Origin of the sequence: Chitinophaga sp. W2I13 (assembly GCF_050434005.1) — a bacterium.
Taxonomy (GTDB): Bacteria; Bacteroidota; Bacteroidia; order Chitinophagales; family Chitinophagaceae; genus Chitinophaga.
Window position 1 is genome coordinate 2,709,213 of the sequence record NZ_JBNPWD010000001.1, and the last position, 230,686, is coordinate 2,939,898.

Here is a 230,686-nt window from a genome sequence, read left to right on the forward strand (position 1 = left end):
TCTGATTATTAAACAGCAGCTTCCCTACTTCCTTGATCGGAAGCAGTTGTGACACCATCAGTGCCAGCAGGAATATGCCAATTAATTTCTTCATGTGTATAATACGCTTAATGCAAATGTAATAGAGGTTAACCATAAATAGTAAATAATCCCAATTAAAATAATGTTAAAGGATTTTAACATAAAAAGGCGGCCCCAACTGTTCCTTTCCGTTTATCCCGGCTGAAAACCGGTCATCATTATCCTGTAACAAGTGTTATAACCCGTTTTTTCTACAAGGTCCGCATCTGGATTGAGTTTTGTAGGCTTTGCCGGGTAACGTTCTAAACAAGTTATTTTGCTTTCTATGGTATTGTGTATTGCATAGTAGTAAAAGTTTCCTATTTTTGTATCGTAAAGTTGAAAGAATAGCTATCAAACACTTTAATAACTGATCAGAAACCACCATTAGAAAAAAAACATTAAAGCTCACTTGCCATGAACATTGATAACACACAATCGCAGATGAGGAAGGGAGTGCTGGAGTTTTGCATATTGTCCGTCATTAAGCAAGGAGAAGCTTACCCTTCAGATATCATCGAAAAGATGAAGGAAGCAAAGCTGGATATCCTGGAGGGCACTCTTTATCCTTTATTAACAAGATTGAAAAATGCGGAATTACTCACTTACCGCTGGGTAGAAAGCAGCTCAGGCCCCCCACGGAAGTATTTTTCCATGACAGATAAAGGGGAAACCTTTTATAAAGAACTGGAAAGTACCTGGAACGAACTGGCCAATGCGGTGCATCAATTAACACAAAATAGTACACCCCTGTAAAGGAAGACTAACCTAAAACCTAAAATCAACTGGTAATGAAAAAGATAATCAACATAAACCTTTCAGGCCGCCTTATCCCCATCGAGGATAGCGCGTATGAGATACTAAATCAGTATCTCGGGAGCCTGAAAAAATATTTCTCGAAAGAGGAAGGCGGGGATGAAATCGTGTCTGACATTGAAAGCCGCATTGCTGAAATATTCCAGGATAAATTGAAAAAAGGCGCTCATTGTATTACTGATGAAGATGTAATTGCAGTAAAAGCTTCCATGGGTACACCAGAGCAATTCGACGACGCTGCCGGCGAAAGCACTCAACAAACAAAGGAAGACGATCCGTTTGCAGGATATATTCCCCGCCCACGCAAACGCCTGTACCGCGATCCGGAAAATAAGGTGCTGAGTGGCGTATGTAGCGGGCTAGGCGCTTATTTCAACATCGATCCGGTGATCTTCCGTATCATATTCGCCCTGTTGGCGATTGGTGGCTTCGGCACCGGTATCCTTGTATACTTCATCCTCTGGATAGCAACTCCGTCTGCCGACACGGCAGCGGAAAAGCTGGAAATGAGAGGAGAGAAGGTGGATCTGAACACCATCAAGTCCACCATCCAGGAAGAATTAAATCATATGAAAGGCCAGGTGAAAAATGTAGGAGATGATATCCGAAATTTTTCTCAGGGCCGCGGCAAGCAGGTAGGTAGTGATATCGAACGCTTTTTTGTGAGCCTGGCAAGTGGATTAGGTAAAGTGTTGGTAGCTGTTACCAAAGGGTTCTTTTACTTCTTCGCTGTAGTGATGCTGATCTGCCTGATAGTGGCAGGAATAGCCATTGCAGCCACTTCCGCGGCCCTTTTTCCCATCAAGGATCTGTTACTCGGCGCCCCGGTGCAAAGCGCATTGTTATGGCCTGCAGTTGGATTGCTCATAGGCATCCCGATTGTTGCACTGGTTATATTCATCATCCGTAAACTCACCGGCGTAAAAGAAGGCAACCGCTACGCAGGTTATACCTTAACCTTCCTGTGGTTACTTGGACTGACTTTCGCCGCCATCATTGCTACGTCCTTTGTAAAAGATTTCAGAAGACCGGCAACAGAAACGGAAGCAATAACCATTCAACAGCCATCGAAAGGCAAGCTGATACTGAAAAGAACGCCTGGTATCCTGTCTGAAATCAATGGCGATGACATCAGTTTCTTTGATGATCACTTACTGATCGCAGACGATACCGTATTGATTAACTACATCCGGATAAGGGTTGAAAAAAGCCTGACCGACAGTTTCTCGGTAGATGTATCCCGCTTTTCCAGGGGCCGTACCGTTCAACAGGCAAAAATGCTGGCTCATGATATAGCGTTCCACCTGAACCAACAGGACTCTGTATTGTACCTGCCGGAAGGGTTTTCCCTGCCACCGCACTCCAAGTACCGCGGTCAGCGTATTACAGTAACCATTAAAGTACCGGTAGGAAAGAATATTGAAATAGATCGCGAAGTATACCGTAACTATGACTTTAGCCGGTACGACCGTAACGACAATGGCGACTGGGATAACGATTTCGATAATGACCAGCCCGGACCATTCAACCTGAAAATGACACCCGATGGTACCGACGACGTCAACGAAAAGAAACCGGTGCCGGAAAAGGCGAATACCGACTCTTCCAATGAAGGCTACCGTTACAAGGGACCCGCCGCTGAAAATGCAGTTAAAGCGGTGAAAAAGAACCAGCCCATCGAAGGCGATGTATCTTTCCTGGCTTATTCCCTCATTAACATGTTTCACAGTTAATCTATATAAATAATTAATTTTTAAAAAGATAAAGCGAAAACAAGCCACTGTTTTCGCTTTATCTTTTCCGGCAAATTACCATTCTGAGATTTTCCCGATCGGATCATTCCGCCGGCTGATTAATGTTTAACTTTGCATCTTCAGCAATTAATATTAATAAATAGGATAAGATAAGGAATGCAGGCTCCCATAAACATCGCGCTGGTAGGTAATCCGAATAGTGGTAAAAGTTCCCTTTTTAATGCGCTCACCGGCTTAAACCAGAAGGTGGGTAATTTTCCGGGTGTAACGGTAGATAAAAAAACCGGGATAGCTCAGATAGTATCAGGCGTAACAGCCAATATTATCGACCTGCCGGGAACTTATAGCCTGTATCCAAAAAGCGCCGATGAATATGTTACCTATGATGTGCTGATTAACCAGCAAAACGAAGATACCCCCCGCCTTGTGATCATTGTAGCGGATGCTTCCAACCTTAAACGTAACCTGTTATTCTGTTCCCAGATCATCGATCTCAAAATCCCGGTCATTATAGCCCTCACCATGATGGACATTGCCCGTAAAAAGGGTGTGGAGATAGACCTGGACGGACTGGAAAGGGAACTTGGCGTGCCCGTAGTAGCCATCAATCCAAGAAAAAATAAAGGGGTTACGGAAATCAAGAAAGTAATAGACCTGTCGATGCGTTCCCATTACAGCACTCCTCCCAGGGATTTTATTAATAACAACGCGCTGGCTAAAGACGTGATTGACGAAGTACGTAAAACAGTACCGGTGAAAAGTGATTACGGCGCTTTACATATAGCCGTTAACGTAGACGATCTGCCTTTTATAGACATTACACAGAAAAAGGCGATTCATAGCGCGCTGGAAACATACCAGTTTAATAAAACAAAGATCCAGGCCGAAGAGATCATGCAGCGGTATAGCCGGATCAAACATATCATGAAAGCGACGGTAGTGGAAAATGATCCGCTGCAGAAGCAATTGCGTTCTGAAAAAATAGACGACCTCCTGCTGCACCGTTTCTGGGGATACGTAATTCTGCTGGTAGTGATGTTCCTCCTGTTCCAAAGCATTTTCTGGCTGGCTTCATACCCCATGGACTGGATCGAAGGCGGCTTTGGCGCACTGAGCGGATGGCTGAGCAATATCCTCCCCGATAATAAAGTTACCGACTTCTTCATCAATGGGATCCTGGCTGGTATCAGCGGTTTTGCCGTGTTTATTCCCCAGATCATGATCCTGTTTGGCCTGATCACCATACTGGAAGATACCGGCTACATGGCCCGTATCAGTTTCCTGACGGATCGCCTGATGCGGCAGGTGGGATTAAACGGAAAGTCAGTGATGCCGCTGATCAGCGGAGTGGCTTGTGCAGTACCCGCTATCATGGCCACCCGTACTATTGAGAATAAAAAGGAACGGCTTATCACCATTATGGTAACGCCTTTAATGAGTTGTTCTGCAAGGTTGCCTATTTATACCATGATGATTGCGCTGATCATCCCCGACAAGCGGATCTTTGGTATTCTTGGCCTGCAGGGACTTATTATGATGGGGCTTTACCTGCTGGGCTTCTTCATGGCCATCTTCATTGCGGCTATCATGAAGCTGTTTGTACGCATCAAAGAAAAGAGTTACTTCATCATGGAGTTACCAGTTTACCGCTCCCCGCGCTGGGCCAATGTGGGAACCACCATGGTGGAGAAAGCGAAAATATTTGTGAAAGACGCCGGTAAGGTGATTGTGGTAATATCTGTAATCCTCTGGTTCCTGGCTTCTTATGGTCCTGCCAGCAGAATGGAACCGGTACATGCCAAATATGAACAACTTCTCGCGAAAGTGCCTGCTGAATCTCCCGAAGCAGCGGTGTTGAATAAGGAATTTCAATCTGCCAAATTATCCAATTCCTATGCAGGGGTACTCGGTCATGCCATCGAGCCGGCCATCCGTCCGCTGGGATTTGACTGGAAAATCGGCATTGCACTGATCACCTCTTTTGCCGCCCGCGAAGTGTTTGTGGGTACTATGGCTACCCTCTATAGTGTGGGAGAAGATCCTGATAACAATAACGCTACCCTCCGGGAAAAACTGTCGTCGGCTACCTGGCCTGATGGTGCGCCGGTATACACGCTGGCCTCAGGGTTGTCTTTAATGATTTTTTATGCGTTTGCCATGCAGTGTATGAGTACGATGGCCATTGTAAAACGTGAAACCAAATCATGGAAATACCCGCTGATACAGCTTGTTTACATGACAGCACTGGCCTATGTGTGCAGTTTGATCATCTTTAATATCTTCAAATAATATCTTGTACATTGCAGGTATAGTTAACCATAAATGCAATGTTTATGAAATGGCTTTGTTACAGCTTTTGCCTGCTTTTTGCGCTGCCTGTGATGGCGCAAACTTCCGTTGATTCCATGCAATTGATGAAAGATGTGAAAACGCTTTCCGCAGATAAGATGGAAGGCCGGAAAACAGGTACCCGCGGCAGCCGTATGGCGCAATTCTATATCCTCGACCGCTTCAAAAAAATTGGGTTATCCGCTTATCACGATACCTACGAATATCCCTTCTATTTCCAGGAAGGAGATAAGAAAATCATGGGCACTAACCTGTACGGCTATATTCCCGGTAAGCTGAATACAGTGATTGTTATTTCTGCGCATTATGATCATCTCGGTATTACCTCCAAAACGAATGGGGCGGACACTGTGTATAACGGCGCAGACGACAACGCTTCCGGCATAGGCGGATTACTGGCAATGGCTGCTTATTTTAAAACGCACCCGCCCCGTTATACCCTTATTTTCGCCGCTTTTGATGGAGAGGAGGAAGGACTCCAGGGTGCTAAAGCCTTTGTAGCACAGGCCCCGGTGCCGCTTACACAAATCCGGCAGAATATTAACATGGATATGATTGCCCATAACGACAAAAATGAACTGTATGTATGTGGCACATTCCAGTTTCCGGATCTGAAGAAGTATACCGATGATGTGGCTGCGCGCAGCAGCGTGAAACTGATAGCAGGTCATGATAAACCGGAAAGCGGTACAGACGACTGGACGAAACAGAGCGATCAGTATGAATTCTTTAAACAAAAGATCCCGTTCCTGTACTTTGGCGTGGAAGATCACCCGGATTACCATCATCTCTCTGATGAATATTCCCGCATTAATCATTCTTTCTATTACAGGGCAGTACAGGCGGTGCTGGAAGTGGTGAAGAAGCTGGACAGCGATATGCCGGAGAACAAATACAGCGGCGCTAAAACGATGTAAAAATAAAGGCCGGTAGTTCCGCAAAAGAAACTACCGGCAGTAAATATTATTGGTGGATGGTTTGTATCATCCCTTTAAATTTAGTGGATTCCAGCCTGTTGGCGGGTGTTACAGCCAGCCTGTTTCCGTTTAATTTTGCCGCGCGTCCCAGTGAGCCGGCGTCAACTCCCATATCAATGAGTGCCGCACGTAATAACGGATCGCTGAAGGCGCCCCAGTCGAGCGAGAAATCATCCTCTGCTTTTATATCTGCCGGAAGGCCACTAAAATAATCACCTTCGTTAGCTGAGTTTTTTGTCTGGAAGTTAACAGCGTACATATCATATTTACCAAAAGAGATATTAATGAAACCAACAGGTTTGCCATAAGTGTTGCTTCCTACCAGCTTGGTGGTCATTACCGGTTTCAGCACATTGTACAGCAGTTCACTGGCAGATACGGTATTACGTGTACCCAGGAATGTAACTTTGTTTAAGGCAAGTGCGCCGCTTTTCTGGAACTTCGCTGTTTTATAGGTAGTGGCTTCGCTGTAGAAGATATCCGACCAGTTTACGCTGGGATAATAAGGCACGGCCTTCATGTATTTGAAGTAGGGGCCGTAATTATTAGTATTCACGTTGTTATTGAAATACTGGGAATACATGGTGGTGTTGCTTTTGGCCGCAGGCACCAGGATATTGGCAAGATATTCCGCCGTTTCAATCAGCCCACCGCCGTTATATCGCAGATCAATAACCACCTGCTTTACTCCTGCCTTTGTATAAGCGTCAAAAATTGAGTCTATCTGCGCTTTTACGTCAGATAATGCTACGAAGTTATTAAAAACAAAGTAGCCGATTTTATTGCCGTTAAAGTCATATAAGTGAGAATAAAGAATAGGATTCAACTTATAATCTACACGGCTTAAATTAAACTGCTGGGTAGTGTTGTCTGGTTTACGGAAACCCCAGGAGGCACTGGCACTGCCGAAGGCAGTATTCAGCATATTATCCGTAGTACCGTCGTTTACCCTGAAGCGGGTGACCCCATTTACGTCAATTAACTGCCAGCCCCTTTTAATACCGGCTTTACCGGCCGGAGAGCCGGGGTATACATACACCACAAACAAGGTGGAGTCCGTTTGATAGCCTACTTCAAAGCCCATATCGCCCGCAATCCCTTCCTGTAGGGCCCTGGAAGTGCCGCCATTGTCTACAAAGCTGTACCTGTCGAGGTTATTGCCGGAAGCGTCTTTTTTATAGGTTCTCAATGCGTTAAACAGCACGATCGGATTTGCATATTGATTGGGTTTGAACGTTGCCGAGTCGGGCAAAACGTCGTTCCAGAGGTATATATCTTTCGCGATGAAAAAGACGCTGTCGTTGACGGAGCCGGTTACGCCATCACCTCCGCGGTTTCGCGGGGTATTACTATCCTTTTTATTACAGGCAGACATCAAAAAAATGAGCACTAAGCCAGTGAGTAATGAGTGGTAAAAGTTATTTGGTTGCATAGATCCTTTTTTATGCTGCATAACCGCTATGAATAAACGTTAAAACGGGTTGTTATTGTATGGGTCTGAAGTTAATGCCTTCAATACCCAGTTCTTCCGGAAGCACGCCGTTGTTTTTCAGGCCCACATTTACTTTATCCCGCCAGCGGATCTGTTCTGCAGCATTCAGTCCGTGATGGGTTTCCTGGTCGAAACGGTACTGGAGGCGGTTCATCTCCCGGAAAGACTGAAGGTACTGATATTGTATGATACTATCGTAGTCGTCGCGGTTCAATGCGGTTTGGCGGAGCTTCTGTTTAAACCGTTCTACCACCAGGCGGGTAATATCGAAATGAAGTTGTTCATGTGCCAGGGCATAGCTGTTCCTTGCTTCCGGCCTTACCCACGACGCGCTTTTTATAAAGAACACCTGAAGGTTTAGCGTGATCCGGAGGGTATCATTTACGAGGTTGCTGTTGCCCTCATAGGCAAAGCTGGTGTAGGAAACTGCAGCACTGGGGCCGTTAGGCGAAGGCTTTGCCTGAAAATCCTCCCATTGCAGTTTTCTTTCGAAATCATAATAAATAGTATCGGATCCGGGCGGTGCGGGCGTTTGTTTTTCTTCGAAATTCAGCTGTATGACGGTATAATGCCGGCCCTCCGGGCGTGGATTTTTATGTCCGGTGAACAATAGCAAAAAGCTCAGTATGGTAGCAGCAGACAGCATTATCGGTTAGAAGGTAATAAAATTAAGGGAATGGCCGGCTATCTGTTTCATGACGGAAAAATTTGGCGATTCTATAACATTTGAATACCGCTGTTTTAACAATCAATTCCTGCTGAAACGGTCTTTTTTCCGTAATTTACTAGCGACCAAAACAATCGCACTATGTACGGCGGTGGATATATTTTCGACGAACCCAACAGAAATCAGTTGCGGGAAGAACAGCAGCATGATGAGCCGGAAAAGCTCGCTGCTTTTGAGGAACGTATTGCCAGAGGGGAAAAGATAGAACCCGGCGACTGGATGCCGGTGGAATACCGGAGGCAGTTAATACGCCTTATTGAACAACACGCTCACTCAGAAATTATCGGGGCATTACCGGAAGGCACCTGGATTACGAGGGCGCCGGGCTTCAAGCGCAAACTGGCGCTAATCGCCAAAGTGCAGGATGAAATAGGGCACGGGCAGTTACTGTACAATGCGGCCGAAACACTCGGCAAATCAAGGGAAGCCATGATTAATGACCTGCTCAGCGGTAAATCCAAGTACTCCAACGTATTTAATTATCCGGCCGAGACCTGGGCAGATGTGGCTGTTATCGGATTTCTGATTGATGCCGCAGCCATTGTAAACCAGGTTGCCAATGCCAAGGGTTCGTATGGTCCCTATTGCAGGGCATTGGAGCGTATTTGTTACGAAGAAAGCTTCCATCTCAAACAGGGCCATGACGCGTTTATTGAACTGGCAACGGGTACGCCGGCGCAGAAGGAAATGCTGCAGGATGCCCTTAACCGCTGGTGGCAGCCTATTATGCATTTCTTTGGCCCTCCGGACAAAAGTTCCAGTCATAGTGAAAAACTGATGCAATGGAAAGTGAAAATGGCGAGTAATGATGATATGCGGAATCAATTCCTGGAGTCCTATGTACCTAAGATCTGGGAGTTGGGGCTCACCCTGCCGGATCCGGCGCTGCGCAAAAATGTGGAGACAGGCCGTTGGCAATATACGGACCCCGACTGGGATGAGTTTTTCCGGGTGATTAACGGCGGCGGACCCTGTAATATGGAACGGCTGCAAGTGCGCAAGTGGGCAGAAGAAAAGGGCCGTTGGGTACGCAAAGCGCTCATGAAACCAACAGAAAAACGGGTATTGCCGGTGGCCTAGGATGTGCCGGCAGAAATAGCAGCATCAAACTTTATCATTAAAACTATTCAAATATTCATGTCGAACGATTCTTTAGATCCCCGTGTAAACAGGCTGAAACTGGGCCAGGCCGGGGAAGTAGTGAAAGTGGAGGAGGGAGAGAACTGGAACATATACGAGGTATTTCACCAGGAGAAGAGAGGCGCGCATCATGAGCACGTGGGCTGTGTACATGCGCCGGACCCGCAGCTGGCGCTGGTATTTGCGAAAGAGCAATTTGCCCGCCGGAAAAAATGTGTCAATCTCTGGGTCGTGAAAAGTGCAGACATCCTGGCCTTTGATGTGGAAGATGAAGATATGTTTGCCAACAATATGGAGAAAACCTACCGGGATGCCAGTGGCTTTAAAGTGATGGAGAAGATCAATAAATTCAAACAATCCAAATGAACAACGCAGCACTAACAGATCTGATTATAAAAATGGCAGACGATGAACTGATTCAGGGACATCGTAATTCTGAGTGGACGGGATTGGGACCTGTGATGGAAGAAGATATTGCTTTTTCTTCCATGGCGCAGGACAAAATAGGCCATGCATGGGCGTTGTATCGCATGCTTCATGAAGATCTCGGAGGAAAAGATCCGGATACATTTGCATTTCTCCGTCCGGAGAAAGAATTCAAGTCGTCGCACCTGGTAGAGATGCCTAATGGTGAATATGATTTCAGCCTGATGCGGCACTTTTTATTTGACCTGGCCGAATCAGTCCGTTATGAAAGTTTACAGGACAGCAGTTATGAACCTTTCCGGCTATTGAGCAAAAAAGTAAAGGGGGAGCTGAAATATCATACGCTGCATGCAAATGCATGGATTATGCAACTGAGCCGGGCGGGAGAAGAAAGCTACGACCGTATGCAGCAGGCGCTCGACCAAACGATTGCACTGGCGGCGGGAATTTTTGAACCCTCGCAGCTATATGAAGAGGCTTTGATTGTAGACAAGGTATATCCTGGTGAAACGGCGTTGTACCATCGCTGGCTGGATCGGATTTACCCGGTATTGGTAAAGGCCTCCCTGAACCTGCCGGAGATAAGTGCTATTGTTCCGGTGTATGGCGGCCGTCATGGACTTCATACGCCGCACCTGCAGCCTTTATTGAGAGAAATGAGTGAAGTGTTTAACCTGGATACGGAGGCCAGCTGGTAAATGATGTCTTCCAAAACAATTACGATAGCCGATGTATATGCAGCACTGGAAACGGTGATGGACCCGGAGATCCCGGTATTGAGCGTAGTGGATCTGGGAATGATCACCGGTGTGGATCTGAATGACTCGGCGGTGCATATTAAAATGATTCCCACTTTTGCGGCCTGCCCGGCGGTGAGTTATATCCGGCATAACATTAAAACAGTGCTGGAAAAAGAACTTGGTATAGCCGTTAGCGTTGAAGTGGACAAACAGGAGCACTGGCATAGCAACCGGATGACGCCTGCCGCCAAGGAAAAGCTGAAAACCTTTGGCATAGCCCCTCCCAAAGTATTGACGGGAGAGGTAAGCGCAGAACTTATGATGGAGGTTCCCTGCCCGCATTGCGGCAGCGAACAAACTTATTTACGTTCTCCTTTCGGCTCTACGTTGTGCCGTGCGATCCATTTTTGCAAGAACTGCGGCCAGGTGTTTGAGCAATTCAAACCACTGGAATAAGCCTTATTTCCATGTTCCCGCTATAAATACCTATTTTTACACGCATTATGAAGTAGCCATTGGCAATTTATACGATGAAAACATGAGAATAGGCTTGTATTTTGGGTCTTTTAATCCTATACACACGGGGCATTTGATCATTGCCAATTACGTAGCGCACAATACTGATCTTGATAAAGTATGGCTGGTGGTTTCGCCGCATAACCCGCTGAAACCACAGTCGGCCCTGCTGAATGAACATGATCGCTTTCACCTGGTGGAGCTGGCCATCAAAGACGAAGTGCGGCTGCGGGCCAGCAACATTGAGTTTTCGTTACCCCGGCCGTCCTATACAGTGGACACGCTCACGTATTTGCAGGAGAAATTTCCAACACAGGAATTTGCCATCATTATGGGAAGCGACAGCTTTCAGAATTTACCGCGCTGGAAAAATTACGAACAGATCGTGAAAAATTATCCGATCTATGTTTACCGCCGGCCGGGGCATGAAATAACAGACACCTTTGGCGCCCGGATCGAAATACTGGATGCGCCTATGCTGGACATCTCCGCTACAGATATCCGAAAATGGCTGAAAGAAGGAAAATCTGTCCGTTTTATGGTACCTGATAATGTGATTAATTATATCTCCGAAAATAATTATTACCGCTGATTACCTTGTTCCGGGCGTATCGCGGACATCTGTATCGGTGGCCGGTTTCTTCTGCGCGATATCCCTTCTTTTTATCACAAACTCATTTCCGTAAATATCCAGCAAAAGGATAAACATAGAGATGAGTAACGGGCCGAAAATCAGGCCGATGAAGCCAAACAGGCTAACGCCAATGATTACACCGAATATAGTAATGAGGGGATGGACGTCTGCAATTCTCTTTGCCAGCAACATCCGCGCAACGTTATCGGAGGTGCCCACCACGCCGAATCCGTACACCAGCACCGCTATGCCCTGCCAGGTGCTGCCGGAAGCCAGTAAATAAACTCCCAGTGGCACATACACAGCGGCGGCGCCTATCACCGGCAGCATTGCGGTAAAACAGGTGATCACAAACCAGAAAAAAGGCTGGGGGATTCCAAAAATTAAATAGCCGATCAGAGAAATGACACCCTGTACCACCGCAATGAGGGGGATACCTACGGCATTGGCAATTACCAAAGTGTTGAACTCTTTACCCAGTCTTTCCACATTTTTATCTTTCAGGGGAATATACTCATAGAGGTTCTCTTCCATTTTCCGGCCGTTTACCAGCATAAAATACAGCATGAAATACATCAGGGCAATGGTAGTAAGCGTATTGAAGGTAGCGCCCAGGAACCCGGGTAAAAAGGCGGTGATATTTTCCTGTATTTTCTGCAGCCGTTCTGCGGTGAGCAGGCCGAATCCCAGGCTATTTTCCAGCCGGGCATTGGTTTGTTTGAGGCTGTTGATGAGTTCTGTGGAGTGGTTGGCGGCATAAGCGGCTTTGGCCCCGAGCATGTTTATCAGCATGCCTATGGGCAGCAGGATCACCAGGAAGGAGAGTACCATCAGCAGTGCAGCGGCAAGATTTGTTCTCCACTTACGTTGTTCTACCAGTTTGAACATCCATTTCCTGCTGATTACATACAGGGTAACAGCTCCCAGGAAGCCGGGAAAAAAGGTGAACATCTCCATAAACAGGAGCACAGCAAGAAATAGGATCAGGAGTAAAAAGCCAATTTGTTTAAGGCGGTCGTTGTCAAGATAGCTCATAGTACATAATATCGTGTAATTATCCGGTATGTCAAAAAACAGACCGGCCGCACCGTTATACTTTTATAAACCCTAAACAAAATTACGGAGAGCTTGTTCTTATTTGGCGGAGGTTTAACACAGCTTTTTATTCAATTGTCATTTATGGAATAATGTTTGTTGCACCTCTGTTACCAAAAAAGAAAACCTAATTTATAACATCTTAAAAACCTTTAGTTATGAGTAACAGTTCCAAAGCCGTGGTTTCATTTATTGTAGGTGCAGCCGTGGGCGTTGCAGTAGGGTATTTCCTCAATTCCGATAAAAAAGATGAGCTGGTAGAAAAATTAAGAGATCAGTCTGAAAAGCTGAAAGAAAAATGGAGAAAGAAGAAAGATCAGTTCCAGGATGAGTTAGAGAATGAGTTGGCATAACCCCATTTGAATAAATTGATTTGCATGGAAGATAATTTCAGCAACTATTTTTCCCAAACGGGAAAAGTAGCCAGGGAATACCTGGAAACCAGACTGGACCTGATTAAGCTCCAGGCAGCAGGAAAGCTGTCAAAAGCGTTGGGATTGTTTTTCTCTCTTTTGATGGCTTTCCTGCTGTTCTTTTTTGTGATTGTGTTCCTGGGCATGGTAGTAGGCTTCTGGATCGGGGAAATGACCAATAGTTTTACCATTGGTTTCAGCTGTGCTGCAGGATTATTTATATTGTTATTCCTGGTTATTTTATTGTTCCGTAAGCAGCTGATACAGCGGCCACTGGCTAAATTGCTGATTACTGAACTGGTAGATGAAATTACGGACCAGGATGAGCATTCCAATCATATTCACAATCAGCGGGCAAAGGAACATCCGGAGCAACCTGTAGATCCGGGGTATGTTCCTGATGAAGAAGCCACTGAAAACACCATGAAAGGATAAACAATGATAAATGTTTACACATGAGTAAGAAAATAGACAGCTTCGAATCACTGGAGCTGGAAATTACCCGGCTAAAAATGAAGTCCAGGCAGTTGGAAAATGAAATGGGAAACAGGGTGGATTTTTTCAGGGACAACTATAAAAAGATGGCCCTGAATGCTGTTATCCCCGGTAGCGCAAAACATAGCGGTGCCCTGAACGTAGCCATGAATGTGGCTAAGATGGCCTGGGGAAGTGGTAAATTTAAGAATTTTGCTACCGGGGCATTAATGACAGCACTTGAGTTTATAGGTGTTCAACTAGGTATCAACCTGTTTAACAAGGTGACGAAGGGTCGTCGAAAAAAGAAAGAGACAGTGGCTGAATAAAGGAAATCGGTTTCGGCAGGTATCCCATTACAATTATATCCGCGTTATCTGCGTCGGATCCTTTAATAAATCCACCTGCGCCATTATCCAGCATAAATGATATGCGCAGGGAAACGGTAACAGTTTTCCCCGAAGGATCCGCTGCAAAGGTAGGGAGCTGTTCTAAAACACGTTTTACCTCATCGCCAAGTGCTTTATCCGGCGTTTCCAGCAACTCTATATTATTGATGACACCGTTGGGCTGAATTTTATATTGCAGCCTGACCACACCGGCCGTTTTGCTTTGCTGGCTTGCCCTCGGATAGCGGACATTTTTTGCAAACACCTTGCGGTATGCGTGCTCTCCACCTGGAAAGCGATTCAAAAAGGTGGAGTCGGTAGTAATCCCTTTAGTGGCTCCATTACCTTCTGCCAATGCAAGGTCCTGCAGGTGCCGGGGGCAATTCTTCATTGGAAAAGGACCTATTCCGCCTTCCTTCTCAGCACAATAAAAGAAATAAGGTGTAAACGGAACTTCCATTGTTTCCCGCATTGACCAGGTACCGGACACCAGTTTGAAATCAATTGCTGTGATTTCCCCGTTCTTATTACGTTTGAGGGTCGGGATGTTCAGCGTTATACCTTTTTTTTCCAATGCATCCTTCATCTCCGCGAAGTCCTTATCAGAAGTTAATGGCGTAACCACTCCATAGAGCCGGTCGTTTTCTGTGGCCAGGTATTTAGTGCCCGCGTCGTTTTTTGATGATGGAGAAGTGGCCGCCAGAAGGCCCGCTGCCAGTGCAAATACCGGCAGCAGCAGCAGGTACCGCCAGGTACGTAGCCGGGGTGATTGGGTTTTGTTGATCATGAGTATTCTGTTTTTAATGAACGATTTACTGAAATGATTCACGATGGTTACGCGGCTGCCGGCCAGGCCTATCTTCAGTAAACTGTACTGGTAGGCATCCGGGGCGTCGGTGGTTTGGATGACGGCTTCATCTGCCAGGAACTCCAGGTTCAGCTGCAGCGCTCTTTTACAACGCCATGCAAAGGGATTGATCCAGCAAATGCAGCAGTAGAGGGCTGATAGCAGCATATCAGCAGAGTGGTATTGCTGTACATGCGCTTCTTCATGTTTGAGAACATGTTGCAATTCCGTATGGGCATGGGCGTTAGGATCGAAGAAAATGGTTCTCAGAAAAGAGAAGGGCGCTGTTATTCCGGAAAGCTGTACATAACGTATGTTATTACGCATGTATACATTGCCTGCCCGCACCAGGCGGCGGATCTTTAAGAGCTGCAGTATGTGCAGCAACAGCAGGAAAGCAGCTATTGCTATGTATGCTGCTACCAATATGGTACCACCGTGTTGCATCAGCGGGTCCCACCAGTGGTGTTCCACTGCGACACCGGTTACCGGCGTAGATGCGTGCGCGTTATCACTAAAGTAAACGCTTACCGGTGTTGCGGCTTCTGTTGATTTTTGCGTCCATTGCCATGCAGGGAGGGGAAGCAGCGGCAATATCGCTGAGAATATGAAAGCGCTCAGCAGAACGATCCTGTTATACCGGTAAAATGTTTCTTTTTTAAAACAGCTGATATACAGGAGATAAAAAAGCGTCATTGCACAGGATGCTTGCAGAATATATATAAACAGGGTAGGCATACACGTTATTTTTTATCTTTTTCGATCATTTTTACCAGCGTCTTCATGTCTTCCGCACTGATTTTTTCTTCCTTAGCGAAATAAGCCAGCATATTGAGATAGGAGTTATCAAAGAAAGTGTTGAGTACCTTTTTCATAAAAGTGTCTTTATAACTTTCCTTTGCAATGGTGGGGTAATACTCGAAGGAGCCACCATATTCATGATGGGCGAGATACCCTTTATCTTCCAGTCGCTTCATGAGCGTAGCGATGGTGTTGTAATGCGGCTTCGGGTCGGGGAGCTGCTCGATGGCATCCTTTACAAATGCTTTTTCGAGATCCCACATTACCTGCATTAATTCTTCTTCTTTACGGGATAGCTTTTTCATAACACTAATCTATAACTATTTCTGTAGTTTAAAAACTATTTTTGTAGTATTAAACTATAAACGTAGTTAATGGATTGAATGTCAATGAGAAAAAAATTCTGCAGCAGGTGATTATCCCCAAACTTTGGTGCCTTCACTGCAGTTAGCGCAGATATCTATGTTTTTGCGGGTTTCGAGGATTTGGCTACGGAAACGGATATACTCTTTATTATGCCACAGTGTTTTGAAGGATTCTTTTTTCAGATCGCCCAGCCTGTGCTGTGCATCTTTGTCGAAGCAGCAGGGTACTACCAGGCCATCCCAGGTAACCACCGGGGAATGCCACAGGCGCCAGCAATGATTGCTTAGCTTGTTTTTTATGGCGTAGGTACCATCTTCGTTGCGATGGTAGCGGGAGTATTTATCGATGGTAGGAATTAAGCGGTTGCCTTCTTCATAATCATATACCTGCGCAGTTTTAAACCGCACCTGGTCTACGCCTATTTCCTTGGCCAGCCGTTTAATATCTTCTATCTGGTGTTCATTGGGTTTTACTACAAGGAACTGGAAAAAGACAAAAGGCTTGGATGAATTCAGCTCTTTTTTCCATTTTACGATGTTTTTTGCACCCTGGATCACTTTATCCAGGTGGCCGCCTACCCGGTACTGCGTATATACGTCCTGGGTAGTACCATCGATAGAGATGATGAGCCTGTCCAGTCCACTTTCCACTGTTTTCTTCGCATTGACGTCTGTGAGGTAGTGGGCGTTGGTGGAGGTAGCGGTGTAAATTCCTTTATCGGCCGCATATCTCACCATGTCCAGGAAACCGGGATTGAGATAAGGTTCTCCCTGGAAGTAAAAGATCAGGTATAGCAGTTCTTTGGAAATTTCATCGATCGTTTTCCTGAAAAAGTCCTGTTCCAGCATGCCGGTAGGGCGGGTAAAGGCCCTGAGCCCGCTGGGGCATTCGGGGCAACGGAGGTTGCAGGACGTAGTAGGTTCAAAAGATATAGAAATAGGATAGCCCCACTGAACCGGTTTGTTGGTCCACTTGCTCATGAAATAGCTTCCAAGTACTTTGCCGGCATTTAAACCGCGGCGCAGTGTAAACTTTGAAAACAAATTAAGGGTATCCTTCAGGTTAAAATCGGGCATAAAAAATCACTTGACCGCTGTAAAAGTAGCTTCTTTAAACAAATTATAACCTATACTTGCTGTAAAAAATAGGACTGCCGGCATTTATTACAGCATCCTTACCCAATTACCCTGCAACTAACAGAAGCAAAAGTGAAAAGCATCCGGATCCGATTATTATTAATATTACTGGTAGTACTGGCCGCAGTGGCTTATTTATGGTGGCGCCAGCGGGAAAAGCAAGTGAAATTTGTACGCTATGAAGAGTTTGGAATTGACATGCCGGTGAATTATAAGATACATGGGATAGATGTTTCTAAATTTCAGAAAGACATCAACTGGGCGGCAGTAAAACAAATGCAGGTAGATAAAATTCGTATATCCTTTGCCTTTATAAAAGCCACGGAAGGTATTACACGGCAGGACGCCGCCTTCAGGATAAATTGGGACAAGGCGGGTAAGGCTGGTTTAATCCGGGGCGCCTACCACTTCTTTTATGCTACCCGTGACCCGTTGAAGCAAGCCATTAACTTCCACAATGTGGCCGACCTGCAGTCAGGGGATCTTCCGCCGGTACTGGATATCGAAACCAGCAACAACCAGCCTGCCGCCGTTATCCGCAGCACGGCGAAAATCTGGCTGGAGGAAATGGAAAAGGTATACAAGGTAAAACCCATCATCTACACTAACATTCATTTTTACGAAACCTATCTTGGCAGCGAATTTGACCGCTATCCTTTGTGGATCGCGCATTACTATCAGAAGGAGCGGCCGCGTTCCGACAAGGCCTGGTTGTTTTGGCAGCACAGCGACATCGGCCGGGTAAACGGCATCCGGACCACTGTGGATTTTAATGTATTTAAGGGCGACAGTACAGACCTTGCCAAACTGTGCATACCTTAGTAGTGCTGATATAAAAGATTATGGAAGAAGAACAGGAAAAACCGGCGCCGGATCCCAATAAGATGGATTATGAGTTGTTTCATTTCCTCATAAAAATAATGCGGACCATCTTTATTGGCTTTTTCTGGTTGATGATCAATGTATTCCTCGGGTTGTACCTCGGATTTGCTGTGCCGGAGGAGTCTACTCCTGGCAGGATGATCTTCTTCTACAGCTGGTTTGGCGTTTCCATGGCAGCCTATCTTTACTTTGTATGGCGTATGTGGCGCAAAAAGATGAGCGCCCCCTGATTAGTTGGCAACAGACCTCCTGCCCAATTCCATTGTCCAGTCGTTGTTATAGCGGCCAATGCCGATCTCTTTAAAATTAGCATCCATCATATTGTGACAATGTTTCGGACTGTTTAGCCAGCCAAGTATCACGGCTTGTTCGTTCAGGCTGCCGGTAGCTATATTTTCTCCATAATAGGTCCATTTGTATCCGGCTGCATCCAGGCGGGAACCAGGTGTGGAACCATTGAGCCCGGTATGGTCGAAATATTTATTCAGTACCATGTCTTTGCTGTGGTCATAAGCCGCTCTTTCCAACAGGCCATTCCAGGTAAGGGCGCCTACAGGAGGCATCGATTCAGTACCGCAGTTACAGCCACGGTTGCGTAATCCGTTTACCAGCAGTAAGAGGGCGTTGCGGTCCACTTTGTTTTCGGGCACCACCGACGTATCTGCAGGAGGTGTTTTTTCCGGCGTATCCAGTGTCAGGTCAGTCTTTTTAGTACAACTGCAATAAATAACAACAGCCATCAGAGCGGTGGCAACGCGCATAATTTTCCCGGGCATAACCAGTAATTAGTTATAGTAAATAGATACCGGGTTCTAAACAGGACTTGGATTAAAACTAAAAAATTGGCTTTAGGCAGGAACTTGATTAAAACTACTCGTGGCTGATCAGAGGTTACGGGTTAAAACTTGTTTGAGGCATCGAAGATAGTGTGTAGATATGAGATAATGATCATAGTTTTTGTAAATCTAATGTTAATCAGAACTGCAATATTTCCGCAGCCGGTGTGTTGTTATTCTTTCTCACTGTGCATCAGGGTTTTGTGGAACTGATGCCCCGGACACCCTTCGCCAGCTCGTCAAAATGGCCTGTTTTGAGGGTGGAATAGTGTTTGTGATTCCCATGGTGTATCTCCCATATTTTCATCTTCAAAAAAAGAGATTATGAAAAAGAAGGAAACAGATCATACCGGTGAGTATCATGACAGGAAGAAGAAACCGGTAGACATATTAGACCAGGATAAAGGCACTACTAACCGTAATCCCTTACATGGCGATTTGTCTGATAAACCTGAAAAGGAGAACAAAGCGGTGAGGGATAGTGAAGCCAGTAAGAAATCAAAGCATTGAACATTTTACCATATCAGATGAAAACTTTTAAACTTTACTTCTAAAGAAAAAGAAGTCCAGAACTTCTTTAATGTTGTGGTGTATAGCGGCCATCCTATTCCTGGGATGGTTTTTTTTAGCTGCTATGGTCAGCAATAATTTTCCATTGTCCTTTTATTTTTTGTAAGATGAGGCTGAAGTGGCCCTGTAAGTCGCCTATAGTCCTTTCCAGGTGCCATTTCCCGATTAAGAGGTAGGTATCGGAAGCCAGGGGCTTGAATTCCAGCAATTTGAAATCCAGTTTGCCCATTGCCGCGGCGTCCGGATATGTTTTTTTATAGCGGTCCAGCGTGGCCTGCCACCCATAGGTAACCCCGTTTTTACCGATGAACAGCAGGGAATCGGAATGCCAGTAAGTAGTCATGAAGCCGTCGATATCTCCTTTATTCCAGGCGGCCGTTTGCGAGGCTATGAGTGCAGCAATCTGTTGCTGATCGGCGGGCAGGGCTTTCTGCGCGTGAGCGGGCATTCCGGCTAAAACCCCCAACAGGGTAAGGAACAGTATAAAACGCATGGTGAATTTTTAGCAAAAGATAAACAGTTTTTCCGATGTAACGCAATGCCTATTATAGTAACTTTGCAGCACTATTGAAAAAGCACTCATTCAAATTATATTTTAAAATCAACAGTTTATGCCCGGATATGAACTATTTGGAGCCGAGGAAAGGAAAGAAGTAAACGACGTACTGGAAACAGGAATAATGATGCGTTACGGATTCGACGGTCCGCGTAAAGGCATCTGGAAAGCAAAGGAGCTGGAACAGGCTATTTGCGATAAACTGAATGTACAGTATACCCAGCTTGCCTCCAGTGGTACGGCCGCGTTAACCACCGCTATGGCTGCCCTGGGATTGGGCGCGGGCGATGAAATCATTATGCCCACCTTTACTTTTGTGGCCAGCTTTGAATCGGTATTTTCCGTAGGCGCCACACCGGTACTGGTAGATGTGGACGATACCCTGACCCTGGACCCCAAAGCGGTGGAAGCAGCTATTACTCCCCGTACAAAGGCAGTAATGCCGGTGCATATGTGCGGCGCAATGGCCGATCTGGATGCGTTACAGGCCATTTGTAAAAAGCATAACCTGTTCCTGCTGGAAGATGCCTGCCAGAGCTTTGGCGCTTCCTATAAAGGAAAAGCACTGGGTTCCATTGGCGATGCCGGTACGTTTTCTTTTGATTTCGTAAAAACGATCACCTGTGCAGAAGGGGGCGCCATCATTACCAATAATAAAGACATTTATACTAAATGTGACGGGTATACGGACCATGGTCATGATCACCTCGGGGTAGACCGTGGCGCTGACCTTCATCCATTTATCGGTTACAATTACCGTATTTCCGAATTGCATGCTGCAGTGGGACTGGCGCAGATCCGCAAGCTGGATACGTTCCTGGAAATACAGCGTAAGACCAAGAAAATATTCAAGGATGCACTGGCCACTGTGCCGGGTGTAACCTTCCGCCGGTTGCCGGATGAAGCCGGCGACAGTGCTACCTTCCTGTCGTTTTTCCTGCCGGAAACAGCCCAGGCAGCAAAAGCAGCTGCTGCAATGAAAGCCGCCGGACTGGCCGCTTTCCATTATTATGACAACAACTGGCATTACATCCGCCAGTGGCAGCATTTTAAAGAAGGGCATGTATTAACTCCCTTTGCAAAAGAACTGAAACAGGCAATGGAGGTTTACAAAACCAAAGAATTCCCTGCTTCAGATGATATCATCGGAAGAAACATTTCCACCCCGATTAACCTGGGCTGGAGCGAAGAAGAGATCCGGGAAAGAGCAGAGAAACTGGTGAAGGCAGTTAAAAGCGCATTATAATTGATCTGGTGAAGGCGCCGGGCAGCAATGTATATTTGTTGCCTGCGCCTTTGCAGTTAAAACCATACTACATGAGAAAAATAGCGTTGATACCTGCCCGTTATGGGGCGTCCCGTTTCCCAGGTAAAATGATGGCTAAGCTGGGGGATAAAACAGTGATACTCAGAACCTATGAATCTGCAGTAAACACCGGTGTTTTCGACGATGTAATGGTGGTGACAGACAGTGATCTTATCTATAATGAAATTGTAAGTAACGGCGGCAAGGCCGTTATGAGCAAAAAAGAGCATGAATGCGGTACCGATCGTATAGCTGAAGCCGTTGTAGATATGGAAGTGGATATTGTAGTGAATGTGCAGGGCGACGAGCCATTTACACAGAAAGAGCCGCTGGAAAAGTTGTTGAAGGTATTTGAAGGGGAAGAAGGAAAGAAAGTACAGGTGGCTTCGCTGATGCAGGAACTGAAAGATCCCGCATCCATAGAAGATCCTAATTACGTGAAGGTGGCGGTAGATAAGAACTTTAACGCATTATTCTTCTCCCGCTCCGTTATTCCCTATCCGCGGAATAAAGAGATCAGAAGCATTTACTACGAGCATATCGGTATTTATGCCTTCCGTAAACAAACCCTGCTGGATTTCACCCAGCTGGCGATGACGCCACTGGAGGCGGCCGAAAAAATTGAATGTTTGCGTTACCTGGAGAATGGCATTCCTATGAAAATGGTAGTGACTTCTTATATGGGCGTGGAAATAGATACGCCGGAAGACCTGGAAAAGGCAGCAAAACTTTTATAATACCTAACTAACACGGATATATGAAATTCAGGAATTTTAAAATGGTGGACTATGTAGTTTACGGCAGCGGATGTTTTGATCAGCTGGGCGAAATACTGGCCCCCAGGCGCATAGGCGATGCTCCCATGATATTCTTCGTGGATGAGTACTTCCAGGATAAGAATGATTTTTTGGCCCGTCTTCCGCTGGAAGGCAAGGACAAAATTGTGGTGATTGATGTGACCGATGAGCCCAAAACAAAAACAGTTGATAAGATCCGTGATGAGCTCAAAGCGGAATTCGGTACGGTATCCGGGATCATTGGTATTGGAGGCGGCTCTGTAATGGATATGGCCAAAGCGGTATCCCTGATGATGACCAATCCGGGTTCTTCTGCTGATTACCAGGGATGGGATCTTGTGAAAGTAGCCGGTGTATATAAAGTGGGTATTCCTACTATTTCCGGTACCGGAGCGGAAGTGAGCCGTACCTGTGTGTTAACGGGACCAACCCGTAAGCTGGGTATGAATTCTGACTTCACGCCGTTTGACCAGATTGTGCTGGACCCTGCGCTGACCAGCACCGTGGAGGCAAACCAGCGTTTTTATACTGCGATGGATTGCTTTATTCACTGTGTGGAATCGCTGGAAGGTACTTACCTGAATGCGTTCAGTAAATCATACGGTGAAAAGGCACAGGAGCTGTGTGAGGAAATTTTCCTGCAAAAGGATGAATGGGATGACGATGCCGACGAGAAACTCATGATGGCCTCCTATGCGGGGGGGATGAGTATTGCTTATTCCCAGGTTGGTGTGGCGCATGCCGTGAGTTATGGCTTAGCCTACCTGTTGGGTACCAAGCACGGTATTGGTAACTGTATTGTGTTTGATAAGCTGGAAGAATTCTATCCTGAAGGAGTGATAAAGTTCAAGCAGATGGTGAAAAAGCATAAGATTGATATTCCGCAGGGAATCACCAAAGGCTTGACAGATGAGCAGTTTGAAACCATGATCAATGTATCGCTGGGTATGGCCCCATTGTGGGAAAACGCGCTGGGTAAAGACTGGCAGCAGCTGATGACCCGCGAAAGACTGCGTAAGCTGTACGAACGTTTATAACAGGGTTTATAACATTGAAAGCAGGAACGGGCGGATCATTTCCGGTTGTTCCTGCTTTTTTAATGATGTTTGAAGAAGTTATCTGTTCACCGCAACGCAGATTCAGTGCGTAGTAATAAGTTATTTTGCTTTCAGAGGAAATTATCATGATCATACTAATAGTCATTTCGGGAATTGCGATACTGGTGCTTGGCTATCTTTTATTCGCGGCTAAACAGCAGCGGCGGGTGCAGGAAGCAGTGCTGGCGCAGCAGCAGCAGGCCTGGCAAGCCAGCCAGGCGGCCCTGCAGGAAAAATATAACCTGCTGGAGGCCCGGCAGGAGTACCTGCAGAATATGCTGGATGATAAAGGGATGTTAGTAAAAGAGAAGCAGGAACAACTGGAACGGTTAAACGAAGAGTTTTCGGTGCTGATGTCGGAGCAGGGCCGTATCATAGAGCAGAATAAATATCTCCAGCTGCAGTTGAGCGGGGAAAAGGAGCGGCTGCAACAGGTACAGCAGGATTTTAAAATCCAGTTTGAGAATATAGCGCAGCAGCTGTTGCACCGTATTTCCGGTACGTTCATGGAGCAGAACAAAGTGAAAATGGACGACGTACTAAAGCCGCTGGCAGAGAAAATTGATAACTTCCGCAGTAGTGTGCAGCAATCGCTGGTAGCAGAAACGGCGCAGCGCACCGAATTGAAGAATGAGTTGCAGCGGCTGTTACTGCTCAATCAAACATTGTCCAAGGAGGCGAATAACTTAACGAACGCTCTGAAGGCAGACACTAAAAAACAGGGAAATTGGGGGGAAATGATCCTGGAAAGGGTATTGGAGGCTTCCGGATTGGAAAAGGGAGTGCATTATTTTACCCAGGATGCGCAGCGTGACGAAACAGGGCAACTGAGGAAACCCGACCTGGTATTGCAATTGCCTGAAAACAGGCAACTGGTGATCGATTCCAAAGTATCGCTGAAGGCATATGAACAATATTGCAGTGCCATCAACGAAGAAGAAAAAAAGCATGCCCTCAGGATGCACCTGCAATCGGTGAAGAACCATGTAACGGAACTTAGCGCCAAAGCGTATCATACGCTATACAAGAACACCACCGACTTTGTGATGTTGTTTATTCCTATTGAGCCGGCTTATGCCCTGGCCATTATGCAGGTGGAGGAGGACTTGTATGATTTCGCTTTCCGTAAAAGAATCATACTGGTGAGCGTGCCGTCTTTACTGGCCACTTTACGCGTGATTGATAATATGTGGCGGCTGGATAAACAAAATAAGAATGCGGAGGAAATTGTGCGACAGGGAAGCGCCTTGTATGATAAGTTTGTAGGCTTTGCAGAAGATATGGGCCTGATCGGGGAACACCTGAAACGTAGCCAGAATGTTTATGAAAGCGCTATGAATAAGCTTTCCACCGGGAATGGCAATCTCGTAGGCCGCGCCGAAAGAATGCGGAAACTGGGGCTTGATAATAAGAAGGTGCTGCCAAAAGATTTGATGTCAGATCCGGCAGCAGACTTGTCATTGCCTGAGGAAGAAGAGCAGATTACCGTAATTCCTGCAACCGGGATTGCCGATGCAGATGTTAAGGAATAGCGTCTGCAGCCCTCCGTGGCTTATAAATGAAACTGAGATATAAAGTAGCCATTAGCGTAATGCCGGCAAATATATAGAACGTAACAGGGAAATTAGTCGCGTGATTATTATAGATGAAGGCTGAAAAGTAAGCCCCGAGGCCAATACCGGCTTCCATAGCAATATACATGCTGGCAAGCGCGCGCCCGCGGTGTTCCGGCCGGCCAAGATCTACCGTCCAGGCGGTAACGGCAGGGGAGTTCAGCCCCACGGAAATTCCATATACCACCGCTGAGGAAAGCAGTAACATGCTATTGTGCGCCAGTGCCATCATCAGCATGGAACCAGCCATCATCAGCGCTGAAATCTTTAAAACAGGTACGCGGCCAAACTGATCTGATACCCTGCCCGCCAATAGCCGGATCCCGATAGAGCTCACCGTAAAGAAAGTAAAGAAAAGACCCTTATTGCTTATCCCCAGGTAAGCGCTGAAATCCGGGATGATAGTGAGAATAGCGCCATAACTGAAATAAGTAAGGAAAGTGATGATCACCGGCGACCAAACCAATGGTTCAAAAACCTCACTGCCGGAGATCCTTAACAGGGAAAACCGGAACGGCTGTTTATTGGTAAGGGTTTCTTTCATGCCTATGAGAATAACTACAGACAACAACGCAAACACCGCAGACAACTGGAACATGATGTTAATATTCCATCGTACTGCCACGTATCCGCCAATAGCCGGCCCCATAGCCATACCGATAGTACTGAATAACCCTACCATACCCATAGCCTCACCACGCCGCGTAACCGGCACCATATCGGATACGTAGGCAGAAGTGCCCGTAGGCTTAAACCCCGTAGAAAACCCGTGGAAGAACCGCAGTAACAGGAATGCGCCTACAGTACTGATTAAAGGATAAATCAGGCTGCACACTACACATACCAGCGACCCGAAAATCATAACTGGTACACGTCCTATTGTATCCGTAAGCTTACCGCTGAATGGCCTCGACAGCCCCGCCATTAAGGTGAACAGGCCAATAATATATCCTTTGTAATCCGCGCCACCCATCCGGGTAAGATAGGCCGGCAGCTCAGGGATCATCATATTGAAGCTGGCAGAAAAGAGCGCATTGCTAAGACAAAGTAGTATAAAATGCAGTGTGTAGATGCTTTCCTTCGACTGATACATGTACACAAAATTAGGAACTATGGTACAATTTTAGCAAAGTAATTGCCACCCCCGGCGATCTCATGAACAAAAATCAGCAGTAGCCTGTTTATATTAACCGGTTGTTAAATTATGATAATCATCATAGCCCGGTAACCAGGGAAATATTAAATTTATAGTAACCAAAAAAACGCAATGATATGAAAGCAAACATTGGTGTTTCAGCAGAAAACACAAAACAAATAGCATTAGAATTGAATAAAGTCCTGGCCGATGAATTACTGATTTATGCTAAAACACGCAATTCTCACTGGAATATCGAAGGAAGTAATTTCATGGAAATGCATAAGTTCTATGAAGCACAATATGAAGAGCTGCAGGACTTTGGCGATGAAGTAGCAGAATACATCCGTTCATTGGGACATTATGCAGAAGGCCGCTATGCAGATGTATTGAAACTGACCAACCTGCTGGAGTCGGAGTATTCCAACGATCAGAAAAAACAACTAAAGGAATTACTGGATGATCATGAAACCATTATCCGTAACCTGCGCAGGCTTATCGATGAATTCGATGAGAAATATAAAGATAAAGGAGCCGCAGATTTTGCCACACAAATGCTGCAAAAGCACATGAAGCTGGCCTGGATGATCCGCGCATACCTCAGCTAAACAGATCACTTGAAGTAACTGACGTGCTGGTGGCAGTAAATAACTGCAGCCGGCACGTTTTTAGTTTTCAGTAATTGGCTACATTTGTTGGTGTTCCCCTTCAACCCAAAAATTAAAACAATGGATAATACCACGAAAGACCTCCGCCTGGCAGTGCTGATAGACGCTGACAACATCCCGTATCATAATATTAAAGGGATGCTGGAAGAGATAGCCAAGTATGGTAATCCTACCTTTAAAAGAATTTACGGCGACTGGACAAAACCCACGGTGGTAGGATGGAAAGGGGTGCTCCTGGACTATGCGATCACTCCCATTCAGCAATACAGTTATACCTCCGGTAAAAATGCGACCGATTCCGCTATGATCATTGATGCGATGGATATACTGTATACCGGCAGGGTGGATGGCTTTTGCCTCGTATCCAGCGACAGCGACTTTACCCGGTTGGCTACCCGCTTGCGGGAGGCCGGAATGATTGTATACGGTATGGGAGAACAAAAAACACCCAGCGCCTTCAGGGCCGCGTGCGACAAATTTATTTACCTGGAAATTTTACAGGTAAGAGAAAAGAAAACAGATACAGAGAAAACCACAAAAACCACTAAAGATAAACGGAACAGCATCAGTAAAGCAGATAAGCAGCTGGTATCTTTAATATCCACCAGTATCAATGATATTGCAGACGAAGACGGATGGGCCTACCTGGGCGAACTAGGGAACCTGTTGCTGAAGAAACAACCGGATTTTGACTCCCGTAACTTTGGATTCAATAAACTGGTGCAATTGCTAAAAAGTTTTCCGGACTTTGAAATAGACATCAGGGAAAGTGGAAAGAAAACCGGGAAACTGGTATATGTAAGAACTGTATAATCCTATGGCACATAGAAAGATCAGCATCATTCAAGGTGATATCACGAAAGTAAAGGCAAATGCCATTGTTAATGCGGCCAACTCTTCGCTTTTAGGCGGAGGCGGTGTAGACGGCGCTATTCATCGTGCAGGTGGACCGGAAATACTCAATGATTGCAGGGCTATTGTTGCCCGGCAGGGAGGATGCAAAACCGGAGAAGCAGTAATCACTACTGCCGGCCGTTTACCGGCAAAACATGTTATACATACCGTAGGACCTGTTTGGAACAATGGTACCCGGGAAGAAGATATCCTGCTGGCCAATTGCTACCGGCATTCACTGGAGCTGGCGGCCCGGCATCACTTGAAAAGTATTGCGTTCCCCAATATCAGTACCGGCATTTACCATTTCCCTAAAGATCTTGCCGCGAAAATAGCCATGGATACCATCGTGAAGTACCTGGAGAAAAACACGGAAATAGAAGAAGTGATCCTCGTGTGTTTTGATGAAGAGAATTTACGTTACACAAGGCACTATTATAATCAATATATACCTCCCGAAGAATAATACGCTAAACATAGAAGGGGCCATCTCATTGAGATGGCCCCTTTTTATAATGCGATGTGAAAAACTATTGCAATTAGATCTTTGCGTACTTAACCCATGCGTAGATAAACATGGCAGCAAAAACGATAATGGCCACAGGAGCCAGGAAGCCTCCGATACTATCGCCAACTTTATAGAAGTTGGTGGTGTGTACTACTGTTAAAAGATTCATCAACATTGTATAATGATTTTATATTATTCCGGATGCAAATTAAAACTTTCAATGCATATTCCCAATCATACGGTCGGTTACCAGCTGGTTAATTGCTGAATGTACTTGTCCAGCCTTGCTTTGGCGAGAAAATTTTTTTCCAGCGGGCCGGCAAAAGGCACAGGGGTATCCAGGCTGGCGCACCGCATCACCGGTGCATCCAGGAGAGGAAAGCAGTGTTCGGCGATCCAGGCGCTGATTTCCGCGCCGAAGCCACCTGTCAGCGTGTCTTCATGCAGGATCAGCACTTTACCCGTTGCGGCCACTACTTCCCGGATAGCGGCATAATCCAGTGGGAGCAGGGTACGCAGGTCCAATATAGCGATCGAAAGCGCCGGGTGCTGTTGGGCATACTCCAATGCCCAGTGCACGCCACTGCCCCAGGTAATGATGCTGATATCTTCTCCGGGCCTTACCAGCGCGGCTTTTCCTATTTCAATGGTGTAATAATTATCAGGTACTGGCCCACTGATGCTGCGGTACAGTGCCTTATGCTCAAAGTACAGAACCGGGTTGGGATCGGCGAAAGCTGCGGTCAGCAAGCCTTTTGCATCTGCCGGGTTGGAAGGGTATACCACTTTCAGGCCGGGTACATGGGTAAACCACGCTTCATTGGTTTGTGAATGGAAGGGACCGGCGCCAACACCGCCACCGGCAGGCATCCTGATCACTACATCGGCTGCCTGGCCCCAGCGGTAATGTATTTTGGCGAGGTTATTCACAATCTGGTTAAAGCCACAGGTCACAAAATCGGCAAACTGCATTTCCACCATGCTCTTGAATCCCCCGATAGACAGGCCCAGCGCAGCGCCGATTATCGCGCTTTCGCAGAGGGGAGTATTCCGCACCCTGTTTGTGCCGAACCGCTCCAGGAAGCCTTCCGTGATTTTAAAAGCGCCGCCGTAAGCTGCAATGTCCTGCCCCATCAGGATCAGCTCAGGGTGTTGTTCCATCGCCTGTTTAAGACCATCAGATAAGGCATTGATAAAGCGTTTTTCTGAAGACGGCCCAGAAGCGGCTACCGGAGCGGGCGCCGGGGCATAGAGGTCATTCAGCTCTGTTTGTGTATCGGCGAAAAAAGGGACATCGGTAAAGCCCGTGGCCACCTGTGCATCTATTTCATGTTTCAGTTCTTCCCGGATAGCGGCAATACTTTCTGCAGAAAGGATGTTTGCCTGCACCAGGAAGGATTCATATTGCGCAATGGGATCTTTTTTACCCCAGGCTTCAAACAGCTCCGGAGGCACATATTTTACGCCGCTGGCTTCTTCATGTCCGCGCATGCGGAAGGTCATGGCTTCTATCAGTACAGGTTTCTGTTCTTTGATGGCATAGGCCCTTGCGGTTCGTATGGTTTGATATACTTCCAGCAGGTTATTGCCATCTATCTGTACGCCTTCCATGCCGTAGCCAATGGCTTTATCCACCAGGTTGGCGCAATGATATTGTTCGCTGACGGGGGTACTTAATCCGTAGCCATTATTTTCTATCAGGAAGATGACCGGCAGGCCCCATACCGCCGCCACATTGAGCGCTTCATGGAATTCTCCTTCGCTGGTACCGCCTTCACCGGTAAAAGTGAGGGATACCTTTTCTTCTTTTTTCAGCTGGTGCGCCAGTGCAATGCCATCGGCAACAGACAGCTGGGGGCCAAGATGCGAGATCATGCCGCAAATATGATGCGGTTTGCTGCCAAAGTGAAAGGAGCGTTCGCGACCTTTACTGTAGCCGCTTTCACTTCCCTGCCATTGCTGCAGTAGTTTGTGGAGGGGCATTTCACGGGTTGTAAACACACCGAGGTTACGATGCAGGGGGAGTATCCACTCGTCTGCTTCCAGCGCCAGGGTAGCGCCTACCGCAATAGCCTCCTGGCCGATGCCGGAGAACCATTTACTTATTTTACCCTGCCGAAGTAACAGCAGCATTTTTTCTTCTATAAGCCGTGGGTATACCAATGCTTTATAGAAAGACTGTAATTGCGCATCGTTCAGGTCTGACCGGTCAAAGTGCATGAATTGGCTTTTTAACAGGCAGTAAAGGTAATGGCTAATCGTTGTTACCGCCGGCAAGGCTGATCATAACGCTGTTGATGATGGTCATAACTATACTGAAAAGCAGGGCCCACCAAAAACCGTCCACTTTAAAACCGGGTACCAGTTTAGCGGCCAGCAGGATGATCAGGGCATTGATAACAAAGAGGAAAAGCCCCAGGGTAACAATAGTTACCGGGAACGTGAGTAAAATGAGCAGGGGTTTAACCAGGGCATTTAACAGTGCTAACACCAGTGCTAATATCAGCGCGGTGATAAAGCTATCTACTTTTACTGCCGGTTTCAGCAGGTAAGCGGTTAACATGGCAGCCAAAGCACTAACTAGTATACGAAGCAGGAAACCCATTGTAGATCATTTTACTAGTTAAGTTAGCGAAAAAAAAAGTGAATGGCAAAGTTTAGCTGTTGGCAGCCGGCATGTAATCTGCTGCCAACAGCTAAATATCAGTGGTTATATAAAGCTGTCTGCTTCGCGGTATGCTTTTATCAGTGCGTCTTCGCCTTCTTTTCCTTTTCCAGCCATCCCGTGTTCCATGCCTAATACACCTTTATATCCTTTGTTATGGAGATGTTTAAAGATGTTTTTATAATTGATTTCACCGGTGCCTGGTTCCTTACGACCGGGGTTATCGCCGATCTGGATGTAGGCAATTTCGTCCCAGCACCAGTCCATTACAGGAATGAGGTTGCCGGTATTGCGCTGCATATGGTAGATGTCGTATAATATTTTGCAGGAAGGGCTTTTAACGGCCTTGCATATTTCAAAGCTTTGTTCAGCAGTACGGAGAAACAGGTCGGGGTTATCGCTCAGGGGTTCCAGCACCATGATGAGGCCATGCGGTTCAAAAATTTCCGCACCGCTGCGTAATGCGTCTATTACATGTGCGGTTTGAACACCGATAGGAAGTGTGCGTTCAAAGTAGCCGGGTACCACGGTTGCCCATTTGGCATTGCAGCGTTTGGCTGTTTCTACACTGGCTTTGCAGGTTTTAATAAAGGCATCTTTAAATTCCTGTTTGCCTGTGGCCAGGGAGGGCTTCCAGTTATTGCCGGTATCTACTACGAACACGCCCATGGTCATCCCTAATTTATTCAGGAGGTCGCCTATTTTGGATTGTTCTTCAGGAGAGCGTCCCAGCATGCCATTGTCTTCGATAGACCGGAATCCCTGATCGTGCATATATTTTATCTGGTCCAGGAAGTTACCGCCATTGGCACTGTTTTTAAACATGCCGTCATGCGGGCCATAGTTCATGTTAAACGGCTTTCCGGCCAGGCTGGCGTTGTTATCGCCGGCGGCTTGTGCAGTGTTGCTGATGCCTCCCATTGCCAGCGCTGAAATACCGGCCAGGGCGCCGTTTTGCAGGAATTTTCTTCTTTCCATAACGTTTGATTGATTATATAATTGACAGGGAGCTAAATTTAATCGCTTTTCTAAGGAAATACTAATATTGATGAAAAATTTTCAATTCATCAGCTCATTTTCGCATTCATAAAAAAATATTGCTTTCCCCGTTAGTTTTTTTTAGATTCACCCACTTATATTTTCAAACACGTTAGATGATTAAACCGTATGTGACCTTAATGCTGAGCGGATTGCTCAGCCAGGTTGTTGTTTTAGCACAATCAAAGCAGGCGTTCGAAGCTTATAGCCAGCAGATCCCCGGAACCGATGTTAGTTTTAAAATGGTACCTATACAAGGGGGAAGCTTTCAACTGGGAAGCCCCGACAGTGAAAAAGGAAGAAGTAAAGATGAAGGTCCGGCAAAGAAGGTAAGCGTGTCTGATTTCTGGATGGGCGCCACTGAAGTTACTTTTGACGAATACGATATATATGCAGATGCGGAAAAGGATAAAACACCCACACCAGACGGGATGACCCGTCCCAGCCCGCCATATATTGATCTTACGCTGGGAATGGGTAAATCCGGTGGATTTCCCGCCAACAGCATGAGCCAATATGCGGCCCTGATGTATTGCCAGTGGTTGTATATAAAAACCGGTGTCTTTTACCGCCTGCCCACCGCGGCAGAGTGGGAATATGCCTGCAGGGCAGGTTCCACCACCGCGTATCCTTTTGGCGCCGATGCTGGTCAGCTGAAAGAGTATGCCTGGTTCCAGGGCAACAGTGATAATAAATACCATAAAGTAGGGCAGCTGAAACCCAATGCCTGGGGATTATATGATATGCTGGGCAATGTGGAAGAATGGACATTGGATCAATACGACGAAAATGGCGTAGCCAACGCGGCTGCTACTGATCCCTGGACACAGCCAACTGCTAAAACCCCGCGGCTGCTGAAAGGTGGCAGTTTCCAGGATGAAGCCCCGCTGCTCCGCAGCGCCGCCCGCCTGAAGTCGGACCCAATCTGGAACCGCCGCGACCCACAGATTCCTAAAAGCTCCTGGTGGAATGCAGACGCCCCCTTTGTTGGCTTCAGAATAGTAAGACCCGTTAAACAACCAACAGCAGCAGAAGCCACAGCATTTTTTGAAGAGATGATCGCAAAATATAAAGGTGCACGCTAGAAAGATTCAACATCCAAAAATCTAAAAATCTTATTCATTTATGGACAACGAAAAGAAATTCCACGGTGAAGGCCGCCGCGAATTCGTAAAGCAAACCACTTTGCTTGCTGGCGGTTTGCTGGCTATGCCTATTTTATCAAAAGCTAATTATTTCTCAGGATCTACCGGTGTTATCAAAATAGCCCTCATTGGCTGCGGAGGCCGTGGTACCGGCGCCGCTACACAGGCGCTCAGCACAAAAGAAAACGTGCAGCTGGTAGCGATGGCAGATGCTTTCCCCGACAGGTTGAATAACAGCTTTAATGATATTAAAGAAGCATTGGGCGACAAAGCCAGCCGGGTAAACGTTCCGGAAGGCAATAAATTTATCGGCTTCGATGCCTACAAACAAGCCATTGCGCTGGCAGATGTAGTGATCCTCGCCACCCCTCCGGGTTTCAGACCCATTCATTTTGAAGAAGCGGTTAAACAGGGGAAACACATCTTCATGGAAAAACCGGTAGCAACAGATCCCGCCGGTATTAAAAAAGTACTGGAAGCTGCTGCGGTAGCTAAAACCAAGAAACTGAACGTTGTAGTAGGTTTACAACGCCGCTACCAGAATTCTTACCGCGAATTATACAAACGCTTCCAGGACGGCATGATCGGTGATATGCTGTCGGCACAGGTGTGGTGGAACCAGGGCGCACTTTGGGTAAAACCGCGCAAACCTGAATATACTGAAATGGAATACCAGATGCGTAACTGGTATTATTTCAACTGGCTGTGCGGCGATCATATCGTAGAACAACATATCCACAATATTGACGTGGGCAACTGGTTTATGGGCGCCACTCCTGTTACCGCAGGAGGTATGGGCGGCCGTGCCGTGCGTACCGGCAAGGAGTTCGGTGAAATATTTGACCACCACTTTGTGGAGTACCGCTATGCCAACGGTGTAGTAATGAACAGTCAGTGCCGCCACTGGAAAGACGCTCCCAGCAAAGTAGACGAAGAAATTGTTGGAACAAAGGGCCGTATCTTCTGTGATAAAGCCCAGATAGTGGACCATAAAGGCAAAGTGTTGTACCAGTTTGATAAGAAGAAGGAAAACAATCCTTACCAAACGGAACATGACGAGCTGTTTGCCGCCATTGCCAAAGGCGAATACAAATTTGCAGATGCGGAAAGAGGCGCACAAGCCACCCTTTCTGCTATTATAGGCCGTTTGGCAACCTATTCCGGTCAGGTGATCGACTGGAATGTAGCGCTGAACTCAGGTCTGGACCTGCATCCTAAATCATACTCATTTGATGCGCAGCCACCGGTTATGCCGGATGCATCTGGTAATTATGCTTACGCAAAACCAGGGATTACCAAATATTTTACCTGATAAACATTACCAGGCAAAGAACGGATCAGGGATTTGGGGGAAGATCAATAAAATGGTCTTCTCACAAATCCCTGTTTCGTAATGCACAATTCGTAATTTCCATCTATGAAAAAATTACTGGTAGTAATTATATCCATCATAACCGGGGGAAGTGTAACCGCCCAGGTGGCAGCGATAAAGAAATGGGCGGAAGCAGAATTGCTTCATAAAATACCAATGGAGCAGGCACATGTGGGCATCTGTATTTATGAACCGGCTACCGGGAAATACTGGTATCAATACCAGGACAATAAGTTTTTCACCCCCGCGTCCAACACCAAGATCTTCTCGTTGTATGCAGGATTAAAGCTGCTGGGAGATTCCCTTCCCGCGGCGCGGTATTATGAAAATGATACGGCCCTTTTTGTAAAGGGAACGGGAGATCCGTCTTTTCTGCACCCGGACTATCACTATCAACCCCTGCTGCAGTTGTTGCAGCAAACCACTAAAAAGATTTACCTGGTACCCGGTGTGAATACCAACCAACGTTTTGGCCCGGGCTGGGGCTGGGGTGATTATGCCGACGACTATCAGCCGGAGCTGAATGAATGGCCCATGTACGGTAATGTGGTACGTATCCGTCACCAGGGGAATAGCAACAGTATTGTGCCTGCTTTCTATGATCTGGATATTGCAGAAGATGATACCCTGAGCGAAACGATCACATCGAGAGACGAACGCAATAATTTATTCTACCTGAAATACAACCCGAAGGATAAGGCATTGGAAAATGCGGAAGTTCCTTTTATTACCGGGTCTGTACAGGAGCTGCGGCAGCGGCTGGAAGACACGCTGCATAAACGTATAGGGCTGGCCGTTATACCACCGGCCGGCAACTTCAAAATACTGAATAGTATCCCGGCAGATTCGTTGTTTATACCGATGATGGAGCGCAGTGATAACTTTTTTGCAGAGCAAACGCTGATGATGGCTGCTTCCGCTTTGTGGGACACTATCAGCAGCGCCCGCACAATTAAGTACCTGCTTACCGGCAACCTCAAAAGCCTGCCGCATCCGCCGCAGTGGGAGGATGGCTCCGGGCTTTCCCGGTATAACCTGTTTACGCCCCGCGACTTTGTAACCCTGCTCACCCTGATGCGCGAACAGTTCCCGCAGGAACGCCTCTGGCAGATTTTCCCCACCGGCGGGAGGGGGACATTAAAGAACTACTACCAGCAACAGAAAGTACATGCCAAAACGGGTACGCTGAATGGCGTGGTAGCCTTGAGCGGTTACCTGGAAACTAAGAAAAAGAGAACGCTGGTATTCAGTGTATTGGTGAATAATCATCATGAATCCGCTACCAGTGTGAGAAGGGCGGTAGAGCGGTTGCTCACGATGGTGAGCACAGCCTATTAGGGCTTTATGGTATAGGAAACGATGGTGGTGGTGTCGTGCAGCTGATCAGCTTCTATCAGTCCCACCCCTTTGCCGTAATAGCTGGTGGAGATGGTGCCCACAGAAACCGGGTTGCCAAAAACAATGGCATAGGCATCCATTTTTACAGCGATCACGGAGGCGTAGTTTTTGCCACCCACCGTTTTGGTGATATCCTTTTCTGTAATCGTAAATTCCAGGATGCCGGATGTGGTCACTCCGCCGTTGTTCACGGTGATGGTATCTTTCCAGCTGGTGCCCACGGGGACATTGTCTTTCAGATAAGTAAGCTCGAGGCTGTCGGCGCTGTAACCCTGGAAAGTAAGGATGCTGGCCACCTGCGTATAGATGCCATCTTTACAGTTGGAGCAGGTAAATACACTGTCGTTACCCACTTTTTTATACACTACACCGTTGATGGTAGTATCTTCTGAAACCGTGAGGGTGTAGCTGGTCGTGTCTTCGGAGCTATTTACGTTTATATAGGAAAAGGAGGAGCCGTTCGTATAGGGGGCATATTCGCAATTGCTGTTGGAAGGTAATGTACCTTCTCCTTCATCGCTCATTTCCTTACTGCAGGAGAACAATAAGGTAACCATTGAAAGGATAGCTATGAGAAAGTAACGTTTTTTCATAAAACCATATGGTTGATGTTACTATAACGTTTAAATAACGCTTCAGGGTATAAAATTATGCAAAAAAAACCGCCGGGCTGTTTGCTAGTGGTTTTTTTAATAATATAATAACCAGCTGCTCCGGTTAGCCGCTCAAATACTCATACGAGTAGAAATTACATTTATTCGTTTTTTTAAGGAAGAAATTTTAAAATAATTGTATTTGAGACATTTATTTTTAGAAAATAATTAAACTTTTCATGTTTATCTTACATAGACATGAATACCCGTTTCGTCGTTATGAAAAGCTAGTTAACAGACAAATTTTCATCATCTTCCAAAATCACTTGTAGCATGAACCCACGTTATGCAAAGGCTATGCTATTGCTATGCCTGTTTGCGACCACCAGCAGCGCCATCACTGCGCGCGCGCCATTACCCAGTGTATGGCAACAAGGAAATCTAACAGTTAAGGGAAAGGTTAAAGACATCAACGGTAACCCGCTGCCCGGGGTTACGGTGTTGGTGAAAGACACCAAGAAAGGCGCCACCTCCGATGAAAAAGGCAACTATGTATTAACCGATGTTAAAAAAGATGCGGTACTCGTATTCCAGTACATTGGCTTTGATGCACAGGAGCTGAAAGTAGACGGAAAGACAACCCAGAATGTTGTATTGAAAGAGAACCAGAAAACCCTGGACGAGTACGTAGTAGTAGGTTATGGTACACAGAAAAAAGTTACAAAAACCGGCGCAGTATCCTCTGTAAAAGGCGCCGAGTTACAGCAGTCACCCAACGTTAATATCTCTAACTCGCTTGTTGGCCGTATTCCCGGCATTATTGCCGTTAACAACAGTGGAGAGCCCGGTTACGACGGCTCCCGTATTTTTATCCGTGGCCGCAGTACTTTAGGTAACAGTAATCCGCTCGTTGTAATTGATGGTTTCCCGCGCGATGGTTTTGAGCGCATGAACCCCAACGACATCGAAAGTGTGTCCATTCTGAAAGATGCTGCCGCGGCCATTTATGGTTCCCGCGCGGCCAATGGCGTTATCCTCGTTACCACCAAACGCGGTAAAGGAGGTAAACCGACCCTGAGCTACGGCTTCAACCAGTCGTTTGTAACGCCTACCAGGCTGCCGGAAATGGCGGATGCGCCTACGTACGCCAAAGTAGTGAACGAAATTTTAAAGTATGGAGGAGACGCTCCTAAGTATACAGATGAACAGATCAAGAAATTTGGAGACGGCTCCGATCCGTGGCTCTATCCCAATACCAACTGGTACGATGCAGCGATTAAAAAATACTCTTTGCAAAACAGGCATGATCTGTCGCTCAGCGGCGGTACAGAAAAAATGTCTTACTACGTTTCCCTCGGATCCTTATTTCAGGACGGTATTTATAAAAGCAGTGCCACCAATTACAAACAACAGAACGTAAGGGCTAACCTCGATGCAGTAGTGAGTGATTACATCCGCCTGCGTTTCGACCTGGCAGGACGCCTGGAAAACAGGAACTTTCCTCCACGCAGCGCCGGTTCTATTTTCAGATCCCTGATGCGCGGCCGTCCAACAGAAAACGCTATCTGGCCCAACGGACTGCCCGGACCTGATATTGAATACGGAGATAACCCCGTTGTTACAGGAACAAATGCAATCGGTTACACCAACGATAAGAACTATGTGATCAATACCAACATGTCGGCCGTTGTAAATATTCCGGGAGTAGAAGGATTGTTTGTAGATGGTAGCTTTGCCTACGATCAGAACTTCGACTTCTACAAATCGTACATTAAACCCTGGACATTATACACGCTGGCAGATGCCAATGATCCTACGCATAAGCTAAATGCGGGTTCCAGGGGTGTAAGCGCGCCTGAACTAACGGAACAGTTTAGTACGCTGCGCCAAACCACTGTCAACTTCAAAGTGAATTATGTACGTTCTTTCGGGAAGCATAATCTCAGCAGCTTCATCGCCTTTGAACAGGCCACACTGAAAAATGATGGCTTCTCTGCAAACCGCAGGTACTTTATCAGTGATAAGCTGGACCAGTTGAATTTGGGTGGCGACAAAGAAAAGAATAATGCCGGCAGCGGCTTTGAATATGCTCGCCGCAATTACTTCGGGCGTATATCCTATAACTACAAGGAAACCTACCTGTTTGATTACAACATGCGTTACGATGGCTCCCAGAATTTCCCGGAAGGCCGCCGTATGGGGCTGTTCCCCGGCGCTTCAGCAGGTTGGGTATTGTCTAATGAAGCCTTCTGGAAAAAAAGCATCCGCACACTGGACTACTTTAAAGTGCGCGCGTCCTGGGGACAAATGGGTAATGACCAGATCGATCCGTTCCAGTACCTGAGTACCTATGGATTCAGTGCCGGTGGTGTAATGCTGGGCGGAGACCTGAATAAAGGCCTTTACCAGCTGCGGTCGCCCAACGAGTCTATTACCTGGGAAGTAGCCAACAACTATGATTTCGGTATCGAAGCAAAAATACTGGGAGATAAACTGGCCTTTGAAGGAGATTACTTCCTGACTAAAAGATCCAATATCCTCGCCAGCCGCAGCCAGTCGATGCCCGGCTATACCGGTATGACCCTGCCGCAGGAAAATATTGCCAAGGTGGAAAACAAAGGGTTTGAACTGGTGCTGAGCCACAAGAACGACATCAAAAAATTCCATTATGAAATTATAGGAACCGTTACCCACGCAGAAAATAAAGTACTGTTCTTCGACGAAACGCCGAACCTGCCCGCATATCAGCAGGCTACCGGCAAACAGATAGGCGCACCACTGTATTACCAGGCCATTGGTATTTATAAAACACAGGATGAAGTGGATAAAAGCCCGCACGTTGGCGGCGCAAGAGCCGGCGACGTTATCTTCCTGGACAAAAACGGCGATGGCGCCATTGATGACCTGGACCGTATTCGCATGGACCGTACAGAAAATCCTACGTGGATCTTCGGGTTGACCATGACCGCCAAGTTCAAAAACTTCGACTTCACCATGCTGTGGCAGGGCGCTACCGGCGCAAGCCAGTACCTGCGTACAGAATCCGGTTTTGATTGGGAACTTCCCGATGGCATATGTAAAAGACCGCTGGACAGAAGACAATATCAACGGATCATGGCCAAGAGCGTACGACCGTGACCGTGAGTACTGGGTAAACCGTCAGAATACTTTCTGGTATTGGAATACCAACTATGTCCGTTTAAAAACCCTGGATCTTGGTTACAACATACCTACCACCCTTTGCAAACGGATTGGACTGCAAAACCTCCGGGTATATGTAAGTGGCCAGAACCTGGTTACCATCGACAAAGTGAAGATTTTTGACCCCGAAGCGCCAAGTGGAAGCGGACAGTTCTATCCACAAACCAAGATTTATAATGTGGGATTAAACGTAACCTTTTAATTAATGTGCCATGAAGAAAACAACAATTATCAGATATATAGCGGGAGCGTTTCTACTATGTGCGGTTTCCGCCGGTTGCAATAAAGACTTCCTCGAAAAGAAGCCTTTAACCGAGTATGAAGAAAATGACGTGTGGAAAGATGTGGGCCTGGTACAGGCATTTGTAAACGACCTGTATGTACAGATGCGTCCCGGTTTCCTTGAAGTAATGCTTTCCTCCATGACAGACGAAAGCCGGTTTATCCACGACTACAATACCTCCAGGGTGGTGCAGGGTAACGCCTCCGCCGATGATGTGGGCGCCATCAACGATTTTGCCAGATGGGATTTGCACTACAAGGCTATCCGTAACTGTAATATGTTCCTGGAGAAAATTGCAGACGTGCCTTTGACCGATGAAGCCGTGCGGACACGCATGACAGGCGAAGTGCATTTTATGCGGGCCTGGTATTATCACATGCTGGTGAGATACTATGGCGGTGTTCCGTTGATCACCAAAACTTTTAATATTAAGGGAGATGAACAGGAGATCCTGAGTGTGAAGCGAGCCACTTTCGACGAATGTATTAAGTTCATTGCAGCGGAATGTGACCTGGCTACACAACAACTACCGGCCACCTATGATGCCGTGGCAAGCAAAGGAAGAGTGACGAGGGGCGCTGCTATGGCCCTGAAATCCAGGATACTGCTTTACGCCGCCAGCAACCTGTTCAATGATGCGAAAGTGCCCAATGACTTAATGGGGTATAAATCCGGCTTACAAAAAGACCGCTACAAACTGGCGATGGATGCAGCAAAAGCGGTAATGGACCTTAACACTTACAGCCTTTACCAGCCTACCGCAAACCCGGTAGAGAACTATACCCGGGTGTTCCTCGATAAAGATAACCCGGAGATGATCTTTGTTAAGCAATATGATAAAGCATTACTGGGTACTTCTCACGACCTGTACAATGGTCCTAACGGGTATCACAACTGGGGCGGAAATGTGCCTATTGAGAATTTTGTGACCGGCTACCAGATGAAAGATGGTACTGCTTTTTCATGGAGCAATGCTGCCCAGGCAAAGGCGCCGTATGAAAACCGGGATCCCCGCTTTTACGCCACCATTTTATACGATGGGGCTAAGTGGAAACCACGTCCTTCCGATGCCGCCAAAACGGACCCGGTAGGAGTGATACAAACCGGGAAATATGAAGCCGCCAATGGAAGGGACAGTGTGTGGGGACTTGATACCCGCAACAGTACCATCGAAAACTGGAATGGTACTTACTCCGGTTATTACCTGCGTAAGTTTATGGACAAAAACCTGGATGCCCAGTTCTTCCGAGGCGACCAGTCCTGGATCTTCTTCCGGTATGCAGAAATTCTGCTGAACTATGCAGAAGCAGCTATTGGATATGGCGATGAGGCGAACGGCCGTATTGTATTGAATAAGGTACGCGAACGTGCCGGGATGCCTGCTACTACTGCATCCGGAGCCGCTTTATGGGCCGTGTTGAAATATGAAAGACGGTATGAACTGGCTTATGAAGAACACCGTTTCTTTGATGCCCGCAGGTGGAGGGATGCCGAAACGGCTTTTAATGAAAATGCTTTTGGCATTGAGGTGTTGGGGTCAATGATTGCCGGACATCCTTTTGTATACCATGTATACAGTATCCAGTCCCGTAAATTTAATAAGGCGAAGAATTACTTACTGCCTATTCCTGCCAATGAAATCAGGAAGAACAGTAACCTGAAACAACAAGACGATTATCAATAGCGGGATTCATGTACCAGCTTTTCATAAAAGAAAAATGCCGCGGATTATCGCGGCATTTTCTTTTTTATATGGATATCATTTATACGCCCAGTGACCAGCCATCGCGGTAAGTGCGTTTTACAAACTGGTTGGCTTCGTCGAAGTTGGTAATCTTCATATTGTTACCATCCCAGAGCAGTTTGATATAACGGCCCGGATAATCAAAGCCTTTACCATTTGCTTTTGCCTTACGGATATCGAAGCTACGGATAGCCAGGTTAGCCATCAGGATCGTTTCTGTAAGCGGACCGGCAATATCGAACGGAGAGCTCAGCGCTTTCTGTTGTTTGCTACCGTAACCGGCAATAGCAGCGTTTACCCATTGTACGTAGTGGCCTTCCGGTACGCGTGCAATAGTTTGCGGCACATTTGCTTCTGTAGTGCGGGAAGTAGGCAGCAACTTAGGATACATACCGTAGGTACCGCACATCATTTTGCCTTTATCACCGATAAACAAGGCGCCGTTACCACCGTCGCCCATTGTTTCGTTGGGTCCCAGTTCTTCCGGACGCTCTGGTTGAATACCACCGTCCATCCAGTGAAGGGTTACTTCCTTGCCATTCTTTCCAGGGAATTTCATAATTACATGGGAAGAAGGAGGGCAGCTTTCAGGGAAATATCCGCGGGTGAATTCTCCCACGTATACGCTACCAACGCTGCACTCAACAGAAGTGGGATAGCCCAGGCCCAATACACGGAAAGGAGGTTCAATGATATGACAGCCCATGTCGCCGATAGCGCCGGTACCGTAATCCCACCAGCCGCGCCAGTTGAAAGGCACGAGGTTACCCACGTAATCTTTTTTGGGAGCGGTACCTAACCACAGGTCCCAGTTCAGTTCTGCAGGAACTTCCTCGCGGGTGGTTGGCCAGGGAACGCCCTGTGGCCATACCGGACGGTCGGTCCAGCAGTAGATGGTGTGTACATCACCAACAAGTCCGGCATTGTACCATTCCATCAGTTGACGAACGCCATCGCCGGAAGAGCCCTGGTTACCCATCTGGCTTACTACCTTGTATTTGTTGGCGCCCTGCGTAAGCATACGTGCTTCGTAGATGTCGTGGGTTAATGGTTTCTGCACATATACATCCTTCTTCAGCTGCATAGCGGCCATTGTTGCTACGGCGTGTGTGTGATCCGGTGTGGACACAGACACAGCATCGAAGTTTTTGTGTTCCTTGTCAAACATTTCCCGGAAGTCGGTATAGAACTTTGCTTTAGGGAATTTCTTCACGGCTTCGGCTGCGCGACGTTTATCTACATCACACAGGAAAGTAATATCAGCCGGACCTTTAGCAAATTCAGATATATCGCTGAAGCCTTTACCGCCTACGCCGATACCTGCTACCCGCAGGCGATCGCTTGGCGCTACAAAGCCACGGCCTAATACATGACGTGGAACTATCATGAAACCGGCGGCGGCGAGCGCACCGTTTCTCAGGAATGATCTGCGGGAAACACCGTTTTCTCCCTCATTCTTTTTTTCTGGAATCATTGATGTGAAGTTTTCTGGATTTAAATTATGAAATAGCAAGTTTGATCGTTATTCCCAGGTCATCAGCTTGCCCCTGTCTTCGATTTTCAGACAGGTAGCCAGTGTTTTTTCATCATAGGCATAACCGTACTGCTTTAATACATCGTCAGGTACGCCATCCCATTCGTTGGGTGTATTACCGATGTAGTTCAGATCCTTGATGCCCATTTTACTGGTGAAAAAGCCTGTGGCAGTGAGATTACGCATGCGGTTGAAAAAGGCGACGCCCTGGCTGTTTTCCGGGGACGCTTTTCCCGGCCAGGCAATCAGGTCCACTACGGCGATACGTTGTTCTGCACTGCTTTCTGCAAATGACTTATTATACCGTTTGGCACATTGCATATCCAGCCAGCGTAGTCCGCCGCGCATAGGCAATTGATGCTCCGGTATATCTTTTACAATGAACTCTATAAACTCCGGCACTTTTGCATCGGAGGCGCTGCCGGAATGTTCATCTGCCGGGATAATGATATCCGCCAGGATGGTGATGGTTTTCATTTCGGCGTCGGTAAAGAACTTTTGTTCTGTTAACGATTTATCCCGCAGTACTTCTTCCGGAGTACGGCCATAGCCGGCGGTTTTCACATTGGGATGATCATTTTTATCAGCCGTTGTTTTTTTATCTTCACAACTGGTGGCAGATAAAATGGTACCAACTGATAACGTTCCCAGTGCAAGCGCTTTGAGTGATTCTCTTCTATCCATGAAAAAAACTTAAAAGATTAGAGATTCTGTTTTTTCAATTGATCCACGATATATTCAGATGCCCGCATAGATAGCGCGAGTATGGTCCAGGTAGGGTTTTTATCTGCCTGTGACACAAACGCGCCACCATCTACAACGAAGAGATTCTTTACTTCGTGTGCCTGGTTAAATTTATTCAGCACGGATTTGTTTGGGTCGTCACCCATGCGGGTGGTGCCTACTTCATGAATAATGCGGCCCGGATTTTCCAGTCCGTATTTGGTTTCGGGTCCGGGCTTGGTGCCAAAGGCGATGCCGCCCATTTCATGAATGATTTGTTCAAACGTATCCTGCATGTGTTTGGCCTGTTTGATTTCATGATCGCTCCAGGTGTAGTTGAAACGCAGTACAGGAATCCCGAATTTATCCACCACGTTCGGATCTATTTCGCAATAGTTATCTTCCCGCGCAATACATTCGCCCCTGCCGGCAAAGCCGATCTGGGAGCCATAAAAGCGGCGGTAATCATCTTTCAGTGAAGCGCCGTAGCCACCGGCTGCTTTGGTTTGGCCATCACGACCGGGCGCCCGGCCGTTCATATTTTCCATGCCGAAGCCGAAGCCATATCCCGGCATGTGCATGCCGCCACCAAATTCGATGTGATAGCCGCGGGCGAAGTCCAGTTTCTTGTTATCGCCCCACCAGGGAACATACATATGCATGCCGCCTACGCCGTCTTCATTATATCGTTTGCGGTCCATCAGCTGGGGCAGGAAGCCTCCGCGTGAAGAACCGGTTGAGTCGTGGAGGTATTTACCTACTACACCGCTGGAGTTGGCCAGTCCGTTAGGATGTTTGGCTGATTTTGAGTTCAGCAGCAAGCGGGCCGATTCGCAGGCGCTGGCGGCCAGTACAACTACCCGTGCGTTTACGGAATATTCCTGCAGGTCTGTTTTATCTACGTAGGCTACGCCGGTGGCTTTGCCATTGCCGTCTGTTAATACTTCCCGCACCATGGCGTTGGTATACAGGTCCACATGTCCGCTTTTCATGGCTGGCTTTACCAGCACTGAAGAGGCAGAGAAGTCGCCATACACGGTACAGCCGCGGTTACACTGGCTGCAAAAGAAGCACGGGCTGCGGTCTTTATTTACGGAGCGGGTTAATATCGATAAGCGCGCCGGAATAACGGGGATGCCTAAACGATCGCCTGCTTTTTTCACCATCAGCTCATGGAGCCGGGGTTTAGGTGGAGGCAGAAAGAAGCCATCCGGTTCGTTGGGCAGGTTTTCTTTGCTGCCAAACACGCCGATCATCTTATCTACCCGGTCGTAAAAGGGCGCCACCTCATCGTAGGTAATGGGCCAGTCGTCGCCGAGGCCATCATAACTTTTGTGTTTGAAGTCGCGGGGCCCAAACCGCAGTGAGATGCGGCCCCAGTGATTGGTTCTGCCTCCCAGCATGCGGGAGCGGAACCAGTCGAATTCAGTTCCGTTTTTTTTCGTGTAAGGTTCACCGTTGAGTTCCCATCCGCCATAGGATGCGTCGAAGTCGCCGAAAGGACGGGTGGTACTGGCTCCTCTTCTGGGCGATTCATATGACCATTTCAGCTGTGTTGCCTGCTCCGGGTCGGCCGGATCGTATTTAGGGCCCGCTTCCAGAAGGGCTACTTTCAGGCCGGCATCCGACAGGATTTTTGCGGCCATGCCTCCTCCGGCGCCGGAACCAACAATACAAACGTCATAAACCTTCCCCTGTTTTTTGATTTCGAAAGCCATTTGCGTGGATATTTTAGACTTTTTAGAAGAACACCGGTTTTAAATCTATAAATTAAATGCGGAAAAAGAACGGTTTTTTTTATGAGTGATCATACAGCATATATTATTGGTGTAGATATAGGCACCAGCAGTACAAAATCGATTGTGCAAGGAATGGACGGAAAAATTCTGGCGGTGTTTCAGCAGGCATATGGTACCAGTCACCCGCAGCCGGGATACAGCGAGCAAAAACCTGGGGTGATCCTGGAAGCGGTAATAGCCGGCATCCGGGAAGCGGTAGCCCAGGCAGGAGGCGCGCCGGCGGCCATTTCCTTCAGCAGCGCCATGCACAGCATAATGGCGGTGAGCCGGGAGGGGGTGGCGCTCACGCCATTGATCATCTGGGCCGATAACCGGAGTGAGCCTAACGCATTGGCATTACGCGATACGCCGGAAGGGAGGCTGATTTACCGGCAAACCGGCACGCCGGTACACGCCATGTCGCCCCTGTGCAAAATCATGTGGCTGCGGGAGCAGCAGCCTGCCTTATTTGCCGCTACGGCTATGTTCCCGGGTATTAAGGAATACATCTTTCATCATTTTTTTGGACGCTGGTTAACGGATCACTCCATTGCGTCGGCGACGGGCCTGTTTGATATTCACACACTTCAATGGAACGAAACGGCTTTGGGCGTCGCGGGTATTAGGGCTGCGCAGCTGCCACAGCCGGTACCGGCTAATCATGTGGTGAGCGGGCTGTTGCCGGATATGGCAGCCATGCTGGATATCCCGGCCAGTACGCCTTTTGTGATTGGTGGCAGCGATGGCTGCCTGGCCCAACTGGGCAGCGGTGCGCTGGATGCAGGACATGCCACGCTTACCATTGGCACCAGCGGAGCGGTGAGGATGGCAAGCGCCCAACCACTCACTGATGCCCGTGGCCGGCTATTCACCTATCTCCTGACAGATGATATTTATATTACCGGTGGCGCCTCCAATAATGGGGGTGTGGTGCTGCAATGGCTGGTGAGGGATTTCCTGCGGCAGCCACTGGATGCGCTGAACGACCTGGTGGCAGAGGCATTGGTAACTGACCCCGGGAAACTCCTTTGTTTACCTTACCTGCTGGGGGAAAGGGCGCCGGTGTGGAACAGTCATGCTACCGCGGCCTTCATCGGTATTCAGCCCCAGCATACGCCGGCGCACTTCACCCGCGCCGTGTTGGAAGGGATTTGTTTTGCGTTGCTGAGCATTAAAGAAGCCCTGGAGGAAACTGCCGGGCCGGTGAAAAAGATCTCTGTGAGCGGTGGTTTTACCAATGCGCCGGGGTGGATACAGCTGCTGGCGGATATCTTTGGCCAGGAAATGCACCTGCAGCAGGAAAGCGACGCCTCTGCGCTTGGTGCTATCCTGTTGGCTGCTAACGTGCTGGGATGGCCGGAGCGGTCCTCAGAACAGGCGCAAACGGTATTTATGCCGGATGCCACCCGGTTTGAAGCTTATCGTAAAAAGTATAAGATGTTCCTGAAGTTATACGGGCAGATAGAAGAATGCCTTACGGCAGAATGATGGTATAGCACTAACCTTGCGGTAGGCGCAAACCTACGTTGCACATGGATAGGAGCTGCATTAAACATGGACTAAACACGGAGAAATGCTGGAGGTGAGGTGGACTTGATCTGGAGATCCTTTGCTGTAAAGGGTTTGGGAGCTATCAGGAGAGCGGGTTTATGCGGGCAGAGCCGTTGTTTAAAGATCCGGGGAGTAAAGCTGGGCAATGCCTGCTCTGTCTCCCCGGATTTTTAGTATCCTGACATCAGTTCCCGCGTTCAAACATACGCGCGAGGTCTGTGAGTTTAAATGATATAAACGTGAACTTGCCGCCGGGAGCAACATTGGGCATGCTGCAGGCGAAGAGTTCATCGATGATATTCTGCATTTCGCGGGCAGCCAGTATTTTGCCGGCTGGTATGGCGTTATTACGTGCCATTGAGCGGATCAGTTGCTCGCGGTTATTTACTTTCAGTTCGTGGCTGAAGTTTTTGAATTGTTCCAGCAGGCTCTGGATGGTGGCGTGATCGTTACCATTCTGGATATCGGCGGGGGTACCGCGAACGATAAAGGTATTGTTGCCAAATGGTTCCAGGTCGTAGCCCAGTGTTTGGAGGTCGCCCAGCATTTCGCTGACCAGGGCCGCATCTGCCGGGGGCAGTTGCAGGGTTTGCGGGAAAAGGCTTTGCTGGGTGGCCATGGGAGCTTCCTGTAAGGCACGCTGGTAGCGTTCATAGAGGATTCTTTCATGGGCGGCCTGCTGGTCTATTAATATAAAGCCTGACTTTATCTGCGACAGGATATATTGCTGGTGCACCTGTACCGGTACTTTTTGATCGGTGGCGGTATCCTGCCAGCGTTCATCGATCACGGAGGCGGTGGCATGCGGCTGACTTTCGTAGGTTACAGCCGGCCGTGTTTCCGGTTCCGGGGCGATGGTATAAGTAGTTTCGTTATTACTGTTTGTTTCGTACAGATCTTTCCAGTGCTTCAGGTTGCTGCTGTTGCTGCTTTTATCGATCATGTGCGCCTGGTTGGCCTGTGTAAATGATTTATACAGGGGGCTCTGGATGGATTCATTCTGCTGCTGGGCGGTGAAGGGTTTACTTACCGCGTCCAGGGCCTGAATGCTCGGGTCCAGGTCGAAATCCAGTGTGGCAGTGATGCTGAACTGGGCCAGGGAGTGTTTTACCGCCGATTGCACGAAGGCATACATCAGTTTTTCATCATCGAACTTGATCTCCTGTTTGGTAGGATGTACGTTGATGTCGACATGTTCGGGGTTTACGTCAATAAACAATACATAGAGCGGGAAGCTGTCGGCCGGGATGATGTCTGCAAATGCGTTCATCACGGCGTGGTTCAGGTAGGAGCTCTTGATAAAGCGGTTATTGACAAAAAAGAACTGGTCGCCCCTGGTTTTTTTAGCGGTTTCAGGTTTTCCTACAAATCCGTACACATTCATGTAGTCGGTAGTTTCCTTAACGCTTACGAGGCGTGCATTATAATGTTGTCCCAGGATGGCCACGATGCGCTGTTTGAGCGATCCTTTGTCCAGGTGGAACAGCTGTTGGTTATTGCTTGTCAGGGAGAACTGCAGTTGCGGGAACGACATGGCCACACGGATGAACTCGTCTACGATGTGTCTCATTTCCGCGGCATTACTTTTCAGGAAGTTTCTGCGTGCGGGCACATTGAAGAACAGGTTTTTCATGGCAATGCTGGTACCTTCAGCGGTTTGACAGGGTTCCTGTTTATTAACAAAGCTGTTGTCAATTTCCACGTAGGTGCCTACTTCCGCGCCTCTTTTGCGGGTTTTAAGTTCTACCTGGGAAACTGCGGCAATGGAGGCCAGCGCTTCTCCTCTGAATCCCATGGTGGTGATCTGGAAGAGATCTTCTATGGATTGTATTTTAGAGGTGGCATGTCGTTCAAAGCACATCCGGGCATCTGTTTCGCTCATACCGCCGCCGTTATCAATTACCTGCACTAACTCCTTGCCTGCATCTTTAATGATCAGTTGAATATCGGTAGCACCTGCATCCACTGCATTTTCCAGTAATTCTTTTACCGCTGATGCCGGTCTTTGTATCACTTCCCCTGCAGCTATCTGGTTCGCTATATTGTCTGGTAATAAATTGATGATATCCGCCACTTACTAGCCTTTTGCTGTAAAGTTAACAATTTATATGCAGTTGCTCATCGGTGATTATCAGACAGTTTTAAACAAAAAATTAACTGTTTTGTTAAATAGCCCCTTGATTTGCAGGAAATAACAATCCATTATGCTTGTTCATACGTAATTTATGTAGAGATAAAAAAGGAACCGGCCAACGACCCAGTAATCACAATGATAGTGTTAATGAGAAGTTAACGAATCAAAACTTTACATATGTACCTATGGAAACTGATATTTTTGACTATCTCTATCAGGGTATACCAACTATACTTACCCCAAAAATGGGGAAAAAAAGAAATCAATGGAAGATGGAAAAAAGAAGGGAGAGATTTACTCCCATACGGATGCCACTAAAGTAAATCTGACAGACGAAGAATGGAAAAAAGTACTGCCAACAGACGTGTATCATATTGCCAGGGAGAAAGGAACAGAGTGGGCCTTTACAGGAAAATACTGGAATAGCAGGGAGAACGGAACCTATTACTGTGCTGCTTGTGGTAACCCTTTATTTGTTTCAGATACCAAGTTTGACAGCAGCTGTGGCTGGCCAAGTTTTTTTCAGCCACTTACCAAAACCAGTGTTATTTATTCTCCGGACAACAGTCATGGGATGCATAGGACGGAGGTATTATGTGGCCGCTGTAAATCCCACCTGGGGCATGTATTCGACGACGGACCACCGCCAACCGGGCTCCGTTACTGTATTAATTCGGTGATCCTGGACTTTGAAAAAGCGCAGGAAGCGGATGAACAATACCAGCAAGATAAAAAAAACGGTGACAAAGAACTGGAGTAGTCAAACATTCTTCTGCCCTGATTGTCAGTATCATCTGTCGGTTGAACAATAAAAAGATGTATTTTTATTATCATCAACCCCCGACAGACATGAAAGTACTTAAAACGCTCGCCTGGATCATAGGAATCATCCTGTTCATTGCAATTGCGCTGATCTTTTTTGCGCCCACTACCATGCATGTGGAGCGTTCAGTGGAAATCAATGCCCCCGCGACAATTGTATGGAATGATATTGTGAAATTCGAGAAGTTTAATGAGTGGAGCACCTGGAAACAGATGGACCCCGACGCCAGGTATACTATCACTGGTGAAGATGGCTCCATTGGCACTGTAGACTCGTGGAAAGGCAGCAAGATCGGGGAGGGAAAGCTGCAACACCTGTCCATGGACCCTTATAAGTCGGTTACTCAGAAGCTTACCTTTATCACGCCGTTTGCATCTGAGTCAGATGTGTTTTTCCGGTTATCGGAAGCGGCAGGGAAAACAAAGGTTGTGTGGGGATTTGATACCCATTACGACCGGCCTCAGAATGTAATGACCCTTTTTATGAAAGGCGCGCTGGAAAAGGACTTTGAGCAGGGGCTCAATAACCTGAAGAGTATGGCGGAAGCAGAGGTAAAAGGCCCAAATGCACCCAATGGCATTGATGTGACGGTAAGAGAGATGAATTTCCCGGCAACAACGTATGCGGCTGTACGAAAAACCATCCCTATCAGCAAAATCAGCGACTATTACCATTCCAACCTCCGGACCATTTTTAATGCAGCTTCCGCTGCCCGGTTGCAGCCAGGCGTGCCCTGCGGCATTTTTTTCAGCTGGGACCGGAAGCAGGGGCAAACTGATATGGCCGCTGCGATCCCCGTACCGGAAGGAAGCAAACCGGCTCCGGGCTATGAAATTATTACCCTGCCGGCAGCACAGGCCGCGTATGCCGATTACGTGGGACCTCACGGCAAGGTAGCCAATGCGCATGTGGCGATCAGAAACTTTATTACCGATAAAGGGAAGACCATTGTACCACCCACTATAGAGATGTATGTGATTGGTCCGGGCAAAGAAAAGGACAGTAGCAAATGGCTCACGAAGGTCATCTACTTTATGAAGTAATTATCCCGGAAGTAAAGAAGCAAAAACGATTGGCACGGCATTACAGGGGGAAATATTATTTTCCCAGTGTGTTGGCATACTTGGTTGGTTCAAACTCTATGATCTCGTAAAGGGCCAGCTGGAACCTTTCCAGCGGATCTTCGCTCATAATCTCTTCTACCTCCCTGCGGGTAGCCGCATTACACAAGATAACAGACCCCGACTTCGGCTTTCGCCTGCCTGATAAGATGAACCGGCCACTGTCGAAGTGTTTTTGCAGGAAGGCGGTATGCGCCTCCATGTAGTGTTCTACAGCCGCAACGGGCCGTATGTATTGTAGCATAATCAGGAACATAATGGTTTTTCTATGGTATTTAGTAATAGTTTCATAGTTAGTAGCAAAGGTATAAACTTAATCAGTATGGAAATATTGTATGTGCCAGGGAAAAATGAGACATATGCGCTACAAAAATATACGTACTTTTGCACGAATGAAATACCACGATAGTGGGAATGTCATGTTCGATATAGTGTTGCTCCGAATAATTTTCTTAATTTTTAACGCTTTTATGAAAAAATCAATTTCCAAAGTTTTGTTAGCCGCTGCGACGACAGCGGTTATGCTGTCTTCCTGCTCTAAAGCCCCTGACGAGAGCCGGTACATCCCGAAAACAGCTGGTGTGGTAGTGGACCTGAATGCCAAACAATTGACCACCAAGCTGGTGACGAATGGTATTACCATGGATAAACTGTTTGAAGCCACCCAAAGTAAAGACACCTCCAATGAAGTGATGAAGGCCTGGAAAGATGCCGAAAACTCCGGTATCGACATGCAAAGCCACTTCTTTGCCTCTTTTGTGTTCCAGGGCCAGCCGGCAGAGCATAAATCTTACATCAGCCTTACCGCCAGCCTGAAAGATGCCGACAAATTTGAGGCCTATCTCAAAAAGAACATCGCAAACTTCTCCCTGAAAACACAAAATGACTTTAAATATATCTGGGAAGAAAAGCAGCATGCCGTAATCGGATGGAACAAATCTGCCGTTATCTATATCAGTGCAGTAGATCCAAGCAACCTGGAAAAGTATAACCCGGGCGGTTCTTCATCTCCCGATTATGGAGATCCTATAATAGACTCTGCAACAGCAATAATAGACACCGCAGTAGCCGTTCCTGCTGCCCTGGTGACAACAGAAGACGATGCGCAGATAAAAACCTGGGTAGCAGAAGTGGATCATCTCTTTCACCTGAAAAAAGATGAAACAGCAGGTTCCATTGAGCCTTTCGCTAAGTTACTGAAAGAAGATGCCGACGCCGGTATCTTTGTAAACCCGGAAGCCATTTACAACAGCGGTCAGTTTACCATGATCCCTGCCAACGTAAAGAAACTGATGGAAGGTTCTTTCTATACCGGTACGGTTAACTTTGAAAACGGTAAAATCGTTTTCAACGGTCACTCTTACATGGGTAAAGAAATGGCGGCGATCTATAAAAAATATGGTAAGAAAGAGATCGATATGGATATGCTGAAGAAGTATCCTTCCCAGAATATCACCGGTTTCATTTCTTATGCCTTTGATTTCCGCATGATCGGAGATATCGTGAAAGCAACGGGTATGGATGGTATGGTGAACCTGATGATGGGTAAATCCGGCTTGTCTATGGACGATGTGCTGAACGCATTTGAAGGCCAGTTGACCTACGTGGCTTCTGACTTCGCTATCACCAAAAAGGAATCTCCTTATTTCCCCGGCGAGTTCACTGAGAAACCAGACGCTAAATGGATCTTCAGCCTGAAAGTTGGTAACAAGGATGCCTTCAATAAAATTATGACTTCCCCGATGCTGAAAGAAGTATTTACCAAGGAAGGAGATCATTATGTAGTGGTAAATCCAATGGCAGCGGCTACCATGCCGGCGATGTCCATCAACGAGAAATTTGTGACACTGGGCTCCGACAGCTTGCTGCTGCAGGAATACCTGGGTGGCAAAGGCCACATCAAATTACCTGATGGTATCGAAGGAAAAGTAAAAGGCAGCATGCTGGGTGGTTATGTAGACATTGAAAAAATAGCCAGCGTAATTCCTGAAGATAAAATGGAAGAAGACGAGAAACCAGTAGCCAAGAAAGCAAAGGAACTGTTGAAAGACGTAACCTTTGTAAGCAAAGCTGATGGCGGCGACGTACAGCATGGAGAAGCGGTGCTGACCTTTAAAAATAAAGATCAGAACAGCCTGGTACAGCTGATCAACCTGGGCACTGAAGCTGCAAAAGTGATGCAGGCAAGGAAAGCCAAGGATAAAGCGTATGAAGACAGCGTATTTGCTGCGCCGGTAGATACTGCCGTTGCACAGTAATTTATAACCCGACCAGGAAAAGGGCGCCGGATATCCGTTGCGCCCTTTTCTTTTGCGTAAAATATATCATTTATATTCGCTACTGTTAACAGTAAATGCCACTATGCAGATTCAGCTCAATCAGCTCATGCCCATACCATTGCAGGATAAGCTCCGGCAACGGTCGTCGGACATCTGGAACCAGGACGTCACTTTCCAGCCAAGCAGTTTTGTGAAAATCAAGGCGCCTTCCGGCACCGGCAAAACTACCCTGATCCATTACCTCTATCATATCCGGTACGACTATACGGGAAAAGTGCAGGTGAATGGTCGGCCATGGCAGGCATATAATAAGAACGAAATAGCCGTGATGCGGCAAAAGGATATCAGTATTGTATTCCAGGATCTTCGCCTTTTTGAGCAGCTCAGTGCCAGGGAAAACATTTCGTTGAAGCGGGTAATGGAGCCAAAGCCTTATTATCCCGCGGAAAAGATTGATGAAATGGCCGCCCGGCTCAATGTGTCGCACGTGCTGGAGCAAAGCGGCAAAACCCTTTCGTATGGCGAAAGGCAGCGTATTGCCATTATCAGGGCGCTGGTACAGCCTTTCCAATGGCTCCTGATGGATGAACCCTTCAGCCATCTGGATGAAGACAATACACAGCGCGCCGCCGCACTGATTGCCGATGAATGTAAAGCCCGCAATGCCGGGTTCATTTTAACAGACCTGGATAATGACCAGCACTTCCCTTATGATGTGCATTATCATCTTTAATGTTATTTCATGCGTCCATTTTTTGAATTACTGAAGAAAATTATTCAAACCGGTGTGGGAAAAACCCGGTTCCTGATGGCGGCAGTTGGTTTGGGCATTGCGATGCTGCTGATCCTCATCGCTATCCAGGCGCATTCCAACTTCAGCCAGCTGCTGTACAGCAGCAAAAACCAGAATGAAACCGCCGACTTCCTCGTGATCAATAAAACCATCACCAACGCCATGATGGGGCAGTCGGCTAAAAGTATTTTTACCCCCGAAGAAATTGCCAATATAAGAAAGCAGCCATTCGTGCAGTCGTTTGGGTTAGTAACCTCCAGCCAGTATAAGGTAGTGGTTCAGGCGCCGGGCGACCTGCACTTTGCTACTGATATGTTTTTTGAAGCAGTACCGGATAGCTTCCTGGATGTGAAAGGGCAGGACTGGAAATGGAGTGAGGGCGACCGTACTATTCCTATTATTTTGCCTAATGACTTCCTGAACCTTTACAACTTTGGTTTTTCCCTGAGCCAGGACCTGCCGCAGATTTCTCAGGAAACCGTAAAAGCATTGCCGTTGCAGGTAAATATTTCCAACAACCAGGTATCCGATCAGTACATGGGGCATATTGTTGGCTTCTCCGACCGGATCTCTTCCTTTCTTGTACCGGCATCTTTTATGTCCTGGGCCAATGAAAAGTATGGAATGACCACCACCGCGGGCACTTCCCGTGTGATCATTAAAACGCCGGACCCATCTAACCCGGAGCTGGTTAAGTTTTTACAGGACAATGGCTATACTACCAACCAGGATAAACTGAAGTTCAGCAAAACAAGGCTGATTGTACAAACGATCGTATCTGTGGTTGGATTTTTTGGACTGATCTTATTGTTTTTTGCCTTGCTGGTTTTCAGCATGTTTATACAACTGGTGATTGCATCCTGCAAGCGGGAAATTCAATTGCTGGTGATACTGGGTACTGCCCCTAAACAATTGCAGCGGTACCTGCTGCGGCAGTTTGTACCCCTGTATATTGTAATCGGAATTTTGTCGTTGCTGCTGGTAACGGGGCTGCAATACTGGGCGGCAGGTGAACTGGCGCAGCATGACATGCAGGTGAGCACCTGGCCGGGAGTGCCTGTATTTGCAGGTATCGCGCTGGTATTAGGACTCGTGTATATTGTAAACCTTCTCACGGTGAGGAAGTATGTAAATAATATTTAGCCCTGTGGTGGCCGGTATGGTACAGTAAAAGTGTTTTTAGCCCTTTGTGAAATGAGCAGGTAAGGCACCCATACTGCCATGCGCACTAATGGCCAGAGGATGGAATTAACGCTGAAAATATCCTGCGGTTTTTCTGTTTTGAAGAAATAGTGATTCAGGGAATTATCTGCATAAATAGAAATAGTAGCAATGAAATAGAAAGTTGCCAGTGCAAAAGGAAAGGTATCACGACGGTGAAAAAACAACACGGCCAGCAGGATACTGTATGCCAGCATAAATACATTGATCATCATTTCCATGATGAGGAAAAGCTGTACCAGGGTGATATTTCCCAGGTCCTGCCGGTCGGAAATACTGATCCAGTAGGAGTAATCAAATACATCCATTTTGCAGATCCCGGTGATTTCTCCCATTGGCGCAAACAATAACCCGATGGCCAGCAGTACCAGTCCGCCGCCGATTGGCTGCGATTCCGGTGCTTCCCCGGCGGGTGTAACAGAATGCTTATAAAAAACAAATGCGAGGGCGGCAAATGCAGCGGCAGATAAAACTGCCAGTACGATAGCCAGCCAGTTTCCTTTCCCTTCCGGATGACGCGTGGCAGCAGTGCCTGGGTTCCAGGTAAGATCCATAGAAGTTATTTCATTCATCTTCTTCAGGTCCTCTGCATATTGCGGTATAAACTTTACGGGGATATGATCGCTGAAGGTTTTGAAATGATAGGATAACAGGACCTGTTGCCCTTTGATGCTGGCCGTATAATCGAAGGAGTAGTAATCATTCTGCAGGTGCAGTGGTGTTTGATCCAGCGACCACTTCACCGGCGTGTGCAGGATGATTTGATAATCGAAGTCGTATGGATAGCGGATGCTCACCGGTACTTTACGTTTATCGTCGGAGATATAGGAAAGCACGTCATAAAAGGATTGCGCGTTGGCCGTGAATTTCAGCTTGTTGGTGCTGCTGTCTCTTTGCCAGATGTTGTGTACCAGGTAGCTTTCATTCACATATATCGTATTACCGGCTAAGCTGTCGCGGGTGGTGATGGAGTCTCTGATCTCCACTTCTCCATATAACTTCTTATAAAAAGAGAGATAGGATTTTTCTTTGTCCTTCATGCTGGTGCCAGCCAGTTCAGCGCGTTGTGCGTCTGCATCATCACGTTGGTAGGTAGTTACTACTTCCAGTTTACCATCTTTATTTTCATCGTCCGGCAGTGTAAAAACTTCGCGGACGGCAATTTTGCCACGGGTTGCGGGTACGATCGACGTGAGTTGCGTGGTGGTATCGGTTACCACGAGTGCCTTCCCGTAGTCTGGTTCGCATAAATCAACGAGGCCTCCGCGTTGGTAGGACATGGTGCCATCCAGCCAGTATGTTTTATTGTTTAGTACTGCATGTACAATAACATGGTTGAAGGCGTTGGGGGAAGGGAGTGATTCGCTGACGGTTCCTCTCAGATCCGTATTAACATAGGCCATGTCGGCTACAATATTATTGGCGCGCAGCATGGTACAAAGCAGCAGGGCTTTGTCTTTACAATCCCCGAAGCGTTGTGCCAGTACCCTGTCTGGATTATTGGGACGATGGGAGTATTCTCCCATTTCGATGCCCATATACCTGATATCGTCCTGAACAAATCGTAATGCCTGCAGGAGATAGGCAGCGGGGTCGCCATTGGCCGATTTTTTAAAAGCGGCGATTTTGCCGGTCAGCAACGGACCTGGTGCAGGCTTTTGATTGACCTTCATCCCCCATTGCGCTACTTCTTTCCAGGAGGGATATTCGCTTACCTGTACATAGGTAAAAGGATTATACCAGGAAGGAACAAAGTTGGTGTTATCCGTTTCCCTGATGTCTACTTTATTCCATTCGTATACGGTGAGGCCGTTCCATGATTTTTGGAGGGGTGCGACTGCATTGTTATACCGTTTAAAGTGGATCTGCCTTTGAGGGCTAACGATCAGGTTTTTATAGTAATTGACAATGGGTTCGTAGGCAACGAAATAGATGCGGCTATCCAGTTTCCCGTTGAAGATGGGGTTATCGCCGTTAATGGAATAGGCGTATTCTATCTGGTCACCTTTCCGTACATCTTCGAGGATCAGGTATGCGGTGTAGGTACCACTGTAGATGAACCGCGAGAGGTCTTTTTCTTTCTGAAGCAGTTTGAATGCTGCGCCAGGCAGGCGGTTAATTTCTTTTCCATCGCGGTGGATCACTATTTTATGGAATGTAAGTTTTTCATATTGGGGATCGTATTCCACTGAAATTTCCGAGCCATTCTGGATGCCTGCTTCTGAGATAATTTGCCGGATGAAGTGTTGGTAATTGCTTTTCAGTTCTGTATGCCGTTGTTCTTCCAGGAGCAGAAGGTAATAGCCATCGCTGATATTTTTGGCGTTGGGTTTTTTGGAGAGATCGGGCGTAAAGGGGACGAGCCATGCCGGAGCGGGGCTGGTATTTACTTTTTGGGCGGGTGCAATGGCGGGGGTTAGTATCAGCAGCAGGGATAATACTAACTTCCAGGCACGGGAATTTATGACGTGCATAGTATAGTGATGTTGATTGATACCCCTTTATGGGCGGCCGGGTATAGGGGAATAAAAATTTTTGTTGATGAATTTACGGTTGTTTTCCGATAGTTAACATATAAACTGCAAAAGATGCGAGCCAGTGTTCGCCGGCATAGCTGCCGCTGAAAACCTGTTTCAGTCCTGCTTCCATGTGTGCGTGGGCCAGTTGCTGAATGGCCTGCTGGTTTTTGCCCCCGTGTTCCGCGATGGCCTCCAGGCACCAGGTGCGGCTCAGGTTTAATCCATCGAGGTGAACGAGTTTCCCGTCTGTTCTATCTTTTACTTGTGCCACCTGCAGGATACTTATCTTGTTTTCAAAAAGGCCGGGTAAAAATGCGTATAGCCATTTGCGGTAGTCTGCCTGCGGCATTACCCTGCGCATCAGGTCGGCCTCTTCGAGGGAGGGGGAGAGGAAGTCGTAGCCTCCGGGTTCCCATTGTATGGGGGCATTTTTATCGGCGGCGTAGAAGCGCATGGCGGCGTTGTGTATGGCTTTTTGCAGGGGTTCGTCTTTTGCAGTAACGGCATAATCCCAGGCGAGGCATAATCCGAAGGCGAGGTTGGTATGTTCTCCTACGCGGATCGGGTACATGATTTTATCGAGGAACTGGATATAGGCGATGGAGAACTGGGAGGCCAGTGGCTGCAGGTTCTGGCTCATGGTTTTTCCCAATGGGTCGTTCCAGGTGAGCAGTTCGTTTTGCAGTTGCAGGAGCCAGCTCCAGCCATAGATGCGTTCAAAGCTTTTATTTTCTGCGCTGCTGAACAGTTGTTGTTCAATTTTTATATTTTCTGAAGATAGATGCGCTGCCAGTTTACTTCTGATGACGGAGGCTTTGGCCAGGTCGGGGTAAGACTTGAGCAGGGGGCGCACCAGCATCCAGTGTCCGTGCACGCTGCTATGCCAGTCGAAGCAGCCATAGAAAGCGGGGTGATAATTTTTGGGCGCTGTGAGCAGTGAGCTGTCGGTGAATACGATCCCTGTTTTATAAGGGAATTCCAGGTCCAGGCATTTCAGGGGCAGTTCCACCAGTTTATTGGCGATGTCCTTTGTTAGCAGGGTGGCTGCTGGCGTATGTTCCGGATTGGAAGGTACCTGTGCGCTCATGTTGAATGAGAAAAGGAGGATGACGGATAATTGGCCTAAAAATTTCACGACGGAGTGGTGCTTTTATCTGTTAAATAACAATTTTAAGTAGAACATGGGCTGGCCCAGTTTCTTTCGAAGGTCCACCTCATGGAACATGCATGACATCAGGTCTTTCAGCTGTTTATTGCGGGAGCCCATTTTCATCAGCATATTAAATAGCCACGGGTATTTGATGAGTTTCTGCAATTTGGTGCTTACCTGGAATTCCGGTCCGAGGATGCGGTATACCGCTTCATCGTATGCGTTGAAGAAGGTATCGGAATAGTCGTTGGCAGCGATGGCTGCTGCGGCTTGCTGGGCGGCTATCCTGCCGGAGTACAGGGCGTTGCCGATGCCTTCCCCGGTGAAGGGGTCGATCAGGAATCCGGCGTCGCCCACCAGCATGTAGCGTTCGCCATGCAGTTTTCTTTTTTTGCTGCCGAGGGGCAGGCCATATCCGTCGATGCTGCCGGTGAGTTCGGCGTTTTTGAAGCGTTCCTTCATTACCGAGTCGGTAGCGATGGTATCCAGCATCAGCTGTTTCAGGTTTACTTTCTTGTTGCGGGCGGAGTTGCTGAGCATTCCCACGCCTACGTTGGCTTCGCCATTAGGGAGGGGGAATATCCAGATGTAGCCCGGGAGCATATTTTTCAGGAAGTGCAGTTCAATGAAGTTGTCTTTATGGAGACCGGTGATGCCTTTATAATAGGCGCGGATACCGGCTACATAGTGTTTGGGTTCCATTTTAATACCAGCCACATCGCGGGTGAAGCCAGAGTGGGCGCCGTTGGCTACTATTACCACGTCGGCTTTTACTTTGAAGGAGCCGTCTTTGCTGGAGAGGTGGTAACCGTCTGGTTTGAGCTCATATTTATCGATGCTTTTGCCTTCGAATAATTGGATTTCGGGGCGGCGTTTTATTTCATCAACAAGGAAGTTATCGAAGTCGATACGTTTGCAAACGAAGCCCCTTGGGTTGCTCTTATCTTCCTGGTATCCGAGGCGGTAGGGAATATCCATCCCGATGCGGTTGGGTGCTACGAAGGTAACGCCCCAGCTGTCTGCTTTAAAAATTGCTTCCTGGAGGCGTTGTCCGATGCCTTTGTCGATACGTTCCAGGAGGGTGAGCACTTTTCCGCTTAGTCCGTCTCCACATACTTTATCCCGTGGGAAAAAGGCTTTATCTACTACGATACATTCAATGCCAAGCTGGGCGAGTTGCAATGCTGCGGTGGCTCCACCGGGCCCTGCGCCTATGATACAAACTTTTGTTTCCATTATTAGTGATACGATTACGTGCTGGTAAGATACGGAATAGTGCGGATTTAGCAGAGGGGATTGCCACCGTTAAAAATCTGCTATATTTGCTCTTCTTAAAAACACAAGAAACATGTTTGGTGATTTATTTGGAAAGCTGACGCAGATTAAGCAGAAAATGCAGGAAGGCAAAGAGCGTCTGGCTACCGTAACTTTATCCGGCGAGGCCGGCGATGGCGCAGTAAAAGTAACCGTGGATGGTAACCGCCAGGTGAAAAGTATTGATATTGCGGAGCGTCTTTTCGCACCGGAGCATAAGGAAGAAATGGAAGACCTGTTGCTGGCTGCTTTGAACCGTGCACTGAAAGATGCAGAGAATTCCTGGGAAGCAGAAATGAAAAACGCTGCCGGCGGAATGCTCGGAGGGTTGATGTAAGATATTTTCAATACAGGGAATTGCCATATGCGTACCATACATATGGCAATTTTGTTTTATAGGAATACTGAAGAAATTCTGTATTACGTAAATAATATTCCGGTTCCGATACCATAATACCCCGCGCGTGGATTTTCTTTGCAGGTACGATCGACTCTGACATGAAAGTATTTTTCCGGCGCATTCACTTATACCTGGGCCTTACTGCCGGCCTGGTGATCACTATCAGCTGTTTAACAGGTGCCTTACTGGTATTTGAGAAGGAGCTGACGGAAGCGTTTAACCGTGACCGTTATTTCGTGGAGCCGGGAGGAGCGCGTTTACCGCTGGACAAGGTGGCTACGCTGGTAAAACAGGCCGTTCCGGGTGCAGGTATTGCAAGGATACAGGTGTTTGCGGACCCCACACGGGCGCTGCAGGTGCAGCTGGAGGAAGGTAAAAAAGGCGGACCAAAAGAAGGCGGGGAGCGGAGAGGTAAGATAGGAAAGAAAGAAGGGGCCGCTAAGGCTGGTGAAAAAGAAGGCGCGGGCCCGAAGAAAGAAAAGGGACGTACTGCGTTTGTAAATCCCTACACAGGTAAAGTCATAGAACTATACAGCTATCAGCAAACATTTTACTACCAGGTATTTTCCCTGCACCGCTGGCTGCTGGCAGGCGCTGTAGGTAAACTGATTACCGGTATCAGCACTCTTATATTTTTGTTTATCCTGGTTACGGGCATCATTCTCTGGTTGCCCAAAACGCGCAATATTTTCCGGCAGCGGATTAAAATCAAATGGGATGGTAACTGGAAAAGGGTGAACAATGATTTACACATTGTACTGGGTTTTTACACTTCCATCTTCCTTTTTGTATCTGTTTTCACGGGCTTAACCTGGTCGTTTGAATGGTTTAACAAGGCGTTGTATGCTTCACTGAGAACCTCTCCCAAGCCTTCGGCAGCACCGCTATCGGCTCCGGCAGTGGAGGCGAATGGTAAAAGTATATCTTATGAAACGGCATTGGCAGTAGCCAAACATGCCGTTCCCGATGCACTGTTTTATTCGTTTACTGCGCCGAAAGACAGCTCCGCGGCCTTTATGGTAAGCCTGCTTCCGGCAGACGCGCTGCACGAAGCTGCCACCACCACTTACTACCTGGATCAGTTTAATGGGAAAGTGTTGTCGTCGCAAACTTTTGCGCAAAGGAACCTCGGGCAGCAGATCCGGGGAACAATAAAACCGTTGCACACCGGCGCCATCTTTGGTACGCCTTCTAAAATATTTGCTTTAATCCTCGCACTGCTGGGCGCTATCTTCCCTACCACCGGTACCCTTATGTGGCTGAACAGAACCCGCAAGAAGAAAAAGAAAGCAGTGGCTCCGGCCGTATCCAAAGCGGTTCCTGCACAGGTAGCATAAAAAGGATCATCCTTCCGGTTTTCCATTTTTGAAAACACCCTTCAGAAACGGAAGGTTTTTTACGCCGTTTTTATCTCCCGCTTTTAACGTTTCCTTTGCAAACCCTTGCTCCCGTTAAGTTTTAACATTCCTACACAGAATATGGAATAGCATTTGGCATATACCTGCAAAATGATGTTACCATGATTAATCAGTTTGAAGTGCCAGCATGCATAGAGGACACAATACCTGCACTAAAAGAAGAACTGCACCAGTTTCCTGCCGTACATCATATTAACGAAACCATGGGCTGCTTTACGAAGTATACCGATAAGCAGCTGAGGGCACAGAATTTTTCGGCAGCAGGCAAGTGTTTGCAGCTGGCCGGCCGGTTATACGAACGGGGTAATACGGTTGTGAAAGAAGCGATTACCCGTATTTTTTTACCGGTACTTTGCCGGGTTCCCCTGGCAGATGCCGTGAGCAGGATCCGGATGTATTCACTGATACCGGATTCAATTTATCCACTTTACATACAATATCAACTTACTGGTAATGGGAACAGATGAGGAAATTGTCGTCCGGTTAGCTACGGCTATGGACGTTGATTTTGCGCTGCCTATTGTGGCAGAAATGGAAGCCTCTGCGAAGGCAAGAGGTACCGGGATTGCGAAAAGAAATCCCCTTACGATAAAGGAAAAGATCCTGGAAGGGAAGGCCGTTATTGCTTTTACGGCGAAGGGCATATGGGCAGGGTTTTCCTATATACAATCCTGGGAAGAGAACAGGTTTGTATCCAACAGCGGTTTAATTGTAGCGCCGGCATTCCGTGGATTGAAAGTGGCGCAGGCCATCAAGCAGAAAATATTTGAGTTAAGCCGGCTGCTTTATCCAGCGTCAAAAATATTCAGTATCACTACGGGGTTACCTGTTATGAAACTAAATACCCGGTTGGGTTTCGAGCCGGTTACCTATCATGAAATTACGCAGGACCCTCTTTTTTGGGAGGGCTGTAAAAGTTGTGTAAACTATCCTATCCTGGCAAGCAAAAATTACAGGAATTGTTTGTGCACTGCCATGTTGTTTCAGCCTTTTCAATAGTTGAAGCAAGAGTACCCTTATGGTGAAAATACAGCCAATGAATAACCGGCGATGCTTTTGCGTTGCTGGTTATTCATGCGTATTATCCATTAAAGTTTACATCAATGATGAGTAGTTTATTGATCTTGTTGGTTGTTTGTTTGTAGCAACCATCCAGCCGTATATAGTACCGGCTGATTTCAATTTGCAGGGGTGGTTCCGGGAAGTTATTCATTTGGGCAACGCGTGAATAAGCGGCAGGGGAATAATGTTGTTTTATATGTTGCTGTAATGCGTGGAGGGTGGCTGGTGGGAACCGGCGTTTTTCGGCAGCGGTATATGTTCTGCAGATGAAGAAGTTGTTGGCTTCGGGGAACAGTGTTTCCCAGGGAGATCGGTAATGTTTCCACAGGAGCAGTGGTTGCTGCTCAATAACGGCGCTGGTTTCGTAGCACTGTGATACTTTTATCCTGTTTGATTCGCCGGTGGTAACGGCCAGCATCTGGCCTTCGATGGTACGGAGGTGTGCCAGCCGGAAGTAGAGGGTATCCGGATGCAGTTCAAAGTCGTTGAGTTGTGTATCCGGTATGATCCAGTCGAGGGAGAAATAGCAGTCACCGAAACGGATATACGTAGTAGAGTCGCGGCACACTACGTATACTTCGTTGGAGGCAACTTTCGCTGTTGGTGCAGGCATGGCTATCAGCTGCATGGTATCGATCTGCACCGGTTTTTCCTTTACGGATGTTACGGTTCGATGGCAGGCAGGCAGCAACAGTAATGCGATTGCGGGGAGAAAAAATATCTTCATGGTATACGGATACTGTACGAACATTGACGTCAGGCATAGTCCCCTTTTACGGAAGGAACAGTTATTCTGCGTCTACAGCGTCGGTAGTATCTACTTTCCTGTTAAGGGCTTCCCACAAGATATCTTTTAATTCACTGAGGCCCTGGTTTGTAACAGAGGAAATAAATACATGTGGAACATCTTCCGGCAGCTCGGCTGATATAGCGGTTTTCAGCTCATCGTCCAGCATATCGCTTTTACTGATGGCCAGCAGAAACTGTTTATCCAGTAATTCGGGATTATATTGTTCCAGTTCATTTACCAATACTTCAAAATCTTTGCGGTGGTCTGCACTATCAGCTGGAATAAGGAATAATAATACGGCGTTTCTTTCAATATGTCGTAAAAAACGGTGGCCTAATCCTTTTCCTTCATGGGCGCCTTCGATGATACCGGGGAGGTCGGCGATACAAAACGACTTATTGTCGCGGTATTCCACCATTCCGAGTTGTGGGGTTAGCGTAGTAAAGGCGTAGTCGGCCACTTTAGGTTTAGCTGCGGTGATAGTAGACAGGAGGGTGGATTTGCCGGCATTGGGGAAACCTACCAGTCCAACATCTGCCAAAACTTTTAACTCCACTACTTTCCAGCCTTCCCTGCCGGGCATACCGGGTTGAGCGTATTCGGGTGTTTGGTTGGTGGCAGATTTAAAGTAGGCGTTACCTTTACCGCCTTGTCCGCCGGGAATCCAGATCACTTCCTGGCCGTCGTGGAGGATTTCGGCTTCCACCTGGCCGGTTTCTTCGTCTTTAGCCTGGGTGCCTAGTGGAACTTCGATGATAATATCTTTACCGAAACGGCCGGTACAGTTGTCGCCGCTACCGTTTTCACCGTCTTCTGCGAGCAGGTTTTTATGCCAGCGGAGGTGCAGGAGGGTCCACAGCTGTGAATTGCCTCTTAAAATAACATGTCCGCCTCTACCGCCATCGCCGCCATCAGGGCCGGCCTGCGCATTAAACTTGGTACGCATAAAGTGCATACTGCCTGCGCCACCTTTCCCGGATTTACAAAATACACGGATATAATCTACAAAGTTTGCTTTTTCCACTAGTTCTCAATTTTTAATACTCTGGGGTCCATTACCACAGAAAAACAAAACGCAAAGATCGTGAAGTTTGAGCTAATTAGCACCATCATGTGCCAGGAGCTCTTTACTTACAATCTTTGCGTTGTATAATAAGATGCTAAAAGTCTTAATCACAGCGGGATTCCGCTTACTGCACTTTTTCTCCTACCAGTTCATCCAGTTCTTTGGAGAGCAGTTCGAATACTTCTTCTTCTGTACCATCGCCTTTCACTTTTTTGAATTTGCCGAATTTGGCATAGTGATCAGCCACAGGAGCCGTTTTATTATGATATTCCACGATACGCGCTTTCACTACATCTTCAGAGGCATCATCGCTGCGGCCGGAGGTTAATCCACGGTTCAGCAGGCGTTTTATGAGCGCATCTTCCGGTACTTCCAGTGAGAGAACGGTTGAGATAGACGTTTTTTTCAATGCGAGCAGTTTATCCAGAGCCTCTGCCTGCGCAGTGGTACGGGGAAAGCCGTCGAAAATGAAACCACGTGTATCAGGATTAGCGTCCAGCTTAGAGCTGATCATGCCAATCACCACTTCATCCGGTACCAGCTGGCCCTGATCCATAAACTTTTTGGCTTCCAGTCCCAGGGGTGTTTTATCACCGATCTCGCTGCGAAGCAAATCGCCCGTGGAAAGATGAATAAGTCCGTATTTCTGGATAATGTTAGCACTTTGTGTACCCTTGCCGCTACCGGGAGGGCCAAATAAAATGAGATTGACCATGTTTTATTAAAATCTACTTTACTCGCAAGGTTGCAAATATAAGAAACAGATGAATGTATTGGTAATTAAAATTACGATTGATTAAACTAAATGTAAATATTCTGACAAAATAGTGAACACATTTCAATTTTTTACCAGAATCCATAAAATATCTTCAACAGGGTATTCTAATTTAATGAAATAGTTTGGATCTGACAAAATCATATGATTATTATTAGTAATTCTTTGATATTCAGGGCTGTCGGGCTGGATTTCCGCATGAATATTTGTAAGTTTATGATATGAGGAAACAATTATTGGTTGCAGGACTTACAGGCCTAATGATGACAGGCAGCGCCATTTCTGCGCCCCTGGTATTTAAGGAAAAGAAGAGGCATAAAAAAATGACTACACAAAAGGTGGCGCCACAGCAGGACAAAGCCTCACAATGGGCAGATAGTGTGTTTCAATCACTCACCCCCGAAGAACGTATCGCCCAGCTGATCATGATCCGCGCGCATTCCAATCTCGGGCAGGATCATATTAATGCCGTCGTTAAAGATATACAGGATAACAAAGTAGGAGGCGTCATTTTTTTCCAGGGCGGCCCGGTGCGGCAGGCCAATCTCACTAACTACTACCAGTCTATTTCAAAAGTACCCTTGCTGGTAGCCATTGACGGCGAATGGGGGCTTGGCATGCGCCTCGACAGTGTTATTTCATTACCGCGGAACATGATGATAGGCGCTATGCAGGATACCACCCTGGCGTATGATGCCGGAAAGCTCATGGGAGAACAATGCCGTCGCCTGGGTATTCATATTGATTTTGCGCCCGACATGGATGTGAATAATAATCCTTCCAACCCGGTGATCAACGACCGTTCCTTTGGAGAAAATAAATACCAGGTGGCCCGCATGGGAGTAGCTGCCATCAGGGGGATGCAGGATGCCGGCATTATGGCCTGCGCCAAACACTTCCCCGGCCATGGCGATACCAATGTAGATTCACACCTGGACCTGCCCACCATCAATAAAACAAGAGCGCAGCTCGATTCCCTGGAGTTGTATCCTTTCCGCGAAGCTATTGCTGCCGGCGTGCAATCTGTAATGATTGGCCATCTTTATATTCCTTCTATCGATAAAAAACCAAATACACCTACCTCTATTTCTTACAATGCCGTTACTAAGCTGCTGAAGAATGAAATGGGTTTTAAAGGACTGATCGTTACCGATGCACTTGAAATGAAAGGCATCGCAAAATTTTATACCAACGGACAGGAATCCTTACAGTCGCTGCTCGCCGGCAACGACCTGATGATTCTTCCGTCTACCGCAGAAGGCAGCGTGGAGGCTATTAAGAAGGCAATCAAAGCCGGTAAAATCAGCCAGGAAGAAGTAGACGGACGCGTGAAAAAAGTATTGCGCGCCAAATATAACCTCGGACTAGGGCAGCCGCAGCACATCGATACTGATCATCTGGCAGAAGACATCAACGCCAAAACAGATACTTTACGTAAACGTATTGCGGAGAAAGCCATCACCCTGGTACGCAACGATAAGAAACTGGTGCCTTTTTCACCGGCCATGACCCAGCAAAAGCTGGCGGTAATTGCCGTAGGAGCTGATGCCAGCAACACTTTCGTGGAATCAGTGAAGAACTACAAACCCGGTACGGATGCGTTTATTTTCACCTCGCGGCAGTCCGTACAACAGATCGCACCGATTGTATCCCGCATACAGCGCGACTATAAGGCGGTTATCATCAGTTTGCATGAATACAGCCGCCGGCCCGCAGGAAACTTCGGGTTGTCGATGGCGGAGCGGCTGATTATCCGCCAGCTCCAATCGGAAATGCCTTCGGTGACAGTTGTTTTTGGCAACCCCTATGCGATCCAGTATTTCTGCGACGCGCCTCACCTGGTGGCCGCGTATGAAGATGACAGCACCACCCAGAGAGCCGCTGCAGACCTGCTTTTCGGGCAACTGGGCCCATCCGGTAAGCTGCCGGTAACTGTATGCCCGGATTTGCCTTCCGGCACCGGCATCACTTATGAAGTGAACAAGTTTAATTTGTTGCCTACCGCTACTGCGCTGGAAGCCGGCATCAATGAACAGGCACTGCTGCAGATCGATGGTTTGGCCAACGATATGATTGCGCGCGGTGCAGCGCCGGGAGCGCAGGTATTAGCCCTGAAGGACGGGAAGATTATTTATAACCGCTGCTTCGGCCACTACGAATACAACAAACAGGAACCGGTATCGCCTACTTCTATTTATGACCTGGCATCGGTGACCAAAGTATGCGCTACCACTTTATCGGTGATGCGGTTATATGATGAAGGGAAACTGAACCTGGATGCTACGCTGGGCGTATACCTGCCGCAGGTGTTGGGTACAGATAAAGCAGGATTGCGCATCCGCGATATTCTTTTGCACCAGGCAGGACTGGTAGCCTTTATACCGTTTTATAAGGAAACCCTTTATAACAATGCGCAGCCCGATACGGTGCTGTATCACGCCAGCCCGGACGCTACCCACGGGATCCGCGTGGCGGATGAGATGTACATGGAAAACAGCTATGTAGATACCATGTGGCAGCGGATACTGGATAGTAAGTTATCGCCGCGGCAGGGGTATGTTTACAGCGACTGTGATTTTATTTTCCTGGGGAAAATTGTGGAGCAGTTAACGGGTAAGAAGTTGAACGAATATGTGAGTGAAACTTTTTACGTTCCGATGGGATTGGCGACCACGGGCTTTTTGCCGAGAACGCGTTTTCCTTTGACGGAGATTGTTCCTACGGAGCGTGAGTATTCTTTCCGCATGCAGTTATTGCGGGGAGATGTGCACGACCCGGGAGCAGCTATGTTTGGTGGGGTGGCTGGTCATGCCGGATTATTTTCTGATGCTCATGATGTGGCGGTAATCATGCAGATGTTACTGAACAAAGGATCTTTCAATGGCGTGCAGTATATTAAGCCGGAAACGGTGCAGTTGTTTACGGCGTATAATAGCCATATCAGCCGCCGTGGTCTTGGGTTTGATAAGCCGGAAAAAGACAATGCTACCCGGCGGGAACCGTACCCTGCCAGGAGTGCTTCTGCGGCTACCTTCGGGCATACCGGTTATACGGGGACGTGTGTGTGGGCGGATCCAACATCAGGGCTGGTATTTATTTTCCTGAGCAACAGGGTGTATCCTAACGGCGGCGTTAACACGAAAATAACGGCGCTGCATACCCGGGAAAGAATGTTTGAGGCCGTGTATGAATCAGTACGTAAATAGGAGATAGGAAATAATAAAAGAAGAGGTGGTATCCGTAAAACGGTACCACCTCTTTTCATTTTTCAATTATGCGATGTGGGACTACTCTGATACGGAAACGCTCCTGTTGATCATGGTCTGCGTTTTTATGGCAATAGCTTTTTCTGCCAGTTTGTTTTTTCCGCTTCTGATTTCGAAGGTGTAGTCTCCATCCTCAAGAGAACCGAGGTTGTAACGTGCTTCGAAGCGCAGGGTAGCGGGCAGTGTTTCGCGGTGCAGCGTGTTATTGAAATTGTCTTTTATGTAGAGCGTCAGCTTTTCGTTGGAAGGATTATCCACAGAAAGCTGGAATAACAGCTGGTCCTTTTGCAATTGCGTGATATGTACGTTGAAAGCTTCGATGGGAGTTTCCCGTACAGGTTTTTCCTTTGCCAGTCGTGCTGCATTGTAAGCAAATGTTTTTGACTGTGCCGCAGCATGTAAAATTGGAGATAGGATAGTAACAAATACCAACAAAGCTACTTTGGGTGCTAAAACAACAAAACGTAAATGTTTCATGACATTATTTTTTTAATGTGTTCGTCTTTTTTTTAATTAGGGCGGTATTAGCTAATACAATGGTGCCGTTTAAATTTTCAATGCAAAGCTCCGACGCGCGGATTAACAGAACATTACGCCTTTGTTAAAATAATGTGAGTATTTAACCGGCTTGTTAGGCATTCATTCCCTATTTTTGCACCGTTTATGGAAGCAGTTACAATAAAAAATAACCGCCCCGTGGCCATCTGGTTATATATAGGCGTGGGCATGTTGATAGTTCAGGTATTGCTGGGAGGGATCACCCGTTTAACCGGCTCGGGCCTGTCCATTACTGAATGGCAGCCGTTATTGGGCGCTTTTCCGCCGATGAATGAAGCGGCCTGGCAGAAAGCATTTGATGGCTATAAACAAATAGCGCAGTATAAGTATATTAATAGCCACTTTACCTTGTCGGATTTTAAGTTTATTTTCTTCTGGGAGTGGCTGCATCGCGATTGGGCGAGGCTGATGGGGTTTGTGTTTATTATTCCGTTTATTTACTTTGTTATTAAGAAGAAGATTAACAAGAGCATGATAAACCCGATGATCATCCTGTTTGTGTTAGGTGGTTTGCAGGGCTTGATAGGATGGATCATGGTGAAGAGCGGCCTGAATGAGGAAAATTTGTATGTTAACCATATCCGTTTGGCCATTCACTTTATATCTGCGCTGGCGTTGCTGGCATATGTGTTCTGGTTTGCGTTGAAGCTGAGTGTGCATCCGATAGAAATATTAAAAGTTCCGGCTTTATACAAACTGAATATCTGGTTGCTGGTATTACTGGTAGTGCAGTTGGTGTACGGCGCTTTCATGGCCGGATTGCATACGGCATTGGTGGCAAACACCTGGCCGGACATCAATGGCTCCTGGGTACCCGCCGGCATGTTTTCGCAAGGCGGATTCGCTACAGATATTGCGCATAACCCGATTACCATCCAATTCATTCACCGCGGACTGGCCTACCTGATTACTATTCTCATCGCTATCTGGTGGTGGAAAGCTGCACAAACACCGGCTAACAGCCTGTTACACACCATCCGTTACCTGCCATTGCTGTTGGTATTGCTGCAGGTGCTGCTGGGCGTGCTGACCCTGTTAAACAGCCAGGTGAAGATTCCCATCAGTTATGGAATTTTACACCAGGGTGTGGGGATGTTGCTGATGCTGTCGCTGATCTGGACCCTGTTCCTTAGCCGGGGCGTGAGAAGCGGGAATTGATTTTCTGCCCGGTGTAAATTCCTGCCGTCATAAATCCGTAAATTTTCCGTAGGTTTATTCGTAATAATCGTCTGATGAAGGTGAAGTTATTACTGATAAAAACTTACTATTCTTTCCCTATACAGTTGCTGCTCCTGCATTTCAGGAAGTACCAGGTATTACTTATTTTTTGGGTGATCCTGTTCAGCACCATCAATGGTGGTTTTGCCAAGGTGTTTGGTGGAGATGCACTTTACCTGGCGCCGGAATACCTGGGCAAAGTAAATTTCTACAGTACTACTATCCTGGGACTAGCCACCGGCATGTTTATTATGAGCTGGCAGATTACCACCTTTATATTGCATACCGGCCGGTTTAAGTTCCTTGCCACCACTTCGCAGCCATTTTTCAGGTATTGCCTTAATAATGCCATCATACCGCTGGTATTTATTTTCAGTATGCTTTACCGCGGATGGGAATACCAGCGGTATGAACAGCTCAATACCGTTCCGGATATCATGTTGCTGGGGGAAGGGTTTATCTGCGGAGTGTTGTTTATATTCTTCTTCTGTTTTTTCTATTTTTTTAATGCAGATAAAAATATTGGCAGACGCCTGGAAAAGCGTTTCGGTAATCCGCGAAACTTCCTGCGGATGATCCTGAAACCCAACCAGGATCCAGATGAAAATGCGCTGCCGGTACATAATTATTTCTCTACGCCCTGGCGTATCAGAAGGGCGAGGAATGTGGATCACTACAATAAGCATTACCTCGACAGTATCCTCAAGCAGCATCACTTTGCTGCGATGATCACCGTGGGGTGCTCGCTGGTTTTCCTGGTGATACTGGCTTACATGATGGATTATGATGTGTTCAGAATTCCTGCGGGCGCCAGTGTGCTCATCTTTTTTGCGTTTCTCATCGGGGTGGCGGGCGCCTTTTCCTATATGCTGCAAACCTGGTCTATTCCCATATTGCTGGTGATGTTGTTTGGTTTGAACTGGATGGTGGAACATAACTGGGTGGATAACCGTAATAAGGCTTACGGGTTGAATTACCGGGAGAAGAAGGCCCGTCCGGAATACAGTGTGGCGGCCCTGCAACAATTTTTTACCCGGGAGCGATACGAAGCGGATAAGAAACAAACCCTGCTGATATTAGAGAACTGGAGAAAGAAGTTCCCGGCGGGAAAAAAGCCCCCGCTAATTGTAATGAATTTCAGCGGCGGCGGCAGCCGTTCTGCCACCTGGAGCGTAAACGTATTACAGCGGCTGGACAGTATGCTGCAGGGCCGGCTGATGAAGCACACGGTGCTGATGACCGGCGCCTCCGGGGGTATGCTGGGGGCCAGTTATTTCCGGGAGTTGTATTACGAACAGCAGCAGGGGAAACCTATCCGCCTGTCTGATAATATATATGCAGAGAAGGTATCACAGGACTTACTCAATTCTGTATTTTCTGCTATGGCCGTGAATGATTTTATTACACCGTGGAGGAGTTTCAGTATCGGGAAAAATCATTACGCAAAGGATAGGGGTTATGCATTTGAAATGCAGCTGAATGAGCATACTGACAGTGTGTTGGATAAAACGCTGAAAGACTACCGGGAGCCGGAAGCCCATGCAGACATTCCCATGCTGATATGGAATGCTACTATTAATGCAGACGGGCGCCGGTTAATGATTTCCCCACAGCCAGTCAGTTACTTATGCAGCCCGCAGTACCAGTATCCTACACGGCAGGTCAGGGATATCGACGGGGTGGATTTCGGACAATACTTTGCGGCACAGGATGCGATGGACCTGCGAGTAACCAGCGCGATCCGTATGTGTGCTACGTTTCCTTATGTACTGCCTAATGCGTTCCTTCCCAGCAATCCTATTGTGGATGTGATGGACGCCGGTATCCGCGATAATTTTGGTCAGCAAACCACGTTGCGATATTTATACACGTTTAATAAATGGATCAATGAAAATACCAGCGGGGTGATATATATCCAGATCCGTGATACCCGCAAGAATGACATTTCCCCGATCAAAAAAACGAAGGATCTGAGCGACCTGTTATTTGAGCCATTGTTTACCATGCAGCAGCACTGGAGCGCCATGCAGGATTTTGACCAGGATGATTTACTGAATTATATGGAAGGATATTTCCCGGATAAATTTCACCGGGTAATTTTCCAGTATGTGCCGCAGAAGCAGGACAAGGCGGCGGCTTTATCCTGGCATCTTACCTCCCGGGAGAAGCTGGATATCGCGCATGCGCTGGACAATCCTGCGAATCAGAGTGCGTTGGAGTATGTTGTAAAGCTGCTGGAGGAATAGGGTTATTCCTTCAGGAACTTCAGCAGGGGCGCAATAAATTTCGTATAGGCTTCAATGTGGGGAAGATGTCCTACACCTTCGATAGGTACCAGCGTGGCGTGTGGAATTTTTTTCGCAGCAGCGTTTCCCAGTTCAGGATAATTCCCCATTGTTTTTCGCACTTCTTCCGGAACGTTGGCTTTTCCTAAGGCGGTACGGTCGCGTTGCCCGATAATAAGGAGGGTGGGGACGGTAATATTCTGGAACTCGTACAGCACGGGTTGGGTAAAGATCATGTCGTAGGTGAGGGCGGAGTTCCAGGCTACCAGGGAGTAGTCGGGGCTGCTGGTCCAGCTGGCTTGGAGCTGCGCCCATTTATCGTAGGCGGGCGACCATTTGCCGGCGTAGTAGCTGTCCATCATATATTGTTTGATCTTCTCATAGTTCTGTTGCAGTTCTGCTTTATACCATTTATCTACTGACTGATAGGGCACTTTCACTTTCCAGTCTTCCAGCCCGATGGGATTTTCGAGGATGAGTTTTTCGGTCACCTCCGGGTACATTAATGCGAACCTGGTGGCGAGCATGCCTCCCATTGAATGACCGAGCACGGCTGTTTTGGTTATTTGCAGCGAGTCGAGCAGTGTTTTGGTGTTTTGCGCCAGTTGTTGGAAGCTGTATTGGAGGTGTTGGGGTTTGGATGACTTGCCAAAGCCGATCTGGTCCGGGATGATGACCCGGTAGCCGTTGTTGCTGAGGTCCGCTGCGGTGCTGTCCCAGTAGGCGCCGCAGAAATTTTTGCCATGGAGGAGTACAATTGTTTTACCGTTTGGGCGGGAGGGTTGAACGTCCATGTAGGCCATTTGAAGGGCTTGCCCTTGTATTTGCAGTTTCAGGAAATGTACCGGGAACGGGTATTTATATTCAGAGAGGTTAATATCCTGGGCTGGTATTTGTGCGTATATGCGGGAGGTGACGAGGGAGAGGCAGGCGATGGCGAGGAGATATAGTTTCTTTTTCATGCGAGGGGTATTAAGCGGTTAAAACGCTGTGGGGTGGGCAAAATTGACGCCATAAAACTATTTGTTTACAATATTTGGATATAATTAATTGTAAATCAATGATAACCAACCTATTGCAAGGGCGTTTTCCGGGCTGACCAAATGATTACATTTATTTAAAACGTGACACCTTCATTCTCGCTATGTTTTCGTACCTTTGCGCCTTCTTTTTGTAGCTATTAGCGTAAATTTAGTTAATGGCTGATAGCTAAAGATTTAAGTATATGAACATTCGTAATATCGCAATTATTGCACACGTAGACCATGGTAAAACTACTTTGGTTGACAAAATCCTTCATCAGGCTAATGTATTCCGGGCTAATCAGGAATCAGGAGATCTGATCATGGATAGTAACGATCTTGAAAGAGAGCGTGGTATCACCATATTCAGCAAGAACGCATCTATTGAATATAAGGGAACCAAGATCAATGTGATTGATACTCCAGGCCACGCCGACTTTGGCGGTGAGGTGGAAAGGGTATTGAAAATGGCTGATGGTGTTATCCTGTTGGTGGATGCTTTTGAAGGTCCGATGCCACAAACCCGTTTTGTGTTGCAGAAGGCTTTGCAGCTGAATCTGAAACCTATTGTTGTAATCAACAAGGTAGATAAGGCTAACTGTCGTCCTGATGAGGTACATGATGCAGTTTTTGAATTGTTCTTTAATCTGGATGCAACAGAGGATCAATTGAACTTCCCGACATTTTATGGCTCTGGTAAAAATGGCTGGTTTAACAGTTCATTAGAACAGAGTGAAGATATTTCTCCATTGATGGATGGTATCCTCCAGTACGTTCCGGAGCCAACCACTCCAGAAGGTAACCTGCAGATGCAGATCACTTCATTGGATTACTCTTCTTTCCTTGGTCGTATTGCTGTAGGTAAGGTGGCCCGTGCTTCTATTGAAGAAGGACAGTGGGTTACTTTGATGCAGACAGATGGTACCAGCAAGAAGCAGAAAGTGCGTGAGTTGTATATCTTCGAAGCGTTAGGTAAGAGAAAGGTAACTAAGGTATATGCCGGCGATATTTGCGCGGTAGTTGGTATTGAAGGTTTTAACATTGGTGATACTATCGCTGATGCTGAAGAGCCGGAAGCGTTGCCAATTATCAGTGTGGATGAGCCTACCATGAACATGTTGTTTGGTATTAACAACTCTCCGTTCTTTGGTAAAGATGGTAAGTTTGTTACTTCCCGTCACCTGCGTGACCGTTTGATGAAGGAAACTGAAAAGAACCTGGCACTGCGTGTAATGGATTCTGACAGTGCTGATAGCTTCATGGTTTATGGTCGTGGTATCCTGCACTTAGGGGTATTAATTGAAACCATGCGTCGTGAAGGTTATGAGTTGACCGTTGGTCAGCCTCAGGTAATTGTGAAGCATGTGGATGGTAAAAAATGCGAGCCGTATGAAACCCTGGTGGTAGACGTTCCGCAGGATTTTGCCAGCAAGGTAATTGATCTGGTAACCCGTCGTAAAGGTGAGATGCTGATCATGGAAACCAAGGGTGAAATGCAACACCTGGAATTTGAGATTCCTTCCCGTGGTTTGATTGGTTTGCGTACACAGATGCTTACTGCTACTGCAGGTGAAGCAGTGATGGCGCACCGTTTCAATGATTACAAACCATGGAAAGGTGCTATCCCAGGCCGTAACAACGGTGTGCTGATTGCCAAAGAAGCTGGTACTACTACTGGTTACTCTCTGGACAAACTGCAGGATAGAGGATCTTTCTTCGTTGATCCGGGAGAAGAAGTATACAAGGGTATGATCATTGGTGAAACCAACAAGCCAGGTGACCTGGTGGTGAATCCAAATGAAGGTAAGAAACTGACCAACATGCGTGCGAGCGGAACCGATGGTGCTGCTAACATTGCGCCTAAGATACTGATGACACTGGAAGAATGTATGGAGTACATCCAGCATGACGAGTGTATAGAAGTTACTCCTAACTTTATCCGTATGCGTAAAGTAATACTGGATGAAGAAGAGCGTAAGAGATCAGCTAAGAGCATGAAAGCAGAAGCTTAATTGCTTTTGTTTGTAAGATAATAGTAAAAAAAACAAAGCCGCTCCGTTTAGGGGCGGCTTTTGTTTTTGGAGGGAAGTAGAGGGGAGACTTCACTCCCGGGCAAAAAAATCCCCGCCCAGGATAAGGCAGGGATGTGCATACTAACCCAATGCTTACTAAAACTAAAACTAACTTCTATGTATGTTTAATACTAAGTTTCAATTCAATGCTTATTCAATTCAATAGCAGCCAATATTAAGCGGCATCCTGCTTTTCCTGAATCTTCACTTTAATCTTGGCTTCGATTTCTGCTGCCAGTTCAGGGTTATCATTCAGCAGTTGTTTCACTGCATCACGGCCCTGGCCTAATTTATTGGTATCATAGCTGAACCAGCTACCACTTTTCTGAACAACGCCATATTCAACACCCATGTCGATGATTTCTCCTGTTTTGGAGATACCCTGACCGTAAACGATATCGAATTCTGCCTGGCGGAACGGAGGCGCTACTTTATTCTTTACCACTTTCACTTTCACGCGGTTACCGATTGCTTCGTCGCCATCTTTAATCTGGCTCATGCGGCGGATATCCAGCCTTACGGATGCGTAGAACTTCAGCGCATTACCACCGGTGGTAGTTTCAGGGTTACCGAACATAACACCTATCTTTTCACGCAGCTGGTTAATAAAGATGCAGCAGCAGTTTGTTTTGGAGATAGTGGCGGTTAATTTACGCAGTGCCTGTGACATCAAACGGGCTTGTAATCCCATTTTGCTTTCACCCATTTCACCTTCCAGTTCACTTTTCGGTACCAGGGCAGCAACGGAGTCAATTACTACTACATCTACTGCGCCGGAGAGGATCAGGCGATCTGCTATTTCCAGCGCCTGCTCACCGTGATCCGGCTGTGAAATTAACAGGGAATCCACGTCAACTCCCAGTCTTCTGGCGTAGCTGCTGTCAAAAGCATGCTCCGCATCTATAATGGCGCAAATGCCGCCTTTTTTCTGTGCTTCAGCGATTGTATGGATGGCGACGGTTGTTTTACCGGAAGATTCAGGACCATATATTTCTATGATTCTTCCTTTGGGTAAACCGCCAATTCCAAGTGCGATATCAAGGCCCAGGGAACCCGTGGAAATGATCTCCATCGGCGCTTCTGCTTTTTCCCCCATCATCATCACAGATCCCTTCCCGAAATCTTTCTCAATCTTGTCCATTGTGAGGCGCAGGGCCTTCAGTTTTTCTGCATTGGCTGTAGACATATAAGTAATGTTTTTACAAATTTAATAGATAGCTGATCACAATTAGAAAGCAAATTAATTGGACTGCTAAGTTATGATCTAATTTTTTATTTTCCTAAATATTTTAGCATTTTCTTTTAAATGCTAAATAAAGTAGTAATCCTTTTCCGTGCCGTTAAGAACTTCCTGTTAAAAATTTTTTTCTTAAAACCTTAAAAGGGTTAACCCCTAATGGCATAACAAAGATGCGAACCCATTACGCATTGAATGTGCGTAACAACAAAACCTCAAAAAAAATAATTAGCCGGCGGAAGTGAGAATTCTACTGCATTTTTAAAAAGCGTAGTTATACGCTTGAGTATCAGCGCAGAAAGTTTCACTTTTGTACTGTCAAGTTTAGTTGTTGAAGTTAATCCCCTACTGTTTGTTAAAATTGTTTGTTAGCCTGCCTTGCGGCCTTGCATCCATGTGAAGATGAAATGGTGAAGTGGTCAAGGTTAAACCCCAAAAATTTTTATCGCCGTTCTAAATGTTGTTCTCCCTGATCCCTGGCTGGTGGGCTGACTTGTTTCAGCATTTACCGGCAGGGGAGCAGGGATAGAATGGTGAAGCACCTATTTTACGAGGATCCAGCACGCTGCCAGCTGCGAAACAATACCAATCAGGAAACCGATGTAGATTTCACGTGGTTCATGTGCTCCCAGCACCAGGCGGGAGGTAGCTACAATACCGGCCACAAAAAAAGTAATGACCAGTGGGATGGATACATTCATATGCATTCCCCACATCAGCGATAATAAAAGGCCGATTATGCCGCCCCAGCCTACGGTATGCATGCTGGTTTTTATAAAATTATTGGTAACAAAAGCGATAGAAACACTCAGGAACACGCCCAGGAAAAACGCGGTATAGAATTTTGGCGCCCGGCCTTCCTGTTGAAAAGTATAAAATGCCCAGAAGTAATAAGTAATCATCGCTACGTAAGGAATGATCCTGTCGCGTTGGGTTTTCATATGAACGGAAGAAACAAATTTCAGCGCCTTGGCCAGTAAAAGCGTGAGCACCGGGAACCCGATACTGATAATAGCCACCCTGAAATACAGCATATCGAAGGCGAACCTTTTGCTCAATGGTTTAAAGGCGACCATATATTCCGGAATGGATTCCAGTACCAGGAATGTTACCAGCAGGGGAATGAACAGCGGATGTGAGAGATAGGAAATGATTAAAGCCAGGGATTTCATTGCCTTTGGAAACTCCGGCTCCAAACGTATATTTCCGTTCCTGTCTAAAACAGCTTGTTCTTGCATGGTATGGTTCTTATAATTCTTTACGTAAACGGGCTACCGGAATATTCAGCTGCTCCCTGTATTTGGCCACCGTACGGCGGGCAATGTTATATCCTTTATCCTGCAGCATCTTCGTGAGGTTTTCATCACTGAGTGGTTTACGTTTGTTTTCCGCCTCAATGAGGTCTGACAGGATCTTCTTTACTTCCCGGGTGGATACTTCCTCGCCGCTGTCGGTAGACAGGGATTCGGAGAAGAAGAATTTCAGTTTGAAGGTACCGAACTCGGTTTGTACGTATTTGCTGTTGGCCACGCGGCTTACGGTAGAAATATCCAGTTGCGTGCGATCCGCGATATCTTTCAGGATCATAGGCTTCATGGTGGTTTCATCTCCCGTAAGGAAAAATTCGCGCTGGTAATCCATGATGGATTCCATGGTAGACAGCAAAGTATGTTGCCGCTGCTTGATGGCGTCTATAAACCATTTGGCGGCATCTATTTTCTGTTTGATAAACAATACGGCTTCTTTCTGGCGCTTATCTTTTTTATCGCCCCGGTCATACTCCTTCAGCATTTCGCGGTAACCACCGGAAATCCGCAGATCGGGAGCGTTACGTGAATTCAGCGTAAGTTCCAGTTTACCGGCGTTGTTTAAAATAAAGAAGTCGGGCAGTACGTAGCTTTCTGCTTTATTCAGCGTGGCGAAATTGCCGCCTGGCTTGGGAGTGAGCTTGATGATCTGGGTGATGGCTTCTTTCAGTCCTTCGTCGGAAAGGCCTAATGCCTTCTGGATCTTCTCGTAGTGCTTCTTGGTAAATTCGTCGAAGTAGTTTTCGAGGATGGAGTAGGCGTTGTGCACGCCGGGATCGTCCTGTGGCTTACGTTTCAGCTGGAGCAGGAGGCATTCTTTCAGATCGGTGGCGCATACGCCAGCCGGATCAAAGTCCTGGATCTTTTTGATCAGGGAGTTGATTTCTTCTTCGGTGGTGTCAATATTCTGTGAAAAGGAGAGATCATCCACCATGGAACTGATTTCCCTGCGCAGGTAGCCGTCGTCGTCGATACTGCCGATGATATGTTCGGCAATGGCATTCTGGTGGTCGTCCAGCTCGAGCATACCCAGCTGGCTCAATAAGTGTTCATGAAAAGACGTTTCCACCCGGATCGGGATGGTTTTATTGCTTTCGTCCGGATCAGGATAGTTATCGTCACGCAGTTTGTAATCCGCCACATCATCATCTCCTTCACTTACATATTCAGAAATATCGATATTGTCGTATTCATTTTCACTGCCATCGGGTTCAAATTCATCTTCTTCTGCGGGAGCTTCATACTCTTCCTGTTCTTTGAACTCGTCTTCTCCTGCTTCTTCGCCATATTCCAGCGCCGGATTTTCTTCCAGTTCTTCTTTGATCCTTTCTTCCAGGTTCACAGTAGGGACCTGCAGCAATTTCATGAGCTGAATTTGCTGGGGAGAAAGTTTCTGTAATAGTTTCTGCTGTTGTGTCTGCTTTAACATAATTATTCCCTGTCAGGGCAAAATTAATAAGTATAAGGTTAACAGAGCTATCGCTGTCAGCATTTAGCTTTTAGATAACCCGTTAACGGCTAAAAGCTATAAATCCAGTTCCAGCTGCTCCGGCAGCAAACGGAATGTTTTGCGGTGAAATGGCGTATCGCCAAATTCCCGGATAGCATCCCGGTGTTGCCTGGTAGGGTATCCTTTGTTCTCATTCCACCCAAAGTGTGGATATGTAGCATGTAACTGCTGCATATATTCATCACGATAGGTTTTGGCCAGAACGGAAGCTGCTGCAATGGAGGCGTATAAGCCATCGCCCTGTATAATACAGGCGTGTGGCGTATTGCCGTATGCATAAAAGCGGTTACCATCTACCAGTATAAATTCAGGTTGCTGCTGTAACTTCTCCAATGCCAGGTGCATGGCTTTGAAAGAAGCTTTCAGTATATTTATCTTGTCTATTTCCACATTATCCACACTTGCCACGGCATAACATACTGCTTTTTTTTCAATCACCTTTCTCAGTTTTTCCCGGTCGGACTGTTTCATCTGCTTGGAATCGTTCAGCAACGGATGTCTGAATTTCTTCGGCAGGATAACGGCTGCGGCAAACACCGGACCCGCCAGGCATCCCCTTCCGGCTTCATCACAGCCGGCTTCTGTTAGTAATTCCTGATAGTAAGACAGTAGCAAATTGAAATCTATTAAGCCGGGTAAAATTACAAGATTAATGTTCAAGGAACAAGGATTGTGGATTTTTGAAGTAATCCGGCCACCTTCTTTTAATCTTTTTTAAAGAGATCTTTAAAGTCCTGTTTGAAATCGGTCCACTCTTTATCGGATTTTTTCATCAGTTGGTCGGCGGCTTCCCGGGTGCTGTCCCATTTGTCGGCGCTGCTGTTTTTTACGTCGTCCAGCTTTTTATTCATCTGTGCTTTCAGTGTTTCCAGCTTTTTACGGGCAGCCACGCTTTTCTCGTCCCCGTCCTTTTTTAATTCCTGGGTGGTTTGGTCTATTTCTTTGATACGCTCCTGAATAGCTTCTTCCGCCTGTTTCTTTTGCTCAGATAAATAATCACCTGTACTGCTGGCGGCAGATTTTATTTCCTGCCCGGCTTCTTTAATATCTTCTTTTATTTCTTCTTTCTTTTCCTGCTGAGTGCTACTCTCGTTACAGGCAAATAGAGCGGCAATGCCCGCCAGTAAGAATACCTTTTTCATGTTCCGACGATTTTTTTTGTGATTTTTAAATACTGGCACAGCCTTCCGGCCGTACCCCTTTATCAAAACATATTCCAGTTTTTTTGTTTAGACCCTGATCATATTTTTATATTTATCAGATGTTTGCAGCCGTTGGTCCTTATACCTGCGCCCGGTAACGAAAAATTAGCTAGGTTTGAGGTCCTTAAAAAAACAAAACCTGACTTAATATGAGAAAAAAATTACTGGTTTTGCTCTTATTGCTTAGCGTAAGTATCAAATGGGCTAAAGCAGATGAGGGCATGTGGTTGCCTTATTTACTGGGGCAGCAAACGTACAACGACATGGTGAAGAAAGGACTGAAGCTAACGAAAGAACAGTTGTACAGTATTAATAAAGCATCCCTGAAAGACGCCATCGTTATTTTTGGTGGCGGCTGTACCGGTGAAATTGTAAGTAATGAGGGCCTCATTTTTACAAACCACCACTGCGGCTACGGCGCTATTGCCGCCGCCAGTTCTGTAGAACACAACTACCTGAAAAACGGTTTCTACGCAAAAAATAAACAGGAAGAAATTGCTTCTTCCCAGCTGTCTGTACAATTCCTGGTAAGAGTGGAAGATGTGAGCAAGGAGGTGGAAGATGCGCTGAAAGGACTTGATGGTGCTGCAAGAGCCCAGAAAGAACAACAGGTATATGGAGAAATTGTCGCTAAAACTATTGCCAACACCGGTTATGAAGCGAAGGTGGTGCCTATGTTCAAAGGCAATCAATACCTGCTGTTTGTATACGAGCGCTATAAAGATATCCGCCTGGTAGGTACGCCTCCCGAAAGCGTGGGTAAATTTGGCGGTGATACCGATAACTGGGAATGGCCCCGCCACACCGGCGACTTCTCCGTGTTCCGTGTATATACCGGTAAAGACGGCAAGCCTGCTGCCTATGCCGCTGATAATGTGCCTTTAAAGCCAAAACATTTCCTCCCCGTATCTATCAAGGGTGTAAAGGAAAATGACTATGCCATGATCTTCGGCTACCCCGGCGGCACCAACCGTTATGAAACTTCTTACGGCATACAGCTGAAAACATCCATCGAAAACCCTTCCGTGGTAAATCTCCGCGATGTAAGACTGAAGGCCATGTTTGAGCAGATGAAGAAAGATCCTGCGGTAAAACTGCAGTTGGCATCTTCTTATGCCGGGATCGCCAACTACTGGAAATTTTTTGACGGCGAAACAAAGCAACTGCAAAAACACGGCGTACTGGCCGATAAACAAAAACAGGAAGCTGCTTTTGCCAAATGGGCACAAGGCAAACCTGAATTTGCCAATATCCTTTCCGACTACGAGGCCGCCTATAAGGCATGGACTCCCTACGCCAAACAACGCACTTACCTGAATGAAGGTATCATGGGCTCCCCGGTAGCGGCTTTCGCAGCTTCTTTAACGGGCGTGGAAAGAGCATTGGTAACACCAGGCGCTCCCAAAGAAGCCGTTAAACAGGCAGTAGATGCAGCTGATAAAGCCCGTAAGACATTCCTGGAAGGAGAAAACAAACCATCCGACCAGAAAATCCTTGCAGCTACCTGTCATATGTTCTACACCGACATCTCTAAAGATCAACAGCCCATTGGTTTTTATGATGCGCTGAAAGCAAAATATGGCCCTCTTGATGAAGACAAAACATACAATACCTGGGCTGCTTCCTTAATGGCCAATACATTTATTTTTGATGATGCCAAATGGAGCGCATTTGTAGCAAACCCGGATGCAGTAACCCTGCAGAACGATCCGGTATTTGCCTATGCCAGCACATTCATCAAAAACTATGTAGGTAAATACCTGCCGTTATACGACCAGTTCAATACTAAAAATAACGATCTTGGCCGCGCTTACCTGAAAGGTGTTATGCAGATGAGTCCTAACGCCAACAGGTATCCTGATGCAAACTTTACCATGCGCTTATCTTATGGCCAGGTAAAACCATATTCTCCGCGTGATGCCGTGCATTACGACTATGTAACCACTATGAAAGGGGTTATAGAGAAATATGTACCAGGCGATTATGAATTTGACCTGCCTGAAAATTATGTTGACCTGTATAATAAAAAAGATTTCGGTCAGTACAAAGATGCTAAACGTAATGATATTGTAGTTGGCTTTATCACTACCAACGATATCACCGGTGGTAACTCCGGCTCTCCTGTTATCAATGCCAACGGCGAGCTGATTGGGCTCGCTTTTGATGGTAACTACGAAGCCCTGAGTCACAAAATTCAGTTTGATTCTGAGTACAATCGTACTATCTGTGTAGATGTACGTTATGTACTGTGGTGTATTGACAAACTGGGAGGTGCAAAAAATATTATCAATGAGCTGAAACTGGTGAAATAATCTGCGGGTAAGCATTTGATCAGAAAGTCCCGCACAGGTAGCCCCTGTGCGGGACTTTTTATTGCGGGTTAATTCTGTTTTACCCAAAACATTTTTTTGTTGCATGGTGTTATCTCCATAGGCTGTTTCCAACATCTAATAACAACCGTGCATGCATAAACGAATTTTACTCTTTGCTATCCTGTTTTTTATCTGTGTCTTTTCTGCCAACGCATCTGCATGGCCGCCGGGAGACACTACTGCCAGGGATTCGTCCATCGAAAAAATAGCCGGATTTATCAAGAAGATATCTTTCGGGGGTGTTTTCCAGGCCAGGTATACCGGGTCGTTGATACGTGATGTGGATGTAAACGGAATGCATCAGCCGGATGCAGAAGAAGTAGTACGAAACAGCTTCAGTATCAAGCGTGCCCGTTTACAGGCCAAAGCGCAGGTGAGCGACCGTTTTACAGCGGCAGTGCTGATTAACCTGGCTGAATTTTCCGGAGATACCAAAGGGAAGGTCCTTGAAAATGCGTATATCTCTTACCGTTGGAACGATGCAGTTAACTTCACCGTGGGGCAATTCCGGCCATCTTTTGGTTTAGAAGATCTGTACCCTGTAGACATTATCCAGTCGATGGATTTCTCCAACCAATATTATGCGTTCGGCAGCAACGGCTGGCAAAGCTTCCAGATCGGCATATCGATGTTCGGGGCGTTTAACAAGAACAGTAAGATCCCTATGAAGTATGCTGTTTCCGTGGTGAATGGGAACAACCGCAACCAGCCATCAGACAACGACAACGGTAAATTGGGAACGACCCGGCTGGAATTCGGAGAGATGAATAAACTTTCGCTGGGGCTGAATGGCGGCTTTGGCGCAGTGAAACGACAAAGCGTGTATGCTTTGGGGGTAGATGTGAGCGGAGTGATTCCACTGGCACCCAAATGGGATCTGCAGTTACAGTCGGAATACAAACAGGGTAACAATCATCAGCTCTACTACGCCCTGCCAGACAGCGTCCGCAGCGGGGAAGGAGTAAGCCGTTATATAATGGATGGGATATACGTACTTCCCAATTTACGCTACAAGATCAACTATCATAAGCTGACCTCTATCGAGCTTTCCATGCGGTATGAATATTTTGATGAAAACAAAAAACATGATGGCGCTATCCGGCAATCCTATATCCCCATGATCAGCCTGGCTTTTCTGAAAGATTACGGTGGCCGTATTCAGTTAGGAATGCAGATAGACCAGTATAACAAAGATATTCCCGGAACAAAAACGCATAACAGCAATCTGCTGATTGTGCAGGTACAATGCAGGTTTTAATAAATGTGAGTTTATATGAAAGAAATCAAGTATCCTCAACTGTTAATTACTCTCGCGGTGGGTTTGCTGATCTGGTTCATCCCGGCGCCGGAAGGAGTGAAGCCGGAAGCCTGGCATCTGCTGGCTATTTTCCTGGCAACCATTGTCGGTATTATTATGAAAGCGGCAAGCATGGGCACTATGTCGGTGGTGGCTATTACGCTGGTGGCCCTCACCGGCGTGCTGGCGCCGGGTGATCCGGCGAAATCCATTACGCTGGCGCTCAGCAGTTTTGGTGATAAAGTGATCTGGCTGATAGGGATTTCTTTTTTTATTGCGCGGGGATTTATTAAAACCGGTTTAGGAAAACGTATTGCTTACCTGTTCGTCCGGGTATTTGGCCGCAGCCCACTGGGATTGGCTTACGGGCTGGGTTTGGCCGACCTGGTTCTGGCGCCGGCGGTGCCCAGTAATACCGCGCGGGGAGGAGGTATTATTTATCCCATCATGAAATCTATGGCTATCAACTTTGGTTCCGTGCCGGAAGACCCGGCTACCCATCGCAAGCTGGGCGGCTATCTTACATTGAACAGTTATAACATGAATCTTATTACGTCTTCCCTGTTTTTAACAGGTACGGCGAGTAATCCCATGTGTCAGAAGTTTGCGAAAAACCTGGGTATTGATATCACCTGGATGTCGTGGTTCACAGCGGCAGTGGTGCCGGCGATTATTTCCATTATTGCAGTGCCATGGATATTGTATAAGATCTATCCGCCGGAGTTGAAGTCTACAGGAGATGCGCCTGCTATGGCATCTGAAAAGCTGAAGGAAATGGGGCCGGTACACAGGAACGAATGGTTGATGCTGCTGGCATTTGTGATCCTGCTGTTCCTGTGGATAACGGGAGATCTGTTTGGGATAGATGCTACCACTACCGCCCTGATAGGATTAGTATTCCTGCTTATATCACAGGTGCTTACCTGGGATGATGTGAAGTCGGAGAAAGGCGCCTGGGATACTATTGTATGGTTTTCTGCGCTGGTAATGATGGCCAGTTTCCTGAACAGCCTGGGTTTTATTCCGTGGTTCAGTGACCTGATCAAACAGAAAGTAGGTGGTATGAAATGGACAATAGCTTTCCCGATTATAGTGCTCGTATATTTTTACAGTCATTATATTTTCGCCAGCGCTACGGCCCATGTAGCGGCTATGTATTCCGCGTTTTTAAGTGTGGGTATTTCTGTAGGCATACCGGGTATGCTGCTTGCATTGGCGCTGGGATACTGCGGTGGCATCTTCGGAACACTTACCCATTATGGTCATGGACCTGCACCGGTATTTTTCGGAAGTACTTATGTAGATCTGAAAGACTGGTGGAGATGCGGGTTTATTCTGAGCATCGTGCTTATCCTTATCTGGATAGGCATTGGCGGCGGCTGGTGGAAAGTACTCGGCATCTGGTAAACGAATCGCAAAAAATATTTTTATGAGTCAATGGAACATAATAGAGCACAGGTTTTGAAGCAGTAAAATCATATAACCGTATACGTAATTCTACGTATTTTTTTGATAGCTTGTTTTTTTATTGGAGGAATGATTGTACCTTTGCGTCCGTTTGAATACCGAATATATACTGTTGCCGATAAGAGTTGCAATTGCAATAGTGTTAACCCCGGTGAATTATTTGTAACAGGGTTGTGACCCCCCAAAAAGAAGAAAAATAAGATGACACAGTTTAAATTGTTTGTGACAGCCCTTATGCTGTTAATTATGGCCATGACGGCTTGTTCCCCGAATTCAACAGAAAACACCGCTGAAGTAGTAACTGTAGAAGGACATGCAGGAAATTTCCTCCTGATCAAAGGACACGGTTTTAGTGAAGATTTGCACGAAAATAAAGTGAATTTTGGTAACGTACCTGCGCAAATTCTGCGTGCAGATGGTAACACCCTTTTGGTGCAGGTACCTGTGCAGAAGGCCACCACAGTGCCTGTAGTAGTTGCGGTAGGAAATAATGTATCCAACGCGATGTTGTTTGCATATCATCCCAAACTCGTAGCAGCGAAGTAAGCGTGATGAATTAAAAATTACGGATAGCGGTTTTATACACAGATAATAATGCGAAGAATTTCCTGCATTGGCGGAGCTGTGTATAAAACCGCCATTCGTAATAATGTTTTAATTTAGAGGCATGTATAAGGAATTCCGGCCACATCCGCTATTGACTGCATATGTAGACGCCTACTGGATAGGAGGGGGACTGCATTTTATGCAGCAGCGTATATTACCGGATACCTGTGCGGATATTATTTTTAATATTAGTGAAGACATTATTGCAGCTGACGAAACGCTGAAAATAATGCCAGGTAATGCTTTTGTAGTAGGCACCATGACCACCTTCCATGATACTATCCTTCATGCAAATACCTATTTGTTAGGAGTCCGTTTTAAGCCGGGAGGACTGAATAGTTTTACAGGGCTGCCTTTACAATTGATTACGGATGATCATGTTCCCTTGCGCGATATTGCTTCCGGATGGCATGTTGCACTGGAGCCATTGTTGATGAAGGCCCAGGGGATAGCCGCAAAACTAGCATGCCTGGAAAAGTTCCTCTTGCAGCGGTTGCCGGCCGGAAATATCATCTCCGGAAAAATGCAACATAGTATTGCGCAGATCAGGCAATCGAAAGGTGTTATAGCAGTAAATGTTTTAGCAGCACAGGTGTATATGAGTCCCCGTAATTTTGAAAGGCACTTTTTGCAGACAGCCGGCGTATCTCCGAAAACATTCGCACGTATTGTAAGATTTCTAAGTTTGAAGCAGCAGCTGAAAAGCCTCTCAAATCCTCACTTATTGTCGCTGGCGCTGGACCACGGCTTTTATGATCATGCACATCTCACCCGTGAGTTCAGGTCATTTGCAGGGGAAAGTCCTACCAGCTATATGCAACGGTGATGAATGAAAGTTTTTTTTGCAGATGTTATCATGTGGTAATTGAATTATTTTTAATGACCGATATTAAACACAAAAAAAGCAGCAAAGGTCACCCCTTGCTGCTTTTTCTATGATGGATTATGTGTAAATAATATTACAGTGTTTTATCCTGCATACCAAACATCACTACAATTTTCCCGTCTTTATAGAGGTTTAATGTTTGTTCCGCCACATCATACCGGAAGGAGTTATCACTGATGAGTTTCAGGAATTCAGCTTCGCGGCGCATTACATCTGCATCTGCACAGGCCATGCGGGTGCTGATGCCCTGTGTGAATTTTATTTCATCGCCGGTAGCGTTGTATCCGCCGGAAATGCTGTTGCAGCCGCCTTTGCCGTGGAAGCGTTTCTGATTGATATCAAATTCCAGCCAGATCCCGGAGTTACTTATTGTAGCATCATTCAGTTTGATCACGTTCCATTTTTTGCTGCCAATGAAAGCCCACTGGTTATTGTTTGACGCGTTTCCCTGCTGATCGTTACCATTACTTTCCAGCGTAAACTGCATCACTAATTTGCCGCCTTCGTAGAGGTCAATGGTTTCACCGTTTACGGTGTAGGTAAAGGTATGTCCGCCGAGTTGTTTCAGGAAGTCGGCTTCACGGTGCATTACATCTGCATCGCCGCACATCATGCGGGTGCTCATGGCTTGTGTGAAAGTGATCTTATTTTTAATGGCGGTATAGCCACCGGAAATATTGTTACAGCCGCCTTTGCCACTGAAACGTTTTTTGCCTTCATCAAACTGCAGCCATATACCGGAGTTGCTGATTACTCCTTCATTGATCATTTTCAAGGTCCATTTTTTATTACCAACAGCTGCCCGGTTGTTATTGGAAGTGCTGCCATCTTTTTCTTCCAGGCGGAACTGCAGTACGGTATTGCCATTTTGGACGAGGTTCAGGGTTTGTCCTGATATGGCATATTGAAATGTTTGATCGCCTAACTGTTTCATGAAGGTGGTTTCGCGGCGCATCATGTCTCTGTCGGGGCAAGCCATCAGTGTGCCGGCAGTTTTGGAAAAAGTGATATTGCTGCCGGAGGTACTATATGCGCCCATCATACTGTTGCAACCACTTTTACCGTGAATACGTTTCTGACCGGCGTCGAACTCCATCCAGATGGCGCCATCGGAAATGGCTTCATTATCCATTTTTACCAACACCCATTTCTTTCCGGTGATAGCTGCTGAACCGGTATTGCTGATCTTCTTTTTTTCCAGCACTTTGGCGAGGGTATATTTCAGGGAAGAGCCATCTGCCGGTGGGTTCTTTACCCGGGTAATTTTTACCCTAAGCTTATAACGGTAGCCAGGGGTATATTTAAAGCCGCTGATATTGGTATATAAGTTTGACCAGTCTGCATCATTTACTCCTTTTATCTGCAAACATTCCATGGGAGCCACGCCGGTACAGGGTTCCTTTGATTCTTTTACATAGATGACCTGCGTTTTGGGGGGTGATTGTTTGCTTTGTACCGGGGCCATAAAGGTGGTGGCAAGAGTGATTGCTAATTCCAATAACATAAAATATAGATTTTAATAGTTAACAACAAAAGGAGTCATGAGGTTGTCTCTTTTGAAGGATTGTACTGTATTTTGCAAAAACGCTGCCAGTCTCACTTTCAGGCCCTGGTATTACCTGGTGCTGCTATGGTGGGTCGTTTGACGGGTCTTCCCGATTTGTTTGATGATAGATTCGTAATATCCCAGTTTATCTTTACCGGGCAGGCTTACAATGGTCACATCATTTGCGGTGAGCAGGTCCAGTTTGAATTTAGAGGTTGCCACATATTCTTCCGGGATATAGTAGAAGATGTGATTGGGAACCGGCACGTTTTTATGATGAAACTTTTGCCGTGCCCTGTAGGTGAGCAGCCACCAGAGATCAGTTTCCACAAAGTCGAGCGACAGTCCGAAGATGTGTATATCCTCTGTGAAAAAAAGATCTATCCAGGAGTGAAAATATACTTCCCGGGAGTGAATGCGCCGGAGCAGGGAGGGCTTGGGTACTTCTTTGGAAGAGTACACGGTGCCACTTACCACGTAATTGCGCATCAGTTGTAACTGGCCGCCATAGTGTTCAAACCCCAGATTTATGCTCATGGGGTTGAGGCAATCGCCGTGAATATGCCAGTAATGGATATTATCTACTTCATATCTCCTGAAAATACTGTAAAACTTTTCCTTGATGACGCTGGTGTTTTCTAATGGTATTTGCCCTTCCAGCGTGAATTCATAGTTGGTGGTCAGGATATGTGCCGGCTTCAGTTCGCGGATAGCGCTGTGCAGCGGGTTGGCCTTTATTTCCGCTGCTTTGATGGCGATGAAAGACTTGAGATCTTTTTCTCTGATACGGTGATTTTTACTGGCGGTTAGAAAGATTTCTTCATACAGGAGCGGAAAAGGTTTTTTATCATCCAGTTCCACGCAATCGCCGGCGTGGCAGAAGGTGATGATGTCCTGCAGCAGGTCTTTCCAGCTTTGGCCGCGTGAGATGTTGTTGATGTCATTTCCGATTAATAATACAAGGTTTTTCATAGTACATGCCATCTTTTAGGGGTGGATAAACCGGAAGGTGAGGTTAATTCTTCCGTTTGATACTTTAGTGGTTTTCGGGACCTGGTGTTCCCAGTATTGCTGTAATGGTCCTTTCATGATGAGCAGGGAACCGTGTTGCAATAATAATTCATACTTCCGTTGGTGATCACTTTTATAGCGCAGCTGAAAGCGGCGGGCTGCGCCAAAGTTCACCGAGGCAATTACCGGGTGATGGCCCAATTCCGGTTCATCATCTGCATGCCAGCCCATAGAGTCGTTGCCGTTGCGGTAGAGGTTGAGCAATACGCTGTTGAACTGTTGGCCGCTCACCGGCGTTATGCGATCGCGTATCTGTTGTAATTCTGCTGTCCATGCTTGGGGGGAGAAGGTGTTCCCGGAGAACTTGTAGGAGCTGGCAGTGTCGCCATACCAGGCCATTAAACGTGGGAATAACACCTCTTTGCCGTACATTTTCATGGATTCCTGTTTCCAGGTGATGGTTTCCTGCAATACCTGCATAAAATGGTTGCTTTCCGCCAGGTTAAAAAACTGCGGATGGTAAGCCAGCTCTCCATTCAGTAATGCAATCTTCCCGGCACCCTCATCGTTAAAAAAACTTCCCTGCACATTCATAACACAAATTTACAACCGTGCTACGCACTGTATATGTCTAGTTATTTATCGGGTGTATTATCTTTCCATGCCCAAAGGTAGCGACAGGCATGTGTGCGGTAAGGCGACCATTTTTCAGAGATTTTGACCAGCTTCTCCCGGAATGCTTTTTTGTCTTCCCGGTTCAGCTTGTAGATTTTAATCATCGCCTGCTGTAATCCCCAGTCGTCCATGGCAAATACGTCTTCGCGGCCCAGGTAAAACATCAGGAGCATTTCTACTGTCCAACGGCCAACGCCTTTGATTTGTGTGAGATAGGCAATCACTTCGTCGTTCCCCATCTTTTTAAGCTTGCTGTCGGTCAGTTTTTCGGCGATGATAAACGCTGCCACATTTTGGACGTAGGTTACCTTGGCATTGGATAAACCGATACCACGAAGGGTTAATGGCGCGGTATCCAGTATCTGCTGTGCTGTTGGCTCCCGGCCGCCGTAGAGGTCGAGGAACCGGGAATAGATGACGTCTGCTACTTTGGTGGACAGCTGCTGGCTCATAATGGAGCCAATCAGTTTCAGGCAGATGTTTTTTCGTATAGTCAGCTCCGTTAAAGGGCCATTGATAATTTTCTGCAGCTTTTTATCTTTGCTGAGATGGGCTACATAATGTACCGGAATGGCTTCCGGGGTGCTTTTGGACCTGGGCATAAAACTATTTTTAGCGTTAATACGTCACATCACTCTTCACCCCGGACCCTCCGGTTATTAATAACTAAACGGCTGTGTATAGATTACCTGCAACAGTGTTTGTCCGACTGCCTGCAGCGTTTTCTTGTCAATCACATCCATATTGTCGTTTTGTGTATGCCAGTGAGGAGCAAAGTCGTTGTTCGACTGTAACGCAATGATATCGAATGTTGGGATATTAGCGATGGTATTTACCGCGATATGGTCGTCCGTGATAAATGCGCCATTATTTTCATAGCGGAATATATCAGAATAGCCGAGTTTATTGGCTACATCCCAGAACATTTTCATCTGGGCGCCTGCATATTGTTTGGAGGAGCCTTCCATATAGAACTGGGTGCCACGGCCGCCTACCATGTCCAGCAGGATACCGTAGTTTGCTTTATAGCCGGGAATATGCGGATTTTTCGCCCAGTACTGGGTACCTAAGCAAAATGAGTTTTCGTCATTTTTAGCGCCGTAATCTTCCACGTCTACCAGCAGGATATCCACGCCGGCTTCCGGTTTTTGTTTACGGAACTGCCTGGCTGCTTCCATCAGTACGGCAACGCCGCTGGCGCCATCATCGGCACCGTCCAGCTTCTTTGTTTTATCAAAGGCATCTTCATCTGCCCAGGGACGGGTATCCCAGTGAGCCAGCAGTAAAACACGCTGCCTGGCGGCGGGGTTGAAGCTGGCGATGATATTGATGCAGGGCAGTTTTTCGTTTTTGGGACCGGTAACGGTAGTGCGCTGCACATACACGGAATCTGCCCAATTGCGTAAGCTGCTGATCAGCCAGCTGGCACATTTCTCCTGCGCAGGCGTATTGGGTATCCTGGGTCCGAAACTTACCTGCTGTGCGGTGTACGCATATGCAGAATCTGCCTGGAAAACGGGTACCGGTACATCCACTTTAGCTACCTTGCTTTCGCCGGTACTGTCGGTGGTGTTATCGGTTGTCTGACTATTCTGCTGGCAGGCGCCGGCCGTTAAGGCCAGCGCTGTCAGTGTAATAAGAGCTTTACGCATTATCTTCCGGAATATTTATTTTATTGAAGACTGTAAGATACGGTGCCGTCTTTTTCATCTTTCAGCTGAATGCCTACAGACAATAATTCGTTACGGATTTTATCGGAGGTAGCGTAATCCTTACGGCTTTTAGCTTCCTTCCGCATTTCAATCAGCATTTTTAATACGCCGTCCAGTTTATTATCTTCCCCGGTGATGGCTTCCTGTTGTATACCGAGGATATCCACGAGATAAGTTTTCCAGGTTTGCTGCAGCAACCGGAAGGTATCTTCGCTGATTTCATGCATTTTTATTTGTCCGCCTTTCAGTGAGTTGATCACTGGTGTGAGCTCAAACAGGTTGGCGAGCACTTTGGCGGTATTGAAATCATCGTTCATGAAATCCGGGCATTCCAGGCACCACTGACGTACCTGTTTATCCAGTTCTTCATTAATGGCCTGGCCGTTGCCAGGGGTATACGTCAGTTTCTGCAGGGTTTCATAAGCAGCCCATAAACGCTGAAGTCCTTTTTCGGCGGCCTGCAGGGCCTCGTTAGAGAAATCCAGGGTACCGCGGTAATGTGTTTGCAGCACAAAAAAGCGGATGGTCATGGGGCTGTATGGCTTTTCCAGCTGGGGGCTTTCACCGGTGAACATTTCGGTGAGCTTTATGGTGTTGCCATAAGCCTTACCCATTTTCCGGCCGTTGATGGTGATCATGTTATTGTGCATCCAGTAACGGGCCATCATATTGCCGTGTGCAATTTCACTTTGCGCAATTTCGCATTCATGGTGTGGAAACTGGAGGTCCATACCGCCGCCGTGAATGTCGAACTGGGCGCCCAGGTATTTGGCGCTCATGGCAGAGCACTCAATGTGCCATCCGGGGAAGCCTTCGCCCCAGGGGCTTGGCCAGCGCATAAGATGTTCCGGCGGCGCTTTTTTCCAGAGCGCAAAATCCGCTTTGTTATGTTTATCGTCCTGGCCTTCCAGTTCCCTGGTGGTTTCCAGCATGTCTTCCAGTACGCGGCCGCTGAGGATGCCATAGTCGTAGTTGGCGGCGTATTTTTTAACATCGAAGTACACGCTGCCGTCTACTTCATACGCATAGCCTTTTTCCATGATCGTTTTGATCATTTCAATCTGCTCAATGATATGCCCGGTGGCGGTGGGTTCAATGCTGGGTTCGAGATTGCCAAACTGCAGCATGGCCCAGTGGTACAGGTTGGTGTATTTCTGTACCAATTCCATTGGCTCCAGCTTTTCCAGTATGGCAAATTTGGAAATTTTATCTTCCGCTGCGCGGCCTTCTTCTTCAAAGTGGCCGGCGTCGGTAATATTACGTACATAGCGTACTTTATATCCCAGGTATTGTAAATAGCGGAATACTACATCAAACGTAATATAGGGGCGGGCATGGCCGAGATGTGATTCGCCGGATACGGTAGGACCGCACACGTACATACCAACGTGCCCGGGGTGTAAAGGTGTAAATACTTCTTTCTGACGGTGTAATGAATTATATATCCTTAGTTCTGACATATGCTGTAAATGACAGATGCCATATAGCTGACATCTTATTTTTTGTTGATGGATGGCAAAGATAAAAATTGTTTTCCTGGTACAAGCAGGCAACAACATCGGTCAGCCCTAAAAATATTATACATTTTCATAATCGATTACAGTTATTTATTTACTTCTACTGCTGTTTTTCCGCTACCTATCAGGCTAAGATTGGCAATTACAGGATAATGGTCAGACAGGTCGGAGTTTATTTTCCGGAAGCTGTTTACCTTAAAATGGTTACTGACAAACACATAGTCAATACGTAAGGTAGGCGCCAGCCCTGTAAAAGTACGGCCAATTCCGAAACCTTTTTGCAGAAAAGCGTCCTGGAGATCGCCTTTAATGGTAAAGTAGGTATACGACGCCGGGGTGTCGTTAAAGTCGCCGCAAACGATTACAGGGTATGGGCTTTGCCGGATAAAGTTACCTACAATATCGGCTTGTTGACTGCGGCGGATATACGCTTCCCGCATTTTCTGGATAATGCTTTTGGTGGCCTTTAGTCCCGTGTCTTCCTGGTTTTTGATTTTCCTGATGGCAGAATAATCTTTTTCGTTGAAACGATAGGATTCCAGGTGCATATTAATGATCCGCAAGGTATCCTTATCTTTTACAATATCGGCATAGATAAGGCTTTCACTTCTCGGGCCATCGCTCATTTTCATTTTATCCGATGCTATAATAGGAAAGCGGGAATAGATGATAGATCCCCAGTGTTGCATGCCATCGCGGTTAAAATCGCTGGAAAAGTAGCGGTATGGCAGTTCCATTTCCCGGGAAATATCCTCGCGGTTATTAAAGTCGTTTTTCTTTTCGGAGGTATAAAAATCCTGGAAGCAGGCAACATCCAGCTCTTGTTTTTTGATCATGGCAAACATGGCCTGCCGGTTGTATTTACTGTCCCTTTCGCGGTACAGGCCAAACTGGCTTACATTATAGCTCATTACGGTAAGGGTATTGCCATTAGTGGCTACCTTATTCCCGGCGGGCATTTTAAAGGCCACAAAGGCGCTGATAGATTTCCAGCCGAGCAACAGGGCGATCAGTGACAATAACGTATAACGATAATTAAAAAACAGCCACCCGATCAGGAATATCACCAATAGCCCCAACAGGAACGGGAAGGCCAGCGTAATAAAACTGATGGGCCAGAACCAGGCCGGGGATATATACGGCGCCATACAGGCTGCCAGGAAAAGTAATACCACGGCGAAATTGATGATCAGAAAAAATCCTTTCGTAAATAGTCTTAAAAAGCGCACCGCGTCATACTTTGTTGAAGTACTAAAGTTAGTTTTTTTTCAATGAAAGACAGGCCATAACCGGGAAATGCTCTGATGGCCGGTTATGGAAAACCTTACTTCCGTGGATGTTTACCGCAGGCTGTGCCAGGATGTAGTCGATCCGCAGTGAAGGCGACAGGTAGGAGAGTGTGCGTCCCCAGCCGGCGCCGGTTTTGAGGAAGGCGTCCTGCAAATTGCGGCTGATGGTTTTATAGGTGAACGAAACGGGCGTGTCGTTGAAATCGCCGCAAACAATAGCAGGATAAGGGCTTGCGGCAATCAGTGCTGCCAGCTGGAGCGCCTGTGAGGATCTTGTTGGGAAAGTGCGCCGCATTTTATAAACCAGGCCTGTACCTTTCGGGGCTTTCATGTTTTCATAGTCCTCACCCTTAAACATATACGAAATGAGGTGAACATTGAATACCCGGATGGTATCTCCGTTTATGGCAATATCTGCCTGGAGAAAGGTGCTGCCACTGCCAGTGCTGCTTTCTACTGAGGGGATGGCCGAAGCAGTAATAATGGGATACCGGGAAAATAATACAATGCCGTAATGCCAGCTTTCCCAGTGGGTTTTGTCGCGGGTGAAATAATGATATGGATAGTTCCCGGTGGATGTAATGCGTTGCAGATGCTGTTCGTTACCGGGTTTGTCATTGGTGTAAAATTCCTGCATGCAGAGAATGTCCGGGCTGCCGGAGGCAATGGTGTTATAGATCGCCGCTTCTTTGTCTTTATTCGTTACATATCTCTCTAAACCCATACTGCTGGTATTATAGGTCATCAGTGTGAATTGCCCGCTGTTGGTTTGTTTGCTGATAATATTTTCCCGGAAGATATGAACGCCCCAGGTAGTTAATGCTGCGGGCATGGCACAGATTATGGCGATTATATTCATCCACCCGTATTTCCGGTTTTTACGCCAGGCCCATACGGCGGTATATAAAAGGCAAAGCAGGAAGAGAAACGGAAAAAAGAATCCGGAGAAGCCCGCGGGCCACCATTGGCCTGGGTTGACACCGGGAAGGAAAACGCTGAGGAGCAGCGTAGCTACACCACAAATGTTACTCCAAAGTAAGGTACGGCGTACAATGATTTTCAGCATAGGGGAACAAGCAATTTCGAGGTATTTTTAATCCGTCATACTTTTATTCAGTTTTGCTTGCCCGTAATAAAGTATCCCGTTCTTCTGCTGAAAGCGACGATAATCCGTTTTCATTGATCTTATCGAGGATTTCGTTCAGTTTCTGTTCTGGTACTTTGCCAATGCGCCGGTACGGTTGCTGATCAGCATCTGTGGGAGAATTCTTCCTTTTAAAATCGTCCGGGTTAATGCGTTGTGATGCCGGGTGAAATACGTGGGTAAGTTTAAAGGCCAGTTTGTTAAATCCAGCACCCAAGTCCCTGCCTTTTTTCCACTGGTACATATATAACCAGCCTGCGAGTCCGCCGCCGGCGAGTACCGGGATATAGGTGTATCCATAGCTGGAAGACGCCATTAGTGCGCCAACAGAAAGCACAACGAAAACAAGGGTAATGATCCAGAGGGAAATACCTCCTGCCAGTAAAGGGAATATGCGGTAACGCGGAGCAATAGCGGTAACGCCTACGGCAATCGCCATGATACTTCCGGCGGCGCCCAGGGTGTATTCATTGCCTGCGAGTGCATGAAAGGACGGGATCAGCTGCATACCGGCCACATAAAAGAGGTTACCGCAGAGACCTCCGAAGAGATATAATGGTAAAATCCGCTGGTGGCCTGCCAGGTGCTGCATGAAGGTGCCAAAGCACCACAGCCACACCATATTGGAAAAGATCTGCCAGAAGCTGATGTGTGTAAATAGGGAGGTGACCAGCGTCCAGGGACGGGTCAGTAATTTGGATGGATCTGCCGGAAGCCTCAGCCAGGTCATAATATCCTGGTGAAACCGGGGCTCGCCCACTTGTTCCATCTGGTATATTACAAGCGTAAAAAACAGGAAAACGAAAATCGTAAGATTAACGACCATCAGGTGTGTCACCATATTTCTTCCTTCTCCTAAAGAGAGGCGGGGCAATTTCTCTTTTTCCAACGCATGCATGGTACAAATATTTTTCAATACAAAAATACGTCAATAATACAGTTGTCTTAATAAAAATCTGTTCTCTTTTTACTCCAGTTCCTTAGCAGCAGGTAGGCAAAGAGTGCGCCACCGAGGTGGGCAAAGTGAGCCACATTATCTCCTGCCGAGTTCTGGATACCGGAGTACAGTTCACCCAGGATCATGAAGCCAACCACAAACTTAGCCCTGATGGGGATCATTGCAAAGAAATAGAGGTACCGGTTGGGGAACAGGTATCCGAATGCGAACAGGATACCGTATACCGCTCCGGATGCGCCCAGTGTAGCGCCATTGCGGTAATAGCTTACATAATTTTTGACATACAGGCTGGCCATTTCTATAGCTGCAGGGTCGCGGGCGGCCAATGCATTTTTCAGGCTGGCCATATCGAAGTTGGCGAGGTTGCCGATGTCGAACTTATTATCCAGCAACACAAAATTCGAGAAACTGGGATCATTCAGGAACTGCGCTGCATACCTGTTCAGGCTCAGGTTCTCATAAGTGAGTACGCCCATGTGGCACAGTGCAGCGCCCAGTCCGCATATCAGATAGAAAACCAGGAAACGCTTGGGTCCCCACAGGTTTTCCAGGGTGGCGCCAAACATCCACAGCGTAAACATGTTGAAGAGCACATGCGTAATGTTCTTCGGATCATGCAGGAACAGATGGGTAATGAACTGGTGTGGTTTGAATAGTTCGGAGCCCCAGTAGTGAAGGGCAAACAAACGACTCAGATCATAATCGAATTTGCTCAGCAGCGTAATCTGCACTAACCAAACCAAACCATTAATGATCATCAGATTTTTGATCACCATCGGCAGGTACTGAAATTTTCCGGGCCTGTACTCGTTCATTGTTGCTAGTTATTATCTCTTTTTTTCAACAACACCACATTTTCGATGTGATGGGTGTGCGGGAACATATCTACCGGTTGTACCTTTTCCACTGTATAGAGGGAATCCAGCAACGCCAGATCCCTGGCTTGTGTAGCGGGGTTGCAGCTAACATATACAATTTTAGGAGCACCGATCTCCAGCAGTTTATTGACCAGTTTTTCGTGCATGCCTGCCCGTGGGGGATCGGTAATGATCACATCCGGCTGGCCATGTTGTGCAAAAAACTCGTTATTGCAAATATCCACTACATCGCCTGCAAAAAAGGTGGCATTATTCACATTATTACGGGCGGCGTTTTCCTTTGCGTCGTCTATGGCTTCCTTTATCAGCTCAATACCCACTACTTTGCGGGCATTACGCGATACAAAGATGCCAATGCTTCCGGTACCGCAATATAGGTCATATACGATCTCGGATCCGGTTAAGCCTGCAAAATCCCTTGTTACCTTGTATAACACCTCTCCCTGGTAAGTGTTGGTCTGGAAAAAAGATTTAGGACCTATCTTGAAAACAAAATCTTCCAGTTTCTCTTCTGCATATCCTTTACCAAAATAGACTTTTGGTTCCAGGTCGAAGATGGTATCGTTTCCTTTCGGATTAATAGTATAAAGCAGGGTGGTAATGGCCGGTACTGTTTTCAGCAAATGGTCCAGCAGGGCAATCCTGTTGGGCTTGTCTTCATGGTGGATCACTAGGTTCACCATGATTTCACCGGTAGTGCAAAGGCGGATCACCAGGTTACGCAGCCATCCTTGTTGGGCACGGATGTCATAAAACGTAAGGTCGTGGGAAACCGCATATTCACGGACGGTGTTGCGGATCAGGTTTACCGGCTCCTGCATCAGGTAGCAGGTATCTATATTCAGTACTTTATCGAAGAGCTTAGGTACATGAAAGCCCAATGCGGGCCTTACAGGTATTTCGCCGTCGTTGGCCCTGATTTCCTCGTTGGTAAGGTATGCTTTGTTGCTGAAGGTAAACTCCAGCTTATTGCGGTAATGTTCGGTATGGGCGCTGCCCAGGATAGGGTCCATTGGCGGCAGGGCCAACTTCCCAATGCGTTGCAGGTGGTCTGCCACCTGTTGTTGTTTGTACTCCAGTTGGAGGGAATAAGGCAGCATTTGCCATTTACATCCTCCGCAGGTGCCAAAATGCTGGCAAAAAGGAGTAACTCTTTTATCAGAATAGCTGTGAAAGTGAACTACTTTCCCTTCTGCCCAGTCTTTTTTGTTTTTACCAAGACGAACATCCACCACATCGCCGGGCACTACTCCGCCTTCAATAAATATCACTTTCCCGTCATGACGGGCCAGGGCTTTACCTTCTGCCGCATAAGCAGTAACCGGTACATTTTCTAAAACAACGTTTTTTTTCCTCACGGCTGCAAAGGTAATTGAAATGCTGAATCCTGCATCGTAATTCATACGAATTACCACTCAGCACACCGCTTTCCTTTTTTACTTTTTTCCGCTTACATTTACATATTGCTTTCAAATATTATGCGTAAACTATTTCTACTGCTGATAGCAGCCCTTTTAGCGCAATATAGCCTGCAGGCGCAGGGTTACCAGATTACTGTGAAGCTGAAAAACTTTACCGGCGGGAAGTTTTTCCTGGCCCATTATATGGGCAGATCTACCTACCTGGCCGACTCTGCAGCAGTAAGCCCTGCGGGAGAAGTTGTGCTGAAAGGCAAGGAAAAACTGCTGCCAGGCATTTATCTGCTGGTACTGCCCGGTAAACAGCAGTATGTAGAAACCCTGATAGATAAGCAGCAGGTTTTCAGCGTAGCCATCGACACCAGCGATCTTGTTAATAAAACAGTATACAAGGGCAGCCCCGATAACGAGGGGTTCCTGGCCTACAATAAATTTCTTTTCCAGCAGGAAACGCTGAGCCGCAATATCCAGCAACAGCTGCAAACTGCCCGCACGACCGCAGATTCTGCCAAAGTGCAGCCATTGCAGCAGGAACTGGGAAAGAAGATCCAGGAATTCAGGACCAGCTTTATTGCCCAACATCCCGGCAATATCCTCAGCACCATTTTCCTGGCGATGAAGGAACCGGTGGTTCCGCCAGCACCAGCCGGAGCGGATTCTTTATTTGCCTATCATTATTTTAAAAATCATTACTGGGATGAGGTGGACCTGGAAAGCGACCGCCTGGTGAGAACGCCTATCCTGGAAGGAAAGCTGAAAAAATATTTCACCCAGCTGGTACCGGTACATCCGGATTCTATTATTGTAGACTGTGATGCCATGATTGCCCGTACCCGCAAAAGCAAAGAGGTTTTTAAGTTTGTGTTGTGGTGGCTTACTTATAATTACGAGAGCTCGCCTTACATGGGTATGGACGCGGTTTTTGTACACCTTGTGGAAAAATATTACGTTCCTGGGGAAGCGTTCTGGCTGACGGATGAGCAACTCAACAAAATTGTGGACAGGGCATATACAATGGCGCCAAACCTGATTGGCCGCCAGGCCGCTCCACTGCAATATAAAGATACTGCTGCCAGGCCGCTTTCCCTGTATAAGACCCCCGCGAAGTTTACGGTCCTTGTTTTCTGGGATCCCACCTGCGGACATTGCAAAACAGAGATCCCCCGTTTGGATTCTGCCTGGAATGCAAGCTGGAAGAGCAAAGGAGTGGCCATGATCGGCGTTAAAACAGAAGGTACCCGTGAGGAATGGCTACAGTTTATCCATGAGCATCATCTTAATGGCTGGATACATGGTTCAGATCCGCAGGGAGAAACGAATTACCGCAGGCTTTATGATGTGTACAGCACACCAATGGTATACTTACTGGATGAAAAGAAGAAAATTGTGGCAAAAAGACTGGGTGTGGAGCAATTGCAGGAGTTCCTGGACAGGGTTGCCCCGAAAGATACTGCCACAAAACTGTAGAAACAGGAGTGTGGAACGTAGAATATATGCCTCTATACGCATTGAAAACCAAATAGTTCATAACTTTTAACATTCCTTTGGCATAGTCTTTGGCTCTGTGGTTGCAGACCATAAAACCAAAGATTATGAAGAAGATGTTATTATCACTCGCAGCGTTAACGATTTCAGTAGCAGCGATGTCTCAGGCGAGAGTTGGGATTAAGGCTGGCTGGAATCTCTCCAACATTACTTATGATAACTCCGGAAATACAAAAGATAGTCGTTCATTATCCGGTTTTAATGTGGGAGCCATTGCAGATTTACCGTTAGTTCCAAAGATTTTGTCATTTCAGCCCGGTGTATTTTATACCACCAAGGGTACCAAGCTTGAAACAGGAGATAAGAATAACTCCACCACCAATCCTTACGCAAAGTATACCATCAACCCATCTTACATCGAAATTCCGCTGAACTTCGTGGCTAAGTTGCCAATAGGTGAGAGTTCCAGCCTCTTTGCAGGTGTAGGTCCTTACTTTGCATTTGGTGTTGCCGGTAAGCAAAAGTATGAAACCACTATTGCCGGTGTGCATGCCAGTGGTTCAGAAAGTATTAAATGGGATGATGATACCCCTTTTAATAACGACCCGAATACAGCATATAACAAAATGAAACGTTTCGACTGGGGTGGTAACGTACAGATTGGTGCGGAACTCAGCAACTTCCTGATCTCTGCCCAGTATGGTATTGGTTTTGCCAAAGTGAACTCCGGAGAGGACAACAGTACCGATGACAAGAGCAAGAACCGGGTATTCAGTGTTTCTGTAGGTTATTTGTTCGGCGGAAAATAGCTGGTTAATAAACAAATACGGAACTAAATTGTAATAACTGCAAGCAAGCAAAAAAAACAGGTTCATTCATTAGTTGGCAATCAAAAAAATTAGGGAAGCGATACCTGACCTGTGGGTATCGCTTTTTTTTAAAATCATTCAAATTACATCACACATGAAAAAGGTATTATTATCTGCAGCCGCATTACTGGTAGCTGGTCTTTCTTTTGGCCAGGCTAAATGGGGTATCGTTGCAGGACCGCAGTTTTCCAGCATGACTGCAAAAAATGCTGTTCTAAACAGTGGAAAAGAAACCAGCTCTATTCTTACCGGCATAAGGGCCGGGGTTACGGTAGATATTCCGCTGGCAGATGAATTTTATATTGGAACAGGATTACTTTATTCCGGTAAAGGAGGCAAGGACAAGGATACAGATGTGAAAACTACTTTGTCTTACCTGGAGTTGCCTGTTCACTTTATGTTTAAACCAGAAGTAGGTACCGGCAGGCTGGTATTATCTGCAGGCCCTTATTTCGCTTATGGTTTGGGCGGAAAGATCAAGGATACCGGGTTTGGCGATCTGGATGTATATGATGATGAAGCCACCGTGCTGAAACAGAAAAGATTCGATGCCGGTTTAGGTATTAATGTAGGTTATGAACTGCCTGTGGGACTGTATTTCGGTCTGAATACCGACCTTGGTCTGGTTAATACGGCAGATAATACCGATAACGACCGTAGCTTTAAGAACACGTCTTTTGGCGTGTCCGTTGGATATAAGTTTGGTGGCAGGTAAAACCTGCTTCCGATGAACTTTTTATTAACCACCCGGGAATTTCGGGTGGTTTTTTATTTTTATGAAAACGTTTGTTTAATTTCGCTTACAATAACCGACTGAGCATTAAGACTTTTCCCCCAAAATGATGTCACTGTGATATTCTTAATCCTTTTATTACCGAACCACTGATGAAAATTTTTACTCTTCTTTTTGTAACAGTATTTTTTGTTACAGCTACCTCACATGCACAGGTAAGTTTGGGTATTCGTGGCGGCTATATCAATACCGGGCTGGAGTCTTCCGGGAGTGGATATGCGCCGGGAACCCAAAAAACGGATAGCTGGCAGGCAAGCTTCTATACGAACGTACCGCTGTTTAAAAATGGCTATCTGCAGCCAGGCATCAGTTACATAAAAAAAGGTGCGGGACTGGATTATGCGGTATCCCATCCGGTTAACCTGTTTACATCCGGGGCAACAAAACTGAAACTGCAATACCTGGAACTGCCGGTTCACCTGGTATATAAGGTGCCGGTAAGCTTTGGTAAGCTGCTGGTAGGTGCGGGTCCCTATGCCGCTTATTGTATCCGCGGCGATTACAGTGTAGCGGCTTACACCGAAAATAAACTGGTGCAATCGGGATCCCAACGGATCGATTTTAAGGGGTCTCCCAATATCTTCGGCACTAACATGAACCTGCAGCGCTGGGATGCCGGGGTTAACTTTATTGCGGGTTTGGAGTTGAATTGCTGCCTTTCACTGAGTGCACAATATGGATGCGGCATGATGGATATCGATCAATCGGCGGATAATAATTATAAAAACAGGTATTGGGGCGTAAGCCTTGGTTTTTTCTTTGACAGGGAAGACTGGTAGTCTTTTTACGCGGGGAACGGTTTTTGTTAACAGGGAGCGGATTTATACTTAAAATGCATGAAAAGAAATATTCTGATTGTTGTAGCCCTGCTGGTTGTTCAGATGGCAACTGCGCAAGTTAGATTTGGACTAAAGGCCGGCTTTACCGGCGCCAGTATGAAACTGACTGACCCTGCTGATGTTCCGGACCGGAACGAGTTTATGTTGCCTGCTTTTCATGCAGGCATTTTAGCAGATATTCCCCTGGCAAAATGGTTGGCGGTACAGCCAGGACTTCTTTACAGTGTTGCTGGTTACAGAACCCGGCCGGAGCAATCAACCGGGAACTATTACTATATCGTCAAGTTCCGGTATAACTATCTTGAATTACCTGTCAACTTTCTGTTTAAGCAAAAATTGGGGCAAGGTAAAATTGTGGCAGGATTTGGTCCCGGCCTGTCTTATGGTATTGGTGGCAAGGCCACTTATATCAAAGAAGGCACTAAAGAAGAAACAAAACGGGTAAAGTTTGACGGGGATAAAGTGGTTCCGGCAAACGGCTCTGAAATACATGCTAACCCGGTAGACGTTTCGGCTAATTTCCTGCTCGGTTATGAGTTTAATGAAGGATTTTTGCTTACGGCAGGTTATTCTTCCGGCTTTATAAATGTAACTACCAGGGAACATGCAGAAGAGCTGAACCGAAGCTTCCGGATTTCCTTTGGATACTTGTTTCCCCGGAAATGATGATGTTGCCGAATAATGATTTTAGAAAGACTGCCTCTTACGGCGGTCTTTTTTATTTTTTTTAAAAGAAGATAGGGGTCATTCCTTTTTACCGCGTCTTATTAGCGAAAGATGCCATCGGAAGATGACATTGATCATTGGACAGTTATAATTAAAAGTGTGACAGTTATAGGGATATGCCACTACGTATCTACGTGATGGCATTTTTTATATGAAAGACAGCAAAAAAGGGAAAGACTTTCGTCCTTCCCTTCTGCTTTTATAAGGAGTTAGGATAAGCTACATAATTGCTTCCACTGCCTGACGCACCACCTTGGGTTTACCCAGCGTGTAATAGTGCAATACCGGCACGCCAAAGGCTTTCAGTTCTTTCGACTGTGCAATGAGCCACTCAGTACCCACTTGTTCCACATCCTTGTCTGTTTTGCATTTCAGGATTTCTGTAGAGAGGTCTGTAGGAAGGTCCACATGGAAAATACGTGGCAGCATGGTCATTTGCTTCCTGGAAGTTAATGGCTTCAGCCCGGGGATAATAGGCACGGTGATACCCATTTCACGGCATTTGTTTACGAAGTCGAAGAACTTCTGGTTGTCGAAAAACATTTGAGTAACGATATAATCGGCCCCGTTTTCCACCTTACGTTTCAGGTGCGACAGGTCTGTTTGCATATTGGGGGCTTCAAAATGTTTTTCGGGGTAACCGGCTACGCCGATGCAGAAATTGGTTTTTACACCGCTTTGCAGATCATCTTCCAGGTAAACGCCGTTATTCATATGTGCCACCTGGTCCAGCAAATCAATTGCATAGCTGTGTCCATGCGGGTCGGGTTCAAAGAAAGTTTCATTTTTGGGAGCATCTCCACGTAAAACCAGTACATTGTCGATACCCAGGAAGTTAAGGTCTATCAGGGCATTTTCTGTTTCTTCCCGGCTAAAACCACCGCAAATGAGGTGTGGTACCGCATCTACGTTATAATGGTTCATAATGGCCGCGCAAATACCCACGGTGCCGGGGCGTTTACGGATTTCCACCTTTTCAAAGGATCCGTCCGCCTTTTTCTTGAACATATGCTCGCTGCGGTGATAGGTCACATTGATAAATGCGGGCTTGAATTCCATCAGCGGATCCAGGTGGTCGTAGATAGACTCAATACTCTTTCCTTTAAGCGGAGGAAGGATTTCGAAAGAAATCAGGGTGTCTTTGGCCTTGGCAATATGTTCAGTTACTTTCATAAAGTTATAAGCTTTGAGGAAGGCGGCTGGATATAAAGCCAGCTTCCTGCTAAAATTACGCGGGCAAAAATAAGATATCCCCTTATTATTATCAGATCATTTTTAATCTTAGGATAACTATAACTAGGCTAACTGAATGAATTGTTTATTTTTGCTAAGTTTGATCATATGACATTAAGAATACATACAGACCAGCTGGTAAAGCGTTACGGCAACAGAACCGTGGTAAACCACGTATCTGTGGAAGTGTCTCAGGGGGAGATTGTAGGGCTGCTGGGGCCAAACGGCGCCGGTAAAACCACCTCCTTTTACATGGTGGTGGGGCTTATTAAGCCCGATGAAGGGAATGTGTACCTGGATGGCCAGAACATTACCAAGCTGCCCATGTACAAGCGGGCGCAGATGGGCATTGGTTATCTGCCGCAGGAGGCTTCCGTGTTCCGGAAGCTGAGCGTGGAGGATAATATTTCCGCTGTGCTGGAAATGACTACCCTGAAAAAGGCAGAGCAGAAAGAGAAGCTGGAAAGTCTTTTGTCTGAGTTCCGGCTTACGCACGTAAGAAAAAGCCCTGGCGACGTATTGAGCGGGGGAGAACGCCGTCGTACCGAGATCGCACGCGCCCTGGCCGTAGACCCGAAGTTTATCCTGCTGGATGAGCCTTTTGCCGGTATCGACCCCATTGCCGTAGAGGATATCCAGGGAATAGTAGCCAAACTGAAATACAAAAATATAGGTATCCTGATCACCGACCACAACGTTCAGGAAACATTGTCCATTACTGACCGGGCTTATTTATTGTTTGAAGGTAAAATCCTGAAATCAGGATCTGCCGAAGAGCTGGCAGCCGATGAACAGGTAAGAAAAGTGTATCTTGGCCAGAATTTTATTCTTCGCCGTAAAGATTACCTGGACGAAGCAGCTAAACAATAAAAATAATTCTACAGCATCCTATATGAGAATTTTAAGTCCTGCAATATCACAACTGGCAAGATTGCGAATGGGGCGTATTGCGTATTTCATGCAGTATCCCGTGCAGGTGCAGCAGCAGGTATTCCAAAACCTTATCAGTGCCGCCCAGTATACCGAATTCGGTAAGCAGTACGGCTTTTCAAAGATTTATAAGATAGACGAATATAAACAGCGCGTTCCTATTCATACTTATGATACCATCAAGCCTTATATACAGCGCACGATGGAGGGACAGCAGAATGTACTCTGGAATACACCCATCAAATGGTTTGCAAAATCCAGCGGTACCACCGCGGATAAAAGCAAATTTATCCCTGTAACAGTGGAAAGCCTGGATGAATGCCACTATCGCTCCGGCAGGGATGTGATCTCCCTTTATTACAATAATTTCCCCGACTCCGATGTATTTACCGGTAAATCACTGGTAATAGGGGGTAGTCACCAGGTGAACAAGCTTTCCGAAAACAGCGATTCCTATTTTGGTGACCTGAGCGCTGTAATGCTCCAGAATATGCCGTTTTACGGCAATATGATCCGTACTCCGGACCTGGAAATAGCGCTCATGGACGAATGGGAAGAGAAAATAGAACGTATGGCCAACGCCGTGATCCATGAAAATGTAACCTCTATTGCAGGGGTGCCTACCTGGACCATTGTGCTGATCAAACGTATTTTTGAACTCACCGGTACCGACAACCTGGCCGATGTATGGCCTAACCTGGAGCTTTATATGCACGGCGGCGTAAGCTTCACCCCTTACCGCGAGCAGTTTAAAAAACTGATCCGCAAGCCTTTAATGCATTACCAGGAAACTTATAACGCTTCCGAAGGCTTTTTTGCAGCCCAGGATGTGGTAGGAGAAGAAGGGCTGTTGCTGTTCCTCAACCACGGCATCTTCTATGAGTTTATGCCAATGGAGGAACTGGACAAGGAAAATCCGCAAACCCTGCAACTGCAGGAAGTGGAGCTGGGTAAAAATTATGCCCTTGTGATCAGCACCAATGGCGGCTTATGGCGCTATATGGTAGGAGATACCATCCAGTTCACCTCCCTGATTCCTTACCGTATTAAAGTCAGCGGCAGAACAAAATCGTTTATTAATGCCTTCGGTGAAGAGGTGATCGTGGAAAATTCAGATACTGCAGTGGCCAAAGCCTGCGAAGCTACGGGTGCAGTGGTAAATGACTACACCGCAGCCCCCGTTTATTTCAGTGATCATGGCAACGGCGGGCACGAATGGCTGGTGGAATTTGAAGTAGCGCCGGACGACCTGAACCGCTTCATTGCTGTACTGGATAGTACTTTAAAAGCCATCAACTCAGATTACGAGGCCAAAAGATATAAGGATATCGCCCTGCACATGCCGGTAGTACGTGTATTGCCGGAAGGAACTTTTTGTGAGTTCCTGAAAAGCAAGGGTAAGCTGGGCGGACAACATAAAGTTCCACGACTGAACAACGACCGCAAATACCTCGAAGAAATTCTGCAATTTGCGGCGGATCATATGAATGCTTAAAACCTATCAACTATAACATGAAATTACTGGAGAACAAAGTAGCCATAGTAACAGGCGCCAGCCGTGGTATCGGGGAAGCAATTGCTTTGAAATTTGCAGCACAGGGAGCAAACGTAGCATTTACATACGTTAGCTCTGATGAAAAAGCCCAGGCACTGGAAGCAAAGCTCACCGCTTTGGGTGTAAAAGCAAAAGCTTATAAATCCAATGCAGGCGTTTACGAGGAAACTGAAGCGCTGGTAGCGGATGTATTGAAAGAATTCGGAAAAATTGATATTTGTGTGAACAACGCCGGTATCTCCAAAGATAACCTGCTGTTGCGTATGAGTCCTGATCAATGGGATGATGTAATGAACATCAACCTGAAGAGCGTGTATAACATGACCAAACATGTAATACGCCCTATGATGAAGGCAAAAAGCGGTAGCATCATTAATATGAGCTCCGTAATCGGTATCATGGGAAACGCCGGCCAAAGCAGCTATGCCGCTTCTAAAGCCGGTATCATCGGTTTTACCAAGTCCATTGCACAGGAGCTGGGCAGCCGTAACATCCGCTGTAATGCCGTGGCCCCGGGTTTTGTAGAAACAGACATGACCAGCTACCTCAAAGAAGGAGAGGGCGCTGCCAACTATATTGCTCAGATTCCGCTGGGCCGCTTCGGCACACCGGAAGATATTGCCAACGTTTGCCTGTTCCTGGCGTCTGATATGAGCGGTTACGTAACCGGTCAGACAATCAGCACCTGTGGCGGCTTGTGTATGTAATTCAACGAGTTAAAGATGGTAAAACGCGGGTCTATGATCCGCGTTTTTTTATTGAACCTACTTTACGTATCTTTTGCCGCAGTGAACAATCTTGTGGACGAAGGAATACTTTGGAGGAAGTAAGTAAAAATATTAACCGAAAACAACGTCAGCTACCCGCTTTTGAATCATTATTCAAAGAGTATTACGCCGCGCTCTGTACATTCGCCTTTGATTTCGTAAACAGACATGAACTGGCAGAAGAAATTGTGCAGGATACTTTTTTGAAGATATGGGAGAAGTACAGGGAGCTGGACATCCAGGTATCTGAAAAAGCATACCTGTACCGCGCTGTTCAGAATAATTGCCTCAACTACATCAAGCAAAACAAGGTGAAAACGCAATACGGCAGCGAAGAGCTTCAGCAGCTGGAGTCCCGTATTTCCCTGTTCAGCATTGCCTCCGGTCATTCGCCGGCAGAAAAACTCGAACAATCCGAACTGGAGCTGATAGCGGAAAAAGCTATCCGCAAATTACCACCTCAGTGCCAGGATGTATTCCGGCTTAGCCGCTTTGAAGAACTGAGTTACCCCGAAATTTCCCGCCACCTCGGCATCTCCATCAACACCGTCAAAACACAGATGACCCGCGCCCTGCAAAGGTTACGCGACGAACTACTCCCTCTTTTGAAGTAGGGGTTTAAAAAAAACAACATTTATTTTCTTCGCTTGTCACCCTACCCGGCATTAAATGTTGTCTTACTACTTGTTTTCTATATGATGGGTCCTAACTATACACAGGAGCAGGCAGATGACCTGATCGCACGTTTTTTATCCGGTAATATTTCCCCGGATGAGCAGGCAGCGCTAACGCACTGGATCAATGCCTCGGCGGAGAACCAGTCTTATTTCCTTCAGATCAGGGATGCGTGGCAGGCAACGGCACGGGAAGGGAGTTATGATACCGGCGCCGCCTGGGATAGTTTGCAGTATAGTACGGCCATAGAACCGCCATTGGCGGTAAACAAATGGAGGTACTATTTCCGTGTGGCCGCCTCCTATACATTGCCTTTTTTAATCGGCGGCGGCCTGGTGTATGCCTGGGCCTCCGGTAAAAAAGATAACAGCAGTAACGCGCTGGTAACGGTAACCAGCCCGAAAGGGGCTACCACCAAAATTGAATTGTCTGATGGTACGGAAGTATGGCTGAATGCAGGGAGCAAGCTGCAGTATGCACAGTCGTACAACCTCCGCGGCCGCGAAGTAAAACTGGAGGGAGAGGCCTTCTTTAAAGTGCATACCAACGCACAAAAGCCTTTTACGGTAAGAGCCTCCGACCTGAGAATACTCGCGCTGGGTACATCTTTCAATGTAAAAGCATACCCGGAAGATAAAACCGTAGTAACCACGCTGGTAGACGGAGAAGTGAAGATAGACGGCAGCAAAACCACTACGCCTTTCGGACTTATGATGAAACCACATCAACATGTTGTGTATAAAAAACCGTTGTCAAACGGCAGTGAACAATTGAAAACGCCTGTATCTGGCGGAGACAGCTCCACCGCTGCTCCGATAGAAAGCAGGGAAGTGAACAATACGGAAATATATACCGCCTGGAAAGACGGCAACTGGATAGTGGCCGCTCAAACCATGGAAGAACTGGCGGTAACAATGGAACGCAGGTTTAATGTAAAGGTGATCTTTAAAGAACAGGAACTGAAAGAATACCGCTTCAGTGGCACTTTCCGTCAGGAAACGCTGGAACAGGTACTGAACATTCTAAAGCTCACAGCACCGCTGAAATACGCCATCAACAAAGGAGTAGTTACTCTGGCGCTGGACGAAGAGCTGAGAGAAAAATATAATAAAGCATTTAAAAGCCGGTAATGGCCGGATAGAAGGGACAACCATCATTCAATCACCTGTAAAACCAACTTACATGCCCGACATGAAGGACTAAAAAAATTGGGGTAATGCGACTTACCCCAATCAACGAAAATCACTTAATGGCGAATTGCCTTTGCGACGGGCAATCGCCGTAATTATCGTTTAACTAAAATCTATACAAGTTTATGAAATCCACTGCAAACCTGGCGGCATTATTTTGCCCCGGGCGAAAATTATTGCTCATGATGAAATTGACGGGTCTGCTGATTTTCGGAGGTTTTTTACAGGTATCCGCTAATGCATACGCGCAGGATAATATAAAAGAACTGCATGCTGAAAATAAAAGCGTGAAAGATGTATTTAAACTCATCGAAAACAACAGCAATTATCGCTTCTTCTACAACGAGAACTTTACTGATCTGAATAAGGCAGTGACTATTGATGTGAAAGATAAAAAGATCAGTGAAGTGCTGAAGGAACTCTTCAACAACTCCAATGTTACCTTCCGCGTGCTGGAAAACAACCTGGTGGTGATTACTCCCACCGGTACCGCACAGGTAAAAGTAACAGGATATGTAACAGACGCCACTACCAAAGATCCGTTGCCCGGTGTAACGATCACCGTAGAAGGCGCCAGCACCGGCGCCGTAACAGATGCTACCGGTAAGTTCACTATCCAGGCACCTTCGGAAAACAGCGTGCTGATATTTTCCTATATCGGCTACCTGCAACAGAAAGTAGCAATAGGCGGCCGCTCTGAACTCAATATTAAACTGGAACCGGATACCAAGAAACTGGAAGAAGTAGTAGTAATGGGTTACACCACCACTACCACCAAAAACCTCACCGGTGCAGCGCAGGCAGTAAGCGGCGCTAAACTGAAAGACGTTACTGCCAGCAGCATGGATAAAATGTTGCAGGGTAAAGTAAGCGGCGTATTTGTAGGAAATACTTCCGGAGATCCTGCCTCGGCGCCCGTGATCCGCATCCGTGGTAACGGAACCCTTACTGCGGGCAACTCTCCCCTGGTAGTTGTAGATGGTATCATAGGCGGATTACCCAACCCCAGCGATATTGAAAGCGTTACCATCCTGAAAGATGCCGCCGCTACTACACTGTACGGCGCCCGCGCCGCCAACGGCGTAATGGTAATTACCACCAAAAGAGGTAAAGCCGGCAAAACCCAGGTAAACTTCCGCACCAACGTAGGAACCGCCCAGCTCAATACAGGACATTTCCATCTCATGAACGGAACAGACCTGTACGACCTGCAGAAAGCCGCAGGCGCTACGCTGGATCCATCTCTCCGTAATATCAATACCAACTGGCAGAAGCTGGCCTTCCAGAATGCCACCAACCAGAACTACGAATTATCTACCAGCGGTGGTAACGAAAAAACAAAGTTCTACCTGGGCGGTAACTACTATAAAGAAGATGGTATCCTGAAAGGTACCGGGGTAGAGCGTTTCAGCGCCCGCCTCAACCTGGATCATAACATCACCGATAAGTTCCGCATCAGCGCCAACTTCGCCGGAACGCAAACTTCCGACCACGATAATTCAAACGGCTCATTGTATCAATACTATACCAATCTCCCCTGGGACAAGGCATACGACGAACAAGGCAAGCCGGTAAACCCGCTCACCGCCGCTACCTGGTACGGAAGGGATATGACTAACTTCCTCTACGACCAGCAGTATAATTATATTAAAAACAAAAGGCAGTCGCTCGAAGCACTGGTGAAACTGGAATACGACATCACCAAATGGTTGTCCTTCAGCTCAACCAACCGCGCACAGTATTACCACTTCAACCAGGAAAGCAACGGCGATGTGCGGACTTCTTCCGGCACCGACGACCGTGGCAACCTGTATAATTACTACCAGGATTCTGCGAGCTATATCAGCTCCAACCTGTTGAAAGCAAGATATACCATCAATAAGGTGCATAACATCGACGGACTGGTGGGCGCTGAGTTCCAGCAGGCCAATCTTAATGATATCAATGCAAAAGGTAAAGGTATCCTGCAGGGAGTAGAGGTACTGGATGGTACTTCTTCGCCGATGTCTATTGGCGGTACTAAAATAGCCCGCGCCTTTAACTCCTATTTTGTACAGGCGAACTATAACTACAATTATAAATATTACTTCACTTCTTCCTTTAGAAGAGATGGATCTTCCAAGTTTGGCGCCAACCAGCAGTATGGTAACTTCTATGCCTTCGGCGCATCCTGGGCAGCATCTGAAGAAAATTTTATTAAACAGATAAAAGCCATCACCAACCTGAAGTTAAGGGCCAGCTACGGAACTACCGGTAACGCGGAAATAGGCGACTACAGCGCTATTGGGGCCTATTCGATCAATACGCAGTACAACGGTTTCCCCGGTGCTTACCAAAGCGTGTATAATGTGCCGAACCCTTTCCTGGGAAAAAGCATACAATACCAACATTGGTATCGACCTGGGATTATTTAACCGCATTAACCTGACCGTGGAATTATACCAGAAAGATAACAAAGACCTCCTGTTCAATGTGCCGCTGCCTGCTACTGCCGGTTACAGCTACATTTCACAGAACGTAGGATCTGTGCGTAACAAAGGACTTGAAATCAACCTGAGTACAGATAACCTCGTAGGCGCCTTCAAATGGAGCACCGACTTCAACATCGGCTTCAATAAAAACAGGGTAACCGAACTGTATACCGGGAAGAACCAGATCGTAGATCCGATCAGCGGCTATTTCATCCTGCAACAGGGTCAGGATATGCGCAGTTTCTACATGCGTAAATGGGCCGGTGTAGATCCTGCCAATGGTGATCCGCTGTGGGAAAAACTCGTGACAGATGCCAATGGCAACGTAACCGGTAAAACCACTACCAATAACTATAACGATGCGTCCCTGCAGATTGTGGGTTCTGCCACGCCGAAATTCTTTGGTGGTATGCGTAATACGTTCTCCTATAAAAATTTCCAGCTGAGTGCCTTCCTGGCGTTTGTTTCCGGTAATGATGTGTATAACAGCACCCGTGAACTGATGGACAATGACGGCGCATATTATACCTATAATATGATGTCGCTGGATAAAGACTGGAGCCGCTGGGAAAAGCCAGGTGATGTGGCTACCCATCCAAAGTATACTATCAAAGGAAATAAAAACTCACACAAACCATCTTCCCGTTTCCTGGAAGACGGAAGCTACCTGCGTCTGAGAAACGTAAACCTGAGCTATGCGTTGCCGAAGGCCTGGCTGGACCGCGCGCATATTGGAAACGCCAGAATTTCTATTGGCGGTGATAACCTGTGGACCTTAACCAAATTCTCCGGTCTGGATCCGGAAGTAGATGATCGCGGTATTAACTACATCAAGTATCCGTCCAGCACCAAGTGGTTTGCAGGCCTTGAAATTAATTTTTAACAGGAGCTAAAAAGAGATGATCATGAAACACATGTCAAAATATTTTGCAGGGCTGTTGCTGTTATCAGTGGCCACTTCCTGCTCATTGAAGAAAGACCCGTACAGTGCTGTTCCGGATGATAATATTCTGAAAGATGAAACCAAATGGCCGGCGGCTACTGTAGGTAATTATGCGTTACTGAAAGAAGAAAACTTTACGCGCAACTATTTCCAGATGGGAGAGTTCCCCAGTGACGATGTAGCGTTGAGCGGCGCTACTACTGATGCGCTTTTTTATTCATACACTTACGGGCACCTGACCAACCAGGCCAACGCATTGCAGATCTGGCGGGCAGGATATAAGGCGATCAACGGCTGTAATAAGCTGCTGGAGGTAATGACAGAAGGTAAGTCGGACGCCGTGAATAAGATGATCGGGGAAAACCTGTTCATCCGCGCCTTTGTGCATTTCAGCCTGGTAAGGTCTTTCGGCCGCCCTTACACACAAAGCCCGGCAACCAACCTGGGGGTACCGGTGGTAACCAAATTTGATATAACTGCCATGCCTAAACGTAGCACTGTACAGGATGTATACGCGCAGGTGGTAGCAGATCTGAAGAAAGGAAAAGACCTGATGGACAACTCCAACACCAACAGCTATGCCACCAAATACGGCGCTATGGCTTTACTGGCGAGGGTGTATCTCTATATGGGAAAAAATGATTCTGCCCGTATTTATGCAGATTCTGTTATCACTTCGGGACAGTATTCCCTGGTGAATACTTCTGATCTTCCCGGTTATTACACCAAAACCAATGAAAACAACAAGGAAACCATCTTCGCTATTCATCATACCCTGCAGGACGACCGTACCTGGAGCTCTATCGGCTCTATGTATTATATGTCGCCCGGTGGTATGGGCTATGGCGAAATGTATGCTTCCCAGTCGTACCTCGACCTGCTGCACAAATACCCGGCAGATGCCCGTAACTCCTTTGTGCAGGCCGTATACCTGAAAGGCGCTGATGGCCGGGATTCCGTGAATGCCGGCGGCCAGAAAGTAATGGCTTCCCGCAATGGCGTTCCAAAATGGTACGTGCTGAAATATTCCAACCAGGATAACGTGCCTACCCTCAGTTCACCGGTGGTATTGCGCCTGGCTGAAATGTACCTGATCCGTGCGGAAGCGAATGCGAAGCTGAACAACAACGCTGCCGCCATCGATGATGTGAATACCATCCGTAAAAGGGCCGGGTTAAGCGGCGCGGCGCTGTTTACCGTATCTGACCTGCATGGCTATCCTTCCGTGCTGGATGTAGTACTGGACGAACGCCGCCTGGAACTTGCCTTTGAAACACATCGTGTATTTGACCTGTTCCGCAATAACCGGAATGTATACCGCAATTATCCCGGCGTACAAAATAATCCGCAAACAGTTTCTTATACAGATGCAAGGGTGGTACACTTTATTCCTGAACAGGAAATATTGCTTGATCCTAACCTGGTGCAAAACCCGATTCAATAGTATTACCCGGTGAAAGCCCCGTTCTGCGGGGCTTTTGCTTTTATAAAATAATCGGGAAAAGAAACCGCAACAGTAGTAAATTTATAACCGGTGAACATTTAAAAAATTGCTTATTCTTCATGTATCAGACAAACCACCCTTCCCGCAATTTCAGGAGAGGATTGCTGCTGGCAGGACTTACTTTCAGCTTCCTTACCACAGCACTCGCCCAGGAATTGAAGTATACCAATGGCAACAATAACTGGAACGCAGACTCGCTCGGTAACCACCGTGTGGTAGTTTCCTTTAATGGCGCCGCCGGCGTAGCCCGCGTTATAATCCCCTGGCGCCGTAGAGACGAGCATCCGGAGCTGAAACGTATCATTATTGAAGATGCAAAAACAAAGCAAAAAATTACCAATGTAAAAACGTTGACACTTAACCGTGAGCAAGGCGATATCTGCTTTGAACCAACTTCCGGTAAAGGCGACTACTATATTTATTACCTGCCGTCCAAAAACGAAGGCCGCGACAACTACCCGAAAGGCGTGTACCTGGCGCCGGAACAAACCGCCGATAACAACTGGCTGCAATCCATACCAGCGGGCATAAAGCCCAATACCACAGTGAAGCAACTGGAAGCTATTGACAGCTTCAATACTTTCTACCCGATGGAAGTAATCGCCACGGAAGCAGAAAGAAAGCAGCTGCTGCTGAAACATCCGGGTGGCGGCTATATGCTGTTTCCCGAAGACCGGCAGTTCCCTATTAAAATGACGGACGACCTGCCACAGCGTTGGATAAAGAAAGGGCCTTCCCAATCCTTCTCCGGCAAAGCCGATAAAGGCGAATACTATGCCTTTCAGCTGGGCGTTTATGCCCGCCATGAAATGAAGGATGTGCAGATTTCTTTTGCCGACCTGAAAACCACTGGCGGACAAACCATCCCGGCAATGCAACTCAACTGTATCAATACCACCGGTACCACTTACGATGCCAAACCTTTTTCGGCAACGGTGAATATCCCCGAAGGAAAAGTACAGGCCCTGTGGTGCGGGATAGATGTGCCGGAAAACGCTGCAGCAGGCATCTATAAAGGTATTGCCACCATAAAGGCAGCCGGCATGCCTGCCATGCCAATAAGAATCACACTAACGGTAACGAATAAACTGGCCGTGAACAGTGGCTTTAATGAGCCCTGGAAACAAACCCGCCTGAAATGGCTAAACTCCACGCTGGCACAGGACGATGCCGTGATTGCACCTTACACGCCACTGGAAATGAAAGACAGCGTGATCAGTTTACTGGGCCGTAAAGTAGGTATCCATAAAGATGGCTTCCCTGCGCAGATCCAGACTTTTTTCACGCCTGAAATGACGTCGCTGTCTGCACAACCTAAAAATATTTTCACCGAACCGGTACATTTCCATTTCATTGAAGCCGCTACAGGAAAGGATCTTCGCTGGCAAAGCAATGGCTGGAAAGTTACCAGTCAAACGCCGGGGAAAATCAGCTGGAAAGCGGTGAACACTACTGCCGGCCTGGAGATGGAAGTAACCGGCACCCTGGAATTTGATGGTTTCCTCGACTATACCGTGAAAGTAACAGCGCTGGAAGACGTATCCCTGAAGGATATCACGATGCACCTGCCGTTTGATAAAGGCGCTGCAAAGTACATGATGGGGCTGAACCAGAAAGGTGGCGTACGCCCGGAGAATATCGACTGGAAGTGGGACGTGAAAAATAAAAACCAGGATGGCGCCTGGATTGGCGATGTGAACGCAGGCATCCAGTTTAACCTGCGGGATGAAAATTATGTACGCCCGCTGAATACAAACTTCTACCTCCAGAAGCCGCTGCTGCTGCCCACTTCATGGGGTAATGGCGATAAAGGCGGTATCACCGTGGGCGAAAAAGGAAAGGCTATACTGGTAAATAACTATAGCGGTGAAAGAACGCTGCATAAGGGAGAGGTACTGTATTACAACTTCCACCTGATCATCACGCCATTCCACCCGGTTAACACCGATTTCCAGTGGTCTACCCGTTTCTATCACCGGTATAATAACCTCGACAGCATCAAGGCTACCGGCGCTACGGTGGTAAACATTCACCATGGCAACGAGATTAACCCCTGGATCAACTATCCGTTCATTGAATGGAAGGCGATGAAGGACTACATTGCGGAAGCGCATCAGAAAGGACTGAAAGTTAAGATCTATAATACCGTAAGGGAGTTATCGAACCATGCCTGGGAAACCTTCCCGCTGCGCAGTTTAGGGCATGAAGTATACAGTCCGGGTAAGGGTGGCGGCTTCTCCTGGCTGCAGGAGCATGTAGGAAAAGACTACATCGCGGCGTGGTTTGTACCGGAGTTTAAGGATGCCGCCATCATCAACAGTGGCATGAATCGCTGGCATAACTACTATGTGGAAGGGATGAACTGGCTCGTGCAAAACGTAGGGATCGATGGTATTTACCTGGACGACGTAGCTTTTGACCGGGTAACCATGAAACGTGTGAAACGCGTGCTGACAAAGGATAATCATCCGGGCATTATTGATCTGCATTCGGCCAACCAGTATAACAAATCCGATGGGTTTATTAACAGTGCGGTGCTTTATATGGAGCACTTCCCTTACCTGAACAGGCTTTGGTTTGGGGAGTACTTTGATTATGAAAAAAACAATCCTGATTTCTTCCTCACAGAAGTAAGCGGTATTCCTTTTGGCCTGATGGGCGAAATGCTCCAGGATGGCGGTAACCAGTGGCGGGGTATGGTGTATGGTATGACCAACCGCATGCCGTGGACTGCTACTTCCGATCCGCGTCCTATCTGGAAAGTGTGGGATGATTTTGGTATGCAGGGAACAAAGATGATTGGTTACTGGGTAGAAAATAACCCGGTTAAAACCAACAACCCGTTGGTACCGGCCACCATTTACCGTAAGGATGGCGCAGTACTGGTATCCCTCGCCAGCTGGGCGCCGGAAAACACCACCATTAAACTCACCATCGACTGGAAAGCACTGGGCATAGACCCTACAAAGGCAACGATAACGGCGCCGGACATACGCAACTTCCAGCAAGGGCAGGTATTTGGTAAAGATGCCAGTATCCCCGTAGAAAAGAACAAGGGCTGGCTGCTGATTATAAAGTAGATCGCCAGCGGATGTTGTCTTGCTCAGGATTACGCTGATTTTACTGATTAGTTTGATTTTTACTTCTGGATTTTATAAAGGATTAAGGGAGATAGAAGCGGATATATTCGCTTATCTCCCTTAATTATATCTTAAGAAAATCAAAAAAATCCAAAAAGTAAAAATCAAACTAATCAGTAAAATCAGCGTAATCCTGAGCAAGACAAACTCCGCGTTAAAAGCGTTTACCCGGTACGTTTACCCGGAATGTTTCCACGCATTTACGGTCTTGCAGGGTTACGTATACGGTTTTGCCGTCTTTATCCCCGAATACCAGGTTGCTGCATTGTTTTCCTTTGAGGGGTACCTCCTGGATCAGTTTTTCCTGTTGGCGAGAGTACGGCGATCACGCCTTTTCCCCACCGGGCTACGTAGAGGTTGCCTACTTTGTCGCATTTCATTCCGTCGAAACCAAAGTCGGGGAAGCTGGCGAATAAGGTTTTACGGGAGATGTTACCTGCTTTATCCACCTTGTATTTCCAGATCTTGCGTTGCACGCTTTCGTTCACATATAATATTTTTTCGTCGGGACTGAGTTCAATGCCGTTGGTGGTGCCCATATTGCCTTCAAGCAGGATGGGGGTGTGGTGGCCCGGGTCTATCCGCCAGATCTGGCCGGTGTTGCTGGCCCATTTCGGGTCGGTAACGAAGATCTGGTCCTTGCTGTTGATACAGAGATCATTGGGCTGGTTGAACTGATCGGAGTGAACGTATACGCCTACTTTTTTGGTTTTCATATCAATGGTGAGCACATTATGCCGGATGAAATCAGGGAGAAACATGGTTCCTTTGCTGTTGAAATGAATGCCGTTGGCTACGCTGCTATCGGGGAGGGTAACGAATATTTCACCGGCGCCGGTTTTGGTATTTATTTTACCGATGGTGCCATCCTGTTGAAAATTTACCACGTAAAAATTGCCTGCTTTGTCAAAGTTGGGTCCTTCAATATTTACGGAAAACATATTTTCTGCCGTGAGGTCGCGGGTTTCGAATACGGGTCTGTTGGTATTTTTTTGCTGCGCCATCAGCGGGAGGCCGTATCCGGCCGTCATTGCCAGCAGGCAGATATATTTTCTCATGTTCGTTTTGTTTTGAAACTTTAAATTAAGGAACTATTCCAGATTTTTCAGCGTATATGGATGGGAGGGAGGGTATGTAATGAAATTATCAAGAAATAATTACCGGGAGAAACGGATCTGTTGCCTGTCAACTAATTTATTAATTTTGCGCCCATGATCCATGTTTCGGAGTTTAAAGATTTGGCGCAATTAACGATACACAAGGTAGGGAATCCCACTAACGATGAGGCCCTGCTCTGTTCCAAAGCGCCTTTGCAGCTGGAGGATGAAACGATCAGCCAGTTATTGGTGACTTATTTTATTCAGCCGTTTGCCAATGCAGCAGAGTATTTCAGATTCCGTCATGACGCAGATCTGCAATTGAATGAAATATTTCAATATTGTCGACGTATATTTACTGACCAAAATGAATTCCAGGAGCAGTCGGTCAATATTGCCAAACATCTATATAAACATTCCACCCATCCTAAAATAAAAGGGGGAGAGCTATATATAGCCTACTTTAGCAAGTGCCAGGTGGATGGTGAAGAGGTGGAAGCCATAGGCATTTTTAAGTCGGAGAACCGCGATACCTATTTAAAAGTATTTCTGGCAGACGAGAATTATCAGGTAAATTACGAGGACGGTATAAATATTAATAAGCTGGATAAAGGTTGTCTGGTATTTAATACAGAAGAAACAGAAGGCTTTAAAGTAAGTATAGTAGACAGTAACAGCAAACAAACCGAGGCGGTGTATTGGAAGGATGCCTTTTTACAGGTACAACGCCGGGAGGACAGTTACCATCAGACAGAAACCGCGGTGGACATGTGTAAACAGTTTATACACAACAAATTGCCAACGGAGTATGAGATGGACAGAGTAGATCAGGTAGATCTGTTAAATAAATCAGCCGCTTATTTCAAAGAAAAAGAACAATTCCAACTGGACGATTTTGCGAAAGAGGTACTAGGTCATCCCGACGCTATTGCTTCTTTTAAGGAGTACCGAAACGAATATGCGAATCATTTTCAACAAGATATCCCTGACGAGTTTGAAATATCTGCACCTGCTGTAAAGAAACAGCAGAAAGTATTTAAGAGCATTCTGAAATTGGATCGTAACTTTCATGTATATATTCATGGCAACCGTGAGATGATTGAGCGCGGATTTGATGAAGCCACCAACATGAACTATTATAAACTACTGTTTGAGAATGAAGCGTAAGACCGTGTGATAAGCAGTAGAGGCGCCTGTGGGGTTGATTTTGTGAAGAGATATAAAGTAGCATTTTTTAAGTTTTCTCATAAGCAAAAACCAATTGTTAACAAAGGCTGCCTCGTCTGGGCGGCCTTTTACTTGGTTTTCTCTAACAATTTTTCCTCACCATCTGATATTCAAAAAATAATAGGTCCCGGAAGGGGCATAGTGTATTCGTAGTGTATTCATAGTGCATGGGGAGTGCATTGATAGTGCATCATGAGTCCATGAAGAGTGTATGGATACTCCATGGGATACGCAGGTATGCGGCATGGAAGAGGCATCCGTGAAGTAAGGGTAATGAAGGTCAGTCAGCTCCGTGTGCCGGCTTGAACATATAGGAAACGCTTGCAGTATGCAACAAAAAAGACAACCAGTCCGGTTGTCTTTTTTGTTTTTATTTATTGTCCTTTTTCAGGATTGTTGTTCTTGTTAGGGTTGGGCGGCCGGTGTTTATGCCGTGGTGGACGCCTGTCCTGTTTGGGATTGGTAGGTCCCTGTCCTCCGGGCATGCCTGGTTGGGCTGGTTGCTGACCGGGCTGCTTTGGCGCAGGTTGTCTTTGTCCCTGTTCCTGCCGGTTTGATGGCTGCTCGTTACGGGGTTGTTGTTCACGTCCCTGTTTTGGCTGGCCTCCGCCTTGTTGCCGCTGGCGGTTATCCGGTTTGGGTTTACGCTCTGAAGGCTGGCGGTTGTCGGGCCTTTGACCTGCCTTAGGGGAATCAGTTCTTGGCTGACCCTGGGCTTGTTTAGGTTCTCCGCGTTCGCCACGATCCGGACGTTCGCTACGTTCACCACGATCCGGGCGTTCACCACGCTCGCTGCGTTCTCCTCCGCGTTGTTGTTTTTGTTTGTCTCTATCCTTCTGTTTACGCTTCTGAGCAGTTTTTTCGAGAGATTTCAGACTGATTAATCCCACCACATCTGCGTATCCGAGATCCGCTTCTTTTGGTTTGGCGGTTACTACTTCTACCGGTTTCAGGTCGTCTGGTTTAACGCCCTGCTTGTTCAGGAGGCGTATTTCCTTAGCCCTGGAGATGGTGAGTGGATACTGTTTGTTACTGCCTTCATAAGAGTACCACATGAGGCTTTTGAAGATATCCCGTTTCTGCAGGTGGGCAACGCCGCCGGCAGTTTCAATGTTATCGGCATCGTCGGGGAAATCTTTCAGGGCATCGAGGTAGGTATCGAGCTCATAGTTAAGGCAGCATTTTAAACGGCCGCATTGTCCGGATAGCTTGGCCTGGTTGATAGACAGGTTCTGGTACCGGGCAGCGGTAGTATTCACGCTTTTGAAGTCAGACAGCCACGTAGAGCAGCATAACTCCCTGCCGCAACTGCCGATGCCACCTACTTTTCCGGCTTCCTGGCGGGCGCCTATCTGGCGCATTTCCACCTTGGCCCTGAATTCAGAGGCATATACTTTAATCAACTCCCTGAAATCTACGCGATCATCTGCGGTATAGAAGAAGGTGGCTTTACGGCCATCGGCCTGTATTTCCACTTCTGCCAGTTTCATTTCAAGTCCGAGGTTGCGGGCAAGGGCTCTGGATTTTATGAGCGCCTCTTTCTCGCGGGACTTATTGTCATTCATTCGCTGCAGGTCGTCGTTCGTTGAACGGCGCAGCACTTTTTTTACTTCGGGTGTGTCTTCAGCGCGTCGCTTCTTCATCTGTAGTTTTACCAGTTCGCCCGTCAGGCTCACTGTTCCAACGTCAAAACCGCTGACCCCTTCCACGGTAACCATTTCTCCTTTATCAAAGAATTGTTTGGTTACGTTACGGAAAAAATCCTTGCGGCTGCCATTGTTAAAACTCACTTCTATAATGTCAAATGGTGCTAAGCTATCACCAAGGGGAATATTGGACAGCCAGTCAAACACGTTCAGTCTGTTACAACCTCCTGTGCTGCATCCTCCATTACTCTTGCATCCTGACGGCTTCCCTTCCACACCCGTACCACATCCGGCACAAGCCATATTATTAATTAGTTTAAATTTTATAAATAAGCATTTCAGGTTATTCCAGTTCTTCAAAATACGTTTTTCCTTTCAGAAAAACAAAAGGCCGGAAGCAACAAAGATAGGGAAAAGGAGCTGATAGCTCCGCAGGAAGCCGGTGGTTATTACATAACCGGTATAGGTTTCTTTTTAAATATATATTGCAGCTTGATGGACAGGGCATGAAATAGCATCTTTCCGTTGGCATTGCGTTCTATATAGTAGCTGGCGTTGTTCAGCGCCTCCGTGATTTCCTGCATTTGGTCCAGGTTGGCCAGTTTAGCCAGCTTGGCGGCGAAGTCCATCTCCTCCGTAGAAAAAGCCAGCTGGCTCTTATCCAGGTATTGCAAACGGAGCGTATGTTCCAGCAGGTTAATGAAATAACGGAGGAACTGCTTTTGGTTTTCCCTGCCGGTTTTTGCACTGGAAATCCCTTCTATCCATTCCTGCAGGGCTACCCGGTTGCCGGTAAACAGGTGGTTCAGCCAGCTGCGGAGCAACTCGTGGTAGTCGTCGTCTGAATGCTGCAACAGGTACAAGGCTTCCCGGTAATTGCCTGCTGTAATGGTGGCCATTTGCTGGGCCTTTGCAGGGGGAACATTACTTTTCTGCACCAACGCAGTCACCAGGTCTTCTTTTGCCAGCGGGTTTATTTTGATAAGATGTGTTCTTGATAAGATGGTGGCCAGTATCTGTTCCTGGTTTTCAGCGATCAGGATAAACAGTGTATTCTGAGGGGGTTCTTCGATCAGTTTCAACAGGCGGTTTCCTTCATTGCCCAGGTATTCGGGCATCCACATCACCAGTATTTTATAACCGCTCTCAAAACTTTTCAGGTTCAGTTTATGGATAATGTCCTGGCACTCGGTGGCAGTGATGTTACCCTGTTTGTTTTCGGCGCCTATGAACTGCAGCCAGTCGTACGCATTGCCATAGGCATGCGTTGTTACAAACTCCCGCCATTCGGTAATATAGTCTGTGCTTACTGGTTTATCGCCGGTTTTGCGCGGAATAACCGGGTAGGAGTAATGGATATCCGGGTGTACAAATTGTGAAGCCTTGGTGCAGGCGGAGCATTGTCCGCAGGCATCGTGCGCTTGTTTGTTTTCACAAACCAGGTATTGGGTAAAGGCCAGTCCGAGCGGAAGACCACCTGCACCTTCCGGGGCAAGCAGTATCATGGCATGACTTAGCCGGTTATGCTGTACGGATTGAACGAGCTGTTGCTTTACATCCCCTTGTCCTATAATATCAGAAAAAAGCATGGGCGCAAGATAATGAAAAGGGGGCTAATCAGTTATTGAAGAGATACATAACAGGCATTTTCAAAGGTGCCGGTGCCGCTGATGTTCTTCTCATTATCTGTAAAATAAAAGCTGCCGGATATGGTTTGTGTCCGGAGATTCATTTTACGGATGGTTACACTGGAAGAGTCGGTGGTGAGATAGGTGAATTCCCCATTGTTGTTTTTAACGGCTACGGCCACCAGTCCGCCGGTTTGCACTCCCTGCCGGGTGTAGGTATAAGTTTTCAGGTGCAGGCTGTCATTCTTCAACCCCGCTTCGTCGTACATACCATCCGTGAGATTAAATACCACCCTGCAGGAATCCGATACAGTTTCCACACTGAGGAATTTGAGTCCGCCGGTATCCGTCCGTTCACGGAACAGGAGGCTGCGGCTGAAGGTCATATTGTTGCTGCTGGTTCCTATGTTGGTAACCATTTGCATTTCGGGGCACGAGAGTGAAGGGGGATCTACATCGTGCTGGCACGCGGAAAGTATCAGTAAAAAGCACAGCAGTGCCATTAGCGGCAAGGCGTTATTGGTAGGAACAAAGTAGTGTTTCATGAATACGGTTGCGCGTTGTATATTAATAACAGGATACTTACGTAAACGGATACACGTTTACGCAAGTATCTGCAAAATTTTTTGTTTACGCAAAAGTTGGTAACAGTTATAAAAACTATTTTTCAATGGCCGCAATCACTTCCGCTGACTCAGGTTGAGTTTTGGGAGAAAATACTGCTACCAGGTTACCTTTTTCATCCAGCAGGTATTTCTGGAAGTTCCAGGTAACTTCTGCCGGCTCCATGTGTTTGGCTTTACTTTCATCCAGCAGCCATTTGTACAGCGGATGAATGTCTGTTCCCTTTACAGAAATTTTGGCTGCCATGGGAAAGGTTACTGCATACTGTTTTGTGCAGAATTGTTGTATTTCCTTATTGCTGCCGGGTTCCTGTGAACCAAAGTTATTTGCAGGGAAACCAACGATAACGAGTTTGTCGTGGTATTTCTTGTAGAGTTTTTCCAGGCCTTCATATTGCGGCGTGTTACCACACAGGGAGGCGGTATTCACGATCAATACTTTCTTTCCTTTGTATTTGGAGAAATCGATTTTTCCTCCGTCAACAGCATCTACTTTGAAATCATAAAGATGGGATGAGGCAAAAAGCATAACAACTGATAGTATAGCTAATCTGAACATATAGATTTTTTTTAAAGACAGATTAAAATCCAGCGCGGGGCTGTATTTGTAAAGTTAGCATTCCCGGAATAAAAAAAGAGAAGAATTTAGCCGTCTCATTTCCAGGCATAGGCAAGGCAGCAGATGCTTACCCGGGCGCCCGCCTGTTGAAGGGCCCTGGAGCAGGCTTCGGTGGTGGCGCCGGTGGTAATAACATCATCGACCAGTAGTACGTGCGATCCGGCTGAAAGGTTGCCATTGGCACTGAAGGCGGTGGCCACGTTCTCCCAGCGATCCGTTCGTCCCTTTTTTGTTTGGGTGGCGGTGAACTGTTCCCTGCGGAGCGTGGCCGGATGTACCGGCAGCTGTATTACCTGCGCAATGCCATTGGCCAGCAGGGTGGCCTGGTTATAGCCACGTTTTTTTTCCTTGCGGGGATTGAGTGGAACCGGCGCCACAAAATCGACGGTGCTGATCCAGGCGCTTTCCTGCAGCTGGTAACCGGTTTGTTTACCAAGCCAGGTAGCAATATCCGGACGTTGTCCGTATTTAAACCGGTGGATCAGGTGTTGCAAACCGGACGACTGGTTATAATAATAAGTGGCAGTGGCCTGTTGTACAGGTACCCTTCCGTTGAAGATCTGCGCTACGGGATTATTGGCGTAACGCTGGAAATGGGTGAGGGGTAGGGCCTGCACGCAGCGCAGGCATAACAGTTCATCTGTTTGATGCAGATCAGTGCCGCACAGCTCACAGCAATGCGGATAGAACAGATGAACCAGTGGGGAAAACAAACTGGTGAGCATCGAATGGTTTTTAAAGATATGTGGTAATCAGAATAACCGCTGGTATACTTCTTCTACTCTCCCTACAGCAATTACTTCGATATGGAATTTACTGAAATCAATTCCTTTTTTGTTGTAACGGGAGATAAATATTTTCTCGAAGCCAAGTTTTTCTGCTTCTGCAATGCGTTGTTCAATGCGGTTTACGGCTCTTATTTCACCGCTGAGGCCTACTTCTCCCGAAAAACAGATTTTGGGTGAAATGGCATTGTCTTCATAAGATGAAAGCAAGGCGCATAACACGGCGAGGTCAATGGCGGGGTCCTCCACGCGGATGCCGCCGGCGATATTGAGGAACACATCTTTTACCCCGAAGTGAAATCCGCCGCGTTTTTCGAGTACGGCCAGCAGCAGTTGCAGCCTGCGCAGGTCGAACCCTGTGGCGGTACGTTGCGGGGTACCGTAAACGGATTGTGTAACGAGTGCCTGTACTTCTACCAGGAGCGGGCGCATTCCTTCCATGGTGGCAGAAATGGCTACACCGCTCAGGAGATCTTCCCTTTGTGAAATGAGGATTTCTGAAGGGTTGGTAACTTGCCGGAGCCCGGTGCCGGTCATTTCATAAATACCCAGTTCGGCGGTAGAACCGAACCTGTTTTTGATGGTACGGAGAATGCGATAGGCGTAATGTTGGTCGCCTTCGAACTGTAAAACCGTATCCACCATGTGTTCCAGCACTTTCGGCCCTGCAATGGAGCCATCTTTGGTAATGTGTCCGATGAGAAAAACCGGGGTATTACTTTCTTTGGCGAAGCGTTGTAATTCGGCAGTAGTTTCCCTGATTTGTGATACGCTTCCCGGCGCAGATTCTATAAATGGTGAATGCAGTGTTTGAATAGAATCGACAATGACCAGTTGTGGTTGTAATTTTTTAATTTCCTGGAAGATTGTCTGCGTAGAAGTTTCTGTAAGCAGATAGAATTGTTCATTGGAATTCTGGATGCGGTCGGCCCGCATTTTTATCTGTTGTTCACTTTCTTCGCCGCTGATATAAAGTGTTTTGATATGCTTCAGCTGTAATGCGTTCTGAAGGAAGAGTGTTGACTTCCCGATGCCGGGCTCTCCGCCAACCAATACCAGCGAACCCGCTACTATGCCGCCTCCCAGCACACGGTTCAATTCATTATCTGGTGTTAATATTCTTTCTTCATCTTTCGCAACGACTTCCGAGAGGTTAATTATTTTGTGTGTCCGGGGAGAGGAGGTATCATTGTTTTTCCATTCAGCTTGTTTAAGTGGAATGTCTTTTTGCACTCTTTCTTCCACAAACGTATTCCATTCTCCGCAACTCGGACATTTTCCATTCCATTTCGCTGATTCATATCCACAATTCTGACAGAAAAAAGCGGTTTTAATTTTACTCATAATTTTCATAAAAAAGATGCGTTACAAAGTAACGTTTTTACGTTTATTGAACCGAAATGATAAGAAGAGAAGTGTTAAAAAAGGAGAGGAAGAGGTATAAAAAGAGAAAAGAGCCAAACGGAAGATTCCGCTGACTCTTTCTACTTACTAACCCATTAAATTCAGGTCTAAATTACAAAATGGCTTCAGAATAAAAAAGTTTATTTAATTGATGTGAATAACTTTTGGGGTATTTGCCTGATCTAAGAAAGTGGCTGCCATCGCTTGTTTCAGGGGTTGTTTTTATCTAATATTACTTTCATTGGGGGCTCGTAAAATGTTGATAAATAGGGTTGATGTTGATGATTTTTGTATATAAATAAAATTTAATAAAACACATTTTTGTAAATGACAAACAGGCGCTTTTTCGCACAGAAAAATTATTTTAACGCCATAATGGCAGTGTTAAATTTATAATTTACAGACAAAAAGCAGGGTTGGCAGTCAAGTGCTAAATAAACCTTAAAAGGGATGATCTGGTGAGATATTTGTGCCATAAGACCACCTAACATTTATCATTATGACACCTGGAATCATGTTTTTATCGTTGATTTTTGTGGGGATCAGCCTGCTGGTAAGCTTCGTACTCAAAAGTAAGTTCCGGGCTTACAGCGAAATACCCACCTCTTCCGGTTTAACCGGTAAGCAAATTGCAGAGAAGATGCTGAAAGACAATCAGATATACGGCGTTCAGGTACGTGAAACAGACGGATTTCTGTCGGATCACTACAACCCGGCCGATAAAACGGTGAATCTGAGCCCCGATGTGTACAATGGCGCCAATGTAGCCGCTGCGGCAGTGGCCGCCCACGAGTGCGGACACGCGGTGCAGCATGCGGCAGCCTATCCCTGGCTGGGCCTCCGGTCCACGCTGGTACCGATTGTTCAGTTCAGCTCCAATATCGTTTCATGGGTATTGCTGGCCGGTATCCTCCTCATAAATACCTTCCCGCAGCTGTTATTGGGGGGTATTATCCTTTTTGCCCTCACCACGCTATTTTCGGTGGTAACGCTGCCTGTGGAGTTCGACGCGTCCCGCAGGGCGCTGGCCTGGCTGGATAATACCACTATTATGCGCAAGGAGGAACACGATAAGGCGAAAAACGCCCTCTGGTGGGCTGCCATGACCTACGTGGTAGCGGCACTTGCTTCCATTGCCACGCTGGTATATTATATTTTGATATACACCGGGGCAAGAAGCAGGGACTAATTAAATAATATTGTTATATTGATAAAAGGCGGCCTTTGGTCGCCTTTTATCGTTTAATAACCTGTAAATAAGCGATTTAACATTTTGTTAAGAAAAACAGAAAATATTTTTTAGTTTTACCATACGGATGACGATTAACCAGTTTCCCGTGTTTTTGCTTATATGAGAGTTGAGCCCGATGTAGCATTTCAACCAAATCATTCAATCAAATAGTTCAGCCTGCTGACATTAAACCAAATCTAAACTAAGAACCATGATACGATCCTTCTCGTTTATGGGCATCCTATTGCTATTTTGCATGCTTTCGTTTGCCCAGTCCAAACCAGTTACCGGTAAAGTTACCGACCAGAAAGACGGCAGCGCCCTGCCCGGCGTTACTGTCAAAATTAAAAACGGCACTATAGGAACCGTCACTGCCTCCGACGGAACATATAAACTGAACGTTCCCGCAAAAGGAACCACATTGGTCTTCTCCTTTGTTGGCTATGGTGATAAAGAAGTGGTTGTAGGCGATCAGCAGGTGGTAAATGCCGAGCTGGGAACCGGTAACAAAGAGCTTTCTGAAGTAGTGGTAGTAGGTTATGGTACGCAAAGCAAGCGGGAGGTAACCGGCGCAGTAAGTAAAATTGCGGCGAAGGAAATCGAGAATCAGCCGGTAGTGAGCTTTGAATCGGCCATCCAGGGTAAATCGCCCGGCGTGGTCATTGAATCCGGTAGTGGTAAAGTAGGCCAGGCAATGAAAATACGCGTGCGCGGTACTTCTTCCGTTTCTGCCAACAGCCAGCCGCTGTATGTGGTGGATGGAATGCCCGTATTGTCTGTAAGCAGCTCTGACGTAAATAATGACCCCACCAATCCCCTGGCCGACATAAACCCCAACGATATTGAGTCCGTTGAAGTACTGAAAGATGCTGCCGCATCCGCCATCTATGGTGCACGCGGTTCTAACGGTGTTATCCTGATCACTACCAAAAAAGGTAAAACAGGTGAGAAAACAAGGCTGGAGCTGAATGCAGCCAGCAGCTGGGGTAAACCAACCCGTAAAAGAGGATTCTTAAACGCACAGCAATATGTAGACCTGCTCGAAGAAGCAGCTACCAATGATGGCAGAACCGCTTTTGCTACACAAGACCCCGATAATCCCGAATATGCTACAGTAGAAGAGGCAATTGCTGCGTTTAAAGACGGACTTGAAAACCCCGACTATGGCTTATTCCCTTATCTGACTGTTGGAAAGGACTGGCACAACCCGGGTGCAGGTACTAACTGGGAAGACTTGTCGTACCGGGATGTTGCCCACACTAACCAGATTGACCTTTCTGCCACAGGAGGAACCGAAAAAACAAAGTTCTTCGTTTCCGGATTTTATAACAACCAGGAAGCTATTGTGATAAACAACAAGTTCCAGCGTTATGGCGGCCGCCTTAACCTTGAACATAGCGCTACAGACAAGCTTTCATTTGGTATGAACCTGAATGTAAGCCGTACACAGCTGGACAGGGTAGCGAATGATAACATATTCTCCACACCAGGTCAGCTGGTAGCACAATCGCCATTGTCGCCACTCTATTATGAGGATGGTACTATTAACAACGACAATGTGCTTTATTCAAACGGTTTGTATGATGCGCAGTATAACAGGGATAAACAGGTTACTTTCAGAACCCTCGGCAATGTGTTCCTGAACTACAGGATCCTGCCTTCATTAAGCTTCCGTTCAGAGCTTGGAACAGATATCACCAACCTCACGGAAGATCAGTTTATCAGCAGGCTGGCATCAGATGCCATTGGAAAGGGTTTTGCACAATCCTACTTTACGCAGAATGTGGGCCTTAATACCAACAACTATTTTACATTCACACCAAATCTCGGCACAAAGCATTCGCTGAGTACCACCATTGGTATGAGTTATCTGCAGAATGATTTATCCCGCACCCAGGTACAAGGTGAATACCTTCCTTCTGATCTTGTGAAAACAGTATCTGCAGCAGGATCTATCGTTTTTGGTTCTTCTGAAGTACAACGTTATACCTTTCTTTCCTACTTCCTGAGAGCCAACTATGCTTTCAATAACAAGTATATTGCTTCCTTCAGCATACGCTCAGACGGATCTTCCCGTTTCGGACCTAATAACCGTTATGGTGTATTCCCTGCAGGATCCCTGGGCTGGATTATCTCTGAAGAAGATTTTCTTAAAGAAAATAAAACCCTTAATTACCTGAAACTCCGCGCGAGCTATGGTAATACCGGTAACGCTGAAATCGGCGAAAACAGGTACCTCACTTTGCTGGAAACAACGGCTTATCCTTTCCTGCCTGGTTACAGACCAAGCCAGATGGGTAACTCTAATCTGAAATGGGAAAAAACAGCGCAGTTTGATGTTGGCCTTGAGTTCGGATTATTTGACAACAGGTTAAGTGGTGAAGTGGATTATTATAACAAGCAAACTTCCGACCTGCTGTTGAGAGCCAATCTGCCATATTCCACGGGTTATGAGTTCCAGTACCTGAACGTTGGAAAGATGGAAAATAAAGGAGTTGAAATTCTCCTGAACAGTGTGAATATAGACACCCGTAACTTTAAATGGACCACCACCCTGAACCTTGCCTATAATAAGAACAGGGTTAAAAACCTGAACGGACAGATCATAGAAAGTCCGGCTAAAGAACAACGCGCGGTGGAAGGCCAACCTATCGGTGTATTCTTTATGCCCAAATTTGTGGGTGTGGATCCGGCTACCGGAGACGCTTTATACCAGGATTCTACCGGTAAGGGCACCACCGATTATTCGAATGCGCCACGTGTAGTAGTTGGAAAATCCAATCCTGATTGGACGGGTGGTCTTACCAATACCTTTACCGGTTACGGCTTTGACCTCAGTGCGTTCTTCTCTTTTGTGCAGGGTAATGACATCTTTAACCGTGCAGGTCAATACCAGGACAATAGTTTTGCCGGTTACGACAACCAACGCAGCACTATTCTGAAAAGATGGCAAAAGCCAGGCGACATCACCGATGTGCCACGGTTAACACAAGCGTTTGCTGATGGAAGTTCTGCCGCGGGCTTATCCAGCCGCTGGATTTCTGATGGTTCTTATGTGCGTCTGAAAGCATTAACACTGGGCTATACACTGCCAAAGAGTGTGGTGAACACGCTTAAAATATCCAGCCTGCGTGTATATGTAGCCGGATACAATCTCTGGACAATCACCAATTTCGATGGCGATCCGGAAGTGAACTCCGGTGCTTCATATAGCACAGCCGGTGAACCTGATAATATTGGTGGTGGTATTGATTATTACACACCGGCACAGGCCAGGCAGATCACAGTGGGACTGAATGTTAAATTTTAAGCTTTAAAAGAGAAAAGATGAAAATCTATAACAAATATATCAGCGCAATAATGTTGGTGGTAGCAGTGGCTACGTTCTCAGCATGTAATAAAAAACTGGACGTGACGCCTGGTAAGGACATTGTTCCTGACCAGATTAAAACGGCAGATGATGTGCGGGGCGTTTTAATGGGCGCATATACCAACCTGCAAAATTCAAGTTCCCTGGGGGAAAGATTGATATTGATTCCTGATCTGCTGGCTGGTAATGGAGAGTTGAGTTTTCGCGGAACCTTTTTTAACTACGGGCAATATGATTCCAAAACCCAGGACGCTACCAGTGATATCGCAGAAGAGATCTGGAGACGTAGTTACTTTACTATTAATAATATTAATCTTGCCATAAACAAGATCAACCTGGTGCCGGAAGACGAGCGTCCGGCAATACTGGCCGAGGCCAAATTTATCAGGGGGATGATTTACTTCTACCTGGTTAATTTATATGGCAAGCCATATTCTGCCGGTAATATTACTACTAACCTGGCGGTGCCGCTGGTAACAGATGCCATCACTGATATTGCTGATCTTCCCAAAGGCTATCAGGGCAGGGCTACTGTAGATGCTGTATACAAACAGGTGGTAGCGGATTTGCAGGATGCCGCCACTAATTTGCCGGAAGACAATGGCAGCGAAGGCCGTGCAAACAAATATGCTGCATATGCTTTCCTGTCGAGGGTATACCTGGCTGAAGCAAAATATACCGAGGCAGTAGCGATGGCTGATTCTATAATTCAGAGCGGTGCCTATACACTGAATAATGCTTATGATAAGGCGTTCAACAGTGTTATTAATACTTCTGAAGATATTTTTGCTATTCAGCAAACTGCTCAGAGCAATGCGGGTACTTCCAATAACGGTCTGCAAACTTTCTATGCGGGCAGGGGATTTTCAGGCAGGGGTGATATTACCGTTGACCTGACCGTTGTGCCTGGTTTTGAGAGTGGTGATGCACGCAGAACCTTTACGTATCTTGACCGCGGTATCAATGTAGGCAGCGGTACTTATACTACCAAATGGCAGCGCCAGTACAAAGTGATCCCGGTGGTACGCTATGCGGAGATCCTGCTCACCCGTGCGGAGGCTAATCTTCGTGCGGGAACAGCTGTTGGTGCGCCTCCTTTGGAGGATGTCAATGAAATAAGAGCGAGGTCCAATGCTTCGCAGCTGGCGGCCGTTACTGCAGACCAGGTGGCGGATGAGCGTGTACGCGAGTTGTTGTTTGAGGGGGATAAGTTATGGACATTTAAAAGATTAAAGAGGAATATCGGCAACAAGAGCTACGATGATAATAAGTTGGTGTTGCCTGTTCCCCAGCGGGAAATAGATGCCAGTCAGGGTAAATTGACCGGACAGCAGAACCCCGGGTATTAAAAAGTATTATATAATATAATATAAAACAGTAAGGGCGCTCAGGCGCCCTTTTTTTATTCATTTATATGAGAAAAAAAGCAGTTATTAACCGTGCCGGTACTTGCTGTTAATAACTTTTATACAAATTTTTTATTGAAAATCAATCTATTGCAAAGGTGCCCCGTAAAAAAGTCCCTAAAATGTATGGTTATTAAGAATGGGCAATGTACCTTTGCACTCCCCATAATCGGGGAATTGTTTACAAGACGTAATTTTTATCGTATACAACAATGAATACATTAAGTTTCAGAACTAAATCGGCTAACGACGCTTACGTAAAGCGTGACTGGCATATAGTAGATGCAACAAACCTGACACTGGGAAGAGTTGCTGCTAAGATGGCTGCTATCCTGAGAGGTAAAAACAAGCCATACTATACGCCTCATACTGATTGTGGTGATTATATCATCGTAATCAATGCAGAGAAGATTGCCCTGACCGGCAATAAAATGCAGGAAAAAGAATACATGCACTACACTGGTTTCCCAGGTGGTCAGAGAATCGAATTAGCAAAGGACCTGATCCGTCGCCGTCCTGAAGTGTTGATCGAAAAGGCTGTTAAAGGTATGTTGCCTAAAAACCGTCTGGGCCGTGCGATGTACAAAAAATTATTTGTATATGCTGGTGCTGAACATCCTCATGCTGCGCAGAAACCACAACCATTAACTTTCTAATTTTTCTCTGATACATGGAAAAGCAAAAAAATACAATAGGTCGTCGTAAGGAAGCTGTTGCCCGTGTTTATATCAACAAGGGTACCGGTAACATTACAGTTAACGACAAAGATTATAAAAACTACTTTTCTTTGATCTACCTGCAGAACCAGGTGGAACTGCCTTTCAAAACTATCGAGGCGCTCGATAAATTTGATGTGAAAGTGAATGCACAGGGTGGTGGTATCAAAGGTCAGGCAGAAGCTATTAAGCTGGGTATTGCCCGTGCTTTATGCGAAGTGAACATTGAGTTCCGTCCTGCATTGAAAGCTGCAGGTTTGCTGAAACGCGATCCACGTGGAGTTGAACGTAAGAAACCAGGTAAAGCGAAAGCAAGAAGAAGCTTCCAGTTCTCTAAACGCTAATATTTTTGAGCTATTGGCCGTTAGCTCCGGGCTAATTCGCCGGATGCTAAAAGCTAAACATTATTTGATCCTTTTAATTGAGCAATATAAACATGGAAAATAATACCTCATTGCAGCAGCAGTTACTGGAGGCAGGTGTTCACTTCGGTCACCTGAAGAAAAAGTGGAATCCCAAGATGCTGCCTTATATTTTCGCAGAAAAGAAAAGGTATTCATATCATTGATCTGAACAAAACCGTAGAAGGATTACAGGAAGCAGCAGCTGCCCTGAAATCTATCGCTAAGAGCGGTAAGAAGATCATGTTCGTTGCTACTAAAAAGCAGGCGAAAGAAATCGTGGCAGATGCTGCGCGTAACATCAACATGCCTTTCGTAACTGAAAGATGGTTAGGTGGTATGCTCACTAACTTCTCTACGATCCGTAAGAGTGTAAAGAAAATGCAGAGCATTGAAAAAATGCTGCAGGACGGTACATTCGATAACATTACCAAGAAAGAACGTCTTACTTTAAGCCGCGATAAAGAGAAAATGGAGAAAGTGCTGGGTGGTATTGCCCAACTGGCACGTGTACCGGCAGCGCTGTTTATGGTTGATATCAGCCACGAACACATTGCACTGGCAGAAGCTAAGCGTCTGGGTATTTCTACTTTCGGTATGGTGGATACCAACTCCGATCCTACTAAAGTAGATTTCGCTATCCCTGCGAATGACGATGCTACTAAATCTATCGCTATCATCACCAGCTACATCTGTGCAGCTATCGCTGAAGGTCTTTCTGAAAGAGCTACAGAGAAATCTGAAGAAGTAGAGGAAGAAGAAGAAGCAGACGATAAAGCACGCAAATTTGAAGTTGAAGGTGGTGAAGACCGTGAAAGAGGTCGCAAACCAGGAGCACCAGGTGGTGGTCGTGGTCCAGGCGGTCCCGGTGGCGCTAACCGTGGTGGCGGCGGCCGTGGTCCTGGTGGCCAGGGTGGCGGCGCTAACCGTGGCGGTGGCGGTCCTAACCGTGGTGGCGGTGCAGCAGGCGGACAACGTCGTCCATCTGGTGCCGGCAGCAGCGGTCCTAGAAAACCAGGCGGCGGAAGATAATATTTTAAGCTTTTAGCTATTAGCCTTTAGCAGTTAGTTCAACCATGATGGTCTCTAACAGCTAAAGGCTAATAGCTGAAAGCAGATTAAGTACTTGCAATAATTTTTACAACAATTAAACTAATTATAGCTCATGGCAACAATTACAGCAGCTGATGTAAATAAACTGCGTCAGCAAACTGGTGCTGGTATGATGGATTGCAGAAAGGCACTGGTAGAAAGTGATGGCGATTTTGAAAAAGCAGTAGACTATCTGCGTAAGAAAGGTCAGAAAGTGGCCGCTTTACGTTCCGATCGTGAAACCAAAGAAGGCGTTATCATCGCTAAAACATCAGCAGATGGTAAATCCGGTGTTATCGTGGGTCTGGGTTGTGAAACTGATTTCGTTGCCAAAAACGAAGACTTCGTAAAATTTGCACAGTCAATCGTTGACCTGGCACTGTCTAACGGTATCAAAACCGTTGAAGACCTGAATGCCGCTCAACTGGATGGCGCGAGCGTTGCTGATAAAGTAAACGACCAGGTCGCAAAAATCGGTGAAAAAATCACCCTCAATAAATTTGAATTCGTTGAAGCTGGTGGCGTAACCTCTTACATTCACGGTAACTACCGTATGGGTGTACTGGTTGCTTTCTCTAAGCCTGTTTCTGAAGAAGTAGGTAAAGATATCGCTATGCAGATCGCAGCAATGAGTCCTATCGCAGTAGATGCTGACAGCGTTCCTGCTGAACTGATCGCCCGCGAAAAAGAAATCGCTGTTGAACAGGTGAAAGCAGAAGGCAAACCTGCTGAAATGGCGGAAAAGATCGCTGCCGGTAAAGTAAATAAATTCTTCAAAGAAAGCACCCTGCTGCAACAGGCTTTTGTTAAGGACAATAACAAGTCAGTAGCGGATTACCTGAAATCAGTAGATGCTGACCTGAAAGTAACTGGCTTTAAGCGAATTGCTTTAGGTTAAGAAAAACATATCAAAAAAAAGGAGAGAATTCGTTTCTCTCCTTTTTTTTGCGCATAACTAATCATACACATAAAAGGACAGTAAACAGGTATCAGAAAAGGCATTTTTTTCTTCCTTTCCTCCTTTCTGCATTTAAGTTGTATATTAGAATACCGTAATCAGTATTAGGAAAATCACAATCTTACAATATTTTATAGCGTCATGTTGCCAAAGTATAAGCGTATTTTACTCAAATTGAGCGGTGAGGCCCTCATGGGGGATGCAAATTATGGTATTGATCCGAAGGTGATATCTCAGTATGCCTACGATATTAAGGCAGTTACCGATCTGGGAGTTCAGGTAGCCATCGTTATAGGCGGAGGTAATATCTACCGCGGAATGAACGAAGCCGATACCGGTATTGAAAGAGCCCAGGGAGATTACATGGGAATGCTCGCTACCGTTATTAATGGTATGGCGCTCCAAAGCGGCCTGGAAAGAGTGGGACTTTATACCCGTCTCCAATCTGCCATCAAAATGGAACAGATCGCAGAACCCTATATCCGCCGCCGCGCTATCCGCCACGTGGAAAAAGGCCGTGTAGTAATTTTCGGAGGAGGTACCGGTAACCCGTACTTTACCACTGATACCGCCGCTTCCTTACGCGCTATAGAAATTCAGGCCGATGTAATCCTCAAAGGAACCCGTGTAGATGGAATCTATACCGCGGATCCTGAAAAAGATAAAACAGCCACCCGCTACGAAACCATTACTTTCTCAGAAGTATACCAGAAATCCCTCAACGTGATGGATATGACAGCCTTTACCCTTTGCCAGGAAAATAAGCTGCCTATTATCGTGTTTGATATGAACCGTCAGGGTAACCTCCTGAACGTGATCATGGGTAAAAATGTGGGTACTTTAGTAAAGGGATAAGTAAACGCATAAAAAAGCAGCGAAGAGCATTTGTTCTTCGCTGCTTTTTTATGTCGTCAAACGGCTGCTATTTTAATATACTCTTCATCTCCGCAAGCGGGATGTATAAAGTTACCTGGCCCAGTGCATATGGCCCGATCTCGTAGGGCACATAACTAAACGCTACTCCCTTGCCGGTAACAATCATATTATTATTCGGAGGGATGTTTTTTACCAGCAGGTGCTGATCCAGTGCATCTTCTTCACTCATATTGAACCGTTTCCTGAAAGCTTTATCCAGCAAGCCGCTCAGCGTTTCTTTATAGCCTGATTTAAAAATATCGTCGGGAGTAAGCACTTTACGTTTCGACAGGTCCAGTGTGTAATAGGTGGCGCCCCAGTTGCCATGGGCCCCGCCGGTAAAGTTGTAAGCATACTTTTCTATCACCAGTAGAGGCCAGGTGTTATACACTACTTTCATGTCGTTATCAGTGGTCCAGTTCCACGACGCGGCAGTGGTGTTATCATTAAACGTTGTGCTGTCGGCATCTTTGGCCGAATATCGGTAGATCAGGATAAAGGAGTCGATTCCTTTTCTCAGGAATTTCTGCGGGTCGGCAGCCCGGCTGTTCCCAGTTACCTGACCGATAATAAACCGGGCGGTGGTGCTATCCACCAGGGAGTCGGGCCATATGATACTGTTGGACACGGTGCCTGCCGGTGACTGGGCCATGGACGGCGCCAGCTTTGCAGAATCAATCTGGTAGAATACTTTCAGGGGTACGGCGTTTTTCAGATCGGTGTGCAGCTCAAAATGATAAGAAGTGCCGTTGCCATGCCATACACCTTTGAATTTTCCGTCGTCAGAAAGATAGCCGCTGAAGAGGCGGTCTTCCGAACTGTTATTGGTTTCTTCATAGATGTTTGCCAGGGTTGAATCCAGGGTGCCCCACAAAGGAATGGGTTGACCGGTGCTATCATCGCAATAGTAACCGCGGAACAGGTGGGGCGCGGTTTTCAGCAATTGCATGGTAATTTCTTTATCGCCCAGTTTTCCTTTGAGCTGTGTATAGAACAGGGGAGTAGAAGCCAGTGGTACAACCAGGTTGGCGGTGTTAGCCGGTGCCTTGCTGTTGTTGTTATTCTGTGTGTTACAGGAGAGGAGTACAACAGCTATCAGCAGTACCAGTAGAGAAACTCTTTTCATAGTATGATTTATATCAGGTACCTCAAAATTACTATTATCCTTCCATACCTTTGAGTACCCGTTTGAATCATAAAAATAACAGACCATGTTGAACCAGAAAATAGCTGATTTACGAAAAGATTATAAACTGGCTTCCCTGGATGAAAGCGAGGTGGCGCCTTACCCCTTGTCCCAGTTCGGGAAATGGTGGCAGGATGCGATCACCAGTGAAATTGATGAAGCCAATGCCATGACACTGGCCACCAGTACGGCGGATGGCCGCCCGTCTGCCAGGATTGTATTATTAAAAAGCTTTGATGAGGATGGCTTTTTGTTTTTTACCAATTACGAAAGCCGTAAGGGACAGGAGCTGGCAGAGAATCCACATGTTAGTTTGTTGTTTTTCTGGCGGGAGTTGGAACGGCAGGTTCGTATAGAGGGTACCGTTAGTAAGGCGCCGGTATCGGTGAGTAATGAATATTACAACAGCCGGCCGGAAGGCAGCCGGATTGGCGCTATCGCTTCGCCGCAAAGCAAGGTCATTCCGGACCGTACTTTCCTGGAGGAACAGGTAGACCAGGTAGCGGCAAAATACCAGCAGGAGGCCCCCCAGAGGCCTGATTACTGGGGAGGTTATGTGGTGAAGCCACAGGTGATGGAATTCTGGCAGGGGAGAAGCAGCCGGTTGCACGACAGGATCCTGTATACATTACTGCCGGAAGGCGGCTGGAAAATTGAGCGGCTGGCTCCATGATATTCCAGGTGTTAAAATAAAAATGCCGCTAAGATTATGTGAATAATCTTAGCGGCATTTTACTAAAGCGTAAAATTAAGCTTTTGGTGCAGCAGCTTTTGCGGCAGTATTTTTCCTGGTCTTTGCAGATCTAACCTTACCGAAAGATTTACTGAAGATCTTACCTTTTTTGGTTTTAATATCTCCTCTACCCATAACGAATAATTTGAAGTTTGTTGTTGTTAAATATGATGTTATCAGGCTGCAAAATACTGCAATTCGATGAAATAGCGTAGTACTGGCCGTTTGATATAAAAAAAAAGCAAGAAACATAACTGTTCCTTGCTTGAATAAGTTGTGTTAACTGATTAGAGCTTGTCGGATAAAGCTTTACCAGCCTTGAACTTAGCAACTTTCTTAGCCTTGATCTTGATGATCTGACCGGTTTGTGGGTTTCTACCGTTACGTGCTGCACGTTTAGAAACGGAGAAAGTACCGAAACCAACCAAAGTTACTTTACCACCTTTTTTCAGGGTATCAGCAACAGCTTTGGTGAAAGAGTCCAGAGCTTCGTTAGCCTGGGTTTTGGTAATAGCTGCATCTTTAGCAAGCTTGTCGATTAATTCGGCTTTGTTCATAGTTAGTAAGATTTAACTAGTGAAAAAATGTTTGATGTGAGCAAATATAGCGCGTTTTATCAGATTACCAAATTTTTTACAGCTTTTTTATAGAAAATTTTATCGGCTGAAAAACGCTACTGGTAACGGTTACAGCTGATTGGTCTTTTATCTGCTAAAGGACTCCCCTTTAGCAGAATCGCATAGAACCCTGTACCGTGGCATGTTTGCATGCTTTTTTACTATTAACGCAGGATCGAACCAACTATTGTACCAGACTCCTGACGCCCCGAAAATAGTGGATTTCCTGTGGATAAGTTTAGTAAAGATCCCTTACTTACAGCACCTCCATTACGGTGTTAAAGGCAATAAAACGATCGCCGAAAAGGTCATATCCTCTTTGCCGCAGGGCCTGTTGGTGCTGGTCTGCAAAGGATTGATAGTCGTCCAGGCTGTCTGCAAAATATTGCACAACATAGGTAGGACCCTCTTCATCATCCTGTTCCAGCAGGCGGCTGATGCGGTAATCACGGAATAATCCGGTGGCCAGCATTGCCGGAATATGTTCTTCCCGCAACCATTGCATCCACTGTAAATATGTATCTGTGGCTACTTTGGTGGTTACATTATATATAATCATACGCCTCTTTATTTATACGGCCAGCTCCACAAATACCGGACAATGATCCGAGTGCTTTACCTGTTGGTAAATAGTGGCATGTTTGAGCTGTTCTTTCAGTGGAGCGGAAACGTTGATATAATCAATACGCCAGCCTTTGTTATTGTTCCTTGCATTAGCCCGGAAGCTCCACCAGCTGTACTGATGGGGATCCGTATTAAAATGACGGAAGCTGTCTACAAAGCCGCTTTCAAAGAAGCGGTCCATCCACGCCCGTTCTTCCGGCAAAAAGCCGGTGGAGTTCTTGTTACTCACGGGATCATGGATATCTATTGGCTTGTGGCAGATATTGTAATCGCCGCATACAACCAGGTTCGGGCGGGTTTTCTTTAACTCTTCAAGGTATTGAAAAAACTCTTCCAGCCATTGGTACTTATAGGTCTGACGCAGCTCGCCGCTGGTACCGGATGGGAAGTAAGTATTGATCAGGGTAATATTGCCGAAATCAAGCCTTATAAAGCGGCCTTCCAGATCGCTTTGTCCGTGGCCACTGCCATACTGCACAAAGTCGGGTTTAATACGGGTGAGCACTGCTACTCCGCTGTATCCTTTCTTTTGCGCGGGATACCAGTAATGCGCATAGCCAAGGTTGTCGAATTGCTGAAAGTCGATATTTTCCTGGTGGGCCTTTATCTCCTGCAGGCAGATAATATCAGCGGGATCTGTTTGTAACCATTCTGTGAAGCCTTTAGTCATGGCTGACCTCAGGCCATTCACATTGTAAGATATGATTCTCATGTTGGCTGTAATGCTTTTAGATATCGTATTCGAGGTTTGGACGGAGCCATTGTTCAGCTTCTTCCACTGTCCAGTTTTTGCGGGCAGCGTAGTCTATCACCTGGTCTTTTTCAATTTTTCCGAGGCCGAAATATTTGCCTTCCGGGTTGGCAAAATACCAACCGCTTACACTGGAGGCGGGGTACATCGCCAGTGATTCGGTAAGGGTAATACCGGTGTTCTCGGTAGCGTTCAGCAGATCAAACAACTTCCATTTTTCGGTATGGTCGGGGCAGGCGGGATATCCCGGCGCCGGACGGATACCTGCATAGGCTTCCTTGATGAGGTCTTCGTTGCTCAGGTGTTCTTCGGTAGCATATCCCCAGAACTCTTTACGTACACGTTCGTGCATCAGTTCTGCGAAGGCTTCTGCGAGCCTGTCGGCCAGTGCTTTCAGCATGATGCTGTTATAGTCGTCGTGTTCCGCTTTGAATTTATCCAGCCACTTTTCAATGCCAACACCGGTAGTTACCGCAAAGCCGCCGATATAGTCGGTTTTGCCGGATTCCGCGGGAGCAATGAAATCTGCAAGGGAAAGGTTCGGCTGACCCGGTGCTTTCTTTACCTGCTGACGGAGGAATTCCAGTTGTGCCGGTTTGATCTCCGGTTGTTCTGGTGTTACCAACACAGAGTCAGCAGCCACCCTGCTGGCAGGGAAGAGGCCAATAACAGCGTTGGCACCCAGCCATTTTTCTTCTATCACCTTGTTTAATAATTCCTTTGCATCATTAAACAGGCGGGTGGCTTCCACGCCTACTACATCATCAGTAAGGATCTGCGGGAATTTACCATGCAGTTCCCAGGCAATGAAGAAAGGCTGCCAGTCGATATACTTTGCAATTTCCCCGAGATCGTAATTCTCAAACTTCATTACGCCGGTCATTTTAGGTTTTACCGGGGTAAAGGTATCCCAGTTAATGACGGTTTTATTGGCTTGCGCAGCAGCGATCGGGAGGAATTGTTTAGTTTGTTTTTTATTCTTGAAAGCCTCGTTGAGCTTTTGATATTCTGTTTGTATACCCGCGAGGAAGCCGGGTTTCAGTGCTTTATTGAGCAGGCTGCCGGTCACGGTTACGCTGCGGGACGCGTCCAGTACGTGTACTACGCCATGCGCATATTCCTGGGCTATTTTAACGGCCGTATGTGTGCGGCTGGTGGTGGCGCCCCCGATGATCAGCGGGATATTGAAATCCTGCCGTTTCAGTTCGCGGGCCACGTGTACCATTTCATCGAGGCTGGGCGTGATGAGGCCACTCAGGCCAATGATATCCACTTTTTCCTGGCGGGCGGTCTGGAGGATTTTTTCAGCCGGTACCATTACACCGAGGTCAATGATTTCATAGCCGTTGCAGGCCAGTACCACGCCTACAATGTTTTTACCGATATCGTGTACGTCGCCTTTTACGGTGGCCAGCAGGATTTTTCCGGCTGCTTTTATTTCTCCGCCGTGTTCGGCCTGTATGCGTAATTTCTCTTCTTCAATATATGGCGTGAGGATGGCTACGGATTTTTTCATCACGCGGGCGCTTTTTACTACCTGCGGGAGAAACATTTTACCACTGCCAAACAAGTCGCCTACGATATTCATACCTGCCATCAGCGGACCTTCAATTACATCCAGCGGGCGCGGGTATTTCTGGCGGGCTTCTTCTGTATCTCCATCTATATAGTCGGTGATACCATTTACCAGGGCGTGGCTTAAGCGGTCTTCCACAGAGCCCAGGCGCCAGGTTTCATCTTTCTCTACTACTTTTCCTTTGGCCTTAACGGTTTCTGCAAATTGTATGAGCCGTTCGGTAGCATCGTCCCTTCTGTTTAGTATGGCATCCTCACAAAGTTCACGGAGCGTTGGTTCTATATCGTCATAGATCTGCAGCATCCCGGCATTCACAATACCCATATCCATTCCTGCTTTGATGGCATGGAACAGGAATACGGAGTGCATGGCCTCTCTCACGGTTTCGTTACCGCGGAAAGAGAAGGATACGTTACTTACACCGCCGCTTATTTTTGCCAGGGGCATCAGCTGTTTGATGCGGCGGGTAGCGTTAATGAATTCTACCGCGTAGTTATTATGTTCTTCGATACCGGTAGCGATGGCGAAGATGTTGGGATCAAAGATGATATCCTGGGGATCGTATCCTACTATTTCCGTGAGTATTTTATAGGCACGGTGACTGAAGCTGACCCTTTTATCTTCGGTGTCGGCCTGGCCGTGTTCATCGAAGGCCATTACAACCACGGCGGCGCCATAGCTTTTGCAGATATGCGCCTGTTCAATGAATTTGGCTTCTCCTTCCTTTAAGCTGATGGAGTTCACAATACATTTACCCTGTACGCATTTCAGCCCGGCTTCAATTACGGAAAACTTACTGGAGTCGATCATTACCGGGATACGGGAAATATCCGGTTCGCCTGCCAGGAGGTTAAGGAAGGTAGACATGGCCGTTTCCCCGTCGAGCAGGGCGTCGTCCATGTTTACGTCGAGGATCTGCGCACCGCTTTCCACCTGTTGGCGGGCAACAGACAGGGCTTCTTCGAACAGTCCTTCCCTTACGAGGCGGGCAAATTTCTTGGAGCCGGTTACGTTGGTACGTTCCCCTACGTTAATGAAGTTGGTTTCAGGTCTTACCACCAAAGGTTCCAGTCCGCTCAGGCGCATAAAGGGTTTGATGATCCTGCGTTCTTCGCTGACAATAGGCTCGTTGACGATATCTGTATTATTTATAGTTGTTTCGCTCATTTCTGCTGTAAGTGATGTTTAAATAGAAAACCTGCCACGGTTGATCAGGCGAGTGTTTCGGCCAATACGGGTTTGAGGCGTGGTTTGATATGTTTCACATGTTCTGCAATGTGGCGTATATGATCGGGTGTAGTACCGCAGCAGCCACCTACTATGTTAACAAAGCCGGAGGCGGCAAAGTCTTCAATGATGCAGGCAGTATCTTCCGGTTCCTCATCATATTCCCCGAATGCATTCGGCAGGCCGGCGTTGGGGTAGCAGCTCACATAGCAGCTGGCTATGTTGGAAAGCTCCTCTACATAAGGGCGCATCTGCTGACCGCCTAAGGCACAGTTTAAACCGATGGAGAACGGGTTGGCATGCATCACGGAAATATAGAATGCTTCCAGGGTTTGCCCGCTGAGGGTTCTGCCGGAGGCATCTGTGATGGTACCCGAAATCATTACCGGGATCTCAGGTTTCCCTGTTTCGCGGTAGTATTTCTTGATGGCATAAATCGCTGCTTTGCAGTTCAGCGTATCAAAAATGGTTTCTATCAGGAGGATATCCACACCGCCTTCAGACAGGCCTCTTACCTGTTCTTCGTAAGCGGCGGCCACTTCATCGAAGTATACGGAGCGGAACCCGGGATTATTTACATCCGGCGACAGCGACAGCGTTTTGTTCATAGGGCCGATGGCGCCAGCCACAAAGCGGGGCTTATCAGGGTTTTTAGCGGTATACTCAGCAGTAGCTCTTTTGGCTATCTGTGCAGCGGCTACATTCAGCTCATAGGCCAGCGATTGCATGTCATAGTCGGCCATGGCAATAGAGGTGCTGCTGAAAGTATTGGTTTCAATAATATCAGCGCCTGCTTCCAGGTACTCCTTGTGAATGGCTTCAATAATTTGAGGCTGTGTAAGATTAAGGAGGTCGTTATTGCCTTTAAGATCACTGGGATAGTCAGCAAAGCGGGTGCCCCTGTAGTCGGATTCCTGGAGTTGATATCGCTGGATCATGGTGCCCATTGCACCATCGATGATAAGTATGCGCTCATTGGCGCAGTCTTGTAAAGATTTCATATTTATCAAGGCGTTTATTAGTTACAGTTAAGAAATGAACAGGGTCGAACAATAAACAAATCCACCCTGAACGAGTTCACAAATATAACCTTTTCCCAGCTATTTTATTGTTTTGTGATTTGCATGGATTCCCGGACCTGACCGGCTTTGATCCATCCTTTTTAAGCCTATATATCTTTGTAGATATGTATAGATTTTGTTTATACTTATAAATTTAATTTGGAAGTAGTCTACAAAGTCTACTATATTTGTAGGGTAATAGAAAGGTACAATGCAACAAAGTGATAGAAATATAGTGATTTACCCGGTTATGGCCACCCACCAGCCCTCCGCCCGCACTCATTGTAGTTGCCGTTGCCGCAATTAACAGATTCATCATTAGTTCTTCTCAAATATTTATTACAACAAAACTAACGTCAGTCATGACTATATCAGAACATATTCATACCCTTCATCAGCACCTGGCTAGCCTGGGATTGCAACCGGTACCACAGTCCGGCAACGGAAACCAGTCTGAAGTGTTTAAGGTATGCTTCTTGAATAAATATGAAATGCAGCGGTGGAAAGAGCTGCAACAACAACAGGAATCAGAAACCAATCATACAATATTTACAGACCATCCTTCAAAGGATGCTGTCTGACAACTTTTCATAACGTGGAATTACAGGTTAAACGAAGACGGGTGCTATTGAGCACCCGTATTTTTTATATAACCCCGAGAAGTTGTTTATTTGTTCTGTACATAGCTTTCCAGCGGTAACCGGTTACTGATAGACCTGGCCAGCGTCATTTCATCTGCATACTCCAGCTCACCCCCAAATGCAATACCACGGGCAATAGTGGTAATTTTTACCGGGAATTCTTTTAATTTTTTAGAGAGATAGTAAATGGTAGTATCCCCTTCAATAGTAGGGCTCACCGCCATGATCACTTCTTCTACACCCTGGTACTGAACTCTTTCCACCAGTGAATGAATATTCAACTGGTCCGGGCCAATACCGTCAATAGGAGAAATGATACCACCCAGTACATGATATAAACCATTGAACTGCTGTGTGTTTTCAATTGCCATCACATCACGGATGCTCTCCACTACGCATACTACCTGCTTTTGCCTGGAATGACTGCTGCAGATGCTGCATACTTCCGCATCAGATACGTTATGGCAAACCTTGCAAAACTGTATCTGTTGCCGCATCCGTGCTATCACATCGCCAAACTGTTCCACCTGGGCCGTCTCCTGCTTCAGCAGGTGCAGCACCAGCCGCAGGGCGGTTTTTTTACCGATGCCCGGCAGTTTGGCAAATTCATTTACCGCGTTTTCTATCAGCGCAGAGGAAAATATCATAGTGCAAAGTTAGGAATATTGGAGCGGAGGGAGCAGCACTGTTCCTTCCGCTGCGATTATTTAGATGCTGATCTTCTTGGGTACCGTCCAGTACGCCTTCAGATTTACTTTTTCAACATTGATGACCCGTTCCGGCTGCTTCTTAGGCTTGGTATAATAATTACCCCGGTCCCATTTGCCATTGCCATTGGTATCGAGCAACAGGCGGATTTCGTATTCACCGGGTGTAATAAACCGCTGGCTCCATTTACCGTTTACAATGGTGCCGGAATATTTAATGGTTTTATCCTGCACCAGTTGCACCACATAATTCATAGCGGTATCGTTGATGGCTTTTTTGGTACTATCGCTGATATTGAGTTCTGTAACCGTGAAAATGGCATAATCGGCCACCTTTTTGGTCCTGAAATTAAGCGTATCCGGCCTGGCCAGTTGCTGCCCCGCAGTATCTGTAGGCGCATCTTTAGGAATAATGAACCGGTACGGCGTACCTTCTTTCCAGGTATAACCGATGGTTAATTTGGTGCGTGTGGAATCCATTGTGCTGGTAAAGGTAACCGGGGTATAGGCGCTGTCTTCCGCAAGAATGGTCCTTGCACTGTCCAGGTTCCTCAATGGCAGCGAAAACGTGATCCTCAACGGCGCCGGCAATTCCTGCATCCCTCCGTCGAGCGTAGGGGTGGCCGTTAATTTAGGCAGCTTCTTCTTTTTCTTTTCTTCTTCTTCCTGTTCAAGCATCGACGAATCCACGGGCTCCGGTGGTGGCTTGATGGTACTATCAGCTTCCATAAACAACAGCAGGTTCACATCGGCCAGGTTGCTTTCAGTTAATACAACCGGCGCTTCCACGAAGGCAATCATTTCTGTAGGCTGATTATACTGCAGGTCGCGGTCTTCTTCTTTCAGTGCGAAAATTTTATAAGAACCGGGTGCAATGTTTTTAAAACGGAAGGAGCCATCCCCTTTGGTTTTGGCGTAATATACCGGCTTTTCCTTCGTCACAACGGAGTCGGTCAGATCGCGGTACAGCATAACAGCCACGTTACTGTCTACCCGGCCGTTTTCCGCATCTATCAGGTGACCGGACACCTGGAGGCTATCGAGATAATCGCCTGTAGACACCACATACTGGAAATCAGCGGCAATATTGCGTTCGTTGATATCCCGGATGGCATCTGCAAAATTGAACGTGTAGGTAGTATTGGGCTTCAGCGTATCCTTGATTTCCAGGGTTACTGTGTGCAGTTTGGCTGTTACAATCGGCGTGCGTTTCAGTGTTGGCGACACAATCAGCTTATCGTTCACATTATCCAGTTCCACATATTCATCAAAGATAAACGTCACTTTTTTGCTTTTAAAGTGAAGTGTAGAGTCGCCGGGAGTTGCCTGCAGCAATACAGGAGGCAAGCTGTCCCTCGGTCCGCCGCTGGGAGGCACAATGTTGGCACATCGCGTAAATGAAATGGAAACGAGTATGAACATCAGCCAGAAAATCCAGCCCCTGATATATTGATTCATGTACCTGATCGGATTAATCAGGCACAAACTTACGAACTCATTTCAAAGAATCACGAATTTGGCAGCTGCTTATGACCAGAACCATATTTTTTCCTTAATCTTATATATGGCAAGTATTTATTTGATGCAGCACACCCAGGTGATCCCGGCCCAGCCGGAGGAGGTTTGGGACTATTTTTCCAACCCCAATAACCTGGCGCATATTACGCCTCCCGCTATGCGGTTCACAGTAACTTCTCCGCCTTATACCGGGCAGGTATACCCGGGACAGATCATCACCTATTTTGTATCGCCGGTAGCGGGTATCCCGCTGGAGTGGATGACCGAAATCACCCATGTGGCCTACCTGGATTATTTTGTAGATGAGCAACGGGTGGGTCCCTACAGCATCTGGCACCATGAACATCATTTCCAGAAAGTGCCCGGTGGTGTGAAAATGACAGACCTGGTTCATTACCGGCTGCCTTTTGGCTGGCTGGGAAAGCTGGCCCACAGGCTGTTTGTAAGAAAACAGCTGGAAGACTTGTTCCGATACCGGTTTCAGGCCGTTGAAAAAATATTTGGCCCGCCTACTGCTGAGTAGTAATCGTTTTTGTTAAATGCTCACCACTGTAAAACTGGAAGGTGCTTTTGCCGGTTTTGGGAACGGCGCCCAGCCACAGGGGAACTGTACTGGCACTTCCCCTGCTGGGATTGGAAGTAGCCACGAAATGCAGTGCGGCATTATTGTTTACGTTGTCTGAGGTGGCAGATTCCAGTTGAATTTGTGTGCCATAGAATGTAGGCGGCATAGTGGCTGCCACTACGATATGGGTGCCAAAGTCGGGTTGATCGATGGTGTTGTTCATGGTTTTAGCCGCGCCAAACAGGCTGTCGAAAGAGGCCTGGTTATCAATGAGCCAGAAGGTAAGGCTGTCGTTTACTATAATGGTGTTTTTCAGGAAATAGCCGGAGATAGGTTTTACTTCGAGCTGGCTGTTGGGGTTTGCCTGTACATTTATGGAGGAATCACCGCCGGCGGCAGTGCTGTCGCTCCCCGTTTTTGTACCGCTGCTGGCGCAGGAAACAGCCGCCATTGTACAAACAGCAAGTACCATTAATTTAACATGCATGGGATATAGTTTTGATAATAACATTAATGGCCGGGAATAGTTGTACGGGAGATAGGAATGAGGAGAGTTATATTGCCTACAGAATGGTTCCCGGTACCGATCATCCATGCCGTCCGGGTTTTCTGTGTATAGCTGATGGTGGCGCGGTTGGTAACATCAGCGGGGCATTGGGCACCTGGTATTCCCAGCCCCTGGGCGGCTGGTAGCCGATCAGTTTATGAAAGAAGGTTTGGGTTTCTTTAGCGCCCGACCACGGCCCAGCACACCAAATACAAATTCCGGGTGGAAGCTGTACTTTTTTTCCGGGTTGTAGGAGGTAAGCCCGCGGGTGGCATACAAAGCGCCCGCATAAAGAATCTCTTCATAAAACCGGTATTAGTGTCAGAATACCTTGAATATCTCAAATGCGCTTCTTTCCAGCGCTTCGCGGTGATCCGGATGAGCAATACCAATGAGCGCCTGCGCCCTTTGCCGCAAATTTTTCCCCCGCAGATTGGCGATGCCGTATTCCGTGACTACATAATGTACATGCGCCCGGGTGGTAACCACGCTGGCGCCGGGTTGCAGCTGGGATACGATGCGGGAAATGCCTTTGGAGGTGGTAGACGGAATGGCAATAATGGGCTTGCCTCCTTCGGCGAGGGCCGCGCCGCGCATGAAATCCATTTGTCCCCCTACGCCGCTGTACTGCCTGAACCCAATAGAGTCGGCACAAACCTGTCCAAAGATATCTATTTCTATGGCGCTGTTGATCGCTGTTACCCTGGGGTTTTTGCGGATGATGGTGGGGTTATTCACGTATTCAACATCCATGAGCCGCATAATGAGATTGGTATCCATAAAATCGTATAGCCGCTGGCTTCCGATGGCAAAGCTGGAGATAAGCAGGCTGGGGTGTACGGCTTTATATTTACCGGTGATCACGCCGTTTTCCACGAGATCGATGATGCCATCAGAAAACATTTCCGTGTGGATGCCGAGATCTTTATGATCGGAGAGGCATTGCAAAACGGCGTTTGGAATACCGCCGATGCCCATTTGTAAAGTGGCGCGGTCCTCTATCAGGGAGGCCACGTGGCGGCCTATCTCCAATTCTGTGTGGGTGGATGGCCGGATGGTTTGGGCATAAATGGGGTAGTCTACTTCTACAGCGGCATCTATTTTTGAAATATGAATAACCCCATCGCCGAGTACGCGCGGCATGCGGCGATTTACTTCTGCGATGATGATTTTGGCGGTGTCCACGGCGGCTTTGGAAACGTCGCAGGAAACGCCCAGGGTGCAGTAGCCGTTTTTATCGGGTGGGGAAACAGAAATGAGCGCCACGTCTATGGGTTGTTCGCAGGTACGGAAATACCTTGGTATTTCGCTGAGGAACATGGGAACATAGTTGGCCCTGCCTTCATTTACCGCCTGCCGGATATTTTTTCCTACGAAGAAGGCGTCTATCTCAAATGCGTGTGCATGTTCCGGAGATGCGTAAGGCGCCTCCCATTCGGTATGTATGCTAACCAGCCGTACCTTTTTCAGTTCATGGCTGCGGGCGGTCATGGCGTTCACCAGCTCCCGCGGCGTAGCTGCCGCGGTGTGAATAAATACGGTTTGGCCGGACTGGATCAGTTGTGCGGCTGCTGTGATCGAAGTGTAGGACATACGGTGATTATTTTTTTCAAAATTATTGTGCGGGAAAAAGAATAAAAATGAGCGTTGTCATGTTGTAATTTAAACCTTGTTGCGCTGATAAGTGTCAAGCCCAAGGGGAATTGCCGTATCTGAGGCGCCTCTGCCGGGGCCATACCAGCTGGATTTGGGGCAGGAGTTATCCATTTTAGCTAACCATGTTGATAAATTCATATAGGTGTTATGACGTACACCTATTTTATTTCTATATATTAGCATTCTAAACCTGGTACACAATTTCTTTGCGGCGAGATTTGGCAAATATAAGTGAGCATATGCTCATTGAGCGGTTAATGATAGGGGATCCTGCGGCGAAAGAGCAGCTATATGACCGTTATGCCGGGGCCCTTTATAACATTGTATTACAGCTGGTACCAGTAAAAGAGCGAGCAAATGAAGTAATTGTAAAGGTATTTCTCTGGTCGTTCCAGCACATTGGAACATTCCGGACCTCGGGCCACCATACTTTATTTGCCTGGTTATTGCGCAAAACGAGAGAATTCGCCATCAAGGAGGCCCTGCCGGAAACCGCGTTAGCCGGCACGGAGCTGATGAAGCAGGAAGATGGCTTACTGCAGCAATTCTACCTGATGCTGCCGGCCGATCAACAACAGGTGTTCCGGCTTAGTTATTTTAAAGGATTATCAATCACAACGATAGCCCGTTTGCTGGCTTTGCCGGAGGGGCAGATAAATGAAATCCTGAAAGAGGCGATAAAGTCTTTCAGACAATTCTTAAAAAAGACTTGGAACTAAAATTTTACATAGAAAGCGGTATTATCGAGTCCTTCGTGTTGGGCCTGGCTTCTGAAGAGGAAGTAGAAGAGCTGCAGCACATGAGAAGGCTGTATCCGGAACTGGATACAGAAGTCGAATACGTTGAACGCCGCCTGGAAAGAGCCGCGTTTGATGAGCCCGCCATGCCGCCCGTGGAAATACGCGAACGGGTGCTGCAGAAGATCAGGTGGGAGGAGGGACATGCCTATTCAGATCCTTCTTCCAACTATACTTTTATCAACATCCAGCCAAAAGACGGCAGTCATATCACTGTTCACCGCTGGTGGAAGATCTTCTTTATTATCTTCTTTATCATGTCCAAGGTATTTCTTTTCCTGGCCATTTTTTATTACCTCAAGTATCGTATGTCGCAGGAGCAGCAGCGCAGCGACAACCTGCACCAGATGATCCGGCAGGAGCAAACGCAAAGCCACTTGTTATAATTTTCTATCCGGATTATCGTTATTTTAAAGATTTTACAATTTTGAGAATCCACCTGAAGTGGGTTTAACGTATCTATAGATATAGTATTTATTATTTATATTTCGTATCCGTTGGTTAAAGCGAAGGGTTTGAACATCAGTAACTATATAGAAAGCGGCATTATTGAGCGTTATCTGCTGGGACTTGCTTCTCCTGAACAGGAGGATGAGTTGCTGCACCTGCGCCGTATATACCCGTTGCTGGACCTGGAATTCACCGCCGCAGAACTGCGTATAGAAGATAAACTGATGGAAGAAGGCGCCTTACCCCCGGTAAAAATAAAAGCTGCCGTTTTGCAGCGGATTAAGCCGGATAAGGACTGGACAGACCGTTCCCGGAGCAGTTATAACCCTTATGAGTACACGAATTTTCGTCATACCTACATTCCCCTCGACTCTTTCTGGAATCGCCGGATCACGGTGAGCGTATGGTGGCGCTGCGCCTTTATTGCCCTCGCGGTAACCGCCATGGCCCTGGCAGCCAGCACCTGGCACTTCTACCACCGCGCCCAGAGGCTCGAAGAAATCCTGTTTAAGCTTAAAGTCCCTCCTGCAGCCTATCCCGCTCCTGTAACCCGTTAAGCGGGGATACTTTCATTTGGTACGTTTATTGCAAATGCTGAAATTGCCCCTGTATTCCGGCTGTTATAAAACCTTATCCGATAGCTGCGTGTTGAATACATTGGCATTTAAACACACAAACTAACTTCCCATGAGAAAATTTTCATTTGCAGCGTTATTAATGGCGATAGTTGCCGTTTTTGCATCTTCCTGCTCTCCCAAACAAGGTGTTACCCAAGACATTAATAAAGGCGCCGTAAAAGGTAACTGGGTTTTAACTGATATTAAATACGAAGGAATCCCTGAAAACGCCAAAGTAACTGTATTTGATGAAGCCAACGCCAAGTGCTTTATCGGTAGCCAGTGGATCCTTCCGGACAACTATGCCATGGGTTCCTACACGCTCACCTCAACAGATAATGGTTGCAGCGCAGTTACCCAGAAAATTGCCTGGTCGCTGACCAAAAGTGGCGGCGTAAGCATGTTCGGCTTCAAGAAACTGTACAGCGGCGATAAAGCAAAGAATGTAACCGAAGGTTACCGCATGGAAATTACCGGCGCGGGTAGCGTGATGACCTGGAGAGCGAACATCAGCTTCGAAAATAAAAGTGCAGCAATTATATATACCCTGCAACGTAAATAACCACTGTCACGCATCGTGTCAGCTCATTAAATGCAGCGGAGATCATGTTCTATGATCTCCGCTGTCTTTTTTTCAAAAGATGTATATTTAGATCATTAACCAGCAGTACTATGAGCACGCAACAGTCACAGATTCAGTTCCTGGCGCATGCAAGCTTCAGGATTACCACCCCCGAAGGTCATGTGATATTGATAGATCCCTGGTATACAAATAATCCTGCCCTGCCTCCCGGTTTAACAATTCCGGATAAGATAGACCTCATCCTTATCACACACGGGCACCGGGATCATCTCGACAGCAAAATGGTGGACATTATCCGTACCAGGTCGCCGAAAGTGATTGCCAATCCCATAGTGAGGTTTTATTTGCAGGAACAGGGCGTGCCCGATCATGCGTTTGAACCACTGAATGCCGGGGGTACCTTATCTGTAATGAATGTAAAAGTGACCATGACCAATGCCTTTCATTTTGCGCACATCAACCTGCCCGATGGTAAGATCGGTTATCCGCATGCCAGCAATGGATTTATTGTCTGGATGAGCGACGATATCTCTGTATATTATTCCGGAGACACGTCTGTGTTTGGCGATATGGAATTGATTGGGGAGATATATCAACCGGATATCGCCATTTTGCCTATCGGCGACCGTTTTACGATGGGCCCACTGGAAGCTGCATACGCAGCGCGTTTGCTGAAAGTAAAGCATTTGATCCCCTGTCATTACGGAACAATGCCCACCCTCACCGGTACGCCTGAGCAACTGCGGGCGCTGACAAAAGACTTGGACCGCTTACAGATCCATGAACTGAAACCAGGCGAAATACTGGATACCGCCATGGTGAAGGCCGGCAATCATTAGTGAACAATTATGCCTTAAATCCTGATATATGTTACCCCTCAATACCAACCGACTGTTCATACATCCCTGCCGTTTACCACTGCTTACGGAGATATTCCTGGGGCATCCGCATGCCCGGGAAACGCTGCAGGCAAATATCCCGGAAAGCTGGCCACAACCCGACCTGAAAGAACAATTACCTCATTTTATTGAATTGCTCCAGCACGACCCCAGGTCGTTTCCCTGGATGCTCTGGATCATCGTAAATAAAGAAGAAGGAACCGTGATCGGGGACATTGGGTTTAAAGGCCGGCCCGATAAAAACGGCGTGGTGGAAATCGGCTATACGCTGCTGCCTTCCTGGCGCAAAAAAGGTTATATGCGCGAAGCCGCCACCGCATTGGTGGAATGGGCTTTCCGGCAACCTCATGTGAAAAAGCTCATTGCTGAATGCGACGTTACCAACACGGCATCCATGAAGGTGCTGCAACACCTGGGGATGGAAGAAGTGAAATCGCCCGGGGAAATGCTGCACTGGCAACTATTGAATAAATAGCGTAGGTACATGGCCGTTACTCCACCATGTTCTGTTTTGCAAAACGGATGAAGAGCTGGCAGAGCTTATCCTGTAAGCCCTGGAGATAGGTGAAGTGAAGTTTTCTCACCAGTTTGAAATTCTTTACCGGTAATATCCTGAATTCGCCCAGTTCCAGTTCGCGCTGCACGGCCTGTGAGGAAATAAAGGCTGCACAGGGCGAATGATGCAGGTAGGATTTAATGCTTTCAGTACTACCCATATACATGGCTACGTTCAGATCGGTGATCTTTAATTTCAGGCGTTTCAGTTCCTCGGTGATCACTTCCAGCGTGCCGGAACCATGTTCCCTCATCAGCAGGGGAATAGTTTTAAGATCGGCCGGGCCAAGCGGTTCGCCATTGCCATACTGATGCTTCATATTGCCGACCAATATAATTTCATCTTTCGCAAACTCCACATATTTCAGTAAAGGATTTTTAGAGCTGCCTTCAATGATACCCAGCTGAATACTTTTTTCAAACAACGCCTGTTCAATCTGTTCTGTATTTCCGCTGGTGAGCGATGTTTTTACATCCGGGTACCGCTGGTTGAATTTGGCCAACAACGGCGGGATCAGGTATTGCGCAATGGTAGTGCTGGCGCCTATGGGCAGCAGGCCACCCTGCATGTGTTTCAGCTGGTTTACATCATACTCCAGGTTGCGGTAATCGGTAAAAATGATTTCTGCGTGATGCATTACCAGCACGCCGGTGCGGGTAAGTTTTATTTTATTCCCGATCCTTTCGAACAACGCCATGCCCAGTTGCTGCTCCAGTTCATGAATATGTTTGGTAACAGCCGGTTGTGAAATATATAATTCCTCTGCAGCTTTGGTGAAGCTGAGACGCTTGGCGACGGTGTGAAATACCCTGAGTCTGAAATCGAACATGCACTAAAAATACAAAAATACCTTACAACTCAGGCGGCGTAAAACCGAAGTGTTTATAAATACCCTGGCCGGCAGGGCTCCAATCCTTATTGACGATCCGCATAAAAGGTAAAAGGCTGCATGTTGAAAAATATAACTCAAAAAGAAAACCCTGCACAGTATTGACTGTGCAGGGCTTAAAGATTTATGATTCAGTAACAGGTAATGGTTATGCTTTTTTCTTACCTGCGCTTTTATTGTTTGATTTGTAGCGCATATCAGGCGTTCCGTCTTTCTTTGTTGGTCCTGCAGGAGCTGCGGCTGTTTTGTTTTCTTTATATCGTTTATCCGGTGTGCCGTCTTTTTTTGTTTTAGTAGTAGCGGCTGGAGCGGGAGTAGCAGGTGTTGCTTTCTCTGCTTTCTTTTCTGTTTTTGGTTTTGCTTCTTTTTTGGCGGTGGCGGGTGTTTGAGCCATTGCTAAGGTTAAACCCATGAACATGGCCAATAATCCGGTGAGGAACTTTTTCATATTAAATATGTTTTATGAAAATTAAGCTTTTCCCGGCATTGCTGTATCCGCTGTTACTGTTTTTAAGCCAGATTTAATAATCAGTTTTTTTCCACCCACATGCCGTTTTCCCGGATCAGGTTTATCAGTTCGTTGACGGCTACATCGCTGTTGAGGCCACGTTTCACAATTTCCTTACCGCGGTAAAGGGTAATTTTGCCTACGCCGCTGCCAACATAACCAAAGTCTGCGTCGGCCATTTCACCCGGACCGTTTACGATGCAGCCCATGATGGCGATTTTTACGCCTTTCAGGTGATGGGTCACGGCGCGGATGCGGGCAGTAGTTTCCTGGAGGTCGAATAGCGTGCGGCCGCACGACGGGCAGGATATATATTCCGTTTTGGAAATGCGGGTACGCGTAGCCTGCAGGATGCCGAATGAAATATTGTTCAACGTAGCATGCTGGCCGGGTTGTGAGGGTTGATTACTCAGCCATAATCCATCGCCGAAGCCATCGAGCAGCAGTGCGCCGGCTTCGGTAGCATGGTGGATCAGGTGTTCATCTGCCGAAGGCTGATTACTGATACTATGGATGATGACAGGTACCCTAATATTTTTATTGAGCAATAAGATAAACAGGCGCCTGATAGCCGCCATCGCATTGCTGCCGGAAGCGGTGGCCACAAGTACGGTGCCGGCAGCTACGGCGGGGTTACCCAGTTGCAGCAGCAGTTGTTCATGATGTTCGGTATCCAGGTGATTGCAGTCGAATTGTACAAAGTTGATACGGCCGATTTCCTGTTGTTCGCAGGCGGTTACATAATGACGGGCATCAAAGTAAGGCACCAGTTCCTGTTTATTGGCGATGCTCAGCCAATACTCCGCATCTATCACTACCCGCAGGGTGCCGGGCAGGCCGAAGGCTGGTAACTGTTTGCCGGTGTAAATGTAATCTGCGGCGGCATCCCCGATATTCCATTTATCGCTGGGCTCATCGTACGTATACCCGATGGCATTCAGATCGGCGGGCTGTAAGCCGTTGTTATCGCTGAAATCTGCCACTACCACCGGTACCTGCTTTTCGCCGGTATTCTCTACAGGCGTGCTTTCGCGGCGTTTGTATTCGAAAGGGGAATAGGGGATATCTTTTACGGGCGGAATAGCCGTATAGTCGTTGCGGTTAGTATATCTTTTCACAATATCCTTACAAACCGGCAGTTCAAATTCAGGATCTTCTGTGAGGGAAACACGGATGGTATCACCTACGCCATCTTCGAGGAGTGTGCCTATGCCGATAGCAGATTTAATGCGGCCATCTTCCCCGTCGCCGGCTTCTGTTACACCGAGGTGCAGCGGATAGCAGTGGCCCAGTTCCTGTTCCATCGTTTGTACCAGCAGGCGGTAGGCCTGCACCATTACCTGGGGGTTACTGGCCTTCATGCTCAGCACTATATTTCGGTATTGCAGGTCTTCCGCAATGCGTAAAAATTCCATGGCACTTTCCACCATACCCATCGGGGTATCGCCGTAGCGGCTCATGATCCGATCGCTCAGGGAGCCGTGGTTGGTGCCTATCCGCATAGCGGTACCATATTCTTTACAGATTTTTACCAGGGGAGAGAAGCGTTCGCGGATGCGGTCTATTTCCTCGAGGTATTCGCTGTCGGTATAGTCGATTTGTTCAAATTTCTTTTTATCTACATAATTTCCCGGGTTCACCCGCACTTTTTCTACAATCCGGGCGGCTATTTCGGCTGCATTGGGCGTAAAATGGATATCGGCTACCAGGGGAGTCGTATACCCTTGTTTGCGTAGTTCGTTTTTGATGACCAGCAGGTTATCGGCCTCCTTTTTACTGGGGGCGGTGATGCGTACCAGTTCTGCACCGGCTTCGATACAACGGATGGTTTGCGCCACGGTAGCAGCGGTATCCATGGTATCGGTGGTAGTCATGGTTTGAATGCGGACCGGGTTAAAATTTCCGATGATAAGATCTCCCACCTTTACTTCCAGTGTGGCCAGTCGTTTGTATTCTGTCAGAGAGTTGCAATAAAGCTGCATACGTTGTTTTTGTTTTCCTGCGGAAGCAAAGTTAGTAAACCTGTGGTATAATAAAGCCGCAGCTTAAAGCTACATTAAATTCCACGAACGGCGGGCGCCAAAGGGCACAAATAGGGGATAAAAGTGTATTTTTGAGCCACTGTATGTTACTGAATAAAAGCATAGATATACCTTACCAGCAATTGCCCTTTTCCGGGCAGTTCAACGTAGCTTCCCTGGGCATGTTCCGCAATGAATTAACGGACCAGCCTCACCGCCATGATCATTTTCAGATTATATGGATCACCAAAGGGAAAGGACGGCACATGGTGGATTTCGTGTGGTATGAGGTGGAAGATGATATGATCTTCCTGCTTCGCCCGGGACAGGTGCATCAGCTGGATTGTGAGCGGGAAGGGTATTTCCTGTATTTCACGGAACAATTTTACTTTACCAATAAGCACGATAAAGAAACCCTTTACGATTTTACTTCGCTTTTCGATAACTGGCACGGATACGGGCCCATCAGTACCAGCGGCCATACCTCGGAGTCTCTCCTGGGGCTGATACAACTGATGAGCAGGGAAAAATCCTGCGCGCCTGCCGGCAGCTGGGGCATTGTGAAACATTACCTGAATGCCTTCCTGTTGCTGATAGAACGGGAAAAGAAACGCAATGCCGCGGAAACCATGATGCCGTTGGCGCACGACGCACGTGTTGTGCAGCTGCGCCGCCTGCTGGAACAACATTACCGCACAGAACACCAGGTAGCCTTTTATGCTGGCGCCTTTGCCCTCACCCCCAAAAGGCTGAACGAAATTACCAAAGAAACCACCGGTCGTACCGTCACCGAATTATTACACGACCGGATTGTGCTCGAATCAAAACGAAACCTGGCCTTCAGTCACAAAAGTGTCAAGGAGATCTGTTATGAGCTTGGATTCGAGGACCCTGCTTACTTTAGCCGCTTTTTTAAGAACAATACCGGTATCTCTCCCCAGGATTTCCGGGATATGATGTTCAAATAGTCCAAGTCAATAGCTGATTTGTCCTAACACCCGCCACTTACCCCGTTCTATATTTGCATTCTTATTTGTGAGCCCGCATCAGTCGGCTTTTAAGACGTTATAGATTAATATATGAACATCTGGAAACCGCTTTGCCTGCTGGTGATTGCAGGCTGCTGTTCGGTGGCCGTGATGGGTCAGCCCCGCCCGCTCACCTTACAGGAAGCACTACAAACAGGATTGAAAAATTATCAGTCCATCAAAGCAAAAGAAAACTATGCTAAAGCAGCTACAGCAAATATCAGTGCAGTAAAAAGAGAATACTTACCTGATCTGAATCTTGCCGCCCAGAATAGTTATGGTACCGTGAATGGTGAAAATGGTCCTATGTGGGGATATAAAGGCTGGACTACCGGCGCTTCCGGGCCGGCCCTGCCATCACAGAACTGGAATGCCGCCTTCGGTGGATTATACCTGGCCAATATCAGCTGGGACGTAGTCACTTTTGGCCGTCAGCACGCAAAAGTGCAGGCCGCGAAAGAACAATTGTATACCAACCAGGCCGACCTGGAACAGGAGAAATTTGAACAGCAGGTACGCATCGCCGGGGCATATCTTAACCTGCTGGCAGCACAGCGGTTGCGGGGCTCCATGGAATCGAACCTGAAACGAGCGCAGGATCTGCAGCATATCATTGTTTCCCGCGCATTGAACGGGCTCAGTGCCGGGGTAGACAGCTCCATCGCCAACGCAGAAGTATCCAAAGCAAAACTGACACTGGTAGACGCTGTGAATTACGAAAATGCACAAAGCAACAAGCTCGCGGAAATGATGGACGTGCCTGCGCAGGACTTTACACTGGATACCACGTTTATTACCAAGATACCTAACCAGCTGCTGGAAACGGTGTCTGCACAGGATTCTGTATCACTGAAGAATCAGCCCTTGCTGAAACTGTTCAGTTCACGCGTAACATTGAGTGACGCAAATCAAAAGCTGATCAGCAAAAATGCCATGCCGCGACTGTCCTTTATGGGTGTGATGCAAACACGCGGTTCCGGGTTTGACTACGACTACGGCGCTGCTAATCTCAGCCACTACAGCCAGGCATACTGGTCGGGCGCAAAGCCGCAGGTATCCAATTACCTCGTGGGCCTCAATCTTTCGTGGACGGTGACGGATCTGTGGCGCACACATTCACAGGTTGCCCGTCAACACTACACCACAGAAGGATTAAAAAATGAATACAATCAAACCTACAGCCGTTTGCAACATCAGCTGCAGCTGTCGGAACAACAGATAGATAATGCGGTGAAGAAATACCGGGAAGCGCCCATTGGCCTGAAAGCCGCCAGTGACGCCTTCCTGCAGAAAAGCACCCTGTATGAGAACGGTCTCACCAATATTGCCGACCTGGCCCAGGCACTGTACAATATTAACCGCGCGGAAACAGACCGGGATATTGCATACAATGGCGTGTGGCAGGCGATATTGTATAAATCCGCTACCGTAGGGGATCTGCAATTGTTTTTGAATCAACTGTAATTAACCGGAAAGCATCATTTCCTGAATATAACTGTATGAACCTGATTAAAACCGCATTACAAAAGCCGATAGCCATCATCGTGGTAGTGATGGGACTATTGTTTTTTGGTATTCAAGCAACGCGGGATATTAAAATAGATATCTTTCCGGATCTTAACCTGCCGGCTATATACGTATCACAGCCATATGGAGGGATGTCGCCACAACAGATGGAAGGCTTTATTGCCACCAACTACCAGAACCTCTTCCTGTATGTAACCGGCGTAAAAGATATTGAGGCCAAAAATATCCAGGGCCTTACCATGATCAAGATCTCTTTTTACGAAGGGACAAACATGGCCCAGGCCGCGGCGGAAGTAACAGCGATGGCCAATCGTGCCTTTGCATCGATGCCGTCTGGTACGCAACCACCCTTTATTATCCGTTTTGATGCATCCACCTTGCCAATCGGTCAGCTGGCACTGAGCAGTCCCACACGCACCAATAATGAACTACAGGATCTGGCTATGACCGTCGTACGTCCGTCGTTCAGCCGGATTGCCGGGCTTACTTCACCTGCGCCTTTTGGCGGTAACTCCCGCACTATCGTGATCCATGTGGATCCGCAACTGATGCGCAGTCACCATCTTTCGGCGGACCAGGTAGTAGCCGCTATAAAAGATAATAACCAGATATCACCGGCCGGCAACGTGCGTATCGGCGATATCACTTATCTCACACCCGCCAACACCGTGATACGCACGGTAAAGGAATTTGAGAATATTCCGCTGGTAATGGGAGATGGCCCTACCGTATTTGTACGGGATGTGGCGAAGGTAGAAGATGCCGCAGACATCACCAGTAGCTACGCCGTGATCAACGGAAAGCGCTCTGTATATCTACCTATCATAAAAACTGCAGATGCCTCCACGTGGACGGTAGTAAATAACCTGAAGACAGCATTACCCAATATCCAGAAATTATTACCGGAAGATGTAAAGATTTCCTTTGTATTTGACCAGAGCGTGTATGTGATCAATGCCGTGAAAAGCCTTATCAGTGAAGGCGTAATAGGCGCTGTACTCACGGCGCTGATGGTACTGCTGTTCCTGGGCGACCGGCGCAGTGCCTATATCGTGATCATCACCATCCCGGTATCCATCATCATTGGCGTGATGTTGCTGAAGCTCTTCGGGCAAACGATCAACATCATGACGCTGAGCGGGCTGGCGCTGGCCATAGGTATCCTGGTAGATGAGTCGACGGTAACCATTGAAAACATTCACCAACACCTGGAAATGGGGAAGCCAAAAGCCCAGGCAATCTGGCATGCGTGCCAGGAAATCGCCTTTCCAAAACTCCTGATCCTGTTGTGTATCCTTGCGGTGTTTGCGCCTTCGTTTACCATGAAAGGCGTGCCCCGTGCGATGTTTATGCCACTGTCGCTGGCCATCGGCTTTTCCATGATCGCTTCTTACCTGTTGTCGCAAACGCTGGTGCCCATTCTCGCCAACTGGATGCTGGATGCCAATAAATTCAAGCATCATGGCCACCCACATGTGCCTAGCAACGACGTGCATAAAACAGCCGGGTATATTGAAACAGAAATTGCAGATGAAAAGCAACACGCCAAAACTATTTCCGGCTTCGATCGCTTTAAGCTGCGCTTTATCGGCTGGCTGGAAACGCTGCTGAAAAGACGGAAGCTGGTGATTGGCGCCTACTTTATTGGGGTTATTGGTATAGTAGCGCTATGTATGAGTATTATAGGCCGTGATATTTTACCTAAACTGAATAACGGGCAGTTCCAGTTAAGGCTGAAAGAACCTACTGGAACGCGCCTCGAACGGACGGAAACCATGCTTATTAAATCCACGGAAATTCTGAAGGAGGTGGTCGGCGCCAAAAACATCGACATTACTTCTTCCTTCATCGGTACTCATCCATCGTCCTATTCTACCAACCCCATTTACCTGTTTATGGCTACGCCTAATGAAGCCGTGTTGCAGGTGAACATGAAAGAGGATTTTAAGATCAACATGGATGAGTTCAAAGAAAAGCTGCGCAAGCGGATCCATGAACAGATGCCGGAAGTGAAGATGAGCTTTGAGCCAATAGATCTTACCGATAAGGTAATGAGCCAGGGCGCCTCTACGCCGATTGAAATTGCCATCATGGGTAAAAATCTCAAAGAAAGCGTACCCTATGCGAAAAAGGTATTGACAGAAATGAAGAAGATTCCCTACCTGCGGGACGTGCAGATCAACCAGGCGATGGATTACCCGGCTATCCGGATAAACATTGACCGGGAGAGGGCCGGACAGCTGGGTGTAAGCGTTACAGACATCGCTAAATCACTCACAGCTTCCACCTCCTCCAGCCGTTTTACGGAAAAAAATAACTGGCTGGATGAGAAAAATGCAACGTCTTATTTTGTTCAGATCTCCGTACCGGAAAATGAGATGTCGAGTATCAATGATATGGCCGCTATTCCTATCAGCAAAAACAACACCCGGCCTTCACTGGGGGATGTGGCTACGTTACAGCCGGATACCGTGGTGGGAGAATATGACCGTATCGGCGCCGTGAGAATTGTTTCTATTGGCGCCAATATTCACAAAAAAGACCTGGGCAATGCCTCTGCTGCTGTAGCAGCGGCCATCAAACGCGCCGGCGAGCCACCGCGTGGCATCACCGTAGAGAAGCGCGGTTTGATGAACCTGCTGAATGAAACACTGGATAGTTTACAGTCGGGATTACTGGTGGCCATTATTGTGATCCTGTTATTGCTGGCGGCTAATTTCCAATCGTTCAAAGTAGCGTTGGTGGTGGTGTCTACGATCCCCGCGGTACTGGCAGGGTCACTGATCATGTTGCTGATCACGGGTTCTACGCTCAACCTGCAATCATATATGGGGATTATTATGTCGGTGGGCGTGTCGGTAGCCAATGCGATCCTGCTGATCACCAACGCAGAGAAGCTGCGGCTGGAAAATCATGATGCCCGCAGATCTGCACTGGAAGGTACTTCTATCCGGCTGCGTCCTATCCTCATGACGAGCATCGCCATGGTAGCAGGTATGATCCCGATGGCATCGGGACTGGGTGAAGCGGGCGACCAAACAGCGCCGCTTGGCCGCGCGGTAATTGGCGGGTTGATAGCCAGCACTTTTGCTTCCCTGTTTATTTTACCGCTGATCTTCGCATGGGTACAGCAGAAGTCAACCGTGAAATCGGTATCACTGGACCCTGAAGATGAAAACAGCCCGTATTACGTTCCGGGAGCGGCACGCGTTTAACACAGGTATAACTATAATGACTAAACGACATATCAATATCATGAATATAAATAAATACAGCCTGTCGTATCGGGTCATGACAGCTGCTGCATTATTATCTGCCGGTTTGTATTTCACCTCCTGTCACAGTTCCCGGGCAGACGATGAAAATGAAAAAGAAGACGGAGGTGTTCAGGTGAAAATTATTCACCTGCAAAAAAGCCAGCTGGATGCATCCCTGAAATTACCCGGAGAAATAAAGCCGTTTCAATTTGCCGATCTCTATGCAAAGGTGAACAGCTATGTAAAAAATGTAAATGTAGATCTGGGCAGCCAGGTAACTGCCGGCCAGGTGCTGGCAACGCTGGATGCGCCGGAAATGAATACACAATTGCTGGAGGCGCAATCCAGGCTTCATACAAAGGAAGCGATGTTTCGCGCCAGTCGTGCCACGTACGACCGTTTGCTCAAAACCAGTAAAGTGCCGGGTACCATTTCCCCCAACGACCTGGATATGGCCTTTGAGAAAATGAGCGCCGATAGCGCGGAGTTGTTATCCTCCCGCTCTTCTTACCATGAAGTACAGCAAATGCTGGGCTACCTGGTGATCCGCGCTCCGTTCAGCGGAGTGATCAGTCAGCGTAATGTGCACCCAGGCACTTACGTAGGCCCTGCAGGTAAGGGTTCAGATAAACCGTTGTTCCGTTTGGAAGAACAGCAAAAACTGCGTTTGTCCGTGGCCGTGCCTGAGATCTATACAGATGATGCCCACCACGCCGGTGACGTGCGTTTTACCGTGAAGTCCTTGCCGGGAGACACTTTTACGGCGAAGGTAACCCGTATAGCCGGTAGCCTGGACGTAAAGCTGCGTTCTGAAATACTGGAAATGGATGTGGCCAACAAAGAAGCCCGCCTGCTTCCGGGTATGTATGCAGAAGTGCTGATGCCAATGCCGGGCAAGAAAGATGTGTACATCGTGCCTAAATCTGCCATCATCAGTAATTCAGAAAGGGTATTTGTGATTAAGTCGGTGAATAACAAAGCCGTGTGGATCCCGGTGAAGTGTGGAAATGAATCCAACGGCCAGGTGGAGGTTTTTGGTGATTTGTCCGACAACGACCAGCTGGTACAGAATGGCAGTGATGAAATAAAAGAAGGAACGCCGTTAACGGCAGTTGCAAAATAATGTGTGTTTAAAGGGGGGAAGTCGTTTGCAGGAAAAATGGATCAACAGGTAAATGAATCGTCAGAAAAAAACAGGAATCAACGGACAAAAGAATCATTTAACAGACTGTATTCGGCAAGGTAAAGAGTGACGGATAGCAGGCAAACATACTTCCCTGATGAATCAGGCAATACAGCGCTTCGCAAGGGGCGCTGTTGCTTTAAAACACGAAGAGAATTGTTACGCCGCGTAACAATTGTAGGTTTAGGTAAAACGGCCGGAATATTCCTATTCCGGTTTTTTTATGCGCGTAGGTTGTCTCACTCAGGATTAGGAGGATTAGATGGATTGCTTTGAGTTTTTTAAAGGAATTTCATGGGATAAGCTGTTTTTACCTTGCCTTTTGTGATGGCCCGTAGTTTATTTTTCAGCAGCTTTTTTTTTAAGGGAGATAGATAATCGAGATAGAGTTTTCCGTCGATGTGATCATATTCATGTTGTATGGCCCTCGCGATGTTTCCGCTGAAAGTGGCGGTGTGCTTTATAAAGTGTTCGTCCTGGTATTGTATTGTAATGGCAGCTCCGCGTGGCACATCTTCCCAGATACCCGGAATGCTGAGACAACCTTCTGCATCATAGGTGGTGTCTTCGCTGTACCACAATATTTCGGGGTTAATAAATACATTTTTAAAATCGTCTGTGGAAACAATGAAAAGGCGTACCGGCCTGTTCACCTGCGGTGCGGCCAAACCCGCTCCGTTAGCCCGTTCCAGTGTGGTCCACATATCACGGATCAGCTCCCCTGTGCCAGCTGTTGCGGGCGTAATTATTTCACATCGTTGTCTTAATATAGCGGCGCCATAGGCGATGATCGGCAGGATCATATTCTTTCTTTTCTGCAAAGAAATTCAGAAGGAAACAGCGGTAATAGTAAATTTTAGACACTTGTAAAATGGGTTGCTGGTTTATTCCTAATTTTGGATGGTTATGCCGGTAGATATTCTTGCACATCTTATTTGTCATCAGCCATCAGCGGCGGTGAGATCCTTGCCGCCATCATCTGCACTGTTGCGGGTGGTGGAATGCTATTGCTGGTATACACAGCTACACAACAGGAAAATATTGGCTGCGTTAGACGGGCACCCGGCGTTGGTATTTTTGCTGAACCGGCGTAGCGTCCAGTTTACCGGGCGGCATAACTTTACTATTAGTGAGGGTTTTTTCTGCAGCGGAATCCTGGAAAATACTTACCTCGAGGATATTACCCCCGGCGCCCGGTTACTGGTAGTAAAATTTACAGCAGATGGGTGGGCCTGGTTAAAGCCACTGCTGCCGCAAACGGACGGGCCATTGGCGCCGTTACCGGCAACATGGCGGCCATTGTTACAGGAGATAAGAGCGGCCGGATCCCCGCAGCGACAATCCGGGGTGCTGAACGCATTCCTGGAGCGATGGATACCCCGCAACGTCATGGGTAATTACCTGCTTCAAATGGCGGCGATGATGATCCGGCAATGTGGAGGAAAAATAGCCGTAGCGGATATCTGTGAAGCCCTGAAAATAAACTACAAATGGCTGGAACGGAATTTTCGTATGTCCACCGGCGTTACTCCCAAACACTATATCAGTAATATCCGTTTTTTGCATGCGTGGAGCGATGTGCATAAAGCGGCGCAGCCATTAACCGGTATAGCCCTGGATAATGGCTACTACGATCAGAATCATTTCATTAAGGCATATAAGAAATACACCGGCAGTGTACCTTCTGCGCCTAAATAAAACATCCCAAAGCGGGACTACCAGCTTTGGGATGTTTGATATGGAGAGGATGAAAATGTTACCAGTCTTTGTCTTTGGGTACAATCTGACCTTTTACTTTCTTCGCTTTGTCCTGCAATTTCTTTTCTTCCTGTGATAAAGCCTGCAACAGGCGTTCTGCTTCCTGCTTGCTCATCTTGCTGGGTTGTGGCTCCGGCTTCTGCTGATCCTCTTTGTCTTTATCGCCTTTGTCCTGGTCTTTATTCTGCTGGTCCTTGTTCTGGTCTTTGTTTTGATCCTTGTCTTTATCCTGTTGGTCTTTGTTCTGATCTTTATTTTTGTCTTTGTTCTGATCGTTTTTGTTCTTGTCTTTATTCTTGTCCTTGTCTTTGTTATCTTTTTTATCGTTGCCGCCGCCGCCTTGCTGTTGTTTTTTCAGCATGGCCTGGGCATAGGCGAGATTATAACGGGCATCCTCATCGGAGGGATTGACCTTCAATGCCTGTTTGTAGGATTTGATGCTTTCTTCCCATTTTTTGCCTTCCATGAAGGTATTGCCGATATTATAATCAGCGTCGGATTTGATGGCTGGTTTGCCACCCAGTTTCAGGCTGTTGGCATATTGCGCGCGTGCATCATCGTAACGTTTTTGCTGATAGAGGGAGTTACCTAGGTTATAACTGCCTTCGGCGGATTGGGCGTTTTGTTCCAGCGCTTTTTTGTAATTAGCTTCCGCATCGGTGTATTGTTGTTTTTTATACAGTTCGTTGCCTTTGCGGATATACTTATTGGAGCCGTTCTGCGCGAAGCCGGTAAGGCTGGCGAGCATTACTGCAATAAGGAAACTATATTTTATAAAAATGATTTTCATGAGTAATGAATTAAACTGCCGGTGATTCAGGAGTGCGCTTGAAGCGAACTTCAGGAATAAAAAATTCAATCAGCAGCAATGCCAGGCATACACCCAGGAAATACTGAAAATAACTGTTGTAGTCGGTGAATACGTTCTCTCCAAATTCTTTCTGCTCCATGCCGTCTATTTTACTGACAAGGGTATTTACTACGTCGTCGGTATTATTATCCAGGTGCTGATAAATGCCTTTGCCGGCGGCAGCAATGCCTCTGAGCTCCGCTTCATTCAGTTTGGAAATAACGGTATTGCCTTCCCTGTCTTTTTTATAGCTCCCGGTTTCCGGGTCCGGCAGGGGAGAACCCGCTACAGAACCGATGCCGATGGTATTGGTAACGGCGCCGTTCTCAAAAGCGGCTTTGGTACGCTGGATAGCAGTTTCATCATGATCTTCCCCATCAGAGATAATGATGAGGGCTTTATGCTTACGTTCTTTTTTGTTAAAAGCGTCGTCGGATACCTGTATTGCCTGACCAATGGCGGTACCCTGTGTAGGGATCATGTCCGGGGATACGGTGCTGAGGTACATTTTGGCAGCAGAATAATCAACGGTGAGGGGCATTTGCAGGTAAGCGTTACCGGCAAATACCACGAGGCCTACGCGGTCATTATCCAGTTTATCCATCAGCTTACTGATGAGCTGGCGGGCGCGGGTAAGGCGGTCCGGCTGCACATCCGTAGCCAGCATACTTTTACTTACATCCAGCGCTATCATCACATCCACGCCTTTGCGGGTGATTTTTTCCATGCGGCTGCCTTTCTGCAGGTTGGCCAATCCAACTACGCCGAAGAAAAAAGCCAGGAAAATAAGCAGGAACTTTAATATAAACAGTTTGCGGGAGTAGCCGGTAAAGAGTTTTTCTACCAGTGCCCTGATCCCCGATGCGGCGTATAGAGCGGCGTTTCCACCACGACACACCCAGGAAGGCCACCTGTAAAACCAACAGGAGCACCAGTGCCCATAAATATTCACTATGCTGAAATCGTAACATATTCGATTTTAAGATAACCGTTACCGGGAGTACACCAGGTAAGGTATCAAAAATAATTTTTTTGTCACGTATTGCAAGCTGTAGGAGTGGGTTTTTATCGTTTTTTTAACGATCCCGGTCCCCAGGCCGGGCAGGGGAAGCCCGAATTGCTACATTTCGCCCTTAAAGTAACCGGCATCTGTGAGGATGTTTCTCAGGATGGCCATCCGTACTTTAGGAATATCCACTTTAGGATCTTCTGTTTCTATATTCAGCACAAAAAAGGTGGGGTGCCTGTTTTCTTCAATCCATCCTACTACCCATCCTAATTTTTTTATGTCGTTATAGTCCCATCCTGTTTTGTAAGACAGTTCATATTTCGGCGTTTTTTCCATGAGCATTACTTCCCGTACGGTTTTCATGGTTGTTTTTGCAAAAGGCAGCTGGTCGAAATAGAGTTTCTTTACAAAGCCCAGTTCTTCATCCGGTGAAATGAGCAGGGAGTTATCCAGCCAGAAAGTATCCAGGCGACTGATTTTCATATTGCCGTACTTAATGGAGTCGAGCCATAGTTGCATCGTTGGCTGGCCGATGCGCCGGGCTACTTCCTGAAAGTAGGGTACGGCCGATTGTTTAAATGCCTGGGCCATGGTGAGGTCCTGGTTCCATGCGGGAAACTGGCGGGTTACGCTATCCCAGCGGATTACCATGCTGGTATCTTTGATAACGCCGGTATGCAGGCCCACGAGCGAATTGAATATTTTAAAGGTAGATGCAGGCTGAAAGCGCTTTTTAGCCCTGTCGAGGTTATATACTTTAAAGGTGCCCTGGCTGTTGTTGAATAACATGAAAGTGCCTTCTACTTTGTATTCGGCAAAATATTTTTCCCAGTCTTGTTCTTCTTTTACATTATTCGGTGCGCAGGCAGCGAGGAACAGGCCAATCGCCAGCAACATCCAGCCAAATCGTTTCATCTGCATAATGATTGAGTAGTTATGAGGTGCAAAAGTAAGAATTACGGCGTAAGAAAAACGATTACGGGTTAGCAGGGAGATGGCAACCGAATTATTCCGGCGTCCATCTCCCCACTAACCCGCAGTCTTATTTAATCATACTCAGTCTTTATGCACCGGGTACGGCAGCAAGTCTTATTTAATCACGCCCAGTTCCTTACCTACTTTGGTAAAGGCGGCGATGGCCCTGTCGAGATGTTCCTGTTCGTGGCCGGCGCTGAGCTGTACGCGGATGCGGGCCTGGCCTTTTGGTACCACCGGGAAGAAGAACCCGATTACATAGATGCCTTCCTGGAGCAGTTTGTCGGCAAACTGGGCGCTCAGTACGGCATCATAAAGCATTACCGGAACAATCGGGTGATCGCCTGGTTTGATATCAAATCCGGCTTCTGTCATTTTGCTGCGGAAGTATTTGGTATTGTATTCCAGTTTATCGCGCAGGGTGGTGGTTTCGCTCAGCATATCCAGTACCGCGATGGAAGCGCCGACAATGCTGGGAGCCACTGAGTTGGAAAAGAGGTAGGGCCGGCTGCGCTGGCGCAGGATGTCGATCACTTCCTTTGGTCCGCTGGTGAATCCGCCGGAGGCGCCGCCCAGGGCTTTACCGAGGGTGCCGGTAATGATATCTACCCGGCCCATTACACCACGGTACTCATGGGTACCGCGACCGGTTTTACCCAGGAATCCGGAAGAGTGGCTTTCATCGGACATTACGATGGCGTTGTATTTATCAGCCAGGTCGCAGATCTTGTCCAGCTGGGCAATGGTACCATCCATGCTGAATGAGCCGTCTGTAACGATGATCCGGCTGCGGCAGTCTTTGGCTTCCTGCAGTTTTGCCTCCAGGTCGGCCATATTGTTATGCTCGTAGCGGAAGCGCTGTGCCTTGCAGAGACGAACGCCGTCGATAATGGAGGCGTGGTTCAGGGCATCAGAAATAATGGCATCCTGTTCATTGAACAGGGGCTCAAATACGCCACCATTGGCGTCGAATGCCGCTACATATAAAATAGTATCTTCTGTACCCAGGAATTTGGAGATCTTTTCTTCCAGTTCCCGGTGAATATCCTGTGTGCCGCAAATAAAACGAACGCTGCTCATGCCATAGCCATGAGTATCAATTGCATCTTTGGCAGCTTTCACCACAGCGGGGTGTGACGACAGACCCAGGTAATTATTTGCGCAAAAGTTAAGCACGGTTTTGCCACCCACCTGTATTTCAGCTCCCTGCTCAGATGTAATAATGCGCTCTCTCTTGTACAGGCCGGCTTTATTGATATCGCCGAGTTCCTCCCGTAAACGGGTTATAAACTTCTCATTCATAAAAATTGCAATATTTAAAGTGGATCTACCAAAGTTATGGCAATAAATGTATTACGATTATTTATCGCGTAAATCAGTAACGACCGGATAAGCAAAAAGTTTGACCCAGGTGTAACATTTGCCCGCCGCCCTCCGTCATAGTACTATCATGATTATTAATGCCATGAAGTGGAAAACTGATAATTCACCCCTTTGGTAAAAGATGCTAAAAGAGCATACTTGATAAGAGGTTGATGCTCAGTTTGAAAGGAACTGTTACTACAACTGTGGGGAAGAATGTACCAGCTTTAGAGTAGGTGTGGGTAACAAATATGGATTTGGTCAATGATGGGTATTAAAGTATTTGTCGGAACTTAGCACTAAAATCCCGCACCACCGGAATGACGGAAAAGGAGTACAATAAATGCGTGGATCTGTATTCGGACAATTTATTCCGCTTTATAGTAAAGAATCTGGAGCATGCGGAAGATGCCAGAGACGTAGTACAGAATTCATTCGAAATATTGTGGAAGCACTGCCAGGATGTGCCTTTTGAAAAGGCAAAGTCATACCTGTTTACAGTCGGCTACCACAATATGATAGATCATGTACGTAAGGTAAAGCGGATCACACTTGTAGACCAGTTCAAAGACGAGGATAAAGTATCGGATCATAAGATACATAACGCGAAGGAAGTCATAGAAAAAGCATTATCCAAGCTCAGTGAAGTACAGCGCTCCTTAATTATGCTCAAGGATTATGAAGGATATTCCTACGAGGAAATAGGAGAAATGATGGAGCTGAATCCTTCCCAGGTAAAGGTTTACCTGCACAGGGCCAGGATACATCTGAAGAACTACCTGGTAAAAATGGAGAATGTTATATAATATTTTTATAATAAATTAGATTTTTGTCGATAGAAATTAACATATCAAACTACGAGTCCTATCTCCTCAGCTACATTGATGGTGAGCTGAATGAGACAGAGCTGGCTGCACTGGAACGTTTCCTGGAAAAGCATCCTCCTTTCCGTCAGGAACTGGAACTGCTGGAAGGAGCGAAACTGACGCCGGATAAACACGTTGTTTTTGATAATAAAGCTGCTTTGTATAAAACAGCTGCCGTTGATTACGAAGTATTAATGCTGAGCCATATCGACGGGGAGCTGACCGCTGCTGAGGAAGCCACTTTGCAGGAATACCTGCAGCAACATCCGGCAGCGCAGCGTGAACTGGCATTATTGGAGGCCACCAGGCTGGTACCTGATACCACTTTGGTATTTGCTGATAAAGCATCTCTTTACAGAAGCAGTAAACGCCGGGTTACCCCGGTATACCGCCGCATGATGTGGGCAACTGCTGCCGCCGCGGTAGTAGCGGGTCTGCTTATCTGGTTATTGCCAGCCAGCGATCAACAACCAGCACAAAAACCTGCCATTGCGGTAAACACACCACCTGCGGTTACTGTACCTGCACCAGCCGTAACTCCTGAAGTAACTACGCCGGTTGCTCCTGACCAATCCGCAGCTGCAACACAAAATGCGCCTGTTGCTGCGCCGCCGAGCAACCAACCGGTACCGGCCAAAAACCATAAAGCCGTAACGCCACGTGAAAACAAAACAGTTGCCGCTCCTGCAAATGAGCCTGCACTGGCTGCCGCAGACGCACCCAAAGCAGATTTGCCGGTTATTTCCCAGTTGCCGCCGCAGCGCAATTCTATGAGTGAAGTAGTGGAAGAGCACCTGCAACAGGCTGGTAACGCCCATGTTGTGGCGGTTCGGCCGGAAGTTAATAATAAGGAAGCGGTACTGGCAGCCAATACCAATACCAACGATCATTTAAATAATAAAATAGTTCCTGCAACCGAACAGCCAGGCGCTCCCGGTGAGTTGATCATGTCTGTAAGTGGCAGCGACAGCCGGATTTTAGATAAGGTAACCAATGTTGCAAAGCTTTTTTCCCGGAGAAGGAATAAATAATAAATCATGGTCATAGCATATGAAGCATAAATTTTTACTCATTTTGTTACTGGTATTATGTGGCGGGTGGGCTCATGCGCAAAAGGCAGATAAAACTACACCGGCACCCACCGGACACCATACAGATCAAAGGATTGATCATTATCAAAGGAAAGAATGATAAGGGACGGACCAGTTATAAGTTTTATAACGATACTGCCTATGCCCGCCAGAAGCTCAAAAAGAACCTGCAAACCAAATGGTTCGTTTTTGACCTGGGATTCAACAATTATATTGATCACAGCGACTATAACGGAGCCAGCTTTATTAATTACTACCCCAATAACAGCGCTTATTACAATGGAGCACCTGCCCCGGTGTCTAAATCATATGATTATTCTGCCGTAGGCCTCGCCACTTTTGCCCCAAGGGATGCCAGTGCGCCGTTGACGCCTTCAGAATTTAAGCTAATCACCGGAAAATCAATCAATTTTAATATCTGGTTATTTCAACAGCGACTTAATATAACAAAACACAAACTTAACTTGTTATATGCTTTAGGATTAGAGATGAATAACTATAGGTATGCCCGGAGCATCACGTATTTACCGGGTTATCCTACACAAATAATCAGAGATTCCGTAGAATTTTCAAAAAATAAGCTGTTTGCCGAATATATATCGATCCCGGTAATGCTTAATTTTAATTCTAACCCTGCCCGCCCGAGCCGTGCGTTCCAGGCGAGTTTCGGTGTCTCTGGTGGTTATCTCCTCAAATCCAGAACCAAGCAGGTAAGTGAAGAAAGAGGCAAGGTTAGAAAAACGGACGACTTTAATCTTAACAAGTGGCGTTTCGGCCTTACCAGTGAACTGGGCTATGGACCTGTAAAGTTGTATGCAAATTTTGCCCTTACGGCATTACATGACTATGGGTTACAACAGTATCCATTTTCAATAGGTATCCGGTTAAACGGATTCTAAGATTTATTAGCCAGTCCTAAATTGTGTTTATGCGTTCTTTTGTTGCTTTGATGACATGTATTGGTTGCATTGCATGGATTCACTCTTGTGAGAAACGTTTGTTAGGCGTTAGACTCGAAAAAAATAACTTACTTATTGATCAGCCAGAGCAGTTGCCCGTAGCAGTTGCACCAGCCAGCATTCCCGCTGCCAGGTACATTTCCCAGGTAATTCCTGCCACCAATACCATAACCGCTCCCGTTAGCCATAACAGGCGCCGGGTGAAAGCGAAAAAACAGGCCGGTAACAGCATGGCCATTGACTCGCTGCTGCTTAACCAGGTTTTTGTGCGCGGAAAGTATACCATTTATAATAACCAGAACCCCTGATATCAACCCTCTTCTTGTTAATTTGATCACCGGCCAGGCAACCGGTTGCAATTCCTATGCATCTACCGCTCATACAATTCTCCCTTTTTTTCCCGCTTTATAATTTTGACTTCCGGTATATTTGACAGACTAATTTCAAAAAACCAACTATTTGTATGAGTCTTAAAAGAGTCGTATTACTATTCCTGTTTGCCTGCTCGCTCAAAGTAGCGGGAGCCCAGGAAAAATATCAATGGAAGGAGGCTACTGGTGGCGGTTATACCTATAAGTACGTTTCCGATGATCCCATGAAGGCACGCTTTTATACGCTGAAAAACGGCCTGACAGTTATCCTGAGTGTCAATAAAAAAGATCCCCGCATCCAGACATTGATCGGTACCCGCGCCGGCAGCGATAACGATCCAAAAGACCACACCGGCCTGGCGCACTACCTCGAACACCTCCTGTTTAAAGGCACTGAAAAATTTGGTTCGCTCAACTGGGCAAAGGAAAAACCACTGATCGATGAGATCTCCAATTTGTATGATAAATACAATAAAACAGTGGACCCTGCTGCCCGTAAAGCTGTTTATCATGAAATAGACAGCGTTTCCGGAGTAGCCGCCAAATATGCCATTGCCAATGAATACGACAAAATGATGTCGGGCATGGGCGCACAGGGCACCAACGCCCATACCTGGGTAGAAGAAACCATTTATGAGGAAGATATTCCTTCCAATGCCATCGACAAATACCTGACCGTACAGGCGGAGCGTTTCCGTGACCCGGTTTTCCGCCTGTTCCACACCGAACTGGAAGCCGTATACGAAGAAAAGAACCGCGGACTGGATAATGATGGCCGGAAAGTGTACGAAACCATGCTCGCAGCCCTGTTTCCTACCCATAACTATGGCCAGCAATCTACCATCGGTACCGTTGAACATCTCAAAAATCCAAACCTGAAAGTAATCCGCGAATTCTACAATGAGTACTATGTGCCTAATAATATGGCCATCGTAATGGCGGGTGATTTTGATCCGGATTATGTGATTAAATCTATCGATCAGAAATTCAGCTATATGAAAGCCAAACCGGTAAAGGAATACAAGCCTGCCCCGGAAGCGCCGATCAAATCGCCGGTAATGAAAGAAGTACTGGGTCCGGATGCCGAAAGCGTAGATATCGCCTTCAGAATGCCCGGCGCCCTCGATACCAAATCCAACCTGGTACTGGGTGTGCTCTCTTCCATTCTCCAGAATGGTAAAGCCGGTTTGATGGATCTCAATATCAACAAGCAGCAAAAAGTACTGAACGCCAGCGTAAGTGTACTTGGCCTGAAAGACTACTCCATCTTCTCACTTAGCGGTAAAGCCAAACAAGGCCAAACCCTGGAAGAAGTAAAAGCGCTTTTACTGGGTCAGCTGGATATCCTGAAGAAAGGAAATTTTGATGAAACCCTGGTGAAAGCCATCGTTAATAACGCCAAGCTGAGCGAACTGCAGGGCCTGGAAAGCAATAACAACCGCGCTACCGCCCTGATGGACGGATTCATTAAGAGCAGGGGTCAAAACTGGTTATATGATGTAGCCTATGTGGATGATATGGGCACGGTTAACAAAAAACAAATCGTTGATTACGCCAATAAATTCCTCAATGATAACTATGTAATTGTTTACAAACGCAAGGGCGAAGATAAGAACATCGAAAAGGTTGAAAAACCTGCCATCACCCCGGTGGAAGTAAACAGGGAAGCACAGTCGCCTTTCCTGCAACAGGTAGCTGCTATGCCCGCCACACCGGTAAAGCCACAGTGGCTGGATTATGAAAAAGATATCCAGAAAACCGCGATAGGTAATACTGATATGATGTATGTACAGAACAAAGACAATGGTCTTTTCCACCTGTACTACCGTTTCGATATGGGTACCTGGAACAATAAGAAACTGGCCCTGGCAGCGCAATACCTGCAATATCTGAGCACCGACAAATATACCTCTGAACAGATCAGCAAAGAGTTTTATAACATTGCCTGTAACTTCAGCGTATCCGCTTCTGCTGAAAACACCACTGTGGTGATCAGCGGTTTGCAGGAAAATTTTGATAAGGCCGTTACCTTATTTGAACATGTGATTGCCAACTGCAAACCTAATGAAGACGCGCTGGCAGCACTGAAAGGCCGCATCCAGAAAGGCCGCTCCGACAGCAAACTGAATAAGGGCGCGATTATGAAAGGAGTAGTAAACTATGCAATGTATGGCGCAAAAAATCCGTTTAATAACCAGTTAAGTCAGGCTGAGCTGGATGGTGTTACCGCATCAGAACTCGTTACTATTTTGCATGAACTGCCTGCTTACAAGCATACCATTATTTACTGGGGGCCTCAGCCACTGGCTGCTGCCGCAGCTGAAGTAAAGAAACTGCACCCGCTGCCTGCAACCTTTAAGCAGGCCCCGGAAGCTATAAAATTTGCGAAAGATAACCAGGATAAAAGCCAGGTGCTGTTTGCAGATTATGATATGGTGCAGACAGAAGTAAACTGGGTAAGGAATTCAGCGGCATACAGTCCTGCCAACACAGGCGTGGTGACGCTGTTTAACAGCTACTTCGGCGGCGGAATGGGATCTGTTGTATTCCAAACCATCCGCGAGTCCAAAGCATTGGCTTATTCCACCTATGCCTACTACGCATCTCCCGATAAAAAAGACGACCGTTATTCTGTATTGGCCTATGTTGGTAGCCAGGCAGATAAAATGAATGACGCCATTTCAGGTATGAACGAATTGCTGAACGATATTCCCCGTGCCGATAAACTGTTGCAAACTGCTAAGGAAAGCATGAAGCAGGATATTGAAACAGAACGTATCACCAACGATGGAATTGTTTTCAGTTTCCTCGCCGCACAGAAGCTGGGATTAAATACGGATATCCGCAAACAGGTGTACGAGTCGATCGACAAAATGAACTTTGACGAAGTGAAGAAGTTCCATGATGAGAACCTGGCGCACAAACCATATACTTATTGTATTGTTGCTTCTGAAAAGAAGATCAGCACAGACAATCTGAAAAAATATGGCGATGTGAAGAAGCTCACGCTGGAAGAGATCTTCGGCTACTGATTACCGTAAGAAAAAATCTGATAAAATACAAAGGCACAAAGTTTTACGCTTTGTGCCTTTGTATTTTCAACCATCTCCCAAACAATAAATGATTATTCTGCCACGTTATCTGCATATTTATTACTCCTATGAAGAAGTGCTGTCATTACTGGTTGGTAGCTGTTCTGTTGCTGCTGCCGCTAAGTGGATTTATCAACGAATCTGATTTGTATAGTGTAAGGTTAAATGCTGCCAACATTGATCCTGATAAAATTTTCCTGCTGATAGATAAAAGCGATTACCGGTTGTATGTATACGAAGACGTGACGTTGAGAAAAATCTACAAGGTGGTATTTGGTAACCGCGACCAAACCGATAAACAAGTTGAAGGTGATCGCAGAACACCGGAAGGAACTTTCCATATTTTAACCAAAAGAGTGGATAAAAGCTGGAGCAGGTTCATGCTGCTGGACTATCCCAATGAGGTGTCCTGGCAGAAGTTCCGTGTCCGTCAGTCACAGGGCATGGTCTCCTCCAGCGCCAGTATTGGCGGGGCTATCGGCATCCACGGAGTGGAATATAATTCCGGTATCCGGGATAGTTATGTGGAAGGACGTATTAACTGGACACTGGGTTGTATCAGTATGAAGAACTCAGATGTTAACGAATTATACGAGGTAATCAAAGTGGGAACCCCGGTGGTTATTCGCCGGTAAGGTTTTTGCTGATTATTTCGCAGTGACTCCCGGTGGCAGTTGCATGTTGTAATTTAGCATCCACCACAAACCGGTACGGCATCTAGTGGGGCAGTACTACTGCACCATGACTCAAATATAAACGGCGGGTCAGATCCTGTGAAGAGCGCGCTCCACTCGTATGGTGCGCGCTTTTTTATGGTTGCAGAAAAGCAGTGACTTCCTTCATCCAGGTTGTGGAATCTTTGCCGCAAAACGACTGGTGTCCGGCGTTGGGGAAGATATACAGTTTTTTTTGCCGGGTACCTAAATGAGCAAATACCTCCCGTGTTTCCTGTTCCGTAACCCGGATATCCTGTTTCCCGTAAAAATATAATACTGGCATATCTATTTGGCTGGCATAGCTTTCCGGCTTAAAACCGGCGCCCCAGAAACCTTGTTCTATTCCTCCCCAGAAGGTAAGAATCTGTGAAAAAGGGAATGCCGGCAGATGCACCGCGCGCATCCTGCTTTTTACAGCGTCTGTAAGCGTAGCAAACGGGCACTGGAGGATGAGTTGCTTTGGTTTGAGCCCGTATTCAGGAACAGCCTTTAAAATAGCGGCAGCGCCCATGCTTACTCCCCAGAGGATCACCGGGTGCTTGTTTTTCTGTTTTACATACTCCCACGCCAGCTTTACATCTTCTGCTTCTTTGTAGCCTACGCTGCAGGTATATCCTTCGCTGTTGCCATGGGCGCGGAAATCCAGTAAAAAAGTATTGTAGCCCAGCGAGCGGAAACGATCTGCTTCCGGCAATAACGAGCCTTTATTGCCATTGTAACCATGGAACAGGATAACTGTGCCGGTAGCCGCTTTGGCCGGGATCCACCAGCCTTCCAGCCGGAGGCCGCCGGCAGTGCGCAGCAATACGGTTTCGTAAGGTACTGATGGGAAACCGGTGGTAGCGGATTTGGCAATGCGTACACCAAATAAAATGGTTTTTATCTTTTCGCCCGTACTCATTTGTTCCGGGAGTTTGTTCCTGCGGCCGCCATCGTCATAAAAGTGGGTAAACTTCCACGCATGAAAGGCCCCGATAATATTGAGTAATACGAAAAGGAGGATGCAGGTCCAGGCCAGCTTTTTGAAGAAACGCTTCATAGTATAATCAGGTACAACAAAGGGATGCAAATTAATCTGCATCCCTTTGTTTTTTAAAAGCTTTGAAGCTGTTACAGTTTTCCTCTTTTGATTTCGTCTACCACGCCAGGATCCAGCAGGGTAGAGGTATCGCCTAAGTTATCCATATCGTTTTCAGCAATTTTCCGCAGGATGCGGCGCATGATTTTACCGGAACGGGTTTTAGGCAAACCGCTTACGATCTGTATCTTATCCGGCTTGGCAATGGGACCGATGATGCGGGCCACTGTTTGCGCGATATCTTTTTTAGTCAGTTCAGGATCATGCGTGAGGCGTTCGGTGATCACGTAAGCATAGATGCCCTGGCCTTTAATATCGTGAGGATACCCTACCACGGCGCTTTCCACAACGCCGGCGTGCATATTGATGGCGTTTTCCACTTCCGCTGTACCGATACGGTGACCGCTTACATTGAGTACGTCGTCCACGCGGCCGGTAATTCTATAGTAGCCATCTTCATCTCTCAGGCAGCCGTCGCCGGTGAAGTAGAGATTTTCGTAGGTAGAGAAATATGTTTTACGGAAACGTTCGTGATCGCCGTAGGTGCTGCGCAGCATACCGGGCCAGGGGAACTTGATGCAGAGGTTACCGCTTACGCCGTTGCCTTTGAGTTCTTTACCATTTTCATCTACCAGGATCGGTTGTACACCCGGCAGTGGCAGGGTGGCGTATCCTGGTTTTTCTTTGGTGATGCCTGCAATAGGGGTGATCATGATACCACCGGTTTCTGTTTGCCACCAGGTATCTACGATAGGGCATTTGCCTTTGCCGATATTATCTTTAAACCAATGCCAGGCTTCTTCGTTAATCGGTTCTCCTACGCTGCCCAGTTTTTTGAGGGAGCTGAGGTCTTTATGATTTACAGGGCCGAGGCCATAGCTCATTAGGCTGCGAATGGCTGTTGGTGCGGTATACAGGATGTTGACACGGAATTTATCTACAATTTCCCACAGCCGGCCTGCGTCCGGATAAGTAGGCACCCCTTCAAACATGAGCGTGGTGGCGCCTGCGCTGAGCGGACCATAGGCAATGTAGCTGTGACCGGTAATCCAGCCGATATCTGCTGTACAGAAATATACTTCACCGGGTTGGTACTGGAAGGTATTTACGAAGGTATAGTTGGCGTATACCATGTAGCCGGCGCAGGTGTGAACCACGCCTTTGGGTTTGCCGGTAGAGCCGGAAGTATAAAGGATGAACAGGAGATCTTCCGCATCCATTTCTTCCGCCGGGCAGGGCGGATTGCCCATTGTTTCTACCTGTTTTATTTCATCTTCCCACCACAGGTCCCTGCCTTTCAGCATGCTTACCGGGGTGCGGGTACGTGTACATACAATTACTTTTTTTACAGATGGACATGCCATCAATGCGTCGTCCATAACGGATTTCAGCGGGATATCCTTTGCGCCGCGATATGCGCCGTCGCAGGTGATTACCAGGCTGCACTGGGCATCCTGTATCCTGTCGGCAATAGACTGTGCGCTGAAACCCCCGAATACTACGGAGTGAACAGCGCCGATACGGGCGCAGGCCAGGATGGCGATAGCCAGTTCCGGGATCATGCCCATGTAAATACATACACGGTCGCCTTTTTTAACGCCATTGTTCTTGAGCACATTCGCAAACTGGCAAACCTTGTTGTATAAGTCGCGGTACGTGATAATGCGGTGGTGTTCTTCCGGGTCATTGGGTTCCCAGATGATGGCGGGAGTATTGCCCAGTGTGCCCAGGTGGCGATCCAGGCAGTTTTCTGTAATGTTCAGTTTAGCGCCGGTAAACCATTTGATTTCCGGGTCTTTGAAGTTCCAGTCCAATACCTTGTCCCATTTGCGACGCCAGTAAAAATGGTCTGCTACATTGGCCCAGAAGCCTTCCGGGTCAATCACACTCTGTTGATAAGCCTGCTGATAATCTTCGATACTCTTGATCTGGTATGGGTACGACATAGCACCGTAATTGTTTATTGGTTAAGTACAAGCATTTTCCTAACGGGCTTTAAATTTAAGAAAAACCAGATGGTTTGGTAGAGATAATCTAAAAAATCATATTAGAAGCAGATTATTTTTCAACATATGAGCGGAGGTATTTGTAAATATCTGCTTCCTGGGGATTAGCAGGGTTGCCTAGTTGCAGGTAGCGTTTATAGTAGCGGGTAGCCAGTGGTTTGTTGCGGAGATGTACCTCGTAGATGCGGCCAATACTGTATTGGTGCAGGGGTTGGTGAAAAAGGTAGTAGGCGGTATCCAGGTTGGCGACGGCTGATTTGTATTGGCGGAGGCCTTCGTAGTTCACCGACTTCCCGCTGTAGTAGCTGTTCAGGCTTTTCGAGGTAGCCATGTCGATGCAGGTTTGCAGCAGTTCATTGCTGGCCGTATAGTTTTTTAATGCGGTATAGGCAAGGGCTGCGTAATACGTAATGGTTTCAGACTGCCCTTTATTGGCCTGCACATATTCATATACGTTGATGCATTGCGGGTATTGTTTGAGCGTGTACCAGGCAGCAGAAACGATGCTGAAGGTGTTAGGCGACAGGATATTCATGCGCATCAGTTGCGTGCCGAGATCGGTACAGCGGGTATAATTTTTCAGAAACCAGGCGGACCTGATGGCGGTCATGATAACGGTGGGCTGGAGCGAGTCTGTTTTCAGAAAGGTTCGCAGGATGCTGTCTGCCAGCGGATATTGCTGCTTTTCGATCAGTTCTTCCCCGAGACGTGCGGTTACTTTTGGATCTGCCGGATTGAGCGCATATGCTTTTTGCAGGTAGAAAAATGCCGTATCCGGCTGTTGTGCTGCGAAGCAGGCGAAGCTGAGTTGTTTGTATGCAGTGGCATTGGCGGGTTGTAGGCGGACAATTTGCCGGTAGTGAAAAATGGCGGGGAGCGGGCTTTCCAGCTGCATGCTGATGCTGGCCAGGTATTGATGTGCCGGTACATTGTTGCTGTCCAGTGCCAGTACCTTTTCATAATGGGTCATGGCATCTTTTGTTTTTCCCGAGAGGTAGTACGTATATGCCAGGAGGGAAAGCTGCCCGATATTATTTTCCTGTACGCGGGGCTGCAGGTAGCCGATGGCAGCATCATATTGCTGGCTCTGGAGGTATTCCATCAATTGCGTACGGTCGATAGATTCCTGTGCCAGGGCCACGGTAGTGATATTTATAAGTAGCAGCAGACTGATAAACCACTGGGCTATCCGATATATAATCCGGTTCATAGACATTGTATTTATCTTTAAAACTAAGAATTTAGTTTTAAAAAGAAAAACTTAGTTGATCGGGAGCCAGAAGTTAAAATCCCGAAAAATATCTCAGTGAAATCAGTATAACAGCGTAATCAGGCAAAAAGACAAAAATCCGCAGCTAAAAGTAAAGCCTTGTTTACCCGGGGTGGGGAACAAGGCTTTACGGAGCATGATTACTTTTACGTAAGATGTTTTTACAAACGGCGGATGAAAGGCAACAGTGGTCATTTGGAAGGTTTCCGGTATTTTGCCAGGTCATCTTCACCGGATGCAAATACTTCTTCCATAATTTCAATGATTCGTTGCTTTTCCGCATTACTGAGTGCAGGAATGATTTTTCCTTTCTCATTTGGATTCGGCTTATCTCTTCCGCGCATTTTGCGATAAAATGTGGGTGTGCTCCAGTTACATTCTTCACATACTTTCTCCCTGAACAGCACAGGAAGACTGGAAAGTTTGGTATGAATGTCAAGTAGCACATTTATTGGTTCTTTGCTCATAGTGGGTATTATTTTCAGAATGATTGGATATGGTTAACAAATGAATTGTCGGAATAGTAGAACATGTTTTAAAGTTACTTAAGGTGTAAGCAAATATATTTATAATCATGCAATTTATAATTACAAAACTTTACTTTCTTTAAAAAAAATATGTGATGATGTAACCGTTTGCAGTAGCGCGTTTGAGAGAATTATTATGCTTTTGTTTATGATTCGTTAATCTATAAATGATGTGTATCGTTTACACAATAATCCTGTTTGTTATCATTCTGATTTCATCGTTATTAAATCGATAAATATTTCTTGTTATTTTTTTGCGTATACCCTTTATAGTTAGTACGGATATTTGTTGCCAGGGCTGGTTACGGACTTATATTTTTTTCGTTAAATTGATATTTTTATTTACAGAATGAAATATTAATTGTTAAATTATACGATAATACGACAGGTCATCCTGTATGTAGCATTATAATTTAAAATGAAAAGGGATGCAGTCGAGCCTGATACACATGGGACACCGGTTGAAACAGATCTTGAAGCAAAAAAAAATAAAGATTGTTGATTTCGCCACTATGGCCGGTTTTACAAACCAGATCGCTCATTATCACTTGCGGAAAAGTGACATGAAACGCGCTACGATGGAGCGCTTTTGCGCGCTTATTGGTATTACCCCGGAAGAATTTATGAGATGGAATGGTGCGATGCAGCTAACGAATGGTAAAAGTATACATCACGGAGAACGCTTACAGCATATCATTGCAGAGAAAGGGTTGAATAAAAGCAAACTGGCCGGCCGTTTGGATATGAGCCGCCGTACCATGTATAACTTATTTGAGAAAGAAAGCTTTTCGCCGGACGAACTGGACAGGGTGGCGAAAGGATTGGATATGAGCGTGGATGCCTTTCTTAACCCCGGTACCGTGCAGGAAGCCCGTAATACGGATAGCGAAGAAATGATGTTGCTTAGGGAAAAATATTATAAGCAGCTGGAAGAATATACGCAGTTGCTGAAAAGTCATGCTGCACTGAAAGATGAGTTGCTGCAGATAAAGAAAGAACTGGCGGCTTTCCGCAAACAAAATAGTTAAAATAGCATCCAGTTTGTTATAATGATATTTGTTGATAGTTTTAGCCAGTGTGCTTTAAAATTCAAGAGAACAACCGCTGTTTTGAGAATATAAAAGTATTATATTTGTATACACACCCCATTCTTCACCAAAACAGGAATCGTATAAATGTCAGTTCCATATTATGTTCATGCAGGCGCCAGGTTGCGGCGTATACTGAGGCAAAAGGAAATTGTGATCCTGCATTATGCTAAGAAAGTTAAATTAACCCCGCAAGGCCTGTATCGTTATTTTTCGCAGGCAGCTATTAAAAAGGAAAAGTTGGATATATTGCTGGAAGCTGTTCCCGTTACGCTGGAGGATTTTTACCACTGGAACTCACTGGAAGGAAATACCTGCCATCAGGGTGAACTGCTGCAATTATATCTTGCGAAGCAAAAAATAACAGATGAGCAACTGGCGGCTCAACTGCACATATCGTTAAATAATATGCATGAATGGCTGGATACTGCGGTATTTAGCGACAAGCAGTTGGAGCTGTTGCAGGAACATCTGCAATTATCGCCCGGTTACTTTACCGGTCCACCTGCCATAAAGCAGGAGGTTAACTGGGTAGAAGCCTACCTGGACAAATGTATGGAGGTACAACAGTACGTCCGCAAGGTAAGCACCCTCGAAAAAAGGATCAGTACCCTGGAATCCAGGTAAGCCGGGATCAATCCGGTGTTAGCTCACAGCCAGCAAATGGTTTTCATTTTTTACAGCACTCAATTCAAAATATTCAGCTACTTCTTCCCAGTTGTTTACCCGTTTGTAATCGGTAAGGGGTAAATTGTGCGGGGCTGTAAACAGGAGTGGCGTTCCTTTAAAAGCAGACAGGTTTTTATCGTGGTCGTCAATCATGTAATCCGCTTCCACAATGGTTTTGGACCCGCAGAATACTATATTTTTCCAGCTGATAAAAGGAAAATGTTCACTCAGCCATGCGTGTTTTTCCGCCAGTGACAATGGAAATTCCATGCGCCGCGGATACTACAAAAACTTCGTGTTGGTCTGCCAGTGCCTTTACTACTTCCTGGCTGCCCGCCATTACCGGTATCCCCCTGAAAAATCCCGGGGAACTCAGTATTTTCATGGCTACACCTTCAGGGAATGCGCTGCCTTCGGGGATGTTGTTCAAACGCTCCGGATCTATTATTTCGCCATATTCTTTTGCGTATACATCCAGCAGATGTTGGGTAAGGTCTGCCATTACATTGTCCATGTCGATTGCTATTCTTGCCATATTTTGCTATTTTATGCGAAGTTATGCGATATTCTGCAAATTATTGCATAATCTTTCATAATATTGCATAAAATAGCACGACCCATGTTGAGAGAGGAAAGATTGGATTATATCCTCAAAAAGCTGCAAACAGATCATAAAGTGCTGCAAACAGAGCTTAGCAGCGATTTGCAGGTATCGGAAGACACCGTGCGCAGGGACCTTGAATCGCTGGCGCAAAACGGGCAGCTGATCAAAGTACGGGGAGGAGCGATCCCGCATTCACCGAATCCTTATTCTTTTAAGGAGCGTATTGTATATCATGAAGATGATAAGAAACATATTGCCACCAAAGCCCTGGCGTATCTGCATAATGGTCAAACTATTATTCTTGACGGGGGGACTTCTACTTTAATGCTGGCAAAACTGTTTCCTGCTAATCTTCATATCACCGTTATTACGAACAGTGTACCGATAGTGGCGCAACTAATAGAGCACCCCGTCATTGAGGTGATTTTCACGGGTGGGCTGATTGGTAAAGATTCCCAAACGGCCGGTGGCATGGATACGATCCGTATGCTGGAAAAAATGCGGGCGGATATCTGCTTCCTGGGCATCTGCAGTTTGCATCCGGATGCGGGCGTAACAGGCCTGGATCTTGGGGAAGCAGATGTGAAAAGCGTAATGGTGGGATCTGCCAATAAAACCATTGCACTGGCTACCAGCGATAAAATGGGTACAGCGGAACCGTTTAAAGTATGCGATATCACTGGCCTGGATACGATTATAACAGATAATCCGGACCTGCCATCACTAAAACCTTATATTAACCTGGGAATACAGGTGATCTGATCAATTCAACTTTTATCTGACCGAAGATGTTACACGATCTATCGATGGTAATGATTAATAAAAGAGCCACGCGTATTGCGGTGAGCGCCTTGTTTTTTTTAACCGGACTATGCTTTTCCAGCTGGGCTTCCCGCATTCCGGATATTCAGCTGGCATTAAAATTAAATGATGCCGGGCTGGGAAGCGTACTGCTGGCGCTGCCGGTAGGTTCCATTATTTCCCTTCCGGTGGCCGGCATACTGGTATCGAAATATGGCAGCCGCCAGGTATTGCTGATTGCGGCGGTAGCATACGCCGCAGTGCTGCCGGTGCTCGGACTGGCGCATACTTCCCTGGAGCTGAGTGCATTCCTGGTATTCTTTGGCTTTTTCGGTAACCTTGCCAACATTGCGGTGAACACACAGGCAGTAGGCGTGGAGGCCATGTATGGCCGTTCTATTATGGCTTCGTTTCACGGATTGTGGAGTGTAGCGGGTTTTACCGGGGCGGCTTTTGGTACCTGGATGACAGGTTTGCACCTGGCGCCGGTATATCACTTTTTAATTGTTACCGCGGTTTCCTGGATCCTTATCGTCATCACAATGAACCGGCTGGTGGTTCGTGTAACCAATGAAAATAATGCACCTTCTTTATTTGGCAGGCCGGATGCTTTCCTGTTTACGCTGGGAATTATCGCCATGTGCTCTATGATTTGCGAGGGCACTATGTTTGACTGGAGCGGGGTTTATTTCCGCAGGGTGATACAGGTACGGGAGGGATGGTCCGGCGCGGGTTATGCAGCCTTTATGAGCACCATGGCATCCGGACGCTTCATAGCAGATTACCTGACTACACGGCTGGGTGTTAAAAAGATGCTGCTGATAAGCGGCGGACTTACTGCCAGTGGTTTGCTGGTAGCGGTTATCTTCCCTTACTTTGTTCCGGCCATGCTGGGCTTTATGCTGGTGGGCGCGGGCGTATCGGCAGTAGTGCCGCTGGTATACAGTGCTGCGGGCAGATCCACAAAGCTGCCGCCGGGAATGGCGCTGGCCACGGTATCTACCATTGGTTATTTTGGATTCCTGTTTGGTCCTCCGCTGATTGGGTTTGTAGCGCAGGCTACGAATCTTGGCGTGGCTTTTACGATGATTGCTGTTATGGGCGCTGCTATAGCCGTGATGTCTTCCAGGATCAAATTATAATCCTGCAACCGCCGCTGCTCCATTTTTGTGGGGCAGCGCGCGGAAAGAAAGTTCTTCTTCCCGGTGGTCGAGCATCAGCCAGTATTCACCGGTATCTTCTTCCCGTTCTGGTAGCTTCATGCCTGCAAGCGCTGTGAGCAAGGGTTCCGGCGGATGATCAAATGGCACCAGCCTGACCAGCGGATGTAAGCTTGTTTCATCGTCACCGGTTTCCATCAGTGATTCCCGCGGTAAAAATTTCAATTCATTCATGGCGAGCTCCATTACTACAATTTCCCGCAGGTAAGGATTCACCATTTCCCCGCTCAATAATTTCTGCAACAGGAATTCCCCAAAGATGTTGATTTCCCTTTTAAACTGCAGATCCGACCGGTTGTCTAGGGCCCAAAACGCTTCTATTACCGGCATCAGTTGCCCGCCCAGTAAAAAACAGGTATAAGGAAGCATCGTGTAAATGGGCGTGATCCTGTTTACCCGGTACAGGGTACAACTTACCGACATGCCCTGCTGGTACACTACTGTTTGCAGCCGTCGCTGCTCACGGCCGGTAAGATCGTACCGTGATAATACTGCTGCGGCATCATTCCGCAGCTGCAGGCATAATTGCGGGGAGGCAATCAGGTCCGTCAGTGCTTTCTGAAAAGATAGAAGTGACATAATACTCAGGTATGATAAAGGTTCCAGGCTGCTTTCGCCCTGTTTAGTTCGCGGGTAACACCGTCGAATTGCAGCAGGTGAAAATAAGATTCATGAAACTCGAAGGTGATGCCGCATAAGTTGGGTACTAACGGTAACGTATAATCGAGTAGTTCCCATACTTCCGGCGGACACGGCCCTGCGTGGGAGTCAGTGTACATGCCGGCCATTTCGTTTCCGCCTGCAATATGTATTTCAATGACTTTATCCAGTTCCAGTTGTGCAATAAAAGCTTTTGCATCGAAGTGATGATTTACCGCATTCGTATATACATTGTGGATGTCCAGCAGCAAACCACAGGAAGTATCGCGCGATAACTCATTAAGGAAGGCGGTTTCGCTGAGTTCCTGTTCGGGAAGGTCGATAAAGTATACATTATTTTCCACCAGGAAAGGTGTGCTGATGGAGCGTTTGATGGCATTGATGCGGCCACCGATCATATCCAGCACTTCATAATCGTACGGTACCGGTACAGCAAGTCCTGCATTGTGTTCTTCCTGTTCTTCGTTATGCACTTTTACAAAAGAAAGGTGATCGCTATGCCATTTAAAGCGATAGCGTTCATGCCATTCTTTCATTTTTTGCAGATAGGCTTTATCGAAGATACCTGCACTGCCGAGGGAATAGGAGATATTGTGCGAAGTTAGAGGATATTGGGCCGCTATTTTATCCAGCACTTTCATCCAGGATTCAATTTCTTCAAACCGTTGTGGAGTATTGTTTCCGCGATCCGTCCAGAACATATCCGGGATAATCTCCACGTAATCGCAAATGCCGGGGCATGCGTCCAGGTATAGTTCCAGCGCAGGATTGTAGAGGAGGCCTACGCCCAGTTGTGGAATAGTTTGCTGATAAAGACGGCCCACCCTGGCTGTTGATAATACTTGTGACATGGTGAGGAGGTTTAAGAACCGTCCCGGCAAGGCCGGGACGGTATCCGCATTAATGTTGTTGTTTGATAGCAATGTCTTTGATGACCGCCATTTTATCCAGGTCAACTTTAATCACTTCTTCCAGCTTTTCCCGGATGTTAAAGTGAACACCGGATAAGCAGGCCTGGCATCCGCGGGGATTGATTTGTTTGATCACCATGGATTGCAGTTTGGCGATGTCTTCCATTTTGGTGCCTTTGGGAACGGCAACATCTACGTGACCATTGTCGCCGTAATGAATTTCAGCTGTGCGCATGACGTTTAATTTTTGGGGTGTTTAAATAAAAAATAAAAGAAGGATTCCCTGCGGGCAGGGCTGTCGTAGAATTTAGTGCCAGTCTTTTTGGGGTTGCAGCGCAGTATATTTTTAACTGCGGATGATAAAGTTAGGAGAATAAGATGAAATCATGATAAGTATTTATACGGGAAAATGAGGAACGGGGTAATTCCCGGAAGATCATGATCAGGGGATCATTGATTTGTGTTTCAGGGATTTCTTGCACGTTGTTTATTTCTACCAAATAACGGATTTATTCTATATAAATTCAGCTACATTCATCCATCTCCGCAAAAAATCTTCTCCCAAAACAAAATTTATTTCTGTTTATAAATTTCAAATCCCGTAACTTTGCACGATTTTTTTGTTCCCTCACACGGCGGAAAAATCAATTTGGTTTTTCATTTTCAATAGATTACACAAATGCCAAAAGACTCATCTATCAAATCTGTACTCATTATCGGTTCTGGACCCATTATTATTGGTCAGGCTTGCGAATTTGATTATTCCGGTTCCCAGGCAGCACGTTCGCTGCGGGAAGAAGGAATTAAAGTGATTTTGATTAATTCCAATCCGGCTACCATCATGACGGATCCTATGATGGCCGATAAGGTTTATTTGCTGCCGCTGACCGTGGAAAGCATTGAGCAGATTCTGGAAGAAAACCAGATAGATGCCGTATTACCCACGATGGGCGGCCAAACTGCGCTGAACCTTTGTAAAGAAGTAGACGAACTGGGAATATGGGAAAAAAATAACGTTCGCCTGATTGGAGTAGACATCAAAGCCATTGATAAGGCGGAAGATCGCGAACAGTTCCGGCAGTGGATGATCCGGCTGGGAATACCCGTAGCGCCTGCCAGAACAGCGAACTCCTACCTGGAAGGTAAAGAGTTTGCCCAGGAAATAGGATTTCCGCTGGTAATCCGTCCTTCTTTCACACTGGGTGGTACCGGTGGTGGTTTTGTGCATAGCAAAGACGACCTGGATGAAGCACTGGACCGTGGTTTAAAAGCTTCTCCGATCCATGAGGTTCTGGTGGAAAAAGCCGTACTCGGATGGAAAGAATTTGAACTGGAATTGCTGCGTGATAAGAATGATAACGTTGTTATCATTTGTACCGTGGAAAATCTTGATCCCATGGGGATCCATACCGGTGATTCCATTACAGTAGCTCCTGCAATGACCCTGAGCGATACAGCTTTCCAGGACATGCGTAACAAAGCGATGGTGATGATGCGCGACCTCGGCAACTTTGCCGGTGGTTGTAATGTGCAGTTCTCTCTCAACCCTGAAAATGAAGAGCTGATTGCCATTGAAATCAATCCGCGTGTAAGCCGCTCTTCTGCACTGGCTTCCAAAGCAACCGGTTATCCGATTGCAAAAATTGCTGCGAAACTGGCGATTGGTTATACACTGGATGAACTGGAAAACCAGATCACCAAAACTACTTCCGCATTTTTCGAGCCGGCACTGGACTATGTAATCGTTAAAATGCCGCGCTGGAACTTTGATAAATTCAAAGGAGCTGATGATACTTTAGGATTGCAGATGAAGTCGGTAGGAGAGGTAATGTCTATCGGACGTACTTTCCCCGAAGCCCTGCAGAAAGCCTGCCAGAGCCTCGAGAACGATGCGCTGGGATTGGGTTACTATGGTAAATCACTCATGAAGAGCGAGCAACTGATTGAAAAATTAAAGCGTCCAACCTGGGATCGTATCTTCCGTATAAAAGATGCTTTGATGGCGGGCGTATCGGTAAAACATATTCATCAGCTTACCTTTATTGATCGTTGGTTCCTGCACCAGATACAGGATATCGTGAACCTGGAAAAACAATTGCTGGAACTCGACCTGCAGACTGTTTCCGTTGATATGCTGAGAGACGCCAAGAAAATGGGCTTCTCTGACGCGCAACTGGCTATCCTGTTTGGCGATTGTGATGAAGATGAAGTATACGCTAAACGTAAAGAGCTGGGTATCCGCCGCACATTTAAAATGGTAGATACCTGCAGCGCAGAGTTTGAAGCAAAAACGCCTTACTTCTATTCTACTTTTGATACAGAAAACGAAAGTGTTCCTACCGATAAGAAAAAGATCATTGTACTCGGTTCCGGCCCCAACAGGATTGGACAGGGTATTGAGTTCGACTACTGCTGTACGCATGGTTTGCAAGCCATCCAGGATTGCGGATATGAGGCCATCATGGTGAACTGTAACCCTGAAACGGTATCAACCGATTTTGATATGGCGGATAAGCTGTATTTCGAGCCGGTGTTCTGGGAAAACCTTTGGGAAATAATAGAACTGGAAAAACCGGAAGGTGTGATTGTTCAGCTGGGTGGTCAAACTGCGTTGAAACTGGCGAAGCGCCTGGAAGCAAATGGCGTGAAGATCATAGGTACATCCTTTGACAACATGGATATTGCGGAAGACCGCGGCCGTTTCTCCGACATGCTGAAAGAACTTGGTATTCCTTATCCAAAGTACGGTACTGCTTACAACACGGATGACGCTATTGATGTGGCGAAAGAAGTGGGTTACCCGGTGCTGGTGCGTCCTTCCTACGTATTGGGCGGGCAGCGCATGAGAATTGTTATCAATGAAGAAGAACTGGAAGAATCTGTACTGAGCCTGCTCAGACATCTGCCAGGTAATAAAATTCTGATTGATCACTTCCTGGATCGTTGTCAGGAGGCGGAAATAGATGGTATTTTTGATGGTACTGATTTCCATGTAATGGGTGTGATGGAACATATTGAACCAGCGGGTATTCACAGTGGCGACAGCCATGCGTTGCTGCCGGCCTTCAACCTGTCGCCAATTGAGGTAACCACTATGGAGTACTATGCAGAAAAGATTGCACGTGCACTTGATATCCGTGGTTTGATCAACATCCAGTTTGCCATTAAAGATGGTAATGTGTTTGTGATCGAAGCTAATCCGCGTGCATCGCGTACTACACCGTTTATTGCGAAAGCTTACCAGGTACCTTACCTGAACATTGCCACTAAAGTGATGATAGGCGCCAATAAGCTGAAGGACTTTACCATTGTAAAGAATCTTACAGGTTTTGCTATCAAGGAGCCGGTATTTTCTTTCAATAAGTTCCCGGGTGTAAACAAGGAACTCGGACCTGAAATGAAATCTACAGGAGAAGCCATCCGCTTTATCAAGGATCTGCGTGACCCGTATTTCAGACAGCTTTTCAAAGAAAAGAGTATGTATCTGAGCAAGTAGTTTCCTGTTAAGAAACCAAATATTAAAAGCCCTTCCGTTACATCGGAAGGGCTTTTTTATGTATAAATCGTTTTATCTGAAAATGAACAGAGCCTGATAAAAATCAGGCTCCTTCTTTTCCCTCAAAATAACCATTAAAGACACGACTATTGAATCTTGATACAATTCATATAGCGTGACCGGTAATGCAGTTTACAAATAATATTATATTTAAAAGAGATGTTAACTAATCAATAACAGATGCGATAGTGTATAATATGATACTATATGATTATTAATAACTTAAAAAGAAGATGAGCTTTATTAGTTTGCCGGGATTTATTTAGGTAAAGTGAAAGTTTTCAAGATATCATATATAAATATTAGCAGTCAGAAACATCCCCTTTTAACATTTCCAAAACGCTTTTACTACTCAGAAATGCGAGGTTTGTTTACCCGATAAAGTTAACCCTGCATGGAATTTGAATCTGCATTGTTTGTTGTGAAATGGTGGAAGCGTGCACCTTTTCTGCGTATCATCGCACCATTAGTAGCTGGAATTACCCTTCAGCTGTATATACCGGTGAATCCTGTTTGGTACATTACAGCAGCCTGTTGTTGCATGGCAGGTGTATCAGCGTTTCGTTTTTTACCGCTGCAATGGCGTTTTGCCGCGGCCTGGCTACCAGGAATATTATGCTCCCTGTTGATCTGTTGTTGTGGCGGTTTGCTGTTATATAATGCCGATATCCGCCATAGCAAAGATTTTTACGATAGGTACCTGGTCGATACACCATTTTACCTGTTGCGCATAAATGAACCTCCACAGGAAAAGCCCCGTTCCTTTAAAACCACCGCACAGGTAATAGCCGTTTGCAAAGAGGATGAATGGTTGCCTGTTAAAGGCTGTTTATTGCTTTATACGGGCAAGGACAGTCTTTTACCTGCCCTTCACTACGGAGACGAATTAATTGCCAGGAAACGGCCCGAATTCATCAAATTTAGCGGTAACCCCGGGGCGTTTAACTATCAGCAATATATGGTAACACAACAGGTTTACCAGCAGGTGTATCTCGGCCCGGCAGACTTTTACCTGTTACCGTATAATCGTGGACATCCGGTACGCAGGTTATTGCTGCAGGCAAGGGATTATTGCCTGTATAATCTGAAAAAGTATATTGGTAACGGACCGGAAGCCGGTATGGCAGAAGCATTGCTTATTGGTTACCGCCAGGACCTTGACCGGGATGTGGTGCAGAGCTACAGTAATACCGGGATTGTGCACGTGATTGCCATTTCGGGAATGCATCTTGCCTTGCTGTACAGTACACTGCTATGGTTGCTGCAATGGCTACCAGCCCATCCCTGGATGCATGTAACAAAAGCAGTGATCATCCTCGTTGTGCTGTGGGGATTTGCCTTACTCACCGGTGCATCTGCCTCCGTACTCCGGTCTGCGGTAATGTTTACAGGTATTACTATCGGACGTTTTGTATTGCACCGGTATAGCAGCATTTACAATACTTTGGCGGCTTCCGCAACCATATTACTATGCTTTAATCCCTACCTGGTAGTGGATGCAGGGTTTCAGTTGTCGTACCTCGCCGTACTCAGCATTCTGCTTTTTTACCAACCTATTTACCGCCTGTTCGAGTGGAAACGCCGGTGGGCAGACTGGCTTTGGCAAATGACGGCGGTGTCGTTGGCGGCACAACTGATCACCACACCGGTGAGCCTATTTTACTTTCACCAGTTTCCCAATTATTTTTTACCGGCTAACCTGATCGCGGTGCCGCTGTCTACCGTAATTATTTACGGAGAAGTAATATTGCTGTTCCTGGCGCCGTTCGGGACGCCAGCGGTTTGGCTGGGCAGTGCATTGAAATATATGATCCTCGGAATGAACAGCTGCATCAGGTGGATCGGAGAGTTACCCGGTGCAGTGATCAGAGAAATTCACTGTTCGCTGGCTCAAACGGTACTGCTTTATCTGCTCATTGCGGCGCTGGCGCTATGGTTGCTGGTAAGGTTCCGGCCTGGATTGTGGATGGGACTTCTTTGTATCTGGGGGTTTCTGATCGCCCGTGTCAGTTGGGTGACCGCCTGCAAGAGACAATGCAGTATTATTATCTATAACGTGCCCGCCTATACGGCCATTGATTGTATTAAAGGTAACCTGGTACAATTTGCCGGTAATGATAGTGTATGGCAATTACCCGTAGCACAGCAACTCCTGAACACGCGCGCAAACCTGCGCGCGCATGCCGGTACACCCGCTTCTTTTCAGCAATATGGCCGCTTCCTGAGCTTCGAGGGAAAGCGGATACTGATTATAGACAGCGCGTTGCCGGGTCTGGCGCCACCTGAAAAATTTAAGACCAATTATATTTTATTAACACGTAATCCACCAGTGAATATCAGGCAACTGTGCGATTTTTATGCGTTTGATACACTCATTTTTGCGGCTTCAAATAGTGCACGAAGGATTGAGAAATGGAAAAGTGATTGTGATACCTTGGGAATGCAATATTATTCTATTGGAGATCAGGGGGCGTTTATTTTGACATGCAGGTAAAAATGGAATGATAGGTGTCTGAATAGTACAGGAGACAGCTTGCAGTTGGATGATATCGTTTTTCGTTGACCGGCCGCCGCTCATTTTAAAGCCCGCGGCTATCAGCATAATGTATACTGGTGGCCACGGGCTGTTATAGTTGAGCAATATATTAGAAGACAAAGGGAACCAGATCCCGGGCCCAAAGCAAAGTCGGCCCGACCGGGAGATCATTTAGCGCGATTGTTTAATCTGGCTTTCCAGTTGATCGATTTTCTTTTGCATCCGGATCAAATGTAATGTCATTTCTTCCATTTTTTCCAGCAGCTTTCTGTTTATCTCACCCAGATCCTGGCCGTTTTCCGCAACGTCTTTAGCCGAAGGCATATCTGGTAAATGTTTATGCTCTTTCACAAACTTTTCGGTTTCGTAAAGCGGCATAATAGCATAGTTGTCACCAAACACATAATCCGGCCAGGGATTAGCCTGGGTTACTTTTACCCTTCTGGCGGCAATTGTGCCTTCCACAGCTAACTTGTTACTTTTGGGATCAACGGTACCTATACCTACGTTTCCTCCGCCAACTGCCATGATTATATCACCGGGAGAATTGGAATTTAGATATAATCTTTTATCAGAGCCGGCTGGATTAGATTCCAATACCAGATAACCTTCGCTGCTACCACGGATTCTTCCGCCAACGGCCCCGCCAAACGCAGTCCATTCATTGTAGGCGTTACCCAGGATCGCCGCTATTTTTTGTCCGGCAATGGTATCCTTTGCTGTAGCAATAACATGTAGCGGAGCCTGGGGTGAATTCAAATTAATCCCCACGCGACCAGAGGGTTGCCATATACCATTGCCCGGTAACATTACTGTACCAGCAAATTCATTTAAATAGGTAATCTCCGTTTGGTTTAATGCACTTGGAGAAATGGCTTCGTCTACTACACTCCATCCCTGGTAGTTAACGGGAATGTCCTGTGGCATGCTCCTGGCAAAGGCCCTGATAGCAAAACGCTGGTAATAATCTTTACTGTTCATGAAAATAACCACTTTGCCCCCTTCATTTGCAAGGAACATTTGTGGCGTATAGGCGCCAAAAGAAGATGCCTGTACATTGGAGAAAGTACCGTTATAGATATAGAAGTTGATGATGAGCCCAATTGGCTGGGTAGATCCGAAATTATAACCTTCAATTATGATTGTGGGCATTTCTGCACCATTGGCATATGGTAAATTGGTTTTGATTTTGGTACCATTTACCGGTGTATTATTTCTGGCAAATGTTACAACCGTATCACAAACAACCTGCGCTTTTGCGCTGACAAGCAGGCAAACCAGAGAAAACAACAAGATAATTCTTTTCATATAGGGATTTAATTTAAGCGGGTAAACAACAGATTAACAATTCGCAAAATAATCGATTTTTATAAATTTAAATAGTTATTTAACAAGTATTTACAGTCTGTTTCGCCCAGTCAAAAACATTCGTTTTTATATTCTCAGGATTGAGAAATGGAAAAGTGATTGTTACGTGTTAACTTTGCGCTTCTTTTCGGTTCCGGACCAGGGAGCCTATGTTATTAATTTCTAATGTTTTCCATTCATGCAAAAGCAAATTAAATCAGCGCTGATCTCCGTTTTCTATAAAGATAACCTGGAGAACATTGTTAAAAAATTAGGTGAACAAGGTGTTACCATCTATTCCACCGGCGGTACCCAAAAATTTATTGAGGACCTGGGAGTGAAATGTGTAGCAGTAGAAGACCTGACTGCTTACCCGTCTATTTTGGGTGGACGTGTTAAAACCCTGCATCCTAAGGTATTTGGTGGTATTCTGGCCCGCCGTGATAATCCACAGGATCTGGAACAACTGAAGGAATACCAGATTCCGGAAATAGACCTGGTAATCGTTGACCTGTATCCGTTTGAGGAAACCGTAAAAAGCACGACGGTAGAACAAACCATCATCGAAAAAATTGATATAGGCGGGGTGTCACTGATCCGCGCGGCCGGCAAGAACTACAAAGATGTGGTGATTGTTGCTTCGAAAGATCAATACGCCGACCTCGAAAAGGTACTGACCGATAACAACGGCGCTACCACCATTGAAGATCGCAGAAGCTTTGCTGCCAAAGCGTTTGAAGTATGCGCTCACTATGATGTGGCGATCTCCCAGTATTTCCTGAATAATGAGCCCGGCGTAAATTTCCAGCTCTCTATTCCGGAAGGACAAGTGAACCGCTATGGCGAAAACCCACATCAGCGTGGTGTTTTCTATGGTAACCTGGATGAAATCTTTAACAAATTACATGGTAAGGAATTATCCTTCAACAACCTGGTGGATGTAGACGCTGCGTGCCAGCTGATCCAGGAATTTGAAGCGACTACCTTCGCTGTGATCAAGCATACGAACGTTTGCGGCATTGCTTCCCGTGGCACACTGAAAGAAGCCTGGGATGCAGCACTGGCAGGCGACAAGGAAAGCGCTTTTGGCGGCGTACTGGTAACCAACAGGGTAATCGACAAAACCACTGCCGAATCCATCAGTGAAATTTTCTTCGAAATCCTCATCGCTCCTGGTTTTGATGCCGATGCACTGACCGTGCTGCAGGCCAAAAAGAACCGCATCCTCCTGGAACAGAAACAACCGGTAAAGAGCAAATACATGTTTAAAAATGTATTGAACGGCGTTTTACTGCAGGACAGCGATAATGGTAACTACAAAGAATGGAACGAAGTAGGCGCCCGTCCTGCTACACCCGCTGAAAAATCTGACCTGGAGTTTGCCAACATCGTTTGCAAACACCTGAAATCCAATGCGATCGCATTAGTAAAAGATCAACAACTGATTGGTAAAGGATGTGGCCAAACCTCCCGCATCGATGCACTGCGCCACGCCATTGAAAAGGCCGGCCAGTTTAGTTTCGATCTGAAAGGTGCAGCAATGGCTTCCGATGCTTTCTTCCCCTTCAATGATTGTGTAAGCATTGCCCACGAACATGGTATTACAGCAGTAATCCAGCCTGGTGGCTCTATGAGGGATAACGACTCCATTGAATTCTGTAAAGAGCATGATATGGTAATGGTAATGACCGGCATGCGCCACTTCAGACACTAATCGTAATTCATGGAATTTATAAGAGAAAGCACCGGAATTCCCGGTGCTTTCTTATTTTCATCTTATAATATTCAAAAAAAATAATAGTATTGTCGACTTGTAAATCAATATCATCCTAAAAGCCAAGGCCATAAGCGAATAGCTGCTACAAATGTCTTTTATTCAACAAAATATCATGCAGGATGCAGATGATGCCTGGTTGATCGGGGAGTTTAAAACCACCGGTAAACTGGATTTTCTTGCCGCCCTTTACCAGCGTTACATGAACCTGGCATATGGGGTATGCCTGAGATATTTTGATGAAGAAGCCAGCAAAGATGCCGTAATGCAGATCTTTGAGGAATTAATTATCAAGGTAAAGCAACACGAAGTCCAGAATTTTAAAAGCTGGTTGCATGTGCTTGCCCGTAATCATTGCTTAATGAAGCTGCGGGCAATGAAAAATAAGGAATCCCGGCAGGTATCTATTGATGATCACCTCGTTGTGGAAAACGGTGAAAACGGGCATCATGAAAACGGCGTATCACTGGAAGATAACCTGCAGAGTATGGAAAAATGCCTGGAAACTTTACCGGAAGAACAAAAACGCAGTGTAGACTTGTTTTACCTGAAAGAGAAGAGCTACCGGGAAGTGAGCGTTATTACAGGATATGAAATGAATAAAGTAAAAAGCTACATCCAGAACGGAAAGCGTAACCTGAAAATATGTATGGAACAACAAGATGACTGACAAGCGGCCACATATAAAACCGGAAGAACTCGCCGGGCTCATCCGCCAATACCTGGCGGGAGAGCTGGACGATAAAGCCATGCATGCCCTGGAACGCCAGGCCCTGGACGATCCGTTCCTGGCAGACGCGCTGGAAGGCTATGCACTGCATGCTCCGGAACAAACGGTCCACCAGGAAGATCTTGCCTCCAGGCTGTCGGAAAGGGTCGCGCCCAGAGGCCGCATCCGTCCCATGATTTACCGGGCCGCAGCAGCGGCAGCTATTTTATTGTTGATGTTTTCTGCAGGCTGGTTCCTTTGGAACCAACAGCGAACAGCACCTATTGCCAACGTAAGCACGCCGAAACCATCACCGGAGGCGGCACCCGTATACTCCGAACATGGAGACACCGCCCCATCGGCGGTAAGTGCTGATCATCCCGCTAAAAAAATTATGCCTGCAACACCCGTTAAGCCGCTAACAGTTGAGAAGCAAGCAAAGGAAGAACAGGCAGCAGGAGCCTATAAAACAAAGCCCGACTTCAAAAGCGAAGCAGCAGATAAAACAATTTCTCTTGCAAACAAAAGAGTGTCTGACACGGCAGATATGTTTGGTGCTGTACCGGCCGCTCAGGCCGAACGCACGGACCAGCAGCGGAACTTTATTCCTCCTCCTTCTGCCGAAAAAGAGAAACAGATAATGATCAGGGGACGAAGTAAGATGCTGAATATACCGGACAGCCAGCATAACGCATTAAACGACGTAGTAGTAGTGGGTTACGGTGTGCAGAAGAGGAAAAATGTCACAGGATCGGTGAGTGTGCTCAGACGCGACTCTGTTCCCAACTCCGGTACAGAGACTGCATTAGCCGGAAAAGTGGCTGGGGTAGAAGTCTCGTCCGATGATGCTGATAACACCGATTACCGGGAACCCGCTCCAATAACAGGAGAAACAGCCTTTGAAAACTATCTGAAAACCAAAACAGTTAACCCGGAAAATAAATACAGTGGTACAGTGCGTGTATCCTTCATCGTTATGCCGGATGGTAGCCTGCAAAACTTTAAAGTCATCCGTCATCTGAATGAGGCCTGTGATGCGGAAGCTATACGGGTAATCAAAGAAGGCCCTGCATGGACACCCGCTTCAGACGGAAAGCCCGCTAAAGTAAAGGTGAGGGTAAAGTTTACCGTGCAAAAAGATAAGTAGTTATTTCCGCTCCTTCCACTGCTGGTTAAAGGATTTAGACGCGAATACAGGCAGTTCCCTGTTATCTCCCCAGCTTTTGGCAAAGAATCTTCGCAGCAGGAAATTTTTCATTCTGCCGCTGGCCATGTTCATCATTTTACGGCTGGTACTCCCTTGTTTCCACATAAACCACGCAAATTTTTCTCCACCGGAAGTATAGTTTTCCTCTACGGCTTTCTGACGGTTATGGAGCAGCAGTTCATGCAGGTTAATGCGCACCGGGCATACTTCGGTACAATTACCACACAACGATGAGGCAAAACTCAGGTGCATGTAGGAATCCATCCCTTTGAGATGAGGAGTAATGACAGCGCCGATAGGGCCGCTGTAAGTGGCAGCATAAGAGTGCCCACCAATATTTTTATAAACAGGGCAGGCGTTGAGGCAAGAGCCGCAACGGATGCAGTATAAGCTTTCACGTGCAGTAGTATCCTGAAGAATGTTGGTACGGCCATTGTCCATCAGGATGACATACATTTCTTCCGGACCGTCTATTTCACCTTCCTGCCGGGGACCGCTGAAAATACTGTTGTAAGCGGTGATCTGCTGACCGGTACCATAGGTCGCCAATAAAGGCCAGAACAGGCTGAGGTCTGTAATAGAAGGAAGTACTTTTTCAATACCTACCAGTACGATATGCGTTTTGGGGAAAGCAGTGGTTAAACGTGCATTGCCCTCATTTTCCGTAACGGCAATGGAGCCGGTATCTGCTATAATGAAGTTGGCGCCGGTGATACCTATTTCGGCCTGAAGGTATTTGTGGCGAAGTTTTTCGCGGGCAACAAGGGTTAATTGCTCCGGAGTGAGACCGGGATCAGTGCCAAGTTTTTCCGCAAACAAGCGGGCCACATCTTCCTTGCTTTTGTGCATGGCCGGGGTAACGATGTGGTAGGGCGGCTCTCCGTCGAGTTGCTGTATGTATTCGCCGAGGTCAGTTTCTACACATTCGATGCCATTACTTTCCATAAAGGCATTCAGGTGTACTTCTTCGGTGGCCATCGACTTGCTTTTTACAATGCTTTTGCATTGTTTCGCCTGGCATATGGCCAGTATTTCCTGTTGTACCTGTTCCGCAGTTTCAGCCCAGATGACCTTGCCGCCGCGACGGGTAAAGTTTTGCTCAAATTCTTCCAGGTGATTATCCAGGTGCTCAATAGCTCTCCACTTGATATTCTTGGCCCTTTCCCTTGCGCCAGGTAAATCCGTAAACTGTTGTTTACCGGCCTTTACAGCTGTATTGTATTTGCCTATATTGAAGTTGATCGTCTGGCGGTGGCCGAGATCAGACGCTTTCTTTTCACTTTCTTCCAGAAAAGTAGATGCTGTTTGATGCATAAGCAAGCAATATTCCTAATTAAAGATAGTTAAATCCGAAAATGATTTACCCGTGTTCTTTTCTTGCGATGTTATCCAGCACTTCATAAAATTCCGTGCCGTATTTTCTGACCAAAGCATCTTTAAGGAAACGATACACTGGCACTTGAAGGGTTTTACCGTTCTTACACGCGGGTTTGCAAACCTCCCAGCGGTCATAATTTACTGCTTCAAATGTTTCGTACTTTTTAATACGGATAGGGTACAGGTGACAGGAAATCGGTTTTTTAAAATCAACCACACCATCATTGTATGCTTTCTCGATGCCACAACCTACTACGCCGTGATCGTCTATGGTTGCGTATGCACAAATACCTTTATTTACAATCGGGGTAACATATCCATACTCATCGTCGGTAGTATTGGTACCGGTGTGTTCAATTTCTTTGATACCATCTTCCCGCAGGTAAGATTTAATCTTCGGATAAATTTTCTTCAGGGTTTTGACTTCCGTTTTATCCAGCGGAGCCCCACAATCGCCCGCTACGCAACATGCGCCTTTACAGGCGGACAGATTGCATACGAATTGCTCCTCAATTACTTCGTCACTTATGTATTTATCGTCAATGATAATCATCTGGAATGCTCTTTTGCCTGAAATAACAGACAGACAATCTTATTTAAGACCACAAAGTTACAGCATTCAGGGCTTATCTCCAGCGCAGGGTTTCTACCATATGCCACATATCCTGTTCCAGGAACCGGTAAACGGGTGCGAGGGAATCTGCATTGGGTGTAACATCAAAATAAAGGGCGCCGCGCAGGAAGTGTTTTACGGAATCGGTAGCAAAGAATTGCTTTGAAGAGGCGGCATTACCACCTACTTCATAGAAGGTGCCGCTTACGTTATTAGCTGTATGGATCTTGTTTTCGTCGATGTATTCGGCCTTATAGGTATGCTTGTAGGTCATTTTAAAAGCATCGTCTACCAGTTTGCGGAAACTGTTGTTACCGGGGCCGATGATCTTGTAGCTCATATAAATTTTCCCGTTCAGGGAGGGGAAGTCAATATTGATCCAGTACGGGTTTTCCGGTGCTGCGCCAAAAAAGGAGGTGTCTTTGATGATATTGGCGTATGCCGGGTACTCAAATGTATAGGGGTATCCGGGCATATCGAAGGTGCGGTATTTTCTCTCCGGAAATTTCACCTGGAAATAGCCTCTGGGCTTTGGTGTGGGTACGTTTTCACAGGCGGCAAATATACACATCAGCCCCACGAGCAGGGTGAGGGCCTTTCCTTTAATCGCTGGCATTTTACGCTTATTTAGCAGGCAGTTACACTTTATCAGCTGCATCCGGCCTGATGGTTACCTGTACTTTCTGGATCCTCATTTTATTGACTTCCAGTACAGTGAAATCGAAGTTATTGTAGTTAATAACGCTGTTTTCTTCAGGAAATTTTCCGGCCAGTTCCAGTATAAGACCACCGAGAGAGTCACTTTCGCCTTTTACGGTTTCAAATGTTTCAGGGGAGATGTTCATGATGCGGCAAACGTCGTTCAGCATGGTTTTGCCTTCGAATACGTAAGTGAAGTTATCTACTTTGTTGTAGTTAAATTCTTCTTCATCAAATTCGTCTTTAATATCGCCGATTACCTCTTCCATGATATCTTCCAGGGTTACAATACCGGAGGTACCGCCAAATTCATCCACTACTACTGCAAAGTGCATTCGCCGGCTCTGGAATTCAGAAAGGAGGTCTTCGATCAGTTTATGGCCATGTACAAAGAAAGGCTGGCGCATTACTTCGTGCCAATCGAAGGTGTTGCCTTTGTCGAGGTGAGGCAGCAGGTCCTTGGTATGGATAACGCCTACGATGTTATCCAGGTTATCCTTATAAACAGGCAAGCGGGAATAATGCAGGTCGGCTACGCTTTTCACGATATCGCCGAAAGTGCTGTCATATTCCACGCCATTTACGTCCAAACGGCCGCGCATGATCTGTTTTACGGTAATATTGCCAAATTTCAGAATGCCTTTCAGGATATTTTTTTCCTCCTGGGAGGCGGTGGCGTCCACGCTCATTTCGATGGCCTCATCAATTTCGTGGTAATTAACCGGGCCGCTGCCACGGTGAAAGAAACGATCTTCAATGCTGGTGCTGAGGCCCACAAAAAAATCGCTGACCGGTTCCATGGTGGCATGTACACCGCTTACGAACCAGGCGAAATAGGTGGCAAAACGGATATTGTTTTGAGCTGCCCATACCCTGGGGAGTATCTGGCCGAAGAACAATAAGATGAGACAGATCGCGGAAATCCTTACCAGGAGGGATACTACCGGCAGTGTTTGCAGGTCTTCCATCTGGGTAACGAGGTAATTGGTGATCATAATAAAGGCGATCATGAGCAATATACCTGCGATTTGTAAGGAAGCGAGCAGTGATTTAGGTTTTTCCAGCAACCGGGTAATTAGTTTGCCGGAGGCGTTCTGGCGTGTTTTAAGCACATTCAGATCCTTGTGATTAAGGGAAAAGAAAGCTACTTCCGCACCGGAAACAATAAAGGTTAGCAGCAGCAGAATAAAAATAACAAGCAGAAATACCACCACGTTAGGGGCGCCAATTGGTGCGCTGGCTTGTAAAAAATAGGATACGTAGCTTGCCGAAAGGATGCCCAAGATGTTCAACTTTGATGTAATTAATCAAAAAATAGGGGAAAGTAATTCATGGAATTGCTTTCCCTGCACGCAAATATAAGTAATGTCCCTATATGGGATTACGTACATTCAAAACTTAATATTTTTTTGCAACTAAAAAGGCAGATCGTCTGCGGGTTCGTTCAGTGAAGGTGGTATTTCCAGTCCCGGAAAGCTTTCTCCACTGCCTGACCCTGTACTGCTATGGTGAGGTATGGGGTGATCTTGGTTGTTGAGGTCCATGCGTTTATCCAGCATAACCAGGTTATCTCCTACAACTTCGGTGGCAAATTTCTTATTGCCTTCTTTGTCTTCCCAGCTGCGGGTGCGCAAGCGGCCTTCAATATAAACAAGACTGCCTTTGTGCAGGTATTTCTGCGCCAGTTCAGCCAGTCCCCGCCATAGCACCACTGTATGCCACTCTGTTTGTGAAATGAGCTTGCCGGCTCTGTCCTTGAACGTTTCAGTGGTAGCCAGTGAAAATTTGGCTACTGCAATATTCCCTTCCAGAAACTGTACATCCGGATCTCTGCCCAAATTGCCTATCAGGATTACTTTATTAACACCTCTCATAGTTGTAGGTTTTTTTAGTCTATTGTTAAAAAGTTCTTCTTTTAATAAATAAACAACCTTCTTAAAGTTAATATTTTTTTCCAATCGATAGGGAAAAATTTCTTACTGGCAGCAGGTTAAGCCGGATTTTGTTACCAGGCACTATTCCTAAAGTGCCTTAACACTTAATGTATATTTTTATTCTATATGCGTGTTCACTAGAATAATTGCAGGTGATTACTTTCCAGAAAAGTGGTGATGGTCTTGGGAAAGGCATAGCTATTCAGGCTGTTGCGGGGTACCAGGGTATACCCGGGGATGGCCGGCGCCTTCTTCACGGTGATGCTAATGAACTGGCTGTGAATGGTTTGATGGGTGAGTTGTTGCTTAAATGGAGCAGACACCCGGTCTATTTCGAAAGGCATTTTTCCCAGCAGCGGTTCAAAGGCTCCGGACGATTGCAGCGCGGTGATGTCCGACGGACCAGCTGTTTCAATGAGAACAAACTCATGCAGGTTTTGCCAGATATCGCTATCTGTTCTTTTGCGGATATATATACCTTCCTTATAATGAACTAGGAGATAATTGAAATATCTTTTTTTGATCAGGAGTTTTTTTGTTTTTACCGGGAGAAGTGGAACAAGTTGTTCATGCAGGGCCACGCATTTTTTGCGGAGCACACATTCCCCGCAAAGGGGCTGCTGGGGCTTGCATACCACTGCGCCAAAGTCCATGATACTCTGGTTATATTCAGCAGAGTGGCCTTGCGGCAGCAGTTCCTGGGCAAGCACATCGAACTGCTTCTTTCCCGCGGTGCTGTCGATCGGCGTTTCAATCCCGAAATAGCGGGAGAGGACCCTGAAAACGTTGCCATCCAGCACGGCGTAAGGAAGATTGAAGGCAAAAGAGGCGATGGCTGCGGCCGTATAGGGACCTATTCCTTTAAGCGCTTTAATCTGTTCATACTGGTCGGGGAACTTACCTTGATAGGTAGCCGAAATTTCCCTGGCGGCTGCCAGCATATTTTTACAGCGGGCATAATATCCCAGTCCCTGCCATAAACGGAACACTTCTTCATCCGGTGCGACAGCCAGTTTTTCAACGGTGGGGTAGCGTTGAATAAACCGCTCATAGTATGGCCAGCCTTGTTCTACGCGGGTTTGCTGGAGAATGATTTCAGATAACCAGATCCGGTAGGGATTTTTTTCACCCTTCCAGGGCATGTTGCGGGTATTCGTTTCCCGGTTCCATTCCAGTAATTTTTCGGTAAAAAATTGTCGGGGTGATATCATTTATATATTATTTTAATAAAATTATTTAGTATATTGATATGGCAAATGCTGTACAAAAACCCTATGAGGTATACCGGATACCTATTTCCGGGCCTGCAAATAAATATAATTTATCGCCAATACCAGTTATAAGAAAAAATGATAAAATTTATTTGCTTAAAATTCAGCAATTAGAATTTTTAAATTAACTTTGAGAGTAAAGTAATCCTCTCGCTTTCATATGAGAAAAGCTGATTTAATTAACAACATTGCTGAAAAAACCGGCATCCCCAAAGTTGATGTATTAGTCACACTTGAGGCCATGTTTAAAGAGGTGAAAGAAGCTCTTGCTAACGGAGAACATATTTATATCCGTGGGTTTGGAAGTTTTATCACAAAAAAACGGGCCGCCAAGATTGGGCGTAACATCAAGAAGAACGTAGCTGTGGAGATCCCCGAGCACTTTATTCCGGCATTTAAACCTTCGAAAGAATTTGTTGCTGAAGTAAAGAAGCTCAAAAGTTCTTAGTTTTGCAGCCTAATAATTTAGGCGATGCAAAAATCACAAGTTCTTCTGGTGGGTGCTGCGGTAGCACTATTGGTGATATTATTCGCCTTTGGCCGTACTGTGCCCCGGTCAGAAAAGAAACCTATGTCATCTGCCGCCCCTATGCAGGGTGGACAGGATGTAGCACCTATTGCCTTCTCCGAACTGCTGGAAACAGCTAAAGGGAAAATTCCTGCTGAAAAACTTTTACAGGTAAATACTATTGAAACAAATGTTGTCCGCGGGGATGTGAAAACCCAACAGATAGCCGCGTACCATCAATTGTACAACACCTGGGACAGCCTCAACCAGCTGCCCGTAGCCGCATATTATCTTGGCGAAGCCGCTAAGTTGGAAAATTCCGAAAAAAGCCTCACCTTTGCAGCCAATTTATTTTTAGCCCACTTGCAACATGCAGAAGATCCGCGCGTAGCAAAATGGGAGGCCCAGCAGGCAATCACTTTGTTTGACCAGGCGATACAATTGAATCCGGCAAACGATACGCTGAAAATATCACAGGCCATGGTGTACATGAACACCGGCGAACCTATGACCGGCGTAGCAAAGCTGAGAGAAGTCGTTGCAGCACACCCTGATAATATTGATGCACAGGTTACTTTAGCTAACCTGGCTATTACATCAGGTCAGTACGATAAAGCTATCGAAAGACTGGAAGGCGTTGCGAAGAACCACCCGGATAACGCAAAAGTGTTATTTGTGCTGGCAGAATCGTACAGAAGCAAGGGAGATAAAAAGAAAGCGATTGAACTGTTTGAAAAAAGCAAACAACTCATGACCGATCCGGAACTGAAGAAGGAAGTAGATAGTTATATTAAAAGTATTCAATAATATTATTTTTCAATCATTTAAAAAAGTATCAGCGTATGCCTTGCGGTAAGAAAAGAAAAAGACATAAAATTGCCACTCACAAGCGTAAAAAAAGACTGAGAAAGAACCGGCATAAAAGTAAGAAGAAATAATTACTCCAGTTTCCCGCCATTTATACTAACAAGGTATGCTCCCGGCGCGGTGGTCGGATAAAAATTTTCATATATCCTGCATGATTCTAGCATTTACTTCTTAAATTGCTATAGTCATGCAGGTTGTTTCCATAGATCCCGCAATTGAATTCTCCGGACATTACCTGCAGTGATCGCTGAACCCTTAAGCAATCCATTCATCACGAACGTGAAGAAATACGCTAACTTTATAGGTGAGCTATTGTTTTGGTATGCAGTAAGCTGTTCTTAAATAGCCGTGTGCATAGCATAAAGGTGAAGTTTTAAAGGTTAAAATTTTGGACGCTTGAATAAGGAACTTATTATAAATGCGGCTCCCACAGGGGTGGAAATTGCGTTACTGGAAGATAAGAAGCTAGTGGAGTTACATCACGAAAGTGGCAATCCTAACTTCTCAGTAGGCGATTTGTACCTGGGCAAGGTGAAAAAGCTGATACCCGGCTTAAATGCTGCATTTGTCGACGTAGGCTTTGAAAAAGATGCCTTTTTACATTACACGGATCTCAGCCCCTATATCCGCTCCATTCTTAAATTTACTTCAATGGCCATCAGCGATAAAACGCCCGATGGATTTGATTTTACCAAATTTAAAAATGAACCGGAAATAGTCAAGACCGGTAAAATTACGGATGTACTGGGCGGTAAACCCAATATCCTCGTACAAATTCTGAAAGAACCCATTTCTTCTAAAGGCCCACGCCTTAGCTGCGAAATTTCTTTACCCGGAAGATTTATAGTGTTAACACCCTTTAATGATATTGTTGCGGTTTCTAAAAAAATCCACTCCTCCGAAGAAAGAAAAAGATTGCAGAAAATCGTGGAAGCCATCAAAACGCCCAACTTTGGCGTTATTGTACGCACCGCCGCTGAAGGAAAGAAAACTGCAGAATTACACGAAGATCTGACCACCCTCGTTCAAACCTGGAAAAATATCCAGGCAAATCTCAGTGGAGGCGTAGCCCCGCAAAAGATCCTGAGCGAGCAAACCAAAACCGCCAGCATCCTCCGTGATCTGCTCAATGAGAGCTTTAACCGCATCGTTGTAAACGATAAAAATATCTACACTGACACCAAAACGTATATCCAAAAGATTGCGCCGGAAAAGTCTGATATCGTTAACTATTACAACAACGGTTCTCCCATCTTCGACAACTTCGGGATTACCCGGCAGGTGAAAGCCTCCTTCGGTAAAACCGTGAACCTCGACAGCGGCGTATATCTCATCATTGAAGCCACAGAAGCACTACACGTTGTAGACGTAAACAGCGGATACAAAAGCTCCAGCAACAACCAGGAACAAAATGCCCTCGCATCCAACCTGGAGGCAGCTGCTGAAATAGCCCGGCAATTAAGACTGCGCGATCTGGGCGGTATCATTATCATTGACTTCATTGATATGAAACTGCCGGAAAACAAGAAAGCTATCTTTGAAGCTATGGAGAAATTCATGGCCCAGGACAGAGCTAAACACACCATCCTGCCTATCTCGAAGTTTGGACTCATGCAAATTACCCGCCAACGGGTAAAACCTGAGATCACCATCTCCGTGGCAGAAGATTGCCCTACCTGCAGAGGAACCGGTAAAATCGGTGCATCCATGCTGATCCTCGAAGACATTGAAAAGAACCTGCAATACCTGCTTAATCACCAACACAAAGGCCTCACCATCCGCGTTCACCCCATACTGCATGCCTTCCTTACCAAAGGATTCCTGGCATCCAAACAATGGAAATGGTACTTCCAATATAAAAAATGGATCAAACTCAAAGCTGACTCCAATTACCATCTTACTGAATATCGCTTCTTTGACGCTAACGACGAAGAAATCAAATTATAAAAGAAAAGGTCCTGATACCATCAGGACCTTTTCTTTTTAATATCTGTAATCATCCCGGGCAGGACTGAAACTGTCGATGATCTTACAATCTTCCAACGCCCGCCCGCCATGCGGTGTATCCGGCGGAATCACCAGCGTATCATGCTGTTTCAGCGTATACTTCCGCCCGTCAAGGCTCATCTCAAAAGTACCTTCGGCTATATAAGTGATCTGCTCATGCGGATGCTGATGTACCGGCGATTCAAATCCCGCCTTTATCTCCCAGAAAGCCAATGTACTCTTACTGCCATGCACAAACCGGCCGTAATGCCCGGCAATCGTATTTTTTACAGGAATCGTATCCAGAGGAGCAGGTTTGTTCATTTTTATATCTTTTAGAGATTAAATATAACGGATACAGCAGATTTTAACAACGGTCTGAAGCGATAAGTACATATATTTCATACATTTACCACATAATACCCTTCTGATCCCAACAGTTTGATTGTCATGTTTGTTTTTAAGTAAATATTCAACATCCATTACGCTTATGACTATACGTCTCTATTCCTCATTGGCCTTACTGACACTAATTATTTTTGCTGCCTGTCAGCAGCAGAGCGGCTCCCGGAAAAGAACAAAAGCAAGAGATACTACTCACTATACCAAAGAAGAGTATATTGATCAGGCTCTCGACAGCAATTATGTAAATAATTTCCTGCAGTCACATTCATCGTATGACGCCTACGACGAATATATTCGCAACTTTTACCGCAAACGCGATTACCATTTTGCCTGGATTAATAAAGATGGTCTTACCGAACAGGCAGGCAACTTCATCAACATGATGAAGAACGATGCCGCCTATGGTATAAAAGATAGCAGCCTGATGAACCCTGACCTGCAAAGGCTCACAGATACCCTGCTGGTGAGTGATGTGGGGCTGAAACCTGGCGATACTGCTATTCCCCGCATTGAAATGCTGCTTACGGCGCAATTTTTTGCCTACGGAAATAAAGTATGGGGAGGACTCACCGCCGATTCCGCCAAGGACCTGGAATGGTTTATCCCCCGCAAAAAAATAGATATGGAGAGCCTGCTGGACTCTATGGTGAATAAAAAGAATAATGCTTTTGAAGACGACGAGCCGGTGAACAGGCACTATATCATGCTGCGTCAGCAGCTGAAAAAGCTGGCGCAGATTGAATCTTCCACCAAATGGGATTCTATTCGCACCACGCAGAAGAGCTTTTAAAAAAGGAGACTCCTCCGAAGTTATCGCCGCCGTGAAAGAAAGGTTGAAAGCTTATGGCGACCTGAAAGAAGCCGATACCACCCGGCGGTTCACTGTTGCCCTGGACGCTGCAGTGCGTAATTTTCAGCTGAGAATGGGATTGAAAGAAGATGGCCTCATTAACAAAGGGGTACTGGATGCATTGAATACGCCCATACAGGACCGTATTCAAAAGATCCTGCTTAATATGGAACGTTTACGCTGGGTGCCATTAGAGCCCACTACAGATTACATCCTGGTCAATATCCCCCAGTTTAGAATGCATGTATATGATAAGGGAAAATTATCGTGGAGCTGTAACGTGGTAGTGGGCAAACCGGGCGCCAGCACGGTTATCTTCACAAAAGACCTGCGTTATGTAGTGTTCAGTCCTTACTGGAATGTACCTCCGGGTATCCTGGGCGGAGAAGTGCTGCCTGGCCTCAAACGTAGTGGCAGTGCTTATCTTGCCCGTCAGAATATGGAAATAGTGGGCGCCAGCGGTAAAGTTATTTCACCAGGCTCCATTAATTTCGCGAGGTATTCAGGCGCGAATTTCCCTTACATCGTCCGGCAAAAGCCTGGCGGTAAAAACTCACTGGGCAAAGTGAAGTTCCTTTTCCCTAATGAGTACAACATTTATCTTCATGATACGCCTGCACGTTACCTCTTCGGAGAAAACAAGCGTTCCTTCAGCCATGGCTGCATCAGGGTTGCGGAGCCTAAGCACCTCGCGGAATGGCTGCTGCGGGGAGATTCTTCCTGGACAGAAAAGAAAATTGATGAGGCCTTGAATGCAAACAAAGAGAAGTATGTGACGATAAAAGAGAAAGTGCCCGTGTTCATTGTATACTTCACCGCCTTTGTAGATAGCGATGGGCGGCTGAATTTCAGGGATGATGTGTATGGCCACGATAAGAAACTGGCCGCCTCTTTATTTGGTAAATAATAGGAAATGCAGCAGAGGGAACAACTGTTTCCCTCTGCTGCATTGCTGTAAAGTTAAGCCCCTACTGCGATTACAGAGATCTCCACGTTTACGCCTTTCGGTAATCCAGACACCTCTACGGTTTCCCTGGCCGGAAAGTCGCTGGTAAAATAACTGCCATATACTTCGTTCACCTGCGGGAAATTTTTCATATCCGTTATAAAGATGGTGGTTTTTACAATGTGCTGGAATCCCAGCCCGGCTGCAGTGAGAACGGCCTGTAAATTCTTCATTACCTGGTGGGTTTCATCCACGATACCTGATTTGATCAGTTCGCCGGAAGCGGGGTCCAGGGCTATCTGACCGGATACATACAAGGTGTTACCTGCCTTCACAGATTGATTATAAGGCCCTATAGGAGCGGGCGCATTGTTGGTATTAATGATTTGCTTTTCCATGAAAACGAAAGTAAATAATAATTGAGAACGCACCAATGTATGGAAAGCAGATGTACTATAATTAATGATTCTTTATTAGGTTTGCCGAAATTTAACGCATGAATATCCTGGTAATAGCAGATGCGCAGCGCTTTGATGAATTGCAGGAGAAGGGAATGGCCAAGCATCATGATGTACAATGGAAAACAAGCCTGGAGGAAGTATTATCTCTTAAGCCTTTTGACCTGGTACTGGATCTTATTTTCGATGACCGGCCGGATCATGCGCAGGTGTATGCGAAAAATCCGGGTATCCCGGTGCTGGCAGGAATAGTGAAAACCTCCCTGACGGAAATCATTGGTCAGTATGCGTTTGAGCAGGGATTCAATATCATGGGCTGTAATTTTTTGACAGGGATGGTGAATATGCCGGTACTGGAAGTATCGGTGCTGGATGAAGGGCAAAAGGAAACATTGGATACCCTCATGTATAAGCTCGGCTGGCAGTACTTGCTGGTAGCCGATGCGGTGGGACTGGTAACACCGCGGGTGATCTGCATGATTATTAACGAGGCTTATCTCACTGCCCAGGAGGGCACTGCAACACCAGAGGATATTGATACATCCATGCGTTTGGGTACCAATTATCCTTACGGACCGTTTGAATGGAGTGAACGGATAGGCATCAAGCAGGTGTATGAAGTATTAAAAGCTATACATGATGCTACCGGAGACGACCGGTACCAGGTGGCCGCCTCACTGCAAACAGCCTACGAAGCGATTTAATTTTTCTTACATGGCACTTATACTGAATATAGATACTGCAACAACAATAGGCTCTGTGAGCCTTTCCCGCGATGGGCAGGTGATACAAACACTGGTAAATGAAAAGCAGCAGGACCACGCCGCTACTATGATCGTGTTTGTTCAGCAGATATTGAAGGAGCAGGGAATTACTCCTGCGCAGCTGGATGCGGTAGCGGTAAGTGCCGGACCGGGTTCTTACACGGGACTACGTGTAGGCGTGGCCACTGCCAAAGGATTATGTTATGCCTGGAATAAGCCACTGCTGGCCATTTCCACGCTTCAGATGATGGCGCAGGGTTTAATCTCCGAAGTAAAAAATGAGCAGGCGTTATATTGTCCTATGCTGGACGCCCGCAGGCAGGAAGTGTTTATGGGCTTGTATGATGCCCGTTTACAGGAGATCATGCCGCCACAGGCAATGATCCTGGAGCCAAACTCTCTTGATGGCCCCCTGGCGGCGCAGCAGGTCTACTTTTTCGGTGACGGCAGCCCTAAGTGGCAAGTAATGGTATCTTCACACAAAAACGCTATTTTCGCAGAATACGCGATAAGTGCCGCGCATATGGCGCCGCTGTCGACCCAGGCTTATGAAAAAAAGCTATTCGTTGACCTGGCTTATTTCAGTCCGTTTTACCTCAAGCCTTTTTATTCTCCTCAAAAGCCCTGACATATATCTTAGTTTTGTCATGGGAGAGTCAAATTACATCTAATTTGCAAGTATCCGGGGCATATATATGATAATTTAAGGTATGGAAATTTTTTTTATTGTGATAGATATTATATTTTTGTATAAATCGATTACCGCAGTTGTTGTCTAACTGTTTGCGAGTACTGTCCGTTGATCCCTTTCATTTCATCATTTTTTTAAAACTATTATGCGATGGAAAAAACATTATTAACTACCTCTTCTAATACTCTTATTATTTCTAGAGGTACCAATGAAAAAGACCAGATCAAATTGGATTACATTGCCGTAAAGAAGGCTGCTATGGTTTTACGTGCTATCAACCATAAGCTGCGCCAGCAGATGATTAAGCTGCTGGAAGATCACAAGAAAATGACCGTGACGGAGATTTACGTGAAATTGCGTCTGGAACAATCGGTAGCATCGCAACATCTCGCCATATTAAGGCGTGCTGGCATTGTAATTACAGAAAGAGATGGTAAGTTTATTCACTACACCATCAACAAGCAACGTATTGCTGAAGTGGCGAAGTTTGTGGAAGAACTTGTTGGTTAAAAGCATTGATCCGTGTACTACGGAAAAGTATTATATAAAAAAGTAGCCCCAGGGCTACTTTTTTATTTTGGTATAGATTTTATCCATAAGTGTACAGCCTCAGAAGTTGTAAATTTGTAAAAATCAAAAACCATGTACGTAAAACAATTGTACACCAGCTGTTTGTCGGAAGCGGCATACTTCATAGAGTCCAACGGGATCGCGGCAGTGATTGACCCGTTGCGTGATATTGAAGTATACCTCGATCTGGCAAAAGAACGCAACGCCACCATTAAATACATCTTTGAAACTCATTTTCACGCTGATTTTGTTTCAGGACACCTGGAACTGGCAGAAGCTACCGGCGCCAAAATCGTATATGGCCCGGATGCAGAAACAAGCTTCGATGCTTATATAGCAAAAGATAATGAAGTATTCGACATCGGCGCAGTAACCTTTAAGGTGCTGCATACACCCGGCCATACGATGGAATCTTCCTGTTACCTGCTATCGGACGAACAGCAACAGCCGTATGCCTTATTTACAGGAGATACCTTATTTGTCGGAGACGTTGGCCGCCCGGATCTTTTCAGCGGCAACCTCACCAAAGAAGAGTTGGCCGGATACCTGTTCGATTCGCTCAACAACCGAATTAAAACACTGCCGGACACCGTAATCGTATACCCGGCACACGGCCCCGGCTCTGCCTGCGGCAAAAACCTGGGACCAAACACCTACAGCACCATTGGTGAGGAAAAAGCCACTAACTACGCATTGCTGGCTACAGATAAAGATAAATTTATCGAAGAAGTGACCAGTGGCTTAGCTACGCCGCCATCTTACTTTCCTATCAACGCAAAAATAAACAAGGAAGGATACGATGCCCTGAAAGCCGTAATGGAAAAGGCAATGCAGCCGCTTACCCCTGCAGCATTCAAAGCAAAAGGTAAAGCCGGCGCACTGATTCTCGATACCCGTCCCGCTACTGAATTTGGCGACGGATATGTACCCGGCTCCATCAGCATTGGACTGGAAGGACGTTTCGCTGAATGGGCGGGCAGCCTCCTGCCGTTTGACCAGGACATTATCCTGGTTACCCCTGTTGGTAAAGAAGAGGAAACCGTGGTAAGAATGGCCCGCGTAGGTTTTGATAATGTGGTAGGCTACCTCGATGGTGGCTATCCTGCATGGGAAACCGCCGGTGAAGCAAAAGACCTGATCATCACCGTAGAAGCAGATGAACTGGCAATGGATATTCCGCATGATCCCAACCTGGTGATCATCGACGTTCGTAAGCCTATTGAATTTGCGGATGGCCATATCAAAGGTGCACTCAATATTACCCTCGGTGATATGATGGACCCCGGAAAATTAGCTGACCTGGAAGATAACCACAACCTGTATGTACATTGCCAGGGTGGTTACCGCAGCATCATTGCCTGCTCTCTCATGAAAAGAGAAGGCATCCACAATTTGCGTAACATAGAAGGAGGCTTCGCTAAAATGAAGGACCAGAAAGGATTACAGGTTGTGCAGGAAAAAACGGTATTGAACTAATTACCTTCATATTTTTATACGGGATCGATAAAAAGAAGCACTGGCTTCTTCTTATCGGTCCCGTTTTCTTTTGGCGATTCCCTGCGTATTTGTTAACTTCTTGCTATAAAATTGTTTGGGCATGACGATCAAAACCCTGGCAATAGCCTCGCTGATGTTTATAAACATACTGATGTTTGGTTGTAAACCTTCAGATGAAGAACTAAAGGAAGAAGTAAATGAAAAGCTGAGTCATATTCCCGGCATCACTGCAGACGTGAAAAACGGCGTCGTGATCCTGGGTGGTGAAGTGGGCGACGAAGTGGCCAAATCGGCCGCTGAAGACGCGCTGAAAGGAGTGAAGGGAGTGAAGTCGGTACAGGATAATATCACCGTGAAAACAGCCGTGGTTGCACCGCCACCGCCATCACCCACAACAACACCGCCATCGCCTGCAGGACCTGATCCCGATGTTATTCTCAAACGCTCTCTCGACTCCGTTTACGCTGCCCGCAGGTTTACTAACGTTACCGTTACTGTTTCAGACGGGGAAGTCATCCTCAGCGGAGCCGTTAAAAGGAAAAACGTTCATAATATGCTGCAAATCGCACAAAAGTACTCCACGAAAAAAGTAACGAATAATGTACAGGTCAAGTAAGAAAGCCGGGTGAAAGCCTGAAGCAGCACAGGAGATAATCAGGTATCCATCTCCTGTAAAAAACTATTTTTTAATTCCCTTTATATTCATGTTTCCAGCGCCGGTGGCTCCATACCCACACTTCAGGTTGTTCATGAATATTTTTCTCGAGATATTTTACAAAGGTTTCTGTGATGGCGCCCTCGGGCTCCTGTTGCGGATTTTCAAAGGCCAGCTTCAGTGAAGCATGGTAATAACCTCTTTTTACTTTACGGATATCCACAAACACCACCGGGATATTACTTCTCCTGGCGCCCATTTCCGGGCCTTTGTAGAACGGCGTCATTTTATTGAGGAACGGGTACCAGTAGCAGCTGCGCGGATTACCGGGATTCTGATCTGCCACCAAAGCAATCAGGTATTGTTTGTTGGTCCATGCCCGCATGCTGTTGCCCATATCATTGGCAGGAATGAGAATAGTGCCGAATTTTTCCCTGAAATGACGGAACATCCGGTCGGCCGGCCTGCTCGTAAGCGGCATATATACTACCAGGAAAGGAAATGCCACGCCCTGCATGCAAAACAGGTTAGCCCATTCCCAGTTAAAGTTATGCCCGAGGTGCAGCTGGCAGCTTTTACCCTGTGCGTATAATTCATGCAATACCGTAAGATCGCAGCGGAAGCGTTTTTGCAGCTGCGCTTTACTCATGGTGAGCAGTTTGATGGTTTCCACCATCATATCGGTAAGGTTGTGATAATATTTTTTTGCAAGAAGGGTGAGTTCTTCCTTTGACTTATCCGGAAAGGCCTGGGTCAGGTTCTCCATCACTACTTTCCTGCGATATCCGATCACATGGTACACCAGCACGTATAATACGTCGCTGATGAAGTAAAGCACCGGAAATGGCAATATGGAAAGGCTATAACAAAAAGCAAGCAGCAGATAATACATATTCCTGATGGTTGTAAATCCAACGCAAAGGTAATGAAAGACAGCCGTTTAGCTTACAGCACAATGTTTTGTACGAGATCGCTCTTAAACGGATAATCGGTATTGAAATGAAGTCCCCTGCTTTCTTTGCGGAAGGCGGCGCCTTTTACGATCAGGTAACCTGCAGTAATCAGGTTGCGCAGTTCACATAATTGCGGCGATACCATTGTTTTTTCGTAGAGGTCTTCCGTTTCTTCGTGCAGGATATCCATCCTGCGGAGGGCGCGTTGTAAACGTACATCGGTCCGTACAATCCCTACGTAATCGCTCATGATCTGCTTCAGCTCTTTCAGGCTTTGCGTGATCAGGATCATTTCTTTGGGGGCGCTGGTGCCGGTGGCGTCCCAGTCAGGCACATTTTCCTTAAACTCCAGCAGGTCTATTTTGCTGGTAGCATCCATAAAACAGCGGTGGGCAAATACCATTGCTTCCAGCAGCGAGTTGGAGGCAAGGCGGTTGGCGCCATGAAGGCCGGTGCTGGCGCATTCGCCGCATGCATATAAATTACGGATAGAGGTGAGTCCCCATTCATTGGTTTTAATACCGCCACAGCTGTAATGTGCGGCGGGCGATACCGGGATCATCTGATGGGCCACATCAATTCCTGCGGCTTTACAGGTTTCATAGATATTGGGGAAATGATGGATAAATTTCTCCAGGTCCATGTGCCGGCAATCGAGGTATACATGTTCTGTACCGGTGATCTTCATTTCGCTGTCGATGGCGCGGGCAACAATATCGCGCGGAGCCAGCGACAGGCGCGGATCGTATTTTTGCATAAAATCCTCTCCGTGGATATTCCGGAGAATACCGCCGTCGCCTCTTACTGCCTCGGTAATGAGGAAGGAAGGGCTTACACCCGGCTGGTAGAGGGCTGTAGGGTGAAACTGGATGAACTCCATGTTTTCGATACGGCCCTTTGCGCGGTACACCATTGCCACGCCATCGCCGGTAGCGATGTTCGGATTGGTGGTGCTGCGGTATACCTGGCCATTGCCACCGGTAGCCAGCAGGGTTACTTTGGAAAGGATCTTTTCAATTTTATTGGTAGCGAGGTTTAATACATATACCCCGTAGCATTCTATATCAGGTGTGGATTTGGTAACCAGGTAGCCCAGGTGGTGCTGGGTGATGAGGTCTACCACAAAGCAGTGTGTGATCAGTTCTATATTCGGGCGGCGGTGGATGGCGTCCAGCAGCGCGCGTTCAATTTCTTTACCGGTAATATCCTTGTGGTGGATTACCCTGAAAACGGAGTGTCCGCCTTCGCGGCCAAGAGAAAAGTCGCCGTCGGCGTTTTTGTCGAAGTTGGCGCCCCATTCAATGATCTCATTTACTCTTTCCGGCCCTTCGGTCACCACGATCTTTACTATCTGTTCGTTACAGAGTCCGTCGCCCGCGATGAGCGTATCGTCTATATGTTTTTCGAAACTGTCATTCTCCAGGTCATTTACTACCGCTACGCCACCCTGGGCGTATTTGGTATTGGTTTCATCTTCCCGGCTTTTTGTGATGATGGTAATCTTTTTATCCGGACATTGTTGTGATACCTTGAGCGCATAAGTGAGCCCTGCAATTCCTGAACCGATGACAAGAAAGTCTGTTTGCTGCATAGTTAGACAAAAGTAAGAATTACCGGCTAATTTTTACCCGGAAGTACTCCGTACTGCCATACACCAGCCCCCATTGTGCAAAACCATAGGTGAGCATCACCAGGATATCGCCGCCGGGAAACGGATGATAGAATTTGCCCACTGCTATCATGGCATCTGAAATGACGAATAGCATTGCGCCCACCAGCGCATACCAGCCCGTAGGTTGCCGCCGGAAATGAAAGGCATGCAGTACGCATTGCACCAGGAAGAAAAGGGTAATTGAATACGCGATAACGGGTATGGCTAAACCGCCCAGATAGGGTAGCAGGAAGAGAATGAACAGGATTATCACTGCAGCGTTCAGGAATATGTACGGATACCGGCACAACGGCACCGGCAGGTTGCTGTATCTTATTTTCAGGAAGAAGATACAATACATCACCTGTGCAATGAAAAAGCTGCCGAGGCCCGGCAGGAAAAGATTTTCAAACAACAACAGGTCATCTCCCAGGGAAGAAAAAAATAATGCCAGCAACAAAAAAATACGGAAGGAGCGGGGCATTTTTACATTGGCATACAACACATACACGGCCAGTAAAATCATCAGCAGCGGCTTGGTGGCATACCGGTATTCCTCGCTGCCAAAGGCAATCAACAGGATATCAGCCAATAGTACAAGAAAATAAATGATCAGGTGTTTTGGGCGGAACATGGAAAGGGATTGTACCAGTAATTTACAAATATTCTGTTAAGTATTCAACAGGATATAAAACGTAGTACCGTTACCGTTAATACCCGGACTCATCACTTTTAGCTGCCCGCCATGCATTTGTATGATCTGTTGGGACAAGCTCAGGCCAATGCCGGACCCTTTCTTTTTGGTGGTAAAGAAAGGAATAAAGATTTTGTTCATGGCGTCTTTATCAATGCCAGGGCCATTGTCGGTAATTTCAATACATATCTGCTGGATGTTGTTAAGATACAGCTTCATGCTGATGGTCGCCTCAGGTGTATGTTCCAGGGCATCCATCGCATTTTTAACGAGGTTGATCAACACCATTTGCAACTGCGATATATCCGCGTGGATCTCCATATTTTCGGCGTCCGTTTCTACGGAAAACCGGATGCCTGCCTGCTTCATATCGGCCTGGAACAGGCTGCTCACGGAGTTTACCAGGGTCCTTACATTCACCGTGGTAAACTGTGGTTGCGGAAGGGTAGTATAATCGCGGTATGCATTTACAAAATTCATGATGCCTTTGCTGCGGCTTTCCACGGTTTGCAGCGCCTCGCGCAGGTCGGAAATGCCTTCCTGGTGTTGTGCGCCAGGGGCAATATCCAGGTCCACAATTTCCTGCATGGTACCAATCAGCGACACAATGGGCGTTACGGAATTCATAATTTCATGGCGCAATATTTTGGTGAGGTTTTGCCATGCTTCCAGTTCTTTTTTCTGTAATTCCGAGTGGATATTCTGGATGGAAATAAGTTTGATGAGCCGGCCCTGTAACCGCACGGTAGCAGCGTGAATAGACAGTTGTTGTTCTTGCCTTGTTGCATACAGTGTTTTATTTCCCGACGACAATTCCATCAGTAATTCGGACAGGCCTGGATGAACCGTTTTCAGTTCGTGAATATTACGCAGCCGGTAGATGCCCATCAGGCGGAAAGCGGCGGGATTAATGAGTTCTATTTTCCCTTCTGCATCAAACGACAATACCCCGATGCTGATATGCTGCACAATGGTGTCGATATACTTCAGGTTAGCTTCTTTTTCTGCGCGGGTTTGCCGGAACGCCTCCAGTACTTCGTTGAACTGGTGGTTGAGCATACTGAAGCTTTTGCCGAGCTTATTATCGGCGCTGAAGCGGATAGAAAAATCTTCATAGCGGATTGACTCGAGGAACAGGGTAAGTTTCCGGTTAATCCGGTTGAGATAATGATAAATGCCGTACAGCTGTATAAACACCAGCGGGATCAACAGGAATGTGAGTGGCTGCATACCGTGCATGAACAGCCAGATAGCGGCTGTGAGCGTGGCGGCCAGCAGGATGACCCGGAAGCTGATATTAATGCTGAAACGATTCATTGGAGCGCTTTTAGCTGTTTGGCTTTCAGTGATTATTAACCGCTGAAAGCCAACGGCTATATGTTATATTTTTCCAGTCTTCTGTAAAGTGCGGCCCTGCTAAGTCCCAGCTCTTTGGCGGCTTCGGTGATGTTGCCGTTGCATTTTTTCATGGCCTGGGAAATGATGTTGCGTTCCATTTCTTCCAGGTTATAGCCGGTGTCCATCGCCTGATCTGCGTTGTTATTGTTTTTTACAAATACATCCTTTGGCTGGAGGGTTTTTCCCTGTGATAGGATAACAGCTCTTTCCAGCGCATGTTGCAGTTCGCGGATGTTGCCGGGCCAGTCGTAGCGCTGCAGTTGCGTGATGAGTGATTCGTGCATGCTGTTTACCGGGCGTTTATATTTATCGCGGTACAGCTGCAGGAAGTGTTCTGCCAGCGGGATGATATCTTCCACACGTTCGCGCAGTGGCGGCAGGTGTACTTCAATGGTATTGATACGATAGAGCAGATCCTGTCTGAACAGGTGTTGCGAAGCCATGTGCGAAATGTTGCGATTGGTGGCGCAGATCAGTCTAACGTCGATGGGTATACTTTTATTGGAGCCTACTTTTGTAACTGACCTGTTTTGCAACACGGTAAGCAGTTTTGCCTGGAAGGGGATGGAGATGTTTCCTATTTCATCCAGGAAGATGGTGCCGCCGTTGGCTTCTTCAAAGCGGCCGGCGCGGTCTTCGCGGGCATCAGTGAAGGCGCCTTTTACGTGGCCAAACAGTTCACTTTCAAACAGTGTTTCGCTGATGGCGCCGAGGTCTACGCTTACGAAGGGTTTGCTGCTCCGGTTCGACTGTGCATGTATCTGGCGGGCCAGCATATCCTTACCGGTACCGTTTTCGCCGAGGATGAGGATATTGGCATCCGTGGCAGCTACCCTGGATACGGTATCAAATACGGCCAGCATGCCGGGGCTTTTGCCGATTACCTGGTTGCCCGGATGATGTACGGCAGCGGGAGGTTTATCCTGTTGGGCTGCACGTTTGTTATAGGCAGTTTGAATAGTGGCCAGGAGCTTTTCGTTTTCCCAGGGTTTGAGCACAAAGTCAACCGCACCGGCCTTGATGGCCCTTACCGCCATTTCCACGTCGCCATAAGCAGTGAACAATACAACGGCCGTTTCCGGTTTTATATCCAGGATCCGGTCCAGCCATTCAAAGCCTTCTTTTCCGCTGCTCAGGTCGCGGGTAAAGTTCATATCCAGCAGGATTACATCGTAATCGAAGTTGGATACGAGATAAGGGATTTTTTGCGGATTCTTCTCAAAATCAACCTGTTCGAAATGTCTTTTGAGTAACAGGCGGGCCGCACGTAAAACATCTACATCATCATCAACAATTAAAATCTTTCCTGGTTGCATGGTAGTCATATGCGAATGGTGAATAGGTGACAATATTAAACAAAGATTCTTTCAAACCCACAGCTAATTTCAGGAACTTTTAAAAGTGTCCGATTATGGACACCGCTTGTCCGGCAAAGGACGTTTTTTTAAACCATTTTTCCTTGAAAGTATTGCTGGTAAAAGGTTTTCAGCTTTGGCATGTGGATTGACTTTCTCCGGTCAGCAAACTTTTCGCTAAAGAACATGGATAGAAAATTAGAAAAGAAGTTTTGGAATAAAAAGCGCATCCTGATGATAGGTGGCGGAGCAGTAGTAGTAATGCTGCTGTTGTACACGTTGCTTTTTGCAGATCATAGGGCCACCCTGAATGTAGAAAAAGACAAGATCACTATCTCTACAGTAAAGAAAGGAACCTTTGACGTATATATTGCCGTTACCGCAGTGGTAATGCCCCTGAAAACCATCCGCCTGGATGCCATTGAAGGCGGATATGTAAGCCGCAAGTACCTGGATGGCGGTAGTATGGTAAAGGAAGGCGACTCTATCCTGCGGCTGGACAACCAGCACATGATGATGGACTTCGTAAACCATGAAACAGAGATCTACCGTTTACGCAACGAACTGCAGAATACCCGCCTGAGCATCCGCCAGCAGGAATTTACCATGCAGCAAACCATTTCAGACATTGACGCCAAGATAGCCGCTGCACAGGACCTGTACGACCGGAACAAGCAACTGGTGGAAGAAAAGATCGTGGCCCGCCAGGAATTCAACAAAAACAAGTTTGAACTGGAAGGACTCCTGCGTCAGAAAGATATCCAGCTGCAATCCCAGAAGTACCAGCAGGACAATGCCAAAATGCAGATTACCCAGCTGGAAGGCACCCTGGCCAGAACCCAGCGCAACCTGGACCTGATGCGGGAAAATCTGAACAGCCTGATTGTCCGCGCCCCGGTATCCGGGCAGCTCTCTTCCATCGATGTGGAAGTTGGTTCCAGCATCACCGCCGGCCAGAATATTGGCCAGATCGATGACCTGAATGGTTTTAAACTACGCGCCGATATAGACGAACATTATGTTTCCCAGGTATTTGCCGGGTTGAAAGCCACCTTCGAATTCGATGGGAAATCTTACGAAATGCTGGTTACAAAGGTATATCCTGAAGTAAAAAGCGGCCGTTTCCAGGCCGATATGACCTTTCAAAAAGATACGCCGGAAGGTATCCGCCGTGGACAATCCTCTCCTATCCGCCTTGTATTGGGTAAGTCCGCAGAAGCTATCCTTTTACCGCTCGGCGGATTTTTCTCCGACACCGGTGGTAACTGGGTATACGTAGTAGATAAAAGCGGCAACCGCGCAGTAAAACGTAATATTTCGCTGGGCCGTAAAAATCCACTATATTTTGAAGTACTGGAGGGCCTGCAGCCAGGCGACCAGGTAATTACTTCTTCCTATGAGAATTTCGGAAACAAAGATGTTTTATCCTTTTAGTTCATCCATTTTTTTATATAAACTAGCATTTAAAATTAAAAACACATATGATACGCACTGTTAACTTACAGAAGCTGTTTACAACAGAAGAGGTAGAAACCACTGCTCTCAATGGTATTAACATGGAAGTGCAGGATGGAGAATTTGTGGCGATCATGGGGCCCTCCGGTTGCGGCAAATCCACTTTGCTGAACATATTGGGTTTGCTGGATAACCCCAGCGATGGCGAGTATCACTTCTGGGATAAGGAAGTAGCGCGTATGAGTGAAAGACAAAGGGCACAGCTCCGCAAAGGCTCTATTGGTTTCGTGTTCCAGAGCTTTAACCTGATCGATGAACTCACCGTTTTCGAGAACGTGGAGTTACCCTTACTTTATCTGAAAGTTCCTGCCGCTGAAAGAAAGGTGAAGGTAGAAGAGGTGCTGGAACGCATGAACATTATGCACCGCCGCAACCACTTCCCGCAGCAGCTGTCCGGTGGTCAGCAACAAAGAGTAGCTATTGCCCGCGCCGTGGTGGCCAAACCTAACCTGATATTGGCAGATGAGCCTACAGGTAACCTGGACTCCACCAACGGGGAAGAAGTAATGAAGTTATTGCAGGAGTTGAATAACTCCGGCACCACCCTGATCATGGTAACACACTCCCCATATGATGCAGGGTTTGCACACCGTATTATCAACCTGTTTGATGGACGCGTGGTGACAGAGAATATCAAGGAGCAGTTTCATGTGTGATTTTTTTTCCGCCATTCTAAAACCACATCATGATGTTTCGGAACTATTTCAAAATTGCTGTTCGTCATTTACAGCGTCATAAGTTCATTACGGTGATCAATATCTCCGGGCTGGCTGTAGGCATGGCCTGCTGCATACTGATTACGCTGTATGTGCGCGATGAGCTGGGTTTTGACAGGTTCCACCATAATGCGGACCGTCTCTACCGCGTTACAACTCAAACTACCCGTCCCACAGGTAATACCGAACATGACGCGGCTACCCAGTTTCCTGTTGGCCCCAATCTGAAAAAAGATATCAGCAGCATCAAAGAAGCAGTACGTATTTACGCACCGGGAAATACCCTCTATACTGCAGGAGATAAAAGAATATGGGAAGAAAATACAGGCTTTGCCGATGAACCTTTCTTCCGGTTTTTCAATTATCCGCTGCTGGAAGGAAATCCGGCTACCGTTTTAAAAGAACCATACTCCATCGTATTAACTGCATCTGCTGCAAAAAAATACTTTGGAAATGAATCGCCCATTGGAAAACTGATAAAGGTAGGCAATGGTTACAGCTGCACGGTAACCGGTGTGGCTAAGGACTTTCCATCCAATACAGATCTCCGCATGACCATGATCATATCGTACCCCACCATGCTGAAAGAAGCATTAAAAGCGGGCACCGATATGGAAAAACAGTGGTTCATGTTTGGCAATAATGTTACTTATGTGCAGCTGGCAGACCACGCAGATCCTGCTAAACTTACCAAAGAACTGGCCACTTTTGTATCTACTCATATTGGTCGAATACTGAAAAAGCATAACATACAGTTTGCGCTGGAATTACAACCCATTCAGCATGTACATCTGCACCCGCAGGGCGATAAAGGAATAGATAATTCCCCGTTGATCTGGTTATACATTGCTATCGCGGTTTTCCTGATCCTGATTGCCTGTATCAACTTTATGAATCTCACCACTGCGCGGGCACATGAAAGAGCAAAAGAAGTGGGGCTGCGTAAAGTACTGGGCGCTGAAAGAAAAAGCCTTATCCTGCAATTTCTTACAGAATCACTGGTGATCAGCCTTATCTCTTTTGTGCTGGCTATTTTGCTGGTAGGATTGGCGATGCCATTGTTTAATACTATTACCGGCAAACAATTGCTGTTGCTTTCTTCCGCAGATAGTTTTTTATATGCCGGCTTATTATTGCTGGTATTATTGGTGGGCCTGGTGGCCGGTAGCTATCCTGCGCTCTACCTGTCCGGGCTGATACCCGTACGCGTATTGAAAGGGAATTTTGTTACCTCCGGCTCCCGTGTGCTGGTACGCCGTGGATTAGTGGTGGCGCAATTTGCGGTAGCCGTGGCATTGATCATTTCCACGGTGGTGGTATTTTCCCAGCTCCGCTACTGGCAAACAAAAAACCTCGGATTCGATAAAGAACACCTCGTAAATATATACCTCTCCGGCGTGGATGGCGCCAAAGTTGCCTTGCTGAAATCCGCCTTCTTAAACCAATCGGGTGTGCAGCAGGCTTCCATGCATAATTTTTTAATGGGCAGTGGTGTGTTTAATAACAACCCGATAGTACGTGAAGGGGGAGATGATAAAGACGGCTTTGTTGCAGGAATCATTCAATCGGATTTCGACCTGCTCAAAACAACCGGCATCAAACTGGTGGCCGGACGTGATTTTGACCCTGCGCTGGCTACTGATTCTTCCGATGCCTATATCGTTAACCAGGCCGCTGCACGACAGTTAGGCTTTAAGGATGATGCAGTAGGCAAACGGATTGAGTGGCGACCCGGGTATATGGAAAGACATGGTACCATTATAGGAGTGGTAGAAGATTTCAATCTCCGCTCCCTGCAAATGCCGGTAGAGCCTATCGTCTACCTGGTAAGGCAGGATGAAGTAGCGATCATTACCCTGCGGCTTGCAGCAGGCGATCAAAAGGCTATATTAAAACGTGTGGAAGCCGCATGGAACAGTATGATTCCCGATGTGCCATTTAATTTCACTTTTGTGGAAGATGATATACAGGCACAGTATGCATCTGAACGTACACTGGGCAAATTATTCGGTATCTTCTCCGGCCTCGCCATCTTTATAGCCTGTATGGGCCTCCTGGGATTGTCTATGCTCATTTCCCGGCAGCGTACAAAAGAAATCGGTATCCGCAAAGTGCTGGGTGCTTCTATTGCCAATATTTCACTGTTGTTATCTAAAGACTTTCTCAAACTGGTTTTGATAGGGATCTGTATCGCTTCTCCCATAGCCTGGTACGGAATGGAAAAATGGCTGCAAAACTTTGCTTTCAGGGTGCACGTGGAATGGTGGGTGTTTTTACTCACCGCTGGAATGGTGGTGCTGATTGCATTGTGTACCGTTAGTTTGCAATCCATAAAAGCGGCGTTAATGAACCCGGTTAAATCACTTAGATCCGAATAAACATGATTAAAAACTATTTCCAAATTGCCTGGAGGAATCTGAAAAGAAGCCAGTTTTTCGCTGCTGTGAATATTGCAGGATTGGCCTTTGGCATGGCGGTGTGCATGTTTATCCTCTGCTGGGTTTTAGACGAATATAGTATTGATAAGTTCCATTCAAATGGCAAGAATATTTACCGGCTGCAGGCGAATGTGGACTGGGGCGGTATACGCACCATGACTGTCACACCAACTGTACTGGCGGATGATCTGAAAAGTAATTTCCCGGAGATCATGGCGAATGTGAAAGTCCGGGTGACCAACAGCAATCTGCTGTTTAAAACAGCGCAGCGATCCGCGCTGGAAAAAAATTACATATTCGCTACCTCTAACCTGCTGGAAGAGATGGACTTCCCGGTAGTAGCAGGAGATAAGCATACCGCATTGACGCAGCCGGAATCTATTGTACTGACGGAATCATTTGCAAAAAAATATTACGGTACCACCGATCTTGTAGGAAAGATCATTAACGTGGAAAAGAACAAAGCGCTGCAGGTAACAGCTATCGTGAAAGATGTGCCCGCTGCATCGTCCATTCAGTTCGACTTTATACTGCCCTTTGCGCTTTCCCTGAAGCAGGATCCCTGGCTGTTGAGGCCGGGCAGCTACAGTATTTCTAATTACATGGTGGTGAAAGCCGGAACAGATATTCCCCGCCTCACCGCAAAGATGCAGCAACATTACGCTAAACTCAACCCTGGTAATAAGAATGAAGTATGGCTGCAACCTTTTGAAGATACCTATCTGCATGAAAAATATGAAAATGGAAAAGTAGCCGGTGGAAGAATTGAATATGTACGTTTGTTTTTCATCACGGCGCTTATTGTACTGGCCATTGCCTGTATCAATTTCATGAACCTTTCCACTGCACAGGCATCTAAAAGAGCCCGTGAAGTAGGCGTGCGTAAATCGATGGGCGCTTCCAGGCTTTCGCTGATGTTGCAGTTTACCGGCGAAGCAATCCTGATGTGCGCTATAGCGGCTGTTGCCGCAGCAGTAGTGGTGTACTTACTGATGCCGGTATTCAATAATTTTACCGGCAAGCATATTACGTTTACGCTGTCTGTTACTGTTAAGTACCTGGTGGGGCTGTTAGGTGTAATATTGATCACTGGCTTGCTGGCAGGCAGCTATCCTGCTTTTGTGTTATCGCGTTTCCTCCCGGTGAAGGTATTGAAAGGTGATTTGAGCAGCGGGAGCGGAGCTTCCCTGTTCCGGAAAAACCTGGTGGTATTGCAGTTCGTGCTCTCTTTCATTTTTATTGTGAGCAGCGTAGTGATCTACAACCAGATGCAGTACATCTACCACCGTAACCTGGGGGTTGACAAGGAAAATGTAATGTATGTGGAATTGGGCGAAGGCTTTGCCGCAAACCAACAGGCGATTGAGCAATCAATGTCGCAGCTGCCGCAGGTGAAGTCATTTACCTACAACAGTTTCCTGCCATTGTCTATTGGCGGCTCAAGTGCCGACCTGAGCTGGGAAGGAAAGCCGGATAAGCTGATTGTAAATACCGCGCCGCAGCAGGTAGGATACGACTATGTTTCCACCATGGGAATGACGATGAAGGAAGGCCGTGATTTCTCCCGGGACTTTGCTTCGGACTCCGCTGCCTATATCATCAATGAAACCGCCGCCCGTGTAATGGGAATGAAGGACCCTGTAGGAAAACAAATCAGTTTCTGGAAGGGGAAAGGCACCATCATCGGCGTGGTAAAAGATTATCATTTTGCCTCTATGAGGGAAAATATTTCGTCGATGGTGATGATGCTGGAGCCGAAAGATAATAATTACATGATGATCCGCCTGGCAAAAGGAGAAGTTTCCAGCCAGGTGGCCGCAGTGGAAAAAGTATTCACTACGCTGAATGCCGGCTACCCGGTAGCCTATCACTTCCTCGATGAAACTTTTGATAACATGTACAGGTCGGAAACGATGCTACGTAAACTGGCGCAGGTATTTGCGGTAGTAGCGGTAATGATTTCCTGCCTGGGGCTGTTCGGACTATCTGTTTTTACTGCGGAACAGCGCAGGAAGGAAATTGGTATCCGGAAAGTATTAGGTGCTTCCGTAATGAACGTTACCCGTTTGCTTTCAAAAGAATTCCTGACCCTGGTGATCATTGGTATCTTACTGGCCACGCCTATCAGCTGGTACATGATGAATAACTGGTTATCCGGATTTGCATATCATACAAATTTATCTGCCTGGATCTTTATCATTGCTGGCTTACTGGCAGTGGTGATAGCCCTGGCAACTGTGAGTTTCCAGTCGGTGAAAGCCGCCATGGCCAACCCTGTAAAGTCTTTAAAAGCCGAATAATTTAACGTATATGTTTAAGCGTTATATCGTCATAACATTCAGAAATCTGCAGCGGCAAAGGTTGTTTACCTTTATCAACATCGCCGGGCTGGCTGTGAGCATGACAGTATGCTTGATCGTATTGATATCTGTCAGGGAAAATTTCAGTTATGATAATTTTCATCCTGCTGCTTCGCGTACCTGGAGAATCACTACCCATGCACAAACGCCGGATGGCAGAAAATATCATATGGCCAGTGTGCCA

Annotated in this window: 208 protein-coding genes and 1 pseudogene (2 of these 209 only partly in view); 115 read left to right on the forward strand and 94 right to left on the reverse strand. The window is 46.7% G+C overall.

Annotated elements, in window-relative coordinates; genetic code table 11:
* Positions 1–94, reverse strand: the 5' end (the start) of a protein-coding gene (locus QFZ48_RS11005; protein WP_370908849.1) for a hypothetical protein. 200 nt of this gene lie to the left of the window's left edge; only the first 94 of its 294 coding nucleotides appear in the window; it begins with the start codon at positions 92–94; its stop codon lies beyond the left edge, outside the window.
* Between the two features lie 383 nt (positions 95–477).
* Between QFZ48_RS11005 and QFZ48_RS11010 the strand changes: the two genes are divergently transcribed.
* The 4 genes from QFZ48_RS11010 (at position 478) to QFZ48_RS11025 (ending at position 5,896) form a co-directional block, all read left to right on the forward strand.
* On the forward strand, positions 478–816 hold the full coding sequence (locus tag QFZ48_RS11010) for a PadR family transcriptional regulator (protein ID WP_079471462.1): 339 nt from the start codon (positions 478–480) through the stop codon (positions 814–816).
* 35 nt (positions 817–851) lie between these two features.
* Entirely contained in the window at positions 852–2,609 is a 1,758-nt protein-coding gene (locus QFZ48_RS11015; RefSeq protein ID WP_429062272.1) for a PspC domain-containing protein, read from the forward strand.
* 177 nt (positions 2,610–2,786) lie between these two features.
* Positions 2,787–4,919: a ferrous iron transport protein B gene (gene feoB, locus QFZ48_RS11020; RefSeq protein ID WP_429043075.1), complete on the forward strand. Its 2,133-nt coding sequence runs from the start codon at positions 2,787–2,789 to the stop codon at positions 4,917–4,919.
* Between the two features lie 44 nt (positions 4,920–4,963).
* Positions 4,964–5,896 carry a M28 family peptidase gene (locus QFZ48_RS11025; RefSeq protein WP_429043072.1) on the forward strand — a complete coding sequence of 311 codons (933 nt, stop codon included), beginning with the start codon at positions 4,964–4,966 and terminating at the stop codon, positions 5,894–5,896.
* A gap of 46 nt (positions 5,897–5,942) precedes the next feature.
* On the opposite strand, the gene QFZ48_RS11030 is transcribed toward QFZ48_RS11025, so the two are convergent.
* Both QFZ48_RS11030 and QFZ48_RS11035 read right to left on the reverse strand, forming a co-directional pair.
* The gene (locus QFZ48_RS11030; protein ID WP_429043069.1) at positions 5,943–7,388 is read right to left on the reverse strand and encodes a S41 family peptidase; all 1,446 of its coding nucleotides are present in this window, start codon (positions 7,386–7,388) and stop codon (positions 5,943–5,945) included.
* 52 nt (positions 7,389–7,440) lie between these two features.
* Positions 7,441–8,094 carry a hypothetical protein gene (locus QFZ48_RS11035; RefSeq protein ID WP_429043068.1) on the reverse strand — a complete coding sequence of 218 codons (654 nt, stop codon included), beginning with the start codon at positions 8,092–8,094 and terminating at the stop codon, positions 7,441–7,443.
* A gap of 162 nt (positions 8,095–8,256) precedes the next feature.
* Between QFZ48_RS11035 and paaA the strand changes: the two genes are divergently transcribed.
* The 5 genes from paaA to nadD are packed head-to-tail and all read left to right on the forward strand — an operon-like array spanning position 8,257 to position 11,589.
* A complete protein-coding gene (gene paaA / locus QFZ48_RS11040; RefSeq protein ID WP_429043065.1) occupies positions 8,257–9,255 on the forward strand; it encodes a 1,2-phenylacetyl-CoA epoxidase subunit PaaA in 999 nt (332 codons plus the stop codon).
* Between the two features lie 57 nt (positions 9,256–9,312).
* Complete coding sequence (locus tag QFZ48_RS11045) at positions 9,313–9,681, forward strand: hypothetical protein (RefSeq protein ID WP_429043062.1); 369 nt, start codon at positions 9,313–9,315, stop codon at positions 9,679–9,681.
* The gene (gene paaC, locus QFZ48_RS11050) at positions 9,678–10,439 is read left to right on the forward strand and encodes a 1,2-phenylacetyl-CoA epoxidase subunit PaaC (RefSeq protein ID WP_429062274.1); all 762 of its coding nucleotides are present in this window, start codon (positions 9,678–9,680) and stop codon (positions 10,437–10,439) included. Before QFZ48_RS11045 ends, paaC begins: the two co-directional genes overlap by 4 nt.
* 3 nt (positions 10,440–10,442) lie before the next feature.
* A complete protein-coding gene (paaD, locus tag QFZ48_RS11055) occupies positions 10,443–10,937 on the forward strand; it encodes a 1,2-phenylacetyl-CoA epoxidase subunit PaaD (protein ID WP_429043057.1) in 495 nt (164 codons plus the stop codon).
* The gene (nadD, locus tag QFZ48_RS11060; protein ID WP_370908840.1) at positions 10,912–11,589 is read left to right on the forward strand and encodes a nicotinate (nicotinamide) nucleotide adenylyltransferase; all 678 of its coding nucleotides are present in this window, start codon (positions 10,912–10,914) and stop codon (positions 11,587–11,589) included. Before paaD ends, nadD begins: the two co-directional genes overlap by 26 nt.
* Here the strand turns inward: nadD and QFZ48_RS11065 are convergent, their stop codons facing one another.
* Positions 11,590–12,666, reverse strand: coding sequence for an AI-2E family transporter (locus QFZ48_RS11065; protein WP_370908839.1), 1,077 nt, complete (start codon positions 12,664–12,666; stop codon positions 11,590–11,592).
* Positions 12,667–12,884: 218 nt separating this feature from the next.
* Here QFZ48_RS11065 and QFZ48_RS11070 point away from each other — a divergent pair, with 218 nt between their 5' ends.
* Genes QFZ48_RS11070 through QFZ48_RS11080 form a run of 3 tightly spaced genes read left to right on the forward strand, consistent with a single transcriptional unit; the run spans position 12,885 to position 13,942 of the window.
* On the forward strand, positions 12,885–13,079 hold the full coding sequence (locus QFZ48_RS11070; protein WP_291916028.1) for a YtxH domain-containing protein: 195 nt from the start codon (positions 12,885–12,887) through the stop codon (positions 13,077–13,079).
* Positions 13,080–13,103: 24 nt separating this feature from the next.
* Positions 13,104–13,574 carry a hypothetical protein gene (locus QFZ48_RS11075; protein ID WP_370908838.1) on the forward strand — a complete coding sequence of 157 codons (471 nt, stop codon included), beginning with the start codon at positions 13,104–13,106 and terminating at the stop codon, positions 13,572–13,574.
* A 20-nt stretch (positions 13,575–13,594) separates the two neighbouring features.
* Positions 13,595–13,942 (forward strand): hypothetical protein, encoded by a 348-nt coding sequence (locus QFZ48_RS11080; protein WP_429043052.1) that lies wholly within the window; start codon positions 13,595–13,597, stop codon positions 13,940–13,942.
* Here QFZ48_RS11080 and QFZ48_RS11085 read toward each other — a convergent pair.
* From QFZ48_RS11085 to QFZ48_RS11095, 3 genes are all read right to left on the reverse strand, one after another.
* Positions 13,890–15,587 carry a TonB family protein gene (locus QFZ48_RS11085; protein ID WP_429043051.1) on the reverse strand — a complete coding sequence of 566 codons (1,698 nt, stop codon included), beginning with the start codon at positions 15,585–15,587 and terminating at the stop codon, positions 13,890–13,892. The two genes, QFZ48_RS11080 and QFZ48_RS11085, sit on opposite strands and share 53 nt — an antisense overlap.
* A gap of 5 nt (positions 15,588–15,592) precedes the next feature.
* Positions 15,593–15,955, reverse strand: coding sequence for a BlaI/MecI/CopY family transcriptional regulator (locus QFZ48_RS11090; protein ID WP_370908835.1), 363 nt, complete (start codon positions 15,953–15,955; stop codon positions 15,593–15,595).
* 111 nt (positions 15,956–16,066) lie between these two features.
* The gene (locus tag QFZ48_RS11095) at positions 16,067–17,092 is read right to left on the reverse strand and encodes an SPASM domain-containing protein (protein ID WP_429062275.1); all 1,026 of its coding nucleotides are present in this window, start codon (positions 17,090–17,092) and stop codon (positions 16,067–16,069) included.
* 132 nt (positions 17,093–17,224) lie between these two features.
* Here QFZ48_RS11095 and QFZ48_RS11100 point away from each other — a divergent pair, with 132 nt between their 5' ends.
* A complete protein-coding gene (locus QFZ48_RS11100; protein WP_429062277.1) occupies positions 17,225–17,974 on the forward strand; it encodes a glycoside hydrolase family 25 protein in 750 nt (249 codons plus the stop codon).
* 20 nt (positions 17,975–17,994) lie between these two features.
* On the forward strand, positions 17,995–18,264 hold the full coding sequence (locus QFZ48_RS11105) for a hypothetical protein (RefSeq protein WP_370908832.1): 270 nt from the start codon (positions 17,995–17,997) through the stop codon (positions 18,262–18,264).
* On the opposite strand, the gene QFZ48_RS11110 is transcribed toward QFZ48_RS11105, so the two are convergent.
* Positions 18,265–18,810: a CAP domain-containing protein gene (locus QFZ48_RS11110; RefSeq protein ID WP_429043045.1), complete on the reverse strand. Its 546-nt coding sequence runs from the start codon at positions 18,808–18,810 to the stop codon at positions 18,265–18,267.
* A 384-nt stretch (positions 18,811–19,194) separates the two neighbouring features.
* Between QFZ48_RS11110 and QFZ48_RS11115 the strand changes: the two genes are divergently transcribed.
* Positions 19,195–19,380, forward strand: a complete 186-nt coding sequence (locus QFZ48_RS11115) for a hypothetical protein (RefSeq protein ID WP_370908830.1) — start codon at positions 19,195–19,197, stop codon at positions 19,378–19,380.
* A gap of 115 nt (positions 19,381–19,495) precedes the next feature.
* Here QFZ48_RS11115 and QFZ48_RS11120 read toward each other — a convergent pair whose 3' ends face one another.
* Positions 19,496–19,933: a YybH family protein gene (locus tag QFZ48_RS11120; RefSeq protein WP_429062279.1), complete on the reverse strand. Its 438-nt coding sequence runs from the start codon at positions 19,931–19,933 to the stop codon at positions 19,496–19,498.
* 118 nt (positions 19,934–20,051) lie between these two features.
* Between QFZ48_RS11120 and QFZ48_RS11125 the strand changes: the two genes are divergently transcribed.
* From QFZ48_RS11125 to QFZ48_RS11140, 4 genes are all read left to right on the forward strand, one after another.
* On the forward strand, positions 20,052–21,242 hold the full coding sequence (locus QFZ48_RS11125) for a DegT/DnrJ/EryC1/StrS family aminotransferase (RefSeq protein WP_370908828.1): 1,191 nt from the start codon (positions 20,052–20,054) through the stop codon (positions 21,240–21,242).
* A 71-nt stretch (positions 21,243–21,313) separates the two neighbouring features.
* A complete protein-coding gene (gene kdsB, locus QFZ48_RS11130; RefSeq protein ID WP_429062281.1) occupies positions 21,314–22,039 on the forward strand; it encodes a 3-deoxy-manno-octulosonate cytidylyltransferase in 726 nt (241 codons plus the stop codon).
* A gap of 20 nt (positions 22,040–22,059) precedes the next feature.
* Positions 22,060–23,136, forward strand: coding sequence for an iron-containing alcohol dehydrogenase family protein (locus QFZ48_RS11135; RefSeq protein WP_370908826.1), 1,077 nt, complete (start codon positions 22,060–22,062; stop codon positions 23,134–23,136).
* A gap of 146 nt (positions 23,137–23,282) precedes the next feature.
* Positions 23,283–24,728 carry a DNA recombination protein RmuC gene (locus QFZ48_RS11140; protein ID WP_429062283.1) on the forward strand — a complete coding sequence of 482 codons (1,446 nt, stop codon included), beginning with the start codon at positions 23,283–23,285 and terminating at the stop codon, positions 24,726–24,728.
* Here the strand turns inward: QFZ48_RS11140 and QFZ48_RS11145 are convergent.
* Complete coding sequence (locus QFZ48_RS11145; RefSeq protein WP_429062285.1) at positions 24,718–25,902, reverse strand: MFS transporter; 1,185 nt, start codon at positions 25,900–25,902, stop codon at positions 24,718–24,720. The genes QFZ48_RS11140 and QFZ48_RS11145 overlap by 11 nt on opposite strands.
* A gap of 179 nt (positions 25,903–26,081) precedes the next feature.
* Here QFZ48_RS11145 and QFZ48_RS11150 point away from each other — a divergent pair, with 179 nt between their 5' ends.
* The 3 genes from QFZ48_RS11150 to QFZ48_RS11160 all read left to right on the forward strand — a co-directional run bounded on the left by QFZ48_RS11150 (position 26,082) and on the right by QFZ48_RS11160 (position 27,972).
* Positions 26,082–26,552 carry a Dps family protein gene (locus tag QFZ48_RS11150; RefSeq protein WP_370908823.1) on the forward strand — a complete coding sequence of 157 codons (471 nt, stop codon included), beginning with the start codon at positions 26,082–26,084 and terminating at the stop codon, positions 26,550–26,552.
* 120 nt (positions 26,553–26,672) lie between these two features.
* On the forward strand, positions 26,673–27,425 hold the full coding sequence (locus QFZ48_RS11155; protein WP_079471435.1) for an NYN domain-containing protein: 753 nt from the start codon (positions 26,673–26,675) through the stop codon (positions 27,423–27,425).
* Between the two features lie 4 nt (positions 27,426–27,429).
* A complete protein-coding gene (locus QFZ48_RS11160) occupies positions 27,430–27,972 on the forward strand; it encodes an O-acetyl-ADP-ribose deacetylase (protein ID WP_429062287.1) in 543 nt (180 codons plus the stop codon).
* Between the two features lie 73 nt (positions 27,973–28,045).
* On the opposite strand, the gene QFZ48_RS11165 is transcribed toward QFZ48_RS11160, so the two are convergent.
* The 4 genes from QFZ48_RS11165 to QFZ48_RS11180 all read right to left on the reverse strand — a co-directional run bounded on the left by QFZ48_RS11165 (position 28,046) and on the right by QFZ48_RS11180 (position 31,657).
* A complete protein-coding gene (locus tag QFZ48_RS11165) occupies positions 28,046–28,189 on the reverse strand; it encodes a hypothetical protein (protein WP_370908821.1) in 144 nt (47 codons plus the stop codon).
* A gap of 71 nt (positions 28,190–28,260) precedes the next feature.
* Complete coding sequence (locus QFZ48_RS11170; protein ID WP_429062289.1) at positions 28,261–30,234, reverse strand: alpha-ketoacid dehydrogenase subunit alpha/beta; 1,974 nt, start codon at positions 30,232–30,234, stop codon at positions 28,261–28,263.
* A gap of 34 nt (positions 30,235–30,268) precedes the next feature.
* Positions 30,269–30,619, reverse strand: coding sequence for a phage holin family protein (locus QFZ48_RS11175; protein WP_370908819.1), 351 nt, complete (start codon positions 30,617–30,619; stop codon positions 30,269–30,271).
* 105 nt (positions 30,620–30,724) lie between these two features.
* Positions 30,725–31,657 (reverse strand): hydroxypyruvate isomerase family protein, encoded by a 933-nt coding sequence (locus QFZ48_RS11180; protein WP_429043022.1) that lies wholly within the window; start codon positions 31,655–31,657, stop codon positions 30,725–30,727.
* 176 nt (positions 31,658–31,833) lie between these two features.
* Between QFZ48_RS11180 and QFZ48_RS11185 the strand changes: the two genes are divergently transcribed.
* The 3 genes from QFZ48_RS11185 (at position 31,834) to QFZ48_RS11195 (ending at position 35,572) form a co-directional block, all read left to right on the forward strand.
* Positions 31,834–32,802: a formylglycine-generating enzyme family protein gene (locus tag QFZ48_RS11185; protein WP_429062292.1), complete on the forward strand. Its 969-nt coding sequence runs from the start codon at positions 31,834–31,836 to the stop codon at positions 32,800–32,802.
* A 40-nt stretch (positions 32,803–32,842) separates the two neighbouring features.
* Positions 32,843–34,174 (forward strand): Gfo/Idh/MocA family protein, encoded by a 1,332-nt coding sequence (locus tag QFZ48_RS11190; RefSeq protein ID WP_429043018.1) that lies wholly within the window; start codon positions 32,843–32,845, stop codon positions 34,172–34,174.
* 105 nt (positions 34,175–34,279) lie between these two features.
* On the forward strand, positions 34,280–35,572 hold the full coding sequence (locus QFZ48_RS11195) for a D-alanyl-D-alanine carboxypeptidase/D-alanyl-D-alanine-endopeptidase (RefSeq protein WP_429043016.1): 1,293 nt from the start codon (positions 34,280–34,282) through the stop codon (positions 35,570–35,572).
* Here QFZ48_RS11195 and QFZ48_RS11200 read toward each other — a convergent pair.
* Positions 35,569–36,225, reverse strand: a complete 657-nt coding sequence (locus QFZ48_RS11200; RefSeq protein ID WP_370908814.1) for a hypothetical protein — start codon at positions 36,223–36,225, stop codon at positions 35,569–35,571. The genes QFZ48_RS11195 and QFZ48_RS11200 overlap by 4 nt on opposite strands.
* Positions 36,226–36,558: 333 nt before the next feature.
* Here QFZ48_RS11200 and QFZ48_RS11205 point away from each other — a divergent pair, with 333 nt between their 5' ends.
* Genes QFZ48_RS11205 through QFZ48_RS11215 form a run of 3 tightly spaced genes read left to right on the forward strand, consistent with a single transcriptional unit; the run spans position 36,559 to position 41,393 of the window.
* The gene (locus QFZ48_RS11205; protein WP_429062294.1) at positions 36,559–39,363 is read left to right on the forward strand and encodes a SusC/RagA family TonB-linked outer membrane protein; all 2,805 of its coding nucleotides are present in this window, start codon (positions 36,559–36,561) and stop codon (positions 39,361–39,363) included.
* Positions 39,293–39,628 (forward strand): hypothetical protein, encoded by a 336-nt coding sequence (locus QFZ48_RS11210; protein ID WP_429062296.1) that lies wholly within the window; start codon positions 39,293–39,295, stop codon positions 39,626–39,628. Before QFZ48_RS11205 ends, QFZ48_RS11210 begins: the two co-directional genes overlap by 71 nt.
* Positions 39,629–39,638: 10 nt before the next feature.
* The gene (locus QFZ48_RS11215; protein WP_429062298.1) at positions 39,639–41,393 is read left to right on the forward strand and encodes a RagB/SusD family nutrient uptake outer membrane protein; all 1,755 of its coding nucleotides are present in this window, start codon (positions 39,639–39,641) and stop codon (positions 41,391–41,393) included.
* Between the two features lie 79 nt (positions 41,394–41,472).
* On the opposite strand, the gene QFZ48_RS11220 is transcribed toward QFZ48_RS11215, so the two are convergent.
* The 3 genes from QFZ48_RS11220 to QFZ48_RS11230 are packed head-to-tail and all read right to left on the reverse strand — an operon-like array spanning position 41,473 to position 45,428.
* Entirely contained in the window at positions 41,473–42,927 is a 1,455-nt protein-coding gene (locus QFZ48_RS11220) for a Gfo/Idh/MocA family protein (RefSeq protein ID WP_429043008.1), read from the reverse strand.
* A 48-nt stretch (positions 42,928–42,975) separates the two neighbouring features.
* A complete protein-coding gene (locus QFZ48_RS11225) occupies positions 42,976–43,671 on the reverse strand; it encodes a gluconate 2-dehydrogenase subunit 3 family protein (RefSeq protein ID WP_370908810.1) in 696 nt (231 codons plus the stop codon).
* A gap of 17 nt (positions 43,672–43,688) precedes the next feature.
* A complete protein-coding gene (locus QFZ48_RS11230; RefSeq protein ID WP_429043005.1) occupies positions 43,689–45,428 on the reverse strand; it encodes a GMC family oxidoreductase in 1,740 nt (579 codons plus the stop codon).
* An 81-nt stretch (positions 45,429–45,509) separates the two neighbouring features.
* On the opposite strand from QFZ48_RS11230, the gene QFZ48_RS11235 reads away from it, so the two are divergent.
* Positions 45,510–46,976 carry a gluconokinase gene (locus tag QFZ48_RS11235; protein WP_429062300.1) on the forward strand — a complete coding sequence of 489 codons (1,467 nt, stop codon included), beginning with the start codon at positions 45,510–45,512 and terminating at the stop codon, positions 46,974–46,976.
* Positions 46,977–47,223: 247 nt separating this feature from the next.
* Here the strand turns inward: QFZ48_RS11235 and mutL are convergent, their stop codons facing one another.
* Complete coding sequence (mutL, locus tag QFZ48_RS11240) at positions 47,224–49,113, reverse strand: DNA mismatch repair endonuclease MutL (protein ID WP_429043001.1); 1,890 nt, start codon at positions 49,111–49,113, stop codon at positions 47,224–47,226.
* Between the two features lie 325 nt (positions 49,114–49,438).
* Here mutL and msrB point away from each other — a divergent pair, with 325 nt between their 5' ends.
* Entirely contained in the window at positions 49,439–49,933 is a 495-nt protein-coding gene (msrB, locus tag QFZ48_RS11245; protein WP_429042999.1) for a peptide-methionine (R)-S-oxide reductase MsrB, read from the forward strand.
* Positions 49,934–50,022: 89 nt separating this feature from the next.
* On the forward strand, positions 50,023–51,039 hold the full coding sequence (locus QFZ48_RS11250) for an SRPBCC family protein (protein ID WP_429042997.1): 1,017 nt from the start codon (positions 50,023–50,025) through the stop codon (positions 51,037–51,039).
* 55 nt (positions 51,040–51,094) lie between these two features.
* On the opposite strand, the gene QFZ48_RS11255 is transcribed toward QFZ48_RS11250, so the two are convergent.
* Complete coding sequence (locus tag QFZ48_RS11255; protein ID WP_370908804.1) at positions 51,095–51,361, reverse strand: YciI family protein; 267 nt, start codon at positions 51,359–51,361, stop codon at positions 51,095–51,097.
* A 226-nt stretch (positions 51,362–51,587) separates the two neighbouring features.
* Here QFZ48_RS11255 and QFZ48_RS11260 point away from each other — a divergent pair, with 226 nt between their 5' ends.
* The 3 genes from QFZ48_RS11260 (at position 51,588) to QFZ48_RS11270 (ending at position 55,332) form a co-directional block, all read left to right on the forward strand.
* The gene (locus tag QFZ48_RS11260; RefSeq protein ID WP_429062302.1) at positions 51,588–53,375 is read left to right on the forward strand and encodes a DUF4836 family protein; all 1,788 of its coding nucleotides are present in this window, start codon (positions 51,588–51,590) and stop codon (positions 53,373–53,375) included.
* Between the two features lie 103 nt (positions 53,376–53,478).
* Complete coding sequence (locus QFZ48_RS11265; protein ID WP_429062305.1) at positions 53,479–54,129, forward strand: ATP-binding cassette domain-containing protein; 651 nt, start codon at positions 53,479–53,481, stop codon at positions 54,127–54,129.
* A gap of 9 nt (positions 54,130–54,138) precedes the next feature.
* Positions 54,139–55,332, forward strand: a complete 1,194-nt coding sequence (locus QFZ48_RS11270) for an FtsX-like permease family protein (RefSeq protein ID WP_429062308.1) — start codon at positions 54,139–54,141, stop codon at positions 55,330–55,332.
* Here the strand turns inward: QFZ48_RS11270 and QFZ48_RS11275 are convergent.
* The 3 genes from QFZ48_RS11275 to QFZ48_RS11285 form a co-directional block, all read right to left on the reverse strand.
* Complete coding sequence (locus QFZ48_RS11275) at positions 55,329–57,884, reverse strand: DUF3857 domain-containing protein (protein ID WP_429062310.1); 2,556 nt, start codon at positions 57,882–57,884, stop codon at positions 55,329–55,331. The genes QFZ48_RS11270 and QFZ48_RS11275 overlap by 4 nt on opposite strands.
* A 73-nt stretch (positions 57,885–57,957) precedes the next feature.
* Entirely contained in the window at positions 57,958–59,016 is a 1,059-nt protein-coding gene (locus QFZ48_RS11280) for a DUF2891 domain-containing protein (protein ID WP_429062312.1), read from the reverse strand.
* Between the two features lie 63 nt (positions 59,017–59,079).
* The gene (locus QFZ48_RS11285) at positions 59,080–60,315 is read right to left on the reverse strand and encodes an NAD(P)/FAD-dependent oxidoreductase (protein WP_429062314.1); all 1,236 of its coding nucleotides are present in this window, start codon (positions 60,313–60,315) and stop codon (positions 59,080–59,082) included.
* A gap of 112 nt (positions 60,316–60,427) precedes the next feature.
* On the opposite strand from QFZ48_RS11285, the gene QFZ48_RS11290 reads away from it, so the two are divergent.
* The 4 genes from QFZ48_RS11290 to QFZ48_RS11305 all read left to right on the forward strand — a co-directional run bounded on the left by QFZ48_RS11290 (position 60,428) and on the right by QFZ48_RS11305 (position 63,210).
* Positions 60,428–60,730 (forward strand): YbaB/EbfC family nucleoid-associated protein, encoded by a 303-nt coding sequence (locus tag QFZ48_RS11290; protein ID WP_370908797.1) that lies wholly within the window; start codon positions 60,428–60,430, stop codon positions 60,728–60,730.
* Positions 60,731–60,891: 161 nt separating this feature from the next.
* A complete protein-coding gene (locus tag QFZ48_RS11295; RefSeq protein WP_429042975.1) occupies positions 60,892–62,130 on the forward strand; it encodes a PepSY-associated TM helix domain-containing protein in 1,239 nt (412 codons plus the stop codon).
* A gap of 182 nt (positions 62,131–62,312) precedes the next feature.
* Positions 62,313–62,678, forward strand: a complete 366-nt coding sequence (locus QFZ48_RS11300) for a DUF7674 family protein (RefSeq protein ID WP_370908795.1) — start codon at positions 62,313–62,315, stop codon at positions 62,676–62,678.
* Entirely contained in the window at positions 62,665–63,210 is a 546-nt protein-coding gene (locus tag QFZ48_RS11305; protein ID WP_429062317.1) for an N-acetyltransferase, read from the forward strand. The genes QFZ48_RS11300 and QFZ48_RS11305 overlap by 14 nt, the downstream gene beginning before the upstream one ends.
* Before the next feature lie 82 nt (positions 63,211–63,292).
* On the opposite strand, the gene QFZ48_RS11310 is transcribed toward QFZ48_RS11305, so the two are convergent.
* From QFZ48_RS11310 to QFZ48_RS11320, 3 genes are all read right to left on the reverse strand, one after another.
* Entirely contained in the window at positions 63,293–64,000 is a 708-nt protein-coding gene (locus tag QFZ48_RS11310) for a hypothetical protein (protein WP_429042969.1), read from the reverse strand.
* 61 nt (positions 64,001–64,061) lie between these two features.
* Positions 64,062–65,087, reverse strand: a complete 1,026-nt coding sequence (obgE, locus tag QFZ48_RS11315; protein ID WP_370908792.1) for a GTPase ObgE — start codon at positions 65,085–65,087, stop codon at positions 64,062–64,064.
* A 166-nt stretch (positions 65,088–65,253) separates the two neighbouring features.
* Complete coding sequence (locus tag QFZ48_RS11320) at positions 65,254–65,844, reverse strand: adenylate kinase (RefSeq protein ID WP_370908791.1); 591 nt, start codon at positions 65,842–65,844, stop codon at positions 65,254–65,256.
* 281 nt (positions 65,845–66,125) lie between these two features.
* On the opposite strand from QFZ48_RS11320, the gene QFZ48_RS11325 reads away from it, so the two are divergent.
* Positions 66,126–69,110, forward strand: a complete 2,985-nt coding sequence (locus QFZ48_RS11325) for a glycoside hydrolase family 3 N-terminal domain-containing protein (protein WP_429062320.1) — start codon at positions 66,126–66,128, stop codon at positions 69,108–69,110.
* An 81-nt stretch (positions 69,111–69,191) separates the two neighbouring features.
* Here QFZ48_RS11325 and QFZ48_RS11330 read toward each other — a convergent pair whose 3' ends face one another.
* A complete protein-coding gene (locus tag QFZ48_RS11330) occupies positions 69,192–69,647 on the reverse strand; it encodes a hypothetical protein (protein WP_429042962.1) in 456 nt (151 codons plus the stop codon).
* A gap of 186 nt (positions 69,648–69,833) precedes the next feature.
* Here QFZ48_RS11330 and QFZ48_RS11335 point away from each other — a divergent pair, with 186 nt between their 5' ends.
* Positions 69,834–70,886 carry a COX15/CtaA family protein gene (locus tag QFZ48_RS11335; protein ID WP_429042961.1) on the forward strand — a complete coding sequence of 351 codons (1,053 nt, stop codon included), beginning with the start codon at positions 69,834–69,836 and terminating at the stop codon, positions 70,884–70,886.
* Positions 70,887–70,960: 74 nt separating this feature from the next.
* The gene (locus tag QFZ48_RS11340) at positions 70,961–73,192 is read left to right on the forward strand and encodes a patatin-like phospholipase family protein (protein ID WP_429062323.1); all 2,232 of its coding nucleotides are present in this window, start codon (positions 70,961–70,963) and stop codon (positions 73,190–73,192) included.
* A 2-nt stretch (positions 73,193–73,194) separates the two neighbouring features.
* Here QFZ48_RS11340 and QFZ48_RS11345 read toward each other — a convergent pair whose 3' ends face one another.
* Positions 73,195–74,193 carry an alpha/beta fold hydrolase gene (locus tag QFZ48_RS11345; RefSeq protein ID WP_429042955.1) on the reverse strand — a complete coding sequence of 333 codons (999 nt, stop codon included), beginning with the start codon at positions 74,191–74,193 and terminating at the stop codon, positions 73,195–73,197.
* A 263-nt stretch (positions 74,194–74,456) separates the two neighbouring features.
* Here QFZ48_RS11345 and typA point away from each other — a divergent pair, with 263 nt between their 5' ends.
* On the forward strand, positions 74,457–76,265 hold the full coding sequence (typA, locus tag QFZ48_RS11350; protein WP_370908785.1) for a translational GTPase TypA: 1,809 nt from the start codon (positions 74,457–74,459) through the stop codon (positions 76,263–76,265).
* A 235-nt stretch (positions 76,266–76,500) separates the two neighbouring features.
* Here typA and recA read toward each other — a convergent pair whose 3' ends face one another.
* The 5 genes from recA to QFZ48_RS11375 all read right to left on the reverse strand — a co-directional run bounded on the left by recA (position 76,501) and on the right by QFZ48_RS11375 (position 81,521).
* Complete coding sequence (recA, locus tag QFZ48_RS11355) at positions 76,501–77,511, reverse strand: recombinase RecA (protein WP_370908784.1); 1,011 nt, start codon at positions 77,509–77,511, stop codon at positions 76,501–76,503.
* Between the two features lie 593 nt (positions 77,512–78,104).
* Positions 78,105–78,800, reverse strand: coding sequence for a hypothetical protein (locus tag QFZ48_RS11360; protein WP_370908783.1), 696 nt, complete (start codon positions 78,798–78,800; stop codon positions 78,105–78,107).
* Positions 78,801–78,810: 10 nt separating this feature from the next.
* A complete protein-coding gene (rpoN, locus tag QFZ48_RS11365) occupies positions 78,811–80,298 on the reverse strand; it encodes an RNA polymerase factor sigma-54 (RefSeq protein ID WP_429062325.1) in 1,488 nt (495 codons plus the stop codon).
* 96 nt (positions 80,299–80,394) lie between these two features.
* Positions 80,395–80,994 carry a ribonuclease HII gene (locus tag QFZ48_RS11370; protein ID WP_370908781.1) on the reverse strand — a complete coding sequence of 200 codons (600 nt, stop codon included), beginning with the start codon at positions 80,992–80,994 and terminating at the stop codon, positions 80,395–80,397.
* Positions 80,995–81,083: 89 nt separating this feature from the next.
* Complete coding sequence (locus QFZ48_RS11375; protein ID WP_429042949.1) at positions 81,084–81,521, reverse strand: hypothetical protein; 438 nt, start codon at positions 81,519–81,521, stop codon at positions 81,084–81,086.
* A gap of 209 nt (positions 81,522–81,730) precedes the next feature.
* Here QFZ48_RS11375 and QFZ48_RS11380 point away from each other — a divergent pair, with 209 nt between their 5' ends.
* The 5 genes from QFZ48_RS11380 to QFZ48_RS11400 all read left to right on the forward strand — a co-directional run bounded on the left by QFZ48_RS11380 (position 81,731) and on the right by QFZ48_RS11400 (position 88,149).
* The gene (locus QFZ48_RS11380; protein WP_429062328.1) at positions 81,731–83,893 is read left to right on the forward strand and encodes a S46 family peptidase; all 2,163 of its coding nucleotides are present in this window, start codon (positions 81,731–81,733) and stop codon (positions 83,891–83,893) included.
* Positions 83,894–84,044: 151 nt separating this feature from the next.
* Entirely contained in the window at positions 84,045–85,211 is a 1,167-nt protein-coding gene (locus QFZ48_RS11385; RefSeq protein ID WP_429062331.1) for a porin, read from the forward strand.
* 15 nt (positions 85,212–85,226) lie between these two features.
* The gene (locus tag QFZ48_RS11390) at positions 85,227–86,657 is read left to right on the forward strand and encodes an anion permease (RefSeq protein WP_429042938.1); all 1,431 of its coding nucleotides are present in this window, start codon (positions 85,227–85,229) and stop codon (positions 86,655–86,657) included.
* A 261-nt stretch (positions 86,658–86,918) separates the two neighbouring features.
* Positions 86,919–87,263 (forward strand): IPT/TIG domain-containing protein, encoded by a 345-nt coding sequence (locus QFZ48_RS11395; protein WP_429042935.1) that lies wholly within the window; start codon positions 86,919–86,921, stop codon positions 87,261–87,263.
* A gap of 121 nt (positions 87,264–87,384) precedes the next feature.
* Positions 87,385–88,149, forward strand: coding sequence for an AraC family transcriptional regulator (locus QFZ48_RS11400; protein ID WP_429042934.1), 765 nt, complete (start codon positions 87,385–87,387; stop codon positions 88,147–88,149).
* A gap of 133 nt (positions 88,150–88,282) precedes the next feature.
* Here QFZ48_RS11400 and QFZ48_RS11405 read toward each other — a convergent pair whose 3' ends face one another.
* The 11 genes from QFZ48_RS11405 to rlmD all read right to left on the reverse strand — a co-directional run bounded on the left by QFZ48_RS11405 (position 88,283) and on the right by rlmD (position 100,342).
* The gene (locus QFZ48_RS11405; protein WP_429062334.1) at positions 88,283–89,713 is read right to left on the reverse strand and encodes an META domain-containing protein; all 1,431 of its coding nucleotides are present in this window, start codon (positions 89,711–89,713) and stop codon (positions 88,283–88,285) included.
* 111 nt (positions 89,714–89,824) lie between these two features.
* A complete protein-coding gene (locus QFZ48_RS11410; protein WP_429042930.1) occupies positions 89,825–90,727 on the reverse strand; it encodes a hypothetical protein in 903 nt (300 codons plus the stop codon).
* Between the two features lie 15 nt (positions 90,728–90,742).
* Complete coding sequence (locus QFZ48_RS11415) at positions 90,743–91,360, reverse strand: alpha-ketoglutarate-dependent dioxygenase AlkB family protein (RefSeq protein WP_429062337.1); 618 nt, start codon at positions 91,358–91,360, stop codon at positions 90,743–90,745.
* A gap of 41 nt (positions 91,361–91,401) precedes the next feature.
* The gene (locus tag QFZ48_RS11420) at positions 91,402–92,043 is read right to left on the reverse strand and encodes a DNA-3-methyladenine glycosylase family protein (protein WP_429062338.1); all 642 of its coding nucleotides are present in this window, start codon (positions 92,041–92,043) and stop codon (positions 91,402–91,404) included.
* 57 nt (positions 92,044–92,100) lie between these two features.
* On the reverse strand, positions 92,101–93,093 hold the full coding sequence (locus QFZ48_RS11425; protein ID WP_429062339.1) for a M28 family peptidase: 993 nt from the start codon (positions 93,091–93,093) through the stop codon (positions 92,101–92,103).
* Between the two features lie 20 nt (positions 93,094–93,113).
* Positions 93,114–94,613 carry a cysteine--tRNA ligase gene (gene cysS, locus QFZ48_RS11430; protein ID WP_429062340.1) on the reverse strand — a complete coding sequence of 500 codons (1,500 nt, stop codon included), beginning with the start codon at positions 94,611–94,613 and terminating at the stop codon, positions 93,114–93,116.
* 143 nt (positions 94,614–94,756) lie between these two features.
* Complete coding sequence (locus tag QFZ48_RS11435) at positions 94,757–95,899, reverse strand: endonuclease/exonuclease/phosphatase family protein (protein ID WP_370908770.1); 1,143 nt, start codon at positions 95,897–95,899, stop codon at positions 94,757–94,759.
* A gap of 28 nt (positions 95,900–95,927) precedes the next feature.
* Positions 95,928–97,025, reverse strand: a complete 1,098-nt coding sequence (locus QFZ48_RS11440) for an endonuclease/exonuclease/phosphatase family protein (protein ID WP_429042919.1) — start codon at positions 97,023–97,025, stop codon at positions 95,928–95,930.
* 43 nt (positions 97,026–97,068) lie between these two features.
* The gene (locus QFZ48_RS11445; RefSeq protein ID WP_429042917.1) at positions 97,069–98,001 is read right to left on the reverse strand and encodes a rhomboid family intramembrane serine protease; all 933 of its coding nucleotides are present in this window, start codon (positions 97,999–98,001) and stop codon (positions 97,069–97,071) included.
* Positions 98,002–98,048: 47 nt separating this feature from the next.
* Positions 98,049–98,876, reverse strand: coding sequence for a rhomboid family intramembrane serine protease (locus QFZ48_RS11450; RefSeq protein ID WP_370908767.1), 828 nt, complete (start codon positions 98,874–98,876; stop codon positions 98,049–98,051).
* 5 nt (positions 98,877–98,881) lie between these two features.
* Positions 98,882–100,342, reverse strand: coding sequence for a 23S rRNA (uracil(1939)-C(5))-methyltransferase RlmD (gene rlmD, locus QFZ48_RS11455; protein ID WP_429042915.1), 1,461 nt, complete (start codon positions 100,340–100,342; stop codon positions 98,882–98,884).
* A 75-nt stretch (positions 100,343–100,417) separates the two neighbouring features.
* Here rlmD and QFZ48_RS11460 point away from each other — a divergent pair, with 75 nt between their 5' ends.
* From QFZ48_RS11460 to QFZ48_RS11480, 5 genes are all read left to right on the forward strand, one after another.
* Complete coding sequence (locus QFZ48_RS11460; protein WP_429062343.1) at positions 100,418–101,824, forward strand: redoxin domain-containing protein; 1,407 nt, start codon at positions 100,418–100,420, stop codon at positions 101,822–101,824.
* 125 nt (positions 101,825–101,949) lie between these two features.
* Complete coding sequence (locus tag QFZ48_RS11465) at positions 101,950–102,651, forward strand: porin family protein (RefSeq protein WP_429042911.1); 702 nt, start codon at positions 101,950–101,952, stop codon at positions 102,649–102,651.
* A 154-nt stretch (positions 102,652–102,805) separates the two neighbouring features.
* Complete coding sequence (locus QFZ48_RS11470; RefSeq protein ID WP_429042909.1) at positions 102,806–103,426, forward strand: porin family protein; 621 nt, start codon at positions 102,806–102,808, stop codon at positions 103,424–103,426.
* Between the two features lie 170 nt (positions 103,427–103,596).
* Entirely contained in the window at positions 103,597–104,283 is a 687-nt protein-coding gene (locus QFZ48_RS11475) for an outer membrane beta-barrel protein (RefSeq protein WP_429062345.1), read from the forward strand.
* A 57-nt stretch (positions 104,284–104,340) separates the two neighbouring features.
* Entirely contained in the window at positions 104,341–105,009 is a 669-nt protein-coding gene (locus tag QFZ48_RS11480; RefSeq protein WP_429062347.1) for a porin family protein, read from the forward strand.
* A gap of 279 nt (positions 105,010–105,288) precedes the next feature.
* Here QFZ48_RS11480 and metF read toward each other — a convergent pair whose 3' ends face one another.
* Positions 105,289–106,242, reverse strand: a complete 954-nt coding sequence (metF, locus tag QFZ48_RS11485; RefSeq protein WP_429042904.1) for a methylenetetrahydrofolate reductase [NAD(P)H] — start codon at positions 106,240–106,242, stop codon at positions 105,289–105,291.
* Positions 106,243–106,410: 168 nt separating this feature from the next.
* Here metF and lptB point away from each other — a divergent pair, with 168 nt between their 5' ends.
* The 9 genes from lptB to QFZ48_RS11530 all read left to right on the forward strand — a co-directional run bounded on the left by lptB (position 106,411) and on the right by QFZ48_RS11530 (position 119,417).
* Positions 106,411–107,172, forward strand: coding sequence for an LPS export ABC transporter ATP-binding protein (gene lptB, locus QFZ48_RS11490; protein WP_370908758.1), 762 nt, complete (start codon positions 106,411–106,413; stop codon positions 107,170–107,172).
* A gap of 22 nt (positions 107,173–107,194) precedes the next feature.
* A complete protein-coding gene (locus tag QFZ48_RS11495) occupies positions 107,195–108,727 on the forward strand; it encodes a GH3 auxin-responsive promoter family protein (RefSeq protein WP_429042902.1) in 1,533 nt (510 codons plus the stop codon).
* A gap of 17 nt (positions 108,728–108,744) precedes the next feature.
* Positions 108,745–109,494, forward strand: coding sequence for a 3-oxoacyl-[acyl-carrier-protein] reductase (fabG, locus tag QFZ48_RS11500; RefSeq protein WP_370908756.1), 750 nt, complete (start codon positions 108,745–108,747; stop codon positions 109,492–109,494).
* A 110-nt stretch (positions 109,495–109,604) separates the two neighbouring features.
* Entirely contained in the window at positions 109,605–110,168 is a 564-nt protein-coding gene (locus QFZ48_RS11505) for an RNA polymerase sigma-70 factor (protein ID WP_429042898.1), read from the forward strand.
* An 81-nt stretch (positions 110,169–110,249) separates the two neighbouring features.
* On the forward strand, positions 110,250–111,359 hold the full coding sequence (locus tag QFZ48_RS11510; protein WP_429042895.1) for a FecR family protein: 1,110 nt from the start codon (positions 110,250–110,252) through the stop codon (positions 111,357–111,359).
* A 185-nt stretch (positions 111,360–111,544) separates the two neighbouring features.
* Positions 111,545–113,833, forward strand: a complete 2,289-nt coding sequence (locus QFZ48_RS11515; protein ID WP_429062348.1) for a SusC/RagA family TonB-linked outer membrane protein — start codon at positions 111,545–111,547, stop codon at positions 113,831–113,833.
* Entirely contained in the window at positions 113,766–114,773 is a 1,008-nt protein-coding gene (locus tag QFZ48_RS11520) for a hypothetical protein (RefSeq protein WP_429062350.1), read from the forward strand. The genes QFZ48_RS11515 and QFZ48_RS11520 overlap by 68 nt, the downstream gene beginning before the upstream one ends.
* Before the next feature lie 22 nt (positions 114,774–114,795).
* Complete coding sequence (locus QFZ48_RS11525; protein WP_429042889.1) at positions 114,796–116,277, forward strand: RagB/SusD family nutrient uptake outer membrane protein; 1,482 nt, start codon at positions 114,796–114,798, stop codon at positions 116,275–116,277.
* A gap of 119 nt (positions 116,278–116,396) precedes the next feature.
* Positions 116,397–119,417: a glycoside hydrolase domain-containing protein gene (locus tag QFZ48_RS11530; RefSeq protein ID WP_429062352.1), complete on the forward strand. Its 3,021-nt coding sequence runs from the start codon at positions 116,397–116,399 to the stop codon at positions 119,415–119,417.
* A 299-nt stretch (positions 119,418–119,716) separates the two neighbouring features.
* Here QFZ48_RS11530 and QFZ48_RS11535 read toward each other — a convergent pair whose 3' ends face one another.
* Positions 119,717–120,535 (reverse strand): SMP-30/gluconolactonase/LRE family protein, encoded by an 819-nt coding sequence (locus tag QFZ48_RS11535; RefSeq protein WP_429062354.1) that lies wholly within the window; start codon positions 120,533–120,535, stop codon positions 119,717–119,719.
* Between the two features lie 153 nt (positions 120,536–120,688).
* Here QFZ48_RS11535 and QFZ48_RS11540 point away from each other — a divergent pair, with 153 nt between their 5' ends.
* Entirely contained in the window at positions 120,689–121,741 is a 1,053-nt protein-coding gene (locus QFZ48_RS11540) for a nucleoid-associated protein (protein ID WP_079471359.1), read from the forward strand.
* Positions 121,742–122,175: 434 nt separating this feature from the next.
* On the opposite strand, the gene ricT is transcribed toward QFZ48_RS11540, so the two are convergent.
* From ricT to radA, 6 genes are all read right to left on the reverse strand, one after another.
* The gene (ricT, locus tag QFZ48_RS11545) at positions 122,176–123,750 is read right to left on the reverse strand and encodes a regulatory iron-sulfur-containing complex subunit RicT (protein WP_429042882.1); all 1,575 of its coding nucleotides are present in this window, start codon (positions 123,748–123,750) and stop codon (positions 122,176–122,178) included.
* Positions 123,751–123,896: 146 nt separating this feature from the next.
* Entirely contained in the window at positions 123,897–125,036 is a 1,140-nt protein-coding gene (locus tag QFZ48_RS11550) for an ATP-binding protein (protein WP_429062355.1), read from the reverse strand.
* Positions 125,037–125,068: 32 nt separating this feature from the next.
* A complete protein-coding gene (locus QFZ48_RS11555; protein ID WP_429042877.1) occupies positions 125,069–125,620 on the reverse strand; it encodes a hypothetical protein in 552 nt (183 codons plus the stop codon).
* Positions 125,621–125,735: 115 nt separating this feature from the next.
* Entirely contained in the window at positions 125,736–126,257 is a 522-nt protein-coding gene (locus QFZ48_RS11560) for a glutathione peroxidase (RefSeq protein ID WP_370908746.1), read from the reverse strand.
* 95 nt (positions 126,258–126,352) lie between these two features.
* Positions 126,353–127,042 carry a ComF family protein gene (locus QFZ48_RS11565; RefSeq protein WP_429042875.1) on the reverse strand — a complete coding sequence of 230 codons (690 nt, stop codon included), beginning with the start codon at positions 127,040–127,042 and terminating at the stop codon, positions 126,353–126,355.
* Between the two features lie 27 nt (positions 127,043–127,069).
* Positions 127,070–128,446: a DNA repair protein RadA gene (gene radA, locus QFZ48_RS11570; protein ID WP_370908744.1), complete on the reverse strand. Its 1,377-nt coding sequence runs from the start codon at positions 128,444–128,446 to the stop codon at positions 127,070–127,072.
* A 559-nt stretch (positions 128,447–129,005) separates the two neighbouring features.
* Between radA and QFZ48_RS11575 the strand changes: the two genes are divergently transcribed.
* From QFZ48_RS11575 to pyrH, 9 genes are all read left to right on the forward strand, one after another.
* Positions 129,006–129,695 (forward strand): zinc metallopeptidase, encoded by a 690-nt coding sequence (locus QFZ48_RS11575; protein ID WP_429042868.1) that lies wholly within the window; start codon positions 129,006–129,008, stop codon positions 129,693–129,695.
* 253 nt (positions 129,696–129,948) lie between these two features.
* Positions 129,949–133,047, forward strand: coding sequence for a SusC/RagA family TonB-linked outer membrane protein (locus QFZ48_RS11580; RefSeq protein WP_429062358.1), 3,099 nt, complete (start codon positions 129,949–129,951; stop codon positions 133,045–133,047).
* Between the two features lie 17 nt (positions 133,048–133,064).
* Complete coding sequence (locus QFZ48_RS11585; RefSeq protein ID WP_370908741.1) at positions 133,065–134,456, forward strand: RagB/SusD family nutrient uptake outer membrane protein; 1,392 nt, start codon at positions 133,065–133,067, stop codon at positions 134,454–134,456.
* Between the two features lie 269 nt (positions 134,457–134,725).
* Complete coding sequence (gene rplM, locus QFZ48_RS11590; protein WP_079471351.1) at positions 134,726–135,169, forward strand: 50S ribosomal protein L13; 444 nt, start codon at positions 134,726–134,728, stop codon at positions 135,167–135,169.
* 14 nt (positions 135,170–135,183) lie between these two features.
* Positions 135,184–135,573, forward strand: a complete 390-nt coding sequence (gene rpsI / locus QFZ48_RS11595; RefSeq protein ID WP_079471350.1) for a 30S ribosomal protein S9 — start codon at positions 135,184–135,186, stop codon at positions 135,571–135,573.
* Positions 135,574–135,665: 92 nt separating this feature from the next.
* The gene (locus QFZ48_RS11600) at positions 135,666–135,797 is read left to right on the forward strand and encodes a 30S ribosomal protein S2 (protein WP_429062360.1); all 132 of its coding nucleotides are present in this window, start codon (positions 135,666–135,668) and stop codon (positions 135,795–135,797) included.
* Position 135,798: 1 nt separating this feature from the next.
* Entirely contained in the window at positions 135,799–136,662 is an 864-nt protein-coding gene (gene rpsB, locus QFZ48_RS11605) for a 30S ribosomal protein S2 (RefSeq protein WP_429065487.1), read from the forward strand.
* Between the two features lie 133 nt (positions 136,663–136,795).
* The gene (gene tsf, locus QFZ48_RS11610; RefSeq protein WP_370908739.1) at positions 136,796–137,620 is read left to right on the forward strand and encodes a translation elongation factor Ts; all 825 of its coding nucleotides are present in this window, start codon (positions 136,796–136,798) and stop codon (positions 137,618–137,620) included.
* A gap of 201 nt (positions 137,621–137,821) precedes the next feature.
* On the forward strand, positions 137,822–138,535 hold the full coding sequence (gene pyrH / locus QFZ48_RS11615; RefSeq protein WP_079471347.1) for a UMP kinase: 714 nt from the start codon (positions 137,822–137,824) through the stop codon (positions 138,533–138,535).
* 67 nt (positions 138,536–138,602) lie between these two features.
* Here pyrH and QFZ48_RS11620 read toward each other — a convergent pair whose 3' ends face one another.
* On the reverse strand, positions 138,603–139,721 hold the full coding sequence (locus QFZ48_RS11620) for a DUF3298 domain-containing protein (RefSeq protein WP_429042859.1): 1,119 nt from the start codon (positions 139,719–139,721) through the stop codon (positions 138,603–138,605).
* A gap of 85 nt (positions 139,722–139,806) precedes the next feature.
* On the opposite strand from QFZ48_RS11620, the gene pdxH reads away from it, so the two are divergent.
* Entirely contained in the window at positions 139,807–140,454 is a 648-nt protein-coding gene (pdxH, locus tag QFZ48_RS11625; protein ID WP_429042858.1) for a pyridoxamine 5'-phosphate oxidase, read from the forward strand.
* Positions 140,455–140,529: 75 nt separating this feature from the next.
* Here pdxH and QFZ48_RS11630 read toward each other — a convergent pair whose 3' ends face one another.
* The 6 genes from QFZ48_RS11630 to QFZ48_RS11655 all read right to left on the reverse strand — a co-directional run bounded on the left by QFZ48_RS11630 (position 140,530) and on the right by QFZ48_RS11655 (position 146,310).
* Positions 140,530–140,766, reverse strand: a complete 237-nt coding sequence (locus QFZ48_RS11630) for a 30S ribosomal protein THX (RefSeq protein ID WP_429062362.1) — start codon at positions 140,764–140,766, stop codon at positions 140,530–140,532.
* 35 nt (positions 140,767–140,801) lie between these two features.
* Complete coding sequence (locus QFZ48_RS11635) at positions 140,802–141,071, reverse strand: HU family DNA-binding protein (RefSeq protein ID WP_029465307.1); 270 nt, start codon at positions 141,069–141,071, stop codon at positions 140,802–140,804.
* 316 nt (positions 141,072–141,387) lie between these two features.
* Positions 141,388–141,690, reverse strand: coding sequence for a DUF4286 family protein (locus tag QFZ48_RS11640; protein ID WP_370908736.1), 303 nt, complete (start codon positions 141,688–141,690; stop codon positions 141,388–141,390).
* 12 nt (positions 141,691–141,702) lie between these two features.
* Positions 141,703–142,467, reverse strand: a complete 765-nt coding sequence (locus tag QFZ48_RS11645) for an exodeoxyribonuclease III (protein WP_370908735.1) — start codon at positions 142,465–142,467, stop codon at positions 141,703–141,705.
* A 16-nt stretch (positions 142,468–142,483) separates the two neighbouring features.
* Entirely contained in the window at positions 142,484–145,249 is a 2,766-nt protein-coding gene (gene metH / locus QFZ48_RS11650; protein WP_429062364.1) for a methionine synthase, read from the reverse strand.
* Between the two features lie 44 nt (positions 145,250–145,293).
* The gene (locus QFZ48_RS11655; protein ID WP_429042850.1) at positions 145,294–146,310 is read right to left on the reverse strand and encodes a homocysteine S-methyltransferase family protein; all 1,017 of its coding nucleotides are present in this window, start codon (positions 146,308–146,310) and stop codon (positions 145,294–145,296) included.
* Between the two features lie 422 nt (positions 146,311–146,732).
* Here QFZ48_RS11655 and QFZ48_RS11660 point away from each other — a divergent pair, with 422 nt between their 5' ends.
* Positions 146,733–146,951: a hypothetical protein gene (locus tag QFZ48_RS11660; protein WP_370908733.1), complete on the forward strand. Its 219-nt coding sequence runs from the start codon at positions 146,733–146,735 to the stop codon at positions 146,949–146,951.
* A gap of 86 nt (positions 146,952–147,037) precedes the next feature.
* Here the strand turns inward: QFZ48_RS11660 and recR are convergent, their stop codons facing one another.
* Both recR and QFZ48_RS11670 read right to left on the reverse strand, forming a co-directional pair.
* Entirely contained in the window at positions 147,038–147,658 is a 621-nt protein-coding gene (recR, locus tag QFZ48_RS11665) for a recombination mediator RecR (RefSeq protein ID WP_079471339.1), read from the reverse strand.
* Between the two features lie 60 nt (positions 147,659–147,718).
* The gene (locus QFZ48_RS11670; protein ID WP_429042847.1) at positions 147,719–149,176 is read right to left on the reverse strand and encodes an Ig-like domain-containing protein; all 1,458 of its coding nucleotides are present in this window, start codon (positions 149,174–149,176) and stop codon (positions 147,719–147,721) included.
* Between the two features lie 106 nt (positions 149,177–149,282).
* On the opposite strand from QFZ48_RS11670, the gene QFZ48_RS11675 reads away from it, so the two are divergent.
* The gene (locus tag QFZ48_RS11675; RefSeq protein WP_429062366.1) at positions 149,283–149,759 is read left to right on the forward strand and encodes an SRPBCC family protein; all 477 of its coding nucleotides are present in this window, start codon (positions 149,283–149,285) and stop codon (positions 149,757–149,759) included.
* Here the strand turns inward: QFZ48_RS11675 and QFZ48_RS11680 are convergent.
* The 3 genes from QFZ48_RS11680 to QFZ48_RS11690 form a co-directional block, all read right to left on the reverse strand.
* Entirely contained in the window at positions 149,746–150,288 is a 543-nt protein-coding gene (locus tag QFZ48_RS11680) for a hypothetical protein (RefSeq protein ID WP_429042840.1), read from the reverse strand. The genes QFZ48_RS11675 and QFZ48_RS11680 overlap by 14 nt on opposite strands.
* Before the next feature lie 100 nt (positions 150,289–150,388).
* Entirely contained in the window at positions 150,389–150,565 is a 177-nt protein-coding gene (locus tag QFZ48_RS11685) for a lipid A-modifier LpxR family protein (protein ID WP_429065490.1), read from the reverse strand.
* 104 nt (positions 150,566–150,669) lie between these two features.
* On the reverse strand, positions 150,670–151,941 hold the full coding sequence (locus QFZ48_RS11690; RefSeq protein WP_429062368.1) for an acetyl-CoA hydrolase/transferase family protein: 1,272 nt from the start codon (positions 151,939–151,941) through the stop codon (positions 150,670–150,672).
* A gap of 281 nt (positions 151,942–152,222) precedes the next feature.
* Here QFZ48_RS11690 and QFZ48_RS11695 point away from each other — a divergent pair, with 281 nt between their 5' ends.
* From QFZ48_RS11695 to QFZ48_RS11720, 6 genes are all read left to right on the forward strand, one after another.
* Positions 152,223–152,723, forward strand: a complete 501-nt coding sequence (locus tag QFZ48_RS11695; protein WP_370908726.1) for an RNA polymerase sigma factor — start codon at positions 152,223–152,225, stop codon at positions 152,721–152,723.
* On the forward strand, positions 152,714–153,187 hold the full coding sequence (locus tag QFZ48_RS11700) for a hypothetical protein (protein ID WP_370908725.1): 474 nt from the start codon (positions 152,714–152,716) through the stop codon (positions 153,185–153,187). Before QFZ48_RS11695 ends, QFZ48_RS11700 begins: the two co-directional genes overlap by 10 nt.
* A gap of 129 nt (positions 153,188–153,316) precedes the next feature.
* On the forward strand, positions 153,317–153,808 hold the full coding sequence (locus QFZ48_RS11705) for a hypothetical protein (protein WP_429062369.1): 492 nt from the start codon (positions 153,317–153,319) through the stop codon (positions 153,806–153,808).
* A gap of 130 nt (positions 153,809–153,938) precedes the next feature.
* Positions 153,939–154,430 carry a hypothetical protein gene (locus QFZ48_RS11710; protein ID WP_370908723.1) on the forward strand — a complete coding sequence of 164 codons (492 nt, stop codon included), beginning with the start codon at positions 153,939–153,941 and terminating at the stop codon, positions 154,428–154,430.
* Between the two features lie 110 nt (positions 154,431–154,540).
* The gene (locus QFZ48_RS11715) at positions 154,541–155,290 is read left to right on the forward strand and encodes a metal-dependent hydrolase (protein ID WP_370908722.1); all 750 of its coding nucleotides are present in this window, start codon (positions 154,541–154,543) and stop codon (positions 155,288–155,290) included.
* Positions 155,291–155,318: 28 nt separating this feature from the next.
* Positions 155,319–155,825: a GNAT family N-acetyltransferase gene (locus QFZ48_RS11720; protein WP_429042830.1), complete on the forward strand. Its 507-nt coding sequence runs from the start codon at positions 155,319–155,321 to the stop codon at positions 155,823–155,825.
* 16 nt (positions 155,826–155,841) lie between these two features.
* Here the strand turns inward: QFZ48_RS11720 and QFZ48_RS11725 are convergent, their stop codons facing one another.
* From QFZ48_RS11725 to ispG, 3 genes are all read right to left on the reverse strand, one after another.
* Complete coding sequence (locus QFZ48_RS11725; protein WP_370908720.1) at positions 155,842–156,735, reverse strand: LysR substrate-binding domain-containing protein; 894 nt, start codon at positions 156,733–156,735, stop codon at positions 155,842–155,844.
* 208 nt (positions 156,736–156,943) lie between these two features.
* Entirely contained in the window at positions 156,944–157,243 is a 300-nt protein-coding gene (locus QFZ48_RS11730) for a hypothetical protein (RefSeq protein WP_429062370.1), read from the reverse strand.
* 80 nt (positions 157,244–157,323) lie between these two features.
* Positions 157,324–159,285: a (E)-4-hydroxy-3-methylbut-2-enyl-diphosphate synthase gene (gene ispG, locus QFZ48_RS11735; RefSeq protein WP_429062372.1), complete on the reverse strand. Its 1,962-nt coding sequence runs from the start codon at positions 159,283–159,285 to the stop codon at positions 157,324–157,326.
* 143 nt (positions 159,286–159,428) lie between these two features.
* Here ispG and QFZ48_RS11740 point away from each other — a divergent pair, with 143 nt between their 5' ends.
* From QFZ48_RS11740 to QFZ48_RS11755, 4 genes are all read left to right on the forward strand, one after another.
* Positions 159,429–160,292 carry a helix-turn-helix domain-containing protein gene (locus QFZ48_RS11740; protein WP_370908717.1) on the forward strand — a complete coding sequence of 288 codons (864 nt, stop codon included), beginning with the start codon at positions 159,429–159,431 and terminating at the stop codon, positions 160,290–160,292.
* Positions 160,293–160,403: 111 nt separating this feature from the next.
* A complete protein-coding gene (locus QFZ48_RS11745; protein ID WP_429062374.1) occupies positions 160,404–161,816 on the forward strand; it encodes a TolC family protein in 1,413 nt (470 codons plus the stop codon).
* 35 nt (positions 161,817–161,851) lie between these two features.
* Positions 161,852–165,094, forward strand: coding sequence for an efflux RND transporter permease subunit (locus tag QFZ48_RS11750; protein ID WP_429062375.1), 3,243 nt, complete (start codon positions 161,852–161,854; stop codon positions 165,092–165,094).
* Between the two features lie 40 nt (positions 165,095–165,134).
* Positions 165,135–166,259, forward strand: coding sequence for an efflux RND transporter periplasmic adaptor subunit (locus QFZ48_RS11755; RefSeq protein WP_429042818.1), 1,125 nt, complete (start codon positions 165,135–165,137; stop codon positions 166,257–166,259).
* Between the two features lie 341 nt (positions 166,260–166,600).
* Here QFZ48_RS11755 and def read toward each other — a convergent pair whose 3' ends face one another.
* Positions 166,601–167,122, reverse strand: coding sequence for a peptide deformylase (gene def, locus QFZ48_RS11760; RefSeq protein WP_429062376.1), 522 nt, complete (start codon positions 167,120–167,122; stop codon positions 166,601–166,603).
* A gap of 103 nt (positions 167,123–167,225) precedes the next feature.
* Here def and QFZ48_RS11765 point away from each other — a divergent pair, with 103 nt between their 5' ends.
* A complete protein-coding gene (locus tag QFZ48_RS11765; protein WP_429062378.1) occupies positions 167,226–168,017 on the forward strand; it encodes a helix-turn-helix domain-containing protein in 792 nt (263 codons plus the stop codon).
* A gap of 58 nt (positions 168,018–168,075) precedes the next feature.
* On the opposite strand, the gene QFZ48_RS11770 is transcribed toward QFZ48_RS11765, so the two are convergent.
* The 4 genes from QFZ48_RS11770 to kbl all read right to left on the reverse strand — a co-directional run bounded on the left by QFZ48_RS11770 (position 168,076) and on the right by kbl (position 172,213).
* Positions 168,076–168,867 carry a tetratricopeptide repeat protein gene (locus QFZ48_RS11770; protein ID WP_429042810.1) on the reverse strand — a complete coding sequence of 264 codons (792 nt, stop codon included), beginning with the start codon at positions 168,865–168,867 and terminating at the stop codon, positions 168,076–168,078.
* Between the two features lie 10 nt (positions 168,868–168,877).
* Positions 168,878–169,879, reverse strand: coding sequence for a VWA domain-containing protein (locus QFZ48_RS11775; protein ID WP_429062379.1), 1,002 nt, complete (start codon positions 169,877–169,879; stop codon positions 168,878–168,880).
* Positions 169,880–170,047: 168 nt separating this feature from the next.
* Positions 170,048–170,857: a class D beta-lactamase gene (gene blaOXA, locus QFZ48_RS11780; RefSeq protein ID WP_429062381.1), complete on the reverse strand. Its 810-nt coding sequence runs from the start codon at positions 170,855–170,857 to the stop codon at positions 170,048–170,050.
* A 168-nt stretch (positions 170,858–171,025) separates the two neighbouring features.
* On the reverse strand, positions 171,026–172,213 hold the full coding sequence (kbl, locus tag QFZ48_RS11785; protein ID WP_370908710.1) for a glycine C-acetyltransferase: 1,188 nt from the start codon (positions 172,211–172,213) through the stop codon (positions 171,026–171,028).
* A gap of 380 nt (positions 172,214–172,593) precedes the next feature.
* On the opposite strand from kbl, the gene QFZ48_RS11790 reads away from it, so the two are divergent.
* The 6 genes from QFZ48_RS11790 to QFZ48_RS11815 all read left to right on the forward strand — a co-directional run bounded on the left by QFZ48_RS11790 (position 172,594) and on the right by QFZ48_RS11815 (position 179,287).
* Positions 172,594–173,079 (forward strand): RNA polymerase sigma factor, encoded by a 486-nt coding sequence (locus QFZ48_RS11790; RefSeq protein ID WP_079471317.1) that lies wholly within the window; start codon positions 172,594–172,596, stop codon positions 173,077–173,079.
* A 23-nt stretch (positions 173,080–173,102) separates the two neighbouring features.
* Positions 173,103–174,170, forward strand: a complete 1,068-nt coding sequence (locus QFZ48_RS11795; RefSeq protein ID WP_429042803.1) for a hypothetical protein — start codon at positions 173,103–173,105, stop codon at positions 174,168–174,170.
* Positions 174,171–174,244: 74 nt separating this feature from the next.
* Positions 174,245–175,129, forward strand: a complete 885-nt coding sequence (locus tag QFZ48_RS11800; protein ID WP_429062383.1) for an outer membrane beta-barrel protein — start codon at positions 174,245–174,247, stop codon at positions 175,127–175,129.
* Positions 175,130–175,158: 29 nt separating this feature from the next.
* On the forward strand, positions 175,159–175,497 hold the full coding sequence (locus QFZ48_RS11805) for a hypothetical protein (protein ID WP_429042798.1): 339 nt from the start codon (positions 175,159–175,161) through the stop codon (positions 175,495–175,497).
* A 155-nt stretch (positions 175,498–175,652) separates the two neighbouring features.
* Positions 175,653–178,592 (forward strand): M16 family metallopeptidase, encoded by a 2,940-nt coding sequence (locus QFZ48_RS11810; protein WP_429062384.1) that lies wholly within the window; start codon positions 175,653–175,655, stop codon positions 178,590–178,592.
* Positions 178,593–178,720: 128 nt separating this feature from the next.
* Positions 178,721–179,287 (forward strand): L,D-transpeptidase family protein, encoded by a 567-nt coding sequence (locus tag QFZ48_RS11815; RefSeq protein WP_370908705.1) that lies wholly within the window; start codon positions 178,721–178,723, stop codon positions 179,285–179,287.
* 175 nt (positions 179,288–179,462) lie between these two features.
* Here the strand turns inward: QFZ48_RS11815 and QFZ48_RS11820 are convergent, their stop codons facing one another.
* From QFZ48_RS11820 to QFZ48_RS11835, 4 genes are all read right to left on the reverse strand, one after another.
* The gene (locus QFZ48_RS11820; protein WP_429062386.1) at positions 179,463–180,449 is read right to left on the reverse strand and encodes an alpha/beta hydrolase; all 987 of its coding nucleotides are present in this window, start codon (positions 180,447–180,449) and stop codon (positions 179,463–179,465) included.
* A 29-nt stretch (positions 180,450–180,478) separates the two neighbouring features.
* Positions 180,479–182,392, reverse strand: a complete 1,914-nt coding sequence (gene acs / locus QFZ48_RS11825) for an acetate--CoA ligase (RefSeq protein WP_429042791.1) — start codon at positions 182,390–182,392, stop codon at positions 180,479–180,481.
* A 112-nt stretch (positions 182,393–182,504) separates the two neighbouring features.
* Positions 182,505–183,662 carry a tetratricopeptide repeat protein gene (locus tag QFZ48_RS11830; protein WP_429062387.1) on the reverse strand — a complete coding sequence of 386 codons (1,158 nt, stop codon included), beginning with the start codon at positions 183,660–183,662 and terminating at the stop codon, positions 182,505–182,507.
* Between the two features lie 251 nt (positions 183,663–183,913).
* Positions 183,914–184,189, reverse strand: a complete 276-nt coding sequence (locus tag QFZ48_RS11835; RefSeq protein ID WP_370908701.1) for a hypothetical protein — start codon at positions 184,187–184,189, stop codon at positions 183,914–183,916.
* 488 nt (positions 184,190–184,677) lie between these two features.
* On the opposite strand from QFZ48_RS11835, the gene QFZ48_RS11840 reads away from it, so the two are divergent.
* Both QFZ48_RS11840 and QFZ48_RS11845 read left to right on the forward strand, forming a co-directional pair.
* Positions 184,678–185,277, forward strand: coding sequence for a helix-turn-helix domain-containing protein (locus QFZ48_RS11840; protein WP_370908700.1), 600 nt, complete (start codon positions 184,678–184,680; stop codon positions 185,275–185,277).
* Positions 185,278–185,424: 147 nt separating this feature from the next.
* Positions 185,425–185,964, forward strand: a complete 540-nt coding sequence (locus QFZ48_RS11845; protein WP_429042786.1) for a hypothetical protein — start codon at positions 185,425–185,427, stop codon at positions 185,962–185,964.
* Between the two features lie 18 nt (positions 185,965–185,982).
* On the opposite strand, the pseudogene QFZ48_RS11850 reads toward QFZ48_RS11845, so the two are convergent.
* Positions 185,983–186,541: pseudogene (locus tag QFZ48_RS11850) on the reverse strand (5' nucleotidase, NT5C type).
* A gap of 84 nt (positions 186,542–186,625) precedes the next feature.
* On the opposite strand from QFZ48_RS11850, the gene QFZ48_RS11855 reads away from it, so the two are divergent.
* Positions 186,626–187,372 carry a DeoR/GlpR family DNA-binding transcription regulator gene (locus QFZ48_RS11855; protein ID WP_370908697.1) on the forward strand — a complete coding sequence of 249 codons (747 nt, stop codon included), beginning with the start codon at positions 186,626–186,628 and terminating at the stop codon, positions 187,370–187,372.
* 26 nt (positions 187,373–187,398) lie between these two features.
* Positions 187,399–188,553 carry an MFS transporter gene (locus QFZ48_RS11860; RefSeq protein ID WP_429042780.1) on the forward strand — a complete coding sequence of 385 codons (1,155 nt, stop codon included), beginning with the start codon at positions 187,399–187,401 and terminating at the stop codon, positions 188,551–188,553.
* Here the strand turns inward: QFZ48_RS11860 and QFZ48_RS11865 are convergent.
* From QFZ48_RS11865 to QFZ48_RS11875, 3 genes are read right to left on the reverse strand one after another with little or no spacing between them, the layout of a single operon-like run.
* Positions 188,548–189,210: a hypothetical protein gene (locus tag QFZ48_RS11865; protein WP_429062389.1), complete on the reverse strand. Its 663-nt coding sequence runs from the start codon at positions 189,208–189,210 to the stop codon at positions 188,548–188,550. The genes QFZ48_RS11860 and QFZ48_RS11865 overlap by 6 nt on opposite strands.
* A gap of 5 nt (positions 189,211–189,215) precedes the next feature.
* Positions 189,216–190,142 (reverse strand): DUF692 domain-containing protein, encoded by a 927-nt coding sequence (locus QFZ48_RS11870; protein WP_370908694.1) that lies wholly within the window; start codon positions 190,140–190,142, stop codon positions 189,216–189,218.
* Between the two features lie 49 nt (positions 190,143–190,191).
* Positions 190,192–190,437, reverse strand: coding sequence for a hypothetical protein (locus QFZ48_RS11875; RefSeq protein ID WP_370908693.1), 246 nt, complete (start codon positions 190,435–190,437; stop codon positions 190,192–190,194).
* A 444-nt stretch (positions 190,438–190,881) separates the two neighbouring features.
* On the opposite strand from QFZ48_RS11875, the gene carB reads away from it, so the two are divergent.
* Positions 190,882–193,698 carry a carbamoyl-phosphate synthase large subunit gene (gene carB, locus QFZ48_RS11880; protein WP_370908691.1) on the forward strand — a complete coding sequence of 939 codons (2,817 nt, stop codon included), beginning with the start codon at positions 190,882–190,884 and terminating at the stop codon, positions 193,696–193,698.
* A 454-nt stretch (positions 193,699–194,152) separates the two neighbouring features.
* A complete protein-coding gene (locus tag QFZ48_RS11885; RefSeq protein WP_429062391.1) occupies positions 194,153–196,252 on the forward strand; it encodes a ComEC/Rec2 family competence protein in 2,100 nt (699 codons plus the stop codon).
* 213 nt (positions 196,253–196,465) lie between these two features.
* Here QFZ48_RS11885 and QFZ48_RS11890 read toward each other — a convergent pair whose 3' ends face one another.
* Positions 196,466–197,602 carry a hypothetical protein gene (locus QFZ48_RS11890; protein ID WP_429062393.1) on the reverse strand — a complete coding sequence of 379 codons (1,137 nt, stop codon included), beginning with the start codon at positions 197,600–197,602 and terminating at the stop codon, positions 196,466–196,468.
* Positions 197,603–197,840: 238 nt separating this feature from the next.
* On the opposite strand from QFZ48_RS11890, the gene purH reads away from it, so the two are divergent.
* The 3 genes from purH to QFZ48_RS11905 all read left to right on the forward strand — a co-directional run bounded on the left by purH (position 197,841) and on the right by QFZ48_RS11905 (position 201,271).
* A complete protein-coding gene (gene purH / locus QFZ48_RS11895) occupies positions 197,841–199,355 on the forward strand; it encodes a bifunctional phosphoribosylaminoimidazolecarboxamide formyltransferase/IMP cyclohydrolase (protein ID WP_429062394.1) in 1,515 nt (504 codons plus the stop codon).
* Positions 199,356–199,506: 151 nt separating this feature from the next.
* Positions 199,507–200,085, forward strand: a complete 579-nt coding sequence (locus QFZ48_RS11900; protein WP_429042765.1) for an RNA polymerase sigma factor — start codon at positions 199,507–199,509, stop codon at positions 200,083–200,085.
* Complete coding sequence (locus QFZ48_RS11905; RefSeq protein ID WP_429062395.1) at positions 200,078–201,271, forward strand: TonB family protein; 1,194 nt, start codon at positions 200,078–200,080, stop codon at positions 201,269–201,271. The genes QFZ48_RS11900 and QFZ48_RS11905 overlap by 8 nt, the downstream gene beginning before the upstream one ends.
* On the opposite strand, the gene QFZ48_RS11910 is transcribed toward QFZ48_RS11905, so the two are convergent.
* From QFZ48_RS11910 to mutY, 6 genes are all read right to left on the reverse strand, one after another.
* Positions 201,272–202,645 carry a LutB/LldF family L-lactate oxidation iron-sulfur protein gene (locus QFZ48_RS11910; protein WP_370908686.1) on the reverse strand — a complete coding sequence of 458 codons (1,374 nt, stop codon included), beginning with the start codon at positions 202,643–202,645 and terminating at the stop codon, positions 201,272–201,274.
* Between the two features lie 46 nt (positions 202,646–202,691).
* Entirely contained in the window at positions 202,692–203,261 is a 570-nt protein-coding gene (locus tag QFZ48_RS11915; RefSeq protein WP_370908685.1) for a DUF3109 family protein, read from the reverse strand.
* Between the two features lie 73 nt (positions 203,262–203,334).
* Positions 203,335–203,937, reverse strand: coding sequence for a hypothetical protein (locus tag QFZ48_RS11920; RefSeq protein ID WP_429042759.1), 603 nt, complete (start codon positions 203,935–203,937; stop codon positions 203,335–203,337).
* Positions 203,938–203,959: 22 nt separating this feature from the next.
* The gene (gldE, locus tag QFZ48_RS11925) at positions 203,960–205,303 is read right to left on the reverse strand and encodes a gliding motility-associated protein GldE (RefSeq protein ID WP_429062398.1); all 1,344 of its coding nucleotides are present in this window, start codon (positions 205,301–205,303) and stop codon (positions 203,960–203,962) included.
* 132 nt (positions 205,304–205,435) lie between these two features.
* Positions 205,436–205,894: a single-stranded DNA-binding protein gene (locus QFZ48_RS11930; protein ID WP_079471287.1), complete on the reverse strand. Its 459-nt coding sequence runs from the start codon at positions 205,892–205,894 to the stop codon at positions 205,436–205,438.
* 197 nt (positions 205,895–206,091) lie between these two features.
* A complete protein-coding gene (mutY, locus tag QFZ48_RS11935; protein ID WP_429062400.1) occupies positions 206,092–207,165 on the reverse strand; it encodes an A/G-specific adenine glycosylase in 1,074 nt (357 codons plus the stop codon).
* Between the two features lie 220 nt (positions 207,166–207,385).
* On the opposite strand from mutY, the gene QFZ48_RS11940 reads away from it, so the two are divergent.
* The 3 genes from QFZ48_RS11940 to QFZ48_RS11950 all read left to right on the forward strand — a co-directional run bounded on the left by QFZ48_RS11940 (position 207,386) and on the right by QFZ48_RS11950 (position 210,547).
* Entirely contained in the window at positions 207,386–207,673 is a 288-nt protein-coding gene (locus QFZ48_RS11940; protein WP_073084475.1) for an HU family DNA-binding protein, read from the forward strand.
* Between the two features lie 24 nt (positions 207,674–207,697).
* Positions 207,698–208,540, forward strand: a complete 843-nt coding sequence (locus QFZ48_RS11945; RefSeq protein WP_079471284.1) for a tetratricopeptide repeat protein — start codon at positions 207,698–207,700, stop codon at positions 208,538–208,540.
* A gap of 456 nt (positions 208,541–208,996) precedes the next feature.
* Positions 208,997–210,547 carry an Rne/Rng family ribonuclease gene (locus tag QFZ48_RS11950; protein WP_079471283.1) on the forward strand — a complete coding sequence of 517 codons (1,551 nt, stop codon included), beginning with the start codon at positions 208,997–208,999 and terminating at the stop codon, positions 210,545–210,547.
* A 36-nt stretch (positions 210,548–210,583) separates the two neighbouring features.
* Here QFZ48_RS11950 and QFZ48_RS11955 read toward each other — a convergent pair whose 3' ends face one another.
* On the reverse strand, positions 210,584–210,910 hold the full coding sequence (locus tag QFZ48_RS11955; protein ID WP_370908680.1) for a cupin domain-containing protein: 327 nt from the start codon (positions 210,908–210,910) through the stop codon (positions 210,584–210,586).
* Positions 210,911–211,076: 166 nt separating this feature from the next.
* Here QFZ48_RS11955 and QFZ48_RS11960 point away from each other — a divergent pair, with 166 nt between their 5' ends.
* Both QFZ48_RS11960 and QFZ48_RS11965 read left to right on the forward strand, forming a co-directional pair.
* Entirely contained in the window at positions 211,077–211,781 is a 705-nt protein-coding gene (locus QFZ48_RS11960) for a hypothetical protein (protein ID WP_429062402.1), read from the forward strand.
* Positions 211,729–212,748: a L,D-transpeptidase family protein gene (locus QFZ48_RS11965; protein WP_429062404.1), complete on the forward strand. Its 1,020-nt coding sequence runs from the start codon at positions 211,729–211,731 to the stop codon at positions 212,746–212,748. Before QFZ48_RS11960 ends, QFZ48_RS11965 begins: the two co-directional genes overlap by 53 nt.
* Before the next feature lie 53 nt (positions 212,749–212,801).
* On the opposite strand, the gene QFZ48_RS11970 is transcribed toward QFZ48_RS11965, so the two are convergent.
* Entirely contained in the window at positions 212,802–213,185 is a 384-nt protein-coding gene (locus QFZ48_RS11970) for a RidA family protein (protein WP_370908678.1), read from the reverse strand.
* Between the two features lie 98 nt (positions 213,186–213,283).
* Between QFZ48_RS11970 and QFZ48_RS11975 the strand changes: the two genes are divergently transcribed.
* The 5 genes from QFZ48_RS11975 to QFZ48_RS11995 all read left to right on the forward strand — a co-directional run bounded on the left by QFZ48_RS11975 (position 213,284) and on the right by QFZ48_RS11995 (position 217,383).
* Positions 213,284–213,949 (forward strand): 3-hydroxyacyl-CoA dehydrogenase family protein, encoded by a 666-nt coding sequence (locus QFZ48_RS11975; RefSeq protein ID WP_429062406.1) that lies wholly within the window; start codon positions 213,284–213,286, stop codon positions 213,947–213,949.
* A 10-nt stretch (positions 213,950–213,959) separates the two neighbouring features.
* The gene (gene tsaB / locus QFZ48_RS11980; RefSeq protein WP_429062407.1) at positions 213,960–214,637 is read left to right on the forward strand and encodes a tRNA (adenosine(37)-N6)-threonylcarbamoyltransferase complex dimerization subunit type 1 TsaB; all 678 of its coding nucleotides are present in this window, start codon (positions 213,960–213,962) and stop codon (positions 214,635–214,637) included.
* A 213-nt stretch (positions 214,638–214,850) separates the two neighbouring features.
* On the forward strand, positions 214,851–215,210 hold the full coding sequence (locus QFZ48_RS11985; RefSeq protein WP_012788619.1) for an ArsR/SmtB family transcription factor: 360 nt from the start codon (positions 214,851–214,853) through the stop codon (positions 215,208–215,210).
* A 132-nt stretch (positions 215,211–215,342) separates the two neighbouring features.
* Positions 215,343–216,746 carry an MBL fold metallo-hydrolase gene (locus tag QFZ48_RS11990; RefSeq protein WP_429062409.1) on the forward strand — a complete coding sequence of 468 codons (1,404 nt, stop codon included), beginning with the start codon at positions 215,343–215,345 and terminating at the stop codon, positions 216,744–216,746.
* Between the two features lie 121 nt (positions 216,747–216,867).
* Positions 216,868–217,383 (forward strand): BON domain-containing protein, encoded by a 516-nt coding sequence (locus QFZ48_RS11995; RefSeq protein ID WP_429062410.1) that lies wholly within the window; start codon positions 216,868–216,870, stop codon positions 217,381–217,383.
* A gap of 70 nt (positions 217,384–217,453) precedes the next feature.
* Here the strand turns inward: QFZ48_RS11995 and QFZ48_RS12000 are convergent, their stop codons facing one another.
* Genes QFZ48_RS12000 through QFZ48_RS12020 form a run of 5 tightly spaced genes read right to left on the reverse strand, consistent with a single transcriptional unit; the run spans position 217,454 to position 223,443 of the window.
* Complete coding sequence (locus QFZ48_RS12000; protein ID WP_429062412.1) at positions 217,454–218,314, reverse strand: lysophospholipid acyltransferase family protein; 861 nt, start codon at positions 218,312–218,314, stop codon at positions 217,454–217,456.
* A gap of 53 nt (positions 218,315–218,367) precedes the next feature.
* Positions 218,368–219,966: an L-aspartate oxidase gene (gene nadB / locus QFZ48_RS12005; RefSeq protein WP_429042732.1), complete on the reverse strand. Its 1,599-nt coding sequence runs from the start codon at positions 219,964–219,966 to the stop codon at positions 218,368–218,370.
* A gap of 19 nt (positions 219,967–219,985) precedes the next feature.
* Complete coding sequence (locus tag QFZ48_RS12010; RefSeq protein ID WP_429042730.1) at positions 219,986–220,660, reverse strand: lysoplasmalogenase; 675 nt, start codon at positions 220,658–220,660, stop codon at positions 219,986–219,988.
* 36 nt (positions 220,661–220,696) lie between these two features.
* Positions 220,697–222,037 (reverse strand): sensor histidine kinase, encoded by a 1,341-nt coding sequence (locus QFZ48_RS12015; RefSeq protein ID WP_429042727.1) that lies wholly within the window; start codon positions 222,035–222,037, stop codon positions 220,697–220,699.
* Between the two features lie 56 nt (positions 222,038–222,093).
* A complete protein-coding gene (locus QFZ48_RS12020; protein WP_429042725.1) occupies positions 222,094–223,443 on the reverse strand; it encodes a sigma-54-dependent transcriptional regulator in 1,350 nt (449 codons plus the stop codon).
* A 216-nt stretch (positions 223,444–223,659) separates the two neighbouring features.
* Here QFZ48_RS12020 and QFZ48_RS12025 point away from each other — a divergent pair, with 216 nt between their 5' ends.
* The 5 genes in view from QFZ48_RS12025 to QFZ48_RS12045 are tightly spaced (at most 47 nt apart) and all read left to right on the forward strand, a layout consistent with a single transcriptional unit that may run on beyond the window.
* Positions 223,660–224,907 carry an efflux RND transporter periplasmic adaptor subunit gene (locus tag QFZ48_RS12025; RefSeq protein ID WP_429042722.1) on the forward strand — a complete coding sequence of 416 codons (1,248 nt, stop codon included), beginning with the start codon at positions 223,660–223,662 and terminating at the stop codon, positions 224,905–224,907.
* Between the two features lie 47 nt (positions 224,908–224,954).
* Positions 224,955–225,644, forward strand: a complete 690-nt coding sequence (locus QFZ48_RS12030; RefSeq protein ID WP_079471266.1) for an ABC transporter ATP-binding protein — start codon at positions 224,955–224,957, stop codon at positions 225,642–225,644.
* A 29-nt stretch (positions 225,645–225,673) separates the two neighbouring features.
* Positions 225,674–228,082: an ABC transporter permease gene (locus tag QFZ48_RS12035; protein ID WP_429062414.1), complete on the forward strand. Its 2,409-nt coding sequence runs from the start codon at positions 225,674–225,676 to the stop codon at positions 228,080–228,082.
* Between the two features lie 2 nt (positions 228,083–228,084).
* Positions 228,085–230,442, forward strand: coding sequence for an FtsX-like permease family protein (locus QFZ48_RS12040; RefSeq protein ID WP_429042717.1), 2,358 nt, complete (start codon positions 228,085–228,087; stop codon positions 230,440–230,442).
* Positions 230,443–230,452: 10 nt separating this feature from the next.
* A protein-coding gene (locus QFZ48_RS12045; RefSeq protein WP_429042714.1) for an ABC transporter permease crosses the window boundary here: on the forward strand, positions 230,453–230,686 show its beginning. It continues 2,154 nt past the right edge of the window; only the first 234 of its 2,388 coding nucleotides appear in the window; it begins with the start codon at positions 230,453–230,455; its stop codon lies beyond the right edge, outside the window.

Bases quoted from the DNA above. Each gene is read 5' to 3' on its own strand.
- QFZ48_RS11010 (WP_079471462.1), top strand. From the start codon at position 478: ATGAACATTGATAACACACAATCGCAGATGAGGAAGGGAGTGCTGGAG.
- QFZ48_RS11015 (WP_429062272.1), top strand. From the start codon at position 852: ATGAAAAAGATAATCAACATAAACCTTTCAGGCCGCCTTATCCCCATC.
- feoB (WP_429043075.1), top strand. From the start codon at position 2,787: ATGCAGGCTCCCATAAACATCGCGCTGGTAGGTAATCCGAATAGTGGT.
- QFZ48_RS11025 (WP_429043072.1), top strand. From the start codon at position 4,964: ATGAAATGGCTTTGTTACAGCTTTTGCCTGCTTTTTGCGCTGCCTGTG.
- QFZ48_RS11030 (WP_429043069.1), bottom strand. From the start codon at position 7,388: ATGCAACCAAATAACTTTTACCACTCATTACTCACTGGCTTAGTGCTC.
- QFZ48_RS11035 (WP_429043068.1), bottom strand. From the start codon at position 8,094: ATGCTGTCTGCTGCTACCATACTGAGCTTTTTGCTATTGTTCACCGGA.
- paaA (WP_429043065.1), top strand. From the start codon at position 8,257: ATGTACGGCGGTGGATATATTTTCGACGAACCCAACAGAAATCAGTTG.
- QFZ48_RS11045 (WP_429043062.1), top strand. From the start codon at position 9,313: ATGTCGAACGATTCTTTAGATCCCCGTGTAAACAGGCTGAAACTGGGC.
- paaC (WP_429062274.1), top strand. From the start codon at position 9,678: ATGAACAACGCAGCACTAACAGATCTGATTATAAAAATGGCAGACGAT.
- paaD (WP_429043057.1), top strand. From the start codon at position 10,443: ATGTCTTCCAAAACAATTACGATAGCCGATGTATATGCAGCACTGGAA.
- QFZ48_RS11065 (WP_370908839.1), bottom strand. From the start codon at position 12,666: ATGAGCTATCTTGACAACGACCGCCTTAAACAAATTGGCTTTTTACTC.
- QFZ48_RS11070 (WP_291916028.1), top strand. From the start codon at position 12,885: ATGAGTAACAGTTCCAAAGCCGTGGTTTCATTTATTGTAGGTGCAGCC.
- QFZ48_RS11075 (WP_370908838.1), top strand. From the start codon at position 13,104: ATGGAAGATAATTTCAGCAACTATTTTTCCCAAACGGGAAAAGTAGCC.
- QFZ48_RS11080 (WP_429043052.1), top strand. From the start codon at position 13,595: ATGAGTAAGAAAATAGACAGCTTCGAATCACTGGAGCTGGAAATTACC.
- QFZ48_RS11085 (WP_429043051.1), bottom strand. From the start codon at position 15,587: ATGCCTACCCTGTTTATATATATTCTGCAAGCATCCTGTGCAATGACG.
- QFZ48_RS11090 (WP_370908835.1), bottom strand. From the start codon at position 15,955: ATGAAAAAGCTATCCCGTAAAGAAGAAGAATTAATGCAGGTAATGTGG.
- QFZ48_RS11095 (WP_429062275.1), bottom strand. From the start codon at position 17,092: ATGCCCGATTTTAACCTGAAGGATACCCTTAATTTGTTTTCAAAGTTT.
- QFZ48_RS11105 (WP_370908832.1), top strand. From the start codon at position 17,995: ATGGAAGAAGAACAGGAAAAACCGGCGCCGGATCCCAATAAGATGGAT.
- QFZ48_RS11110 (WP_429043045.1), bottom strand. From the start codon at position 18,810: ATGCCCGGGAAAATTATGCGCGTTGCCACCGCTCTGATGGCTGTTGTT.
- QFZ48_RS11115 (WP_370908830.1), top strand. From the start codon at position 19,195: ATGAAAAAGAAGGAAACAGATCATACCGGTGAGTATCATGACAGGAAG.
- QFZ48_RS11120 (WP_429062279.1), bottom strand. From the start codon at position 19,933: ATGCGTTTTATACTGTTCCTTACCCTGTTGGGGGTTTTAGCCGGAATG.
- QFZ48_RS11125 (WP_370908828.1), top strand. From the start codon at position 20,052: ATGCCCGGATATGAACTATTTGGAGCCGAGGAAAGGAAAGAAGTAAAC.
- kdsB (WP_429062281.1), top strand. From the start codon at position 21,314: ATGAGAAAAATAGCGTTGATACCTGCCCGTTATGGGGCGTCCCGTTTC.
- QFZ48_RS11135 (WP_370908826.1), top strand. From the start codon at position 22,060: ATGAAATTCAGGAATTTTAAAATGGTGGACTATGTAGTTTACGGCAGC.
- QFZ48_RS11140 (WP_429062283.1), top strand. From the start codon at position 23,283: ATGATCATACTAATAGTCATTTCGGGAATTGCGATACTGGTGCTTGGC.
- QFZ48_RS11145 (WP_429062285.1), bottom strand. From the start codon at position 25,902: ATGTATCAGTCGAAGGAAAGCATCTACACACTGCATTTTATACTACTT.
- QFZ48_RS11150 (WP_370908823.1), top strand. From the start codon at position 26,082: ATGAAAGCAAACATTGGTGTTTCAGCAGAAAACACAAAACAAATAGCA.
- QFZ48_RS11155 (WP_079471435.1), top strand. From the start codon at position 26,673: ATGGATAATACCACGAAAGACCTCCGCCTGGCAGTGCTGATAGACGCT.
- QFZ48_RS11160 (WP_429062287.1), top strand. From the start codon at position 27,430: ATGGCACATAGAAAGATCAGCATCATTCAAGGTGATATCACGAAAGTA.
- QFZ48_RS11165 (WP_370908821.1), bottom strand. From the start codon at position 28,189: ATGTTGATGAATCTTTTAACAGTAGTACACACCACCAACTTCTATAAA.
- QFZ48_RS11170 (WP_429062289.1), bottom strand. From the start codon at position 30,234: ATGCACTTTGACCGGTCAGACCTGAACGATGCGCAATTACAGTCTTTC.
- QFZ48_RS11175 (WP_370908819.1), bottom strand. From the start codon at position 30,619: ATGGGTTTCCTGCTTCGTATACTAGTTAGTGCTTTGGCTGCCATGTTA.
- QFZ48_RS11180 (WP_429043022.1), bottom strand. From the start codon at position 31,657: ATGGAAAGAAGAAAATTCCTGCAAAACGGCGCCCTGGCCGGTATTTCA.
- QFZ48_RS11185 (WP_429062292.1), top strand. From the start codon at position 31,834: ATGATTAAACCGTATGTGACCTTAATGCTGAGCGGATTGCTCAGCCAG.
- QFZ48_RS11190 (WP_429043018.1), top strand. From the start codon at position 32,843: ATGGACAACGAAAAGAAATTCCACGGTGAAGGCCGCCGCGAATTCGTA.
- QFZ48_RS11195 (WP_429043016.1), top strand. From the start codon at position 34,280: ATGAAAAAATTACTGGTAGTAATTATATCCATCATAACCGGGGGAAGT.
- QFZ48_RS11200 (WP_370908814.1), bottom strand. From the start codon at position 36,225: ATGAAAAAACGTTACTTTCTCATAGCTATCCTTTCAATGGTTACCTTA.
- QFZ48_RS11205 (WP_429062294.1), top strand. From the start codon at position 36,559: ATGAACCCACGTTATGCAAAGGCTATGCTATTGCTATGCCTGTTTGCG.
- QFZ48_RS11210 (WP_429062296.1), top strand. From the start codon at position 39,293: ATGGCATATGTAAAAGACCGCTGGACAGAAGACAATATCAACGGATCA.
- QFZ48_RS11215 (WP_429062298.1), top strand. From the start codon at position 39,639: ATGAAGAAAACAACAATTATCAGATATATAGCGGGAGCGTTTCTACTA.
- QFZ48_RS11220 (WP_429043008.1), bottom strand. From the start codon at position 42,927: ATGATTCCAGAAAAAAAGAATGAGGGAGAAAACGGTGTTTCCCGCAGA.
- QFZ48_RS11225 (WP_370908810.1), bottom strand. From the start codon at position 43,671: ATGGATAGAAGAGAATCACTCAAAGCGCTTGCACTGGGAACGTTATCA.
- QFZ48_RS11230 (WP_429043005.1), bottom strand. From the start codon at position 45,428: ATGGCTTTCGAAATCAAAAAACAGGGGAAGGTTTATGACGTTTGTATT.
- QFZ48_RS11235 (WP_429062300.1), top strand. From the start codon at position 45,510: ATGAGTGATCATACAGCATATATTATTGGTGTAGATATAGGCACCAGC.
- msrB (WP_429042999.1), top strand. From the start codon at position 49,439: ATGGAAGATGGAAAAAAGAAGGGAGAGATTTACTCCCATACGGATGCC.
- QFZ48_RS11250 (WP_429042997.1), top strand. From the start codon at position 50,023: ATGAAAGTACTTAAAACGCTCGCCTGGATCATAGGAATCATCCTGTTC.
- QFZ48_RS11255 (WP_370908804.1), bottom strand. From the start codon at position 51,361: ATGCTACAATACATACGGCCCGTTGCGGCTGTAGAACACTACATGGAG.
- QFZ48_RS11260 (WP_429062302.1), top strand. From the start codon at position 51,588: ATGAAAAAATCAATTTCCAAAGTTTTGTTAGCCGCTGCGACGACAGCG.
- QFZ48_RS11265 (WP_429062305.1), top strand. From the start codon at position 53,479: ATGCAGATTCAGCTCAATCAGCTCATGCCCATACCATTGCAGGATAAG.
- QFZ48_RS11270 (WP_429062308.1), top strand. From the start codon at position 54,139: ATGCGTCCATTTTTTGAATTACTGAAGAAAATTATTCAAACCGGTGTG.
- QFZ48_RS11275 (WP_429062310.1), bottom strand. From the start codon at position 57,884: ATGCACGTCATAAATTCCCGTGCCTGGAAGTTAGTATTATCCCTGCTG.
- QFZ48_RS11280 (WP_429062312.1), bottom strand. From the start codon at position 59,016: ATGAGCGCACAGGTACCTTCCAATCCGGAACATACGCCAGCAGCCACC.
- QFZ48_RS11285 (WP_429062314.1), bottom strand. From the start codon at position 60,315: ATGGAAACAAAAGTTTGTATCATAGGCGCAGGGCCCGGTGGAGCCACC.
- QFZ48_RS11290 (WP_370908797.1), top strand. From the start codon at position 60,428: ATGTTTGGTGATTTATTTGGAAAGCTGACGCAGATTAAGCAGAAAATG.
- QFZ48_RS11295 (WP_429042975.1), top strand. From the start codon at position 60,892: ATGAAAGTATTTTTCCGGCGCATTCACTTATACCTGGGCCTTACTGCC.
- QFZ48_RS11300 (WP_370908795.1), top strand. From the start codon at position 62,313: ATGATTAATCAGTTTGAAGTGCCAGCATGCATAGAGGACACAATACCT.
- QFZ48_RS11305 (WP_429062317.1), top strand. From the start codon at position 62,665: ATGGGAACAGATGAGGAAATTGTCGTCCGGTTAGCTACGGCTATGGAC.
- QFZ48_RS11310 (WP_429042969.1), bottom strand. From the start codon at position 64,000: ATGAAGATATTTTTTCTCCCCGCAATCGCATTACTGTTGCTGCCTGCC.
- QFZ48_RS11320 (WP_370908791.1), bottom strand. From the start codon at position 65,844: ATGGTCAATCTCATTTTATTTGGCCCTCCCGGTAGCGGCAAGGGTACA.
- QFZ48_RS11325 (WP_429062320.1), top strand. From the start codon at position 66,126: ATGAGGAAACAATTATTGGTTGCAGGACTTACAGGCCTAATGATGACA.
- QFZ48_RS11330 (WP_429042962.1), bottom strand. From the start codon at position 69,647: ATGAAACATTTACGTTTTGTTGTTTTAGCACCCAAAGTAGCTTTGTTG.
- QFZ48_RS11335 (WP_429042961.1), top strand. From the start codon at position 69,834: ATGGAAGCAGTTACAATAAAAAATAACCGCCCCGTGGCCATCTGGTTA.
- QFZ48_RS11340 (WP_429062323.1), top strand. From the start codon at position 70,961: ATGAAGGTGAAGTTATTACTGATAAAAACTTACTATTCTTTCCCTATA.
- QFZ48_RS11345 (WP_429042955.1), bottom strand. From the start codon at position 74,193: ATGAAAAAGAAACTATATCTCCTCGCCATCGCCTGCCTCTCCCTCGTC.
- typA (WP_370908785.1), top strand. From the start codon at position 74,457: ATGAACATTCGTAATATCGCAATTATTGCACACGTAGACCATGGTAAA.
- recA (WP_370908784.1), bottom strand. From the start codon at position 77,511: ATGTCTACAGCCAATGCAGAAAAACTGAAGGCCCTGCGCCTCACAATG.
- QFZ48_RS11360 (WP_370908783.1), bottom strand. From the start codon at position 78,800: ATGCAAGAACAAGCTGTTTTAGACAGGAACGGAAATATACGTTTGGAG.
- rpoN (WP_429062325.1), bottom strand. From the start codon at position 80,298: ATGTTAAAGCAGACACAACAGCAGAAACTATTACAGAAACTTTCTCCC.
- QFZ48_RS11375 (WP_429042949.1), bottom strand. From the start codon at position 81,521: ATGAAAAAGGTATTCTTACTGGCGGGCATTGCCGCTCTATTTGCCTGT.
- QFZ48_RS11380 (WP_429062328.1), top strand. From the start codon at position 81,731: ATGAGAAAAAAATTACTGGTTTTGCTCTTATTGCTTAGCGTAAGTATC.
- QFZ48_RS11385 (WP_429062331.1), top strand. From the start codon at position 84,045: ATGCATAAACGAATTTTACTCTTTGCTATCCTGTTTTTTATCTGTGTC.
- QFZ48_RS11390 (WP_429042938.1), top strand. From the start codon at position 85,227: ATGAAAGAAATCAAGTATCCTCAACTGTTAATTACTCTCGCGGTGGGT.
- QFZ48_RS11395 (WP_429042935.1), top strand. From the start codon at position 86,919: ATGACACAGTTTAAATTGTTTGTGACAGCCCTTATGCTGTTAATTATG.
- QFZ48_RS11400 (WP_429042934.1), top strand. From the start codon at position 87,385: ATGTATAAGGAATTCCGGCCACATCCGCTATTGACTGCATATGTAGAC.
- QFZ48_RS11405 (WP_429062334.1), bottom strand. From the start codon at position 89,713: ATGTTATTGGAATTAGCAATCACTCTTGCCACCACCTTTATGGCCCCG.
- QFZ48_RS11410 (WP_429042930.1), bottom strand. From the start codon at position 90,727: ATGAAAAACCTTGTATTATTAATCGGAAATGACATCAACAACATCTCA.
- QFZ48_RS11415 (WP_429062337.1), bottom strand. From the start codon at position 91,360: ATGAATGTGCAGGGAAGTTTTTTTAACGATGAGGGTGCCGGGAAGATT.
- QFZ48_RS11420 (WP_429062338.1), bottom strand. From the start codon at position 92,043: ATGCCCAGGTCCAAAAGCACCCCGGAAGCCATTCCGGTACATTATGTA.
- QFZ48_RS11425 (WP_429062339.1), bottom strand. From the start codon at position 93,093: ATGCGTAAAGCTCTTATTACACTGACAGCGCTGGCCTTAACGGCCGGC.
- cysS (WP_429062340.1), bottom strand. From the start codon at position 94,613: ATGTCAGAACTAAGGATATATAATTCATTACACCGTCAGAAAGAAGTA.
- QFZ48_RS11440 (WP_429042919.1), bottom strand. From the start codon at position 97,025: ATGCTGAAAATCATTGTACGCCGTACCTTACTTTGGAGTAACATTTGT.
- QFZ48_RS11445 (WP_429042917.1), bottom strand. From the start codon at position 98,001: ATGCATGCGTTGGAAAAAGAGAAATTGCCCCGCCTCTCTTTAGGAGAA.
- QFZ48_RS11450 (WP_370908767.1), bottom strand. From the start codon at position 98,876: ATGAACGAGTACAGGCCCGGAAAATTTCAGTACCTGCCGATGGTGATC.
- rlmD (WP_429042915.1), bottom strand. From the start codon at position 100,342: ATGAATTACGATGCAGGATTCAGCATTTCAATTACCTTTGCAGCCGTG.
- QFZ48_RS11460 (WP_429062343.1), top strand. From the start codon at position 100,418: ATGCGTAAACTATTTCTACTGCTGATAGCAGCCCTTTTAGCGCAATAT.
- QFZ48_RS11465 (WP_429042911.1), top strand. From the start codon at position 101,950: ATGAAGAAGATGTTATTATCACTCGCAGCGTTAACGATTTCAGTAGCA.
- QFZ48_RS11470 (WP_429042909.1), top strand. From the start codon at position 102,806: ATGAAAAAGGTATTATTATCTGCAGCCGCATTACTGGTAGCTGGTCTT.
- QFZ48_RS11475 (WP_429062345.1), top strand. From the start codon at position 103,597: ATGAAAATTTTTACTCTTCTTTTTGTAACAGTATTTTTTGTTACAGCT.
- QFZ48_RS11480 (WP_429062347.1), top strand. From the start codon at position 104,341: ATGAAAAGAAATATTCTGATTGTTGTAGCCCTGCTGGTTGTTCAGATG.
- metF (WP_429042904.1), bottom strand. From the start codon at position 106,242: ATGAAAGTAACTGAACATATTGCCAAGGCCAAAGACACCCTGATTTCT.
- lptB (WP_370908758.1), top strand. From the start codon at position 106,411: ATGACATTAAGAATACATACAGACCAGCTGGTAAAGCGTTACGGCAAC.
- QFZ48_RS11495 (WP_429042902.1), top strand. From the start codon at position 107,195: ATGAGAATTTTAAGTCCTGCAATATCACAACTGGCAAGATTGCGAATG.
- fabG (WP_370908756.1), top strand. From the start codon at position 108,745: ATGAAATTACTGGAGAACAAAGTAGCCATAGTAACAGGCGCCAGCCGT.
- QFZ48_RS11510 (WP_429042895.1), top strand. From the start codon at position 110,250: ATGATGGGTCCTAACTATACACAGGAGCAGGCAGATGACCTGATCGCA.
- QFZ48_RS11515 (WP_429062348.1), top strand. From the start codon at position 111,545: ATGAAATCCACTGCAAACCTGGCGGCATTATTTTGCCCCGGGCGAAAA.
- QFZ48_RS11520 (WP_429062350.1), top strand. From the start codon at position 113,766: ATGTGCCGAACCCTTTCCTGGGAAAAAGCATACAATACCAACATTGGT.
- QFZ48_RS11525 (WP_429042889.1), top strand. From the start codon at position 114,796: ATGAAACACATGTCAAAATATTTTGCAGGGCTGTTGCTGTTATCAGTG.
- QFZ48_RS11530 (WP_429062352.1), top strand. From the start codon at position 116,397: ATGTATCAGACAAACCACCCTTCCCGCAATTTCAGGAGAGGATTGCTG.
- QFZ48_RS11535 (WP_429062354.1), bottom strand. From the start codon at position 120,535: ATGAGAAAATATATCTGCCTGCTGGCAATGACGGCCGGATACGGCCTC.
- QFZ48_RS11540 (WP_079471359.1), top strand. From the start codon at position 120,689: ATGATCCATGTTTCGGAGTTTAAAGATTTGGCGCAATTAACGATACAC.
- ricT (WP_429042882.1), bottom strand. From the start codon at position 123,750: ATGGCTTGTGCCGGATGTGGTACGGGTGTGGAAGGGAAGCCGTCAGGA.
- QFZ48_RS11550 (WP_429062355.1), bottom strand. From the start codon at position 125,036: ATGCTTTTTTCTGATATTATAGGACAAGGGGATGTAAAGCAACAGCTC.
- QFZ48_RS11555 (WP_429042877.1), bottom strand. From the start codon at position 125,620: ATGAAACACTACTTTGTTCCTACCAATAACGCCTTGCCGCTAATGGCA.
- QFZ48_RS11560 (WP_370908746.1), bottom strand. From the start codon at position 126,257: ATGTTCAGATTAGCTATACTATCAGTTGTTATGCTTTTTGCCTCATCC.
- QFZ48_RS11565 (WP_429042875.1), bottom strand. From the start codon at position 127,042: ATGCTCACCAGTTTGTTTTCCCCACTGGTTCATCTGTTCTATCCGCAT.
- radA (WP_370908744.1), bottom strand. From the start codon at position 128,446: ATGAGTAAAATTAAAACCGCTTTTTTCTGTCAGAATTGTGGATATGAA.
- QFZ48_RS11575 (WP_429042868.1), top strand. From the start codon at position 129,006: ATGACACCTGGAATCATGTTTTTATCGTTGATTTTTGTGGGGATCAGC.
- QFZ48_RS11580 (WP_429062358.1), top strand. From the start codon at position 129,949: ATGATACGATCCTTCTCGTTTATGGGCATCCTATTGCTATTTTGCATG.
- QFZ48_RS11585 (WP_370908741.1), top strand. From the start codon at position 133,065: ATGAAAATCTATAACAAATATATCAGCGCAATAATGTTGGTGGTAGCA.
- rplM (WP_079471351.1), top strand. From the start codon at position 134,726: ATGAATACATTAAGTTTCAGAACTAAATCGGCTAACGACGCTTACGTA.
- rpsI (WP_079471350.1), top strand. From the start codon at position 135,184: ATGGAAAAGCAAAAAAATACAATAGGTCGTCGTAAGGAAGCTGTTGCC.
- QFZ48_RS11600 (WP_429062360.1), top strand. From the start codon at position 135,666: ATGGAAAATAATACCTCATTGCAGCAGCAGTTACTGGAGGCAGGTGTT.
- tsf (WP_370908739.1), top strand. From the start codon at position 136,796: ATGGCAACAATTACAGCAGCTGATGTAAATAAACTGCGTCAGCAAACT.
- pyrH (WP_079471347.1), top strand. From the start codon at position 137,822: ATGTTGCCAAAGTATAAGCGTATTTTACTCAAATTGAGCGGTGAGGCC.
- QFZ48_RS11620 (WP_429042859.1), bottom strand. From the start codon at position 139,721: ATGAAAAGAGTTTCTCTACTGGTACTGCTGATAGCTGTTGTACTCCTC.
- pdxH (WP_429042858.1), top strand. From the start codon at position 139,807: ATGTTGAACCAGAAAATAGCTGATTTACGAAAAGATTATAAACTGGCT.
- QFZ48_RS11630 (WP_429062362.1), bottom strand. From the start codon at position 140,766: ATGTTTCTTGCTTTTTTTTTATATCAAACGGCCAGTACTACGCTATTT.
- QFZ48_RS11635 (WP_029465307.1), bottom strand. From the start codon at position 141,071: ATGAACAAAGCCGAATTAATCGACAAGCTTGCTAAAGATGCAGCTATT.
- QFZ48_RS11640 (WP_370908736.1), bottom strand. From the start codon at position 141,690: ATGATTATATATAATGTAACCACCAAAGTAGCCACAGATACATATTTA.
- QFZ48_RS11645 (WP_370908735.1), bottom strand. From the start codon at position 142,467: ATGAGAATCATATCTTACAATGTGAATGGCCTGAGGTCAGCCATGACT.
- metH (WP_429062364.1), bottom strand. From the start codon at position 145,249: ATGAGCGAAACAACTATAAATAATACAGATATCGTCAACGAGCCTATT.
- QFZ48_RS11655 (WP_429042850.1), bottom strand. From the start codon at position 146,310: ATGAAATCTTTACAAGACTGCGCCAATGAGCGCATACTTATCATCGAT.
- QFZ48_RS11660 (WP_370908733.1), top strand. From the start codon at position 146,733: ATGACTATATCAGAACATATTCATACCCTTCATCAGCACCTGGCTAGC.
- recR (WP_079471339.1), bottom strand. From the start codon at position 147,658: ATGATATTTTCCTCTGCGCTGATAGAAAACGCGGTAAATGAATTTGCC.
- QFZ48_RS11670 (WP_429042847.1), bottom strand. From the start codon at position 149,176: ATGAATCAATATATCAGGGGCTGGATTTTCTGGCTGATGTTCATACTC.
- QFZ48_RS11675 (WP_429062366.1), top strand. From the start codon at position 149,283: ATGGCAAGTATTTATTTGATGCAGCACACCCAGGTGATCCCGGCCCAG.
- QFZ48_RS11680 (WP_429042840.1), bottom strand. From the start codon at position 150,288: ATGCATGTTAAATTAATGGTACTTGCTGTTTGTACAATGGCGGCTGTT.
- QFZ48_RS11690 (WP_429062368.1), bottom strand. From the start codon at position 151,941: ATGTCCTACACTTCGATCACAGCAGCCGCACAACTGATCCAGTCCGGC.
- QFZ48_RS11710 (WP_370908723.1), top strand. From the start codon at position 153,939: ATGAGAAAATTTTCATTTGCAGCGTTATTAATGGCGATAGTTGCCGTT.
- QFZ48_RS11715 (WP_370908722.1), top strand. From the start codon at position 154,541: ATGAGCACGCAACAGTCACAGATTCAGTTCCTGGCGCATGCAAGCTTC.
- QFZ48_RS11720 (WP_429042830.1), top strand. From the start codon at position 155,319: ATGTTACCCCTCAATACCAACCGACTGTTCATACATCCCTGCCGTTTA.
- QFZ48_RS11725 (WP_370908720.1), bottom strand. From the start codon at position 156,735: ATGTTCGATTTCAGACTCAGGGTATTTCACACCGTCGCCAAGCGTCTC.
- QFZ48_RS11730 (WP_429062370.1), bottom strand. From the start codon at position 157,243: ATGAAAAAGTTCCTCACCGGATTATTGGCCATGTTCATGGGTTTAACC.
- ispG (WP_429062372.1), bottom strand. From the start codon at position 159,285: ATGCAGCTTTATTGCAACTCTCTGACAGAATACAAACGACTGGCCACA.
- QFZ48_RS11740 (WP_370908717.1), top strand. From the start codon at position 159,429: ATGTTACTGAATAAAAGCATAGATATACCTTACCAGCAATTGCCCTTT.
- QFZ48_RS11745 (WP_429062374.1), top strand. From the start codon at position 160,404: ATGAACATCTGGAAACCGCTTTGCCTGCTGGTGATTGCAGGCTGCTGT.
- QFZ48_RS11750 (WP_429062375.1), top strand. From the start codon at position 161,852: ATGAACCTGATTAAAACCGCATTACAAAAGCCGATAGCCATCATCGTG.
- QFZ48_RS11755 (WP_429042818.1), top strand. From the start codon at position 165,135: ATGAATATAAATAAATACAGCCTGTCGTATCGGGTCATGACAGCTGCT.
- def (WP_429062376.1), bottom strand. From the start codon at position 167,122: ATGATCCTGCCGATCATCGCCTATGGCGCCGCTATATTAAGACAACGA.
- QFZ48_RS11765 (WP_429062378.1), top strand. From the start codon at position 167,226: ATGCCGGTAGATATTCTTGCACATCTTATTTGTCATCAGCCATCAGCG.
- QFZ48_RS11770 (WP_429042810.1), bottom strand. From the start codon at position 168,867: ATGAAAATCATTTTTATAAAATATAGTTTCCTTATTGCAGTAATGCTC.
- blaOXA (WP_429062381.1), bottom strand. From the start codon at position 170,857: ATGCAGATGAAACGATTTGGCTGGATGTTGCTGGCGATTGGCCTGTTC.
- kbl (WP_370908710.1), bottom strand. From the start codon at position 172,213: ATGAATGAGAAGTTTATAACCCGTTTACGGGAGGAACTCGGCGATATC.
- QFZ48_RS11790 (WP_079471317.1), top strand. From the start codon at position 172,594: ATGACGGAAAAGGAGTACAATAAATGCGTGGATCTGTATTCGGACAAT.
- QFZ48_RS11800 (WP_429062383.1), top strand. From the start codon at position 174,245: ATGCGCAAAAGGCAGATAAAACTACACCGGCACCCACCGGACACCATA.
- QFZ48_RS11805 (WP_429042798.1), top strand. From the start codon at position 175,159: ATGCGTTCTTTTGTTGCTTTGATGACATGTATTGGTTGCATTGCATGG.
- QFZ48_RS11810 (WP_429062384.1), top strand. From the start codon at position 175,653: ATGAGTCTTAAAAGAGTCGTATTACTATTCCTGTTTGCCTGCTCGCTC.
- QFZ48_RS11815 (WP_370908705.1), top strand. From the start codon at position 178,721: ATGAAGAAGTGCTGTCATTACTGGTTGGTAGCTGTTCTGTTGCTGCTG.
- QFZ48_RS11820 (WP_429062386.1), bottom strand. From the start codon at position 180,449: ATGCAGATTAATTTGCATCCCTTTGTTGTACCTGATTATACTATGAAG.
- acs (WP_429042791.1), bottom strand. From the start codon at position 182,392: ATGTCGTACCCATACCAGATCAAGAGTATCGAAGATTATCAGCAGGCT.
- QFZ48_RS11830 (WP_429062387.1), bottom strand. From the start codon at position 183,662: ATGAACCGGATTATATATCGGATAGCCCAGTGGTTTATCAGTCTGCTG.
- QFZ48_RS11835 (WP_370908701.1), bottom strand. From the start codon at position 184,189: ATGAGCAAAGAACCAATAAATGTGCTACTTGACATTCATACCAAACTT.
- QFZ48_RS11840 (WP_370908700.1), top strand. From the start codon at position 184,678: ATGCAGTCGAGCCTGATACACATGGGACACCGGTTGAAACAGATCTTG.
- QFZ48_RS11845 (WP_429042786.1), top strand. From the start codon at position 185,425: ATGTCAGTTCCATATTATGTTCATGCAGGCGCCAGGTTGCGGCGTATA.
- QFZ48_RS11855 (WP_370908697.1), top strand. From the start codon at position 186,626: ATGTTGAGAGAGGAAAGATTGGATTATATCCTCAAAAAGCTGCAAACA.
- QFZ48_RS11860 (WP_429042780.1), top strand. From the start codon at position 187,399: ATGTTACACGATCTATCGATGGTAATGATTAATAAAAGAGCCACGCGT.
- QFZ48_RS11865 (WP_429062389.1), bottom strand. From the start codon at position 189,210: ATGTCACTTCTATCTTTTCAGAAAGCACTGACGGACCTGATTGCCTCC.
- QFZ48_RS11870 (WP_370908694.1), bottom strand. From the start codon at position 190,142: ATGTCACAAGTATTATCAACAGCCAGGGTGGGCCGTCTTTATCAGCAA.
- QFZ48_RS11875 (WP_370908693.1), bottom strand. From the start codon at position 190,437: ATGCGCACAGCTGAAATTCATTACGGCGACAATGGTCACGTAGATGTT.
- carB (WP_370908691.1), top strand. From the start codon at position 190,882: ATGCCAAAAGACTCATCTATCAAATCTGTACTCATTATCGGTTCTGGA.
- QFZ48_RS11885 (WP_429062391.1), top strand. From the start codon at position 194,153: ATGGAATTTGAATCTGCATTGTTTGTTGTGAAATGGTGGAAGCGTGCA.
- QFZ48_RS11890 (WP_429062393.1), bottom strand. From the start codon at position 197,602: ATGAAAAGAATTATCTTGTTGTTTTCTCTGGTTTGCCTGCTTGTCAGC.
- purH (WP_429062394.1), top strand. From the start codon at position 197,841: ATGCAAAAGCAAATTAAATCAGCGCTGATCTCCGTTTTCTATAAAGAT.
- QFZ48_RS11900 (WP_429042765.1), top strand. From the start codon at position 199,507: ATGTCTTTTATTCAACAAAATATCATGCAGGATGCAGATGATGCCTGG.
- QFZ48_RS11905 (WP_429062395.1), top strand. From the start codon at position 200,078: ATGACTGACAAGCGGCCACATATAAAACCGGAAGAACTCGCCGGGCTC.
- QFZ48_RS11910 (WP_370908686.1), bottom strand. From the start codon at position 202,645: ATGCATCAAACAGCATCTACTTTTCTGGAAGAAAGTGAAAAGAAAGCG.
- QFZ48_RS11915 (WP_370908685.1), bottom strand. From the start codon at position 203,261: ATGATTATCATTGACGATAAATACATAAGTGACGAAGTAATTGAGGAG.
- QFZ48_RS11920 (WP_429042759.1), bottom strand. From the start codon at position 203,937: ATGCCAGCGATTAAAGGAAAGGCCCTCACCCTGCTCGTGGGGCTGATG.
- QFZ48_RS11930 (WP_079471287.1), bottom strand. From the start codon at position 205,894: ATGAGAGGTGTTAATAAAGTAATCCTGATAGGCAATTTGGGCAGAGAT.
- mutY (WP_429062400.1), bottom strand. From the start codon at position 207,165: ATGATATCACCCCGACAATTTTTTACCGAAAAATTACTGGAATGGAAC.
- QFZ48_RS11940 (WP_073084475.1), top strand. From the start codon at position 207,386: ATGAGAAAAGCTGATTTAATTAACAACATTGCTGAAAAAACCGGCATC.
- QFZ48_RS11945 (WP_079471284.1), top strand. From the start codon at position 207,698: ATGCAAAAATCACAAGTTCTTCTGGTGGGTGCTGCGGTAGCACTATTG.
- QFZ48_RS11955 (WP_370908680.1), bottom strand. From the start codon at position 210,910: ATGAACAAACCTGCTCCTCTGGATACGATTCCTGTAAAAAATACGATT.
- QFZ48_RS11960 (WP_429062402.1), top strand. From the start codon at position 211,077: ATGACTATACGTCTCTATTCCTCATTGGCCTTACTGACACTAATTATT.
- QFZ48_RS11970 (WP_370908678.1), bottom strand. From the start codon at position 213,185: ATGGAAAAGCAAATCATTAATACCAACAATGCGCCCGCTCCTATAGGG.
- QFZ48_RS11975 (WP_429062406.1), top strand. From the start codon at position 213,284: ATGAATATCCTGGTAATAGCAGATGCGCAGCGCTTTGATGAATTGCAG.
- tsaB (WP_429062407.1), top strand. From the start codon at position 213,960: ATGGCACTTATACTGAATATAGATACTGCAACAACAATAGGCTCTGTG.
- QFZ48_RS11985 (WP_012788619.1), top strand. From the start codon at position 214,851: ATGGAAAAAACATTATTAACTACCTCTTCTAATACTCTTATTATTTCT.
- QFZ48_RS11990 (WP_429062409.1), top strand. From the start codon at position 215,343: ATGTACGTAAAACAATTGTACACCAGCTGTTTGTCGGAAGCGGCATAC.
- QFZ48_RS11995 (WP_429062410.1), top strand. From the start codon at position 216,868: ATGACGATCAAAACCCTGGCAATAGCCTCGCTGATGTTTATAAACATA.
- QFZ48_RS12000 (WP_429062412.1), bottom strand. From the start codon at position 218,314: ATGTATTATCTGCTGCTTGCTTTTTGTTATAGCCTTTCCATATTGCCA.
- nadB (WP_429042732.1), bottom strand. From the start codon at position 219,966: ATGCAGCAAACAGACTTTCTTGTCATCGGTTCAGGAATTGCAGGGCTC.
- QFZ48_RS12010 (WP_429042730.1), bottom strand. From the start codon at position 220,660: ATGTTCCGCCCAAAACACCTGATCATTTATTTTCTTGTACTATTGGCT.
- QFZ48_RS12015 (WP_429042727.1), bottom strand. From the start codon at position 222,037: ATGAATCGTTTCAGCATTAATATCAGCTTCCGGGTCATCCTGCTGGCC.
- QFZ48_RS12020 (WP_429042725.1), bottom strand. From the start codon at position 223,443: ATGACTACCATGCAACCAGGAAAGATTTTAATTGTTGATGATGATGTA.
- QFZ48_RS12025 (WP_429042722.1), top strand. From the start codon at position 223,660: ATGGATAGAAAATTAGAAAAGAAGTTTTGGAATAAAAAGCGCATCCTG.
- QFZ48_RS12030 (WP_079471266.1), top strand. From the start codon at position 224,955: ATGATACGCACTGTTAACTTACAGAAGCTGTTTACAACAGAAGAGGTA.
- QFZ48_RS12035 (WP_429062414.1), top strand. From the start codon at position 225,674: ATGATGTTTCGGAACTATTTCAAAATTGCTGTTCGTCATTTACAGCGT.
- QFZ48_RS12040 (WP_429042717.1), top strand. From the start codon at position 228,085: ATGATTAAAAACTATTTCCAAATTGCCTGGAGGAATCTGAAAAGAAGC.